The sequence below is a fragment of the Ramlibacter sp. PS4R-6 genome (genome assembly GCF_037572775.1).
In the GTDB taxonomy this organism is placed as follows: Bacteria; Pseudomonadota; Gammaproteobacteria; order Burkholderiales; family Burkholderiaceae_C; genus Ramlibacter.
In genome coordinates this window covers 501,973-723,452 of the sequence record NZ_JBBHKA010000001.1, presented here as the reverse complement: position 1 = coordinate 723,452, position 221,480 = coordinate 501,973, and the positions used below count along the sequence as shown (strand labels likewise).

Sequence of the window (221,480 nt, the reverse complement as noted above, 5' to 3'; positions counted from 1 at the left end):
CCGTGCCCTCGATGGCGCGCCAGCGCTGGTCGTAAGTGTGGTGCGCGAACGCGTGCGCTTGCCCTCGCTGCGCGATCGCCGCACGCTCGGTCTCATGCGCCAGGTAGTGCCGGACCAGGTCAACCGCTTGCTCCGGGGTTTCGTACGATACGAAATGCTCGCCGTCGATGCCCAGTTGTGCCAGCCCGTTGCCGATCCGGTCCGTGACCAGCAGCGCCCCCGAAGCGAGCGCCTCGAAGAAACGCATGTTCACATCACCGTTGATGCTGCGGTTGAAGACGACTTTCGAGCGGCTGTAGATGGCGCCCATCTCGGCAGGGGTGTAGGCGCGCCCCGTGTCATTCGTGGAAAACCGCGAGAGAACGTGGCGCAGCGTGTCGTGGCGTGCCGAGCCCGGCGGCCCCAGCTTTCCCACGAAGCCGACGTCGATGTCGCGCGGCAGTCCTTCGACGAAGTGGACCTGGGGATCGCAGGCGAGCGGCAGCCAATGCGCGTTCCTGTGCGGCAGCGCCTCGAACTGCCGCAGGTATTCCGGCTGGGCGACGAACACGTAGTCGAAGTACCGCGCATAGCGCAGGCGGACTTCCAGCTGCTGATGGACATCGATGACGTACCCCAGCACGGGGCATTGCATGTCGCGCAGCGCCCCGGGTGATGACAGGCAGGGGTCCACGACGATGAGCGCCCGCCATCCCCGCCCGTCACCGGCGCCGCGAAGCGTGTCGATGCGTTCCACGGCGCAGCCTGCGCGCGAAGCGGCCGCTTCCAGGTAGCGCCCGGTGTTCACCCCGTCGCGAATGCAGAAAAAGGCGATCGTGTCACGCTTCATGGGGCGGTTCCACGCGGCGCGCGAGCATCGCCACTTCCGAAGCGAAGAGGTTGGGCCAGCGGCGCACCGCGATTTCGTCGACGCGCGCGCGCAGCGTCGGTGAGAGGATGCGGCGGCGCAGCGGACCCAGTGGCGCGGCACCCTTGGCGATCACGCGTTCCAGGCGCAGGCCTTCGACCGGCGCGACGAGTTCTCGCGGAGCCGTGTAGTAGGTGTAGAAGCGAAGGTGCGTTCGGTCGAGGATGCCGTGGTCCGCGTACTCGAACCGCCCGCCGGCAAGGGCGAGCCGCGTGCGCCACTCCAGGACGTTGGGAACGACGATCACCGCGCAGCCGCCGGGGCGCAGCAAGGGAACCAACGACCTCAGCACGTGGGGCGGGTCGGCGAGATGTTCCAGGACATGCGAAAGCAGGATGGCGTCGAACGGCTCCCCTACGTCGCGCACGGTTTCCCGGTCCAGGTCCAGCACGTGTACCGCTGCGCAGTGGCGCGAGGCCTGCTCGGCTTCCGCGTGGCTCCAGGTCACGCCGACGACCTGCGTCGCGGCGCCGCGCGCGCCGAGCCGGCGGGCGTTGTCGCCCGCGCCGCAGCCGATGTCCAGGATCCGGCGGGCGTCCTCGGGAATGAGGGCGAGCGCCGTGTCGTTGCCGTCGTTCCGGTAGATGGCGGTCGCCGAGGGCGTCGTCTCGATGCCCATGCCGTCACGCCTTTCGCACGAACCGGCTCCAGGCGCCCGCCCCCTGCCTGTTCGGCCGCAACAGGATGAGTTGCGCCACGAAGGCAATGACCAGCATTCGCAGCATGCCGGTCAGGGCCGGCCCGATGTCGCTGGGCAGCAGGACCAGCGTGGCGATGGTGCTCAGGTAGATCAGGACGCCACCGGCGCCCACCCGCGCGATGCCTTCGAACACGATGGCCTGCAGGACGCCGATGGCCACGAAGCCCAGCACGATTCCCAGCACACCACCGATGAAATACAGATAGGCGATGGGCCCCATCCCCACCGAGGTGTTGTCGAGGCTCGATCCCCCCATCGCGATCTGGTAGAACCAGGCTCCCGTGGCGTAACTGCCCTTGTCCTGCCAGAAGAGTCGGGGCACGAATGCCAGGATCGGGGACAGGTAGATGCTCTCCGCCATTTCGCCGATCAGGCGCTCGTCGACGATCTTCTCCTGCGCGGCCTGCAGCCCGACCGCGGTCATCAAAGTCAAGTCGAAACGGGTTGCGATCTGGGTGCTCAGCGGGTGATCGTCCCGCGCGAGGCTCGTGCGTTCGCTGATCGACGAGCCGACGGCACGTGCCAGGGTGTGCAGCTCCGACTCACCCCGCAGGCCCGCGAATGTCAGGTAGGCCCGGTAGGGCTCCACGACGGAATACGCCAGGACGAGGGCGGCGATGCCCATCGCCACGAAAGTGGTGCTCACCTTCCGGCTCGCCAGGTATTGGGCGATGACGATGGTGATGAAGGGCGTGACCAACTGGAACTTGAACCCAGAAAGCAGGCCGAAGGCCAGGTGGATCATGATGAGCAGTGCGCAGAGGATGCCCAGTCCCAGGTGCTTGCGTCCGGCATCCGCCCGGCGGAAATACACGATGAGCAAGAGCAGTAGCGATACCGTGCCACCCGTCATGCCGACATTGATGATGTCGAGGAAAAGGACGTTTCGCTCCCGCGCTTCGGGAGAACTCGCCATGCCGAAGACGCCGAGGTTGATGCTGGCGATGGCCAGCCCGATGAAGATCGCCTGCAGCACGAGGAGCGCGGGCATGCGCGGAGCCCACTCCTGCCGCAGCAGGGCGGCGCGCTGGATGCGCGCTCCCAAGCGCCGCGCGAACCCGCTACCCAGGCCGTAGCCGCGCCAGAGGCAGAAACAGGCGAGCGCCAGCATGCCCAGCACCTCGCTGATCTCGTCGGCCGTCCCGAAGATGACGCCGTCGAAACGGAAGGCGATATAAGGGTCATGCAGCGACGCCGTCACCGGAAAGACGAAGGACAGGAACGCGAACAGCACCGACGCCAGCAGCGGCGGCGCCAGGAGGCCGAAAGCATCCGTGCGCAGAGTGTGGCGCCGGCATTCGAGGAACAGGTAAACGCAGAACGCGGCAGCGGCCAAGTGCATGGATCCGCGCTCGGCCTCCTTCGTGAGCACATGCGCCCCGGCATTGATGGCCCCGGCGCCCAGCAAGAGGAGGCCAAGCCCGAAATTCACGCGCGCGCGCAGCCGCCCCAAGGCGTGCCGGTGCGCCGCCGCCGCTGCCACCTGGTCGTCGATCACCACGCAGGCCCCCCGCCGGCGCGGGGCATGTCGAAGCCCGCGCGGGCACCGGCCACCGTGTCCAGCAGCAGGCGCAACCGATGTTCATAGGTGTGCTCGCGCAGCGCCCGCGCCTGCCCGGCTGCGGCGATGGCGTCGCGCTCCTGCGGCGCTCCGAGGTAATGGTCGATCTTGGCTTTCATGTCCTCCAGCCCGTCGAAGGCGACCAGCTCCTTGCCCGGCTCGAACAGCTGCGGCAGGCCCGGCCGCCAGTCCACCAGCTGGAACGCGCCGGCCCCGCAAATCTCGAACGTGCGCACGTTGGTCCCCCAGATTTCCGCCGGGTTCAGGTTGTTCAGCACGATCTTCGCACTTCGGAAAGCCTTGGCCTTTTCCGAATGCGCGACGAAGCGGTTCTGAATCATGGGCTCGATGCCGCGTGTGTCCATCCAGAGGGGGGCGGGCAAACCCCAGATTTTCACGTCGCGCCCTTCCAGGTGGCGGAACAGCGCAACACGGTACGCGTAGAGGTTTCCAGCGGTGCAGATATCGGCCTGGTACTGCGCTTCCGGCGCGTCCTCGCTGCATAGGGAGCGAGGGCTGAAGCACTCGGGCAGGTAGAACGCGTTTGCCCCGATCTTGCGCCGCAGGATGTCGACCAGGTAAGGGTCCTTGAAAAACAGGAAGTCGTATGGCGCGTTCAGGAACATGTGCCGCTGGAAGCTCCAGATCGGGTCCGGGTACCACAGGGCGAGGGGGGCCCTGGCGGCCTGCTTGACCTGCTGGGCGTCGGCCGGCGTGAGGAAGTCGTGACACGCGATGATGAGGTCCACGCCGCCTGCGGCTTCGACGGCGCGCACCAGTGCCCTGCCGTCCGCGGAAAGGCCCAGCGTCCGCGCGGCAGCCATCACGGTCTCGTGGCCCTTCGACAGCAGGCGGTTGATGTAGAACGCCGCCCGAGAGCCGAACGGCACCAGGGGTGCCGCGGGGTCGAACCGCACGGGTTCGTGCTTCATGTCCGCCAGGGCCTGCGCCACAAAAGTCGCGAAACCCTCTTCGTAGAAGCGACCCACCACCGCGATCTTCATGGCTTGCGGGCGACTGTGGTCACGCAACGGGCCCAATCGGCAGGCAACAGGCGGCCGACGGTCGTGTCCAGGAGGAAGACCAGCACCAGGGCCGGAAGGCGAAGAACGCCCCCGGTCAGCCGATCCATCAGGCGCGCGAGCCGGCCGGCGAGGCCGGGCCAGGTCGCCAGCTTCTGCCAGCAGGAATTGGACAGGAGTGGGGTGCGCTCGTGATACGCATGGCGAAGAACGGCGAGCCCGCTTCTTTCGAACAGCACGGCGTTGTGAGCGAGGCTGGCATAGCCGACATGGCCGTCGCCCTCGAGGAATTCACGCCGGTATCGCGCCGGGTCGCGGCGGCGGAAGAACGCGATCACCGGGTTGTCGGTCCAGACGTCGTAGAAGAAGACCACCTTGCCACCTGGCCGAAGTACGCGGGCGCACTCGCGCAGCACCTGCAGCTTCCCCTCGTCGTCCAGGTGCTCGAAGAAGCACGAGCTGACCACGCCGTCCACGCTGCCGTCCGGAAAAGGCAGCCGGCGCGCGTCGCCTTGGACCGCATAGCGATAGTCCGCCGCGAGGCGCAGGGAACCCAGCGACAGGTCGATGCCCGCCATGCGGTAGCGCCGGGCGAACCAGGCAAGCCCGCCGGCGCAGCCGATCTCGACGACGGTGGACCCTTCGGGAACTTCGGCGGCGACGGTGGTGGGATAGCCCTGCAGCACGACCCGCAGCGGGAACGTGGCCACGAGGCCGTCATTGCGCGGCAGGAAGCGCGTCCGGTTGCTGTACCGGCCTTCGTAGAAAGCATCGGCTTGCGGCAGGAACGAGAACACCGCTCCTTCCATGCGGCCGACGGGGCCGCACTCGGCGCATTGCAGGATTCCCCCGGCATGCCGCAGCGTCCCGTGGTGGACCGGGCAGGCGAGGCCGTCAACGCGGTCAATGTTCATCGATCGGATCCGTCAAGGGGCATGGGCAAGGAGTCGCTGCAGGTCGAACGGTTGACCGGCCCGGCTGCGCGCCTGCAACGCGTTCGAGAGGGCGGTGCGGGCCGCAAGCATTTCGCGCCAGTCCGTCAGTGATGGATCGACAAGCAGCCGCGACAAGCATCGCACGAGTTCGGCCCGGGAGTCGACGTCGCGGACCACTCCCCGCACGAACGTCCTGGCCATGGCCCGCAGGTTCGCCAGGGTCCAAAGGTTCGCGAGCCGGCGTAGCCCGGGTTCGGGCCGGGCTCGCAGGTACGCGAGCGAATTGGCCATTCGCTGGAGACCCTGCACGCTCCTTTGCGTCTTTGCGTCCTGGCGGGCATGCACGCCGTGGCCAACGGCGCCGGGGGGAAGGACCACGACCGCGCCTTGGCTGGCGGCAATAGCGCCCGCCACCATGTCGGCTGACATCTGGGTGCGCCACAGGGCCGGGTCGCGGTCGATCGCGTCGGCACGCAGCATCATGTACGAGGGCGAGCCAAGAAAGTTGCCGAAGCACAGGCACATGCGCTCGAATGCCGCCCAGTCCAGGCGCGCGGGTTGTGCGAGCGCGTACGTGAGCCAGGTTTCCCCGGTCGCGTCGTCGCGCATCACGGGTGCCGCGGTGACCACGGAGACGTCCGCGGCCGCGACAGCCGCGTATTTCGCCAGGCCTCCCGGCAGCAGGTAGTCGTCCGCCTGGATGAACTTGATCCAGGGGCGGGTGGCGGCACCGAGTGCCCGCAGGTGGTTCTCCCAGAGCCCGAGGTTGGTTTCGTTCTCAATGAACGACAGGCGCGAATCGCGGATTGCTGCAACGAGTTCGCGTGTACCGTCGTCGCTGCGGTCGTCCACGACCAGGATCTCGCCGGCGCCGCTGTCGAGCGCCGACGCAACGGCACGCCCCACCTTGTCGCGGTAGCGGTAGGTCGGGATCAGGACGGAGATGTCGGACTCGGGAATGGCCATGGCCGGTGGACCTCAGGCGAACCCGCGGTGCGCGCGGGCCGCGCCGATGGCCTCGCGCAGGCCCTCGGCACACTGGGCATAGCCCCACGCCCCGATGCGCAGCGCACTGGCCCGGCTCGCTTGCCGGCGCGCGCCCTCGTCGACCAGCAGCGGCCGCAGGGCGCCGGCAAGCGCAGCGATGTCGCCAGCGGGAAAGGTCGCGCCGTTTCCTCCGCCCGCCACGAGGTCTTCCGCGCAGCCGATCTCCCCGGACACGATGACAGGCAGGCCCGCGCACATCGCCTCGTTCACGGCCAGCCCCCATGGCTCGTTATCCGAGGGCAGCACGAAAACGTCGCAGGCGGCGTACACCTGCGGTAATTCGGCCTGGTTGATGAAGCCGGGAAAGCTCACATTGCGAATGCCGTGCCGCGCGACCATGGCCTTGAGTTGCGGCTCCATCTGGCCGGAACCGGCGAGCACGAGTTGCGCTTCGACCCCTTCCTGCTGCAGCCGCCGGAATGCTTCCAGCAGTTCGTCGGGCCGCTTTCGCGGCTCGAACTTGGCGGCCGAGAGGATCGCAGGCGCGCTGCCTTGCAACCCGAGCCGCTCGCGCACCCGCGCGCGCGACTCGCCCGACTGCCGCGCCGCCGCCATGAAGCGCTCGTTGTCCACCGCATACGGCACGCGGTGGATGCGCTCGGCGGGGATGCCCATGCTTCGGTAGTAGCGGGCGTTGGCCGAACCGATCGCGAGGAAACCGTCGAAGGCCCGGTACCAGCGGGAAAGCAGGGGCCGGCGGATGGCTTCCTTCCATCGCGGCCGGCGCAGTCCCAGGTGCGTCTCGCTGCGGTGCAGGACGGGGGTAGCGCTGGCCAGGCAGGCGGCCAGCGCGACTTGGTGCGCGGCGAAATTGTGGCCATGGATGACGACCGCGTCGAAGTTGCCGCGGCGGATCGCGCCCCAGAGCTCGGGAGCAACCATGGAGAAGTAGCCGCCCAGCTGGCGGCGCGATGCGCGCTGGCCCATGAACTCCGGCTTATAGCCCGCCAGCAGGTCGATGTCCCACGCCACCGCCCGGCCGAAGCCCTTGTCGTGACCGCCGCGCAACGAAAAGTCCGACAGGTACAGGGCGGTCACGTCCAGCCCGGCATGCGACTGCAGGTGCGCGTACAGGGGCGCGAAGTACTGGATGGGGTGCGTGTTGACGAACGCCACCCGCCAGCGAACCTGCGCCACGGCTGCCTCAGGCATCTGCGCCCGCCGCCGCACCCGCGAGCGCCGCGGCCTTACCGTCCTCGACCCTGACGATGAAGTCGCAACCGCGCAGGACCGACAGCCGGTGCGCGACGATCACGACGGTGAGGTCGCGGCCGAGGGCGTCGATGGCCTCCAGCACGGACCTTTCGGTCTGGGCATCGAGCGCGCTGGTGGCCTCGTCGAAGAACAGGATGTCGGGCCGCTTGTAGAGCGCGCGGGCGATCGCGACGCGCTGCTGCTGCCCGCCCGAAAGGCGGATGCCCCGCTCGCCGACGGATTCCTCGTATCCGCGCGGGCAGCGCTCCACGAAGTCGGACAGCCTCGCGCGGCGCGCGGCTTCGCGCACGCGCTGCATGTCCACGGCCCCGGGCGCGACGCCGAAGGCAATGTTCTGCGCAAGGGTCGAGTCGGCCAGGAAGATGGACTGCGGGACATGCGCGACCCGGCGCCGCCAGGAAGCCAGTGTTTCAGGCGTGAGCGCTTCGTCGTCCACCCGCACGACGCCCTGCGTCGGCTCCAGCAGGCCCATCATGATGTCCACGAGCGTGGTCTTGCCGCTCCCGGAGCTGCCGACGATGCCCACTCGCGCGCCGCGCGGCACCTCCAGGTCGACGCCGTCGAGAATCCACGCGCCCGCGTCCCGATGACGGAAGCGCACTCCTTCCAGCCGCAGCGAGCGCCGGTAGGGAATCTCCCTTTGCGCGGGGGCGTCGTCGGGCGAGGCCCGCTCCAGGATCTCCACGACATCGGCCAGGGAAGCGCGATTGCCGATGATGGAGGCCCATGCGTTGTAGGCCTGCTGCAGGGCCGGCAGCAGCCTTTGCGCGCCCAGGGCGAGTGCGCCGAGAAACGGGACGGCGCCCGTGGCGCCTGCTTCGGTGCTCCATGCATACGCCAGGACCGCGATGGCCACGATGCCGCATGCCTCGATGACGAATCGCGGGCTCTGCGCGATGAAGTTGCTGGTCGCCTGGGCCTGGCGCACGGCGCGGTCGGCGCGGGAGAAGAGGTCGCAGTAGTGCTGCTGGGTGCCGTCGAGGATGACGTCGCGGATTCCGCCCAGCCCCTCCTGCAGCGCGCCGATCGCCTTGCCTTGCTCGTCGACCATCCGGCGGCCCATACGCGCGAGGTGGTTGCGGGTGCGCCACGAGATCAGGGCGTACGCGCCGCCGAGCGTCACGGTGGCGACGAGGGCCACGCGCAGGTCGACTGCAGCGACTGCGGCGAGGACCAGCAACACGAGCGCAGCGGAACTTGCGAGCTGCAGCAGCGGCATCAGCACGCCCAGGACCGCGCCTTCCACCTTGTGCAGGGCGGTGCTGATCGCCTCGCTGCTCGTTCTTTCCACATGCACGCTGTAGGGCAGCGCCAATGTCCGTCGATACACCGCCACGCTGATCTCCGAGCCCGTGGTGAGCCCGGCGCGATTCTGCAGCCAGACCAGCAGGATTCGCAGCACCGCGGCGACCAGGCAGCCGGCGCAGAAGACGAGGGTGAGCAGGAGGGCGAGCCCACCCGATGAGGCGACCCCCAGGCGCTGGGCGAATGCCGAGACCAGGGGCACGTCGAGGGCCTGGCGGGCATCCATGAGCACGGCGAGAAACGGGATGACGGCACCGATGGTGGCGACGTCGGCACAGGCGCTGGCGACGGTGAGCGCGCCGACGGCGAAGAGTTCGTACTTGCGCCCCGTGGCCAGCCGGCGCCAGAGCGCCAGCATCAGGGCCGGCAGTGCGGGACCGCGGGGATCAGGCCTGGGCATGGCGTTCCAGGAGTTCGGCCCAACGCTGCTGGAAGATCGGGAACGTGTAGCTGCGCTCGAACCGGGCCTGTCCAGCACGGGCCAGGCGCTCGCGCAGGGCATCGTCCGTGGCGAGCGCTTCCAGCCTCTGCGCGAGCAGCTCGCAGTCGCCATGGGGCACCAGCATTCCCTCGCGGCCGTCCTCGAAGACCTCGGGCGTGCCGCCGTGCGCGCCGCCGATGCACGCCACGCCACGCCGCATCGCTTCCAGGAAAACGATGCCGAAGCCTTCCTTTTCGCTGGGCATGGAGAACACGTGGGCCGATGCATACGCGGCCTGTAGCTGCGCATCGGACAGCCGGCCGTGGAAGTGCACGGAGTCGGAAGTGAGCCCGTGGTCCCGCGCCACTTCCTGGAGCCGGGCCATGTCGTCACCGTCGCCCACGACATGCAGCTTGGCGGGAATGCCGCGCTCGCGCACGAGTAGGCTCACCGCCGCCGTCAGGGTTTCGAGGCCCTTGTACCTTTCCACGCGCGACAGGCGCGCCACGAACAGGATCCGGAAAGCCCCATCCAGGGCGAATCTCGGGTCGGGCGCGGCGGGGACCGGTTCCGCGCACAGCGGGACGATGCGGAAGTTGTGGCCGGACAGGGCATTTGCGCGGGCGCAGGCCACGGCGCTGTAACTTGTCGTGGCGACCACCGCGTGGGCGTCGCGCACGGCCAGTCGGCGAAGCGGCGTCAAGCGGCGCCAGGCCTCGATGCCGTGCAGGATGACGATGTACTGCCGGATGAGCGACAGCCGCCAGGCGATCCACGCGACAGGTGCCTGGTTCACGTGCCCGACGATCACCACCCGGGCGCGACCCTGACGGCCCAGGGCGTAGCGCACGAAGCGCCACTTGTGGCCCGCCGCGCCGGCCGGCCGCGCCGGGGACGGGTTGTCCCAACGTGCCAACTGCTCGGGCTCGTCCTGCAGGCACACTCCCCGCGGCGCCGAGGCGCTTCCGCAAACGCCCATGAGGACTTCCCAAAGCCGCCACATGTAGCTTTGCACGCCGCCGGGTGTCGCCATGGTGGGCGACCAGAGGGCGAGCGAGCCTTCGGCGCTGCGCCGCACACGCTCGACATGCCGCGGCGCGCTGGCGCGGTGGACGTACTCGGCCCAGCCGCGCAGCCCGCGTCGCGCCGGGACCGACTCCGAGCCTGCGACCCACTCCCGCACCGGCACGGAGAACCCGCTCTTGTGCCGCTCCAGCACGGGCTGCCCCAGGGACGGTGCGATCGCGCGAGCGACCTCGGGCTTCGTGATGCCGGGATGCGCGGCCAGCCACGGCGCGGCTGCCCGCAGCAGCGGGACGTCGAGGAAGGGGACCCGCACCTCGAGCGAGTGGGCCATGCTGGCCCAGTCGGTGTCGGCGAGCAGCTGATGGCGCGTGTACCAGGACATCTCCAGGGCCGAGACGGCGAGCCTGTCGCTCGCGATGCCGCGCGTCGTGTGCTGCAGGTTCCGTTCCCACTCCAGGCTCTGCAGGCCCTCGCGCACGAACGCGGGTTCCAGCAGGCTTTCGATCTCCCAAGGCATGTGCAAGCCGCGGCGCAGCAGGTACGCCCCCCCCAGTGTCGGGCCGTACTCGAGGAGGCTCGCATGTTTCGGGGAAGTCAGGCGCTTGAGCAACGGGGATGCTGCGCGGCGCAGCGCCTTTCCCAGGGCCGGCACCACGGCGAAGGGGCGGGTGAAGCTTCGCAGGCGCGGGACCTGCCGAAAGCTCGGGTAGGACGCGAAGAGCTCGTCGCCCCCGAGGCCGGACAGCGCGACCTTCACCCCGACCGACCGCGCGGCGCGGGCCACGAACCAGGCGTTGATGCCGTCGATGGACGGCTGGTCCATCGCTTCCATCAAGCGGGCCTCCTCGGCGTGGAAGTCTTCCTTGCGCACCGCGACCGTCGCGTGATCCGTGCCCAGGGAGCGCGCGAGCGCTTCCGCGGCGGGGACTTCGTCGTGCGCCGTGCCCGCGTACTCCGCGAACCCGAGCGTCATGGTTCGCGGCGGCCTGCCCAGGTTGGCCGACAAGGCGGCGATGAGCGCGGAGTCGAGGCCCGCAGAGAGGAACACTGCCACGGGAACGTCGGAGACGTGATGCGCCGCGATGCTGTCCCGCACGGCCGCCGAGATCGCCGCCAGGGCGTCATCGCGCGTGCCCCGCGCGGGGTTCGCGGCCGCCTCGGCGAGGATGCTGGTCACCTCGCAAAAGGGGTGCGGCGGGCCGGCCTGTTCCGGCCCGATCCATAGCGCGTGCCCCGCGGGCACGGCGCGGATGCCCCGGTACAGCGTCCAAGGCGACGGCACACTTCCCCACAGGAAGAAGCCGACATGGCCCGCCGGGTCTGGCGCGGTGTCGATCGGCGTGCCGGGGCGCAACAGCGCCTTGACCAGGGAGGCGAAGCGCAAGGTCCCGCCATCGCTGGAGTAGTAGAGCGGCTTGATGCCGAAGGCATCCCGTGCCAGCAGCATCGAGCGCTTGCGCCCGTCCCACAGCGCGAGGGCGAACATGCCGCGCAGGCGCGTGAGCATGGCCTCGCCTTCGAGCTCGTACAGGTGCAGCAGCACTTCCGTGTCCGAGTCCGACCGGAAGGCGCGGCCGCGGCTTTCCAGCTCGCGGCGCAGTTCGCGGTGGTTGTAGATCTCGCCATTGAAGCTGACCACCACGCTGCCGTCGGCGCTCGCCATCGGCTGCGCGCCGCGCTCGCTGAGGTCGATGATCGCCAGCCTTCGATGTCCGAGCCCGACGCGCCCGTCGGCCGAGAACCACTCACCGCTGCCGTCGGGTCCCCGGCGCGCCATGTGGTCGCGCACGGCGCGCAGCTCCTCGCGTTCGACGCTGGGCGCCGAGGCTCGGAAGGCGTAGATACCGGCGATGCCGCACATGTTGGCAATGGGAGGGGCGGCGGGCCGCACCCTCCCGGAATGACTTCAGGGTAAGGGCGCTGACGGCCGCGCGCCACCAGAGGCGAGCAGCCGGTCGAAGTAGGCGATGGTCTCCACGAGGCCTTCGCGCAGCGCCACCCGAGGCTCCCAGTCGAGCCGTTTCCGCGCCAGGGAGATGTCGGGGCGCCGCTGCAGGGGGTCGTCGGTCGGCAGCGCCAGCGTGCGGATGCGTGATCGCGAGCCCGTCATCTGGACCACGAGGTCGGCGAGCTGGCGAATCGTGAATTCCTCGGGGTTGCCCAGGTTCACCGGGCCGGGCAGGTCGGGACCGCTTTCCATCAGACGCAACGCGCCCTCGAGCAGGTCCGACACGTGGCAGAACGAGCGCGTCTGCGAGCCGTCGCCGTGGAGGGTGATGTCCTGCCCCTGCAGCGCCTGCACGATGAAGTTGCTCACGACGCGCCCGTCATTGGGGTGCATGCGTGGACCGTAGGTGTTGAAGATTCGCGCGACCTTGATGTCCAGGCCGTGCTGGCGGTGGTAATCGAAGAACAGCGTTTCGGCGCAGCGCTTGCCTTCGTCGTAGCAGCTGCGGGGGCCGATCGGGTTCACGTTGCCCCAATAGTCTTCCGGCTGCGGGTGCACCGACGGGTTGCCGTAGACCTCGCTCGTGGAGGCCTGGAAGATCCGGGCTCGCAGACGCTTGGCCAGCCCGAGCATGTTGATCGCGCCGTGCACGCTGGTCTTGGTGGTCTGCACCGGGTCGTGCTGGTAATGCACGGGCGACGCCGGGCACGCCAGGTTGAAGATGCGGTCGACCTCCACGAACAGCGGGAAAGTCACGTCGTGCCGCATCAGCTCGAAGCGCGGGTGATCCAGCAGGGGCTCGACGTTCCTGCGCGTGCCGGTGAAGAAATTGTCGACGCAGAGCACGTCGTGGCCCTGTTCGAGGAGACGCTCGCACAGGTGGCTGCCGAGGAATCCGGCGCCGCCGGTGACGAGCACGCGAAGGCTGGGGTGGTAGTGGCGCATTTCAATCCGCGCAGCGGTCGCGGCGCGTTCCTACAGGCACGGCTCGGTGGCCAGGGTGCGATTCGCGAAATCCGCGTACGCCTGCGCGAGGCCTTCGTCGAGCGAGGTGCGCGGCCGCCATCCCATGGCCCGGATGCGCGACGAGTCGAGGAGCTTGCGCGGCGATCCGTCCGGCTTCGCCGAGTCGAAGACGATGCGCCCCGTGTAGCCGACGACGGTCGCGATCTTGCGGGCAAGTTCCTCGATCGTCACGTCGCTGCCGAACCCGACGTTGATGTGGCTTTGCATGGGCTCCGTGCACGCTTCGTACTCGGCCTTGTCCAGCGCCATGACATGGAGGCACGCTTCGGCCATGTCGTCCACGAACAGGAATTCCCGCATCGCGCGACCCGTGCCCCAGATCGTCACCGTATCTGCGTCCTGGCTCCTTGCCGCGTCGAATCGCCGGATCAGTGCCGGCACCACATGGCTGTTCTCCGGGTGGTAGTTGTCGCCCGGCCCGTACAGGTTGGTCGGCATCACGCTGCGGAAGTCGCACCCGTACTGGCGGTTGTAGCTTTCGCACAGCTTGATGCCCGCGATCTTCGCCACCGCATAGGGTTCGTTCGTCGGCTCGAGCGGCCCGGTCAGCAGCGCCTCTTCGGCCATCGGTTGCTCGGCGTGCTTCGGGTAGATGCAGCTCGAGCCCAGGAACAGCAGGCGTTCCACGCCATGCACATGGGCCGCGTGGATGACGTTCGCCTGCACCATGAGGTTGCTGTAGATGAACTCGGCCGGGTAGCGGTTGTTCGCCAGGATGCCCCCCACGCGTGCGGCGGCCAGGTAGACGTGCTGGGGACGTTCGGCCGCGAAGAAGTCCATCACGGCCTTCTGGTCCGTGAGGTCGAGCTCGCGGTGCGCGCGAAGCACCAGGTTCTCGTTACCCCGCGCCCGCAGCGCGCGCACGAGCGCCGAGCCCACCAGGCCACGGTGGCCGGCGACGAATGTCTTGGGATCGTTACTGCTCATGACGGACCACTCGCTGATAGAGGCAATGGTAGAGCATGAAGGCCGTTGCCGTCCCCATCATCAACCAGCCCGTGTGGCGCCATGCGATCACCGCCGTGACGGCCGGCACGCCGGCGAGGACCCACATGGCCACCGAGGTCGCGGCGTTGTGCAGGTCAGGCCGCGCCCCCGGCAACCAGGCGGGCGCGATGCGGCGCGCAACGATGCTGTGGAGGTGGTCCCGGTCTGCGGCCACGGCAGGCACCCGACGTGCGGCGCGGCGCGCGACGCTGTAAAGCACCTCGATGACCGGGTACGCGCAAATCAGCAGGCTGGCCCAGGGCGAAACGGAAGGATTTCTCGAGGGAAGCAGCACCGCAATCCAGCCGATGGCGAACCCCGTGAAATACGCGCCTCCGTCGCCAAGGAACACGCGGCCGAACGGGAAGTTGACGATCAGGAACCCGCCGACTGCGGCGGCCATGGCGACGGCGGCGAACGCGAGCGGGAAATCACCGGCCTGCGCTGCAATCGTTGCCAGGCCAAGCAGGCAGATGGTCGCCGTTCCCCCGGCCAGGCCGTGGCAACCGTCGATGATGTTCATGGCATTCGCGATCCCGGCGACCGCGAACGCGGTGAAGAGCGCGGCGATGGCGGCGTGCGACAGGAGCGCATCCAGGGGCGCGACATGCACACTGCTCAATTGGGTGTCGCTCCACAGCACCGCGATCGCGCCGGCGGCAATGGTGCTGGCCAGGCGAGCCGCGACGCCCACGCGGCGCGTCAGGTCTTCAACCAACCCGATGGCCAGCGCCGGCGCGCCGGCCACCAGGATCGTGGCGAGGATCGCCTGCTGTTCGCGGTTGGCGATCGCAATGCACGCGACGCCCAGCGCCAGGAAGATTCCCAGTCCGCCCAAACGCGAGGTCGGGCGGACGTGGCACTGCTGCACCCCCGTGCCCGGCAAATCCGCTCCCAGGGCGGGCGAGCGCGCCAGGGTGAAGGCCAGTGCAAAGGAGCCGAGGGTGCAGCCCAGGAGGGCGATCCAGCTTGAGTCCATAACAATTTGAATGTCTTGAAACATCTTATTACAATAAGGCTGACTGCTCAATCGCGAGCTGCTGGAAATGGGGGAAAGCGTGACCGACTTCGCACTCGCGCTCCCCGGCAGCGGTGGCTTAAACTGACTTGAAGTCGGGGGGCGCAAATCAGTCCGTTCACAGTTGTCATCTGCACGCGGGACCGGCCGGCCGAGCTCGAACGCTGCCTGGCTTCCGTCGTGGAGCTGGACTATCCCGATTTCCACATCTTGGTGGTCGACAGCTGCCCGCGCCACTACCCGGCCGAGGGCTTGGCGAGGCGCTTCGGCGCGTCCTACCTGCATGAGCCCGTTCCGGGGGTCAGTCGCGCGCGGAACCGGGGCGTGCGCGCGAGTGCGACGGAACTCGTCGCATTGATCGATGACGAGGCCGTGGCGCGGCCGGACTGGCTGCGCATGCTCGCGCCGGAATTCGACGACCTGGACGTGGCCGTCGTGGCCGGCCGGATCAAGGACTTCGAAGCAAGCACGCCCGAGGAAAAGCTCTGCGTCGCGCTGGGCAGCAACGATTGCGGCCCGCACCGCCGGGTGGTGGATTCAACTTCTCCCCAGTGGTTCGAGCGCGCCTGCTTCGGCGGGATCGGCAACGGCGCCAATCTTGCGGTGCGCCGATCGGTGTTCGAAGACTGGCCGGGTTTCTGCGAGTGCCTCGGCGCGGGCACGAGGATTCCCGGGGCGGAGGAGCACTACGCCTTCTTCGAGCTCATCGAACGCGGGTGGAGGGCCATCTACTCCCCGGCCGCGATCGTGTCGCATCCGTTCCCTGCGATGTTCGGCACGCTCAAGGCGAGGCACATCCGCAGCGTTTCCGCGTCCACCGCGTACCTGGCATTCCTGTGGATGCAGCAGCCGCGCTTTCGCGGCGCGATCGCGAGATACCTCTGGGAAGCCTGCTGCGGCGTGCGGCGGTCCTGGAGGGGTCAGGGCGAAGAGGTGAGCGTGCGGATCGTGCCCGCGTGGCGCCGTGCCATCGCGTTTGCCGCGGGTCTCGGGCATTTCGCCCTGTTCCTCGCCGCCGGCCCCGTTCCGCCGGAGCCGCCGCCGCGACGCAGCGCGCTCGTTGCTCAGCCTGCACGCGCGGCCAGCGGCGAGCGCGATCGCTGAACTTCGCCGTACTCTTGCTCGATTGAACTTGCCGTCGCGGCGAGCGCGAAGTGCCGCTCTCAGTTCATGCGAGCATTAACATACTCTGGCAGCGCCAGCAGGTCTTCATACAGTCCTGACACCGCCCGCGCCATCGCACCCGATGAAAAATGTTCCGCAACTCGGAGCTTGCCCGCCACGCCCATCTGATGGCGCAACAGCGGATCCCGGACGAGTCGAAGAATCGCCTTGGCGAGCGCAGCCGCGTCGCCGGGCTCGACAAGTAATCCTGTCGAGCCGTTTTGCACGATTTCAGGAATCCCGCCCGTCGCCGATGCAACGACCGGAAGTCCGTGATTCATTGCTTCGATGTTCGCAAGGCCGAACGGCTCGTGAATCGAGGGCTGTACAAAGATGTCCCACCCCGGCAGGAGTGCGAAGGTGTTTCGCCAACCAAGAAAACGCACGTTGGTCAGATTCCTTCGTCGAACTTCGCGCTCGAGTGAATCGCGCTCAGGTCCGTCACCGGCGATCTCGATTCGCGCATTGATTCCGGCTGCAAGAATCAGCCCTGCGGCGTCAATGAGGACACCCAGGCCCTTGCTCGGCACCATGCGGCTTGCCGCGCCCACGAGGACTTGGCCCTCCTTCCGGCAGGGCACTGGCGCAGCCAGCGGCTCCACACCCGAGTGAATGACGACGGCGTGGGCGCCTACGATCTGCGAAGCCACAAACCGGGAGCAGGCTATCACCCGGTCGCAAGAAGGCACGGAGGTCGACGAGCGCTGCCATGGATGCGATTCGTCGACGACCCCATGCACATGCGATACGAGCTTTGAATCGCCGGCAAGGCGGGCTGCAAGCCGAACACTTCGTCCGCCCTGGTGTTGGTGAACGATCGCGAATCGTCGCCCCCGCAGCGCGCGCACGAAGTCCACCACGCCACCCACGTCGCGGATGCCCCCACTCCACCCCAGACAACGCGTTGCCACGCCGCGGGCCTCCAGCTCGCCTCGCAAGGGGCCGTCTTCCCCCAGGAACCACGCATGCAGCCGGAATCGACGCTTGTCGATCAACTCTCCGAGCGAGCCAACGATGCGCGCGATCGACGCGCCCTCCGGACGCGCCGTCCCCAGGACATGCAGCACGTCATGTGTCATACGAGGGTGACGTAGGTCCCAGGATGGCCAGTGTCGTTTTCATCTGCGGGGATTGGTCATTCGATCGCGTCAACCCGATGAAGGGCACGTTCAGTCCCTCGAGCCGCAGGTAGCTGGCCAATTCAGCCGCGTTCCACTCTCGTACATGGCGCAGGTTGGGGGGCGGCCCCCGGTGCCCAATGCCGTATTCCAGATCGCGCTCGGGCGTCGTCAATACGCCGACGCGCGCCGCCCGCATCCATTCACGCAGTAAGCCGACCAAGCCCGTCGGATCGTTGAGATGCTCGATCACGTCGGCACACACCAGGACCGCTTGCCGCAGGACCTCTTCGGGAAGAAGGGACCCGGCCGGCTGCTCGAGGTCGACCTCCAGCCATTGCCAATGCGGCCGCGCCGCACGGGATCGTTCAAGGTTCGAGCCGCAATCGATGCCGATGGGCACCATCCCCGTAGCCTCGGCAGTCTCGATCAACTTGCGCCCGGCGCCGCAACCGATATCGACAAGATAACGAGCCCCTGCCAAGCGGCCCAGGTGCGCGGCAAGCATGTAGACGTCCGGCTGGTACACGACCGATTCGTCGTCATCCTCGAAGTAAACTGCACGCTCGCGATGGAGATAAGACGCCTTGATTCCGAACCGGGAGCCCTTCTTCCCCGTCAGTAACTCGCGGGCGCGGAGCTCGGCGATCTCCGCGGCGCGTTTCAATCGACCGAATCCCATGGTTAGCCCACGGACCGAATCCAGCCCTTCATTCCCCGGAAGAACTGGAACAGGGCCGAGGTAGTGAGTGCCGCCGACACGAGGGGACGCTTCACGCTGTTCGCGAAGCAGGTTTTTGCGAACCTCCAAACGAATGTCGATTCACGCCGCCAGGACGGACGCACCGCAGGTCTCGCCAGCACTGTCGAGACGTTCCCGAGCGCGTGTTGCAGCACCCGCCGGTAGTGCAACACGTACCGATCCTCATACGCGGGACCCTGGATGATCGGGAGCGCTCGCGCAACAAAACCCTCGGCCGCGGTCTCCCACGCGGCGATGTCCGGCGTAGTCATCGACCATGACCCCTCGTGCACGCGGAAGTAAACCAGCACCTCGGGTGTGTACACCACACGCCGCAGCTGTCCCAACTGAACGAGAAGCAGGTATTCGCTCATCGCGGCAACAGGGGCATCACAAAGTCGGGCAAGGCCGCCGATGCCCAGCAACCACTCGCGCCGGTACATGCCTGTCAGCGCCATCATGGGTGCGCTTCCGCCCCAGTGCCTGGCCAGCAGTTCGGGGCCCGAAAATAGTTCGTCCTCGATAGCGCCGCACGACGGCGCGGACACGAAGCAGGTCGCCGTTCGGAACGAGCACTGCATGGCATCAGGAATGTCGTAGCGTTCGACGCAGGAACGCGCCCAGGCAAGGTAGCCCGGCGCATAGAAATCGTCGTCGGACTGCCATGTGAAGTACAACCCCGAGGCCTCCGACAGCAGCGCGTTCAGGTTGCCGAGCTCCCCAAGGTTCCGGGCCCGGTTGAAGAACCTGACACGCGAATCGCATACGCCCAGCGCTTCGGGCGACAAAGGCTTTTCGGGATTGTCATTCCCCACGAGCACCTCGAAGTCGTCCGACGAGTCCGACAGCAACGATCCTAGACACTCCCGCAGCATCTCAGGGCGGTCGTAGGTCGTGATGCCCAACGAGATCAATGGACGCCGGGGCTTCACCACCCAGCTCGCACCACATTGCAAACCCTCCGGACATCGTCCCCGCTCATCCGCGTGTGCAACGGCAGGACCAGGTATCGGCTTTCCACCGCGTCCATGTTCGGCGCCTGCCCACGATAGCGTTCGAATACCGAGTACTTGTCATTGCGGAAGTGGACGGGATCCGATTCGATGCCCGCCTCGCGAAGCTTGCGCTGAAGGTCCGCGCGGCCATCCACGAGAACCGTGCACGTCCAGGCGGCATGCTCGCGCCGTGAGTCCGCCACCGAGCCCACGAGCTGCAGCCCCGGAATCCCCCGCAGGCCCTCGTGGTATTCGACCAGCAGCCGCTTGCGCAGGGCCAGGCAGTCCTCCCAGCCGTTCAGGCCGGCCAAGCCGAGCGATGCCGCGATGTCCGTCATCTGGTACTTGTAGCCGATCTCGCGGATATCGTTTTCCCAACGCGATCCCAGTTTCGCCTCGCGGTCGATGCCGAACCAGCGCAGCCTCTTCGCGAGCTGCGCTTGGCGGGCCCCGCAGGCGAGCATCCCTCCATCTCCAGTCGTCAGGTGCTTGACCGCCTGGAACGAAAACACCGTGTACTCGGAGAGGCTGCCAACCGGTTCACCTCCATAGGTCGCGCCGAGAGCATGCGCGGCATCCTCAATCACGGGAATACCGCGCTCGCGAGCGATCGCATGCAGTTCCTGCATGTCGCAGGGAAACCCGCCGTAATGGACGCAGACAATTGCCCGCGTGCGCTCGGTGATGAGTGCACGCACACTCGCCGGATCGATGTTGAGCGTGTCGGGTTGGATGTCGGCAAACACCGGCACCGCACGCTCGTAGAGCAAGGGGATGTTGGTTGCCGTGCAGGTGAAAACCGGGGTGATCACCTCGTCACCCTCCGCGATTCCGGCAAGTAGATACGCCAAGTGCAGGGCGCTCGTCCCCGACGAGACCGCCACAGCCGGCGCGCCCCGGCAGAAACGCTCCGAGAAGCGGCGCTCGAACTCCTCCACCTGCGGGCCCTGGCCGATCCAGCGCGTCTGCAACGTGCGAGAAAGTGCGGAAATGCCCCCCTCAGGGATATGGGGGTGAAACAGAACGATAGGCTGTTGATCTTGGCTCATGCCGGTAAGGTTCCCAGTCGCTTCGCGAGCCTCTTCAATCGCAGGCGCAAGGCCTTCAAGAGATCGCCCCTCGGAAGCGTGGACAGCTGCTCCGGGGACAAAGTATCGATTCGCGCATTCTCCATCCGCGCAGCAACTTGGAACAGCGAATCGTAAGGAAGGGACGTCAGGCAATGCCGCCGGAAACTGGGGGGCACTCGCACGTGCTCGGGGTCCAGGAGCGCCCAGACGTAGCCGGGAGCACGATGGTCGAACGGGCCGCGTCGGCCCCCGATCATCTCCCGAATGCTCAGGGATTTCGCGGCCTGAACATCCGGTTCGCGGTGCGCCATGCTGGCGAACTTGCCTTCGTAGAACGCCTGGTCGCCCATGTAGCTGAAGTGCCAGCCGCCCATGCGCAGGGAGCGTTGGAGCCGATCGCCGAAGGGCGCGCCTATGAATGCGTGCCTGATTTTCGTCGCGCCCGAATCCCGCAAGTGCGACGGCAATCCGATGTACGGTCCCCACACCTCCGTTTCGGGGCCTGCAACGTTGACGTAGTTCGGGTGGAAGTAACAGTTGAGGATGCTGATGGGCATGGGCCCGTTCGCGCGCAGGTCGGCGGCGTCGACACGCTCGAACACGACGGGGTCGACGATCTCGTCGGCATCGCTCACGAGAATTCGCGCATCGGTGAACGGCGAAACGGCCTGCACGATAGCGTCGCGCTGGATGCGCTCGCGCTCCCAAGGCTCAATGTCGTGCCCGGGAAACTCGATTGGGACGTGGATGATCTTGCCGGGGTTCGGGGCGCGCGCGAGCACCTCGTCGAACACACGATTCTTTGCGATTCCGGAATAGGCGCGATCGGACTCGACGATTACGACCTTGTCCACGAACGCGTCGAGGTGATTCAGCCGGCCGATGGCAAGCTCCACCTCGTTGTAGATGCTGAACGTGTCGATGATCATGGCCGGCGCGCGATCGAATGCGAGTGCACTTTGACAATCATGATGCCTCCGCTCCCGGGGCATTCTCAAGCACAGTACTCAATCCATCGGGTGACTCTCCCTGCGCGGCCGGTGTCCGGCGCGCGTGCAACGCGGAACGTCTCGGGTCTGCTGCTGGCGGCTTGGGGTCTCTTGGGGCGACATGCGCCGATGGTGTCTCGGCCATCTTCGGTGTCGTCATGCCCCCACGCGCCTTCGCGCAGCAAGGCCGAAAGTAAAATGCGCTTCCTCGAGAAGGCGCGGCGCGCGCATCCATGCTCCACCCCCAGCAATTCGACGTCATCGTGGTCGGCGGCGGCCACGCCGGCACCGAGGCCGCGCTCGCCGCGGCCCGGATGGGCGCGCGCACGCTGCTGCTGACGCACAACATCGAAACCTTGGGGCAAATGAGCTGCAACCCGTCGATCGGGGGCATCGGCAAGGGGCACCTGGTCAAGGAAGTCGACGCGCTGGGCGGCGCGATGGCACTCGCCACCGACGAGGCGGGCATCCAGTTCCGCATCCTCAACGGCTCGAAAGGTCCCGCCGTCCGGGCGACGCGGGCCCAAGCGGACCGCATCCTCTACAAGGCGGCCATTCGCCGGATGCTGGAGAACCAGCCGAACCTGACGATCTTCCAGCAGGCGGTGGACGACTTGATGCTGGAAGGTGACCGCGTGGCGGGAGCTGTCACGCAAGTGGGCATTCGCTTTCGCGGCCGGTCGGTGGTCCTGACCGCGGGCACCTTCCTCGATGGCCGTATTCACGTCGGGCTCAACAACTACCAAGCCGGACGCGCGGGCGACCCGCCGGCGGTGAGCCTCTCTGCGCGCTTGAAGGAGCTCAAGCTGCCGCAGGGGCGGCTGAAGACCGGGACCCCGCCGCGCCTGGATGGGCGGACGATCGACTTCAGCCAGTGCGAGGAGCAGCCGGGCGACCTCGATCCGGTGCCGGTGTTCAGCTTCATGGGCCGGGCGGCGATGCACCCGCGGCAGGTGCCGTGCTGGATCACGCACACCAACGAACGCACGCACGAGATCATCCGGTCCGGCTTCGACCGCAGCCCGATGTTCACGGGCAAGATCGAAGGGGTGGGTCCGCGCTATTGCCCGAGCGTCGAGGACAAGATCAATCGCTTCGCCGGCAAGGACAGCCACCAGATCTTCCTGGAGCCCGAAGGGCTGACGACCAACGAGATCTACCCCAACGGGATCTCCACCAGCCTGCCGTTCGACGTCCAGTACGCCTTGGTGCGGTCCATCCCCGGGCTGGAGAACGCGCACATCCTGCGCCCCGGCTACGCCATCGAGTACGACTATTTCGACCCCCGTGGCCTGAAGGCCAACTTCGAGACGCGCGCGATCGCCGGGCTCTTCTTCGCCGGCCAGGTCAACGGCACGACCGGCTACGAGGAAGCGGCGGCGCAAGGCCTTTTTGCGGGGGCGAACGCCGCGCTGCAGTGCCTGGGCCGCGACCCGTGGGTTCCGGCGCGCGACCAGGCCTACCTGGGCGTGCTGGTCGACGACCTGGTCACCAAGGGGGTGACGGAGCCGTACCGCATGTTCACCAGCCGGGCCGAGTTTCGCCTGCAGCTGCGGGAGGACAACGCCGACTTGCGCCTGACGCAGGCGGGCCGGGAATTGGGCTTGGTGGACGACGTCCGCTGGGACGCCTTCTGCCGCAAGCGGGAGGCAATCGAGCGCGAGCTGCAGCGCCTGCGCTCCGTCTGGGTCAACCCCCGGACGGTCGAGGCGGCGGATGCCGAGCGGGTGCTGGGCAAGCAGATGGAGCATGAGCACAGCCTGGCCGACCTGTTGCGCCGCCCGGCCGTGGGGTACCGGGACCTGATGACCTTGCAGGCGGGCGCCCATGCCAGCCCGGCGGTTTCACGTGAAACATTGGCCGAGCTGTACGAGCCGGTGGTCGAGCAGATCGAGATCGCGTCCAAGTACGCCGGCTACATCGAGCGGCAGAAGGATGAGGTGCAACGGGCGGCCCAGTTCGAGCACCTGAAGCTGCCCGCCGAGCTCGACTACATGCAGGTGGCTTCGCTGTCGATCGAGGTCCGGCAGAAGCTGAACAAGCATCGCCCCGAAACGCTGGGCCAGGCCTCGCGCATTTCCGGCGTCACGCCGGCGGCAATTTCCTTGCTGCTCGTGCACCTGAAGCGCGGCAAGTTCAAGGGCTTCGCCGAACCGGCGGGACCCAGCCGCGCCGCGGCCTGAGCGGATGGAAAGCCAGCTGCGGGCCGGGCTGGGGGCTTTGGGCCTGCCGCTGGCGGACCCCCAAGTCGCCCAATTGCTCGAATACGCAGCCCTGCTGCAGAAGTGGGGCAAGGTCTACAACCTCACGGCCCTGCGCGGCGCCGACGAAGTCCTGACCCATCACCTGCTGGATTCGCTCTCGGTCGTAACTCCCCTTCGGCGGACAGTCGGGGCCGGGCCGCGGCGGCTCCTGGACGTGGGTTCGGGCGCCGGGCTGCCCGGCGTGGTGCTGGCGATCTCTTGCCCCGACCTGGCCGTGGATTGCGTGGATGCCGTCGCGAAGAAAGCCGCATTCATCCAGCAAGCGGCCGGTGCGCTCAAGCTGCCGAACCTGCGCGGCGTCCATGCCCGGGTGGAGGCGCTGGCCGACCCCTGCGACCTGGTCATTTCGCGGGCATTCTCGTCGCTGGCCGAGTTCGTCCGGCTCACCGGCCAGGTGGTGGGCGAGTCGGGCGTGTGGATGGCCATGAAGGGCAAGTTCCCGGCCGACGAGGTCGCCGAACTGCCCGCCGGCGTGGCGGTGTTTCACGTGGAACAGCTGAAAGTGCCGGGTCTGGACGCCGAACGCTGCCTGGTCTGGCTGAGGCGGGTGGGCGCCTAACGTAAACTCGGCGCACACATTCCCGGGGGATTCATGTTTGGTGTGGCCGACTACGGCGCCTTCGTCGCCGCGATCATCGTTTTTCTCGCCATCCCCGGGCCCGGCAACCTGGCGCTGATCACCTCCACCAGCAAGGGCGGCATCCGCGGCGGCCTGGCCGCGACTTTCGGGATCATCGCCGGCGACCAGGTCCTGATGTGGGCCGCGGTGGCCGGCGTGGCCGCGCTCCTCCTGGCTTATCCCGCGGCCTTCACTGCGGTGCAATGGGCGGGTGCCGCCTATCTCGCGTGGCTGGGGGTCAAGATGATCCTGGCCAAGCCGGGCGCTCGGCCGATCCTGAACATCCAGCCCCGGGACTACTTCCGCCAGGCCGGGCTGATCACCTTGCTCAACCCCAAAGCGATCGTCTTCTACATGGCCTTCTTCCCCTTGTTCGTCGACCCGGCGCACCACCAGGGCCTGGTGACTTTCGGCGCCATGGCGGTCACGATTGCGGTTCTGACTTTCCTGTACGGGCTGGCCGCGGTCCTCCTCACGCACCACCTGGCCGAGCGCATGCGCGCGAACCCGCTGGTGGGCCGCGTGCTGGAAAAGGTCGCCGGCATCTTTCTCCTGGGCTTCGGCATCAAGCTTGCGGTGAGCAAGTGATGGCCCGGATCTTTTGCGTCGCCAACCAGAAGGGGGGCGTGGGCAAGACGACGACGACTGTGAACCTGGCCGCGGGCCTGGCGAAGGTGGGCCAGCGCGTGCTGATGGTGGACCTCGATCCCCAAGGCAATGCCACGATGGGCTCCGGCGTCGACAAGCGCAAGCTCGAACTGTCGGTGTACGACGTGCTGCTGGAGTCGGCGAGCGTGGCCGAGGCGCGAGTGCACAGCGACAAGTGCGGCTACGACGTGCTCGGCGCCAACCGCGAGCTCGCCGGCGCGGAAGTGGAACTCGTCGAGGTGGACCGCCGCGACCAACGCCTGAAGACCGCGCTGGGCGCCGTGTCGCAGGAGTACGACTTCATCCTCATCGACTGCCCGCCGTCGCTGTCTATGCTCACGCTCAACGGCCTGTGCTCGGCGCACGGCGTGATCGTTCCGATGCAGTGCGAGTACTTCGCGCTCGAGGGCCTCACGGACCTGGTGAACACCATCAAGCAGGTGCACGCCAACATGAACAAGGACCTGCAGATCATCGGCCTGCTGCGCGTGATGTTCGACCCGCGCATCACGCTGCAGCAGCAGGTGAGCGACCAGCTCAAGGCGCACTTCGGCGAGAAGGTGTTCGACACCGTGATCCCGCGCAACGTGCGCCTGGCTGAAGCCCCCAGCTACGGCCTGCCCGGCGTCGTGTTCGATTCGGCCGCGCGCGGCAGCCAGGCCTATGTCGAGTTCGCGCGCGAGATGGTCGCGCGCATCCAGAAGATGTAGCTCGCTACAAAAAGAATAGCAAAGAATGGTCACCAAGAAACCCAAGGGGCTGGGCCGCGGACTCGAGGCGCTGCTGGGCCCGACTGCCACCGCCCCCGCCGGCGACGCGCCCAACGCGGCGCCGGGCCTGCCCGCATCGCTGATGCTCACGGACATCGTGCCGGGGCAGTACCAGCCGCGCACGCGCATGGACGAAGGCGCGCTCTACGAGCTCGCGGAATCGATCAAGGCGCAGGGGATCATGCAGCCGATCCTCGTGCGCAAGCTGGGGCAGGGGGCGAACGCCGGCCGCTACGAAATCATCGCCGGCGAGCGGCGCTTCCGGGCCGCGAAGCTCGCGGGCCTGGACAGCGTGCCGGTGCTCGTGCGCGACGTGCCCGACGAGGCGGCCGCGGCGATGGCGCTGATCGAGAACATCCAGCGCGAGGACCTCAACCCGCTCGAGGAAGCCCATGGCCTGCAGCGGCTGGTCAAGGAGTTCGGGCTGACGCACGAACAGGCCGCGCAGGCGGTCGGCCGTTCACGCAGCGCGGCGAGCAACCTGCTGCGCCTGCTCAATCTCACCGACGCCGTGCAGACCATGCTGATGGCGGGCGACATCGAGATGGGTCATGCGCGTGCGCTGCTGGCGCTCGAGCGCGCCGCCCAAGTCACCGCGGCGAACCAGATCGCCGCGAAAAAACTGTCGGTGCGCGAGGCCGAGGCGCTGGTGAAGAAACTGAGCGCGGAGTTCACGCTCACCGCGCCCAAGCCCAAGGCCGAGAAGTCGCGCGACCTGCGCCGCGTCGAGGAAGAACTGTCGGACCTGCTCACGGCCGAAGTGGACGTGCGCGTGAAGAAGCGCGTCAAGCGCAACGGGCGTGTGGAGGAGACCGGCGAGGTCGCGATCCAGTTCTCGTCGCTGGAAGAACTGAACGGGTTGATCGACCGCCTCAGAGGCTGAAGATCTTCCCCGGGTTCATGATGTTCTTCGGGTCGAGCGCGCGCTTGACCGAACGCATCACGTCGACCGCGCCGGCGCCCGTCTCGGTCACGAGGAAGTCCATCTTGTGCAGGCCGACGCCGTGCTCGCCGGTGCACGTGCCCCCCAGGTTCAGCGCGCGCGTCACCAGGCTGTGATTGAGCTTTTCCGCCGTCTCGCGCTCCTTGGGATCGTGCGGGTCGAGCAGGTAGCCGAAGTGGAAATTGCCGTCGCCCACGTGTCCCACCAGGAAGTAGGGCAGCCCGCTGTCGTCGGCTTCCTGCACCGAGTCGAGCAGGCAATCGGCCAGGCGCGAGATCGGCACGCAGGTGTCGGTGGAGATCGCGCGGCAGCCGGGGCGCGACTGGATCGCGGCGAAGTAGGCGTTGTGCCGCGCCGTCCACAGGCGCGTGCGCTCCTCGGGCGTCGTCGCCCACTCGAAGGCCTCGCCGCCGAAGTCGGTAGCGATCTCCTGCACCGTCTCGGCCTGTTCCTTCACGCCGGCCGGCGAGCCGTGGAACTCCATCAGCAGCATCGGCTGCTCGCGCAGCGTCAGCTTGCTGTGCGCGTTCACCATGCGCACGGTGTTGTGGTCGATCAGTTCCACGCGCGCGATCGGCACGCCCAGCTGGATGACCTGGATGACGGTGCGCACCGCGGCCTCGATGCTCGGGAAGGAGCAGATCGCCGCCGACACCGCCTCGGGCAGCGGGTACAGGCGCAGCGTCACCTCCGTGATGACTCCCAGCGTGCCTTCGCTGCCGACGAACAGGCGCGTCAGGTCGTAGCCCGCGCTCGACTTCTTGGCGCGCGTGCCGGTGCGGATCACTTCGCCCGACGCCGTCACCACTTCCAGGGCCAGCACGTTCTCGCGCATGGTGCCGTAGCGCACGGCGTTCGTGCCGCTGGCGCGCGTTGCGCTCATGCCGCCAATCGTCGCGTCGGCGCCGGGGTCGATGGGGAAGAACAGGCCCATGCTCTTGATCTCCTCGTTGACCTGCTTGCGCGTGACGCCCGGCTGCACCGTGACCGTCAGGTCCTCGGCATTCACCGACAGCACCTTGTTCATGCGGCCCAGGTCGATGCTGATGCCGCCTTGCACCGCCAGCAGGTGGCCTTCGAGCGACGAGCCGACGCCGAAGGGAATGATGGGCGTGTCGTGCTGCGCCGCGAGCTTGACGGCATCGGCGACGTCCTGCGTGCTTTCGGCGAACACCACCGCCGCCGGCGGCGGGCACTCGAAGGAGGACTCGTCGCGGCCGTGCTGCTCGCGCACCGCCATCGCCGTGGAACAGTTCGCGCCGAAGCGCCGGGTGAGCGCGTCGAACAAGGCCTTGGGGACCTCGCGCTGGTGCACGTCGGGCACGAGGTGGGTGAGGGCGGTGGGCGCGTTCATGGGGCAGCTCCTGGGTGGCTGCCCAGTTTAGTTCTCGCGGCCCCCGGCCGCCATGCGGCTGCTACGGGGTGGCGAACGACGCCTGGTACTCGTCCAGCGTCAGCATCCCGTCCTTGTTGAGGTCCGCTTCCTCGAAGCTGCGCGGCATGATCGCCAGGCGCTGGGCTTCGGCGCGCGTGAGGCGGCCGTCGCCGTTGGCGTCAGCGAGCTGAAAGGCTTCACGCGCCTGCGCCGCCGTCCAGCGGTTCGACGGCAGGGGTTGCGTCAGCGGCGCCCCAACCGCCGGCGCCACCGCCGGCGGCACCGCGGCGGTTGCAGGCGTTTGCGCGAGGCCCGGCGTGGCCAGCCACGCTGCGCACAGCAGGGCGAGCAGCTGTTTCACCGGAACGCGTCGTCGTATTCGAAGCGCGACAGCATGCCGTCATGGTTGCGATCGAGCTCGTCGAACGGAACGGGCAGCATCAGCCGCTGGGCTTCGCTGCGCGACAGCTCGCCGTCGTGGTTCAGGTCGCTCTCGAGGAAGCCGCGCGCGATGTCGACCGCCGACAGCGGCCCGCGCGCGTAGCCTGCGGCGCCCATGGCGTTCGTGCCGCCTGCGGCGGCCACCGGCGCCGCGCCGTACACGGCGCCGCCGCCACCACCGCCGACGTAGGTCTGGGCGATGCCGGCGTCGATCGCGGGACTGCCGGGCGCGGTGCCCGGCGAAGCCACATTGGGCGTGCCGGGGGGCGTCAGGCTCGCCGGTGTCGGCGGCGTCAACCCCGCGGGCACGGGCGATGCCAGCCCGGCCGGGTTGGGCAGCCCGAGGGTCGCGACGCCGGCCGCCGGCGCCTGGCGCGTGGGTTGCGGGACGGACGTGATGCGCCGCATCTGCGCATCGGCGGTCGTGGCCAGCAGCGCGAGAGCCGCCGCGGCCAAGGTGAGGAAAGGACGTGTCTGCATGGTCTGCTCCTCATCGCATGGTCCGGCTGGGCGGCGGGTCCTTCTCGCCGCGAATGCCGCCTGTTGGTGTAGGACCATCGCGACGGTTCGGGGACAATGGCGCCATGGGAAAACGGCTGACGCAGATCGCCACGCGCACCGGGGACGACGGCACCACCGGCCTGGGCGACAACACGCGCGTGGGCAAGGACAGCCTGCGCGTGCACGCCATGGGCGACGTGGACGAGCTCAATTCGCACATCGGCCTGCTGCTATGCGAGCAATTGCCCGCCGAGGTGCGCGAGCTGCTCGTCGAGATCCAGCACCAGCTCTTCAACCTGGGCGGCGAGCTGTCCATTCCCGGTTTTGAATTGCTGAAGCACGAGGCGGTGGCGGCGCTCGATGCCGCGCTCGCCGCGCACAACGCGCGCCTGCCCAAGCTCGAGGAGTTCATCTTGCCGGCCGGCAACCGCGCGGCGTCGCAGGCGCATGTGTGCCGCACCGTCGCCCGCCGCGCCGAGCGCGCCGTTGTCTCACTGGGCAAGGCCGAAGCCGTGCGCGACACGCCGCGCCACTACCTCAACCGCCTGAGCGACCTGATGTTCGTGCTGGCGCGCGTGCTCAATCGCGCCGACGGCGGCGACGACGTGTACTGGAAGAGCGAGCGCCTGGCTCGCTCCTGACGCTCAGGTCGCGTCGGCCGGCGCCGCCCGCGCCGCCGGCTCGTTGCCGCGATTGAGCAGCGCATACAGGATGATCGCGCCGAAGGTGGCGGTGCCGATGCCGCCCAGCTTGAAGCCGCCGAAGGCCAGCGTGAAGTCGCCCGTGCCCAGCACCAGCGTGATCGCGGCGACGATCAGGTTGCGGTTCTGCGAGAAGTCGACGCGGTTGTCGACCCAGATCTTCGCGCCCGCGGCGGCGATCAGGCCGAACACCACGATCGACACGCCGCCCATCACCGGCAGCGGGATGGCCTGGATCACCGCGCCGAACTTCGGCGAGAAACCGAGCACGATGGCGAAGGCAGCGGCAAACACGAACGCCGCCGTCGAATAGATCTTGGTCGCCGCCATCACGCCGATGTTCTCGGCATAGGTCGTCACGCCGGTGCCGCCGACGCCGCCGCTCAGCACGGTGGCGATGCCGTCGCCCATGAAGGCGCGGCCCATGTACTGGTCGAGGTTGCGCCCCGTCATCGCGGTGACGGCCTTGATGTGGCCGAGGTTCTCGGCCACCAGGATGACCGCGACCGGCGCGATCAGCAGCATGGCGGCGGGATCGAACACCGGCGAGGAGAACGCGGGCGCGCCGAACCATGCCGCGTTGGCGATGCCCGACAGGTCCATCGGCTTGCCCAGTCCCATGCCGTTGGCGAGGACCGCGTAGACGATGCTGGCGATGACCAGGCCAACCAGGATCAGCAGGCGCTGCACCATGCCGCGCGTGAAGACGGCGACCAGGCCCACGCAGACGAAGGTGACGGCCTGCATCCACGAGTCGAAGTTGCTCGCGGCCATGTTCTTCACGGGGATGCCGGCCAGGTTCAGGCCGATCACCGCGACGACCGCGCCCGTGACCACCGGCGGCATCAGGCGCTCGATCCAGCCCGAGCCGACCGAATGCACGACGGCGCCGATGATGGCGTAGACGATGCCGCACGCGATGATGCCGCCCAGCGCGACGCCGATGTTGGCGTTGGCCCCCTTGCCGGCGTACGCGGTGGCCGCGATCACGACGCCGATGAAGGCGAAGCTGGAGCCGAGGTAGCTGGGCACCTTGCCGCCGGTGATCAGGAAGAACACCAGCGTGCCGATGCCGCTCATGAGGATGGCGATGTTGGGGTCGAACCCCATGAGGATGGGCGCGAGCACGGTGGCGCCGAACATCGCGATCACGTGCTGCACGCCCATCGCCGCGGTCTGCGGCCACGGCAGCCGCTCGTCGGGCGCGATCACGCCGCCTTGCTGCAGCACGTCGGCGGGCCGCTGTGTCCAGTCGAAGAATCCCATGCGCCTCACTCCTGGTTTTGAAAGTGTGGCGATGCTAGGGGCTGGGCCCCGCGCGCGCAAGCGCGCCCTCAGGCGACGAAGATCGCGACCTCGCCGATGACCCCGGCGTCCTTGAGGATCTTGCGGTGGCCCAGGCCTTCCGTCGCGGACAGCTTCGACTCGCGGATGGCTTGAGCGTAGGCCTGGCCGTCGGGAAAGCGGTTGATGCTGTCGCCGCGGTCGTGCACCACGAGTGTCGGCACGCGGATGCGCGAGCCCACGGCAGCGGGTTCGAACTGCGGCATCAGGATGCCTTCGCGCGCCTCGATGCGCCGCTGCATCGCGGCGCGCGTGCCTTCGGACAGGCCGAAGACCTGTGCGAAGAGGCGCGTGTATTCGGGCGGCGAAGCCGCGGGCGCGATCAGCACCACGCGCTGCACCGGCAGGCCGCGCGCCGTGACGAAGGCACTCGCGGTGGCGCCGAGCGAGTGGGCGACCAGCGCGCGCACCACGAAGCCCTGCTGCTGCAGCCGCGCAACGACGTACTCGATGGCGCGTGCGAACTGCGGCAAGGTGCTGGCGCCGCCCCGGCTCGCGCCATGCGCCGGCATCTCCAGCAGCACGGGGCGCAGTCCCTGCGCCGCGATGCTCTCGGCCAGCGGCAGCATCTGCGCTGCGTGGCCGCCCCAGCCGTGCACCAGCAGCACGACGGGCGCATGCGGCGCCACCACGGGCGAATACACCGTGACGCTCGCATCCTCGAAGGGCCACGACTCGGCGCGCCAGTCCTTCTGCCAGCTGCCGCGGCGGTGCAGCCACTTGGGCGGCAGCGGCGTGAGGAACAGGCGCGTGGCCATGCGCACGGCGAGCGCCGGCCACATGCGTTCGGCCGCGGCGAGCCCCATGCGGAACGCACGGATGCCGGGACTGGCCTGGTAGAAGGTCGACGTCGCCTGCACGGCGCTGCGCGTGGTCACCTGCGCGCCCATCAGAAGTACACCATGTCGTCGTTGGAACGCGGCAGGTCGCGCCAGGAACGCGCGGCGGCGAAAGCGCCGCGCACGGCGGCGTAGGCCAGGGCGATGATGAGGACGGTCAGCATGACAATCTCCTTTTTTCGCACGGGTGTGCGAATTTGGGTCGAGCGCGGTGGAAGGAAGTCATCGCGTCTCGGGGTTCAGGAACGGTAGGTGGCCAGCAGGCGCTGCCAGCTCGCGCGGGTGCGCTCGGGGGCGCGACCGTCGCGCAGGAAGCGCACGTCGTGCACCAGGCCCAGCACCAGGCCGTACATCTCGGCGACCAGCTGCTCGGGATCGGTGTCGGCCTTCAGGTGGCCTTCCTCGACGGCCTGCAGCACGCTGCGGCGCAGCGCGGCGCGCCAGCGCGTCACTTCGGCGTGCAGCAGGTCGCGCAGCGGCCCTTCGCGGTCGTCGAACTCGAAAGCGCCGGCCGAGAAGATGCAGGCCGTGTGCGAATCGACGTCGCGCGTGCGCACGATCCAGCGCTGCATGATGTCGTCCAGGCGCGGCAGGCCCTTGGGCAACTGCATCGCCGGCACGAAGACGTCGCCGATGAAGCGGCGGCCGAATTCCTCGACCACGGCTTTCTGCAGCGCCTCGCGCGAGCCGACGCGCGAGAACACGCCGCTCTTGGACAGGCCGATGCGGTCGGCCACTGCCTGCAGCGTGATGGCCTCCAGCCCCTCGAAGGACGCGAGGTCCAGCGCCGCGCCGACGATCGCGGCGCGGGTCAGTTCGCTCTTCTGGGTCCGGGCATCCATGCGCCTAATTTAGCACAGTCGTGCGAAATTGCAAGCACCCCTAAGCTTTGGCCCATGAAGTCCCCCGTTCCCCAGATCCGGCTGTTCCAGGACTGGCTGAAACACCAGCGCGGCCTGGCCTTCCCCGGCTACGACGCGCTGTGGCGCTGGTCGGTCGACGACCTGACCGCGTTCTGGCAGGCCGTCTGGGACTACTTCCAGCTGCAGTCACCCACGCCGCATCGTGCCGTGCTGGCCGACGAGACCATGCCGGGCACGCGCTGGTTTGAGGGCGCGCAGGTCAATTACGCGCAACAGGTGTTCCGCCATGTCGATGCCGCGCACGCCGCCGGCCTGCCCGCCGTCGTCAGCCGCAACGAGAAGGGCGACGCGCGTGAGCTGTCGTGGCCGGAGTTGAAGCGCCAGTCGGCGGCCCTGGCCGTCCACCTGAAGGAGCAGGGCCTGCAGCGCGGGGACCGCGTAGCCGCGTACCTGCCCAACGTGCCCGAAGCCATCGTCGCCTTCCTCGCCGTCACGAGCCTGGGCGGCGTGTGGAGCATCTGCGCGCCCGACATGGGGACGAACGCGGTGCTCGACCGATTCCGTCAGATCGAGCCCAAAGTGCTGATCGCGTGCGACGGCGTGACGTATGGCGGCCGCGACTTCGACCGCACCGCCGTGGTCGCGGAACTGCGCGCGGCCCTGCCATCGGTGACACACGTCGTCCTGCATCGCAACCTCGGCATCGATGCCGCGAAGTTGCAGCCCTTCGCAGATCTCGGTGAAGTGCTGCGTCGCGACGACGCGACCGTGCGTGCCTTCGAACCCGAGTGGCTGCCGTTCGACCACCCGGTGTGGATCGTCTATTCGAGCGGGACGACGGGCCTGCCCAAGCCCATCGTGCACGGGCAGGGCGGCATCCTGCTGGTGATGCTGGCGCACCTGGTCCTGCACAGCGACGTCGGCTGCAGCTACGCGCCGAACACCTTCGGCGAACGCTTCCACTGGTACAGCTCCACGGGCTGGGTGATGTGGAACGCGCAGATGGCGGGGTTGTTGAACGGCACGACCTGCTGCATCTACGACGGCAACCCCGGCGGCTCGCGCGAGCGCCCCGACTGGACGACGCTGTGGCGTTTCGGCGCGGAAGTCGGCGCGACCTTCTTTGGTGCCGGCGCGGCGTTCTTCGCGAACTGCATGAAGGCGGGCATCGACCTGGCGGCCTGTGGCGACCTGTCGAAGGTGCGCGCACTCGGCACGACCGGCTCGCCCCTGTCGGAAGACGTGCAGCAATGGGTGAACGGCCAGTTCGCGCGCATCGGCAAGCCGGGCATGTGGTGGTCCAACATCTCGGGCGGCACCGACTTCGCCGGCGCCTTCATCGGCGGCAACCGCGAGCTGCCCCTCGTGCCCGGCGAGATGCAGTGCCGCCTGCTCGGCTGCGCGGTCGAAGCCTGGAACGAGGCGGGCGAGCCCGTCGTCGGCGAAGTGGGCGAGCTGGTGTGCACGAAGCCGATCCCGTCCATGCCGCTGTACTTCTGGGGCGACGACGGCAACAAGCGCTACATCGCTTCCTACTTCGACATGTACCCCGGCGTCTGGCGGCATGGCGACTGGCTGAAGGTGACGGAGCGCGGCTCCTGCGTCATCTACGGCCGCAGCGACGCGACCATCAACCGTCACGGCCTGCGCATGGGCACCAGCGAGCTGTACCGCGCGGTCGAGGCGATACCGGAGGTGCTCGACTCGATGGTGGTGGACCTCGAGTTCCTCGGCCGCGACAGCTGGATGCCGCTGTTCGTCGTGCTGCGCGAAGGCCACGCGCTCGACGACACCATGCGCGCGCGCATCAACGGCGCGATCCGGGATGCCGTGTCGCCGCGCTTCGTGCCGGACCAGCTCTACCAGGTGCCGGAGATTCCGCGCACGCTCACCGGCAAGAAGCAGGAACTGCCGGTGAAGAAGCTGCTGCTGGGCCAGCCGATCGAGAAGGTGGTCAACCGCGACGCGATGGCCAACCCGGCGGCGATGGACTGGTACGTGGAACTGGCGCGCCAGCGCAACGCGGCCGGCTGAGCCCGCCATGGGGTTGCAGCGGATTGAATCGGGGCCGCCCGGGTATTAGCATGCTTCCATGTTCCTGAAGAATTGCTGGTACGTGGCCTGCTGGGACCACGAACTGGTCGACGGCCGCATGCTGGCGCGCACGCTTCTGGAGGAGCCGGTGCTCCTCTACAAGGGCGAGAGCGGGCGCGTGGTCGCGCTGCGCGACCGCTGCTGCCACCGCGGCGCGCCGCTGTCCATCGGCCGGCGCGAGGGCGATTGCGTGCGCTGCATGTACCACGGCCTGAAATTCGACCCGTCGGGCAAGTGCATCCAGATCCCGGGCCAGGAGACCATCCCGGCCAAGCTCGGCGTGCGCAGCTTTCCCGTCGTCGAAAAGGACCACCTGGTGTGGATCTGGATGGGGGATGCCGACAAGGCCGACCCGGCGCTGATCGTCGACTACCCCTACCTGCGCGATCCGCAGTGGAAGGGCATCCCCGAGTACATGCACTACGACGCCAACTGGCTGCTGATCGTCGACAACCTGTCGGACTTCGCGCACCTGGCTTTCGTGCACACGCATACGCTGGGCGGCTCGGAGGAGTACGCGTACAAGACGAAGCCGGTGGCGGTCGAGCGCCTGGACGACGGCTTCCGTGTCGAGCGCTGGCACATGGACGCCGCGCCGCCGCCCTTCCACAGGAAGGTGCTGCCCGCGGACGAGAAGGACCGGCACGTCGACCGCCGCAACATTGGCCGCATGCTGGTGCCCGGCATCTTCTTCCTGGAGTCGATGTTCTCGCCGGCCGGCAGCGGCAGCGAGCGCGGCAACCGCGAAGGCACGCGCGAATACCGCAACTGCCAGTTCATGACGCCCGAGACGCGGCGCACCACGCACTTCTTCTTCGTCTACCTGAACAACTTCGAGGGCAGCGACGCCAACGTGTCGCGCTCGCTGCGCGACAGCCTGATCGAAGGTTTCATGGAGGACAAGCACATCATCGAGCACCAGCAGAAGGTGCTGGACACCGATGCGGCTTTCCGCATGCAGGCGATCGCAGCCGACGCGGCGCTGTCGCACTTCCGCCTGACCCTGTCCAAGCGGATCGCCGCCGAGCAGGAAGAGGAGGCGAAGCGCGTTCCCGCCGAGAAGGAGCCCGTGCGCCCGCACGAGCTGCTGCTGCGTTTCTAGGCCTTGCGCCGGTTCACCAGCACGATGCCGGCGGCGACGCCGACGAGCGCCAGCACGAGCTGCGTCGTGAGCGGCTCGTGCAGCAGCGCCACGCCGAACACCAGCGCGAACACCGGCGTGAGGAAGGTGAACGAGGCCATCTGCGTCGCAGGGTAGTGCCGCAGCAGCCACATCCAGGCGAGGTAGCTGGCGAAGGCGCCGATGACGGTCTGCGCCGCGATCGAGCCCCAGGCATAGGTCGAGTACGACAGCGACCAGGATTCGCCGAGCGCCAGCGACAGGAAGGGCGCGACCACGGCGGTCACCGCCACCTGGTAGAAGAGCGTCTTTTCCGCCGAGATCGTCGCCATCTTCGTCGCGCGGATGACGATGGTGGTCAGGCCCCACAGCGTGCCCGCGGCGAGCGCCAGGGCATCGCCGCGCAGCTGGCGCGCGGTGGTCTCGCCGTGGAAGCCCTCGCTGAACGCCAGCGCCACCGCGGCGAATGCGATGACCAGGCCGACCCACTGGATGCGTGACAGCGTCTCGGCCTTCGAGATGCGCGGCATGAGGATCGCCACCACGAAGGGCGAGGTGTAGAGGAACACCGTCAGCCGCGAGGCGGTGGTGTCGCGCAGGCCCAGGTAGATGCAGGTGAATTCGGCGGCGAACAGCACGCCGGCGAGCAAGCCGCCGGGCAGGCTGCCGTCTCGGTCGAACAGCTTCACGCCGCGCAGCGCGCACCAGATGCCCAGCAGCACCGTCGCGCCGAAGAAGCGGATGGAGGCCTGCCACAGTGGCGGCACCTCGACCACGGTGGTCTTGATCAGGAGCTGCTGCAGGCCCCAGAACAGGCAGCAGGCGATGAGGAGGGACACCGCGAGCGTGTCGAGGTGGGCTTTGCGTTCGACCATGCGGCCGATGTTAGCTTGCTACCGGCCGGCGATCTTCGTCAGGAGCTTCTTCAGCGCGACCTTCTCGGAAGCGCCCAGCGCGTTGAGTTTCGCCGTCTCGTGGGCGCGCGCGCGGGTGACGAGCGGCTTGACGAGGCGCCGCCCGGCGGCCGTGACGGTCACCAGCGTGCGCCGCTGGTCCGACGGGTCCGCGAGCAGCGCCACCCATCCCTGGTCCGTCATGCGCTGGACCAGCTTGGTCACCGTCGGCTGTTTCGACAGCACCTCGTGCGCCAGCTGGCTCACCGTGAGCGGCTCGCCGTCGTGCAGCGTCGCCAGCACGCGCCATTCGATCGAGCTCAGGCCGGCGGCGCGCACGTGCGCGTCGAACTCCTTGTACAGCGCATGGTTGGCCTGCCCGAGGAGGTAGCCGAGGTAGTCGTCGATGAAGCGCGGCTCGGCCACTTCAGAAGGGGTGTTCCGTGTAGTAGCGCCCGCCGTGGAACAGCAGCGGCGAGGCGCCGGCGCGCCAGCTGCAACGCTCGACCTCGCCGACGAAGATCACGTGGTCGCCTTCCTCGTAGCGGCTGCGGTTGAAGCACTCGAAGGTGGCGGCGGCGCCCTCGATCAGCGGCGCGCCGCCCAGGCCGTCGGCGAACTGCACGCCCTTCCAGCGGTCGGCGCCCTTGGTGGCGAAGCGCTCGGCCAGCAGCTTCTGGTCCTTGGCGAGGATGTTGATCGCGTAGTGCGAGCCCGCGCGAAACACCGGCAGCGAGCCGGCGGCCTGCGCCAGGCTCCACAGCACCAGCGGCGGGTCCAGCGACACGGAGTTGAACGAGTTGGCCGTCAGCCCGATGACCGATCCGTCGGCCGCGCGCGCCGTGACGATGGTCACGCCGGTCGCGAACATGCCCAGCGCGCTGCGGAACTCCTGCGCGGAGAAGGCCGGCGGCTGCGCTTTGCGGGGCGGGCTCACGAGTCTGATTGCATGAATATTCATGTATTATGCTCCCAAAGCAGGACATCCATGGCGCAGCTGACACTCGAAGCCGACTGGCTCGCCGCCTTCGAGGCGGTGCTGGCCCGCTGCGCCCTGCGTGCCGGCGATACGGTGGCCGTCCTTTGCGAAACGCAAAGCCGGCCGGAACTGGTGCACCTCGCCCGCCTGGCCGCCGCCCGGATGGGCTGCCGCACCTTCACGATCGAAGTCCCCACACCCCACGAAAGCGGGCCGCCCGTGCGCTCCACCGGCGCCAGCACGGCCTTGCAGCGGATCGAACCCGTCGTCTCGGCGCTCGCCGCCTCCACCCTGGTCCTCGACTGCACGGTCGAAGGCCTGATGCATGCCCCCGAGCTGCCGGCCATCCTGAAAGGCGGCGCCCGCGTGCTCTACGTGAGCAACGAGCACCCCGAGGCGCTGGCGCGCCTGGTGCCCGCCGATGGGCTGGAGCCGCTGGTGAAGGACCACGTGAAACGTCTGCGTGCTGCCAAGAAGATGCACGTTACCTCGGCGGCCGGCACGGATCTCGCCATCCGGCTCGAAGGAGCTACCTGCGGGGGCAATTGGGGCTATACGACGCGCCCGGGCACGATGACCCACTGGCCGGGCGGTCTGGCGCTGGCCTTCCCCGCGGCTGGGAGCGTCGGCGGCACGCTCGTGCTCGCGCCCGGCGACGTCAACCTCACCTTCAAGCGCTACATCGAGCGCCCCGTCACGCTTCGCATCGAGGACGACTACGTCACGCGCATCGAGGGCGACGGCGTCGATGCCGAGCTCATGCGCAGCTACATCGCGGCCTGGGGCGACCGCGAAGCGTACGCGGTCAGCCACGTCGGCTACGGCCTGAACGCCGCGGCGCGCTGGGACAGCATGGCGCTGTACGACAAGCGCGACTTCAACGGCACCGAGCTGCGCGCCTTCGCCGGCAACTTCCTCTACAGCACCGGCGCGAACGAGGTCGCGGGCCGCCACACGCGTGGCCACTTCGACCTGCCGCTGCGCGGCTGCACCATCGCGCTGGACGGGCAGGTCGTCGTCGACGCCGGGCGCGTGCTGCCATGAACACACCCAACTTCACCGTCCTCGGCGGCGGCCCCACGGTGCTGATGCTGCATGGCGTCGGCGGCGGGCACCTGGCTTTCGCGCCGCAGGTCGAGACGCTGGCCTCGCAGGGCTATCGCGCCGTTGCCTGGGACATGCCCGGCTACGGCCACAGCGCTCCGATCGAGCCCTACACCTTCAAAGGCCTGGCGGAAAGCTGCATCCACCTGATCGAGGCGCTGAAGTGCGAGAACGTCGCGCTGGTCGGCCACAGCATGGGCGGCATGGTGGCGCAGGAGGTGGTGGTGCGCCGCCCGGACCTGGTGAGCAAGCTGGTGCTGTGTGGCACCACGGCGTCCTTCGGCAAGCCCGACGGCGACTGGCAGCGCGAGTTCATCGCGCAGCGCACCGCGCCGCTGGATGCCGGCAAGAGCATGGCCGAGCTCGCCGAGATCCTGGTGCCGCAGATGGTCGGCCCCGGTTCCCTGCCCGAGGGCGTGAAGCTCGCCACGCACTGCATGTCGCTGGTGCCGCAGGCGACTTATCGGCGCGCGCTGGAGGCGCTCCTCACCTTCGACCGCCGCGCCAACCTGCCGAACATCGCCGTGCCCACGCTGGTCGTTGCCGGCGAGCACGACAAGAACGCGCCCCCGGCCACCATGAAGAAGATGGCCGACGCGATCCCGCGCAGCACCTTCATCGAGATGCGCGGCATCGGCCACCTGCAGAACCTGGAAGCGCCGGACGAGTTCGACGGCTTCCTGCTGAATTTCCTCGCGATGCCGCGCGAGCTCTTGCACTGAAGGAGACGCGAGCCATGGACGCCTTGCCCACCCTGGGTTTCACGCCCGCCGTCGGCGACCTGCCGTTCACCGCGGAGCAGCGCTCGCTGCTGTCGCTGGCCAACGAACTCGGGCGCACGAAGTTCGGGCCGCGCGCGGCGCAATGGGACCGTGAAGCGAGCTTCCCCTTCGCCAACTACGACGACCTGCGCACGAGCGGCCTGCTCGGCATCTGCGTGCCCAAGGCCAGCGGCGGCCTGGGCGCCGACTACGCCACCTACATGATGGCGGGCGCCGAGATCGGGCGCTTCTGCGGCGCCACCGCGCTCACGTGGAACATGCACGTGTCGTCGACGATGTGGACCGGTGTGCTCGCCGACGGCATCCCGATGACGCCCGAGCAGCGTGCCGAGCACCAGCGCCGCCGCGAGATCCACTTCGCGCGCGTCGTGAAGGACGGCGCGATCTACGCGCAACCGTTCTCCGAAGGCAGCGCCGCCGCGGCGGGCCGCGCCCCCTTCGGCACGACGGCGCGCAAGGTCGACGGCGGCTGGGTCGTGAACGGGCGCAAGATCTTCGCGTCGCTCTCCGGCGCGGCGAACTACTACGGCGTGCTCTGCACCGAGGACAAGGGCGACGCCCACCCCGACACGCGCGACACCTTGTACCTCGCGGTCCCGGCGACGAGCGAGGGCTTCGCGATCTCGGGCGACTGGGACCCGCTGGGCATGCGCGGCACCGTCAGCCGCAACCTCACGTTCAAGGACGTGTTCGTCGGCGACGACGAACAGCTCATGCCGCGCGGCGTCTACTTCAAGGGTGCGCAGACCTGGCCGGCGATGTTCTTCACGCTGGCGCCCACCTACCTGGGCATCGCCAACGCCGCGTACGACTTCACCGTGAGCTACCTGCGCGGCGAAGTCCCGGGCGAGCCGCCCGTGAAGCGCCGCATGTACCCGACCAAGCAGGTCGCGGTGGCGCAGATGCGCATCCAGCTGGAGACGATGCGCTCGATCTTCGTGCGCGCGATCCAGGAAGCCGCGCCCAATCCGTCGAAGGACGTGCGCATGCGCCTGTATGCCGCGCAGTACACGGTGATGGAAGGCGCCAACGACATCTGCCGGCTGGCCATCCGCACCTGCGGCGGCCAGAGCATGATGAAACACCTGCCGCTGGAGCGGCTGTACCGCGACAGCCGCTGCGGCTCGCTGATGCTGCCGTGGACGGCCGAGCTGGTGCTGGACCGGATGGGACGCGAGACGCTCTACGAGCCCGGCGAGCGCGACGACTGAGCGTCAGGCCGCCTGCGGCGTCAGGCGGCGTTCGGCGGCGGGCACGCCGTAGAAGTCGAAATCGAACGCCATCTGCGGCCGCTCGCCGCTGATCAGTTCCGCCATCGCCTTGCCCGAGCCCGCACCATGGGTCCAGCCCAGCGTGCCGTGGCCGGCATTGACCCACAGCTTGCCGACGCGCGTGCGGCCGATGTAGGGGATGTTGGTCGGCGTCGCGGGGCGCAGGCCGGTCCAGTAGCGCGGGTTGCCGCCTTCCTCGTCGCTGCGCGTGTCGCACACGCCGGGCAGCACGCGCTCGATGCGCTCGCTCAGCATGCGGCAGCGCGCCTTGGCGATGGGCGTGTCGAGCGACAGGTCGTAGCCGGCCAGCTCGATGGTGCCGGCGACGCGCAGTTCATTGCCGAAGCGGCTCATCGCGATCTTCATCTCGTCGTCGATCGTGCTCACGAAGGGCGCCAGTTCCGGCTTCAGGATCGGGAAGGTGGCGCTGTAACCCTTGCCAGGGTAGATCGGCAGGTCCACGCCCACCGTGCGCAGCAGCGGCGCGGTGTAGGAGCCGCAGGCCACCACGAAGGCGTCGGCCTGCAGGCGGCTCACCTGGCCGGTGTCGCGCTCGTGCACGTGCACGGCGGCGATCTCGCCGGCGCGCTTTTCCAGCGTGACGATGTCGTGCCCGAACAGGAATTGCGCGCCGCGCGCGGCGGTGCGCTCGGCCAGCTGCTCGGTGAACGTGCGTGCGTCGCCGCTCTCGTCGCTGGCGGTGTAGGTGCCGCCGGTGATGCGGTCGGCGAAGGAACGGAAGGCCGGCTCGATCTTCAGCAGCTCGTCGCGCGACACCACCTTGCGCTGCACGCCGTAGCGCTGCATCAGCGCGGCGGCCTGGCCCGCGTCCTCGAAAGACTTCTGGTCGGTGAAGTAGTGGGCGATGCCGCGCTCGAGGCGCTTGTACTCGATGCCGGTGGACCGAACCACTTCGCGCAGCGCGGCGTGGCTGTAGGCGCCCAGCGCCACCAGCTGCTTGACGTTGCGCTCGAAGGCCGCGTCGTTGCACTGCGCCAGGAACTCCAGGCCCCAGCGCCACTGCTGCCAGTCCATCTGCGGCCGGAACAGCAGCGGCGCGTCATGGCGGAACATCCACTTCACCAGCTTGGCCGGCGCGTGGCGGTTGGCCCAGGGCTCGCAGTAGCTGACCGAGATCTGGCCGGCGTTGGCGAAGCTGGTTTCACGGGCGGCGGCAGGCTGGCGCTCGACCACGGTGACTTCGTGGCCGCGTTCGCGCAGGTGCCAGGCGGTGCTGGTGCCGATGATCCCGGCGCCGAAGACGATGACTCTCATGCCCGAAGTGTCCCAAGCTTGCGCCGGAAACAAAAGCAAAATTAAACTCTCGCCTGTAACATCAATCTGGCTAATGGAGCGCCCGTGAGCACCTTCGACCCCGCCGCCCTGGAGTGTCTGGCCGCCATCGTGGAGGAGGGCGGCTTCGAGCGCGCGGCCCAGCGGCTGTCGATCACGCAGTCGGCCGTGTCGCAGCGGCTGCGCTCGCTGGAGGCGCAGGTGGGCACCGTGCTGATCGTGCGCAGCCGGCCGCTGCGCCCGACGCCCGCGGGGCAGCTGCTGATCAAGCACACGAAGCAGCTGAGGCTGTTGCGGGCCGACCTCGACCACGAGCTCAAGGAGCTGGCGCCCAGTTCGACCGGCGGCGCGCGCGAGGACGAGCGCATCTCCCTTGCGATCAACGCCGACAGCATCGCCACCTGGGCGCTGCCCGCGCTCGATGCGCTGGCGCGCGAGGGCCTGCCGCTGGAGGTGATCGCCGACGACCAGGACTTCACGCAGGAGTGGCTGCGCGAAGGCCAGGTGCTGGGCTGCGTGACCACGCTCAAGCAGGCGCTGCGCGGCTGCAAGGTGGTGCCGCTCGGCGCGATGCGCTACATCGCCGTCGCGCAGCCGGACTATGCGCGCGACAAGCTCGGCGAAGGGCTCACGCCGCACAACTTCCGCGACGTCTCCTTCATCGCCTTCAACCGCAAGGACGACATGCAGCGCGAGTTCGTCGCCAAGGCCTTCGGGCTCAAGCGCGTGGCCGTGAACCAGGTCTTCGTGCCCAGCTCCGAAGGGCAGGTGCGCGCGGTGCTGTCAGGCTGGGGGGTGAGCGTGGTGCCCGAGCTGCTGGTGCGCGGCCTGATGCAGCAGGGGCGGCTGGTGGACGCCGCACCGGGCCACTCGGTGCCGGTGCAGCTGTACTGGCATTGCTGGAACCTCGAAAGCGAGGTGCTCGATGCCTTGACGACCGCGCTCACGCAGGCGGCGCGCGCGCAACTCGGCGCGAAGTGATTCAGTCGCTGCGGGCCAGCAGCGTTTCGCGCAGGGCCTGGGCCTTGGCTTCGTCGTACGCGCCCTCGGCCCGCGCGAGCACGCGGCCGTTGCGGTCGACGACGAGGACCGCGGCGTGCTCCGTGCCGGACACGCCGGCGGCGCGCGCGAAGGCTTCCCGGTTGGTGAACACGGGCACGAGGCGCGCGCGCTCGGAGGCTTGCGGGTAACGCGCCAGCAGGCGCTTCTCGGCTTCGCTGCGCGCGACGTCGCTGCCGGGATCGTTCAGCACGGACAGGCGGAACCAGAAGATCGCCGAGTCGGCCTCGAGCTTCATGCCGTGCACCCAGCTCTGGACTTCCTCGCGCTGGTGCTTGGTGTACGCCACCAGCGCGAGCGAACGCTCGGCAGGCAGCTGGAAGGGCAGGATGAAAGGCTGCTGGTCGAGGCGCTTCGCACTGATGGTGGGCAGGCGCCCCATCACGTTCACCTCGTCCGGTGCGGCGAAGGCCAGCGCAAGGGCAACGCCGGCCGCGCCCAGCCAGGCGAGTGTCGGGGTCCAGTTGCTTGTTGTTTTCATCGTGGCCTCCATGCGTGTGCAGTGTTCCACAGCGAGCTCGCCGTAACGCTTCCTGCTTGTAAAGACCCGGGGGGCATTGTTGGCGGAAGTAACGCGGGCGTTGGAAATCCCACGCAAGATACGCGCCGGTTCCGCGTTACGCAGTGAGATCGATCACGAACTGCGCGCGAAATCCTTCCTGCTCTCCCTTGGCCGCATAGCCGAGGGTGTTGGCAACGATGCGGCAGCCGCGCTCGACGTGGTCCTGCTGGCAGTGCAGGTGGCCGTGCAGCCAGCAGTCAGCTTTCTCCAGCCACGCATCGAGCGAATTGCAGAAACCCGCGGTGCCCGGCGTCAGGCCGTAGCGCGGGTCGGCGCTGCCGAGGGTCGGCGCGAAGTGCGTGACCACCACGGTGGTGCCGTCGAAGGGCCGATCCAGTGCGTCGCGCAGCCACGCCTGGCACACCAGCGCCTGTTCGCGCCAACCCGGTGCCAGCCACAGCTCGCCGCCGCGCGTGGTCGCTGCCTTCTGCAGGTAGTAGTTGGCCGCGCGGTAGGCCTTGGCGCGCTTGCGTTCCACGCGCAGCGGATGAGCACGGTCCTCATCCGTGACGAAGGCGTCGAAGTCCGCCCACAGCGTCGTGCCGATGAAGCGGATGCCGCCGCGCACCAGCACCTCGCGTTCCAGCCAGGCGATGCCCAGCCGCTCGCAGGTCTCGCGCAGGCGCGCGTGCGTGGCGTCGAAATCGAGGTTGTCGTACTCGTGGTTGCCCGGCACGTACAGCACCTCGCACGGCCAGCCGTGGCGCGGCGAAAAGCGCGCCAGGCCGAAATCGTCGTCGGCCAGGCGGCTGCCCCGCTGGTAGGAGCCGATGTCGCCGGCGAGGACCAGGAGGTCGGCGCCGGGCGCGGGAGTCGGCTGGAAGTCAGGCTGCGTTTCGAGGTGCAGGTCCGACATCAACTGGATCTTCACCCGCCCGATTGTGGCGGACGGGCGAAGGCGCGCGCGCTCAGGCGGGCTGCGCTTCCATCGCGCCGAGCTGCATCACCTCGGACAGCAGGCCGTAGGCGGCAGCCCACGCGTCGCGCACTTCGGGCGTGAAGTCGTCCTCCAGGCCCTGCTCCAGCGTCCACAGCAGCGCATCGCCGACGGTGGCGTAGTGCTCGGTCTTCACGCCGTACTTCACGTGGCGCGCACCCAGCTGGCGCACGACGGGCGACAGCGCCTCGAGGTTGCGCAGGCCGTTCACGGCGGCGCCGATCATGCTCATGAGCATGGCGCCCTGCTTGCCCATGTCGTTGCGGAACATGCCGCGCAGGCTCGGGTCGAGCACGAACAGGCGCGCGTAGAACATCTCCGCCGCGGCGGACGCGATCGGCTTGACCTGCGCGAAGGTTTTCTGGACGAGGTCGATCTGGTGCGGGGTCATGGCGAGGTGCCTCCTTGGAAAGTGCTGCATGCGTTTCCAAGTTCCGTGCCAGAAGTGCGCCCCAGTGAAATCAAGGACTTGCGCGCGCGGCGCGGGCGCGCTTGTCGGGATGCGCCGACACCTTCCGCGGGCGCCTGCGTCTTTCAGGGGCAAGGACGCGTGTCGGCGAATCCCGACAGCTATTCCGCCTTGAACGCCGCCGCCTGCAGCTGGTGGCGCGCCAGCAGCGCGTAGAAGTCGGTGCGGTTGCGGCGCGCGAGCCGCGCGGCTTCCGCGGCGTTGCCGGCGGTGAGCTTGAGCAGCTGCACGAGGTAGTCCCGCTCGAAGTCGCGCCGCGCTTCGTCCAGCGGCTGCACGCCTTCGGCCTCGCTTGCGAGCGCACGCCGCGCCAATCCTTCGTCGATGAGCGTGCCGCTGCACAGCACGACGCACTGCTCCACCGTGTTCTGCAGCTGCCGTACGTTGCCGGGCCACGAAGCCTGCGTGAAGAGTTCCAGCACGCCGGGCGCGAAGCCCGCGACGTTCTTGCCGTGGCGCTGCGACAGCGTGGCGGCGAAGTGCTGCGCCAGCAGCGCGATGTCTTCGCGCCGCTCCGCCAGCGCCGGCAGCGACAGGCCCACGACGTTCAGGCGGTAGTACAAGTCCGAGCGGAAGCGCCCCGCCGCCGCCTCCTCGGCCAGCTTGCGGTGCGAGGCGCTGACCACGCGCACGTCGACCCTGGCGCTGCGCTCGCTGCCCACGGGGCGCACCTCGCGCTCCTGCAGCACGCGCAGCAGCTTCACCTGCGCGGAGGCGGGCAGTTCGGCGACTTCGTCGAGGAACAGCGTGCCGCCGTTGGCCTCGGCGACGAGGCCCGTGCGGTCGCGCGAGGCGCCGGTGAACGCGCCCTTCACGTGGCCGAACAGCTCCGACTCGACCAGGTTCTCGGGAATGGCGCCGCAATTGATGGCGACGAAGTTACGCGCCGCGCGCGGGCTGGCCGCATGGATGGCGCGCGCCAGCAGTTCCTTGCCGGTGCCGCTGGCGCCATGGATCACGACCGAGGCGTCGGTGGCGGCGACCATGCGCGCCTCGGCCAGCACCTGCTGCAGGCGCGGGCTGCGCGTGAGGATCGCCTCGCGCCACGCGCCTTGCGCGGCATCGCCTTCGTCCACCGGCACGTCGGCGCCGAGCGCGCGCGAGGCCGCCAGCGCCCGCTCGACCTCGGCCAGCAGCTCGCGCGCCTCGAAAGGCTTGGGCAGGTAGCCGAACACGCCACGCTGCAGCGCCTTCACCGCGTCGGGGATGGTGCCGTGCGCCGTCAGCATCACGACCGGCAGCAGGGGGTGGCGGCGGTGGACGGCTTCGAACAGCTGCAGGCCGTCCATGCCGCCCATGCGCAGGTCGGTGACCAGCAGCTCCGGCAACTCGCGGTCGAGCAGCGCCAGCGCCGCCTCGCCGCTGGCCGCCTGCAGCACCTCGTGGCCCTCGCCTTCCAGGCGCATCTGCAGCAGCCGCAGCAGCGTGGGGTCGTCGTCGACGATCAGGATGCGGGCCATGTCAGTTCGCCACCGGCGCGTGCACGTCGACGTGGAAGGTGGCGCCGCGGCCGACGTCGCTGTCGACCTCGATGGTGCCGCGGTGCAACTCCACGCACTGCTTGACGATGTGCAGGCCGATGCCGGTGCCCTGGATGTTGCCGACGTTGGTGCCGCGGTGGAAGCTCTCGAACAGGAGCGGCAGGTCCGCCGCGGGGATGCCGATGCCCTGGTCGGTCACGCGGAAGCGCAGGCGCTCGCCTTCGGCGCTGGCGCTGCAGGTCACGGCGCTGTCGGGCGGCGAGTACTTCAGCGCGTTGCCCAGCAGGTTCACCAGGATGTGGCCGAGCAGCTTGGCGTCCACCAGGCGCGGCGCGTCCATGCCGTCGCAGCGCACGGAGATGCGCGCGGCCTGCGTGTGGGCCTGGTCCATCTCGGCCACCACCTGCACCAGCAGGTCGGGGATGCTGCGCGGCTGCGGCTCGAAGGCGAAGCGCCCGGACTCCATGCGCGCGGTCATCAGCACCTGCTCGATCATCTTGTTCATGCGCGCCACCGCGGCCTTGACCAGGCCCACGACCTCCTTGCGCTCGCCGTCGGGCAGGCGCGCGCCGTAGTCGTCGAGCAGCTCGATGGACGACAGGATCGCGGCCAGCGGCGTGCGGAACTCGTGCGAGGCGACGGCGACGAAGCGCGACTTCAGCTCCGACAGCTGGCGCTCGCGCTCCAGCGCGGCCTGCATCTCCTGCTCGATGAGCCTGCGCTCGGTCACGTCGCTCAGGAAGTTCAGCGTGGCCGGCGCGTTCTGCCACTCGATCACGACGCCGCTCGTCTCCAGCCAGCGCACCTCGCCGCTGCGGTGGATCACGCGGAACTGGTAGCGGCTCTCGACGTTCTCGCCGCGCAGGCGGCGGATGTGGTTGTTGGCAACCAGCTCGCGGTCGTCGGGATGGATGTACTCGATGAACGGGCGGGTGAGCGCCGTCGCCTCGTCGGTGCCCGACAGCGCCAACGCCTTCGGGTTGGCATAGAGGATCTTGCCGGCGGCGGTGACGAGGATGCCCTCGTTCACGTTCTCCACCACCTTGCGGTACTTCGCCTCCGACTCGGCCAGCGCCCGCTCGGCGCCCTTGCGCCGCGAGATGTCGCGGATGAAGGAGCTGAAGGTGCAGCCGTCGTCGGTGCGCACCGGCCACACCGACAGCTCCGCGTCGAACTCCTCGCCGTTGCGGCGCAGCGCGGTGGTCTCCACGCGCCGGTTGAAGATGCGCCCTTCGCCGCCCTGCAGGTAGTTCTGGATGCCGGCCATGTGCTGCGCGCGGTGCGCCGGCGGGATGATCACGTGCGCCAGGTCGCGCCCCAGCACCTCCGCGCGGCGCCAGCCGAAGATGCGCTCGGCGGAGGCGTTCCAGTCGACGATGTTGCTGGCCTCGTCGATCGTGATCACCGCGTCGTTGGCGGTGGCGATCAGGGCCTCCAGGCGCTGCGTGGCGTCGCTCAGGTTGCGCTCGGCATCGGCGCGGCGCGACATCTCGGCGCGCAGCTGCGCGGTGGTGTCGAACTGCCAGGAGACGTCGCGCGCGATGTAGGTGATCCAGTCCTCGCCGGTGGCCGCGCGCGTGCGGAAGGCGCGCTCGCGCAGGCGCGCGGTGCGCGCCGGCAGGATGCCCGACGCCGGCAGGTTCACCTGGTAGTCCTCCACGTAAGGCGTGTCCAGGAGCGACTCGCGGGCGCGCTGCAGCCGCTCGCGGTCGGCGGGCGCCACGTAGGCCATGAGCGTGTCGGCCGCCGCGCGCGCGCCCCAGAAGCGCTCGAACGCGGGATTGGCGTAGACGATGTGGCCGGTGCGCGTGTCGCGCACCCACAGCATTTCCTCGATCGCCTGCGCCATCTGCGCGAGCCACTCCCCGGGGGGAATGGTGGCGATGGCGGCGGCTGGGCTCATGCGCCGAGCATAGCCATCAGCCCGGTTTACCGAAAGCCTTCTGCGCCGACGCGGCGATCGCCAGCCGCAGCCACGCGTGGTCGCTGCGCTGGCTCGCGCGGCGGTGCCACAGCGCGTCGACGTGCACCGGCGGCACCTCGAACGGCAGCTCGCGCAGCACGAGCTGGTCGGCGATGCCGGTCACGCGCACGAAGTGGCTTGGAAGCACCGTGAGCAGGTCCGAGGTGGACACCACCCGCCCCGCGGTGAAGAACTGGTTGACCGTCAGCACCACGCGGCGCTTGAGGCCCAGAGACGCCAGCGCCTCGTCGACGAAGCCGAAAGGCCGGCCCGAGAAGCTCACCAGCAGGTGGTGCGCCGCGCAGTAGCGCTTGAGCGTGAGCGGCCCGCGCGCGAGCGGGTGCCCTTCGCGCATCACGCACACGTAGCGGCCGTCGTACAGGCGCTGGTGGTCGAACGCCGCCATGCCGCCCTGCTGCGCCTGCGCGGTCAGGTCGGCCAGCACGGCCGGGAAGAAGCCCACGGCCAGGTCGATCTGGCCTTCGTCCAGCAGGCGCCGCGGGTCGCGCGTGGTCAGGGGCAGCACGCGCACGGTGACGCCCGGCGCGTCGCGCTCGATGATCTCCACCATGCCCGGCATCAGCTCCGCGCCGGTGGCGTCCGCCATCGCCAGCACGAAGGTGTTGTTCGCCTCGGAGGCGACGAAGTCGCCCGGGGTGATCGACGCCTCCAGCTGGCGCAGCGCGTCGGCGATCGACGGCCACAGCGCGAGCGCGCGCGGCGTCGGTTCGACGCCGTAGCCGCTGCGGGTCACCAGCTGGTCCCCCAGCTGTTCGCGCAGGCGGCTGAGCGCGTTGCTCACGGCCGGCTGGGTCATCGCCAGGTTGCGCGCCGCCCGCGTCAGGTTGCGCTCGGCCATCACCTGGTCGAAGACCCGCAGCAGGTTCAGGTCGAGGTTGCGGAAATTGGCGGGCCTCATACGTTTTGTGAATGGTTCACATCACCAATCTAAATTGGAAATATATCAGGGTTGACCCTAGTATTGCATCACCCGCCAAAGGGCGGGCTCTCACAAGGAGGAAAGAGATGACCACCAGTTTCGCCCACACCAACTACCCGACCCGCCACCCCGGTGTCGAACGCGCCGCCCGCGTCGCCGACGGCTTCAAGGCCTTCGCCCGCGCCTTCGACGGCACCCGCGCCACGGCCAGCCTGCTGCTCGCCGCGATCGTCTCGGCCCTGCTCGTGGTTGCCAACCAGGTGGTCGACACCTGGACCGAAGGCCACCTGCTGGCCGCATGGATCGTCATGTGGGCCGTGGCCTTCGCCGCGCTGGCGCTGTTCGCCGCGCCAGCCGCCAGCGCCGCGCGCGCCGTACGCAACGGCTACGCAGCCTGGCGCAAGGATGCGATCCAGCGCCACCACGACGAGCAGTTCTGGCAAGCCGCGCTGAAGGACGCGCGCATCATGGCCGACATCAGCCGCGCGATGAGCGCCTCGGCCATGCGCGACGTCAAGGCGTACTACTGAAAGACGCCGCCATGGGCGCCCTCGCGATCACGCGCTGGGTGACGGTGGCGGTGCGCTGGATCCCGGCGCCGCTGCATCGCGCGCTCGACGCGTGGTCGCGGCAGCTGGCCACCCGGCGGCGCCTCAAGCGCCTCGCCCGTCAACCCCGCTGAACAAGGCAAAAGAGCCACCGCAAGGTGGCTCTTTTGCCTTGGGCGACGGTCAGGCCGCGAAGCGCTTCTCGATCTCGGCCTTGGTCTGCTTCAACTCCTGCGGCAGGTGGTACTCCAGCTGCTGGAACAGCTCCTGGTGCAACTGCAGCTCTTTCTGCCAGGCGGCGCGGTCGATGTCGATCACCTTGTCGAACTGCGTGGCGTTGAAGTCCAGGCCGTTCCAGTTGATCTCCTCGTAGCGCGGGCTCACGCCGAAGGCGTGCGACTTGCCCTTCGCGCGGCCTTCGATGCGGTCGATCATCCACTTGAGCACACGCATGTTCTCGCCGTAGCCGGGCCACACGAACTTGCCGTTCTCGTCCTTGCGGAACCAGTTGCTGGTGTAGATGCGCGGCAGCTTCGCGCCCATGGCCTGGAGCCTGCGGCCCACGTCCAGCCAGTGCTGGAAGTAGTCCGACATGTTGTAGCCGGCGAAGGCGATCATCGCGAACGGGTCGCGGCGCACCACGCCCTGCTGGCCGATGATGGCGGCGGTGGTCTCCGAGCCCATCGTCGCGGCCATGTACACGCCTTCGACCCAGTTGTTGGCCTCGGTGATCAGCGGAACGGTCGTCGCGCGGCGGCCGCCGAAGATGAACGCATCGATCGCCACGCCCGCGGGATCGTCCCATGCGGAGTCCAGCGCCGGGTTGTTCGTCGCGGCAACCGTGAAGCGCGCATTGGGGTGCGCGGCCTTCGCGCCGGTTTCCTTGGCAATCGCGGGCGTCCAGTCCTTGCCCTGCCAGTCGATGGCGTGCGCGGGCGCATCGCCCATGCCTTCCCACCACACGTCGCCGTCATCCGTGAGCGCCACGTTCGTGAAGATCACGTCGCGGTCCAGGCTCGCCATGCAATTGGGGTTGGTCTGGTAGTTGGTGCCGGGCGCGACGCCGAAATAGCCCGCCTCGGGATTGATGGCGCGCAGCTTGCCGTCGGCGCCGGGCTTGATCCAGGCGATGTCGTCGCCGATGGTCGTGACCTTCCAGCCTTCGAAGGCCTTGGGCGGGATCAGCATCGCGAAGTTGGTCTTGCCGCAGGCCGAGGGGAACGCCGCGGCCACGTGGTACTTCTTGCCCTCGGGCGAGGTCACGCCCAGGATCAGCATGTGCTCGGCCAGCCAGCCTTCGTCGCGGCCCATGGTGGAGGCGATGCGCAGCGCGAAGCACTTCTTGCCCAGCAGCGCGTTGCCGCCGTAGCCGGAACCGTACGACCAGATCTCGCGCGTCTCGGGGTAGTGGACGATGTACTTGGTCTTGTTGCAGGGCCAGCTCGTCTGGTCCTTCTCGCCGGGCTCGAGCGGCGCGCCCACGGTGTGCACGCAGGGCACGAACTCGCCGTCCACGCCCAGCACCTCGTACACCGCCTTGCCCATGCGGGTCATGATGCGCATGTTCACCGCGACGTAGGCGCTGTCCGAAAGCTCGATGCCGATGTGCGCGATCGGCGAGCCGAGCGGCCCCATCGAAAACGGCACGACGTACATCGTGCGGCCGCGCATGCAGCCGTCGAAGAGGGGCTGCAGCGTGGCGCGCATCTCGGCCGGCGCCATCCAGTTGTTGGTGGGGCCTGCGTCTTCCTTCTTGTGCGAGCAGATGAAGGTGCGGTCTTCCACGCGCGCGACGTCGCTCGGGTCGGACCAGGCGAGGAACGAACCGGGGCGCTTGGCCGGGTTGAGCTTGCGGAAGGTGCCGGCGTCGACGAGCTTCTGGCACAGCTGGTCGTATTCCTCCTGGCTGCCGTCGCACCAGTGGATGCGGTCGGGCTTGCACAAGGCGGCCATGTCGGCCACCCACGCGATCAATTTCGCGTTCTTGACGAAGGATGGGGTGTTCAATTGCAGCCCCTGCATCACGGGAGAGTTCACGAAAAGCTCCTAAGTTCGAAACCGGGTTTCAAAACGGCGGAGCTGCGGGACCGGGGGTTTGCCGAGCGCTGCCTTTTTGAAACCGGGCTTGGGCTCAGTCAACGGGCGGGGCTGCGGGATCGGCAGCGGTCAGGCTTCGTGAAAGGGTGGTTCACTGTCCGCGGGTCGGCTGGTTGCCTCCGATTTTAGGGAGCGGGGCAGGGGCCGCCATGCCTCGTCCGGGTATTTCCATGCATAACTTGCATGACTTTATGCATGGCCTGCAGCCCGGCGCGGGCAACGCAAAAAGCCGCCCGTGGGCGGCTGGTCAGCAGGAAAACGGAGACGACGCCGGCGGCGTCAGGCCATGTAGATGGCGATGAAGGCCAGCAGGAACATCAGCAGGCCGCCGACGACGGGCAGCACGACGGGGATCAGCGGCACGATGCCCTCGACGGCGTCTTCGGGGGCGTGCTCGGCGTGGGTGTCGTGGTGGGCCATGGCTGCGGTGCGTTCGATGTTCGGGGCGAGGCCCGATTCTAAAGCAGGGCGTAGGTGACGCTGGCGCGGCAGACGCTCTTGCCGTCGTCGGCGCCGCGGATGTCGATCTCGCCGAAGGCGATCGTCTTGCCGGCGCGGACCACGCGCGCCTGCACCAGCGCGTCCTGCTTGGACAGGGGTTTGAGGAAGCTCGTGTTCATCTGCACCGTGGTGCAGGGGCGGAACTCGCCGAACTGGTTGATGAGCGCCAACACCATGCCGGTATCGGCCGCGGCCATCATGGCCTGGCCGCACAGCATGCCGCCCACGCGCGACAGGCGATCGCTCTGGGGGATGCGCAGCGTGACGCTCCCGGCGTCGAAGCCGTCGACTTTCATCCCCAGCTCCTGCACCCAGGGCGCGAAATACTCCGCCAGCGCCGACTGCAGCGTGTTCGTGTCCATCATTGCTCCTCGGCCGAAAAGCCGCCGGCCCGCAGCGCTTCGATCACGCTGCGGATGTGCTCGCGCCCGCGCGTCTGGATGACCAGCTCGATTTCCACGTTCTGCGCGGCGAGCAGCGTGAAGGCGCGCTGGTGGTGCACCTCGTCGATGTTCGCGCCCGCTTCGGCCACGATGGCCGTGATGCGCGCGAGGGAGCCCGGCACGTCGCGCGAGCTCACGCGGATGCGCGCCAGCCGGCCGGCGCGCACCATGCCGCGCTCGATGATCGCCGCCAGCAGCATCGGGTCGATGTTGCCGCCGCCCAGCACCAGCCCGACCTTGCGGCCCTTGAAGCGCTCGGGGTTCTTGAGCAGCGCGGCCAGCCCCGCGGCGCCGGCGCCTTCGACCAGCGTCTTCTCGATCTCCAGCAGCATCACGATGGCCTGCTCGATGTCGCCCTCGTCGACCAACAGCAGGTCATCCACGTGCTGCTCGATGATGGCCTGCGTGATGCGGCCCGGCGTGCCGACCGCAATGCCTTCAGCGATGGTGCTGCCGCCTTGCGGCAGCGACGCATGCTTGACCGCGTTGTACATGTTGGGAAAGCGCAGCGTCTGCACGCCGATGATCTCGATCGAGGGCTTGATCGCCTTGGCCGCCACCGCGATGCCGGCGATCAGGCCGCCGCCGCCCACCGCGATGACGAGCGTGTCGAGGTCGGGCACGGCCTGGAGCATCTCCAGCCCGGCCGTGCCCTGCCCGGCGACGATGGCCTCGTCGTCGTAGGGATGGACGAACGTCAGTTGCTGCTTGCCTGCCATTTCCAGGGCGTAGGTGCGCGATTCGTCCAGCGAGTCGCCATGCAGTACCACTTCCGCATTGAAGCTGCGCGTGCGCTCCACCTTCACCTGCGGCGTGAAGCGCGGCATGACGATCACCGCGCGCAAGCCCAGCCGCTGCGCGTGGTAGGCCACGCCCTGCGCATGGTTGCCGGCGCTCATGGCGATGACGCCGTGGCGCCTTTCCGCTTCGGAAAGCTGCGCCAGCTTGTTGCAGGCCCCGCGCTCCTTGAAGGACGCGGTGAACTGAAGGTTCTCGAATTTCAGGAAGACCTGGGCGCCGGTGATCTGGGAGATCGTGCGCGATTCCACGCAGGGCGTGTCGAGCACCTGGCCTTGCAGGCGCCCGGCGGCGGTCCGGATGTCGGCGACTGTGATCATGGAAGGGCGATTGTCACGGCGAAACCGTCCGTCGGCTGCGGGAATTCCCTGCATCAGGTTCTTCCATCCGGCATCAACTCGCGTTATCGTGCGCCGGAACGGGTTCCCCCAACCGGAGGTCGTGCCCCCATGGTCAAGCGATCGGCGGATTTGCAGTTGCTGCCCTCACCGGGGCTGAAGGACGCGCCGGTCCTCGACCTGATGTGCTCGCACTTCGTGCTGACGCTGGCCGCCAAGCAGGGCGGCAAGTTCAACGTGCGGCGCGACCTCAATGGCCTGCTGTCATTGGCCGGTCGCCACCTCGTGTGGCCGGCGCCGGCGCTCACGAGGCTGCGCGAATTCCTGGAGCGCCGCTGCAAGGACAACGAGTTCTGGCGCGGCCACGAAGGCCTGTCGACCGCCGAGTTCCTCGACCGCCACGGCGTCTGGCGCGGCCCGTACGAAGAGGGCACGCTGTTCTTCTACCTCGACGAATACGCCAAGGACCAGCCCAAGGACCTGCTGTCGGTCCTGGCTGTGACCGGCGACTGGCTCACGCACGCGCTCAAGAAGCATTCGACGCTGGTCGAGAAGAACATCGACGCGCTGTCGGGCCTGTTGCAGTTGAACAAGGCCGAACGCGCCCTGCTCTTGTACGGCACCCTGGCGCGCTACCAGCGCGACCTGCGCAGCCTGCTGGTCGAGTTCAAGGTGAACAACGCGCCGGAGGCCTACGCGGCACTGGCGGAGATCGCGGGCGTCAACGCCAACGAGGTGGGCGAGGCGCTGCGTGCCGGTTCGCGCCTGGAGCGCATCGGGCTGGTGGAGAACCTGATCTCCGAGCACAACATCACCGACCTCGCGGACCTGATGAAGGTCAGCGAGAAACTGCCGCCGGTGCTGATGCGCGAGTACCGCGACCAGAACGAGCTGATGGCCGTCTTCACCCGGCCGTCGACCAAGAGCACCTTGCAGCTGGCCGACTTCTCCTTCGTCGCCGAGGACGCGCAGGTGCTGTGCACGCTGCTGCAGAACGCCGTCACGCGCAAGGAAGCGGGCGTGAACGTGCTGCTGTACGGCCCGCCCGGCACCGGCAAGACGGAGCTGGCGAAAGTGGTTGCGCAGGCGGCCAACCTGGACCTGTTCGAGGTCGAGTACGCCGACCGCGACGGCAACTCGCTGTCGGGACGCGACCGCTACCGCTCGCTGCAGATCGCGCAGGTGTTCCTCAAGGGCAGCGCGCAGGCGGCGCTGCTCTTCGACGAGGTCGAGGACGTGTTCCCGCCGATTTCCAGCGAAGCCGCGCAGCTGATGGCGCGTGCCGAGCAGGTGGTGGCGCCGCCCAGCGGCAGCGTCAGCGGCAAGGCCTGGGTCAACCAGATCCTCGAATCGAACTCGGTGCCGACGATCTGGGTCACCAACCGCATCGAGCAGATCGACCCCGCGTTCCGCCGCCGCTTCGCCTACCACCTCGAGCTGAAGTCGCCGCCACCGGGCGCGCGCGAGGCGCTGGTGCGCAAGACGCTGGAAGGCGTGGCCGTGACCGACGGCTTCGTCGCGAAGCTGACCGAACGCAAGGGCCTGACGCCGGCGCAGATCCGCACCGCGGTGCGCTTCGCGGGCCTGGCGGGCAACGAAGGCGCAGCCATCGAGCCGCTCATCGAGCGGCAGCTGCGCAACGCCGACCAGGCGCTGGGCAACCGCAGCAGCGACTCGGGCCTGCGCCGCGCCGTCACCACCTACGACCTCGACATGCTCAACGTCGAGACGCGCTTCGAGATCCCGCGCGTCGTCGAGGCGCTGCGCGCGCGCGGCCACGGCACGCTGTGCTTCTACGGCGCGCCGGGCACGGGCAAGACGGCGCTGGCCGAGCACATCGCGCGCAGCCTGGACAAGCCGCTGCTGGTCAAGCAGGCGAGCGACCTCATGAGCAAGTTCGTCGGCGAGACCGAGCAGAACATGGCGGCGATGTTCGCCGAGGCCGAGAGCGAGAAGGCCATCCTGCTGCTGGACGAGGCCGACAGCTTCCTGCAGGACCGGCGCGGCGCGCAGCGCACCTACGAGGTGACCGAGGTCAACGAGATGCTGCAGGGCATGGAGCGCTTCCACGGCATCTTCGTGTGCACGACGAACCTGATGGACCGCATCGACCAGGCGGCGCTGCGCCGCTTCACGTTCAAGATCCGCTTCAAGCCGCTGACGGCGGCGCAGCGCGAGAAGATGTTCGTGGTGGAAGCGCTGGACGGCCGCGCCGAAGCGTTCACCGAGCAGGCGCGTGCGCGGCTGGCCCGGCTGGAGCAGCTATGCCCGGGCGACTTCGCCGCGGTGAAGCGGCAGGTGGACATCCTCGCCGCGCAGTTCACGCCCGAGGAGTTCCTCGAGCAGCTCGAGTCCGAGCACCGCATCAAGCCCGAGGTGCGCGACGCGCGCAGCATCGGGTTCATGCAGTAACGCCTTTTCCTAGGCCCGCGCGACGACGCGCAGCACTTCCTCGCCGTAGGCTTCGAGCTTTTTCGCGCCGATCCCGCTGATGCCTTGCAGGTCGTTGAGGGACCGTGGCGCCAGCGCTGCGATGGCCGCGAGCGTCGCGTCGTGGAAGATCACGTAGGCGGGCAGGTTGTGCTCGCGCGCCACCTCGCCGCGCCACGCACGCAAGGCCGCGAAGCGCGCCTGCCCTTCCTGCGTGAGGCCCGCGCTCACGGACGGGGCCGCGCCCGGCGCTGTGCGCTTGCGGCGGCCACCACCCTGCTGCGACACCGATTCGCGCAGCTGCACCGGCACCTCGCCACGCAGCACGGCGCGCGACAGCTCCGTCAGGCGCAAGGTGTTGAAGGCCTCGCTGTCCACCGTGAGCGCGCCGATCGCGATCAGCTGGCGCAGCACGCCGCGCAGCTGCGTCTCGCTGAATTCCGCGCCGATGCCGAAGGTGGACAGGCGCTCGTGGCCGAATTGCGCGACCTTCTCCGTCGCCTTGCCGCGCACGATGTCCATCACATGGCCCGCGCCGAAGGAGATGCCGCTTTGCTGCTGCACGCGGTAGACGGTGGAGAGCAGCTTGCGCGCGGCGTCCGTGCCGTCCCAGACGTTGGGGGGCGACACGCAGTTGTCGCAGTTGCCGCAGGGCGTGGACGCCTCGCCGAAGTAGCGCAGCAGGCGCACGCGGCGGCAGTCGGTAGCTTCGGCCAGTGCCAGCAGCGCGTCGAGCTTGCCGCGCAGCACCTGCTTGAATTCATCGGCCGCGGGACTCTCGTCGATCATGCGGCGCTGGTTCACCACGTCCTGCAGGCCGTAGGCCATCCACGCGGCCGACGGCAGGCCGTCGCGGCCGGCGCGGCCCGTCTCCTGGTAATAGCCCTCGATGTTCTTGGGCATGTCCAGGTGCGCGACGAAGCGCACGTCGGGCTTGTCGATGCCCATGCCGAAGGCGATGGTGGCCACCATCACCAGGCCGTCCTCGCGCAGGAAGCGGTCCTGGTGGCGCTGGCGCACGTCGGGGTCCAGTCCCGCGTGGTAGGGCAGCGCGGGGATGGCGTGCTGGTCCAAAAGCGCCGCGACTTCCTCGACACGCTTGCGCGTCTGGCAATAGACGATGCCGCAGTCGCCGGCGTGTTCCTCGCCGACGAAGCGCAGCAGCTGCGCGGTGCCGTCCTTCTTCTCGACGATGGTGTAGGAGATGTTGGGGCGGTCGAAGCTGCTGACGAACTGGCGCGCCTCCTGCAGCTGCAGGCGCTCGAGGATGTCGGCGCGCGTGATGGCGTCGGCCGTGGCCGTCAGCGCGACGCGCGGCACACCGGGCCAGCGTTCGTGCAACACCGTGAGCGCGCGGTATTCGGGGCGGAAGTCGTGGCCCCACTGGCTGACGCAATGCGCCTCGTCGATCGCGAACAGGCTCAGGTGGCCGCGGGCGTGCAGCTCGTCCAGCTGCGCCAGGAAGCGCGGCGTGGTCACGCGCTCGGGCGCGGCGTACAGCAGCGTGAGCTCGCCGCGCGCCAGCCGCTTTTCGACGGCCCAGGCTTCGTCGCCGGACAGCGAGGAATTGAGGAACGCCGCTTCGACACCGGCTTCGCGCAGCGCGCCGACCTGGTCGTGCATCAGTGCGATCAGCGGCGACACCACGATGGCCGTGCCCTTGCCTTGGCGCTGCCGCGCGATGGCGGGGATCTGGTAGCACAGCGACTTGCCGCCGCCGGTGGGCATGAGCACCAGTGCGTCGCCGCCGGCCACGACGTGGTCGACGATCTGCGCCTGCGGGCCGCGGAAGGCCTCGTAGCCGAAGACCTCACTGAGGATGGAATGGGAGGAGGACACCTACAATCAACGCACCATGAAGCCCATCGCCTACACCCGTGGCCGCGAGCTCCCCTCATTGCTGGAGAAGCGCATCGTCATCCTGGACGGCGCGATGGGCACGATGCTGCAGCGTTTCAAGCTGTCGGAGGCCGATTATCGGGGCGAGCGCTTCAAGGACCACCCGAAGGACCTGCGCAACAACGGTGACCTGCTGTCGCTGACGCGCCCGGACGTCGTGCGCGACATTCACGAGGCCTACCTCGCCTCGGGCGTGGACATCATCGAGACCAACACCTTTGGTGCCACGCGCATCGCGCAGGACGACTATGGCCTGGGCGACCTGGCGCTGGAGATGAACGTGGCCTCCGCGAAGCTCGCGCGCGCCGCCGCGGACAAGTTCTCCACGCCGGACAAGCCGCGCTTCGTCGCCGGCGCGCTGGGCCCGACGCCGCGCACCGCCAGCATCAGCCCCGACGTGAACGACCCGGGCGCGCGCAACGTCGACTTCGAAGAGCTGCGCGCGGCTTACTACGAGCAGGCCAAGGGCCTGACCGAAGGCGGCTCCGACCTGCTGCTGGTGGAGACCATCTTCGACACGCTCAACGCGAAGGCGGCGCTGTTCGCCATCGAGCAGTACTTCGACGAATCGGGCGAGCGCCTGCCGGTGATCATCAGCGGCACGGTGACCGATGCGTCCGGCCGCATCCTGAGCGGCCAGACGGTGACGGCCTTCTGGTACAGCGTGCGCCATGCGCGTCCGCTCGCCGTGGGCCTGAATTGCGCGCTGGGCGCGGCGCTGATGCGCCCGTACATCCAGGAGCTGGCCAAGGTTGCGGGCGACACGTTCATCAGCTGCTACCCGAACGCGGGCCTGCCCAACCCCATGGCCGAGACCGGTTTCGACGAAACGCCCGAGGTCACCTCGCGCCTGCTGCGCGAGTTCGCGGCCGAAGGGCTGGTGAACATCGTGGGCGGCTGCTGCGGCACCACGCCGGAGCACATCACCGCGATCCGAGAGGCGGTGGAGCCCCTGGCCGCGCGCAGCGTGCAGCGCGAGTTCTTCTACAAGGCGGCTGCGTAAGCGAAGCGCGCTGCCGTCCCGGCGCCGGCCGGGAACCAGATTCTCTTGATCCGACTCGCCCGGCGGGCGATAACCCGCCGGGCCCCGGTACGTCCACGCGTTGCCGGTAAGCCCGCCTGTCCGAGCTCCCAGTGTCTTCCGCACAGGTCGGAATTTCTTGCCGTTCTTCCTTGGATTGCTGGCTGCAGCAGGATATCCTTCGGTCATGGACGCCATCGACCGAAAAATCCTCGCCACGCTGCAAAGGAACGCCCGCGCCAGCCTGCAGGAGGTCGGCCAGGCCGTGGGCCTGTCGGCCTCGCCGTGCTGGGAGCGCATCCGCAAGATGGAGCAGGCCGGCGTGATTGAGGGCTACACGGTGCGCCTGAACGCACAGGCGATCGGCCTGCAGGACACGGTGCTGGTGCAGGTCACGCTGGACAGCCATTCGGACAACACGCTGGAGAAATTCGGCGAGACGCTGGCGGCCATCCCCGAAGTGGTGGAGGCCTACCTGGTCTCGGGCGAGTACGACTACCTGCTGCGCGTGGCGGTGCGGGACACACGCGACTACGAGCGGCTGCTGCGCGAGCGCCTCTACAAGATCAAGGGCATCCGCCACAGCAAATCCAGCTTCGTTTTGCGCACGCTCAAGAAGGCCGACCTGCCCCTGTAGCGCCTGGCAACACAAATGGGCACGGCAAATGCTTGTTCACAGGCATCTCCTCGGTTGGGCCTGTTTGCAAGTTTCTCCAGCCCGACCCCTCATCCCCCGGAGCGGGCAGCTCCGGGGGATTTTTTCTGTGCGGTGGAGATGGGGGCGCCGGGACGAAAACGTCCGACAGTTTGGTCAGTTTCGCCAGCTCTACAGCGGCATCAGCTCGTTGATTTCTTCGTTCATCGCCTGCGTCAGCTGGGCGTAGAGCTTGAGTTTTTCCTGGCTGTCGCGCATGCGCTGCGACATGCGCATCGCGATCGCCAGCACCAGCTTGGCGGCGGTGCGCGGTTCGTCCTCCATCAGGCGATTGAGGGACGCGCGCGTGAGCACCGCGCAGCGCAGGTCGCTGAGCGCGGTGCACGACGCCGAGCGCGGCGCGCCGTCCACCAGGCCCATCTCGCCGATCAGGCTGCCGGGGCCGAGCACGGTCACGGTGATCGGCGCGGTGCGGCTGACGACGATGGTCTCCACCGTCACCTCGCCGGCCAGCACCAGCAGCATGAAGTCGGTGCGCTCGCTGTCGCCCTCGCGGATGAAGGTGGTGCCTTCGGCGATCTTGTGCGGCTGCATGTACGCCACGACGGTGCGCGCTTCCTCCGGGGCCAGCTTCATCAGCGCGGTGGGCGCGCACAGCATCTCCGCCGCCAGGTCGGCCGACGACGAGCCTGCGACCGGGCGCGGCCGCTCCTGCGCGGGTGCGCGGCCCAGCAGCCGGGCGAGCAGTCCGGCAGCCGGTGGCGTGAGCGTGGAAGCGTCGTGCATTTAGAATGCAGTCTGGCCCCAGGAGCGCTGCAGCGCCTAAGCAAGTTGCTTAGCGTCAGGCTGGGGTTTCCCTAAGGTCAACGGCGCTCATTTCTCGACTTCAAGAGACATGAGCGCGCCCACCGTCCCCCCGCTTCGCCTCTCCGGCCTCGAACCCGTCGCCATCGGCCGCGGCAGCCTGTTCGTCAACATCGGCGAGCGCACCAACGTCACCGGCTCCAAGGCCTTCGCGCGCATGATCCTCGCGGGCGAGTTCGAAAAGGCCCTGGCCGTCGCGCGCCAGCAGGTCGAGAACGGCGCGCAGGTCATCGACGTGAACATGGACGAGGCCATGCTGGACAGCCAGGCCGCCATGGTCCGCTTCCTGAACCTGATGGCGAGCGAACCCGACATCGCCAAGGTGCCGGTGATGATCGACTCGTCCAAGTGGAGCGTCATCGAGGCCGGCCTGCGCTGCATCCAGGGTAAGGGGATCGTCAATTCCATCTCGATGAAGGAAGGCGAGGTGGAGTTCAAGCGGCAGGCCACGCTGGTCAAGCGCTACGGCGCGGCGGCGGTGGTGATGGCGTTCGACGAGAAGGGGCAGGCCGACACCTTCCAGCGCAAGACCGAGATCTGCCAGCGCGCCTACCGCATCCTGGTGGACGAGGTCGACTTCGCGCCCGAGGACATCATCTTCGACCCCAACATCTTCGCCATCGCCACGGGCATCGAGGAGCACGACAACTACGCCGTCGACTTCATCGAGGCGACGAAGTGGATCAAGCAGAACCTGCCGGGCGCCAAGGTGTCGGGCGGCGTGTCGAACGTGAGCTTCTCCTTCCGCGGCAACGACCCGGTGCGCGAGGCCATCCACACGGTGTTCCTGTACCACGCGATCCAGGCCGGCATGGACATGGGCATCGTCAACGCCGGCATGGTCGGTGTGTACGACGAGGTGGAGCCGCAATTGCGTGAGCGCGTCGAGGACGTGGTGCTCAACCGCCGCCCCGACGCGGCCGAGCGCCTGATCGAGATCGCCGAGGCCGCCAAGGGCGCGGCGAAGGACGACACGAAGAAGAACGAATGGCGCGGCCACCCCGTCGAGCAGCGCCTCGCGCACGCGCTGGTGCACGGCATCACCGACCACATCGTCGCCGACACCGAAGAGGCGTACCAGGCGATCGTCGCCAGGGGCGGCCGGCCGCTCAACGTGATCGAAGGGCCGCTCATGGACGGCATGAACATCGTGGGCGACCTGTTCGGCCAGGGCAAGATGTTCCTGCCCCAGGTGGTGAAGTCGGCGCGCGTGATGAAGCAGGCCGTGGCGCACCTCATTCCCTACATCGAGGAAGAGAAGAAGCAGCAGGCCGCGGCAGGCGAGGAGATCCGCTCCAAGGGCAAGATCGTGATCGCCACCGTCAAGGGCGACGTGCACGACATCGGCAAGAACATCGTCACCGTCGTCCTCCAGTGCAACAACTTCGAGGTGGTGAACATGGGCGTGATGGTCCCGTGCCACGAGATCCTCGCCAAGGCCAAGGTCGAGGGCGCGGACATCGTCGGGCTGTCGGGCCTGATCACGCCGTCGCTGGAGGAGATGCAGTACGTCGCCAGCGAGATGCAGAAGGACGAGCATTTCCGCATCAAGAAAATCCCGCTGCTGATCGGCGGGGCGACGACCAGCCGCGTGCACACGGCGGTGAAGATCGCGCCGCACTACGAAGGCCCGGTGGTCTACGTGCCCGACGCCTCGCGCAGCGTGAGCGTCGCGCAGGGCCTGCTGTCCGACCAGGCGGCGAAGTACATCGCCGAAGTCGAGGCCGACTACGAGCGCGTGCGCGTGCAGCACGCCAACAAGAAGCAGGTGCCGCTGGTGCCGCTGGCGCAGGCGCGGGCCAACAAGACGCGCATCGAGTGGGCGGGCTACACGCCGCCCGCACCCAAGTTCATCGGCCGGCGCGTCTTCAAGAACTTCGACCTGGCGGAATTGGCGAAGTACATCGACTGGGGCCCGTTCTTCCAGACCTGGGACCTGGCCGGGCGCTTCCCCGACATCCTGAAGGACGAGGTCGTGGGCACCGAGGCCGTGCGCGTGTACGCCGACGGCCAGCGCATGCTCAAGCGCCTGATCGAGGGGCGCTGGCTCACGGCCAACGCGGTGGTCGGCCTGTGGCCCGCCAACACGGTGAACGACGACGACATCGAGGTCTACGCCGACGAATCGCGTTCGCACCCGCTCATGACCTGGTGGGGGCTGCGCCAGCAAACCGAGAAGCACGAGATCGAAGGGCAGATGCGGCCCAACCGGTGCCTGGCGGACTTCATCGCGCCCAAGGGCGTGGCGCGCGACTACATCGGCGCCTTCGCCGTGACGGCCGGCATCGGCGTCGAGAAGAAGGAGAAGTACTTCCTCGACGACCTCGACGATTACTCGGCCATCATGCTCAAGGCGCTGGCCGACCGCCTCGCCGAAGCGTTCGCCGAGGCGATGCACGAGCGCGTGCGCAAGGACCTGTGGGGCTACGCGGCGGGTGAATCGCTCTCGGGCGACGAACTGATCGCCGAGAAGTACCGCGGCATCCGGCCCGCGCCGGGCTACCCGGCGTGCCCCGACCACAGCGTCAAGCGCGACCTGTTCGAGCTGCTGCGCGCGGAAGAGGCCGAGATGGGCCTGACCGAGAGCCTGGCGATGACGCCGGCGGCGAGCGTGAGCGGCTTCTACCTCTCGCACCCCGAGAGCACGTACTTCAACGTCGGCAAGATCGGCGACGACCAGCTGCAGGACCTGGCGCGGCGCCGCGGCGCGCGGATCGAGGAACTGCAGCGCCTGCTGGCGCCGAACCTCTAGCGCTTCAGCGCGATGCGCTGCGCGAGCACCAGCGCGCCGGCGCCCGCAGCGCAGATGGCGATCAGCACCGACAGGCCCACGCTGTAGCCGGCCTGGGCCGTCCACAGCGACCCCAACAGCCACGGCATGACCGCACGGGCGACGGCCGTCGGCGGGCCGAGCGCGCCCGTGAGCGCGCCGATGTTCTCGCGGCTCACGTACTGCGCGATGGCCGTTCCCTTCACGATCGTCATCATCCCGTTGCCCAGCCCGAAGAAGATCACGAAGAGCGCCGCGCCCCACACGTAGCCACCCGCGAACAGCAGGAAGGCCAGGCTGATGGGGATCAGCATGGGGATGGTGCGGTTGGCCACGTGCACGTCGAAGCGGTGCTCGAAGAAGAACAGCAGCAGGCGGCCGAGCACCTGGATCGCCCCGATGCTCGCGGGGATCGCGATCACCCATTTCTCGTCGAGGCCGGCGCCGCGCAGCAGGCTGATCATGTGCGGCGGCAGCGCGGCGGTCACGGCCATCATGCCGACGGTGAAAACACCGATGAGGATGTAGGGCGCGCTGGTCATGTGCTCGTGCGGCGGCTTCACCGCATGCGCATGCACGACCGGCCCCGGGGCGTTGCGCAGTTGCACGAAATGCAGCGGGGCGCAGACCAGCAGCTGCAAGCCCGCCAGGACCCACAGCGCCTGCCGCCAGCCCATCGCGGAGATGAGCCCCGCGAAGATCGGGATCATCACCGTGCTGGCCAGGCCGCCCAGGAAGGTGAGCGTGATGATGGCGCGGCGGAAGTCCTGCGGGAAACGGCGCGTGACCACCGCGAACACCGGGTTGTACAAGGTGCCCGCCAGCGCCACGCCGAGCAACAGCCACACGGCGTAGAAGGCGGCCTGCGAGTGCACGAACGAGTGGACGATGAGGCACACGCCCGCCAGCAGCGAGCCGCCCGTCATCACGGCGCGCTCGTGGCCGGCGTCGATCCAGCGCCCGATGGGAAAGGCCGCCGCGCCTTCGGCGAAGAGGGCCAGGCTGAAGGCCAGCGACGATTGCGCGCGCGTCAGGCCCAGCTCGCGCTCGACCGGCTCCATCAGCAGGGAGAAGCCGTAGAAGACGCTGCCCCAGGTGATGAGCTGCGCGACCGAGAGCCAGAGGACGAATCGGCGGTCGTGCGCCGCCGGGGACTGCGTCATGCGGCGATTGTCGCCGCGAGCGCGCGCCGGTACTGCACCGCCTCGGCCACGTGCTCGGCCTGCGTGGTCGCGGCGCCCGCCAGGTCGGCGATGGTGCGCGCCACCTTCATCGCGCGGTGCGTGGCCCGCGCGCTCCATCCCAGCCGCGCCGACGCGAGGTTGAGGAACTTCGCCGCGGCGGTGTCGAGCGCCGCGTGCGTGTCGATCTCCCGGCCCTGCAGCGCCTGGTTGGCCTTGCCCTGGCGCTCGATCGCGCGTTCGCGTGCCTTGGCGCAGCGCTCGCGCACGCGCTCCGTGCCTTCGCCGGCGGGCGCGTGCAGCAGTTCCTCCGCGCGCATCGCCGGCACCTCCACGTGCAGGTCGATGCGGTCGAGCAAGGGGCCGCTCAACTTGGACTGGTAGCGCGCGACCTGGTCCGGCGTGCAGCGGCAGTGGCGGTGCACGGTGCCCAGCCAGCCGCACGGGCAGGGGTTCATCGCACCGACGAACTGGAAGCGCGCCGGGAACTCCGCGCGGTGCGCGGCGCGCGAGATCGTGATGCGGCCCGTCTCCAGCGGCTCGCGCAACGCCTCGAGCGCGGCGCGCGGGAACTCGGGCAGCTCGTCGAGGAACAGCACGCCGTTGTGCGCCAGCGAGATCTCCCCGGGCCGCGGCGGCGAACCTCCGCCGACCAGCGCCACCGCGCTCGCCGTGTGGTGCGGCGTGCAGGTGGGCCGCATGCGCCAGCCCGAGGCCGAGAAGCGCCCGGCGAGGCTGGCGATGGCCGCCGACTGCAAGGCTTCGTCCACCGACAGCGGCGGCAGCAGGCCCGCGAAGCGCTGCGCCAGCATCGACTTGCCCGAGCCCGGCGGGCCCAGCATCAGCACGCTGTGCGATCCCGCCGCCGCGATCTCGAGCGCGCGCTTGGCCACAGCCTGGCCCTTCACGTCCGACAGGTCGGGATACACGGCTTCTTCTGCGTGCGCCACCGCGCACACGCGCGCCCAGCCCTCGCGCGGCGGCTCGCCGTCCTGCGCCGGCATGAACTGGCGCGCCACATCCAGGAGGTGGTCGGCGCGGTACACGCGTGACTGCGGCACCAGCGCTGCCTCTTCGGCGCTGCCGGGCGGCAGCACCAGCTGGGCCGCCGCGCCGCTGGCGTGCAGCGCCAGGCTCATGGCGAGCGCGCCGCGCACCGGGCGCAACTCGCCCGACAGCGACAGCTCGCCCGCGAATTCATGGCCCGCCAGCCGCGCGCCGTCGATCTGGCCGCTGGCCGCCAGGATGCCCAACGCGATCGGCAAATCGAAACGGCCCGAGTCCTTGGGCAGGTCGGCCGGAGCCAGGTTCACCGTGATGCGCTTGTTGTGCGGGAACTCCAGCCCGCAGTTCTGCAAGGCCGAGCGCACCCGCTCGCGGGCCTCCTTCACCTCCACGTCCGCGAGCCCGACCAGCGTGAAGTTGGGCAGCCCGTTGGCCAGGTGCACTTCCACCGTCACCGCGGCGGCCTGCAGGCCGATCAGGGCGCGGCTTTGCACCAAAGACAGGCTCATCCCGATTTCCCTCCCCATTTGGGTGCGTAGCACCCCTTGCTGCGGCACGCCGGGGCCTCCGCGCACCACACGCGTGCGCGAAACCGGCTTCTTTCCGGTTAACGCCGGGGCATGGGGCCCCGCCGACCGCCTCCTACTCCAGCTGGGCGATGGCATGGTCCGTGCATGGGCTGGCTTCGTCCCTTCCCTTTTCATCAGGAGAACTTGAAGTGCAATCGAAGAAGCTCGCCCCGAAACTGGCCCTCGCGGCCCTGAGCCTGTCCGGCGCTGCCTTCGCGCAGACCGCACCCGCCGCTCCCGAGCCCGACTACAGCCTGTCGGCCAACGTGGCCCTGGTCAGCGACTACCGCTTCCGCGGCATCGCGCAAACCTCCAAGAAGCCCGCGCTGCAGGGCGGCGTCGATTTCTCCCACAAGAGCGGCTTCTACGCCGGCACCTTCCTGTCCAACGTGAAGTGGGTCAAGGACTTCAACGGCGCCACCAAGGGCGGCTACGAGTGGGACCTGTACGGCGGCTTCAAGAAGGAAGTGCTGGACGGCTTCACGCTGGACGTCGGCCTGATCACCTACCGCTACCCGGGCAACAACTCGGGCGACGCCGGCACGCCGGGCGCGGGCCTGGTCGGCAAGGCCGACACCAACGAGTGGTACCTCGGCGCCGGCTACAAGATGTTCACGCTCAAGTACAACCGCACGATGGGCAACCTGCTCGGCGTGCTGAACAGCGGCGGCTCCAGCTACTGGGACCTCAGCGCCGGCTTCGACCTGGGCAACGGCCTGGCGCTGACGCCGCACATCGGCCACCAGACCGTGCGCAACACCTCGATCGCGAGCTACACCGACTACTCGCTCACGCTGGCCAAGGACTTCGGCAACGGCTTCTCCGCCAGCGCCGCCTACGTCGGCTCGAACGCGCGCCGCGCGTTCTACACGGACTTCGGCGGCCGCTACATCGGCAACGACACGGTGGTCGTCGGGGTGAAGTACACGCACTCGTTTTGACGGCGGGCGCGTCCATCCAAAGGAGCACACATGAAACTTGTCACTGCCATCATCAAGCCCTTCAAGCTGGACGAGGTGCGTGAAGCCCTTTCCGGCATCGGGGTGCAAGGCATCACCGTGACCGAGGTGAAGGGCTTCGGCCGCCAGAAGGGCCACACGGAGCTGTACCGCGGCGCCGAATACGTCGTCGACTTCCTGCCCAAGGTGAAGATCGAAGCGGCGGTTGCCGACGACCTGGTCGAGCGCGTCATCGAAGCCGTCGAGGGCGCTGCCCGCACCGGCAAGATCGGCGACGGCAAGATCTTCGTTTACGACCTGGAGCAAGTGGTGCGGATCCGCACCGGCGAAACCGGCAAGGAGGCGCTGTAAAGCGGCCCCTCTCAAGAGACAAGAGACGAACCATGAAACACCTCCTCGCTAGCCTGGCCCTCGGCCTGGGCCTCCTCGCGGGCAGCGCCTCGGCGCTCGCCCAGACCCCGCCGGCGGCTGCATCCGCATCCGCCCCGGCAGCGGCCGCCCCCGCGGCCGCCACGGCCTCGGCCGAAGCCAAGCCGGCTGCGGCGCCTGCCGCCGCCGTCGCCGCTTCGGGCGCCGCCGCCACCGCATCGGCCGCACCCGCGCCCGTGCCGAACAAGGGCGACGTGTCCTGGATGATCGTCGCCACGCTGCTCGTCATCATGATGTCGATCCCCGGACTGGCGCTGTTCTATGGCGGCCTCGTGCGCAGCAAGAACATGCTCAGCGTGCTGATGCAGGTCTTCGTCACGTTCTCGCTGATCGTGGTGCTGTGGTGCCTGTACGGCTACAGCCTGGCGTTCACGGAGGGCAACTCCTTCGTCGGCGGCTTCGACCGCGTGTTCATGAAGGGCCTGTTCGATCCCGCCAAGGGCGAGTTCGCGATGGGCGCGACCTTCAGCAAGGGCGTCTACATCCCCGAGCTGCTGTTCATGGCCTTCCAGGCCACGTTCGCGGCCATCACCTGCTGCCTGATCATCGGCGCCTTCGCCGAGCGCATCAAGTTCAGCGCGATGCTGCTCTTCATGGTGCTGTGGTTCACGTTCAGCTACGCGCCGATCGCCCATATGGTGTGGTTCTGGATGGGCCCCGACGCCTACACGGGCAAGGAAGTGGTCGATGCCGTGAACGCCAAGGCCGGCCTGATCTGGCAATGGGGCGCGCTCGACTTCGCGGGCGGCACCGTGGTGCACATCAACGCCGCCGTGGCGGGCCTGGTGGGCGCGTACATGATCGGCAAGCGCGTGGGCTACGGCAAGGAAGCCTTCACGCCGCACTCGCTGACGCTCACGATGGTCGGCGCCTCGCTGCTGTGGGTGGGCTGGTTCGGCTTCAACGCGGGCTCCGCGCTGGAAGCCGGCAACACCGCCGTGCTGGCCTTCATGAACACCTTCTCGGCCACCGCCGCCGCGGTGCTCGCCTGGTGCATCGGTGAAGCGCTGATGAAGGGCAAGGCCTCCATGCTGGGCGCCGCCTCGGGCGCCGTCGCCGGCCTCGTGGCGATCACCCCGGCCTGCGGCAACGTCGGCCTGATGGGCGCGATCGTGATCGGCTTCGTCGCCGGCTTCATGTGCCTGTGGGGCGTGAACGGCCTGAAGAAGATGCTTGGCGCGGACGACTCGCTCGACGTGTTCGGCGTGCACGGCGTCGGCGGCATCGTCGGCGCGCTGCTCACCGGCGTGTTCAACACGCAGGCGCTCGGCGGCCCCGGCCTGGTGACCGACTGGGTCACGGCCACGGTGGGCTCGAGCGGCATCGCCGACCAGGTGTGGATCCAGTTCAAGGCCGTCATCCTGACCATCGTCTGGTCCGGCGTGGTCTCGCTGATCGCCTACAAGATCGTCGACATCGTGATCGGCCTGCGCGTCACCGAAGAGGAAGAGCGCGAGGGCCTGGACATCTCCAGCCACGGCGAGACGGCCTACAACCGCTGATCACCGAAGAACAAGAACAGCAAGGATCTCCTTTGGATATTGGCCCGCCCACCGGCGGGCCTTTTTTTTGTCCCGCTGAAGCGGGCCCTTTTTTTGTCCCCGGCGCACAATGCGCCGATGGTCGAACTGCGCGCTGGCGAACTCATCTGCCGCATCGAGCCGCGGCTGGGCGGCTGCGTCACGCAGCTGGTGCTTGGCGGCGAGCCGGTGCTGCGTCCCGCGCCCGTGCCGCTGGAGACGGCGCGGCAGTCGGGCAGCTACCCGCTGGTGCCGTTCTCCAACCGCATCGGCGGCGCCACGCTGCAGTGGCAGGGCACGCTGCATCCGCTGGTGCGCAACAACGGCACGGAGCCGCACGCCATCCACGGCATCGGCTGGCAGCGCGCGTGGCAGGTCCTGGACAGCGAGCCTTCCTACGCATTGCTCTCCTTCGAGCACGCCGCCGACGCGTCGTGGCCGTTCGCCTTCGATGCCTCGCAGACGATCCGTGTGACACCGAAGGCGGCCGAGTTCACGCTGGCCCTCACCAACCAGTCGGGCCGCGATGCACCCGCGGGCCTCGGCTGGCATCCCTTCTTCGTCAAGCGTCCCGGCGCCCAGCTGGCCGTGAAGACGGCCGGCCGCTGGGAGATGGGCGACGACAAGCTGCCGACGCGGCGCGTCGCCAACGGCGGCATCGCGGGCGACATCGCGGCGCTGGACGTCGACCATTGTTTCGACGGCTGGGACGGCGTGGCGCATTTGCGCGACGCGCTGTTCGACATCCGCGTGCGCTCGAACCTCACGCGCATCGTCGTCTTCACGACGCCGGCGCGCGACCACATCGCCATCGAGCCGGTGAGCCACGTCAACAACGCGCTGGCGCTGGCGCAGGGCGGCGATCCCGCAGCGCTCGGCCTGGTCACGCTGGGCCCGGGCGAGACCCTGTCGGCGCAGATGACGATCGAGGTGGAGCGCCGCGCATGAGGGACTGGGAGCGCGTGACGGGCGAGCCCGATCGCCTGGGCGAATCGCCGTTCTGGCACCCGCACGAACGCTGCCTGTATTGGGTCGACATCCCCGCGCGCCTGCTGAAGCGCCGCAGCGCCGGCGGCGCCACCGAAAGCTGGGAGATGCCCAGCGAGCCCGGTTGCATCGCGCCCGTCGAAGGCGGCGGGCTCATCGTGGCGCTGCGCGACGGCATGTGGCGCACGCGCGAGTGGGGCACGGCACTCACCTGCGTGGTCCCCTTCGAGCACGACACGTCGAAGTTCCGCTTCAACGACGGCAAGGCCGACCCGCTGGGGCGTTTCTGGGCCGGCACGATCTACGAGCCGCGTGACGAGCGCAAGGCCGAACTCTTCTGCATCGACCTGCGGCCCGACAACGGCAACGGCGGTGCGCCGCTGGTGACGCTCAAGGCCGGCAATGCCACCACGGCGAACGGCCTCGCGTGGTCGCCCGACGCGAAAACGCTCTACTGGACCGACACGCCGCAACACGTGATCCGCCAATGGGACTGGGATGCGAACACGAACGCGATGCGCAACGAGCGCCTGCTGCGCCAGTTCCCACCGAAGCCGGCCGGGTGGCAGCCGGGCCAGCCGGGCTATGGCGGCAGGCCGGATGGCGCGAGCGTCGACGCACAAGGCAATTACTGGTGCGCGATGTACGAAGGCCGGCGGCTGCTGAAACTGTCGCCTGGGGGCGAAATCCTCGAAGACATCGATGTGCCCATGCGCAGCCCGACCATGCCGTGCTTCGGCGGCGACGACTTGCGCACGCTCTTCGTCACCGGCGTGGATCACGGGGTGATCGCCACGCGGGTCGACGTGCCGGGCCTGCCGGTCAATTTCGTCAGGGCCTGATCCCGAAAATTTCAAGCGGGCGCACGCGGCGCGCCAATTACCATGCGCGCATGTCCGTCGAGGCCGTGACCCAGCGCATCCGTGACGCCGCCCAGCGCGGCGAAACGCTGCGCATCCGCGGCGGCGGGACCAAGGATTTCTATGGCGAACCGGCACGCGGGGAAGAACTCTCCACGCTCGGCCTGTCGGGGATCACCGCGTACGAACCGAGCGAGCTCGTCGTGACCGTGCGCGCCGGCACGCGCCTGGCCGAACTGGAGGCCGTGCTGGCCGAACGCGGCCAGTGCCTCGCGTTCGAGCCCCTGCACTTTGCGGAAGGCACAACCGTTGGCGGCATGGTCGCCGCCGGCCTTGCGGGCCCCGCACGTGCGAGCGCCGGCCCGGTGCGCGACTACGTGCTGGGCGTGACGATCGTGAACGGCCGCGGCGAGTTGCTCTCGTTCGGGGGCACGGTGATGAAGAACGTCGCCGGCTACGACGTCTCGCGCCTGATGGTGGGCGCGCTCGGCACGCTGGGCCTCATCGCCGAGGTGAGCCTCAAGGTGCTGCCCGTCGCGCCAGCGGAAGCGACGCTGCGCTTCGACATGACCCAGGCCGAAGCGCTGCGGCGCCTGAACGAATGGGGCGGCCAGCCCTTGCCACTCAACGCGAGCTGGTGGGCGGCCGAACAGGGACGCGGCACGCTGTCCCTGCGCTTGCGCGGCGCGGTGGCCGCGGTGGATGCCGCGTGCCGCACGCTCGGCGGCGAGCGGTTGCGAAGCGAAGAGGCTGCGCCGCAATGGCTGGCGTGCCGCGACCAGCGGCTGCCAGGGTTCGCGCCGCGCGAGGGCGGCGACCTGTGGCGCATCTCGGTGCCGCAGACGGCGCCGGTGCTGGAGCTGGGCGACACGCTCGTCGAATGGCACGGCGCGCAGCGCTGGGTGCAGGCGCGCCCCGGCGAGGGCGCGCGCATCCGCGACGCCGCGCAACGCGCGGGCGGCCACGCCACGCTGTTCCGGCCGCGCGACGCCGGCGCGACGCAGCGCTTCACGCCGCTTGCGCCGCCGCTGGACCGCATCCACCGCGAGCTCAAGCGCGAATTCGACCCGGCCGGCGTCTTCAACCGCGGCCGGCTATACCCGGACTTCTGACGCATGCAGACCCACCTCTCGCCGGAGTTCCGGGACACGCCCGAGGGCCGCGAAGCCGAAGCGGTGCTGCGCCGCTGCGTGCACTGCGGCTTCTGCACGGCCACCTGCCCCAGCTACCAGGTGCTGGGCGACGAGCTGGACGGCCCGCGCGGCCGCATCTACCTGATCAAGCAGGTGCTGGAAGGCCACGAGCCCACACGCGACACGCAACTGCACCTGGACCGGTGCCTGACCTGCCGCAACTGCGAGAGCACCTGCCCGAGCGGCGTCGAGTACGGCAAGCTGGTCGACATCGGCCGGCGCGTGGTGGACGAGAAGGTGAAGCGCGGCCTGGGCTCGCGCACGGTGCGCTGGCTGCTCAAGGAGGGCCTGACGTCGCCGCTGTTCGCACCGGCGATGAAGGTCGGCCAGGCCGTGCGGCCGCTGCTGCCGGGCGTGCTGCGCGACAAGGTGCCGAAGCCGCAACACGCGGGCGCTTGGCCCACGCGCAGTCACTCGCGCAAGGTGCTCTTGCTCGAAGGCTGCGTGCAGCCCGCGATGATGCCCAACATCAATACCGCGACAGCGCGCGTGCTCGACGCGGCGGGCATCGAGACGGTCGTCGCGAAGGGCGCCGGCTGCTGCGGCGCGATCCGCTTCCACTTGAACGACCAGGAGGGCGGCCGGGCGCAGATGCGCGCCAACATCGACGCGTGGTGGCCGTTCATCGAGCGCGGCGAGGTCGAAGCCATCGTGATGAACGCGTCGGGCTGCGGCGTGACGGTGAAGGACTACGGCCATGCGCTCCAGCTCGATGCGGCTTACGCGCAGAAGGCCCGGCGCATCAGCGAACTCACGCGCGACCTGAGCGAGCTGCTGCCGGCGCTCGTCGAGCCGCTGCGCGGCCGCGTGCGCGCAGCGGGCGGCGTGCTCGCCTTCCACCCGCCGTGCACGCTCCAGCACGGCCAGCAGCTGCGCGGCGGCGTCGAGCGCGGCCTGGCGGAGCTGGGTTTCGACGTGCGCCTGGCGCCCGCCGAATCGCACCTGTGCTGCGGCTCGGCCGGGACCTATTCCGTGCTGCACGCGGACATCGCGCACGAGCTGCGCGAGCGCAAATTGCGCCACCTCGGCGAGCTGGAGCCTGCTGCCATCGTGTCCGCCAACATCGGCTGCATCACCCACCTGCAGGCGGGCACTTCCACCCCGGTGAAGCACTGGGTCGAGGTGCTGGACTCGGCCCTATCCCCCTCCTGACAAGTCTGTGGCAGGAGGGGTAGGTGCGCTCGGGCGCGCAATGCGGTATTTTTACTGCCCCATGCGCCGAGCCGACCGACTTTTCCACATCATCCAGCTGATCCGCGGGCGGCGGCTCACGACCGCGCGCTACCTCGCGCAGCGGCTCGAAGTCTCCGAACGCACCATCTACCGCGACGTCGCCGACCTGCAGCTGCAGGGCGTGCCGCTCGAGGGCGAGGCGGGCCTGGGCTACCGCCTCGGCGCGGGCTTCGACCTGCCGCCCATGATGTTCACGCACGACGAGGCCAAGTCGCTCGTCGCGTCGGTGCGCCTGGCGCAGCAATGGATGGACCCGGCGCTGGCCCAAGGCGCCGAGGATGCGCTGGGCAAGATCCTGTCGGTGCTGCCGGTCGACGCGCGCGTGGCCGCCGAGGCGCTGGCGGTGTACGCGGGCGACGGCGGCCTGTCGCAGCAGTCGCAGCAGACCTTGCAGGCCTTGCGCGAGGCGGTGCAGGACAGGCGCAAGGTCCACGTGCACTACATGGACCTGAGCGACCAGCCCAGCGAGCGCGTGCTGCGGCCGCTGGGATGTTTCTACTGGGGCAAGGTGTGGACGCTGTCGGCGTGGTGCGAACGGCGCAACGACTTCCGCACCTTCCGCATCGACCGCATCGCCAAGCTGCGCACGATGGAAGAGCGCTTCCGCGACGAACCGGGGCGCACGCTGGCCGACCTGCTGCGGCTGAACGACCGCCAGCGCGAGCAGCGCGCGGCGTAGCGCGTCAGGCCAACGCCTTCTCGATATCCTTCTTGAGCGACTTGGGCTCGTCCTGCGGGCCGAAGCGCTTGATCACCTCGCCGTCCTTGCCCACCAGGAACTTGGTGAAGTTCCACTTGATCGACGTGGTGCCCAGCACGCCCGGCGCTTCCTTGGTCAGCCACTGGTACAGCGGGTGCGCGCCCGAGCCGTTGACGTCGATCTTGGCCATCATCGGGAAGCTCACGCCGTAGTTCACCTGGCAGAAGCTGGAGATCTCCTCGTTGCTGCCCGGGTCCTGAGAGCCGAACTGGTTGCACGGGAAGCCCAGCACCACCAGCCCCTTGCCGCCATAGGCCTTGTGCAGTTCCTCCAGCCCCGCGAACTGCGGCGTGTAGCCGCAGGCGCTGGCCGTGTTCACGATCAGCATCGGCTTGCCCTTGAACTTGGACAGCGGCACCGTCTTGCCGTCGATCTGCTGGGCCTCGAAGTCGTAGATGGTGGTCATGGCGCGTCTCCTCTCGCGGATGGGTCGCCTATTGTGCGCCCGTCCCACGCCGACCACACCGCGGCGAAGAGGATCAAGGCGCCGCCGACCGCGATGCGCCAGGTGAGCACCGCGGCGCCCAGCGCCACCGACGACACGCTGGCGAACACGATCTCCGACAGCATGATGAGCGCCGACGCATGCGCATCCAGCCGCGCCGCGCCGTACTGCAGCGCGACATTGCTGGCGAGGAAGCCGAGGCTGAGCGCCAGGCCGACGGCCGTCCACGCCAGCTGCGGCGCCGGCAGCGCCGGCACCACGCCCGCGCCCATGCCGACCAGCGCCGACGCGCCGGCCAGCAGCGCCCCGCCCGCGAACATCGAGAAGATGCGCGCCGGCGCCTCGACGTGGCGCAGGCGGCGCAGCACGATGTTGGTCAGCGCGAAGCTGAAGCCGCCCGCGATGGCGAGCCAGTCCGGCAGCGACTGCGGCACCGGCCAGGGTGTCTCGGGCGTCTTCAGCACGATGACCACGCCGGCCATCGCGATCACGAGGCGCACCAGCGACCAGCGCGTCGGCCGCTCGCCGAGCATGATCCACGCGAGGATCACGGTCCATGCCGGCATCAGGTAGAACAGCAGCACCACGCGCACCACGTCGCCGACGGTCACGCCCCAGTTGAAGCCGACGTTGGTGAAGCCCGCGGCCGCCAGCAGCACCCACAGCATCGGTTCGCGCGCCAGCCCCCGCCACGCCTGCGGCCGCACCGCGAGCAGCAGCGCCAGCGACACGGCGTAGATCAGCGCCGTGGCCCACAGCGGGTGCAGGCCGAGCGATTGGAGTTCGCGGAAGGGCCACCACGACACGCCCCACACGAAGGCGTTGAGCATGAGCGCAAGCGCGGGCGCGACGCCCGGGCGCTCACTCGGCGGCATGCACGTTGTCGTGGCGCGCCACGCGCAGCAGGTGCTCGAGTTCCTCGGCGTATTTCACGCAGTTGCTGCGGTGCCACTGGTGGATCACGAACATGATGCCGGCCACCACCAGGCCGAAGGCCGTGATCGCGCCGAAGGCCGTCAGGCCCAGGCCCGTGGACAGGCTGTAGAAGGCGCCCAGCCCCAGGATGCAGGCCTGCTCGTTGAAGTTCTGCACGGCGATCGAGCGGCCCGCGCCCATGAGGTTGTGGCCGCGGTGCTGCAGCAGCGCGTTCATCGGCACCACCAGGAAGCCGCCCAGCCCGCCCAGCAGGATCAGGAAGGGCGCGGCCACCCAGACGTTGTGGATGAAGTTCATCACGATGATCAGCACGCCCATCAGGATGCCCATGGGGATCACGTTGGTCGCCGAATCCAGGCGCATGCGCACCGACGCGACGATCGCGCCCACGGCGGTGCCGATGGCGACCACGCCGCCGAGCGACGAGGCCTGCGTGGTGCTGTAGCCCAGCGCCGCGGCGCTCCACGCCAGGATGATGTAGCGCAGGTTGCCGCTCACGCCCCAGAACAGCGTGGTGGTGGCCAGCGAGATCTGCCCCAGCTTGTCGCGCCACAGGCGCGAGTTGCAGGTCCAGAAATCGGGCACCAGCTCCAGCGGGTTCTTCGGCATCGGCCGCATCTCCACGCCCGTGAGCGGGATGCGCGTGTTGAACCACGCGGCGATGGCGTAGATGAAGATCAGCACCGCGATGGCGGCCTCGGGCGGCGTGTCGATGCCGGTATCGATGACGGGGAAGTCCAGCGCCAGCAGGCGGCTGGACATCGCGTTGCCCACCAGCTGGCCGCCCAGCAGGATACCCAGGATGATCGAGGCGATCGTCAGGCCCTCGATCCAGCCGTTGGCCTTCACCAGCTGCGAGGCCGGCAGCATCTCGGTGAGGATGCCGTACTTGGCCGGCGAGTAGGCGGCGGCGCCCAGGCCGACCACCGCGTACGCGAGCAAGGGGTGCGAGCCGAACAGCATCATCAGGCAGCCCACGACCTTGATCGCGTTGCTCACGAACATGACACTGCGTTTGGGCCAGGCGTCGGCGAAGGCGCCGAGCCAGGGCGCGAGCACGACGTAGAAGAGGGCGAAGATCGGCACCAGCGCGGCGCGTTGCCACTCGGGCCCGCCGCCCGACTTGATCAACTCGACGGCCCCGACGAAAAGCGCTTGATCGGCCAGCGACGAAAAGAACTGGGCCGACATCAACGTGTAAAAACCGCGCTTCATCCGGGTGTGTGCGCATCAGCCGGCCTGATGGGCGGCGATTCTTGTGGCTGTCTCCAAGCGACAGGGGGTTATATCACGCGGTGTAGTGCCAAAATTCGAAGGCCATGCCCCGCCCGATCAGCGCCACCATCCACCCCGCGGCCCTGCGCCACAACCTGGTGCGCCTGCGCCGCGCCGCCGGCGACGCGAAGGTGTGGGCCGTGGTCAAGGCCAATGCCTACGGCCACGGCATCGAGCGCGTGTACGAGGCGATGCGCGGCGCCGACGGCTTCGCGCTGCTGGACCTGCAGGAGGCCGAACGCGTGCGGGCGCTGGGCTGGCGCGGCCCCATCCTGCTGCTCGAAGGCGTGTTCGAGGCGCGCGACCTGGAGCTGTGCTCGCGCCTGAACCTGTGGCACACGGTGCACTGCGACGAGCAGATCGACATGCTGGCCGTGCACAAGACGCACGCGCCGCACAAGGTGTTCCTCAAGATGAACTCGGGCATGAACCGCCTGGGCTTCGCGCCGCAGCGTTACCGCTCCGCGTGGACGCGGCTGGATGCCCTGCCGCAGGTCGACGAGATCGGCCTCATGACGCACTTCTCCGATGCCGACGGCGACAAGGGCGTCGCCGAGCAGGTGCGCGTGTTCGCCGAGGTCACGCGCGACCTGCCCGGCGAGCGCACGCTGGCCAACAGCGCGGCGGCGCTGCGCTTCGGCTCCGACGCGGCGGTGCGCGGCGACTGGATCCGCCCCGGCATCGCGGCGTACGGCAGCGCGCCGGACTACCCGGTGAACGACATCGCGCACTGGGACCTGCAGCCGGCCATGACGCTGTCGTCGAAGCTGATCGGGGTGCAGGAACTCAAGGCCGGCGACACCGTGGGCTATGGCTCGACCTACACCGCCGATGCGCCGATCCGCATCGGCATCGTCGCGTGCGGTTATGCCGATGGCTACCCGCGCCATTGCAGCACCGGCACGCCCATCCTCGTCGACGGCGTGCGCACGCGCCTCGTCGCGCGGGTCAGCATGGACATGCTCACCGTCGACCTCACGCTCGTGCCGCAGGCCCGGATCGGCAGCGAGGTCACGCTGTGGGGGCGCGCGGCCAACGGCGCGGTGCTGGCGATCGACGAGCCGGCCAAGGCCGGCGGCACGCTCGGCTATGAATTGATGTGCGCGCTGGCGCCGCGCGTGCCGACGAGCGTCGACGGCTAGCGCTTGCGCATCCCCAGCGCCATCACGGCGCCCACCACGATCAGCGCGCCCACGACCTGCACCGGCGCGATCGACTGGCCCAGGACCAGCCACGCCAGCACCAGCGCGAACACCGGTTCGACGTTCATGATCGCCGAGTTGCCCACCACGCCCAGGCGCGGCAGCACGGTGAACATGATGGTGAAGGCGGTGCCGTAGAGGAAGGTCAGCGCCGCCAGCCCGCCCCAGCCGGCCGGCGCCGTGGGCAGGTGGAAGCCGCCTTGCACGGCGACGCTCGCCAGCGCGACGAGGCCGGCCATGCACATGGTGGTGGCGGTGCGCACGCGGCCGTCGACGTCGCCGGCTTCGTGCTGCGTGATCACCAGCGCCAGCGCGAAGGTGCCGGCCGCCGCCAGCGCGAAGCCGACGCCCGCGCCGATGCGCGCCCACTGGCCCGCGGCGCCCAGTCCCGAGGCCGCGCCCAGCACGTCGAGCGCCAGCGCCAGGCCGAACAGGATCACCGGCATCGCGATGAGCATCGCGCGCTCGGGCTTGTGGCCGTAGACCACGCGCGACCAGAAGGCCGCCCAGATCGGGTAGGTGTTGAACGCCAGCAGCGCCAGCGCGACCGGCAAGCGCGCCACCGCCGAATACAGGCACAGGCTCTGCACGCCGATCAGCAGGCCGATGACGGGCAGCATGCGCTTGTGGCGCGGCGTGAACGTGAAGCGCACGCGCTGCGCCGCGATGATCGCGAGCAGCACCAGCGCGGTCACGCCGCTGCGGAAGACGACGGCGGTCGCGACGTCGGCGCCGTGGTTGAAGGCGATGCGCGCCGCCACGTGGTTGGCGCCCATCATCAACGCGATCAGCAGCAGCGTCGCGAACGCGGCGCCGCTGATCGCCTTGGTAGCCGTGCCGCCGGTCATGCCGCGCGCCGGCTGCGCACCGCGTGCGCGAGGCCGTCGAGCACCGCCACCGTGGCGTCCCAGCCGATGCACGCGTCGGTCACGCTCTGGCCGTAGCGCAGACCCTGGCGGCCGTCGGTGATGTCCTGGCGGCCTTCGACGAGGTGGCTTTCCAGCAGCACGCCGGCGATGGGGCCCGGGCCCTTCGCCACCTGCCGCGCCAAGTCGGCCGCGACTTCGGGCTGGCGCCGCCAGTCCTTCGAGCTGTTGCCGTGGCTGCAGTCGACGAGCAGGCGCGGCGGCAGGCCCGCCTCCTGCAGCGCCGTCGCCGCGCGCGTGACGCTCGCTTCGTCGTAGTTGGGGCCCGTCGACGCACCGCGCAGCACGAGGTGCGTGTCCGGGTTGCCGGTGGTGGTGACGACGATGGCGCGCCCGTCCAGCGAGATGGAGGGAAAGCGGTGCGGCTGGGCCGCGACGTGGATGGCGTCGATGGCGACTTGCACGCTGCCGTTGGTGGCGTTCTTGAACCCGAGCGGCGCTGACAGCGCCGACGCCATCTGCCGGTGCAAGGGGCTTTCGACCGTGCGCGCGCCGATGGCGCCCCAGGACAGCAGCTCGGCGTAGTACTGCGGCGTCGCGAGATCCAGGATCTCGGACGCGGCCGGCACTTCGAGGCGCGCGCACTCGATCAGGATGCGGCGCGCCGCGCGCAGCCCCGCGCCGATGTCGCCTTCGCCATCGAGCGTCGGGTCGTAGATGAGGCCCTTCCAGCCCATGCGCGTGCGCGGTTTCTCGAAGTACACGCGCATCACCGGGAAGATCGCGTCGCCGAGGCGCTGCGCCTGGGCCAGCAGCCGCTGCGCATACTCGATCGCCGATTCCGGCTCGTGGATGGAGCAGGGCCCGACGATCACCAGCAGCCGGTCGTCGTCGCCGCGCAGGATGCGTCGCACGGTCTGGCGCGCGTGCGCGATGAAGTCGGCGTGCGCATCGGTGCAAGGCAGGGCGGCGCGCAACTGCCGGGGCGTTGGCAGCGCGTCCTCGCGCGCGATGTGGACGTCGGAGATGCGGGCCGTCATGACCCGTCCAGCTTAATACAGCCCGCGCACGCGAGCGTGCAGCCGTGCCAGGCCGAGCAGCGCGTCGGTGAACGGCGTAGGCACGGCCGTGAGCTGGCCGAGTTCCCTTACCACGGTCACGATCGCGTCGAGCTCGACGCTCTTGCCGGCTTCCACGTCCTGCAGCATGGAGGTGCGGAAGGCGCCGAGCTTGCGCGTGACCTGGTGGCGGTCCTCGGGCATCTGCTCGATGGGCACGCCGATGCGCGCGCCGATCTCCTTGGCCTCCAGCATCACGCGGCTGGTGAACTCGCGCACCAGGTCGTCGGCGAGGATGCGGTCGGTCGTCGCACCCGTGATCGCGCTCACGGGGTTGGTCGACATGTTGCCCCACAGCTTGTACCAGCTGTCCTTCTGGATCTGCGCGGAAACGGTGGCGTCGAAGCCCGCTTTCGCCAGCAGCGCGGCCAGCTCGCGCACGCGCGGCGACTCGCCGCCGGCGGGTTCGCCGACGATCAGCCCGTTGCCGAAATGGTGCTTGACGACGCCCGGCGATTCGACCGAGCAGCTGGCGTGCACGACGCAGCCGACCACGTGCCGCGCGGGAATGGCGCGGGCGATCGTGCCCTCGGGATCGACCGCTTTCAGGCGCGTGCCGGCGAAAGCGCCGCCGAAGCTTTCGAAGAACCACCAGGGCACGCCGTTCATGGCGGTGAGGACGACGGTTTCCGGCCCGAGCAGCGGGCCGATGCTCATCGCCACGTCGGGCATCGCCTGCGACTTCACCGCGATGACGACGAGGTCCTGTAGGCCCAGGCTCGACGGCGAAGCGCTGGTGCGCACGCGCGCTGCGAGCGTCTCGCCGGCGATCTTCAATTGCAGCCCGTGCTGCTCGAGCGCCTGCAGCGTCGCGCCGCGGGCGACCACGCTCACGTCGCAGCCCGCGCGCGCCAGCCGCACGCCCAGCCAGCCGCCGATGGCGCCGGCCCCGTAGATGCAGATCTTCTTCATCAGTTCCTGTAGCTGGTGTCGGTCCGGTCGATGCGCCGCACCAGCGCGTCGAAGACATCCTGCCCGCCGCCGAAGCGCTGGTCCCACTGGAAGGAGTCGGAGGTCGTCTTGATCGCGACTGCCTCGGGCACCGGGATCGCCGGGCCGAGGGCCGCCTGCGCCACCTGGATCTCGCACGCCCGCTGCAGCGTCCACAGGGTCACGAAGGCGAGCGGCACCGTGCGGCCCCAGGTGAGCAGGCCGTGGTTGCGCAGGATCACCGCCGGCTTGTCGCCGATGGCCTTCAGCAGGCGCGGCGCCTCCTCGGCGTGCACCGTGATGCCTTCGAAGTCGTGGTAGGCCACCATGCCGTGCAACTGCGCGGAATAAAAATTGTTCTGCGCCAGGCCGCCTTCGGTGCACGCCACCGCGAGGCCCGTCGTGGTGTGCGTGTGCATCACGCAATGCGCCTCGGGGATGTGCTGGTGGATCGCGGAATGCACCGTGAACCCCGCCGGGTTGACCGGCCACGGGTTGTCGTCGAGCTTGTTGCCCTCCGTGTCGATCTTCACCAGGTTGCTGGCCGTCACTTCGCTGTAGTGCAGGCCGAAGGGATTGATCAGGAAGTGCTTGCGCCCGCCGGTGACGCTGTCGGGCAGGCGCACCGTGATGTGGTTGTAGATCATCTCCGTCCAGCCCAGCAGGTCGAAGATGCGGTAGCAGGCCGCGAGCTGCACGCGCGCGGCCCATTCGTCGGGGTGTATGCGGGTCTTGAGGACGGCGTTCATGTGCACGGCTCCTAGTAGTTCTGCGGCTTGCCGCTGGTGGGAGTGGCGCCCTTGAAGGCCGCGACGAGCGCGGTCGTGCCTTTCACCATCAGGTTGCTGTCGGTGCCCACGGCGATGAAATTCGCGCCCATCGCGACGTGTTCCTTCGCGCGCTTCTCGTCCAGCGTCAGGATGCCCACCGCCTTGCCGGCCTTCTGGATGCGTTTGAACGACTCGGCGATGATCTTTTCCATCTCCGGATGCCAGGGGTCGCCGACGTGGCCGAAAGAAGCCGACAGGTCCGACGGGCCGATGAAGACGCCGTCGACGCCATCGACCGCGGCGATCTCGTCGAGGTTCTCGATGCCTTCGCGCGTTTCGGCCTGCACCAGCAGGCAGACCTCGCGGTTGGCCTCCTTCGCGTAGTTCGCGTTGCGGCCCCAGCCCGACGCGCGCGCGCCCGCCATCCCGCGGATGCCTTCCGGCGGGTAGCGCATGCAGCGCACCAGTTCGCGCGCCTGCTCGGCCGTGTCCACCATCGGCACCAGCAGCGTCTGGATGCCGATGTCCAGGTACTGCTTGATCAGCGCCTGGCCCACGAAACCGTGGCCCATGGGCAGGCGCGCGATCGTGTTCACGCCGGGGTAGCCGGCGATCACCTGCGCCTGCTGCAGGAGGTTCATGGGGTCGTTGGGCGTGTGCTCCGCGTCGAGCAACAGCCAGTCGAATCCGGCGGCTGCGCACACCTCGGTGCTCAACGGCCCCAGCAGGCTGACCCACAGCCCGTACTGCGTGCGCTTCTCGGCGATCGCCTTCTTGAATGCGTTGACCGGTGTCTTCATCGTTGTCCTTCCTGGACGAAGCGGAACTCGAAACGCCCGAGCGGGCCGTAGTCGGCGTCGAAGGCGTCGCCGGCCTTCGCGGCCACGGGCCGCGTGAACGACCCGGCCAGCACGATCTCGCCGGGCTGCAGGCCCTCGCCCCAGGGCGCGAGCTTCTTCGCCAGCCATGCTACGCCGATCGCCGGGTGGCCTTGCACGCCGGCGGCCAGGCCGGTCTCCTCCACGATGCCGTTGCAGCGCAGGATGGCGCCGCACCAGGGCAGGTCGAGCTCGCGCGGGTGCAGCTTGCGCCCGCCGATCACGATGCCGGCGTTGGCGGCGTTGTCGCTGATGGTGTCCTGCACCTTGCGCGGCGCCTTGGTGGTGCGGTCGAACTGCTCGATGCGCGCGTCGATGATCTCGATGGCGGGCGTGACGTACTCGGTGGCGGCGATCACGTCCTCGACGCCGACGTGCTCGCCTTCGAGCCGGCGCTTGAGGACGAAGGCGAGCTCCACCTCGACGCGCGGCGCGATGAAGCGCCCGATGGGGATGTCGCCCGGCGCGAACAACATGTCGTCGAGCAGCGTGCCGTAGTCGGGCTCGTCGATCTGGCTGGACAACTGCATGGCGCGCGAGGTCAGGCCGATCTTGTGGCCGATGGGCTTGCGGCCTTCGGCAACCTTCAAGGCGACCCAGGCCCGCGAGACGGCATAGCCGTCCTCGATGGCCATGCCGGGAAAGCGCTTGGAGAAATGCTCCACCTGCACGCGCGTGCGTTCGCTCTCGTGCAGTTCGCGCGCGAGCGCCTGGACCTGTTCTTGGGTGAAGCTCATTTGTTGAACAGTGGATGGAGGGTGCTGTGCTTGGCGTCGTAGACCTGGCCGGGGCTTTCGTCCACCTGCACGGTGATGCCGATGAGGTTCTGGTCGAACACCTGCGCGAAATGCTTCTTGACCACCTCCAGCAAGGTGTCACCGGCCTTCTGCTTCACCGCATCGCTGCGCCCCGTGCCCATGCGCACGTTCACGTACACGAACGCGTAGTCGCCCTTGCCGTCGGCCACCGCGTAGTGCGCGGCCGGATAGGCCAGGACGCGCGTGCCGCCGGTGGGGAACACCTGCTTGCCCGCTTCATCGAGCACCGTGAGCATCGCGTCGGCGAGCGACCGGCATAGCCCACCCATGTCCGTCATGGCATCGACGTTGGGCGTGTAGAGGATGACGCAGTGGGGCATAACTAATTGGGGTCAGATTCCAATTTCGTGACGGGAAAGATCGCATTGATCTGCCCCGTGCCCGAGCTGCCGAAGTAGGGCGTGACGACTTCGACGGGCGAGGCGTACTTGTCCCAGCCCAGTGCGCCGAGCAGCATCGCCGTGTCGTGCATGTCGCCTTCGCCCCAGCACTTGTCGGCGTACATCGGCAGCATGCCGACGAAGGTCTTGAAGTCGCCCTGCTTCCACAGCTCGACGACGCGGTGGTCGACTTGTTCGAGGAAGGGGTCGTACACCTTGTGCATGAACTCCGGCGCGCGGCCGTTGTCGGCGAAGTGGTGCGACAGCGAGCCGCTCGCGAAGATCGCCACCGTGCCGTCGTAGTCCTGCTCGATGGCGTGCCGCACCGCCAGGCCGAAGCGGCCGCTTTCCTGCAGGTCGTGCCAGTCGCACCACCCGCTGATGCTCACCACCTTGTAGTGCTGGTCGGCGTTCATGTAGCGCATGGGCACCAGCGTGCCGTACTCCAGGTCCAGCGTGGTGTCCGAGTGCGCGCGGCTCTTCACGCCCATCGCGTTGGCCTTGGCGGCGATCGCATGGCCCAGCGCCGGGTTGCCCGGGTAGGCGTACGGCATGTTCTTGATGAAGTGCGGCAGCTCGTTGCTGGTGTACACGCCCTCGAACTTCGGCGCGCAGTTGATGTGGTATTCGCTGTTCACCTGCCAGTGCACGTCGAACACCACGATGGTGTCCACGCCGAGCGCGCGGCAGCGACGGTCGATCTCCTTGTGGCCGCTGATCGCCGCCTCGCGGCAGCCAAAGTTCGGGCCGGGGAACTCCGACAGGTACATCGACGGCACGTGCGTGATCTTGGCGGCGAGTGCAAGTGTTCCCATGTCATGCCCCCCAATGCGGGATGTGGTGCGAACCCAGCGACACCGCCACGTTCTTCGGCTCCAGGAACACCTCGTAGCTCCAGGTGCCGCCTTCGCGCCCCACGCCCGATGCCTTGGTGCCGCCGAAGGGCTGGCGCAGGTCGCGCACGTTCTGGCTGTTGACGAAGCACATGCCGGCCTCGATCGCCGCCGCCACGCGCAATGCACGCCCCGCGTTCTCCGTGAACACATAGCTCGACAAGCCGTAGGGAATGTCGTTGGCGATGCAGATCGCGTCCGCTTCATCCTCGAAGGGGATCAGGCAGGCCACCGGCCCGAAGATCTCGTCCTGCGCGATCTTCATGGCGTTGTCGACATCGGCGAACACCGTGGGCATCACGTAGTTGCCCTTCTTCACGCGGTCGGGCACCAGCGGCGCATCGAGCCCGCCGCACAGGAGCGTCGCACCTTCCTTGGGGCCCAGTTCGATGTAGCTGCGCACCTTCGCCAGGTGCCCCTGCGACACCATCGGCCCGAGGATGGTGCTCTCGTCCAGCGGGTCGCCGATGGCGAGCTTCTTGGCGCGCGCCACGAACTTCTGCGCGAAGTCGGCGTAGACGGACTTCTGCACCAGGATGCGCGAGCCCGCGGTGCAGCGCTCGCCGTTGTTCGAGAAGATCATGAACACGGCGGCATCGAGCGCGCGCTCGAGGTTCGCGTCGTCGAAGACGACGAAGGGCGACTTGCCACCCAGTTCCATCGAAAACTTCTTCAGGCCCGCTTCCTTGACGATGCGGTTGCCGGTGGCGGTCGAACCCGTGAAGGAGATCGCGCGGACATCGGGATGGCGCACCAGCGGCTCGCCCGCCTGCTTGCCGAAACCGTGCACGATGTTCAGCACGCCGGGCGGGATGCCGGCTTCCAGCGCCAGCTCGCCCAGCCGAGCCGCGGTCATCGGCGACAGCTCGCTCATCTTCAGCACGGCCGTGTTGCCGAACGCGAGGCAGGGCGCGACCTTCCACGTCGCCGTCATGAAAGGCACGTTCCACGGCGAGACCAAGGCGCAGACGCCCACCGGGTGGAAGAGTGTGTAGTTCAGGTGCGTGTCGGTCGGGTAGGTGTGCCCGTCCACGCGCACGCACATCTCGGCGAAGTAATTGAAGTTGTCGGCGGCGCGCGGGATCAGCTGCTTGCCGGTCTGCGCGATCGGTTGGCCGGTGTCGTCGGTTTCCGTCTGCGCCAGCTGCGGCACGTTGGCGGCGATCAGGTCGCCCAGGCGGCGCATCAGCCTGGCGCGTTGGGGCGCCGGCAGGCCGGCCCATTTGGGGAAGGCGTCTTTGGCGGCCAGCACGGCGGCGTTGACTTCCGCCTCGCCGCCCGAGGCGACTTCCGCCAGCACGTCCTGCGTGGCGGGGTTCACCGTTTCGAAATAGTCGTGGCCGGTGACGGGCTTGCCGTTGATGAGGTGGTCGATGCGCATGTGGGCGTTCAATCGTCGGGCGAAGCGCCTTCCAGCGCAATCACCCGGTCCAGGAGGTCGTACAGCTGGGCCAGGCGCGCCTTGCCCAGCGACTTTTCCATCCAGGCGTAGTGCGCCTCGACGGTGTGGGAGAGCTTGTCGACCAGGCGCTTGCCCTTGGCGGTGGCCTGGACCACGGTGCGGCGCTGGTCCGCCGGGTCGCGCTCGCGCCGGATGAGCCCGTCGCGCTCCATGCGCGTGAGCACGCCGGTCAGGCTGGGGCCGAGGATGAAGGCCTCGCGGGCGACCCGGCCGGTTTCCACCGTGCCGTGCTCGCCCAGCACGCGCAGCACGCGCCACTGCTGGTCCGACAGGCCGTGCACGCGCAGGCTGGGACGCGTGTTGGTCATGACCGCCTCCCGCGCCTGCAGCAGCAGGCGCGGAAGGTTGCGGTGCTTGAATGCGGTGGTAGCCATGGCGCGCCGGATTAGTTAATATATTAAATGATTGGCGGCGGCGCCGCAAAGCTGGAGATTTCCACATGGACCTGCACATCGCCGGCCGCAAGGCCATCGTCTGCGCCTCCTCGCAGGGGCTGGGCCGCGCCTGCGCCACCTCGCTGGCGCGCGAAGGCGTGAAGGTGTTCATCAACGGCCGCGACGCCGCCAAGCTCGCTGCCACCGCGCAGGAGATCGCGGCGGAAACCGGCGGCGAGGTGGTGCCGGTGGCCGCGGACATCACGACCGACGCCGGCCGCGCGGCGCTCGTCGCCGCCTGCCCCGACGCCGACATCCTGGTGACCAACAACGCCGGGCCCACACCGGGCAAGTTCGAGGACTGGGACCACGACGCCTACATCGCGGTGTTCGAGCAGAACTTCCTGCCGGCCGCGCTCCTGATCCGCGCGTTGCTGCCCGGCATGCGCCAGCGCCGGTTTGGCCGCATCGTGAACATCACGTCGGCCATGGTGAAGTCGCCGCGCGCCCACCAGGGCCTGTCGACGGCCGCCCGCACCGCGCTCACGGCCCTGAGCAAGGCCATCTCCACCGAGGCGGTGGTCGACAACGTGACGATCAACAACCTGCTGCCCGAGCGCATCGACTCGCCGCGCCAGCAGTACCTGATCGAGCGGCAGGCCAAGCTGGATGGCATCCCGGTGGAGGCCGCGCGGCAGAAGCTCACCGACACCATCGCCGCCAAACGTTTCGGCCGGCCCGAGGAGTTCGCCGACATGTGCGCCTACCTGTGCTCGGAGCAGGCGTCTTTCATCTGCGGGCAAAACATCCAGCTGGATGGCGGCTCGTACCGCGGCATCGTCTAAAGTCGCGCCCCAGGAGAAAGGGGCATCCCATGAAGAAGCTCATCGCAGCGGCGTTCGCGCTGCTGCTCGCATTCGCGTGCACGGTGCACGCGGCGGACAACGCGCCGGCGGCGCCGGACAACAAGCAGTTCGTCATCAAGCCCATCGACGACGCGTGGCGCGCGGCGCTGCCGCGCGATGCCGAGGCGGCGACGCAGGCCTTCATGGACCGCCTGCCGAAGGAGACGGTCGAGCGCGCCAACAACTACTTCGAGGGCGGCTACTGGCTGCTGCTGTGGAACCTGGTGCTGGGCCTGGCCATCACATGGGTGCTGTTGGCCGGCGGCCGTTCGGCGCGTTTTCGCGACTGGGCCTACCGCAAGGCCAGGCGGCCGTTCCTCGCCGACGCCATCTTCGCGATGGGTTACTGGCTGGCGGCCTGGGTGCTGAGCGCGCCGCTGGCCATCTACCAGAACTTCATCCGCGAACACCAGTACGGCATGGCCACGCAGGGATTCGGCGCGTGGTTCGGCGAGCAATTGATTGCCCTGGCGATCGGGATCGTCGTGTCGGCCATCCTCGTGCCGCCGCTCTTCGCCTTCATCCGCAAGTTGGCCGACCGCTGGTGGCTGGCGGCGACCGGCCTCGTGCTGGCCTTCCAGGTGCTGGCGATGGTGGTCGCGCCGGTGTGGATCGAGCCGCTCTTCAACACCTACAAGCCCGTCACCGACCCCGTGATCAAGGCCTCCGTGCTGGCGATGGCGCACGCCAACGGCGTTCCGGCCAACGACATCTACGAGGTCGACGCGTCGCGCCAGACCACGCGCGTGAGCGCCAATGTCTCCGGCGGCTTCGGCAACGCGCAGATCCGCCTGAACGACAACCTGCTGCGCAAGTCGTCGCTGGGCGAGATCCGCTCCGTCATGGGCCACGAGCTCGGGCACTACGTCATGAACCACCAGTACAAGTTCCTCGTGATGCTGGCGTTCCTCTTCATGGTCGGCTTCGCGTTCACGCAATGGGGCACGCGCGCGGCCCTGCGGCGCTGGGGCGAAGGCTGGGGCCTGAAAGGCGAGGGCGACGTCGCCGCGCTGCCGCTGCTGGCGGCGGTGGTCTCCGTCTTCTTCTTCGTCGCCACGCCCGTGACCAACACGCTCATCCGCGTGCAGGAGATCGAGGCCGACCGCTTCGCGCTGAACCTGGCGCAGGAGCCGATCGCCGAAGCCGAGGTGGACCTGAAGCTCACCGAATACCGCAAGCCCGACCCGGGCCCGATCGAGGAATTCCTGTTTTTCGACCACCCGAGCACGCGCTTCCGCGTGCACGATGCCATGCGCTGGCGCGAAGCGATGCGCAAGGACGCCCCTGACAAGCCGTGGTCAGCGGCGAAGCCATAAACTGGCGCGTGGCGAAAGACAAGACAACCTATTCCTGCACCGAGTGCGGCGGCACCAGCGCCAAGTGGCTGGGCAAGTGCCCCCACTGCGAGGCCTGGAACACCTTGATCGAGACGGTGCCCGAGCAGGCCTCGCCCGGGCGCAACCGCTTCGCGTCGCTGGCCAAGCCATCCGAGGTAGCGGTGCTCTCCGAGATCGAGGCCAGCGAGGTCGAGCGCACGCCCACCGGCATCGGTGAACTCGACCGCGTGCTCGGCGGCGGCATCGTCGAAGGCGGCGTGGTGCTGATCGGCGGCGACCCGGGCATCGGCAAGTCCACGCTGTTGCTGCAGGCGCTGGACAACCTCCAGCGGGCGAACGTCCCCACGCTCTACGTCACCGGCGAGGAGAGCGCGGCGCAGGTGGCGCTGCGCTCGCGGCGCCTGGGCCTGGACAACTCGCAGGTCCGGGTGCTGGCGGAAATCCAGCTCGAGAAGATCCTCGCGACCATCGCGGCGACGCAACCCGCCATCGCCGTCATCGACTCGATCCAGACGGTGTATTCCGACCAGCTCACTTCGGCGCCCGGTTCGGTGGCGCAGGTGCGCGAGTGCGCGGCGCACCTCACGCGCGCCGCCAAGGCTGGCGGCACGGCCGTCGTGCTGGTGGGCCACGTCACCAAGGAAGGGGCGCTCGCCGGCCCGCGCGTGCTCGAGCACATGGTCGACACGGTGCTGTACTTCGAGGGCGACACGCATTCGAGCTTCCGCCTGGTGCGCGCGATCAAGAACCGCTTCGGCGCCGTCAACGAGATCGGCGTGTTCGCGATGACCGAGAAGGGCCTGAAAGGTGTCGCCAATCCCAGCGCCATCTTCCTGTCGCAGCACGACGAGCCCGTGCCGGGCAGTTGCGTGCTGGTCACGTTGGAAGGCACGCGCCCGATGCTGGTGGAAATCCAGGCGCTGGTGGACAGCGGCGGGCCGAGCCCGCGCCGCCTCTCGGTGGGCCTGGACCGCGACCGGCTGGCCATGCTGCTGGCCGTGCTGCACCGGCACGCGGGCGTGGCGTGCATGGACCAGGACGTGTTCGTCAACGCCGTGGGCGGCGTGCGCATCAGCGAGCCGGCGGCGGACCTCGCGGTGATGCTGGCCATCACGTCCAGCCTGCGCGGCCGGCCGCTGCCGCGCGGCTTCATCGCCTTTGGCGAGGTCGGGCTGGCGGGCGAGGTGCGGCCCGCGCCGCGCGGCCAGGAGCGCCTGCGCGAAGCCGCCAAGCTCGGCTTTTCGGTGGCCATCGTGCCCAAGGCCAATGCGCCGCGGAAGGGCTCGAAGGACATCGAGGGACTCACCATCCATGCGGTGGACCGCATCGAGGAAGCGCTCGAGGTCGTCCGGGGCCTGTGAGGCATAAGCACTAGCCACAGTGCGGGCGCGTTGCGCGCCATCGCACAATCGCGCCCATGGACTTCCAGAAGATCGTTCTGCCCATCCTGGGCGCGGTGCTCGTCGCCATCGGCTGGCGCATCGCGGGCTGGGGCGGCGTCGCGCTGGCCGTCGGCGCCATGGTGATGTACCTGCTGCTGCACTTCAACCGCATGATGGCCGTGCTGCAAAAAGCCGCCAACCGTCCCAAGGGCTACGTCGGCAGCGCCGTGATGCTCAACGCCAAGCTCAAGCCGGGCGTGAACATGCTGCACGTGATGGCGCTGACGAACTCGCTGGGCGAGCCGCTGTCGCCGCAGGGCCAGCAGCCCGAGGTCTTCCGCTGGACCGACGGGACGGGCTCGCACGTCACCTGCGATTTCGCCAATGGCCGCCTCGTCAAGTGGGACCTGTACCGCCCGCCCGCGGAGGAAGACGCGCCGGCCGCTCCCGCGCCGTAAAATCCCCGGTTCCCACAGAACCTCGATTGGATTTCCCATGAGCGCACTACCGTCCATGGCCGACCGCGACGGCAAGATCTGGATGGATGGCGAGATGGTGGATTGGCGCAATGCCAAGATCCACGTCCTCACGCACACCTTGCATTACGGCTGCGGCGCTTTCGAAGGCGTGCGGGCCTACAACACCGTCAACGGCACGGCCATCTTCCGCCTGCAGGAACACACCGACCGCCTCTTCAACAGCGCCAAGATCCTGCGCATGCAATTGCCCTTCACGAAGGAGCAGGTGAACGAGGCGCAGAAGGCGGTGGTGCGCGCCAACAAGCTGGAGAGCTGCTACATCCGCCCGCTCACGTGGATCGGCTCGCAGAAGCTGGGCGTCAGCCCCAAGGGCAACCAGATCCACCTGATGGTCGCGGCCTGGGCCTGGGGCGCCTACCTGGGCGAAGAGGGCCTCAAGCGCGGCATCCGCGTGAAGACCTCCAGCTACACGCGCCACCACGTCAACATCACGATGACGCAGGCCAAGGCGGTGAGCAACTACAGCAACTCCATCCTCGCCAACATGGAAGCGCTGGACGACGGCTACGACGAGGCGCTGCTGCTCGATTCCACCGGCTTCGTCTCCGAAGGCGCGGGCGAGAACATCTTCCTCATCAAGGACGGCGTGATCTACACGCCGGATCTTTCGGCCGGCGCGCTCAACGGCATCACGCGCAACACCGTGTTCCACATCGCCAAGGACCTGGGCCTGGACATCGTGCAGAAGCGCATCACGCGCGACGAGGTCTACATCAGCGACGAGGCGTTTTTCACCGGCACGGCCGCGGAGGTCACGCCCATCCGCGAACTCGACCGCGTGCAGATCGGCGCGGGCTCGCGCGGGCCCATCACGGAGAAGATCCAGTCGGGCTTCTTCGACATCGTCAACGGCCGCAACGCCAAGTACGCCCACTGGCTCACCAAGGTCTGAACGCGATGGACAACACCGTACGCAAGGACGCCGTCGTCGAGCTCATGGCGAAGGACCTCAACGCCAACGGCGGCGTGTTCTGCCCCAGCCCCGTCGCGGGCATGAAGATCTGGAACAACCACCCGCGCATCTACCTGGACGTGGCGCGTACGGGCGAGGCCAAGTGCGCCTACTGCGGCACGGTCTACAAGCTCAAGGCCGGGGAACACTGGGGCGGCGCCCACTGAGGCGCGGGCCATGACGCGCTCGCTGGTCATTGCCCCGCAATGGATCGGCGATGCGGTGATGACCGAGCCGCTGATGCGCCGCCTCGCGGCGCGCGGCGAGCGGCTCACGGTCGGCGCCGTGCCCTGGGTGGCGCCGGTGTACCGCGCGATGCCGCAGGTCGGCGAGGTCATCGAGTTCCCGTTCCAGCACGGCGGCCTGCAACTGCGCGAGCGCCGGCGCATCGCCAAGGAAGCCGAAGGCAAGTTCGACGCGGCCTACGTGCTGCCGAATTCGCTGAAGAGCGCACTGCTGCCGTTCCTCGCGAGCATTCCCAAGCGCGTGGGCTACCTCGGTGAAGCGCGCGTGGGGCTGCTCACGCACCGCCTGAAGAATCCCAAGGGCAAGCCGCCGATGGTGGCGTTCTATTCGGCGCTCGCGGGCGAAGCCGGCGTGGAGGGCGATCGGCCGCAGCTGCAGCTTCCCAAGGAAGAAATCTCTGCAGCGCTCGAGAGGGCCCACCTGCCAAGTGGCGGTTTTTACGTCTTCGCCCCGGGTGCCGAGTTCGGCCCCGCCAAGCGCTGGCCGGCGATCCACTACGCCGAACTCGCGAAGACACTCCCGCTGCCCGTCGTCTTGCTGGGTTCCGGCAAGGAGCGGGAACTGTGCGAAGAAATCGCGCAGGAGGCGGGGGGCGGGCGCTGCATCAACCTCGCGGGGAAGACTTCGTTGCCCGATGCGTTCGCGCTGATCGCATCGGCGAAGGCCATGATCTCCAACGACTCCGGCTTGATGCACGTCGCAGCGGCCTTCGGCGTGCCCCAGGTCGCGCTGTTCGGCTCGTCCTCGCCCGAGCACACGCCGCCGCTGAATGATCACGCCACCGTGGTCTGGCTGCGCGACGACGCGGCCTACCAGCCGCCGCTGGATTGCGCGCCGTGCTTCCAGCGCGACTGCCCGCTGGGGCACACGCGCTGCCTCTACGACATCACTCCCGAGCGCGTGCGCTCACTGCTTCAGTAGCGCCTGCAGCTTCTCCAGCGCCGAGGAGGCCGCGCCATGCCACACCAGGTGCGTGTGGTTGCGGCGGATGCGCGCCGGCAGCTCGTGCTGCTTGACTTCGCCGCCGGATCGCAGCGACGCCAGCAGCGACTTCGGCACCAGCGCGTAGCCGGTGCCGGCGGCGACGCAGGCGATCATGGCCTGGTAGGACGCGAACTCCAGCGTGCGCGCCGGCATCAGGGCCGACGCGCCCAGCCATTCCTCCATGCGCTTGCGGTAGGAGCAGCCGTTCACGAAGGCGATCAGCGTGTGCCCGGCGAGCTGGCTCGCGCGCGTCACCGGCGGCATGTCACGCGAGGTGATCAGCACCAGCTCCTCGTCGAAGACCTTCATCGCCTCCAGCCCCGGCGCCGTGAACGGCTCCGACACGAACGCGCCCTCGATCTCGAAGCGGCCCACGCGCTCGATGAGCGCGCCGGTCGTGCCCGTGACGAGCTCGACCACCACGCCCGGGTACAGCTTGTGGAATTTCGAGAGCATGGGCGCCAAGCGGCTGCCGGCGGTGCTCTCCAGCGAGCCGATGCGGAACACGCCCATGGGCTTGCCGCTCATCAGCTCGTGCTCGGCCTCGTCGGCGATGCGGAACAGGCGCTGCGCGTACGACAGCAGCAGCTCGCCCTCGGGCGACAGCGCGAGCGAGCGGCCCTGCTTGCGGAACAGCCGCTTGCCCAGGCGCTCCTCCAGCTGCTTGATGCGCGTGGTCACGTTCGACTGCACGCGGTTGAGCTTGGCGGCGGCGCGGATGACGCCGCCTTCCTGCACGACGGTGCGGAAGATCTCCAGCGTGTCCAGGTCGATGGTTCTCATGGCAAGAACGATCCTTCTCGATTATTCATTTGTGCGTGGTTTGCATTCTCGGTCTAATCGGTCGCCATGGCAAAGCACCCGGTCCCGCCCAGCGCCGTCGTCTTCGCGGGCATCCTGTCGCTCGCGGCCGCCATGGGCATCGGGCGCTTCGCCTTCACGCCGCTCATGCCGCTGATGATCGCGGAGGGCCGGCTCGACGTCGCGGTGGGCGGGTGGATCGCCGCGGCGAACTACGCCGGCTACCTCGCGGGCGCCCTCACCGCGTCGCGCCTGCGCTGGAGCGCCGTGCGGCTGGCGGTCACCGCGCTCGCGCTGACGGCGCTGCTCACGGCCGCGATGGCGCTGCCGCTGGCGCCATGGCTGTGGGGCGTGCTGCGCTTCGCGGCCGGTGTCGCGAGCGCCTGGGCTTTCGTCGCCACGGCGATCTGGTGCCTCGGGGCGCTGGCGCGCGCGAGCCGCGGCGACCTCGCGGGCGCGGTGTACTCGGGCGTGGGCTTCGGCATCGCCGCAGCGGGCGTGTATTGCGTCGCTGGGTCCGCATGGCATGCCAGCGCCGACATGTTGTGGCTGCAGCTCGGTGCGATCGTGCTCGTGCTGCTGGTGCCGATCGCGGTGGTGCTGCACCGCCTGAACGGTGCAGCCGCCGGCGCGATGCCCGCGCCACCCGCGCGCGCCGCGGGCGGCGAGAACATCCGCGCGCTGGTCGTGTGCTACGGCGCGCTCGGCTTCGGCTACATCCTGCCCGCGACCTTCCTGCCGGTGATGGCGCGCTCGCTGGTGCAGGACCCGCGCATCTTCGGCCTGGCCTGGCCGGTGTTCGGCATCACGGCGGCGGCGTCGACCTTCGTCGCGGCCTGGGTGCTGCGCCATGCCAGCCGCCTGCAGGTCTGGGCCGTCTCCAACGTCGTGATGGGCGTCGGGACACTGCTGCCCAGCGTGTGGCTCAATGGCTTCACCATCGCGCTGTCGGCGCTGTGCGTCGGCGGCACCTTCATGATCGTCACGCTGGCCGGCGTGCAGGAAGTGCGCGCACGCGCGCACGGGGACGCGACGCCGCTGGTGGCGCGCATGACCGCCTCGTTCGCGCTCGGCCAGATCGCCGGCCCCATCGCTTCGTCGCTGCTGCTGCACGTGCCCGGGTTCGCGCAGCACGGCCTCGACGTCGCGCTGCAGCTCGCCGCGGCCAGCCTGTTCCTGTCCGCCGCCTGGCTGTGGCGCGCCGACCGTTCCCGAACCCTTACCCATCCGGAGGTCTCCCATGCCCGCTGAAGCCACCCCCCAAGGATTCGCCCGCGCCGCCGCGCAGCGCCTGCCCATGCCCGCCGCGAGCGCGATGAACGATGCGCAGCGCGCCGCGGCGCAGGCGCTCATCGACGGCCCGCGCAAGGGCGTGTACGGCCCGTTCCTGCCGCTCTTGCGCAGCCCGCAGCTGCTGGAGCGCGTGGCGAAGATGGGCGAGTACCTGCGCTTCGAGAGCGTGCTCGACGCGCGCATCCGCGAGCTCGCCACCTGCGCCGTGGCGCGCCACACATCGAACCAGTTCGAGTGGCTGATGCACGCGCCGCTGGCGCTCAAGGCGGGCGTGGCGCAGGCGACGCTGGATGCCCTGCATGCGGGCGCGCGGCCGAAGCAGTTGCCGCGCGACGAGGAAGCTGCGCTGGACTTCACCCGCGAACTGCTGGCCACGCACGGCACCAGCGACGCGGCCTATGCGGATGCGCTGGCCTGCTTCGGCGAGCAGGGCGTGGTCGAACTCGCTGCGCTCATCGGCTACTTCGCGATGGTGTGCTGGGTGATGAACGTGGCCCGCACGCCGGCGCAGGCGGGCGCGGCCGCGCAGCCGCTGGACGCCTTGCCGCAGTAGCGCGGGTCAGGGCTCGGTCAGCCGCGCGCACGCACCGTTGCGCGGCGGAACCAATCGGCGGATCATCGCTCCCATAGCGAAGGAGGTCCTGCCATGGCCTATAGCGCATTGCCCGTCCTGAAGACGGGAGCCATCCCCGTATGCCGTCCCGAGCAGGGGCGAACGGACGTGACGCTCGATTCGTCCGCGATGCTCGTGATGACCGACCTGAAGCGCGTCGCGGCCGCCACCTGTTCGCCGCAGGACACCATGGACCAGGCCCACGCGCACATGATCCAGCGCGGCGTGCGCATGCTGCTGGTGGTCGACCACCGGCAGAACATCGCGGGCATCATCACCACCAACGACGTGCTCGGCGAAAAGCCCGTGGCCGTCGCGCAGGAGCGGCGCATCCACCACAGCGACATCCTCGTGGCCGACGTGATGACGCCGGCCGAGCGGCTGGAGGCCTTCGACATGCACGCCGTGCAATCGGCGCGCGTGGGCCAGGTGGTCGCCAGCCTGCAGCACGCCCGGCGCCACCACGCGCTCGTCGTGCAGACCGGCGCCGACGGCCGGCGCGAAGTGCGCGGCATCTTCTCGCTCACGCAGATGGCGCGCCAGCTCGGGATGCCGCTGACGCTGCCTTCGGAGGCGAAGTCCTTCGCCGAGATCGAAGCCGCGCTGATCTAGTTTTCCCGCGCAAGAAAAAAAACAGCCACCTTGCGGTGGCTGTATCAAGTCCTTGGAAGGACGTCGTTGGGAGACTGGAAACCTGTTCGCGTGACAGCGTTGCGGGAACTCTAATTCGCTTCGTCGCGCCGTGCATCCCTCGAATGCATGAGTTCGTGCGCAGTAAGTCGCAATCCGGTGATGATCTTGGTGAATTTCCGCACGCGCTTCCACCGTTGCGCCAAACTTTTACAGCGCATTACATCTGGTGACAGGGCACGCGCAGCACGAAGGACGCGCCGCCGCCGGGCGCGTCTTCGCACGTGACGCTGCCGTGGTGGCGCAGCGCGATCGAGCGCACCAGCGACAACCCCAGGCCCACGCCGCCGTGGCGCTCGCTGGCGCCGGGCAGGCGGTAGAACGGCTCGAAGATGCGCTCGCGCTCGGACGGCGGCACGCCCGGGCCGCGGTCGTTGACGCGCAGCTCGGCGAAGTTGCCGTTGGCACGCAGTTCCACCGTCACCTCGCCGCTGCTGTAGCGGCGCGCGTTCTCCAGCAGGTTGCGCACGGCGCGGCGCAGCAGCTTGGCGACGCCGTCAACGACCATGCTGCGCCCGTCGGCACTCGGCACGAGTTCGGCGCCGGCGCGCGCGCATTCCTCGGCTACTAGGCCCGTGAGGTCCACGGGCTCGATCGTGCCCATCTCGGTTTCCTTGGCGTCGAGCCGGCTCGCCAGCAGGATCTCGTCGATGAGCTGGTCGAGCTCGGCGATGTTGCGGCGAATCTCCTCGTGGAAATCCGGCGAGGCCGCCGGGCCCATCAGCTCCATGCCCATGCGGATGCGCGTGAGCGGCGAGCGCAATTCGTGCGACGCGTTCGCCAGCAGCGACTTGTGCGCCTTCAGCAGCGTCTCCACGCGTTCGGCCGCGTGGTTGAAGCGCTGCGCCAGGAAAGCCAGTTCATCGGAACCCTCGTCGCGGATGCGCGTAGACAAATCGCCCTCGCCCCAGCGCTCCACGCCCAGCCGCAGTTCTTCGACGCGCCGCGTGAGGCGCCGGATGATCGGATACGAGCCGATCGCCACCGCGAGCGCCACCACGCCCAGCATCCAGAAGAAGCCCATGGGCCCGCGCAGCCAGCCGCCGCCACCGGGGGGGCCTTCGCCGGGGCGGCGGGGGCGCGGCGGCAGTTGCACGGTGAGCTTGCTGCCGTCCTTCATGTCCACCAGGAACTCGAGGCCGCGCACCGGGTCGCGCTGCGGCCGCGTGCGGTCCTGCGCGATGATTTCGCCCTTGTCGTTGCGGATGATCAGCTCGCGCTCGGGCGGCTCGCGCTGTTCGTTCGTCAGGCGGAACAGCCAGCCCGATGCGATGGACAGCAGCGCCACGGCCACGATCACCGCGAGCCAGATGCGCAGGTACAGGGGAAAGCGCCAGCGGGCGCCCCAGGCCGTCATCAGTCCTGCTGCTTCGCGAACACGTAGCCGACGCCGCGCACGGTGAGGATGCGCTTGGGATTCTTGGCGTCGGCTTCGATGGCGGCGCGGATGCGGCCCATGTGCACGTCGATGGAGCGGTCGAAGGCTTCGAGCTCGCGCCCGCGCACGGCTTCCATGATCTGGTCGCGCGTGAGCACGCGGCCCGCGCGCTCGGCCAGCGTGATCAGCAGGTCGAACTGGTACGACGTGAGTTCAGCCGCCTTGCCCGCGACGGTGACCGTGCGCGCGTCGCGGTCGATCTCGAGCGAGCCGAAGCGCATCACCTTCGGCTGCGGCTGCGCGCCCTCGGCGCGGCGGCGCAGGATGGCGCGGATGCGCGCCAGCAGCTCGCGCGGCTCGAAGGGCTTGGGCAGGTAGTCGTCGGCGCCCAGCTCCAGGCCGACGATGCGGTCCATGGGGTCGCCCTTGGCGGTGAGCATGAGGATGGGCACCTGGCCCGCGGGCCCCGGCATGGCGCGCACGCGCCGGCACACCTCGAGGCCGTCGATGTCGGGCAGCATCAGGTCCAGCACCAGCAGGTCGGGCATCGCGCCGGCGGGCGGGTCCTGCAGGACGGCCATGCCGGCCTTCGCGTCGAGCGCGTGCGTCACGCCGAAGCCGGAACGCTCCAGGTATTCGCCCACCATCTGCGCGAGGCGGGCATCGTCTTCGATCATCAGCAGCTGCTGCATGGGGGGCAATGGTAATGAGGTGGAGGCACAAGTGCCCAGCCTCATCGTGGCGCGAGGCGATCTCGCGCCGTTGAAGCGGGCGTAAAGTTAGGTAAATGCTCGAGCTGCGCCCTGCCGACCCGAACGCGCCCGCGCTCACGCATGAGCAGCTCACCCTGAGCCACGGCGAGCTGGCGCGGCGCGTCGATGCAGCCGCCGCGCAGCTGTGGCATGGCTGGGGCGTGCGCCCCGGCGAGCGCGTGGCGTGGCTGGCCGCAGCCGACCCGGCACAAATCGTCCTGCTGTTCGCGCTGGCGCGCATCGGCGCGATCCTCCTGCCCTTGAACGTGCGACTGGCCGCGCCCGAGTGGGATGCGCAGTTGGCGCAATGCGCGCCGCGCCTGCTGTTGCACGATGCGGCTTTCGCGGATGCCGCCCGCGATCTCGCGCAGCGGCACGGCATCGCGCACCACGCGGCGCAGGAGCTCCCGCACGAAGCGCAGCAAGCCGCACCCGATCACGCCCACGCGGACGCGCCCGTGCTGCTGGTGTTCACCTCCGGCACCACGGGCACACCCAAGGCGGCCGTCCACACGCAGGGCAACCTCGTGGCGAACATGCGCATTGCCGCGCAGGCGCAAGGCATCACGCGCGACGACGTGGTTGCGACGATGCTGCCCCTCTTCCACGTGGGCGGCCTGTGCATCCAGACGCTGCCCGCGCTCGCGAGTGGCGCGCACGTGGCGCTGCTGCCGCGCTTCGCGCCCGATGCAGCCTTCGATGCCTTCGAGCGCCACCGGCCCACGCTCACGCTGCAGGTACCGGCGACCATGAAGGCGCTGATCGATCATCCGCGCTGGCCGAACGCCGACCTCTCGAGCCTGCGCGCCGTGTGGGCGGGCTCCAGCGTGGTGCCGCGCGCGCTCATCGATGCCTTCGCCGCGCGCGGCCTGCGCGTGCATGACGTGTACGGGTCGACCGAGACCGGCCCCTTCTCGATCGCCGACGGGCATCCCGTGAAGGGCGTCGAGGCAAAGCTCGCCGACGTGCAGGGTGATGCGGGCGAGGTGCTGGTGCGCGGGCCGAACGTCGTGGCGCACTACTGGCCGGCGCAGCCGGCGTGCGACGCCGAAGGGTGGTTCCACACCGGCGACCTGGCGCGTTGCGACGCGCAGGGGCGCTTCGCCATCGTCGGCCGCGCGAAGGACCTCGTGATTTCCGGCGGCGAGAACATCCACCCCGCGGAGATCGAAGCTGCCCTCGCGCTGCACGAAGCGGTCGCCGAATGCGCGGCCTTCGGCCTGCCCGATGCGCAATGGGGCGAGGTGGTGGGTGTGGCGGTGGTGCTGAGGCCGGGTGCTGCGGCGGGCGAGGACGAATTGCGCGCCCACCTCGAAGGCCGCATCGCGCGCTTCAAGCTGCCGCGGCGCTGGTGGTTCGTCGAGACGTTGCCGAAGACGGCGCTGGGCAAGGTGCAGCGCAACGCGCTGCGCGCGCTCGCGGGCTGATCACTCGTCGGATTCGCGCACCGCGCGCAGCGGCGCGCGCTTGCGCTCGATCATCTTGAGCTTGGACAGCGCGCTCATCGAGCCTTGGCCCGATTTCTGGTCGTCGCGCACGCGGTCGCCGCTGCGGCGCTCGTCCCTGGCCCGGGCGCTGCCTTTGTCCGCCTGGGTGTTCTTGCCGTCCGATTGCTCCGCCACGTGAAATCCATCTCTTCTGGTACTGCGAGATTGCAGACTAGGGGAGCGGCGCGGGCAGCCATGTAAGGGTCGCTTGTGCCCGACGGTAGGAGCTCTCCTATGTGTGCGCCGTGTGTGCGCGATGCTGCACGCGCCATAGCGCCAGTATCAGCAGCAGCGGCGGGATGGCCGTCAGCGCCGTACCGACGAAGGCGAACGCATAGGCGCCCAGCAGGCCGTGCGTCGGCGTGAGCGCGTCCACGGCCGCGCCGGAGAAGCCCTTCAGGAACTTCCCGAGCAAGGCGTAAGTGGATGAAAGCAAGGCGTACTGCGTGGCCGTATAGCCGAGGCTGGTGAGGCTCGACATGTAGGTGACGAGGGCCACGCCCGCATAGGCTTGCGCGAAGGCATCGAGTGTCATCACCGCAGCGAACGTCGTAGCGTCCGCATACACGCTGAGCAACGCGAACGCCGCTGTGCCCAGGCCTTCCAGGATCAGGCCGACGATGAGCGTCGGCATCAGGCCGAAGCGCACGGCGCTGATGCCGCCGGCGGCGATGCCCGCGAAGGTGGCGACGAGGCCGAAGGTGCCGCGCACGAACGCGACGGTGTCCTTCGAGATCCCCAGGTCGTGGTAGTAGGGGTTGTACATGGGCCCCATCACGAAGTCGGGCAGGCGGTACAGCGCCACCATCAGCAGCATCACCAGGCCCGCGGCCTTGTGCTTGGCGAAGAAGTCGACGAAGGGCCCGATCACCGCGTCCTGCAAGCCGCGCCACGACCACAGCGGGGGCTTGTCGTGCAGCACGGCATCGGCGCGCGCGGGCTCGAAAGCGAGGAAGGTGGCCGCGATGCCCACCGCCATCAGCGCCGCCATGGCCACGTACGACACCGGCCAGCCGATGCGCGCGGCCATCGCGATGATGAGCGCGTCGGTGATCAGCAACGCGATGCGGTAGCCGACCTGCGCGGCCGAGGTGAGCAGGCCCACCTCGTCGGGGTTGTCGGCCGCTTCGATGCGCCACGCGTCGATGGCGATGTCCTGCGTGGCCGAGGCGAACGCGGTCAGAAGGGCGAAGGCGCCGATGGCGACCAGCCCGCCCTTCGTGCCGACCATCGCCATGCCCAGCACGCCCAGCACCACGAGGATCTGGCACAGCAGCATCCAGCCGCGACGGCGGCCGAGCCGGCCCAGCAGCGGCACGTCGACGCGGTCCACCAGCGGCGACCAGTACACCTTGAAGGCATATGCGAAGCCCACCCACGAGATGAAGCCGATCGCGATCAGGCTGGTGCCGTCGTCGCGCAGCCAGTAACCGAAGGTGTTGGCGGTGAGCAGGAAGGGCAGGCCGGACGAGAAGCCCAACGCGAGCATCACCGCCACCTTGGGCTGGCGCAGCTCGCGCAGCAGGCCCCACGCGGAGCGGCGCTTGGCGGGAGACGGGGTGGACGCGGCGGTATCCGACATGGATGAAAAGCTGCGTGATTATGATGGGCCGCATGTGGCTGTGCCGCGCCTTCGCCGCGTTTCTTCTCGCCTGTGCCGCCGCAGCCACGCCCGCGCTCGCGCAGGTCGATGTGGGCGAGGCGTCGCGGCTGCGCAGCCTGGTGCCGGCGGGGCAGCTCGAATCGGCGGCGAACCAGCAATACGCGGCGCTGATCGCGCAGGCCCGCGACAAGCGCGCGCTGGCGCCGCCCGACCATCCGCAGCTCAAGCGCCTGCGCGAGATCTCCGCACGCCTCATCGCGCACAGCGCCCGCTTCAACGAACGCGCCGCCAAGTGGAACTGGGAAGTGAACCTGATCGGCAGCAAGATGGTCAACGCCTTCTGCATGCCGGGCGGCAAGATCGCCGTGTTCACCGGGCTCGTCGACCAGCTCAAGCTCACCGACGACGAGGCGGCGATGGTGATCGGGCACGAGATGGCGCACGCGCTGCGCGAACATGCGCGCGCCCGCATCGCCAAGACGCAGGGTACGGGCCTGGCGCTGTCGCTGGGCGCGCAGCTGCTGGGGCTGGGGCACATCGGCGACCTCGCGGCGAACGTCGGCACGCAGCTGATCACGCTGAAGTTCTCGCGCACCGACGAGATCGACGCCGACCTGGTCGGCCTGGAACTGGCCGCGCGCGCCGGCTACGACCCCGAAGCGGCGGTCACCCTGTGGCAGAAGATGGGCAGCGTGCAGAAGAAGGGGGGCGCGCCGGCGTGGCTATCGACGCACCCGAGCGGCACCGACCGCATCGAGCGCCTGCGCGAGAACGTGCCGCGCGTGCGCGGGCTGTACCTGCAGGCCAGCGGCAAGCGCTGAGCCAGGAGACACCGCCGCCTTAGAATGGCGGCTCATGACCTTCCTCTCCCGCCTGCTGGACGCGCAGCAGCGCAACCGGTCGATGCTGTGCATCGGCCTCGACCCCGATCCCGCCCGTTTCCCCGCCGCCCTCAAGGGCGATGCCGGGCGCATCTACGACTTCTGCGCGCGCATCGCGGATGCGACCGCCGACCTCGCCATCGCCTTCAAGCCGCAGATCGCGTACTTCGCGGCGCATGGCGCCGAGCGCCAGCTCGAGCAGCTGATGGAGCACCTGCGCCGCAATGCGCCGCACGTGCCGGTGATCCTGGACGCCAAGCGCGGCGACATCGGCTCCACCGCGGAGCAGTACGCGAAGGAAGCCTTCGAGCGCTACGGCGCCGACGCGGTGACGCTGTCGCCTTTCATGGGCTTCGATTCGGTGCAGCCCTACCTGAAGCACGAAGGCAAGGGCGCGTTCCTGTTGTGCCGCACCTCCAACCCGGGTGGTGACGACTTCCAGGCGCAGAGGCTCGCGTCGGTGGACGGCCAGCCGCTGCTGTACGAACACATCGCGCGCCTCGCGCAAGGGCCGTGGAACACGAACGGGCAACTCGGCCTGGTGGTCGGCGCGACTTACCCCGCCGAGATCGAGCGCGTGCGCGCGGTGGCGCCGAAGCTGCCGTTGCTGATCCCCGGCGTCGGTGCGCAGGGCGGCGACGCGGTGGCCACGGTCAAGGCGGGCTGGCGCAGCGACGCGCCCATCGTCGTCAATTCGTCGCGCGCCATCCTCTACGCATCGTCCGGCGCCGACTTTGCCGACGCGGCACGGCGCGAGGCGCAGAAGACGCGCGAGCTGCTGGAGGCGGCGAAAGCCTAGGCGCCAATCGCGCGTCCGGAAACGGCGAGCCGCCGCGGGCGTGCCCCGCCACACTGCCTCCATTCGCACTGGAGGCTTCCATGGACTTTCGCATCACCGGCCTGCCGGCCGCCAAGTTCGCCCATCTCGCGGGATTGCCCGAACAAAGACTGGGCGAGCTGGGCATCCGGCGCACGCGCATCACGGCGCCGCATTCGGCGCCCGACCGCATCTCGCTGCGCGACGCCGACCCGGGCGAGACGGTCCTGTTGCTCAACTACGAGCACCAGCCGGCCGACTCGCCGTACCGCTCGCGCCACGCGATCTACGTCATCGAGGGCGAGCAGCGCACCTTCGACGCGGTCAACGAGGTGCCGGACGTGATGCGGCGGCGCCTGCTGTCGCTGCGCGCCTTCGATGCGCAGGGCACGATGGTCGATGCCGACGTCGTCGACGGACGCGAGGTCGAGCCATTGATCGAGAAGCTGCTGGCCCATCCGCAGGCGGCGTACGTGCACGCGCACTACGCCAAGCGGGGGTGCTACGCGGCGCGCATCGAGCGCGCCTGAAAGACGCTGGATCCCGGCCTGCGCAGGGATCACCGCCGCTACGCGGCGGTCACTTGTGCACGTCGGTCTTGCTCTGGACGATGCGCCCGACCAGCCCGTAGTCGATCGCTTCCTCGGGCGACATCCAGCGGTCGCGCTCGATGTCCTGCAGCACGGTGTCCAGCGGCTTGCCGGTCTCGCGCGCGATCACCGCGGCCACGCGTTCGCGCGCCTTGATGATTTCCTTGGCGTGGATGGCGATGTCGGTGGCCTGCCCGCCGGCGCCGCCGCTCGGCTGGTGGATCAGGAAGCGCGTGTTGGGCGTGCAGAAGCGCCGCTCCTTCGGCACCGCGAGGTACATGTGCGTGGCGGCGCTGCCCACCCAGCCCGTGCCGATCATGTTCACCGGCGCGGTGATGAAGCGCAGGATGTCGTGGATGGCGTCGCCCGATTCCAGGTGGCCGCCCGGCGAGCTCACCAGCATGTCGATGGGCATGTTCGAGTCCGCGTCCAGCGCCACCAGGCGGCGGATCACGTCGGCCGCCGAGCGGTCCGAGATGTCGCCGAACAGCAGCACCGTGCGCGACTTGAAGGCCTTTTCCTCGAGGAAGGCGTTGCGCGGCTCGGCGGTGGTGGGCGCGCTTTCCTTGTCTTCGTCGTGCTCTTCCATGGCATGTCTCCGGTGTTCCATGCCGCGATCATGGCACGGCGCGCCAGGGGCCGGGAACGCGGGGGACTCTCGTGGCGTCCATGGCAGCGTCCCAACCAGGAGAACCCCGCCATGACCATCCGACTGCTCGCCGCAGCCCTCGCCGCCGCGCCTTTCCTGGCCTTCGCCCAGGGCGCCGGCCCCACCGACCCGCAGATCGCCCACATCGTCGTCACCGCCAACCAGGTCGACATCGACGCCGGCAAGTTCGCCAAAGGTCTCACGAAGAACAAGGACGTGAGGGCCTTCGCGCAGCAGATGGTGACGGACCACACGGCCGTCAACAAGCAGGCCGCGGCGTTGGCCGGCAAGCTGAAGGTCACGCCCGAAGCCAACCCGACCAGCGAGAGCCTGAAGAAAGGGGGCGATGCCAACGTCGCCAAGCTCAAGGGCCTGAAGGGCAAGGCCTTCGACAAGGCCTACGTCGACCAGGAGGTGACTTACCACCAGGCCGTGCTGGACGCGATCGACAAGACGCTGGTGCCGTCGGCGAAGAACGAAGAACTCAAGGCCCTGATCGTCAAGGTGCGCCCCGCGATCGCCGCGCACCTGGAGCATGCCAAGCACCTGCAAGCGCAGTTGGGCAAGTCGTGAAGCTGCGCACCTTCCTAGCGCTGCCGCTCGCGGCGTTCGGCATTGCGGCGGCGCTGGCGGCCGCAGCGCCGCACCCGGTCGCCATCGAGGGCATGCAGTTCAAGCCGGGCAGCGTCAACGTCGCGCGCGGCGACACGCTCACCTGGACCAACAAGGACCCGGTGCCGCACACCGCGACGGCGCGAGGGGCATTCGATTCCGGCAACATCGCGCCGGGGCAGTCGTTCAGCCGCAAGATGGAACAGCCAGGCGAGTTCGACTACATCTGCAGCTACCACCCCGGCATGAAAGGCAAGGTCGTCGTCAAATGAGCGCAGTCCCCGCGGCCGTTCCCGAAGGCATCGCGGACACGGCGCTGGCCGCGCGCGTGGCGGCGGGCGACGGCGCGGCCTTCGAGCTGGTGATGCGACGCTACAACCGGCGCCTCTTCCGCATCGCGCGCTCGGTGCTGCGCGACGACGCGGACGCCGAGGACGCGCTGCAGGAGGCCTACATCGCCGCCTACCGCGCGATCGGCGCCTTCCGCGGCGACGCGTCGCTGGCCACCTGGCTGTCGCGGCTGGTGCTGAACCACTGCATCGCGCGGCGGCGGCGCCAATTGCGGCGCGACAACATCGTGCCCTTCGTGGTGCAGGACACCTTCGACCAGCTCGGCGACGACAGCGAGGCACCGGACCGCGCGCTGGTGCGCACGCAATTGCGCGCACTGCTCGAGCGCAAGGTCGACGAGCTGCCCGAGCTGTTCCGCACGGTGTTCATGCTGCGCGCCGTCGAGGAGCTGAGCGTGGAGGAGACGGCGCGCCTGCTCGCCATCCCCGAGGCGACGGTGCGCTCGCGCCATTTCCGCGCGCGCAGCCTGTTGCGCGAATCGCTGGCGCGCGAGATGGACCTGGCCGAGCAGGAGCTCTTCGGCTTCGACGGTGAGCGCTGCGACCGCATCGTGTCCCGCGTGCTGGCAGGGATTTCGCGCTGACCGTACGATGGCGGCCCGAAAGGAGCCCGCCTTGCGCGTCGCCTACTACGAGAGAACCGGCCCTGCCGACGAGGTCCTGCAGCTGGGCGAGATGCCCGACCCGCAGCCGGCCGCCGGCGAGGTGCGCGTGAAGCTGCTGTGGAGCGGCGTGAACCCTTCCGACGTGAAGTCGCGCGCCGGCCTGCGCAGCAGCAAGCTGGCCTTTCCGCGCATCGTGCCGCACAGCGACGGCATGGGCGTGATCGATGCCGTCGGCGCGGGCGTGGATGCGACGCGTGTCGGGGAACGCGTGTGGGTGTGGAACGGCGCCTGGGGCCGCGCCTTCGGCACGGCCGCGCAATACGTGACGCTGCCCGCCGCGCAGGCAGTGCCCATGCCCGAGGGCACGCCCGACGAGGCGGGCGCGTGCTTCGGCATCCCGGCGCTCACCGCGATGCATGCCGTGCTGATGGCTGGCGGCGTGGCCGGCAAGTCGGTGCTGGTGCAAGGCGGTGCCGGCGCGGTCGGGCACTACGCCGTGCAGTTCGCGAAGCTGCTGGGCGCGTCGCAGGTGCTCGCCACCGTGGGCAACGAGCGCAACGCGCAACTCGCGCGCGACGCGGGCGCGGATGGCGTGATCGACTACAAGCGCGAGGACGTGGCCGCGGCTGTGATGAAAGCGACCGGCGGCAAGGGCGTGGACCGGATCGTCGAAGTGGACGTCGCGGCGAATGCGGCGGCGGACCTCGCCTGCGTGCGTGCGGGCGGCGAGGTGGTCGTCTACGGCAGCGGCGCCGGCAAGTTCGAGCTGGATTTCTTTCCGCTGATCGTGAAGAACGTGGAGCTGCGCTTCTTCATCGTCTACAACCTCGACCTCGAGCAGCGCGCGCGGGCCATCAACACCTTGCGCAAGTTGCTGGAGAAAGGCGTGGTGAAGCACAACATCGCGCAGCGCCTGCCGCTGGAGGAAATCGCGAAGGCGCACCAGCTCGTGGCGGGCGGCGCGGCCGGCGGCAACGTCGTGCTGAAGGTGGCCTAGCTCAGGTATCGGCCCACATGCGCAGCAGGTTGTGGTAGCAGCCCGTGAGCTGCACCGTCTGCGCGTTGTCGCCATGCTCGCCCCGCAGCGCCAGGATCGCCATGTCCAGGTCATAGAGCAGGCGGCGCTGGTCGTCGCGCCGCACCATGCTCTCGATCCAGAAGAAGGACGCCAGCCGCTCGCCGCGCGTCACCGGCTCGACGCGGTGCACCGAGGTGCCCGGGTACAGCACCAGGTCGCCGGCGTCGAACTTCACGCGCTGCTCGCCGTAGGTGTCCTGCACCACCAGCTCGCCGCCGTCGTAGCTCGCGGGGTCCGACAGGAACAGTGTGCACGAGATGTCGGTGCGCACATGGCGCGCCGTGGCGGCGTGCGTGCGCACCGCGTTGTCGATGTGGTCGCCAAAGGCGTTGGCCGCGCCGCCGTAGCGGTTGAAGAGCGGCGGGTAGACCTTCTTCGGCAGCGCGCCGGTGACGAACATCGGGTTGCGCGCGAGGGCAGTCGAGACGATGAGGCGAGCCTGTTCCGCCTCCGGCGCCGACTCCGGCACCTGCGTGTTGTTCTTGACCGGGCCGCTCTGGTCGCCGGCCGTCACCTTGCCGTCGGCCCACGGCGCGCGCGCGAGGAGCGCACGCACGTGCGCCAGTTCGTCGGCGTTGAGCGCGGCGGTGATGCGAAGCAGCATGCGGGTCCTAGAAGCGCCCCGACCAGGTCACGCGCACCGTGCGCCCGACCGCGGGTGTCGGCCACGCCTGGTACAGCTGGGCGTAGTAGAGCTTGTCGGTCAGGTTGTCCACGTTCAGGCGCAGCATCTGGTTTTGCGTCAGGGCGTATTCCACCATGGCGTCCCATTTCGCGTAGCCGGGTGCGCGGTTGGCGAGGTTGACGGCGCTCGCGGACGTCGGCCCTTGCGAGCTGATGGCGGTGACGCCGCCGCCGATGCGCCAGCGCTCGATCGTGTACGCGGTCCACAGGTTGCCCTGACGGCGCGGCGTGAGGCCCGGGTTCATGCCCACCGTCGCTTGCGCGGCGGGCGACGAGCCGGCCTTGTCGATGCGCGCGTTCATCAGGGCGAAGCCGCCGAAGATCTCCCACTGCGGCGTGAGGCGGCCGCTCAGCTCGAACTCGAACGAGTCGGTGTGGCGCGCGCCGGAGAGCAGGAACGCCCCGGATTCCTGGTTCACGTCGGTGTTGCGCTCGTTGTACTTGTCGGTTCGCGCGACGGCCGTGCGCAGGGAGAGCTCGCCGTCGAGCAGCTCCCACTTCGCGCCGACCTCGATGTTGCGGCTGCTCTCGGGCGGCGTGTTGGCCGAGTTGTTGTCGAACTGGTAGAGGTCGCCCGAGGTGTTGAACGAGGTGCCATACGACACGTAGTAGTTCGAGCGATCGTTCGGCTGGAACATCAGGCCCAGGCGCTTGCTCCACACGCCGTCGGTGCGCGACAGCGGCGTGTTGTTGGGCGCGGGGTTGCCCGAGCGGTCGTAGTTGCCGGAGAAGCGGTCGTAGCGCAGGCCCGCCAGCAGCTTCCAGTGCTCGGTGAAGCTGACGGTGTCCTGCAGGAAGATGCCGACCGACTTGGCCTCGAACTTCGTGAGCAGGTTGGGGATGCGCGTGTCCACCAGCGGCGTGTTGTCGGCGGCGCCGACGGTGGTCGCGGGCCGCGCGGGTACGTTGAGGTAGTTCGAGCGCTCCGAGCGTTCGCGCGCCAGGTCCACGCCCGCCAGCCAGTCGTGCCACATGCCGGCCCACTGCTTGCGCGTGGTGTAGTCGGTCTGCACGAAGGTGTGGTGCTCCTTGCCGGCGCGCGTCTGCGTGCCGCGGTTCACCACCGTGCCCGCGCCGAAGTTGTCGAAGGTCGTGCCCGCCGGCAGCGCATTGACCTGCGTGGCCCACAGGTCGCGGCGGAACTGGCCGTCGCGCACGCGCGTGGTCAGGCTGCTGCCGTCCTCGAAGGAGTGCGTGTGCGAGAAGGTCAGCATGTTGGCGCTGTCCTTCTGGTCGTCCGAGTCGAAGCCGTACCACTTGTCGCGCGGGAAGGGCGCGGGCTTGCCCTGCAGCCAGCGACCGCCCAGGTCGGGCTTGTCGCGGTAGTCCAGGTGGTAGAAGCCGACGGTGAACTCGTCGGGGTTGCCGATGTTCCAGCGGTACGAGCCCGCGAGGCCGCGGCGGTGCGTGGCGGCCTTGCCGGCGCGGCCGTCCCAGTCGGTCGTCATGGTGTTCAGGCGCAGCGCCGACGACTCGCCCGTGGCGATGTTGAAGTCGCCGGTGGTGCGCACGTAGTTGCCGTCGCCGGCGGTGACGTCGACTTCGCTGCCCTTGTTCAGGCGCGGCGTCTTGCTCACCTGGTTGACCACGCCGCCGGTGGAGCCGCGGCCGAACAGCATCGACGCCGAGCCGCGCAGCACCTCGATGCGCTCGTCGTTGAAGGTGTCGCGGTTGTACTGCGCGATGTCGCGCATGCCGTCCAGGTAGATGTCGCCCGACACCGAGAAGCCGCGCAGGCGGATCGAGTCGCCGATGCGCCCGCCTTCGCCGGCTTCGAAGGTGATGCCGGGAACGTTGCGCAGCGCGCCGCGCAACGTGTCCACGCCCTGGTCCTTGATCAGTTCGTCGTTGACGATGGTCAGCGACTGCGGCACGTCCTTCGGCGCGACCGGCGCGCGCACGGTGCTGGTCACCTCCGGCTGGTAGCGCGGCGCCTTCTCCGTGATCTCGACGCGCTTCAGGTTGACCTGCGCGACCTCGGTGGTCTGCGCCAGGGCGGGGCCGGCGGCGAGCAGCATCGCGCCCAGCGGCAACAGCGTTCTTCCCGGGCCGCCGCGCGGCCCGTCTTTTTCTTGGTGCAAGGGGTTCTCCGAGCCCTCGTGGCGGGGCGTGGAGCGCATTCTATATCTAAATGCGAATTATTCTTGTTTGTGTTCGAGCAGGCGTTTCAGGTAGCGGCCGGTGTGGCTCGCGGCATTGGCCGCGATGGCTTCGGGCGTGCCCACGCCCACCACCTCGCCGCCGCCCGCGCCGCCTTCGGGGCCCATGTCGATGATCCAGTCGGCCGTCTTGATGACGTCCAGGTTGTGCTCGATCACGACGATGGTGTTGCCGGCGTCGCGCAGCTGGTGCAAGACCTTCAGCAGCATGTCGATGTCGGCGAAGTGCAGGCCGGTGGTCGGCTCGTCCAGGATGTAGAGCGTGCGCCCGGTCTCGCGCTTGGACAGCTCCAGCGCGAGCTTCACGCGTTGCGCTTCACCACCGGACAGCGTCGTCGCCGACTGGCCCAGCTTGATGTACGACAGGCCCACGTCGAGCAGCGTCTGCAATTTGCGCGCGATGGCCGGCACCGGCTTGAGAAACTCGTGCGCGTCCTCCACCGTCATGTCCAGGATCTGCGCGATGTTGCGGCCCTTCCACTGCACCTCGAGCGTTTCGCGGTTGTAGCGCGCGCCCTTGCACACGTCGCAGGCCACGTACACGTCGGGCAGGAAGTGCATCTCCACCTTCACCACGCCGTCGCCCTGGCAAGCTTCGCAGCGCCCGCCCGCGACGTTGAAGGAGAAGCGGCCGGGCCCGTAACCGCGTTCCTTCGCGACCTGCGTCTCGGCCATCAACTCGCGGATCGGCGTGAACAGGCCGGTGTAGGTGGCCGGGTTGCTGCGCGGCGTGCGGCCGATCGGCGACTGGTCCACCGCGATCACCTTGTCGAAGTACTCGATGCCCTCGATCTCCTCGTGGGCCGCCGGCTCCTCGTGCGAGCGGTACAGCGTGCGCGACACCGCGGCATACAGCGTGTCGTTGACCAGCGTCGACTTGCCCGAGCCCGACACGCCCGTCACGCAGGTGAACAGGCCCACGGGGAAGGACACCGTCACGCCTTTCAGGTTGTTGCCGCGCGCGCCGATCACGCGGATCTCCTGCACCTGGTTGGCCAGCGCCGGCGGCGGCGCCGGCAGCCACGGCGTGCGGCGCTTGGGCACGGCGATCGATTTCTTGTGCGAGAGGAACTGGCCGGTGAGCGAGGCCTCGGTGTTGCAGACGTCCTCGAAGGAGCCTTGCGCCATCACCTCGCCGCCGTGGATGCCGGCGCCCGGGCCCATGTCGATCAGGTGGTCGGCGGCGCGGATCATGTCCTCGTCGTGCTCCACCACGATCACGCTGTTGCCGATGTCGCGCAAATGGCGCAGCGTGGAGATCAGGCGGTCGTTGTCGCGCTGGTGCAGGCCGATGCTGGGCTCGTCCAATACGTACATCACGCCCGTCAGGCCCGAGCCGATCTGCGACGCCAGGCGGATGCGCTGCGCCTCGCCGCCCGACAGCGTCTCGGCGCTGCGGTCCAGCGTCAGGTAGTTGAGGCCCACGTCGTTGAGGAACTTCAGCCGCAGGCCGATCTCGCGCACCACCTTCTCGGCGATCTCGGCCTTCGCGCCGTGCATCTTCAATTGCTGGAAGTAGTCGTGGCTCTCGCGCAGGGTGACATGGCTGATGTCGTAGATGGTGCGCGCCTGCGGGCCTTCACCCAGCTTGACGTGCCGGGCCTCGCTGCGCAGGCGCGTGCCGCCGCACTCGGGACAGGGCTGCATGCTGCGGTAGCGCGCGAGCTCCTCGCGCACGGCGACCGAATCGGTCTCGCGGTAGCGGCGTGCCATGTTCGGGATCACGCCTTCCCACGGGTGCTTCTTCGTCGTGCGCTTGCCGGCCGCCTGACCCGACTCGAAGGTGTAGTTGAACCTGATCTCCTCTTCGCCCGAGCCGTGCAGCAGCGCGTGCTGCACCGTCAGGTCGAGTTCCTCAAAGGGCGTGTCGACGTCGAACTTGTAGTGCTTGGCCAGCGCCTCGACCATCGAGAAGTAATAGGGGTTGCGCCGGTCCCAGCCCTTGATCGCGCCGCCCGCCAGCGACACCGACGGAAACGCCACCACGCGCAGCGGATCGAAGAACTCCATGCAGCCGAGGCCGTCGCACGACGGGCACGCGCCCACCGGCGAATTGAAGGAGAACAGGCGCGGCTCCAGCTCGGCGATCGAGTAGTTGCAGATGGGACAGGCGAACTTCGCGTTGAACCAGTGCTCCTGGCCGCCGTCCATCTCGACCGCGATGGCGCGCGAATCGGCCAGGCGCAGCGCGGCCTCGAAGCTTTCGGCCAAGCGTTGCTGGATCTCTGGCCGCACCTTGACGCGGTCGATCACCACGTCGATGTCGTGCTTCTCGGCCTTCTTCAGCTTGGGCAGCGACTCGTACTCGTACAGCTGGCCGCCGACGCGGAAGCGCACGTAGCCCTGGCCCTGCATCTCGGCGAAGAGCTCCGTGAACTCGCCCTTGCGGTCACGCGCGACGGGCGCGACGATCATCAGCCGTGTGTCCTCGGGCAGCGCCAGCACGGCATCGACCATCTGCGACACGGTCTGCGAACTGAGCGGGATGTCATGCAGCGGGCAGTGCGGCGTGCCGGCGCGCGCGAAGAGCAGGCGCAGGTAGTCGTGGATCTCGGTGACCGTGCCCACGGTGGAGCGCGGGTTGTGCGAGGTGGCCTTCTGCTCGATCGAGATCGCGGGCGACAGGCCCTCGATCATGTCGACCTCGGGCTTGTCCATCAGCTGCAGGAACTGGCGTGCATACGCCGACAGGCTCTCGACGTAACGTCGCTGGCCTTCCGCGTAGAGCGTGTCGAAGGCGAGCGAGGACTTGCCCGAACCCGACAGGCCCGTGATCACCACCAGCTGGTTGCGCGGGATGTCGAGGTCGACGTTCTTCAGGTTGTGCGTGCGCGCCCCGCGGATGCTGATCCGCTGGGCGGCGGCGATGCTGCCGAGGTATTTGCCGTCGGTGGAAGAGTTCAATGCCGGGCTCGCGAGGGGAACCCGACATGATAAATGCGCGGAGCTTCCCGGCGCTACATCGGCTAGACGCCGGCCTTGGCGAGGATCACGACCGACACGCCGCGCGCGGTCGCCACGCCGTCGAGGTTCTGGTAGGAGTGCGGCAGGTTGCCGGGAAACGCCAGCACCTCGCCCGTGCCGACCTCGAACGCGTCGCCGGCCACGGTGATCTTCACGCGGCCGGCGAGGCAGGTGAAGAACTCGCGCGTGCCCGGCAGGTGCGGCGTGCCGCCCATGAGGGCGCCAGGCGCGAAATCCATCACCTCCATCTGCGAATCGGGCACGGGCTCGGGCACCAGCGGCCGGATGTCCACGCCGCGGCCCTTGGTGCGCAGGGCGACTTCGTCGGCGGCCCAGTGCCGCACCATCGCGCGCGGCGACGCCAGCAGCTCGTCGATCGGCACCGCCAGCGCCTGCGCCACCTTCACCAGCACCGCCAACGACGGGTTGCCCTCGCCCGATTCGAGGTTGGCGATGGTCGAGCGCGGCACGCCCGACTCGCGCGCCAGCATGTCCTGCGTCAGGCCGCGCGTGCGGCGCAGGTTGACCAGGTTGCGCGCGAGGTGGGACGCGGCGGGGCTGCCGGATGCCTCTTCCATGCGCGGATTGTGCGACGGAAAAACGATCCGCCAATCCGTTGGACATCGCGCTCGGGGATTCGCCCGCCGTTGCCTATCGTTGGAGCCACACGAAAGGACAAGGACATGGACAGCACTTTCAAGGGATTGCGGGTCGCCATCACCGGCGGGACTTCGGGCCTGGGCCTCGCGCTGGTCGACCAGCTGCATCGCGCCGGCGCGCAAGTCGCGTTCGTCGCCCGTGACGCGCACCGCGTCAGCGCCGTCGCGCTGCGGCGCCCCGGCACGCACGGCATCGCGGGCGACGTGGCCCGGAAGGAAACCATCCACGCGCTGGCGATGCAGGTGGGCACGGCGCTGGGCGGCCTGGACATCCTCATCAACAACGCCTCGGTGCTGGGGCCGGTTCCGCTCGCGCCGCTGGCCGACACCGAATGCGAGGACTTCGAGGCGGCGCTGCAGGCCAACCTGCTCGGGCCGTTCCGCCTGACGAAGGCGCTGCTCGGCGCGCTGGCCGCGTCGGCACGCGAAGGCCGCCCGGCCATCGTCGTCAACATCTCCAGCGACGCCGGCGTGAATGCCTATGCGAACTGGGGCGCCTACGGCGCGAGCAAGGCGGCCGTCGCGCACATGAGCCGCATCTGGGACGAGGAGCTGAAGGAGCACGGCATCCGCGTGATCGAGCACGAGCCGGGCGACATGGACACGCCCATGCATGCGCTCGCGCTGCCCGATGCCGACCGCTCCTCGCTCAAACGCCCGGAACAATCGGCGCGCGAGCTGCTCGTGCGCGTCGCGCAGCTGGTGGGCGAAGCCCAGCAGGTGACCGCATGAAGGCCGCGCACCGGCCCGAGCAGCGCCCCCGCGGCGCGAAGCTGCTCGCCGTCGATGCGGCGGGCGCGATCCGCCACATGGACCGTTCGCAGCTCGCCGAACTGCTGCAGCCCGGCGACGTGCTCGTCGCAAACGACGCGGCGACCTTGCCCGCGAGCCTGCACGGCACCGACGTGCGCACGGGCCGCGAGATCGAGATTCGCCTGGCCGCGCGCAAGTCGCTGGACGTGGACGACGTGCGCGAGTTCACGGCCGTCGTCTTCGGCGAAGGCGACCACCGCACGCCGACCGAGCTGCGGCCGATGCCGCCCGCGCTCGAAGCCGGCGACGTGCTGGCGCTGGGCCCGCTTCGCGCGGCTGTGCTGGCGTTGCTCGGCCACCCTCGCTTGGTGCAGGTCCGCTTCACCGGCGAGCCCGATGCGATCTGGGCCGGCCTCGCGCGCCACGGCAAGCCCGTGCAGTACGCGCACATGCACGAGCCGCTGAAGCTGTGGGACGTGTGGACGCGCGTGGCCGCGCTGCCGGTGGCCTTCGAGCCGCCCTCGGCGGGTTTCGTGCTCGACTGGTCGCTGTTGGCCGCGATGCGGCGCAAGGGCGTGGTGTTCGCGACGCTGACGCATGCGGCCGGCCTGTCGTCCACCGGCGATGCGGGGTTGGACGCGCGCCTGCCGCTGGACGAGCCCTACCTGATCCCTGCCGCGACCGTGCGCGCGATCCGCGATGCGAAAGAGCAGGGCGGCCGCGTGGTGGCGCTCGGCACGACGGTCGTGCGCGCGCTCGAACACGCGGCTGCGCGGGGCGTCCTGCATCCCGGCCCTGGCCTGGCCAACCAGAAGATCGGGCCGCACACGCGACTGGCCGTCGTTGATGCCATCGTCAGCGGCACGCACGAGCCGGGCACCAGCCACTACGAGCTGCTGCGCGCCTTCGCACCGGACGGCGTGCTGCGCGCGGCCAGCGCCGAGCTCGAAGCCCATGGCTACCTGACGCACGAGTTCGGCGATTCGGTGTGGATCGAACACTTCGCGGAGAATCGCAGGTTTCCGGCCGCTGCCAGCGGTACGGTTCCTGCACTCTCCGCCCCGTGACCGCAGCCTCCGTTCCCAGCGATCCTTCATCCCGCATGACCGCCGGCGAGCGGCGCGCCAGCGCGTCGCTCGCGATGATCTTCGCCGCCCGCATGCTCGGGCTCTTCCTCGTGCTGCCGGTGTTCGCGCTCGAAGCGGCGCGCTACCCGGGCGGGGACGACCCCGCGCGCGTCGGCCTCGCGATGGGCATCTACGGCCTGACGCAGGGCGTGCTGCAGATCCCCTTCGGCTTCGCGTCCGACCGGCTGGGCCGCAAGCGCGTGATCGCCTTCGGGCTGCTCGTGTTCGCGGCCGGCAGTTTCGCCGCGGCGATGGCTTCGAGCCTGGAAGGGCTCATCTTCGGCCGCGCGCTGCAAGGCATGGGCGCGGTGTCGGCGGCGGTGACCGCGCTGCTGGCCGACCAGACGCGCGACGAGGTGCGCACCAAGGCGATGGCGATGGTGGGCGCGAGCATCGGGCTGATGTTCGCGCTGTCGCTCGTCGCTGCGCCGGTGCTCGCGGCGGGCATCGGCCTGGCGGGCCTCTTCGCCCTGACCGGCGTGCTGGCGCTGGCGTGCATCGCCGTGATCGCGTGGTGGACGCCGCCGGAGCCGGTGCAGCATCGCAACACCCCGCGCGGCAAGTTGTCGGAAGTGCTCTCGCACGCCGGCCTGCTGCGCCTGGACGCGGGTGTGTTCATCCTGCACGCGGTGCAGCTGGCGATGTGGGTCGCGATCCCGGCGCTGCTGGTGCAGGCGGGCCTGGAAAAGCAGCATCACTGGTGGGTCTACCTGCCGGCGGTGCTGGCGTCCTTCGTCGTCATGTCGCTCACGCTGTTCCCGCTGGAGCGCCGCGGCCACCTGCGCGCGGTGTTCCTCGCGTCGGTCGGCGTGGTCGCGCTGGTGCAGCTGGGCCTGCTGTGGGTGGCGAGCGCGCCCGGCGTCGTGTCGCTGGCGCTGCTGCTGTTCGTGTTCTTCTGCGGCTTCAACGTGCTGGAGGCCAGCCAGCCCAGCATGGCCTCGCGCATCGCGCCGCCGCATGCGCGCGGCGCCGCGCTCGGTGTCTACAACACCCTCCAATCGGTGGGCTTCTTCGCGGGGGGCGCGGTCGGCGGATGGCTGGCGAAGAACGTTGGTTACTCAGGCCTGTTCGCGACGTGCGCGGCGCTGATGCTGCTGTGGCTCGTCGTGGCCTGGCCCATGCAGGCGCCCGCGCCGCGGAATTCCGTCGAGGAAGTGCTCGCGGACGACGCCGACGCGCAGGCTACATAATCGTCAGATTGCAGGAGGCACCATGGCTTCGGTCAACAAGATCATCATCGTCGGCAACCTCGGGCGCGACCCCGAGGTGCGCACCTTCCCCAGCGGCGACCGCGTCGCCAACGTCACCATCGCCACCACCGACAAGTGGAAGGACAAGACGTCCGGCGAGATGAAGGAACACACGGAGTGGCACCGCGTGGTCTTCAACGGCCGGCTGGCGGAGATCGCCGGCGAGTACCTGCGCAAGGGCTCGCAGGCCTATGTCGAGGGCAGCCTGCGCACGCGCAAGTACACCGACAAGGACGGCAACGAGCGCAGCATCACCGAGGTGCGCGCCGACACGCTGCAGCTGCTGGGCAGCCGCCAGGGCATGGGCAGCCCCTCGGGCGACGACGACGGCGCCAGCCGCCGCGCCGCGCCGCCGTCGCGCCAGCAACCCGCGGCGGGCAAGCCCGCGTCGAAGTCCACGGGCTTCGACGACATGGACGACGACATCCCGTTCTGACCCCGCCGCGCTAGACGAAGAGCGCGACGACGTAGATCCCGACCATCACCAGGGCGAGCAGCAGCTTGCCCAGCATCCCCGCGAGCAGGCCGATCCAGGTGGCGATGCCCACGCGCAGCGCCTGCCCGTGGTTGCGGCGCGCGATGAGCTCGCCGATAGCCGCGCCGACCAGTGGCATGAAGAAGATGCCGACGAAGCCCATGAAGATGCCCACCACCGTGCCGATCGCCGCGCCCCACAGCGCGAGCTTGCTGGCGCCGGCGCGCTTGGCGCCCAGCACCGCCGCGGCGTAGTCGAGCACCCACGACAGCAGCGCGAGCACCGTGCACACGGTGAGCGCGACCCAGCCGATGCGCGCGAAGCCGTCGGCCCACGCGCCAGCGAAGATGCCGGCGAGGATCAGGATCGTCCCCGGCAGCGCGGGCAGCACGATGCCCGCGAAGCCCACGGCGATGAGCACGATGCTGAGGAGCCAGCCGATCGAGGGATCCATCATGCCTTCGCGCTGATGACGCCGCCGCCCAGGCACACGTCGCCGTCGTACAGCACCGCCGACTGGCCCGGCGTCACCGCCCACTGCGGCTGCGGAAAGTCGAGGTGGAACGCGCCGTTGGCGTCGCGCGCGAGCACGCAGGGCGCATCGGCCTGGCGGTAGCGCGTCTTCGACCCGTATTCGCCTTCGCGCGGCGCAGCGCCCGCGACCCAGCTCGCGTCGTCGGCGTCGAGCGCCAGCGATTGCAGCCAGGGATGGTCGTGGCCTTGCACGACCCACAGTGTGTTCTTCTCGAGGTCCTTCCGCGCGACGTACCACGGCTCGTGATCGCCGCTGCCGCTCGACGCGCGGTCGCGCGTCGACTCGCTGTTCTCGCGCCCTTTCCGCTTCACGCCGCCGATGCCCAGGCCCTGGCGCTGCCCCAGCGTGTAGAACGACAGGCCCTGGTGCTGGCCGATCGTGCGGCCGTTCTCGTCCTTGATCGGGCCCGGCTCCTTGACGATGTAGCGGTTGAGGAACTCGCGGAAGGGCCGCTCGCCGATGAAGCAGATGCCCGTCGAATCCTTCTTCTTCGCATTGGGCAGGCCGATCTCGGCCGCGATGCGGCGCACCTCGCTCTTGCGCAGCTCGCCGACGGGAAAGAGCGTCTTCGACAGCTGCTGCTGCGTCAGGCGGTGCAGGAAGTAGCTCTGGTCCTTGGTGTCGTCTAGGCCCTTGAGCAATTCGAAGCGGCCTTCGTTCTCGCGCACGCGGGCGTAATGGCCCGTCGCGATCTTCTCGGCGCCGAGGCGCATCGCATGGTCGAGGAAGGCCTTGAACTTGATCTCGGCATTGCACAGCACGTCGGGGTTGGGCGTGCGGCCAGCCTGGTACTCGCGCAGGAACTCGGCGAACACACGGTCCTTGTACTCGGCGGCGAAGTTGACATGCTCGATCTCGATGCCCAGCACGTCGGCGACCGAGGCGGCGTCGAGGAAGTCCTGGCGTGACGAGCAGTACTCGTCATCGTCGTCGTCTTCCCAGTTCTTCATGAAGATCGCGACGACCTCGTAGCCCTGCGCCTTGAGCAGGTGCGCGCTCACCGCGGAGTCCACGCCTCCGCTCAAGCCCACGACGACACGCGACTTCGCTTTCATTTGTGCGATTATCCCAAGGGCATCAAATCCTTATGCTCTATCGGCCTGCCACACCGCCGTTCCCGCGCGACCGCATGTCGCCGTCGGCGCTGGCGACCACCACGGCCATCCATGCGGGCATCCTGTGGCTGCTGCTGCAGTACTCGCCGCTGGTGCCCACCGTGCGTTACGTCGTGTACCAGTACGTGCGGCCGTTGAGCCCATCCGCCAACGCCAGCCGCGCCATCACGCTGCCCCAGCGCAACGCCACACCCAGCAGCGACATGGCGATCTTCTCCAACGTGCCGGAGTCGAGCGTGCCGATGAAGGCGACTCGGCAGTTGCCCGAAACGCTCCAGGCGCGCGAGCCCGCGCCGCTGCCGCCCCAGCCCGAACCAGAGCCGGTGCGCGAAGCCGCGAAGCCCCAGCCGTCGGTGCCCGCGCCGCCCGACGTCGCGCCCGCCGTGCCGGTGCCCGTGCCGCCGTTGCCGCTGCCCCAGCCGCCGCCGGCGCCTGCGCCGGTGCCGCCCGAGATTCCCGCGCCCGCACCCGCGCCGGTGCCGATCCCGCAACCGGTCGTGCCGGAGCCCGCGCCGGCGCCTGCGCCGGTCCCCGTTCCCGCACCGGCGCTGCCAGCACCACCGGCGCCCGCACCGACGCCGCCCGCGCCACCGGCCCCCGAACCCGTGCCGGCACCGCCTGCACCGGCGCCGGTTCCCGCGCCTCCCGCGCCGATCCAGGCTGCTCCTGTTCCCGCACCCGCAGTGCCCGCGCCTTCGCCACGCCTGCAAGGCCCGGTGGTCGACGTGCCCGTGCAGCCCGGCACACCCGGCGCCGGCACCGCGACGCCGATCGCCATACCCGCACCGCCGGGCTGGGGCGGGCCCGCAACGCCCGTGCCCGCTGCGCCGCGCCCCGCGCTGCCGCCGCCACCCGTGCTCACGGCGCCCGCCATTCCGTCGCTGCCCGGGCCTTACCGCACGCCGCCGCAGCGCAGCCTGTCGGAGATGGCCAACCAGCAGCTGCGGCGCGACCGCAAGGACCCGCTCGCGCAAGGCGTCGAGGCGGCCAGCCGCGGCGACTGCCTGCACGCGCCGAAGGAAGGCGAGGCCAACTACGGCCTGCTCAACGCGCCCATCCTGGCGATGAAGGCGCTCACCGACAAATGCCCGAAGTGAAGGAGACGACCATGGCCGAATCGCAATGGCAGGAGTTCGACGGCAAGCGCTACGCCGGCGGGCGCGCCTCGGAGCCGCGCGACCTGGGCTGGATGCGCGGCGCACCGCCGCCGGCCGACAAGCGCATCACCTTCGAGAGCGACGCCTTCTACGACTTCCCGCAGATCCGCTGGACGCTGTCGCACGCGCGCGAGATCGCGCCGACCGCTTCCATCTGGCGCGGCAACGGCACGCCCTCGCGCCTGGAGCGCGCCGAGGCGAAGGGCGACGTGGACGCGCTCGCCTTCAGCGACCTGAACGGCACGCAGCGGCGCTTCGACGAGGCGCTGTACGACACCTACACCGACGGCATCGTGGTGCTGCACCGTGGCCGCATCGTCTACGAGCGCTACTTCGGCGAACTGCAGGACCATGTGCCGCACAGCTGCTTCTCGATCACCAAGTCGTACGCCGCGACGCTGTGCGCCGCGCTCGTGCACGAGGGCGTGCTAGACGCGGACAAGACCATCCCGCATTACCTGCCCGAGATGGGCGGCTCCGCGTTCGGCGACGCGCCGCTGCGCCTCGTGATGGACATGCAGACGGGCCTGGACTACACGGAGGTGTACGCCGACCGCACGTCCAGCATCTGGGAGTACGCGCGCGCGGCGGGCCTGCGCCCGCGCCCGCCGGGATACGCCGGCGCCACCTTCGTCACCGACTACCTGCCCAAATTGCGCAAGCAGGGCGAGCACGGCCAGGCCTTCGCGTACAAGACCGTCAACACCGAGGTCATGAGCTGGGTGATGGCGCGCGTCACCGGCCGCTCGCTGGTGCAGCTGCTGCACGAGCGGCTGTGGGCGCCGCTCGGCTGCGAGGAAGACGGCTACATCATCGTTGACCCGGCAGGCACGCCGATGGGCGGAGGCGGCCTGTCGGCCACGCTGCGCGACCTGGCGCGCTTCGGCGAGCTGATGCGGCGCGAAGGCGACTGGCACGGCAAGCAGGTGGTGCCTGCCGCCGTCGTGCACGACACCCAGCGCGGCGACAGCCCCGCGAAATTCGCGAAGGCCGGCTACACGCTCTTGCCCGGCTACTCGTACCGCAACATGTGGTGGGTCACGCACAACGAGCTGGACGCGTTCGAGGGCCGCGGCATCCACGGCCAGCGCCTGTACGTCGCGCCGAAGGCCGAGATGGTGATCGCGCGCTTCGCATCGCACCCGGTGGCCGCGAGCTCGGCCAACGACCCGATCACGCTGCCGCAGTTCCTCGCGCTGGGCCGGATGCTGAAGTAGCTATTCGCGCTCGCCGCGCGCGGGCGCCGGCACCTTCAGCAGGCTCGGGTCGCTGTGCACGGCACTGAGCGGATGGCGCACGCCGGCGATGTAGTCCTCGATGCACTTCAGCACCAGCGGGCTGCGGTGGCGCGCGGCGCTCTTGCGCACCTCGTCGGCCGTCATCCACAGCGTGCGCACGATGCCGTCGTCCAGCGCGCGGCCCGCATGGTGCGCGCCGAGCTCGCCGCAGAACGCCAGGCGCAGGTACGTCTGGTCCTCGCCGGTGGTGTTCTTGCGCGAGCGCGCCAGGTACACGCCGAGGAAGGCGGTGGGCGTGAAGTCGTGCGCGGCTTCCTCCAGCACCTCGCGCGCGCAGCCCTGCGCCGGCGTCTCGCCGGGCTCGAGGTGGCCGGCGGGGGTGTTCAACTTCAGGCCGAGGGCCGTCTCTTCCTCGATCAGGAGGAAGCGGCCGTCCTTCTCGATCACGGCGGCCACGGTCACGCGCGGGTTCCAGCGGGAGGCGGGCATGCGCGATTATGGTCGTGGCTTTCCCGTGGCGGGGCCGCTCGCTTTATGCGACACAATGGGCCGTCCCCGCACCCGCGTCGTCATGCGATCCATTCCCGCCTTCGTCCTTCGCAGTGCCTTCGCCCTGTACGCCAGCGCCTTCACGGCACTGGCGCTCGCGCAGGCTTCGGCGCCCGCGGCTTCGCAGCCGGTTCTGCCCGCCATCAAGGCGCCCGCCGCCGTCGCCAATCCCTACGGCCTGCAGGCGATGTGGGCGCAAGGCGACTGGGTGGCGCGCGTCACCATCCTGATCCTCGCGATCATGTCGCTGGCCAGCTGGTACGTCCTCATCCGCAAATTGATCGTGCAGTCGCGCATGGGCGGGCAGGGCCGCGCGGCCAACGCGACCTTCTGGAAGGCGGACACCGTGCGCCAGGGCACCGAGGCGCTGCAAAAGGGCAGCCCCTACCGCTTCATCGCCGAGTCGGCGCTCGAAGCCACGCGCAAGCACGACGGCCTGATCGGCCAGGTGGACCTGAACACCTGGGTGGCGCAAAGCATCGAGCGCGCCATCGCCGCCGTGCACAGCCGCACGCAGGAAGGGCTCGCGGTGCTGGCCACCGTCGGTTCCACCGCGCCCTTCGTCGGCCTGTTCGGCACGGTCTGGGGCATCTACAACGCACTCGTGCGCATCGGCGCTTCGGGCCAGGCGTCGATCGACAAGGTCGCGGGCCCGGTGGGCGAGGCGCTGATCATGACGGCGCTGGGTCTCGCGGTCGCGGTGCCGGCGGTGCTCGGCTACAACTGGCTGGTGCGGCGCAACCGCGTGGCGATGGACGACGTGCGCGCCTTCGGCTCCGACCTGCACACCGTGCTGCTTGCGGCCGCCGCCAAGCGCGGCTGACGACGCCATGGGCGTGCGCTTCCCGCACCAGATGCCCGAGCCGGACGACGGGCTGATGGCCACCATCAACACCACGCCGCTGGTGGACGTGATGCTGGTGCTGCTCATCATCTTCCTGATCGCCGTGCCCGTGTTCAGCAGCTCCATCGCCGTGAGCCTGCCGCGGGAGGGCACGCAGGGCATCGACGAAAAGCCGCAGGACATCATCGTCACCGTCGACGCGCAGGGCGCGGTGTACTGGTTCGACACGCCGGTGGCGAACACGCCGCGTCTCGCGCAACAGCTGGCGCAGGAGGCGGTGCGCCAGCCGCAGCCCGAGCTGCACATCCGCGCCGACGCGCGCGCCGACTACCAGGCCATCGGGCAGGTGGTGTATGCCGCGCAGCAGGCCGGCATCGCGAAGATCGGCTTCCTCACGGAGCCGCCGCCATGATCCCGCTGGGCAGCGACGAAGGCGACGCCGAGGTGATGGTGGAGATCAACACCACGCCGCTGGTGGACGTGCTGCTGGTGCTGCTGGTGATGCTCATCATCACGATCCCCATCCAGCTGCATGCGGTGAGCCTGGAGATGCCCAGCCCCGGCGCGCCGCAACCGCCGGGCGAACCGAAGATCGTGCAGCTCGACGTCACGCCCAACGGCGCGTTCACCTGGAACGGCGAATTCGTCGCCGATCGCGGCGAGCTGGATGCGCGCCTGCGCGAGGCGGCGTCGCAGCCCGACCAGCCGGAGATCCACCTGCGCCCCGACGCCCGCGCGAAGTACGAGGCGGTGGCGGCCGCGCTGGCCAGCGCGCAACGGCTGGGCCTGCAGAAGATCGGCCTGGTCGGCTCCGAACAATTCGCGCGCTAGGAGGCTGGGCGGCGCAGGCCCGTTTCTGCGCCGCCCAGCCTCCAAAGGCGCTACGCTGACGGCGTGCCGGACGCGCCCTTGTTCCTGCTGATGTACGTGGTGTACCCGCTGTGGGTGCTCGCGGGCCTGGCTGACTGGGCCTGCCACCGCGCGACCGGCATCGCCACCACCAGTGGCATCAAAGAAAGCCTGATGCACTGGCTGATGTACGCGGAGATCGGCGTGGGCATGGTGGCCGTCGCCTTCTTCGAGACCAACGCCGGCGTGCTGGCGATCGTGCTCGCAGTGTTCCTCGTGCACGAGGCCACGGTGTACTGGGACCTGGACTACACCACGGTGCTGCGCGACGTCGGCCCCTTCGAGCAGATGGTGCACAGCTTCCTCGAGCTGCTGCCGCTGGTGTCGCTGGGGCTGCTGGCGGTGATCGCGTGGCCGCACGGCCCCGAGCTGTCGCTGCGGCCCCGGGCCGAGCCCCTGCCGCCGGACTATCTCTTGGTGGCCGCCGCGGCCAGCGTGCTCTTCAACGCGCTGCCGCTCTTGCAGGAGACCTGGTCGTGCCTCAGGTCTCGTACTCGGGCGAGCCCTGCACCCAGATGAAGGACTGCAGGTCGATCATGTCGCGCGCCTGGAAGCCCGGGCGGCGCTCGAGGTCGCGGCGGATGATGGCTGCGAAGGTCAGCAGCGACTGGTAGACGCGCCAGTGCGGCTGCGTTTCGTAGCCGAAGTCGTAGCCGTAGGCATGCGCCGCGCGGCGCGTGACCATCGGCTTCAGGAACATGTGCTTGTCGGGCCGGGCGAGGAAGCCGAACACGGTGACGATCGGCCAGGTGAGCACCGGCGCCTCGCGCCGCGGCAGCTCGGAGACGGCCTGCACCCAGTCGGCGAACTTGCGCTGCGGCGAGCCGCGGCTCCACAGGAAGGCATACAGCTCGGTGGCGAACAGGCGCGCGCCGGCCTGCGACTTCAGCGCGTCGCGCAGCGCCATCTTCTCGAACGAGAACAGCAGGTTGGTGCGCGACTCGATGCGGATCGCGGCGTCGGCGATCTGGCGGAACTCGCCGCGCGCCAGCAGCTTGCGGAATTCGACGGGGCCGAGCTCGGCGTCCCATTCCAGGTGGGCGCGCTCCTTGAACGAGCGCTCGGCCACCTGGTAGGTCTCGTCGGCGAAGCCGTCGGGGTAGAAGAGTTCGAACTTGCGGCGGCAGCGCGCCGCACCGAGGTAATTCACGTTGCCGGCTCGCGCGCCGGTCAGGGGGTAGGTGAGGGAAGCGAGGCGGGCCATGCGACGAGTGTTCGGTGGCGCCCCACCTCAGCCATGTGGGATGCGGCCCCGCCGCCCTGTAGGAATCAGGCGGACGCTGGACGCAAGCTCAACCGCGTGATTTCCGACGGCGCGCCGAAGCGTTTCGGCGGGCCCCAGTAACCGGTGCCGCGGCTGACATAGACCCACAACCCGTCCAGCTTGTGCAGCCCGGCCGTGTACGGCTGCTGCAGGCGCACGAAGTGGTTCCACGGCCAGAACTGCCCGCCGTGCGTGTGGCCCGACACCTGCAAGTCGAAGCCCGCGCGCGCCGCGGCCGGCGCCGTGCGCGGCTGGTGCGCGAGCAGCACCTTCTTCGCATGGGCCGGCGCGCCTTGCAGCGACCGTGCGGGGTCGCTCGCATGGTCGTCGTGGAAGTGGCCCGCGCTGTAGTCGGGCACGCCCGCCACCACCAGCTGCTCGCCCGCATGCTCGAGCACGGCGTGGCCGTTGTGCAGGACCGTGATGCCCAGGCGGCGCAGCTCCGCCATCCACGGCAGCGCGCCCGAGTAGTACTCGTGGTTGCCGGTGACGAAGAAGACACCGTGCCTCGCCTTCAGTTGCGCCAGCGGCGCGACATGCTCGCGCAATTGCGCCACGCTGCCGTCGACCAGGTCACCGGTGATGGCGATGATGTCGGCGTCGATCCGGTTCACCGCGTCGACGATGCCTTGCACGTACTCGCGGCGGATCGTCGGGCCGACGTGCACGTCGCTGATCTGCGCGATGGTGAAGCCGTCCAGCCCGGCAGGCAGGCCCGCGATGGGTACACGCACCTCGACCACGCGGGCGATGCGGCGCGCGTTGGCGAAACCGATGACGGTGACGGCGAGCGCGGCCGCGGGCACCAACTCCGCCGACAGCCGCTCGAGCGTGGAGAACGGGAACGCCAGGGGCGCGAACGTGTGCACGACACCGAAGCCGATGAGCAGCACGTCGCGCAGGAAGGTGCCGACCAGCAGCGACGAGAACAGGCCCATCGCCAGCAGCCCGGCGATGGCGACACGTTCGGCCCGCGCGCCGCTCAGGAAGCGGCGCGCCGCCATGCCCATCGGCATCAGCACGGTGGACACGACCAGCCAGCCGGCCAGCAGCCACGAGGCGGGCGCAGGCAGCTCGTGCACCAGCCGCGCACCGATGTAGAAGTGCAGCAGCGCGGACAGGCCGAAGACGAAGGTCGCGGACATGTCACCAAGGCTACCCCACGGCCGTGAACCCAGAGTGAGCCCACGATGAGCCGGTGCCCGCTTGGGGTAAGCTTTCGGGCCTACAACGAGGAGAATCCCCATGCTCATTGGCGTTCCCGCCGAAACGATGGCGGGCGAAAAGCGCGTCGCCACCGTGCCCGACGTCGTCGAGAAGCTGGTCAAGCTGGGGTTCTCGGTGGCCGTGCAAAGCGGCGCGGGCGACGCGGCGAACTTCGCCGACGACACCTACCGCGCCGCGGGCGCGCAGGTCGTGCCCACCGCGGGCGACATCTGGGGCAAGTCCGACATCGTCTTCAAGGTGCGCCCGCCGACGGCGCAGGAAGTCGCGCAGATGCGCGAGGGGCAAACGCTCATCGGCTTCGTCTGGCCGGCGCAAAACCCCGAGCTGATGCAGCAGCTGGCCGCGCGCAAGGCGACGGTGCTCGCCATCGATTCGCTGCCGCGCCAGCTGTCGCGCGCGCAGAAGATGGATGCGCTGACGTCGATGGCCGGCATCAGCGGCTACCGCGCGGTGATCGAGGCGGCGAATGCGTTCGGCCGCTTCTTCAACGGGCAGGTGACGGCCGCGGGCAAGGTGCCGCCGGCCAAGGTGTTCATCGCCGGCGCCGGCGTCGCGGGCCTGGCCGCCATCGGCACGGCCGCCAACCTCGGTGCGATCGTGCGCGCCAACGACACGCGTGCCGAAGTGGCCGACCAGGTGAAGTCGCTGGGCGGCGAGTTCGTGAAGGTCGATTACGAGGAAGAAGGCTCGGGCGGCGGCGGCTACGCCAAGGTCATGAGCGAAGGCTTCCAGCAGGCGCAGCGCCAGATGTACGCGACGCAGGCCAAGGACGCCGACATCATCATCACGACCGCTCTCATTCCCGGCAAGCCCGCGCCCAAGCTGATCACCGCCGAGATGGTGCGCAGCATGAAGCCCGGCAGCGTGATCGTCGACATGGCGGCCGAACAGGGCGGCAACTGCGAACTCACCGAGCCGGGCCAGGCCGTGGTGAAGCACGGCGTGACCATCGTCGGCTACACCGACCTCGCCAGCCGCCTGGCCAAGCAGGCGTCCACGCTCTATTCGAACAACCTGCTGCGCCTGGCCGAGGAGCTGTGCAAGACGAAGGACGGCGTGATCGACGTCAACATGGACGACGACGCGATCCGCGGCCTCACCGTCATCAAGGAAGGCGCGGTCACCTGGCCGCCGCCGCCGATCAAGATGCCGGCCGCGCCGCCCAAGCCCGCGGCCGCGCCCATCGCGGCGCCCAAGGGCCATGGCCACGGCGCGAGCGAGCCGATGTCGGGCCAGTCGCTGGCCATCGTCTTCGGCGTCGGCGCGCTGCTGTTCCTGCTGGTCGGGATGTACGCGCCGGCGTCCTTCCTGTCGCACTTCACGGTGTTCGTGCTGGCCTGCTTCGTCGGCTACATGGTGATCTGGAACGTGACGCCCTCGCTGCACACGCCGCTGATGAGCGTGACCAATGCGATCTCCTCGATCATCGCGATCGGCGCGCTGATCCAGATCGCGCCGCCGCTGGTGGGCGGCAACACCGACCGGCCCAACCTGCTGATCCTCGGCATGGCGGTGCTGGCGCTCGCGCTCACCGCCATCAACATGTTCGGCGGATTCGCCGTCACCCGCCGCATGCTGGCGATGTTCCGCAAGTAAGGAGCCGACCATGACCTCGAGCCTGGCCACCGTCTCCTACATTGGCGCCACCATCCTCTTCATCCTCAGCCTCGGCGGCCTGTCCAACCCCGAGACCGCGCGGCGCGGCAACGCCTTCGGCATGATCGGCATGGCGATCGCCGTCCTCGCCACCGTGCTGGGCCCGCGCGTCACGCCGGGCGGCTATGCGTGGATCATCGGCGCGCTCGTCGTCGGCGGGGCCATCGGCCTCATCGCGGCGAAGAAGGTGCAGATGACGCAGATGCCCGAGCTGGTTGCGTTGATGCACAGCCTGGTGGGCCTGGCGGCCTGCCTCGTCGGCTTCGCGAGCTACGTGGACACGTCCACGGTGTTCCCGACCGAAGCCGAGAAGCACATCCACGAGATGGAGATCTACGTCGGCATCCTGATCGGCGCGATCACCTTCTCCGGTTCCATCATCGCCTTCGGCAAGCTGTCGGCGCGCATCGGCGGCAAGCCGATGCTGCTGCCGGGCCGGCACTGGATCAACCTCGCGGGCCTGCTCATCGTGATCTGGTTCGGCCGCGAGTTCCTGCATGCGCCGACCATCCAGGCCGGCATGCTGCCGCTCATCGTGATGACCGTGGTCGCGCTGCTCTTCGGCGTGCACATGGTGATGGCGATCGGCGGCGCCGACATGCCGGTGGTGGTGTCGATGCTCAACAGCTACTCGGGCTGGGCCGCGGCCGCCACGGGCTTCATGCTGTCCAACGACCTGTTGATCGTCGTCGGTGCGCTGGTCGGCTCGTCCGGCGCGATCCTGTCGTACATCATGTGCCGCGCGATGAACCGCAACTTCATCAGCGTCATTGCCGGCGGCTTCGGCACCGGCGGCGGTACACCCGCTGCCGCAGCGGGGGGCGCGCAACCCCAGGGCGAGGTGACGTCGGTCAGCGCGGTGGAAACCGCGGAGATGCTGCGCGAAGCCAAGAACGTGATCATCGTGCCCGGCTACGGCATGGCAGTGGCGCAGGCGCAGCACACGGTCTACGAGATCACCAAGCTGCTGCGCGAGAAGGGCGTCAACGTGCGCTTCGGCATCCACCCGGTGGCGGGCCGCATGCCCGGCCACATGAACGTGCTGCTGGCCGAAGCCAAGGTGCCCTACGACATCGTGATGGAGATGGACGAGATCAACGAGGACTTCCCGCAGACGGACGTGTCCATGGTGATCGGCGCCAACGACATCGTGAACCCGGCGGCGCAGGAAGACCCGCAAAGCCCCATCGCCGGCATGCCGGTGCTGGAGGTGTGGAAGGCGCAGCACTCCATCGTCATGAAGCGCAGCATGGCCTCGGGCTACGCCGGCATCGACAACCCGCTGTTCTACAAGGAGAACAACCGGATGCTGTTCGGCGATGCGAAGAAGATGCTCGACGAGGTTCTGGCGGCGCTGAAGGCCTGATCAGAGCAACCCGCGCTTGAGCTCGTCGTAGTCCACCTGCAGCTTCACGAACGCCTCGGTGCCGCGTGACAGCGAGGGCAGCGGGAACCGCCCCTTCTGCACGCTCGCGCCGACGTACAGCACGGTCCCCATGGAGCGGCGCCAGGTGTAGGTGACCGATGCCACCTTGGCGCGGTCGTGCTCCTCGAACACGCCGGGCTCCGGCAGGCGGTCCAGCAGCGTGCGCTGCAGGATGGCGCGGATGCTGCGGTTGGCGTCGAAGAACCAGATCGCGTTGAGCGTCGCCGCAGTCTCGCGGTACGTCTGCTTGCCATCCTTGTAGAGCACGGCCGACGACAGGCGCGGCTCGATCTCCAGCTGCTTCAGCGGGCGCGTGCGCACCATGATGCTGCCGCGCGCGCCGGGCCGCACCTCGTTGGCGAACATGTCGCCCAGGCGCCCGATCGCGAAATTGGAGTCGATCAGCGGGATCCACGTCACCGGCGTCACCGAGTAGGTCCCGGAGATGTATTTCTCGTGCAACAGCGGCGCGCCCGAAGCCGAGCGGACCTTCGAGAACCCGTGCAGCTCCAGCGTGGCCTGCTGGTTGCGCGTGGAGCTGAAATAGATGTCCACGAACGGGTCGGCCTTCACGGTCTCGCCGGTCACGCGGTCGCGCGTGTAGTTCGCGCGGAAGTTGAACCACATCTCGTTGAACACGCTGAACTGGCGCTTGACGAAGCCGAAGCGCGATTCGAAGCCGCGCACGCCCACCTGCGGCACGAAACCGGTGTCGTGGCGGAAGCCCTCGCCGTTGTCGAAGAGGGTCACGTCGACGGCGTCGTTCTCGCGCTGGTTCACGGCGCGGAGGTAGAGGCGGTTGCCCTGCGTCGTGGAGCCCTTCTGCAGCACGCCGGCGGCGTCGGGCTGCGCCGTCGTCGACGAATGCAGCCATTGCGCGCGGATGCGCAGGGAGTCGTTCACCTGCCACGCCAGGTCGGGGCCGGCGACGATGTTGTCGCCGATGCCGTTCTCGTAACGGCGGGCGGCGAGCACGCCGCCGATCTGCAGCGGCCCGACGTCGGCCAGTTCGCGCGCGGCGATCGTGCGCGAGCCCGGCTGGTCGGCGTAGTTGGTCGCGTACGGCCCCGGCAGCATCACCAGGCCGCCGCCCTTGTCGTCCACCGCCATCGCGGTGCCGGCATGCGTGGTGCCGCGCCAGGTGGCGCGCAGGCCCCAGTTGGGCTCGGTGAAGCTGCGCGTGTACAGCGCGTCGGTGGGCGAGCGCATCACGTCGCTGGCCTCGAAGAAGAACGGGCGCTTTTCCGGGTAGAAGAGCGCGAAGCGGCTGTTGCCCCCCAGCTGCGGCACGTCCAGGTCCAGCTGCGAGAAGTCGGGCTTGATCGTGCCGTCGACCACCAGCTCGGGCGAGGCGCGCCACTTGAAGTCCAGCGTGGGCTTGAGCTTTTTTTCCTTCTCCACCGGCGACGGCGCGTCCTGCGTGCGCGTGCGGCTGAGCGTGACGCTCGGGCGCAGCGTGACGAAGTTCGACTCCTTCGGCACCTCGATGCCGCGCAGCTCCTGCATGTTCACCAGGATGTTGGGCGAGTCGAGCGGGATCGGCACCGACGGGTTCCAGTAGAACTGGTCGCGCGGCACGCGCCGTGCGGCCATGATGCGCCACGGCCGGCTCTGGTCGTTGGTGTAGCGCAGCGACGCGAAGGGGACGCGCAGCACGAAGGTGTAGCCCTTCTCGTTGCGCTGCGCCTTGGCGTCGAAGTCGAAGTCGGGCGCGAAGTCCTCGCTGTCGTCGCTGGCGGTCTGCATGCCGTCGGCGGTGCTCCCCGAGGCGCTGATGCGGAAGAACTGCGCCGACTGCTTCTTGCCGATGGGGTCGATGTAGACGATCACGTGGTCCTGCGTGCGCAGCACCAGGTCGTGGCGCACCGGCGGGTCGCGGATGAGCTCGGGCTTGGGGTCGAACGCGGTGATGCCGACGTAGACGTAACGGTCGTCGTACGCCACCTGCATCCACGTGTCATAAGGTGTGGGCTGGCCGTAGTTCGGCTCGCGCTGCATGAACTCCTTGTGCGCGGGCGCGCGCCGCCACACGGGATCTGACAGCGAGCCGTCCATGCGGATGACCTCGCCGGGTGCGAGCTTCACGGCCGTCACCGGCGGCGGTTCTCCGTTCTGGGCCTGTGCAGTGGCCGCGATCAGGGTCACGGCCGCCGCGGCCAGGCGCAACATCGAATGCATCTTCAAGTTTCTCCGGGGGTCGCCTCTGGCGGGCGACTGTACGCAGCGAGTGCGCGCGCCGCGAGCCGGTTGCGACGAACTGCGGAATCGGGCGACGGGCTGCGCGAGGGGCCGATGGTACGACTGGAGTGATCTCCCCATTCGCCGCGGCCTCTAGGGTAAACAAGGGGAAACCCTGAGGGCGGGCAGCGCACAATCGCCATGCCCCACAGGACGAGGACAGGAGACCGAACGATGAGCGACATGAGCGAACGCCCATGGCTGAAGGCGTATTCCCCCGGCGTTCCGGCGGACATCGACCCGTCGCAGTACGTATCGCTGGTGCAGCTGATGGAAGAGAGCTTCCAGAAGTATGCGCAGCGCCCGGCGTACAGCTTCATGGGCCGCGAAGTCTCCTTCGCCGAGACCGATTCGCTCTCCGGCGCCTTCGCCGCCTACCTGCAGGGCCTGGGCCTGGCCAAGGGCGACCGCATCGCGATCATGATGCCCAACGTGCCGCAGTACCCGGTGGCCGTCGCCGCCATCCTGCGCGCGGGCTTCGTCGTGGTAAACGTGAACCCGCTGTACACGCCGCGCGAGCTCGAGCACCAGCTGAAGGACTCCGGCTCCAAGGCCATCGTCATCATCGAGAACTTCGCGAACACGCTGGAGCAGTGCATCGCCGCCACGCCGGTCAAGCACGTCGTGCTGGCCGCGATGGGTGACATGCTGGGCACCATCAAGGGCGCGATCGTCAACTACGTCGTGCGGCACAAGAAGAAGATGGTGCCGGCGTTCAACCTGCCCGGCGCCGTGCGCTTCAACGACGCCATCGCGCAGGGCCGCCGTTCGGCCTTCCGCAAGCCCGAGATCAAGAGCGACGACGTCGCCGTGCTGCAGTACACCGGCGGCACCACCGGCGTGTCCAAGGGCGCGGTGCTGCTGCACAAGAACATCATCGCCAACGTGCTGCAGTCCGAAGCGTTCAACAAGCCGGTGATGGACAAGGTGCCGCAGGGCCAGCAGTCCACCAGCGTGTGCGCGCTGCCGCTGTACCACATCTTCGCGTTCACGGTCGGCATGATGCTGTCGATGCGCACGGGCGGCAAACTGATCCTGATCCCCAACCCGCGCGACCTGCCGGCGGTGCTCAAGGAACTGTCGAAGCACACCTTCCACAGCTTCCCGGCGGTGAACACGCTCTTCAACGGCCTGGCGAACCACCCGGACTTCGGCAAGGTGAACTGGAGCAACCTCAAGGTCTCCGTCGGCGGCGGCATGGCGGTGCAAGGCGCCGTCGCCAAGCTGTGGCTGGACAAGACCGGCTGCCCGATCTGCGAAGGCTACGGCCTGTCGGAGACGTCGCCCTCGGCCAGCTGCAACCCGACCACCAGCACCGAATACACCGGAACCATCGGCGTGCCGCTGCCCAGCACGTACTTCAAGTTGCTCGACGACGACGGCAAGGAAGTGCCCATGGGCCAGCCGGGCGAGATCGCCATCAAGGGCCCGCAGGTGATGGCCGGTTACTGGCAGCGCCCCGACGAGACCGCCAAGGTCATGACGAGCGACGGCTACTTCAAGACCGGCGACATCGGCACGGTCGATGAGCGCGGCTATTACAAGATCGTCGACCGCAAGAAGGACATGGTGCTGGTCTCGGGCTTCAACGTGTATCCCAACGAAGTCGAGGACGTGGTCGCCAAGCTGCCCGGCGTGATGGAGTGCGCCGTGGTCGGCGTGCCCGACGACAAGACCGGCGAGGCCGTGAAGCTCGTCGTGGTCAAGAAGGACCCGGCCCTCACGGAACAGCAGGTGCGCGACTACTGCCGCGCCAACCTCACCGGCTACAAGCAGCCCAAGGTGGTCGAGTTCCGCACGGACCTGCCGAAGACGCCGGTCGGAAAGATTCTCCGGCGAGAGCTCCGGGACAAGAAGTAAATCGGAAATAATCGCGGCCTTCCGCGATGCTCCGCTTCCTCCTCACCCGCATTTCGCTCGTCATCCCGACCTTCATCGGGATGACGCTGCTCGCGTTCTTCCTGGTGCGCCTGGTGCCGGGCGACCCCATCGAGACGATGGCGGGCGAACGCGGCATCGACCAGGCGCGCCATGCCGCACTCGTCAAGGAATACGGCTTCGACAAGCCCATCCTGGTGCAGTACGGCATCTACATCACCCGCGTGCTGCACGGCGACCTGGGCAAGTCGATCATCACGCAGGCGCCGGTGATCAGCGAATTCGCGGCGCTGTTTCCCGCGACGATCGAACTCGCGCTGTGCGGCATCCTCTTCGCGCTGCTGCTCGGCATCCCGGCCGGGATCATCGCGGCGGTCAAGCGCAATTCCATCTTCGACCACGGCGTGATGGCCACCTCGCTCACCGGCTATTCGATGCCGATCTTCTGGTGGGGCCTGCTCCTGATCCTGCTGTTCTCGGTGCAACTGGGGTGGACGCCGGTGTCGGGGCGCCTCGGGGTCATGTACTACATCGAGCCGAAGACGGGCTTCCTGCTCATCGACTCGTGGCTGTCCGGCGAAAAGGGTGCGTTCAAGTCGGCCGTGCAGCACCTCATCCTTCCCACCATCGTGCTCGGCACCAACCCGCTCGCCGTCATCGCGCGCATGACGCGCTCCGCCATGCTCGAAGTGCTGGGCGAGGACTACATCCGCACGGCGCGCGCCAAGGGCCTGTCGCGCCTGCGCGTGGTCGGCATCCATGCGCTGCGTAACGCGCTCATTCCCGTCGTCACGGTGATCGGCCTGCAGGTCGGCGTGCTCTTCACCGGCGCCATCCTCACCGAGACCATCTTTTCCTGGCCCGGCGTCGGCAAGTGGCTGATCGAGGCGATCAACCGCCGCGACTACCCGGTGCTGCAAGGCGGCATGCTGCTGCTGGGCATCGTGGTCATGGTGGTCAACCTGCTGGTCGATGTGGCCTACGGCATCATCAACCCGCGCATCCGCACGTCCCGATGAGCGCCGTCCTTCCCGCATCGACCGCCACGAAGCAGGCCGCGCCGCCCGGGCCGCTGCGCGAGTTCTGGATCTCGTTCTCCGCCAACCGCGGCGCCGTCATCGGCATGGTGATCGTCGTCATCCTGCTCTTGCTGGCGCTGTTCGCACCCTGGGTGGCGCCGCATTCGCCCAACACGCAGGACACCAGCGCGTTCCTCAAGCCGCCGGTGTGGCAGGCGGGCGGCTCGGCGAAATACCTGCTGGGCACCGACGCCGTGGGCCGCGACATCCTGTCGCGCCTGATCCACGGCGCGCGCCTGTCGCTGTCCATCGGCCTGGGCGTCGTCGCCATCTCAGTCGTCGCCGGCATCGCGCTGGGCCTCATCGCCGGCTTCGCGCGTGGCGTGGTCGAGATCTCGATCATGCGGCTGATGGACATCGTGCTCACGCTGCCCAGCCTGCTGCTGGCCATCGTGATCGTCGCCATCCTCGGCCCCGGCCTCGTCAATGCGATGCTCGCCGTGGCCATCGTGCTGCTGCCGCATTACGTGCGCCTCACGCGCGGAGCGGTGATCACCGAAATCTCGAAGGACTACGTGACGGCCGCCCGCGTGAGTGGCGCGGGCACCTTGCGCCTGATGTTCTCCGAAGTGCTGCCCAACTGCGCCGCGCCGCTGATCGTGCAGGCGTCGCTGGGCATCTCCACCGCCATCCTGGATGCGGCGGCTCTCGGCTTTCTCGGCCTGGGCGCGCAGCCGCCGTCGCCCGAGTGGGGCACCATGCTCGCCGATGCGCGCGAGTTCGTGCTGCGCGCGTGGTGGGTCGTGACCTTCCCCGGCCTGATGATCCTCATCGCCGTGCTTGCGTTCAACCTGATGGGCGACGGCCTGCGCGACGCGCTCGACCCGAAACTCAAACGCTGATGGCCGCACCGCTGCTCGAAATCGAAGACCTGCACGTCGAGTTCCCGACACAAGGCTCTGTCATGCACGCCGTCGAAGGCGTGAGCCTCACGGTGGACGAAGGTGAGGTGCTGGGCATCGTCGGCGAGTCCGGCTCGGGCAAGAGCGTGACCATGATGGCCGTGATGGGCCTCATCGCCTACCCCGGCAAGGTGCGCGCGAAGAAGCTCCGCTTCGCGGGCAACGACCTCTTGGGCCTGTCGGACCGCGAGCGGCGCCGCCTCGTGGGCAAGGACATGGGCATGATCTTCCAGGAGCCCACCACCAGCCTGAACCCGTGCTTCACCATCGGCTGGCAACTGGTCGAGGCGCTGCGCGAACACTCGCCACTGGACCGCAAGAGTGCGCAAGCGAGGGCGGTGGAGCTGCTGGAGCAGGTCGGCATCCCGGCTGCCGCCTCGCGCATGAACGACTACCCGCACCAGATGTCGGGCGGCATGAACCAGCGCGTGATGATCGCGATGGCGATCTCGTGCAACCCGCGCCTGTTGATCGCCGACGAGCCGACCACCGCGCTGGACGTCACCATCCAGGCCCAGATCCTCGACCTGCTGCGCAACCTGCAGAAGGAACGCGGCATGGCGCTGGTGCTGATCACGCACAACATGGGCGTGGTCAGCGAGATGGCCAGGCGTGTCGCCGTGATGTACGCGGGGCAGGTGATGGAAGAGCGCCCGGTGCACGAGCTCTTCGCCGACCCGCAGCATCCGTACACGGAGGCGCTGCTGTCCGCCCTGCCGGAGCGCGGGCCCGGGGGCCATCGCCTCGCCACCATTCCCGGCGTGGTGCCCGGCGTGTTCGACCGGCCGAACGGCTGCCTGTTCGCGCCGCGCTGCTCTTACGCCACGCAGCACTCGATGCAGGTGCGGCCCGAGCTGCGTGAGTGGCAGGGCGGCTGCGTGCGCTGCCACTACCCGCTGGGCGATCCCAGCCGCGCCTCGCGCATCACGACCGACGGGCCCGTGAAGCTGGAGACGGCGCAATGAGCGTGGTCGTCGAAGCGAAGGACCTGCGGCAGGTCTACAAGATCAAGCGCGGCATGTTCCGCGAGCCGGCGCAGCTGCAGGCGGTCGGCGGCATCTCCTTCGCCATCGAAGAGGGCAAGACGCTGGCGGTGGTCGGCGAATCGGGCTGCGGCAAGTCGACGCTCGCGCGCATGGTGGCGCTGATCGAGAAGCCCACCGGCGGCTCGCTGGTGCTCGACGGCGTCGATGCGGTGAATGCGCCCGCCGAAGAGCGCCGCCGTTTGCGGCAGGCCGTGCAGATCGTCTTCCAGAACCCGTACGGGTCCCTGAACCCGCGCAAGAAGGTCGGCACGGTGCTCGAAGACCCGCTCGCGATCAACACCGACATGCCGAAGGCGCAGCGCGCGGACAAGGCGCGGGCGATGCTGCAGCAGGTTGGCCTGCGCCCGGAATACGCCAACCGCTACCCGCACATGTTCTCCGGCGGCCAGCGCCAGCGCATCGCCATCGCGCGGGCCCTGATGCTCAACCCCAAGCTGCTCATCGCCGACGAGCCGGTCTCCGCGCTCGACGTGTCGATCCAGGCGCAGGTGCTCAACCTGCTGGCCGACTTGCAGCAGGAGTTCCAGCTGGCCTACCTCTTCATCTCGCACGACCTGGCGGTGGTGCGCCACATCGCGCACGAGGTGCTGGTGATGTACCTCGGCCATGTGATGGAGCAGGGGCCCAAGGAGGCGATCTTCGCGCGGCCTTCGCACCCGTACACGCAGGCATTGCTGGCGTCCACGCCCGGCGTCGGCCCGCGCAACGTGCAGAAGATCGTGCTCACCGGCGAGCTGCCGTCGCCGCTCAATCCGCCGTCGGGCTGCGTGTTCTCGAGCCGCTGCCCTTATGCGGTCGAAAGATGCAAGGCCGAGCGGCCCGCGCCGGTGCAGGTGGCCGACCGCATCGCCGCGTGCCATTTCGCTGGGGATTTCCTCCAACAGGGGTTTCCCCAAGTGCCCGCGCAAACGGCATCCGCGCCACCCGCGAGTGCCGATAATGCATCGCTCGCCGCCTAACCGGCGCGTTTGTCATCCCACGAGGAGAACCTGATGAAAACCACTCGCTATTTCGCGGTTGCCGCCATCGCACTGGCCGCCGCGGCCGGCGCCGGCGCCAAGACGCTGGTGTACTGCTCCGAAGGCAGCCCCGAGAACTTCTACCCCGGCGTGAACACGACGGGCACGTCGTTCGACGCCGCCGAGCCCATCTACAACCGCCTCGTCGAATTCGAGCGCGGCGGCACCCGCGTGGTGCCGGGCCTGGCCGAAAAGTGGGACATCTCCGCCGACGGCAAGACCTACACCTTCCACCTGCGCAAGAACGTCAAGTGGCACGACACGCGCGCGTTCAAGCCCACGCGCAACATGAACGCGGACGACATCCTGTTCACGTTCGAGCGCCAGTGGAAGGACACGCACCCCTTCTTCAAGGTCACCAGCTCCAACCACACCTACTTCAACGACATGGGCCTCGCGAAGACGCTCAAGTCGGTCGAGAAGAAGGACGACTACACGGTGGTCATCACGCTGAACCAGGCCGAGGCGCCGTTCCTGTCGAACCTCGCGATGCCCTACGCGTCCGTGCAATCGAAGGAATACGCCGACGCGATGCTCAAGGCGGGCACGCCGGAGCGCATCGACCAGGACCCGATCGGCACCGGCCCCTTCTCGCTGGTGCAATACCAGAAGGACGCGGTGATCCGCTACAAGGCCTGGCCGCAGTACTGGAACGGCAAGGCCAAGATCGACGACCTCGTCTACTCGATCACGCCCGACAACTCGGTGCGCTGGGCGAAGCTGCAGAAGGGCGAGTGCCACGTCATGCCGTACCCGAACCCGGCCGACCTCGAGGCGATGAAGAAGGACGCCAACACGACGGTGCTGGAGCAGCCGGGCCTGAACGTCGGCTACCTCGCGTACAACACGCAGAAGAAGCCTTTCGACGACGTGCGCGTGCGCAAGGCGATCAACATGGCCATCAACAAGAAGGCCATCCTCGACGCCGTGTACCTGGGCACCGGCATCGCCGCCAAGAACCCGCTGCCGCCCTCGATGTCGGCGTACAACGACGCGATCAAGGACGACGCCTACGATCCGGAAGGCGCGAAGAAGCTGCTGGCCACCGCCGGCCATCCGAACGGCATGGAGATCGACCTGTGGGCCATGCCGGTACAGCGACCGTACAACCCCAATGCCAAGCGCATCGCCGAGCTGATGCAGTCGGACCTGGCGAAGATCGGCGTGAAGGCCGAGATCAAGACCTTCGAGTGGGGCGAGTACCGCAAGCGCATGCAGGCCGGCGAGCACATGACCGGCATGCTGGGCTGGACCGGCGACAACGGCGACCCGGACAACTTCCTCGCGGTGCTGCTCGGCTGCGACGCGAGCAAGAACAACGGCGGCAACGTCGCCAAGTGGTGCCACCAGCCCTTCGAGGACCTGATCCAGAAGGCCAAGATCGAGACCAAGCCCGCCGAGCGCGACAAGCTCTACAAGCAGGCGCAGGTGATCTTCAAGGAGCAGGCCCCCTGGTTCACCATCGCGCACGCCGTGCAGCTCAAGCCCGTGCGCAAGGAAGTCATCGACTTCAAGCTGTCGCCCTTCGGCCGCCACGTGTTCTACGGGGTCGACATCAAGGAGTGACGCGAACGTCGTGTCAGCAGGAAAGGCCGGCCTCGCCGGCCTTTTTTCATTGACGGAGCAGAATGCGTGCATGAGCTCCAGCACCGACATCGCCGCGCGCCGGCGCGCATTCCGGCAACTGCACGAAACCGGCTGCTTCGTCATCCCGAACCCGTGGGACGTGGGCAGCGCCAAGTACCTCGAGAAGCTCGGGTTCCAGGCGCTGGCCACCACAAGCTCGGGCGTGGCGTGGCGGCATGGCAAGGCCGACGGGCAGATGACGGTCGATGAGGTCCTGGTGCACCTGCGGGAGATGGCCGAAGCGACGAACCTGCCCGTCAATGCGGACTTCGAAGGCGGGCATGCCCAAGATGCGGAAGGCGTGGCGCGCAATGTCCGCCGTGCCATCGATACGGGCGTGGCCGGCATCTCCATCGAGGATTCGACGGGCGATGCGAACGCTCCGCTGCGCGATGTCGCGACCAGCGTGCAGCGCATGCGCGCCGCGCGCCGCGCCATCGACGAGAGCGGCACCGAAACGATGCTCGTCGGCCGCGCCGAGAACTTCATCGTGGGCCGCCCCGACCTCGACGATGCCATCGCACGCCTGAAAGCGTATTCGGAGGCCGGCGCCGATTGCCTCTACGCGCCGGGCGTCAAGACGCGCGAGCAGATCGAGGCCGTGGTGAAGGCCGTCGCGCCCAAGCCCGTCAACCTGCTCATCGGCTTTCCCACCGAGCTGACGCTGGCCGATGCGAAGGCGCTGGGCGTGCGCCGCATCAGCGTGGGCGGCGCGCTGGCGCGCTCGGCCTGGGGCGGCTTCATGCGCACGGCGCAGCAGATCGCGGGTGAAGGCCGCTTCGACGGCTTCGCGCAGGCGGCGTCCGGCCTCGAACTCAACCAGCTGATGCGCGGCGGCTGACGCGCATGCGCACCGCCATCGTCTCGGCGATGCACGAGGAGCTGGCCTCGGTGCTCGCGCTCCTGCCCGACGAGCACAAGGTCACGGTGGCGGGCCGCGATTTCTACGACGGGCACCTGCACGGCCGGGAAGTCGTCGCGGTGCTGTCGCGCATCGGCAAGGTCGCCGCGGCGACGACGGCGACGCTGCTCATCGAGCGCTTTCGCGTCGACCGCATCGTGTTCACGGGCGTGGCCGGCGGGCTGGCACCGGCGGTGCAGCGCGGCGACGTGGTGGTCGCCGACGCCTTCCTGCAGCACGACCTCGACGCCTCGCCCATCTTCCCGCGGTGGGAAGTGCCGCTGTACGGTACCGACCGCTTCGCCACCGACGCCGCGCTCACCGGCGAACTCGCGGCCGCCGTGGCCCGCGCGCTGCCGGGCACGCGCGTGCACCGTGGGCTGGTCGTGAGCGGCGACCGCTTCGTCGCCACCAGCGCCGAGAGCCGCCTCCTGCAACAGGCCCTGCCCGACGCGCTGGCGGTGGAGATGGAGGGCGCGGCGATCGCGCAGGTGTGCCGCGACTTCGGCGTGCCTTTCGCGGCGGTGCGCACGGTGTCCGACCGCGCCGGCGATGCGGCCGCCGGCGACTTCGTGAGCTTCATCCGCGAGGTGGCCAGCCGCCACTCGGCGGCGATCGTGCAGGCCTTGCTGGCGCGCTGACTTCAGCGGGTGAAGAGCACCGCCGCGCGCACGCCGCCGCCTTCGCCGTTGGCCAGCGTGAAGCGTGCGCCCAGCAGCTCGGCGTAGCGCTCGACGATCGACAGCCCCAGGCCTGCGCCTTCGCCGACGCGGCGCGCGCCGTCGCCTTGCGCCCAGCGCTTCTTCAGCTGCTCGGCATCGGTCGATGGCAGCCCCGCGCCGTTGTCCGCCACCGACAGCTCGATGCCGCCGGCGCGCGTGCCGACGGCGACCGTGATGTGCGGCTGCGCGGCGCCGCTGCCGTAGCGCAGCGCGTTGTCGATCAGGTTGCCCAGCAGGCCCTCGATGAGCGCGCGGTCCCCGTTCACGATGGCTTCGTCGTCCAGCCCTTCGCCGCCCAGGTCCACGCCCGCCGCGCGCGCGCGCGGCATGAAGCGCAGCAGCACCTCGCGCACCAGTGCCTGCAGTGCGATGGGCGCCAGCGCAAGGCCTTCACGCCCTTCGCCGGCGCGTGCCAGCGCCAGCAGCTGGTCGACGAGGCGGCTGGCGCGCTGCTCGGCCTGCGCGATGCCTTCGAGCTGCTCGCGCCACACGGCGGCATCGCCTTGCGCCAACGCGAAGGTGGCCTGCGCGCGGATGCCGGCGAGCGGCGTGCGCAGCTCGTGCGCGACGTTGCCCGCGAACTCGCGCTGTTCCTGCAGGCTCTGCTGCACCCGCTGCAGCAGCGCGTCGATGGCTTGCGCGATGCGCTCGACGTCGCGCGTGCTGGCGCCCTTCGCCTCCGGTGGCAGGGGCGCGAGGTCGGCCGGCCCGCGCCGCTCGATCGCATCGTGCAGTGTGGCGAGCGGCGCCATGTCGTCCTGGATGCGGCGGCGCAGCCACCACGCCAGCAGCGCCAGCAGCACGGCCTGCGGCAGTGCCGAGAACGCGAGCAACTGGGCCAGCAGCTGCGTGCGGCTGCGCGTGGTCTGGCCGATGACGACGGTGAAGGGTTCGGGCTGGTGCGTGCGCAGGCTCACGGCGCGGACGCGCCGGCCGTCGATCTCGATGTTTGCGAACTCGTGCTCGCCGGGGGCTGCGAGCTGCGCCGCGGGCAGCTGCGCGTTGCCGGCGGCGACGGTGCCGTCCGCGCGCCGGACCGCGAAGTACATGGCCTCGCTCTGGTCGAAGAGCAGCGTGTTCATCTCCTCGCGCGTCAGCACCAGCGAGGTGTTGTTGCCGGCCGCGCGCACGTGCGACGCGAGCGCATAGGCATCGTCCAGCAGCGCGCGGTCGAAAGCGCGCCCGACGAAGTGCTCGGCGATGCCCAGCGCCACCGCCGCGCCCAGCGCCCAGGTCACCACCAGCGGCACGAGCACGTGCTGCGCGATGCGGCGCCTCAGGCTGGGCTTGCCGCCGTTCACCCCTCGTCCTCGAGCACGTAGCCCAGGCCGCGCAGCGTGCGGATGGCCGCGCCCGAGCCGGCGAGCTTGCGCCGCAGCCGCGAGATGAAGGCCTCCAGCGCGTTGTCGCCGAGCGCATCCTCGCCGTCGGAGAGCTTGAGCGACAGCTCGCGCTTGCTCACGACGCGGCCGGGCGGCGTCATCAGCTCGTGCAGCACCTCGAATTCGCGCGCGGGCAGGTCCCAGGGCTGGCTCGCGAGGAAGAAGCGGCGCGCCTGCCGGTCCAAGACTAGCTGGCCGACCTCGACGCGGTCGTCGGTGCCGCGCGAGCGGCGCACCAGCGCGCGCAGCCGCGCCTCGACCTCGCCCAGGTCGAAGGGCTTGCCCAGGTAGTCGTCCGCGCCGGCGTCGAGGCCGGCGATGCGTTCCTCGGTGCGATCGCGCGCGGTGAGGACCAGCACCGGTGTGCGGTCGCCGCGCGCGCGCGCGCCGCGCAGGACAGTGAGGCCGCTGCCCAGGCCGCTGCGTTCGTGCGCGGAATGCGGCAGGTTCAGGTCCAGCAGCACGGCGTCGAAAGCCTGGACGCGCCAGCGGTGCGCGGCGTCCTCCAGGTTCGTGGCGAGGTCGACGCGGTGGCCGGCGGCGGCGAGGCTGCGCGACATCAGGTCGTTCAGCACGGCGTCGTCTTCAACGAGGAGGATGCGCATGGTGCGATTGTCCGAAGGTGCGCGCCGCGCGCGGTCCGGGGTATTGCGAAGCGCCGCGGTCAGCGCAAGGTCAGCCTCGGGCCCGCCGCGCGACAAGGATACGCCACGGGCGGAAGCTATAAACGCGGCATGCCTTCCGTTCCGCGCGCCCTCGTTTCCCTGCTGTACATGGCCGGCCCCGCGTTCGCGGCGGGCGGCCACCACGCGGTCGACGACGCGGCCCTGATGGAGCGGGGCCAGTGCCAGTTCGAGGCCTGGGCCGACGGGTACCGCGGCGGCCAAGCCTCGTGGCACCTGGGCCCGGCTTGCCGCGTCGGCGCCTGGGAACTGGGGGTGAACATCGACCGCGCCGGCCTGCCGGGCGAGCCGGCGCAGCGCACGTTCTCGCCGCAGGGCAAGTGGGCGACGGACATCGCGCCGGCTGTCTCCGCGGGCATCGTGCTCACGGCGACCTGGCAGGGCGGGCGCTACGCCGGTTTCCAGCCGCTCGTGCCGGTGACGTGGCAGGCCCATCCGCAGGTGGCCGTCCACGTCAACGCCGGCCGCGACATCCCGCACCACGCGGCGGGCCGCAACCTCGCGGGTGCGGCGCTCGAGTGGACACCGCAAAGCGCGTGGAGTTTCGTGGCCGAGCGCTTCAACGACGCGACCGGCCGCGCGGCGCGCGTCGGCGCGCGCTGGCAGCCCCACCCGTCGCTCTCCATCGACGTGTCGCACGCGCGCAGCTTCGGCGACGCGCGCGGCCATTGGTGGACGCTCGGCGCCACCTACGTCATCGAGCGCAAGTGACTCAGCGCAGCCAGCCGCGCTTGCGGAAGTACCACATGGGCACCAGCGCGCTGGCGATCATCAGCAGCACGACGTAGGGGTAGCCCGCGCGCCCGAGCAACTGCAGCTCCGGGAACTGCAGGTTCATGCCGTAGATGCTGGCTATCAGCGTCGGCGGCAGCAGCGCCACGCTGGCCACCGAGAAGATCTTGATGATCTTGTTCTGGTTGATGTTGATGAAACCGACGGTCGCATCCATCAGGAAGTTGATCTTGTCGAAGAGGAACGCCGTGTGGTTGTCCAGCGACTCGATGTCGCGCAGGATCTGGCGCGCGTCCTCGAACTGCTCGGCGTCCAGCATGCGGATGCGCATCATGAACGACAGGGCCCGGCGCGTGTCCATCACGTTGCGGCGGATGCGCCCGTTCAGGTCCTCCTGGCGCGCGATGTCGCCCAGCACCTCGCCGGCGAGTTCGTCGGTGACGGTGGCCGACAGCACCTGCTTGCTCACCTTCTCGAGCTCGTCGTAGATGCCCTCGAGGGTGTCGGCGGAGTACTCGGCGTCGGCGTCGTACAGCTTGAGCAGCACGTCCTTCGCGTCCTCGATCAGGCCCGGGGCGCGGCGCGCGCGCAGGCGCAGCAGGCGGAAGACGGGCACGTCCTCGTCGTGGATGGAGAACAGCACGCCCTTGCTGCGCAGCGCGTCGTTCTTCAGGTTCAGGATGAAGGCCACGCGCACCGCGCGCGGCTCGGCGTCGTCGGCGATGAGGAAGTCGGAGCGGATGTGCAGCTCGCCGTTGTCCTCTTCGTAGAAGCGGGCGGACTCCTCGATGTCCTCGTCCATCGCGTCTTCGGGGATGGACAGGCCGAAGTACTGCTTGACCCAGCGCTTCTCCTCCGGCGTCGGCGCTTCGAGGTCGACCCAGATCGGCTGGAACTTGGAGAGCTCCTCCAGCGACTCGATCTCTTCCTGGAAGAGCCGGCCGTTGGCGAGCGTGAAGATGTTGAGCATCCTTTGGGGCTCCGTGATTCAGTGGTGTGGCGTTGGTGGCAAGGTGCTTTCAACGCCGCGGCTCACGGGCGCTGAAAGCTACCGACTCGGGTAGGTTTCCAAGGAGTGCTCTCCGCTGTTGGGATGGCCGCGATTATGCCGCGAAGAAGGCCAGCAGCTCGCTCTTTCGCGCGTACGCATCCTGCTCGCCGAGGCTGACCAGGGCCTGCACGAAACCGGGTTCGAACAGGAGGTAGCTGGCCAGCGCGCCGCCCCCGCCGCTCTTGAGCGCGCCCAGCCCGCCGAGGGCGCGCCGCACCGAGCGCGGCAGGTCCTGCGCATGCTGCTGCGCGAGCGCGTCGAGCGACTGCGTCGGCTGGATCGACACCACCTCGACGCTGCGGTAGGGCAGCACGCCCGCCACCTCGCGCGGCAGCTGCTGCAAGGTCTTGGTTACGCGCTGCGCCTGCTCGACGTCGGCCTGCAGCGTGTCGTGGAAGACGCTGGCCATCGCATGGCCCGCGATGCCGCCCAGCGAGGGCCCGCGGCCGCCGCCGTTGGCCGGCGCGGCGATCAGGCCCGAGCGCTGCGGCTGGCCGACGCCCACCACCAGGATCTTGTGCGCGCCCAGGTGCATCGCGGGCGACAGCGGCGAGACCTGGCGCATCGAGCCGTCGCCGAAGTATTCGGGATGGCCGTCGACCCACAGCGGCGTGGACGGGAACAGGAAGGGGATGGCGCTGGAGGCCATCAGGTGCTCGATGGTGAGCGGCTGGAATTCGGCGCGGCGGCCGGGGCGCATCCACGCCTCCTGCTTCGAGTCGCGCGCCGTGTGGCAGAAGGTCCAGTGCACGCCGCTGGTGTAGCTGGAGGCCGTGACGGCCACCGCGTCGATCGCCTTCGACGTGAGCGACTCCTCGATGCCCGACAGCGAGATCGCGTGGTGCAAGGTGTCGACCAGGGGCATGTTGTCCAGCAGCGCGCCGCGGCCGCGCGTGCGCCGCCACAGCGTGAGCGCGGTCATCAGGCGGCTGATGCGCACCCAGGGCGGCACGTCGAGCGCATAGACGTCGTCGCACTGCAGGCGGCCCCAGAACTTCGCCAGCTCGGCGAAGGCTTCGAGGCCGTGCGTGGCGGTGCTGGCGAGGTAGGCGACGTTGAGCGCGCCGGCGGACGTGCCGACCAGCACCTTGAACGGGAAGGCGGGGCTGCCGCCCGCCTGCAGCTGCAGCATCGCGCCCAGCGCCTGCAGCACGCCGACCTGGTAGGCCGTGCGCGCGCCGCCGCCCATCAGCACCAGGGCGTGCGTGGGCTGCTTCGGGCGCACCAGGCCCGCATGGATGATGGTCCCCAGGCTCATTGCAAGCCTCGTCTCCTGCGAGGCATGGTAGAGCAGAAGCTGCGGGCTTGCTACAGGTCGCGGCGCCCGCGCGACTTGCGCCGCGGCGCGGGCGCGGTCGAGGGCCGCACGTCGCACTTGAGCACGCCGGCCATGTAGGCGACCGCGGCCTCCTTCGCGTCGTCGCTCTCGGCCGCGTGGCAATCGGCGGGCACCCAGCACGGGTACTCGCGCAGGAAGGCTTCGGCTGCCGTGAGCTGCACGCACATGTCGCTGGCCAGGCCGCAGATCACGAGTTCCTTCGCCTCCATCTCGGTCAGCAGCAACTCCAGCGGCGAGGCGTAGAACGCGGAATGGCGCGGCTTGAGCATGGTGATGTCCCCGGCCTGCGGGTACAGCAGCTTCGCGATCTCGCCGGGCGCGCCTTCCATGCCGAGGCACGTGGAGACGAGGCTGTGGAAGTCGGACTGCCACACGCCGTAGTTGTCGTTGGCGTAGATGGTGGCCACGCCGGCGCGGGCCAGCTTGTCCTTCAGGGCCGCGGTGGCCCGGGCGGCTTCGACGGCGGCTGGGGCGAGGTCCTCGGCGCCCGGGAAGTTCAGCGGGTTGATGAAATCCACCAGCAACAGGACACGGGGGCTGCGGGGCAGGCGCGGCGACGCCAGGGCGGCGCCGGGGTCGGGGGTACTACGGGGCATGGAGCCATTCTGGGCGCGGGCTGCGGCCGAGGTGGGCGCCAACACCCGACGGCTGAGGCAGGACAAATCCTACAAGCTGAGGCCGAGCCGTCCGACAGGGCCGCTCATCCGGGGACCCTAGAGTCTGCCTTGTCTCCCCGGCAGGCAGTCACGCCGGGGCCCAAGGAGTTGTCCCAAATGATCCAGCTGGCGAACGATCCCAATGCGAGCCGTTCCTTCCCGCGAGCCGCCGCCAACGACGGCAAGCCGGATGGCGATGGACGCCGGGCCCGCAGCGCCCATGCGTGGCCATTCCTGAGCCCGTACTCGGCGCGGCCGGCGCGCCAGGACAACCCCGACAAGCCCGCCGCCAACGACAACAGCGGCAGTTGACGCGCCCCACAGAGGAAACTTGACCATGATCGCCACGGAACCCAAGATGCCCAACCGCTTCGTCGACACGCCGCGCGACAAGCCCATCGCCGAACGCACGGAGCACGCCAACCTCGAGCGCCCCGGCGCCCAGGCGCATCCGCGCGCCGCGCAGGGCTGGAGCCACTACACCGGCCCGGCCGCCTGGCGCCTCAACTAAAAGCCGACCGCGCCACACTGGAAAGCCGCCTGCGGGCGGCTTTTTGCATGTCTGCGAAAACGCCTGCGGGCGGCTTTTTCACGCCCGTTTTGTTGGCCGCTTCAACGGCTCTTCCATGCCCGGCAAGCACTTGCGAGCCCAGCCGGGACAAAGCGTTTCAAGGGCGCCTTTCCGTTGACCGAATTCGATTGCTTTTGGCAGGCCGCCACGGCATAGTGGTTCGACCCCATGAGAAATCCAAGTTCGCCCCGCCCGGTCTCCACAGGCGGGGTTTTTCGTCTGTAGCAACAGGAGGCTCTTCCCATGAACTTGACGATCAGCGGTCACCATCTCGAAGTCACCCCCGCGCTTCGAAACTACGTGACCAGCAAGCTTGATCGAATCACGCGCCACTTTGACCAGGTCGTCGACGTCCGAGTGCTGCTCACCGTGGAGAAACTGAAGGAGAAGGAACGACGACAGAGGGCCGAGTGCAAGATCCACGTGAAGGGCAACGACATGTTCGCCGAGAGCTCGCACGAGGACCTGTACGCCGCCCTGGACGAACTGGTCGACAAGCTCGACCGCCAGGTCGGCAAGCACAAGGACCGGGTCAAGGACCACCAGTGCAGCGTTAAACGGCTCATGTGAGCCGGCAACTTCCAACGAGGCCCCTGCGCGGGGCCTCGTCCTTTTGGGCTTGCCGCTTTCGCGGCTTCCCCGGCCGCCTTGCCATTTCGTGTTGCGGTGCATAATCCCAAGCCGCAAACCCATGAACCGCCTCGCGTCCATCCTGCCCTCCACCCAGGTCCTGGTGAGCGTCGACGCCACGAGCAAGAAGCGCGCGTTCGAAGAGGCCGGCCTCCTGTTCGAGAACCTGCACGGCCTGTCGCGCGCCCTGATCACCGACAGCCTGTTCGCGCGCGAGCGCCTGGGCTCCACGGGCCTGGGCCATGGCGTGGCCATCCCGCACGGCCGCATCAAGGGCCTGAAGTCGCCCATGGCCGCGCTGTTCCAGCTGGGCAGCCCCATCGGTTTCGACGCGCCCGACGAGCAGCCGGTGTCGCTGCTGATCTTCCTGCTGGTGCCCGAGGCGGCCACGCAGAAGCACCTGGAAATCCTCTCCGAGATCGCCGAACTGCTGTCCGACGCGCCGCTGCGCGAGAAGATGAAGTCCTGCAACGACGCGGCCGAACTGCACCGCCTGATCTCGACCTGGCAGTCGGCCCAGCCCGCCTAGAGTGAAACCCTCAGTCGTCAGCGCCGACGTTCTCTTCGAGGACCACCGCGGCAAGCTGAAATGGGAATGGGTCGCCGGCCTCGGCGCCTCCGAGCGCCGCTTCGACGAAGTGGCGGTGCGCGCAGCGCGCTCGGGCGCCGACCTCGTCGGCTACCTCAATTACATCCACCCCTACCGCGTGCAGATCCTGGGCGAGCGCGAGGTCGCGTACCTCACGAACGCCACGCAGGAAGACTGCGCCCGCCGCATCGCGCGCATCGTCACGCTCGAGCCGCCGGTGCTGGTGCTGACCGACGGCCAGGTCGCACCCGAGGCGCTGCTGCAGATGTGCGAGCGCGCGCAGATCCCGATGTTCGCGACGAAGGAGCCCTCGGCCTTCGTCATCGACGTCATGCGCGCGTACCTGTCCAAGCATTTCGCCGAGCGCACGTCGATGCACGGCGTGTTCATGGACATCCTGGGGCTGGGCGTGCTGATCACCGGCGAGTCGGGCCTGGGCAAGAGCGAGCTCGGCCTCGAACTCATCTCGCGCGGCAACGGCCTGGTGGCCGACGACGCGGTGGATTTCTACCGCATCAACCAGACCACCATCGAGGGGCGCTGCCCGGAGCTGTTGCAGAACCTGCTGGAGGTGCGCGGCATCGGCCTCTTGGACATCCGCGCGATCTTCGGCGAGACGGCCGTGCGCCGGAAGATGCGGCTGAAGCTGATCGTGCACCTGGTGCGGCGCGAGACGCTCGAGCGCGAGTACGAGCGCCTGCCCTACGAGCCGCTCACGCAGGACGTGCTGGGCGTGCCGGTGCGCAAGGCCGTGATCCAGGTGGTGGCCGGCCGCAACATCGCCGTGCTGGTGGAAGCGGCCGTGCGCAACACCATCCTGCAGCTGCGCGGCGTGGACACCTACCAGGAGTTCGTCGAGCGGCACCGCCGCGCGATGGAGAACGGATCCTGAGCGGCTAGGCCTGGCCCCTGCCCTTGGGGCGGTGCGGGCAGTCGGCCTTCGTGCAGTGCGCGTACAGGCTCAGCGCGTGGTCCGCGATGTCGAAGCCCTTGATCTTGGCCACTGCGTGCTGGCGCTTCTCGATCTCGGCGTCGTAGAACTCCTCCACCCGCCCGCAGTCCAGGCACACCAGGTGGTCGTGGTGCGTGCCCTCGTTCAGCTCGTAGACGGCCTTGCCGCTTTCGAAGTGGCTGCGCGTCAGGATGCCGGCCTGCTCGAACTGCGTGAGCACGCGGTACACGGTGGCCAGGCCGATGTCGGAGTGCTCGGTCAGCAGCACGCGGAACACGTCCTCGGCCGTCATGTGGCGCTGGTCGCCCTTGTGGAAGACGTCCAGGATCTTCAGGCGCGGCACCGTGGCCTTCAGGCCCGTGCTCTTGAGGTCGTCGATGTTGGCCATGTCGCTACAATCGTTTCGATCATATCGCCCCGCCCCCGCCATGCGCCATCCTGCTTTCCCCGCCGCGCGTAGCGCGCTTGCCGCGTGCGTGCTCGCGGCCCTCGCCGGCTGCGGCACGTTCGACCGCACCAGCGAGCGCATCGCCGGGGCCATCACGCCCTACAAGATCGAGGTCGTGCAGGGCAACTTCGTCTCCAAGGAGCAGGTGGCCGCGCTGCGCCCGGGCATGAGCCGCACGCAGGTGCGCGACCTGCTCGGCACGCCGCTCCTCGCCGACGCGTTCCACAAGGACCGCTGGGACTACGTGTTCACCATCAAGCGCCAGGGCGTGGAGCCGCAGCAGCGCCGCCTGGCGCTGTTCTTCAAGGACGATGCGCTGGACCGCTTCGACGGCGACGAGATGCCGACCGAGGCCGAGTTCGTCGCCACGCTGGACAGCAAGCGCAAGTCCGCGTCCGTGCCGCCGCTGGAAGCGAGCGAGGACAAGCTGCGCCAGTTCGCCGCCGAGAACAAGCAGCCGGCCGCGCCCGCCGTGCCGCCGGCGCCGGCCGCGGCCACCGCCTACCCGCCGCTCGAGCCGCGCTGAAGGACAAGCCCATGGCCCAGCCGTCCACGGTCCACAAGGTGGCGGTCGCCGGTGCCAGCGGCCGCATGGGGCACATGCTCATCGAGGCCATCCGAGCCTCGGGCGACTGCCAATTGGCCGGCGCCGCCGACGTGCCCGCCAGCCCCGCGATCGGCAACGATGCGGCCGCGTTCCTGGGCGTGGCGAGCGGCGTCGCCGTGTCCGCCGACATCGCGGCGGCGCTCGCCGATGCCGACGTGCTCATCGACTTCACGCGCCCCGAAGGCACGCTCAAGCACCTGGCCGCGTGCCGCGAGCACAAGGTCAACCTCGTGATCGGCACCACGGGCTTCAACGAGAGCCAGAAGGAACAGATCCGCGACGCGGCGCGCGACATCGCCATCGTGATGTCGCCCAACATGAGCGTCGGCGTGAACGTCACGCTCAAGCTGCTGGAGATGGCGGCGAAGTCGCTGGCCACCGGCTTCGACATCGAGGTGATCGAAGCCCACCACCGCCACAAGGTCGACGCGCCTTCGGGCACGGCGCTGAAGATGGGCGAGGTGATCGCGCAGGCGCTGGGCAAGGACCTGAAGAAGGACGGCGTGTTCGCCCGCGAAGGCGTCACCGGCGAGCGCAAGCCCGGCACCATCGGCTTCTCCGCGATCCGCGGCGGCGACATCGTCGGCGACCACACCGTGCTCTTCGCCGGCACGGGCGAGCGCATCGAGATCACGCACAGGTCCGCGAGCCGCTCCACGTACGCCGACGGCAGCCTGCGCGCCGTGCGCTTCCTGGCCGGCAAGAAAAAGGGCCTGTTCGACATGTTCGACGTGCTGGCCCTGCGATGAGCCTGTACGACCTGCTGGCCAGCGGCGACGCGGTCACGCGGCTGGTGGCCATCGTGCTGCTGGCGATGTCGGTGGCCAGCTGGGTGGTGATCCTGTGGAAGGCGTGGCTGCTCAAGCGCGCGGCGGGCGACGTCGGCCGCAGCACCGCGGCTTTCTGGCAGGCGCCCTCCATCAACGAAGCCAGGCAGCGGGTCGGGGCGTTCGACCGCGAGTCGCTGGTGCTGCCGCTGATCGAGGCGACGCAGGTGGCGGCGCCCGGCTCGCTCGCCGCCGCAGGCGACCGCTCGCAGCAGCTCACGCGCGTGCTGCGCGACGCCTTGCACCGCGTGCTCGACAAGTTGCAGTTCGGCCAGGTGCTGCTGGCCACCGTGGGTTCCACCGCGCCCTTCGTCGGCCTGCTGGGCACGGTCTGGGGCATCTACCACGCGCTCACCGCCATCGGCGCGGCGGGGCAGATCACCATCGACAAGGTCGCGGGCCCCGTGGGCGAGTCGCTCATCATGACGGCCGCGGGCCTCGCGGTCGCGATCCCGGCGGTGCTGGGCTACAACATCTTCGGTCGCTTCATCGGACGCATCGAGGCCGACCTCGAAGGTTTCGCACGCGACCTGCGCGAGCTGCTCACGCACCCGGCCGTGGAGCCCTAGAAATGTTGGCCCCCACGCTTCTCACTTCGTGTAGTGCGCTGCCCCCCGAGGGGGCGTCAGCCGCCTTCGGGCGGCCGGGCGGCGGCTGATGAGTGCTTTCGGCCGCCTGGAGCGCACGCCCGGCCCGCAGCCGATGAGCGACATCAACATGACGCCGCTGGTGGACGTGATGCTGGTGCTGGTGGTCATCCTCATCATCACCGCGCCGCTGCTGGCCAGCTCGGTGCGGCTGGACCTGCCCCGAAGCGGCGCCGCGCGCCCCAGCGACGCGCCGGCCTTCGTGGCGGTGGTGCTGGACAAGTCCGGCCAGGCCTTCGTCGACGACAAGCCCCTGACCCAGGAGCAGCTGGCGCAGCGCCTGGCGCAGGCGGCCAAGGCCCGGCCCGACACCGAGATCCAGCTGCGCGCCGATGCCGGCGTGCCCTACGGCCGCGTGGTGGAGGTGATGGGCGCCGCGCAGAAGGCGGGCTTGCACCGCATCGGTTTCGTGGCCGAGCCCGGCGGCCGCTGACGGCCCGGGGGCGGCCGCGCGGCCCGGCCCCTAGAATCGCTGGATGCAAGAGAGATACGTCCCCGGCGAAGTCGAGAAGGCCGCGCAGTCGCACTGGACGTCACGCGATGCCTACCGCGTGACGGAGGATGCGCGCAAGAAGAAGTTCTATGCCTGCTCCATGCTGCCCTACCCCTCGGGCAAGCTGCACATGGGGCACGTGCGCAACTACACCATCAACGACATGCTCACGCGCTACCTGCGCATGAAGGGCTACAACGTCCTCATGCCCATGGGCTGGGACGCGTTCGGGCTGCCGGCCGAGAACGCGGCGATGAAGAACAACGTGCCGCCGGCGAAGTGGACGTACGAGAACATCGCGTACATGAAGGGCCAGATGCAGGCCATGGGCCTGGCCATCGACTGGTCGCGCGAGGTCGCCACCTGCGACCCCAGCTACTACAAGTGGAACCAGTGGCTGTTCCTGAAGATGCTCGAGAAGGGCATCGCGTACCGCAAGACGCAGGTGGTGAACTGGGACCCGGTCGACCAGACCGTGCTGGCCAACGAGCAGGTGATCGACGGCAAGGGCTGGCGCACCGGCGCGCCCGTGGAAAAGCGCGAGATCCCCGGCTACTACCTGAAGATCACCGACTACGCGCAGGAACTGCTCGAGCACGTGCAGAACCGCCTGCCGGGCTGGCCCGAGCGCGTGAAGCTGATGCAGGAAAACTGGATCGGCAAGAGCGAGGGCGTGCGCTTCGCCTTCCCGCACGACATCAAGGGCGACGACGGCCAGTTGATCCAGGACGGGCGCATGTACGTCTTCACGACGCGCGCCGACACCATCATGGGCGTGACCTTCGTCGCGGTCGCGCCCGAGCATCCGCTGGCCACGCACGCGGCGAAGTCGAACCCCAAGGTCGCGCGGTTCATCGAGGATGCGAAGAAGGGCGGCACCACCGAGGCCGAGCTCGCGCTGCGCGACAAGGAAGGCGTGCCCACGGGCCTGCAGGTGATGCACCCGCTCACCAACGAGCCGATCGACGTGTGGGTCGGCAACTACGTGCTCATGGGTTACGGCGACGGCGCCGTCATGGGCGTGCCGGGACACGACGAACGCGACTTCGCCTTCGCGCTCAAGTACGGCCTGCCGATCATGGAGGTCGTGCACGTCGACGGCGAGACCTACGACTACAAGCAGTGGCACGAGTGGTACGCCGACAAGGAGCGCGGCGTCACCGTCAACTCCGACATCTTCAGCGGCTTCGGCTACCAGGAGGCGGTCGATGCGGTGGCGCACGCGCTGCAGCAGAAGGGCCTGGGCGAGAAGAAGACCACTTGGCGCCTGCGCGACTGGGGCGTGAGCCGCCAGCGCTACTGGGGCACGCCGATCCCGATCATTCACTGCGACCAGCACGGCGCCGTGCCGGTGCCCGAGAAGGATCTGCCCGTGGTGCTGCCGCAGGACTGCGTGCCCGACGGCAGCGGCAACCCGCTGAACAAGCGCGAGGACTTCCTGGCCTGCAAGTGCCCGGTGTGCGGCAAGCCCGCGCGGCGCGAGACCGACACCCTGGACACCTTCGTCGACAGCTCGTGGTACTACATGCGCTACTGCGACCCCGCGAAGGAAGACGCGATGGTGGGCGAGGGTGCGCAGTACTGGATGCCGATGGACCAGTACATCGGCGGCATCGAACACGCCATCCTGCACCTGCTCTACGCGCGCTTCTGGACCAAGGTGATGCGCGACATGGGCCTGGTGAAGGTCGACGAGCCGTTCACCAAGCTGCTGACGCAGGGCATGGTGCTGAACGAGGCGTTCTACCGCATCGACACGGGCAAGCACTACTACTGGGCGCACGAGCTCGACATCGAGCGCGACGAGCACGCGAAGGTGATCTCCGCGAAGGCGAAGGCCGACGGGCAGCCGGTGACGTACGAAGGCTGGACCACCATGTCCAAGTCCAAGAACAACGGCGTGGACCCGCAGGACCTGATCGAGAAGTACGGCGCCGACACGGCGCGGCTGTACACCATGTTCACGGCGCCGCCGGAGGCGACGCTGGAATGGAACGACGCCGCGCTCGAAGGCTCCTTCCGCTTCCTGCGCCGCGTGTGGGCCTTCGGGCACAAGCTGGGCCCCGGCAGCGCGGCGCCGGCCGACAAGGCGGTGGGGGCGCAGAGCAAGGCGCTGCGCCGCGAGATCCACACCGTGCTGCGCCAGGTCGATTACGACTACCAGCGCATGCAATACAACACGGTCGTCTCCGGCGCGATGAAGCTGCTCAACGCGCTGGAGGATTTCAAGGGCGCCGCCGAGGCCAATTCGGACGCCGCGGTGCGCGAGTGCTTCGGCATCCTGCTGCGCGTGCTGTACCCCGTGACGCCGCACATCGCGCATGCGCTGTGGAAGGAGCTGGGCTTCGCCGAGCGCATGGGCGAGCTGCTCGATGCGCCGTGGCCCACGGTGGACGAGGAAGCGCTGGTGCAGGACGAGGTCGAGCTCGTGCTGCAGGTGAACGGCAAGCACCGCGGCTCCATCCGCGTGCCGGCCGGCGCGCCGCGCGAGGACATCGAGGCGATCGCGCTCAAGACCGAGGCCTTCGCACAGTACGGCGGCGGCCACCCGGTGAAGAAGGTCGTCATCGTGCCGGGCCGCCTCGTGAACGTGGTGGTGTGATGCGCCGCCGCGCGTTGCTCGCCTTCGCCGCGCCCGCGCTTCTCGCGGGCTGCGGCTTCCAGCTGCGGCAGGCGCCGGATTTCGCCTTCAGGTCGATCTACATCGGCGTGGCCGCGACCTCGCCGATCGGGCGCGAGCTCAAGCGCGCGATCGCCTCGGGCGGCAAGGTCGTCATCGTCGAGTCGCCCGCCGAGGCCGAAGTGGTGATGGACGTGCTGAACGAGCAGCGCCAGAAGGTCGTGGTGGGCCTGGGCGCCGTCGGCCAGGTGCGCGAGTTCGAGCTGCGCATGCGCCTGCGCTTCCGCCTGCGCTCGCGTGACGGCCGCGAGCTGATCCCCGACGCCGAGATCGTGCGCCAGCAGGACATCAGCTACAGCGAAACCGTGGCGCTGGCCAAGGAAGACGAGGAGCAGCTGGTCTACCGCAGCCTGCAGGCCGACATCGTGCGGCAGGTGATGCGCCGGCTGTCCTCGGTGAAGGCCGTCTGAGCGCATGGAACTGGACCGCGCCGACCTGAAGCTGCTGGAGCTGCTGCAGCAGGACGGCCGGACGACGGTGCAGGCGCTCTCGGAAGCCATCCACCTGTCGGCACGCGCCACGCTCAACCGCGTGCGCAAGCTCGAATCCGAAGGCGTGATCGAGGGCTACCGCGCGATGGTGAGCCGCTCGGCGCTGGGCGAGCAGGTGTGCGCCTTCGCCGAGATCGCGCTCAAGGACCAGCGGCAGGCCTCGCTGCAGCGGTTCGAGAAGCGCATGGCGCAAACGCCCGAGGTCGTCGGCTGCTGGGTGGTGAGCGGCCGCTACGACTACCTGGTGCGCATCGCCTGCCCGCACCTGGCGCACTACCACCGGCTCATCAATGGCTGGCTGGACGAGGCGGCGCTGGGGGTGGAGAAGATCGTCACCAACATCGAGATGCAGACGATCAAGGAGTTCGCGGGCTTCCCGCTTCCGAATCGGAAGTGATCCATACCCGGCACTGCCATTGGCAGAAGCGCCGTGCGACCCGATTCACCCCCTCGGCAGGGCCATCGCGCCTACACTTTCCGCATCACAGGGAGTTTCCCCATGGATGCGAAGAACCGCCTCACCACCGCCGATTTCATTCGGAAAGAGAACCGCTACGGCGCCCGCAACTACGCGCCGGTGCCGGTCGTGATCGACCGCGCGAAGGACTGCCTGGTCTGGGACGTCGAAGGGCGCGAGTACATCGACATGATGAGTGCGTATTCGGCCGTGTCGCACGGCCACCTGCACCCGCGCGTCGTTGCGGCCCTCGAAGAGCAAGTCAAGAAGGTTGCTGTCACCTCCCGCGCCTACCACGGCACCACGCTCGGCCCCTTCCTCGAAAAGCTGTGCGCGGTGACGGGCTTTTCGCGCGCGCTGCCGATGAACACCGGCGCCGAAGCGGTGGAGACCGCCATCAAGTGCGCGCGCCGTTGGGGCCAGCGCGTCAAGGGCCTGGTCGACGGTGAGCAGGAGATCCTGGTGGCGCGCGGCAACTTCCACGGCCGCACCAGCACCATCGTCAGCTTCTCGAGCGAGCCCGATTACCGCGAAGGCTTCGGCCCGCTGGCGAGCGGCTTCGCGCACTTCGATTTCGGCGACATGGCCAGCGTGCGCGCCGCCACCACGGCCAACACCTGCGCCGTGCTGGTCGAGCCGATCCAGGGCGAGGCCGGCGTCATCGTGCCGCCCGAAGGCTTCTTCGCCGAACTGCGCGCCTGGTGCGATCGCCACAACATCCTGTTGATCCTCGACGAGGTGCAATCGGGCCTGGGCCGTACCGGCCGCTGGTTCGCCTTCGAGCACGAGGGCATCCGCCCCGACGCGCTGGTGCTGGGCAAGGCGCTGGGCGGCGGCGTGTTGCCGGTGAGTGCCTTCCTCGCCGATGCGAAGGTGATGGACGCGGTGTTCGAGCCGGGCAGCCACGGCTCCACCTTCGGCGGCAACGCGCTGGCTTCGGCCGTGGCGCTCGAGGCGCTGAAAGTGATGGAGGACGAGAACCTGGTGGGCCGAAGCGCTGCGCTGGGCGCGCACCTGCACGAGCGCCTGAACTCCGTCATGCGCGAGGCCGGCGGCCTGATCCGCGAGGTGCGCGGCCGCGGCCTGTGGGTCGGCGTGGACATCGACCCGGCACGCGCGGAAGCGCGCGAACTGGTGCAGCGCCTGGCCGACCGGGGCGTGCTGTCGAAGGAAACGCACGAGACGGTGATCCGTTTTGCGCCGCCCCTGACCATCAGCAAGGCCCTGATCGACGACGCCGTGGACCGCTTCCGCGACGTGGTGCTTGAAAAATGCGAGGAGCTTGCTATATTTTCGGTAGCGCCCGGCCGTCGCGCGGGCGTGGAGCGCTCGATCGAGGCCAGTGCAACCGGGGGCGATGCGCCCCAGTTCCTCATGAGCCCACCCGATCACTTCGAGGTGGCCTACTCGATCAATCCGTGGATGAAGCCGGGCGAGTGGCAGCTGGACGCCAAGCGCCTCGCGCGTGACGCCGCGCAAGGCTGGGACCTGCTCAAGGCCAGCTACGAGCAGCTCGGCGTGGATGTCACGGTGAAGCCGCCCGTGGCCGGCTGCCCCGACCTGGTCTTCACCGCCAACTGCGCGGTCGTGCTGGATGGCAAGGCGATCCTGGCGCGCTACCTGAAGGCCGAACGCTCGGGCGAGGAGGCGCACGGCCGCCAGATGTTCGAGCAGCTGCAGCAGCGCGGCCTGGTCGACGCCGTGTACCGCACGCCCGAAGGCGTGTACTTCGAGGGCGCCGGCGACGCCGTCTTCGACGCCAACCGCCGCATCATGTGGATGGGATACGGCCAGCGTTCGTGCCGCTCGGCGCACCACACCATCGAGCAGGTCTTCGGCATCCCGACGGTGTCGCTGGAGCTGGTCGACCCGCGCTACTACCACCTGGACACGGCCTTCTGCCTGCTGTCCGGCGGCGAGGTCCTGTATTACCCCGGCGCCTTCACCGAGGAGGGCCGGGACGAGATCCGCGCCATCGTCGGCCGCGACAACCTGATCGAGGCGCCCGAGGAGGACGCCGCCGCGCTGGGCGTGAACGGCGTGTGCATCGACCGCGTGCTGGTGGCCTGCCACTGCTCGGACGCGCTGCGCGCCGAGCTGCGGGCGCGCGGCTACCACGTGCACGTGGTGCCGCTGGGCTCGTTCAACCGCTCCGGCGGGGCGGCCTACTGCCTGACGCTGTCGCTGAACAACGTCTACAAGGGCCGCACGAAGCGGGATGAGCAGCTGGCGGCCTAGTCGCGGGTAGACTCGCGGCATGCAGCTGGCTGCCGCGCAACTCGCACCGCATCTTTCAAAGGGGCTTCGGCCCCTTTACACATTGCACGGCGACGAGCCGCTGCTGGTGCAGGAAGCCGCCGACGCGATCCGCGAGACGGCGCGCGCGCAGGGCTACACGGAGCGCACCGTCCATACCGTCGTCCAGCATTTCGACTGGAGCGAGGTGCTGGCCGCCGGCGGCTCGCTGAGCCTCTTTGCCGACAAGCAGATCGTCGAGGTGCGCATCCCCTCCGGCAAGCCGGGCAAGGAAGGCAGCGTCGCCCTGCAGCAGGTGGCCGAGAACGCCGCCGGCAGCGACAGCACGCTCACCCTGGTGCTGTTGCCCAAGCTCGACTTCCAGACGAAGAAGGGCGCGTGGTTCGGCGCGCTCGAAGCCAACGGCGTCACGATCCAGTTCGACCCCATCGAACGCCCGGCGCTGCCTCAATGGATCGCCCAACGCCTCGCCGCGGTCGGCCTGCGCGTGAAGAGCGGCGACGAAGGCCAGCGCACGCTGCAGTTCTTCGCCGACCGTGTGGAAGGCAACCTGCTGGCGGCGCACCAGGAAATCCAGAAGCTCGCGCTGCTGTACCCGCAAGGCGAGTTAAGCTTCGACCAGGTCGAGAATGCCGTGCTCAACGTGGCGCGCTACGACGTCTTCAAGCTGTCGGAAGCCGTGCTGGCGGGCCAGGCCGCGCGCGTGCAGCGCATGCTGGAAGGCCTGCAGGCCGAGGGCGAGGCCGAGGTGCTGGTGCACTACACGCTGGCCGAGGACATCCGGGCCTTGAAGCGTGTGAAGGACGCGATGAACGCCGGCCGCCCCCTGCCGATGGCCTTGCGCGAGCAGCGCGTGTGGGGCGTGAAGGAGCGCCTCTTCGAGCGAGTGCTGCCGCGGCTGTCGTCCACCGCGCTCGACAACCTGCTGTATGGCGCGCACCTGGTCGACGGCATCGTCAAGGGCCTGAAGGCGCCCGGCTGGCCGGCCGACGGCTGGCAGGCGTTGCAGCGCCTGGCCTTCAGCCTGTGCCAGGAATGTGCCGTGCCGCAGGGGAAATCCGCCGCCGCGCGATAATTGCGGCGTGAACGCCCTGAACATCGCCGAGTACATGCAGACCATGGGAGCCCGCGCACGCGAGGCGTCCGCGGCGATGGCGCGCGCCGACACGGCCGCCCGGAACCAGGCGCTGCGCAACCTCGCCGCGAAACTGCGATCGAGCCTGGAGCGGCTGGCGCACGAGAACGGCCGCGACGTCGACCATGCGTATGCCGAAGGCCTGTCGGCGACTATGGTCGATCGCCTCAAGCTCACGCCGAAGATCGTCGAGACCGTGGCGCAAGGCTGCGAGCAACTGGCGGCGATGCCGGACGTGATCGGCGAGATCATCGGCATGCAGCAGCAGCCCTCGGGCATCCGCGTGGGCCGCATGCGCGTGCCGCTGGGTGTCTTCGGCATGATTTACGAGAGCCGGCCCAACGTGACGATCGAGGCGGCGAGCCTGTCGATCAAGAGCGGCAATGCCTGCATCCTGCGCGGCGGCTCCGAAGCCATCCATTCCAACCGCGTGCTCGCGGCGCTGGTGCAGGAATCGCTGGTGGAAGCCGGCCTGCCCGCGGACGCGGTGCAGCTGGTGCAGACGACGGACCGCGAGGCCGTCGGCCAGCTGATCGCGATGCCGCAGTTCGTCGACGTCATCATCCCGCGCGGCGGCAAGGGCCTGATCGAGCGCATCAGCCGCGACGCCAAGGTGCCGGTGATCAAGCACCTGGACGGCAACTGTCACGTCTACGTCGACGCGCCCTGCGACATCGAGATGGCCGTGCGCGTGGCCGACAACGCCAAGACGCAGAAGTACAGCCCCTGCAACGCGATCGAGGGGCTGCTCGTGGCGCGCGAAGTCGCGGCGGAGTTCCTCCCGAAGATCGGCGCCATCTTTGCGGCGAAGAAGGTCGAGATGCGCTGCGACGAGGAAGGCCGCGCGATCCTGGCGAAGGTGCAAGGCGCCAACGTGAAGGCCGCCACCGAGCAGGACTGGTACGAGGAGTACCTCGCGCCCATCATCAGCGTGAAGGTGGTCGACGACCTGGATGCCGCCATCGCGCACATCAACCATTACTCGAGCCACCACACCGACGCGATCGTCACCACCGACCATATCCACGCGCAGCGCTTCCTGCGCGAGGTGGATTCGGCCAGCGTGATGGTCAACGCCAGCCCGCGCTTTGCCGACGGTTTCGAGTTCGGCCTGGGCGCGGAGATCGGCATCAGCACCGACAAGTTCCACGCCCGCGGGCCGGTGGGGATCGAGGGGCTGACGTCGCTGAAGTGGGTGGTGCTGGGGAACGGCGAGTTGCGCGCCTAAGGTCCAGCTAAGGCTTGTGCCAGCCCGGGTCGGCCTTATATCCATAGAATCTTTGGATAGAAGGCCGCCGCCCCATGGTCCCCCACCTCGTCACCGCCCTCACCGGCCCCATCAACGAGCTCGAACAGCGCGTGCTCGAGTCCATGCCCGCCATCGAGCGCTGGTTCCGCCTGGAATGGATGGAACACACGCCGCCGTTCTACACGTCGGTGGACCTGCGCAATGCCGGCTTCAAGCTCGCGCCCGTGGACACCAACCTGTTCCCGGGCGGCTGGAACAACCTGACGCCCGAGATGCTGCCGCTGGCGGTGCAGGCGGCGATGGCGGCGATCGAGAAGATCTGCCCCGACGCCCGCAACCTGCTGGTCATCGCCGAGAACGACACGCGCAGCACGTTCTACCTGGCCAACCTGCTGCAGCTCAAGCGCATCTTCCACATGGCGGGGCTGAACGTGCGCATCGGCTCGATCGACCCGGAGCTCAAGGAGCCGCGGACGGTCACGCTGCCCATGGGCGACAAGATCACCATCGAGCCGGTCGCGCGCAGCCGGCGCCGCATGGGCCTGAAGGATTTCGACCCCTGCACCATCCTGCTGAACAACGACCTGAGCACGGGCACGCCGGGCATCCTCGAGGACATCCACGAGCAGTACCTGCTGCCGCCGCCGCATGCGGGCTGGTCCGTGCGCCGCAAGAGCAACCACTTCAAGAGCTACGAGGACGTTTCCAAGCGCTTCGGCAAGCTGATCGGCATCGACCCGTGGCTGATCAACCCGATGTTCAACATCTGCGGCGAGATCGATTTCAACGACGGCGCGGGCATGGACTGCCTCACGACCAACGTCGATGCGCTGCTCACCAAGGTGCGCAAGAAGTACAAGGAGTACGGCATCAACGAGAAGCCGTTCGTGGTGGTGAAGGCCGACAACGGCACGCAGGGCATGGGCATCATGACCGTGCGCGACGTCAAGGACCTCGAGCAGGTGGGCACCAAGAAGTTGGCGGTCACCAAGGACGGCCAGGAGGTCCACCAGGTCATCATCCAGGAAGGCGTGCTCACCGCCGAGCGCATCAACGACGCCGTCGCGGAGCCGGTGGTGTACATGATGGACCGCTACGTCGTGGGCGGCTTCTACCGCATCCATGCCGAGCGCGGAACCGACGAGAACCTCAACGCGCCGGGCTCGCGCTTCGTGCCCCTGGCCTTCGCCGAGAGCACGCGCCTGCCCCAGCCGGGCGAACGGCCGGGCGCCAGCGCGCCCAACCGCTTCTACATGTACGGGGTGATCGGCCGCCTGGCCATGCTGGCCGCCAGCTACGAGCTGGAGGCCACCGACCCCGAGGCGGAGACCTACGACTGAGCCGTTGCTGCGCCGCAACAATCGGCCCGCCCGGCCGGCTTCCCGCGGCGCACAATAGCGGTCCCAAAGGATAGGAACCCCGCCCCTGGCCGAGGAGGCCGCGAAGAAGCGGGGTCGTTCAGTGCAGAACTCGAAATCCTCGCTCGCGGCGCTGACCCTCGGCGCCATCGGCGTCGTCTACGGCGACATCGGCACCAGCGTGCTGTATGCCGTCAAGAGCGTGTTCGGCACGGGCCACGTGCCTTTCACCATCCCCAACGTCTACGGCGTCCTGTCCATCTTCTTCTGGACGCTGACGGTCATCGTCTCGATCAAGTACGTCGTGCTGGTGCTGCGTGCCGACAACAACGGCGAAGGCGGGCTGATCGCGATGCTGGCCCTGGCCTCGCAGGCCGTGAAGGACAAGCCCGAGCTGCGCAAGTGGCTGTTGGGCATCGGCATCTTCGGCACGTCGCTGTTCTATGGCGACGGGGTGATCACGCCGGCGATCTCGGTGCTGTCAGCGGTCGAAGGCCTGGAGGTGATCTCGCCGCACTTCAAGGAGGCGGTGATCCCGCTCACGCTAGGCGTGCTGTTCCTGCTGTTCGCCTTCCAGAAGCACGGCACGGCGGGCATCGGGCGCTTCTTCGGGCCGGTCACGCTGGTGTGGTTCTTCGTGATCGCCGCGCTGGGCATCTCGCACATCGTTCACCACCCGCAGATCCTCGGGGCGCTCAGCCCGCACCATGCGCTGCTGTTCATGTTCCACAACCCGGGCACGACGTTCGTGATCCTCGGCGCGGTGATCCTGTGCGTGACGGGCGCGGAGGCGCTGTATGCCGACCTGGGCCACTTCGGCAAGCGGCCGATCCGCATCGCCTGGTTCAGCGTGGTGATGCCGGCGCTCACGCTCAACTACTTCGGCCAGGGCGCACTGCTGCTGCAGCGCGGGGCCGAGGCGGCCAAGAACCCCTTCTACCTGATGGCGCCCGAGTGGGCGCTGCTGCCGCTGGTGGTGCTGGCCACCGCCGCGACGGTGGTCGCGTCGCAGGCGCTGATCACGGGCGCGTTCTCGGTGACCAAGCAGGTGATCCAGCTGGGCTACCTGCCGCGGCTGAACGTGCAGCACACCAGCGTGCGCGACACGGGGCAGATCTACATCGCCTTCGTCAACTGGGGCCTGTTCGTCGCGATCGTGCTCGCCGTGGTGCTGTTCCGCTCGTCCGAGGCGCTGGGCGCGGCCTACGGCATTGCAGTGACGATGGACATGCTGATCACGACGACGCTGACGTTCTTCGTGATCCGCTACGGCTGGAAGTACCCGCTGGCGCTGTGCATCGCCGCCACCGGCTGGTTCTTCATCGTCGACTTCACGTTCTTCGCCTCCAACCTGCTCAAGCTGGCCGAAGGCGGCTGGTTCCCGCTGGCCATCGGCGGCTGCATCTTCATGCTGATGATGACGTGGAAGCGCGGCCGCAACATCCTCAACGAGAAGCTCAAGTCCGACGCGATCCCGCTCAAGGACTTCCTCGAGGCCGTGTTCGTCAGCCCGCCGCTGCGCGTCGAAGGCACGGCGGTGTTCCTCACCGCGGAACCGGGCACCGTGCCCAACGCTATGCTGCACAACCTCAAGCACAACAAGGTGCTGCACGAGAACAACCTGTTCGTCACCGTGCGCAGCCACGAGGTGCCGTGGATCGGCATCAACAAGCGCGTGGAGGTGGAGCCGCTGGGCCACAGCTGCTGGCAGGTGATCCTGCACTACGGCTTCAAGAACGATCCCGACGTGCCGCGCGCGCTGGAGCAGATCCGCGGCCAGGGCTGCGACCTGGACCGCATGAAGACCAGCTACTTCCTGTCGCGCGACACGGTGATCCCCACCATCGGCAGCGGCATGGCGCCGTGGCGCGAGAAGCTCTTCGCGCAGATGCACCACAACGCCAGCAACGCCGCCGACTTCCTCCACCTGCCGAACAACTCGGTGGTGGAGCTCGGTTCCAAGATCGAGATTTAGGCGGCGGGGCGCGCGGGGATGTTCAGCCCGCGCTGCACGGCAGGCCGTGCGACGAAAGCATCGAGCACGCGCTTCACGTTCCTGAACTCGTCGAAGCCCACCAGCTCACCCGCCCCGTAGAAGCCCACGAGGTTGCGGATCCACGGGAAGCTCGCGATGTCGGCCACCGTGTACTCGTCCCCCATGATCCATTGCTTGCCCTCCAGGTGCTTGTCCAGCACACCCAGCAGCCGCTTCGATTCGCTGACGTAGCGGTCGCGCGGGCGCTTGTCCTCGAAGTCCTTGCCGGCGAACTTCACGAAGAAGCCGACCTGCCCGAAGAAGGGGCCGATGCCGCCCATCTGGAACATCAGCCACTGCAGCGTCTCGTAGCGCCGCGCCGCGTCCTTCGGCATCAGCTGGCCGATCTTGTCGGCGAGGTACACGAGGATCGCCCCGGATTCGAAGAGCGGCAGCGGCTTTCCGCCCGGCCCGTTGGGGTCGATGATGGCCGGGATCTTGTTGTTCGGGTTCAGCGAGATGAACTCGGGCGTCATCTGGTCGTTGGTGCCGAAGTTCACCAGGTGCGGCTCGTAGGGCAGGCCCGTCTCCTCCAGCATGATCGACACCTTCACGCCGTTGGGCGTGGGCAGCGAGTACAGCTGCAGGCGGTCGGGGTGCTGCGCGGGCCACTTCTTCGTGATGGGGAAGGTGCTGAGGTCGGTCATGCGGCGAAGTATCCGGGCATTGCGCAAGCCCCGCGCAAGGCAGGGAAATTTGTGCGACATTGATGCGCTGCCATGGACATCCTCTTTGTCGCCGACCCGCTCGAGGTCTTCAAGACCTACAAGGACACCACCTTCTCGATGATGCGCGAGGCGCAGCGGCGCGGCCACCGCATCGCCGCCTGCGAGCCGCGCCACCTGGTGTGGGAGTCCGGCAAGCCCGTCAGCGCAACCGTGCGCGAGATCCGCCTGACCGGCGGCGAGCACGACTGGTTCGAGGTCACGGCCACGCATGCCGTCCCTCTCAAGCAGTTCGGCGCCGTGCTCATGCGCAAGGACCCGCCCTTCGACTCCGAGTACTTCTACGCCACGCACCTGCTGGAGCAGGCCGAGCGCGAGGGCGCGCGCGTCTTCAACAAGCCGGCCGCGCTGCGCGACCATCCCGAGAAGCTCGCGATCATGGAGTTCGCGCAGTACACCTCGCCCACGCTAGTGACGCGCGACGAGGCCGAGGTGAAGCGCTTCCACGAGCGCCATGGCGACATCATCCTCAAGCCGCTGGACGGCATGGGCGGCATGGGCATCTTCCGCGTCGGCAAGGACGGCCTGAACCTGGGCTCCATCGTCGAGACGCTCAACCGGCAGGGCACGACCACGCTGATGGTGCAGCGCTACGTGCCCGAGATCGCGCAGGGCGACAAGCGGGTGCTGGTGATCGGCGGCGAGGTGGTGCCGTTCTGCCTGGCGCGCATCCCGCAGGGCAGCGAGATCCGCGGCAACCTGGCGGCGGGCGGCAAGGGCGTGGCGCAGCCGGTCTCGGCGCGCGACCGCGAGATCGCGCAGGCGCTCGGGCCGGTGCTGAACCAGCGCGGCTTGCTGCTGGTCGGCCTGGACGTGATCGGCGACTACCTGACCGAGATCAACGTCACCAGCCCCACCTGCTTCCAGGAGATCACGCAGCAGGCCGGCTTCGACGTGCCGAAGATGTTCGTCGACGCGCTCGAACGGGCGGTTCAGTAGATCGTCATCGGCAGGCCACCCATCATGGAGTGGCCGCGCAGCGGCATCAGCCCCGACAGCGACAGGTCGGCTTCGTTGAACCACGCGGCGATCAGCTGCGCAACCGAACCCAGCGCCCGCGACGCGCCTTCACCCTTGCGCTCGGGCATGAAGCAGCACAGCGTACCGTGCACCACGCCGTCGGCGGTGGCCACCGGCACGGCGTGGAAGGCCATGCCTTCGGGGGCGCCATCGCCTTCGAGCAGGCGCAGGCCGTACTCGCATTGCAGCGGGTCGCATGCCGGCGCGTTGCCTTGCGGTGTGCGCCGCACCACGGGGTCGCCGCCGGCCCATTCGGCGATGAAGGCGAACTCCACGCCGAAGGCCTTGTGCATGCGCCTGAGCAGGCCGGACAGCGGCTCGTAGCACTTCAGGTCCGCACCGCCGGCGGTCACCACCACGAACTCGGCGGACACGACGTCGAAAGCATAGGTGGCCGTTTCCGACCAATCGATTTCAGTTTCGCGATCCGACATGTTCACGGCTCCAAGGCATTCCTTGGGTGCAGTAAACCAGCCGGGGCCCCGGCGGCCTTAGGGAAATGGCTGAAGCGGCTTAAGCCGCTTGGCCGTCGGTGAAGACGCGCAGCTCGCCCGGGCGCATCTGCTGCCAGTCCTCGTTCACCGTCAGGGGCGCGGTGACGACCACGGCCACCTTGTCGTCGGGCGTGGTGTTGCGGGCAAAGTTCACGTTCAGGTCCTCGTCCTTCAGCTGCGCGTGCGCGAAGGGGTGCTTGCGCTCGATGTAGAACAGGTTGGTGGAGCAATGGGCCCACAGCGCCTGCCCGTTGGACAGCATGAAGTTGAAGGTGCCGTGCTTGGCGATGCCCGGCACCAGCTCGCGCAACGTCAGCGTGAGCTCCGCGATGTCGGGCACGCCGGCATGCGACTTGGCCATCTCCTGCATCAGCCAGCAGAAGGCGCGCTCGCTGTCGGTGGCGCCGACGGGGCGGAAGGCGGCATGCAGGCGCGGGTGGAAGTTCTCCAGGTTGCCGTTGTGCGCGAACACCCAGTAGCGGCCCCACAGCTCGCGCACGAAGGGGTGGCAGTTTTCCAGCGCGATGGCGCCCTGCGTGGCCTTGCGGATGTGCGCGATGACGTTGCGGCTCTTGATGGGGTAGCGCCGGATGAGCTCGGCCACCGGCGAGTCGCAGGCGGGCTGGTGGTCCACGAAGTGGCGCAGCCCCACGCCCTCGAAGAAGGCGATCCCCCAGCCGTCGGCGTGGTGGTCGGTGCGGCCGCCACGTTGCGCGAAACCGGAAAAGCTGAACGTCACGTCCGTGGGCGTGTTGCAGTTCATGCCGAGCAGCTGGCACATGCCGCTATTCTGACCGCAGCCGCCAGGCCGCGACCACCGCGAGGGCGCACAGGGCCGCGAGCAGCCCGAAGGACTCGTCGAAGGCGGCGATCCGCGCCGCGGTGGTGACGGGGTTCGTCAGCAAATCGCCGTGCGCGGCGATTCGCCACTCCAGGAAGATGCCGCACAGGCTGACACCGGTGGCGCCGCCCAGCATGCGCAGGAAATTGATGGCGCTGGAGCCCTGCGGGATCAGCGCCTTGTCGAGCGTGCGCATCGAGCCGATGTTCAGCGACGGCAGGATGAATCCCAGCCCGATGCGCCCGAGGATCGCCCACGCCACCAGCGGCACGATCGGGTGCGCCATGGGCACGGTCGCCATCAGCGCGAACGACGCCGTGAGGATCACGAGCCCGGTGGAGACCAGCACGTGCGTCGGCAGGCGGTCTGACAGCCGCCCCACCAGCGCCATCGTGACCGCGAGGATCAGGCCGGCGGGCAAGAGGATGGTGCCGACGTGCGAGGGCGCGAGCTGCAGGCCCAGCTGCATGTAGACGGGCAGGAGGTAGGTCGAGCCGAACAGCGCGGTGCCGTAGATGAACGCGACGATGCTGCCCATCGCGAAGCGCCGGTCGCCGAAGAGCCGCAGGTCCATCAGGGGGTTGCCGTCGCTCGCGATCTGGCGGCGCTGCCAGGCGAGGAAGCCCACGACCGCGCCCGCCGCGGCCGCGAGCAGCGGCCAGGCGGCCACGCCGCCGCCGTGCAGCTCGACCAGGCCGTTGAGCAGGCACAGCGTGCCCGCCGCGCCGAGCGCAAGGCCGAGCCAGTCGAGGCGCTTGCCGCGAGCCGCCGCCGCGCCGCCGGGCGCCGTGTCCGGCACGAACTGGAACGCGAGCCACAGCGAGGCGAGGCAGAACGGCACGACCATGAAGAAGATCGAGCGCCAGCCGAACAGGTCGACCAGCACGCCGCCGATGGACGGCCCGATCGCCGGCGCCAGCACCACGCCCATGCCGAAGATGCCGCTGGCCTTGCCTTGCTCGTGCGGCTCGAAGGCGCGCAGGATGATGATGGCGGGGATGGGTTGCACCGCGCCGGCGGCGAGTCCCTCGGCGACGCGCGCCGCGAGCACCACGGGGAAGTTCGCCGCGAAGCCGCCCGCGATGCCGCCGGCCATCAGCAGCAGCATGGTTGCCACATAGAGGCGCCGGTAGCCGAAGCGGCCGAGCAGCCACGGCGTGGTGAGCATGGCCACCGTCATCGCCACCATGAAACCGGAGCTGACCCACTGCGCGCGTTCCTGCCCGAGCGCGAACGCGTGGCTCATCTCGGGGATCGCGACGTTGACGATGGTCGACGACATGATCGACGCCATCGTGCCGACCATCACCGAGAGCAGGAGCAGCCAGCGGTAGCGCGGGCCCCAGCGCGCCGCCAGGTCGGCGGCGTTGGCCGACGTCAACGCGGCCTCGCGCAGGCGGGGCAGATGCAGGCCAGCTGCTTCTGGTCCTGCGGCACGCGCGCGAGCAGTTCGGCGCCGAAGTCGACCTGCGTGCACCAGCAGGGCGGCTGCTTCTGGCCCGTGATGCGCTCGGTTTCCATCGCGCACTGGTTGGGCTGCCCGCACAAGGGGCAGCGCCCGGGGGTCACTTGCGGCTGCGCACTCACGCCTTCAGTTTATCCGGCAAGCGCAGGTGCTCGCCGAGGTGCTGGTACACGGCCGAGATGCGGCGCAGGTGGCGCGACTCCGGGTGCGCCAACAGCCACAGCTGCGACTCGCAGCCCTCCAGCGGCGTCGACAGCGCGACGAGTTCGCGCTCATGGTCGAGCATGAAAAGCGGCACCACGCCGATGCCCAGCCCGGCCTTGAGCGCGTCGACCACGCCCACGATGCCGTCGACCAGCACCGCGGGCGCGAGCTTCGGCCAGCTGCGGCGGCGCCAGCGCACGGACGGGTGTTCGGGCATGGCGTCATCGGGCGCGATCCACGGCAGGTCCTCGAATTCCTTCTTGCGTGCGGCGGCCGGCAGCGTGCGCCCGGCGCAGATGACGAAGCGGATGGTGCCGACGTGGCGCCCCACCAGGTGTTCGGGCGGCTTGGGCGTGGCGCGCAGCGCGATGTCGGCGTCGCGGCGCGTGAGGCTCATGAGCTCGTTGGTCGACGTGACTTCCAGCTGCAGGCGCGGGTGCTCGCGCGCGAGCGGCGCCAGCGCCGGCAGCACCAGCCCGCGCAGCACCGAGTCGGTGGTCGTCAGGCGCACGCGGCCCGACAACTCGCGCTGCGAGCCCACGGCAGCGGCACGCGCGGCTTCGAGCTCGCTTTCGATGCGTTCCGCGTGCCGCGCGATCTCCAGCGTCGTGTCGGTGGGCAGGTAGCCGCTGCGCGAACGCTCGAAGAGGCGCTGCCCCAGGGACTTCTCCACGCGCTGCACGGAGCGGAACACCGTGGACGCGTCGGCGTGCAGGCGCGCCGCGGCTTCGGCCAGCGTGCCGCCACGTGCGAGCGCGAGCAGCACCTCGAGGTCGGCGGCGCTGAGTTGGTATTGCGTTCGTGCAATGGCTGATTTCATGGCGGCGTATTTTCATTGCGACCGCGCAATCCTACAGTTCCTCCACCCCAACCACCATCCCCGAAAGGAAAAGCCATGAAGCTTTATTTCACCCCCGGCTACTGCTCGCTGGCCGTGCACATCGCGCTGCGCGAGGCCGGCGCCCGCTTCGAGCTGGTCAAGGTCGACCCCACGGCGGCCTCGTTCCGCGACGTCAACCCGCGCGGCTACGTGCCGGTGCTGGAACTCGACGACGGCAGCCGGCACACGGAAGCCGCCGCGCTGCTGCAGCACGTCGGCGACCTGGCGCCGGCCGGCGCGTTGATCCCGCCTGCGGGAACGCGCGAGCGTTTCCTGGTCAACCAGTCGCTCACCTTCGTCTCCAGCGAACTGCACAAGGTGTTCAGCCCCTGGCTGTTCCACAAGGAGACCGCCGACTCCACCGCCAAGGCCGTGCGCGAGAAGCTGCAGGCGCGCTTTGCCGAGCTCGATGCGCACTTCGCCAAGCACGAGTGGCTCGCGACGAACCGCTTCACCGTCGCCGACGCGTACGCGTTCGCCATCCTCAACTGGATCCCGTGGGTGGGCCTGAGCACGGCGAAATACCCGAGCCTCGCGGCCTACATCGACCGCGTGCGTGCGCGCCCCTTCGTGCGCGCCGCGCTCGACGCCGAGGGCCTGAAGTGAGCCGGCTGGTCCTCGTCAGCCACAAGCTGTGCCCCTACGTGCAGCGCGCCGCCATCGTGCTGCACGAAAAGGGCGTGCCGTTCGAGCGGCGCTGGGTCGACCTGGCCGACAAGCCGGACTGGTTCCGCGCGGTGTCGCCCCTGGGCAAGACGCCGGTGCTGCTCGTCGATGGCGAACCCGTCTTCGAGTCGGCGGTGATCTGCGAGTACCTCGACGAGGTGCATGCGCCGCGCCTGCACCCGGCCGACCCGCTGCAGCGCGCACGCCATCGCGCGTGGATGGAGTTCGGCTCGGCCGTGCTCAACACCATCGCGGCGTTCTACGGCGCCGTCGACGCGCGTGTGCTCGACGCGAAGCGCGAGGAGCTGCGCGCCCGCTTCGCGCAGCTCGAGGCGGTGCTCGACGCGCGGGGCCCGTACTTCGCCGGCGCGGCTTTCTCGATGGTCGATGCCGTGTTCGCGCCCGTGTTCCGCTACTTCGAGGTCTTCGGTGCGCTCGGCGTGGACGGCTTCTTCGACGGCTTGCCGAAGGTGCGCGCCTGGCGCGATGCGCTGGCGCAGCGCGAGTCGGTGCAGCTCGCCGCGAGTGACGACTACGCGCAGCTGCTCACGCAGTTCCTGATCGGGCGCGGCAGCGAGGTCTCGCGCCGCATCGCGCCGGCGCTCAGCGCAGCGGCTCGCTCGCCAGCGTGAAGTAGAAGGTCGCACCCTCGCCGGGCCGCGCCTGCGCCCAGATGCGGCCACCGTGGCGCATCACGATCTTCTGCACCAGCGCCAGGCCGATGCCCGTGCCCTCGAACTCCGAAGGCGCGTGCAGGCGCTGGAAGGCGCCGAACAGGCGTGAGGCATGCGCCATGTCGAAGCCCGCGCCGCGGTCGGCGACGAAGTACACCGTCTCGCCGCGCTCGCCCAGCGTGGTGCCGACGCGGATCTCCGTCTGAGGCTTGCCGCCGGAGAACTTCCACGCGTTGGCGACGAGGTTGGTCATCACCTGCGCCAGCAGGCGCGGGTCGCCGTGCGCGGGCAGGCGGTGCGGGACTTCCAGGGCCAGCTGGCGCCCCGGTTCCTGCTCGCGCAGCAGGTCGATGGCGTCGCGCACGGCCGGCGCCAGGTCCACCGGCTCCCAGCGCAGCTGCACGCGCGACAGGCGCGCCAGCGACAGCATCGCGTCGGTGAGGTCGCTCATCTGACGCACGCCGGCGCGGATGCGGCTCAGGTAATGCGGTCCGGGCTCGGGCAGCTGGCCGTCGCACAGCGATTCGAGCGTCTGGCTGAAGCCGTCGATGGAAGTCAGCGGCGAGCGCAGGTCGTGCGCGATGGAATACGCGAACGCTTCGAGCTCGCCGTTGGCGGCTTCGAGCTGCGCGGTGCGCTGCTGCACGCGCTGCTCCAGCTCGGCGTTGAGCCGCGCGACCTCGTCCTGCGCGAGCCGCGTCTCCGTCACGTCAGAGATGAAGCCTTCCAGCGCGGCCACCTGGCCGGCGGGGCCGGACACGGCGCAGCCGCGTTCCCACACCCATTTCACCTGGCCGTTCGCGGCGGTGATGCGGTAGGTGAGCTCGAACGCCGCGTCGGCGGCTACGGCGCGCTGCACCTCGTCCCACACGCGCTGCCGGTCGTCCGGGTGGATCAGGTCGCCGTACTGGATCGCGCCGGACTGCAGCATGTCGGGGCGGTGGCCCGTGAGCGCGAAGGCGCCTTCGCTGGCGAACTCCATCGTCCATTGCGGATCGTTGCGGCAGCGGTAGGCCATGCCCGGCAGGTTGCCCATCAGCGCCGCCAGCATGCGCTGGCTCTCGCGCACGGCCGTCACGTCGGTGTAAGCGACCACACGCGCGGGACTGCCCTGGTATTGGATGTCGTTGGCGGCGGCGTCGATCCAGATCATCGAGCCGTCCTTGCGCCGGTGGCGCGCGCTGTAGCGGCGCAAGCCCTTCACGGGCGCCGAGTAGACCTCGCGGTGCCAGGACTCGCGGTCTTCCTCGGGCCTGAGCTCGTCGATCTTCTTGGCGAGGAACTCCTCCTCGGAGAAGCCGTACATCGCCAGCGCCGCGGCGTTGACGGCCACGATCCGCAGCGACTGGGGGTCGTAGACCGCCATCGCCAGCGGGCTGTCGACGAAGAGGGAACGGTACGCGGTCATGGGTCACGCGGCCGCGGCGGGCGCGGCGCGCGACCAATGTAGCGCAAACGCTCCAGCCGTCAGGCGGTGCCGGCCTTCACCTTCAGGCGCCAGGCGTGCAGCAGCGGCTCGGTGTAGCCCGAAGGCTGCTCGCGGCCCTTGAACACCAGGTCGCACGCGGCCTTGTAGGCAGCCGACGTCTCGAAGTGGCCCGCCATCGGCTGGTACAGCTTGTCCCCGGCGTTCTGCTTGTCCACCACGGCCGCCATGCGCTCGAAGGTCTTCTGCACCTGCTCGCGCGTCACCACGCCGTGCTGCAGCCAGTTGGCGACGTGCTGCGAGGAGATGCGCAGCGTCGCGCGGTCTTCCATCAGGCCGACGTTGTGGATGTCCGGCACCTTGGAGCAGCCGATGCCCTGGTCGATCCAGCGCACCACGTAGCCCAGGATGCCCTGCACGTTGTTGTCCAGCTCCTGCTGGCGCTCCTCGGGCGACCACTTCGCCTCGGCCACCACGGGCACCGTGAGCAGGCCGTTCAGGATGTTCTCGCGCTCGGCCTCGGCGTCGATCGCCTCCAGCTCCTTCTGCACGTTCGCGACGTTGACCTGGTGGTAGTGCAGGGCGTGCAGCGTCGCGGCCGTCGGCGACGGCACCCACGCCGTGTTGGCGCCGGCCTTCGGGTGCGCCACCTTCTGCTCCAGCATGGCCTTCATCAGGTCGGGCATGGCCCACATGCCCTTGCCGATCTGGGCGCGGCCACGCAGGCCGCACTGCAGGCCCACCAGCACGTTGCTCTTCTCGTAGGCCTGGATCCAGGCGCTGGTCTTCATGTCGCCCTTGCGGTACATGGGGCCCGCGTACATCGCGGTGTGCATCTCGTCGCCGGTGCGGTCGAGGAAACCGGTGTTGATGAACGCGACGCGCGCGCCGGCCTCGGCGATGCAGGCCTTGAGGTTCACGCTGGTGCGGCGCTCCTCGTCCATGATCCCGAGCTTCACCGTGTTGGCGGGCAGGCCGAGCAGCTGCTCGACGCGCAGGAACAGCTCGCTCGCGAACGCCACTTCGGCCGGGCCGTGCATCTTGGGCTTGACGATGTACACGGAGCCGGTGCGCGTGTTGCGAATGCCATTGGGGTTGCGGCCCTGCAGGTCGTGCAGCGCGATGGTCGTCGTGATCACCGCGTCCAGGATCCCTTCCGGGATTTCCTTGCCGTTGTTCCACAGGATCGCCGGGTTGGTCATGAGGTGGCCGACGTTGCGCACGAACAGCAGCGAGCGCCCGTGCAGCACGACTTCGCCGCCCATCGGGCCCTTGTAGCGCCGGTCGGCGTTGAGGCCGCGCGTGAAGGTCTTGCCGCCCTTGCTCACTTCCTCCGTCAGGTTGCCCTTGAGGATGCCCAGCCAGTTGTCATAGGCCAGCACCTTGTCGCTGGCATCGACGACGGCGACCGAGTCCTCGAGGTCGAGGATCGTCGAGAGCGCCGCTTCGACCACGACGTCGTGCACGCCCGCAGCGTCGGTCTTGCCGATGGCCGTCGAGCGGTCGATGCGGATGTCCACGTGCAGGCCGTTGTGCTGCAGCAGGATCGAGGACGGGTTGCCGGCGTCGCCCTGGTAGCCGACGAACTGGAAGGGCGCCTTCAGGCCCGTGGTCGCGCCGTTGTCCAGCGTCACCGACAGGTTGCCGCCCTCGGCGCGGTAGCCGGTGGCCTGCGCGTGCGAGCCGTGCGCGAGCGGCGCGACCTCGTCGAGGAACTTGCGGGCGAAGGCGATCACCTTGGCGCCGCGCGCCGGGTTGTAGCCGCCCGACTTCTCGGCGCCGCCGCGCTCGTCGATCACGTCGGTGCCGTACAGCGCGTCGTACAGCGAACCCCAGCGCGCGTTGGCGGCGTTGAGGGCGTAGCGTGCGTTCAGGATCGGCACGACGAGTTGCGGACCGGCCTGCAGCGCGAGTTCCGCGTCGACGTTGGCGGTCGTGGCCTGCACGTCGGCCGGCGGCGTGACGAGGTAGCCGATCTGCTCGAGGAAGCCGCGGTAGGCCGCCATGTCGCGGATCGGGCCGGGGTTGGCCTTGTGCCACACGTCCAGCTCCTTCTGCAGGCGGTCGCGCTCGGCCAGCAGCGCGATGTTGCGCGGCGCCAGGTCCTTGACGATCGCGTCGAAGCCCTTCCAGAAGCGCATGCTGTCCACGCCGGTGCCGGGCAGCACGCGGTCCTCGATGAAGCGGAACAGCTCCGTCGCCACTTCCAGGCCATGCAGGCGGGTGCGGGCGGTCGTCATGTCGGTCTCTCCTTGGGAAACGAAACAGGGGTTCAGAAAAATTCGAGCACGTCGCGCAGCGTGCTGCCGGTGCGCGTGGGCTGCGTGCCCAGCTCCTCGAACGGCACGCGGTAACGGTTGACCCACAGCGTGCGGTAGCCGTACCAGGTGGCGGCGAGCGCGTCCCACGCGTTGCAGCTCACGAACGCGGTGTGCTGCACCGGGATGCCGGTGGCCTTGGGGCCGAGCGCGTAGGCGTCGGGGTGCGTCTTGTACTTCCGGACCGCATCGACGCTGATCACGTGGTCGAGCAGTTCCTCCAGGCCCGCGCTGCGCACGGCGATTCCGAGCATCTCGGGGTCGCCGTTGGACAGGATGCCCGTCACCACGCCGCGCTTCTTCAGCGCCGCCAGCACCTCGCGGTTCTCGGGGAACGCCGACAGGTGCCGGTACTGGTTCATCAGCTGTTCTTCGGCGGCGGGCGCGAGTTCCAGGCCCAGGCGCTTGCACGCGAAGCGCAGGCCGGCGCGCGTCAGGTCCCAGAACGGCCGGTAGTGCGCGCCGTCGTTGCTGGTCGTGACCAGGCGCGTGTACTCGATCTGCTTGTCGCGCCACAGCACCGACAGCGCCGTGCCTTGGCCCGGAAAGAGTTGTTCCGCGAGCAGGCCCACGCTGTACACGTCGAACAGCGTGCCGTAGGCATCGAAAAGCACGGCCCGGGGTTGGTCCATGGACGAGACTCTATTTGATACTTGGACGCCTATTCATACGCTCGAAGGCGATTGATTTGTGCGCTGCGCATACATAATCGCCTCCGTGGACAAGCTCAAGCAGCTGGAATCCTTCGTCTCGGTGGCCACCCGCGGCAGCCTGACCGCGGCCGCCCGGGCCGAGGGCGTGGCGCCGGCCATCATGGGCAGGCGCATCGATGCGCTGGAAGAGCGGCTGGGTGTGAAGCTGTTCGTGCGAACCACGCGGCGCATCTCGCTGACCCACGAAGGCGCGGCCTTCCTGGAGGACTGCCAGCGCTTGCTCACCGACATGGCCAATGCCGAAGCCAGCGTCAGCGCCGGCGGCGTCAAGGCCAGCGGGCATTTGCGGATCACGGCGCCGGCCGGTTTCGGGCGGCGCCACGTCGCGCCGCTGGTGCCGCGTTTTCGCGGCGCGCACCCGGACGTGACGGTGTCGCTCAACCTCAGCGACCGCGTGATCGACATCGCCGCCGAAGGCTACGACTGCGCCGTGCGCGTGGGCGACCTCGCCGATTCATCCCTCGTGTCGCTGCGACTGGCCGACAACCGGCGCCTGTGCGTCGCGACGCCGGAATACCTCAAGCGCCACGGCACGCCGAAGCATCCCAACGACCTCGTCAAGTTCGATTGCCTCACGCTGTCCTCCGATGCTTCGCAGACGCGCGGCTGGGCTTTCACCATCGACAGCGAGGTCGTGCACCTGAAGCCCGGCGGGCCCCTGGACTGCTCCGACGGCCAGGTGCTGCACGATTGGTGCCTGGCCGGCATGGGCATCGCGTGGCGCAGCACCTGGGAAGTGGAGAACGAGATCACCGCCGGCCGGCTCGTCGAAGTGCTCGCCGCCTTCGCCGCGCCGCCCAACGGCATCTACGCACTGTTCCCGCAGCGCAAGCACCTGCCGCTGCGCGTGCGCCTGTGGATCGATTTCCTCAAGCACCACTACAGTCGGCCCGACTTCTGGAAGACCACCCCATGACCCTCGAAGCCCTGCTCGCCTACGCCCACTTGCTCGCCATCCTCACGCTCGTCGTGTTCATTTCCAGCGAGGCGGCGCTGTGCCGCGTGGAGTGGATGAACGCCAAGGTGGTCGAGCGCCTCGGCGTGGTCGACCGCGTCTACGGCATCGCCGCGATCACCGTGCTGGCAACCGGCGTGGCGCGCACGTGGTGGGGCGTGAAGGGAACGAGCTGGTACTGGCACCAGCCGCTGTTGCACCTGAAGCTGGCGCTCTTCATCGCCGTCGGCCTGATGTCGATCAAGCCCACGATCCTGTTCATCCGCTGGCGCCGCCAGCTCGCCGCGACCGGCGCGCTGCCGCCCGAGGACGAGGTGCGCACGGCCCGCAAGTGGGTGATGGTCCAGGCGCACATCGTGGCGCTGATCCCGCTGGCAGCCGTGTTCCTCGCGCGCGGCGGCTGACATGAAAAAGGCCCGCCGAAGCGGGCCTCTTGCGGGAGCGCGCTGCCTCAGGCGGACAGGCAGGTGCTCATGAACTTCTTGCGCTCGTCGCCCTTGAGCTTCTTGTCGCCGGCGTCCTTGTTGCAGGACTTCATCTTGGCCTGCTGGGCCTTCTGCGCGTCGCTCTTGCCCTTCAGGCAGGTGCTCATGAACTTCTTGCGCTCGTCGCCCTTGAGGTTCTTTTCCTTGGCGTCGGCGTTGCAGTCGCCCATCTTGGTCTGCTGCTTGGTCATCGGCTTGTCGGCCGATGCGGCGGCCATCGGGGCGGCTGCCTTCGCGGCCGGCGCGGAAGCCGCGGCCTTGGCGGCGGGAGCCGGCTTGGCGCCGGAGGCGGTGCCCATGGCGGCGCCGGCGTGGCTGGCGGCAAAGGCGTTGCCTGCTGCGAGAGCGGCACCGAGGACGAGGATCGGCATCAATTGCTTCATGGCTGTCTCCTTCAGGTGGGTGCCGCGAAAGGGCGGCCCATCCTTAACGCCCCGGCCGGCCCGGGGGATGACCGCCTCTTAGAATCGACCGATGCTCCAGGTGAAACAGGACCTGCTCGGCGCGCTGGCCGCCGGGCTGGACAAGCTCTTGCCGGGCGCCGGCGCCAAGGCGGCGTTCGAGTCGCCCAAGGCCGCCGCGCACGGCGATTTCGCGTCGACGGCGGCGATGCAGCTGGCCAAGCCGCTCAAGCAGAACCCCCGCCAGGTCGCGGAGGCACTGAAGTCCGAACTGCTGGCGGCGGCGCCGTTCCAGCGCTGGGTCGAGGCCATCGACATCGCCGGCCCGGGCTTCCTCAACATCCGCCTCAAGCCCGAAGCCAAGCAGCAGGTGGTGCGCGAGGTGCTGGTGGCCGGAGCGGGCTTCGGCACGCAGCCGGACAACGGCCGCCACATCATGGTCGAGTTCGTGTCGGCCAACCCCACCGGTCCCCTGCACGTGGGGCACGGCCGGCAGGCGGCGCTGGGCGATGCCATTTGCAACCTGTACGCCACCCAGGGCTGGGACGTGTACCGCGAGTTCTATTACAACGACGCGGGCGTGCAGATCGCGACGCTCGCGAATTCGGTGCAATTGCGTGCGCGCGGCATCAAGCCGGGCGATGCGCAATGGCCCGAGGCCGCCTACAACGGCGAGTACATCCAGGACATCGCCGACGCCTTCCTCGCGAAGCAGACCGTGAAGGCCGACGACCGCGAATACACCGCCAGCGGCAACGTCGACGACCTCGAGGGCATCCGCATGTTCGCCGTGGCCTACCTGCGCCACGAGCAGGACCTGGACCTGCAGGCCTTCCAGGTCAGGTTCGACCACTACTTCCTCGAGTCGAGCCTGTACACGGAAGGCAAGGTGGAGGCGACCGTGAAGCGCCTCGTCGCCTCGGGCCACACCTTCGAGGAAGGCGGCGCGCTGTGGCTGCGAACCACCGAGTACGGCGACGACAAGGACCGCGTGATGCGCAAGTCCGACGGCACGTACACCTACTTCGTGCCCGACGTGGCGTACCACGTGACCAAGTGGGAGCGCGGCTTCACCAAGGCGGTGAACATCCAGGGCACCGACCACCACGGCACCATCGCGCGCGTGCGCGGCGGCCTGCAGGCGGCGGGCCTGGGCATCCCGCAGGGCTACCCCGACTACGTGCTGCACACGATGGTGCGCGTGATGCGCGGCGGCGAGGAGGTGAAGATCTCCAAGCGCGCCGGCAGCTACGTCACGCTGCGCGACCTGATCGAGTGGACCAGCAAGGACGCGGTGCGTTTCTTCCTGCTCTCGCGCAAGCCCGACACCGAGTACACCTTCGACGTCGACCTCGCGGTGGCGCAGAACAACGACAACCCGGTGTACTACGTGCAGTACGCGCATGCGCGCATTGCCAAGATGCAGCGCGACTGGGGTGGCGACGTCGCGGCGCTGCACGGCGCCGATCTTTCCGCGCTCCAGCATCCCGCGGCGCTAAACCTCATGCTGCTGCTCGCGAAGTATCCGGACATGCTGGCCGCCGCCGCCACGGACTTCGCGCCGCACGACGTCACTTTCTACTTGCGGGAATTGGCGGCAGCGTTGCACAGCTACTACGATGTCGAGCGCGTGCTCGTCGACGACGAGCGGCTCAAGCGAGCCCGGCTGGCGCTCGTCGCCGCGTGCGCGCAGGTGTTGCACAATGGCCTGGCTGTGCTGGGCGTCAGCGCCCCGCAGAAGATGTGAACATGAGAAAGCTGCAGACCGGCAACGTCATCGTCGGCATCATCATCGGGGTCGTGCTGGGCCTGGCCGCTGCGCTGGCCGTGGCGGTGTACGTCACCAAGGTGCCGGTGCCTTTCCTGAACAAGGGCCAGAGCCGCACGCCCGAACAGGACGCGGCCGAGATCCGCAAGAACCGCGACTGGGACCCCAACGCGCCGCTGTACGGCAAGAACCCCGCGAAGGGCACCGCGCCCACGCCGCAGGTCGCGGACCCGGCCAAGACGCCGGGCGCGCCGCCGGTGGCCACCATCCCCGCGCCTTCGGCCGCGCCCGACAAGGCGCCGCCGGCGGTGACCGGCCGCCCGTCGAACGACCCGCTGGGCGACTTCGCCGCGGCGCGCGCCTCGGCCAACACCGACCCCTTCATCTATTACGTGCAGGCCGGCGCGTTCCGCACGCCGGAAGACGCCGAAGCCCAGCGCGCGAAGCTTTCGCTGATGGGCCTGGACGCCAAGGTCACCGAGCGCGAGCAATCGGGCCGGCAGGTGTTCCGCGTGCGCGTTGGGCCGTACGAGAAGAAGGAAGACGCCGACCGCCAGAAGGAAAAGCTGGAAGCCGGCGGCATCGAAAGCGCGCTGGTGCGCGTGCAGAGATAAGGAATCCGTGCCGATGAAACGACGTGAGTTTTCGCTGGGCGCCGCCGCGGTGCTGGCTTCTCCGGCCGCCGTCCTGGCGCAGGCGCGCGTGCCCGAGGACGGGCGCGAGTACCGCACGCTGCCGCGCACGGTCCCGGTCGAGACTCCGCTGCCGAAGATCGAGGTGATCGACTTCTTCTGGTACAGCTGCCCGCACTGCAACGCGTTCGAGCCGACCCTGCAGGCCTGGAGCCGCAAGCTGCCCGACGACGTCGTCCTGCGCCGCATCCCGGCGGCCTTCCGCGACAACATGGTCCCGCAGCAGCGCCTGTTCTACGCGCTGGAGGCGATGGGCAAGGCGGGCGAATTGCACGTGAAGATCTTCGATGCGATCCACAAGGAGAACGTGGACCTCACGCGCCTGGCGACCATGGCCGACTGGGTCGGCAAGCAGGGCCTGGACGCCGCGAAGTTCACCGAGTTGTACAACTCCTTCGCCATCTCGGCCAAGGCGCGCCGGGCCACCGACATCCAGAACCTGTACGAAGTAGAAGGCGTGCCGTCCATGGGCGTCGTCGGCCGCTACTACACGGATTCGACGCTCGCCAGCAACCACGGCCGGATGCTGCAGGTGGTGGATTACCTGATCGGCGAGGCGCGCAAGCCGCGCTAGCGGCGCGTAGAAAAACCGCCCCCGGCACGCGTTCTTCGCGTGGGCATGCAGGTTTCGGGCCTGCGCATGGTTAGAATGCCCAGCAAGATTCGTGCCTTTATGAAGCAACTCCTTTCCCCCTTCGGGTTTGCACTGGCGCTGGCGTTGGCCGGCGTGCCCGCCGCCGCCGAAAAGGCCGACCGCGCCAAGCCGATGAACGTGGAGGCGGACGCGCTCAAGTACGACGACCTGAAGCAGACCAGCGTCTTCACCGGCAAGGTCGTCGTCACCAAGGGCTCCATCCTCATTCGCGGCGCGCGCATCGACGTGCGCCAGGACGGCGAGGGCTACCAGTACGGCGTGGTCACGGCCGAACCGGGCAAGCTCGCCTTCTACCGCCAGAAGCGCGACGGCATCGACGAGTACATCGAGGGCGAGGGCGAGACCATCGAGTACGACGGCAAGGCCGACCGCGTGAAGTTCATCAAGCGCGCCGAGATGCGGCGCATCCGCGGCGGCACGCTGGCCGACGAGGTGGTGGGCAGCCTCATCACCTACGACAACAGCACCGACGTGTTCTCGGTCGACGGCGGCCCGGCCAGCCCCGCGATGGGCGGCCGCGTGCGCGCCGTGCTCACGCCCAGGCCCACCGCGTCCGCGCCCGCCGCCACCAACAGCCCGGCGGCCAACCTGCGCCCGAGCACCACCTTCGACGGGGGCAGGAAGTGATCGAGGCCGCCACGGTCGGGCGCCGCGCCGCGCCCGAAGCGGGCGTCAGCCGCCTGTCGGCGCGGCACCTGCAGAAGACCTACGGCAGCCGCAAGGTGGTCAAGGACGTCTCGCTCGACGTCGACAAGGGCGAGGTGGTCGGGCTGCTGGGGCCCAACGGCGCGGGCAAGACCACGTCGTTCTACATGATCGTCGGCCTGGTGCGCGCCGATGCGGGCGAGATCTCCATCGACGACCGCTCGGTCGAGCACATGCCGATCCACCGCCGCTCGCGCCTGGGCCTGTCGTACCTGCCGCAGGAAGCGTCGATCTTCCGCAAGCTCAATGTCGAGGAGAACGTGCGGGCCGTGCTGGAGCTGCAGCGCGACGAGCAGGGCGCGCCGCTGGCGCGGGCCGAGATCGAAAAGCGCCTGACGGCGCTGCTGCAGGACCTGCGCGTGGACCACCTGCGCGATTCGCCCGCGCTGGCGCTGTCCGGCGGCGAGAGGCGCCGCGTCGAGATCGCGCGCGCGCTGGCGACGCAGCCGCGCTTCATCCTGCTGGACGAGCCCTTCGCGGGCATCGACCCGATCGCCGTGATCGAGATCCAGCGCATCATCGGCTTCCTGAAGTCGCGTGGCATCGGCGTGCTGATCACCGACCACAACGTGCGCGAGACGCTGGGCATCTGCGACCACGCCTACATCATCAGCGACGGCGCCGTGCTCGCGCAGGGCACGCCTTCCGAGATCGTGAACAACGCGGACGTGCGCCGCGTGTATCTCGGCGAGCACTTCCGAATGTAGAGCGGGCACAGCAGTATGAAACAGGGCCTGTCGCTTCGCGTCTCCCAGCACCTGGCGCTGACGCCGCAGCTGCAGCAGTCCATCCGCCTGCTGCAGCTGTCCACCATGGAACTGGCGCAGGAAGTCGAGCAGATGCTCGACGACAACCCCTTCCTCGAGGTCAACACCGAAGAATCGCGCGAGGACCCGGGCCTCGGCGTGGTGGACGCGCCGCCGGCGGGCGACGACGAGTTCGGCAACCACGGGTCCCTGCACGACGACGGCCCCGACACCGACGCGCCCGCGACCGAGGTGGAAGCGCCCGACTGGGACGGCGACGGCAGCACCGAGATGGTGGCCGACGACGGCGAGTGGGGCGGCGACGCCACGCCGCGCAAGAACGGATCGTCGGACGACGACGTCGACGCGACCGAACTGGCGCACGGCCACGAGTCGCTGCAAGCCCACCTGCACCGCCAGGCGCTGTCGCTGCGCCTGTGCGAGGAAGACCGCTGCTCGCTGCAGTTCCTCATCGAGTCGCTCAACGACGACGGCTACCTCGAGGAGCCGCTGGAGGCGCTGGCGGCGTCGCTGTCGCCCGTCGACGAGGAGCAGCGCGAGGAGCTCGTGCACCGCTTCACCGTGGCGCTGCACCTGCTGCAAAGCCTGGACCCGACCGGCGTGGGCGCGCGCTCGCTGGGCGAATGCCTCACGCTGCAGCTCAAGGCCATCGAGGCGGCGGGCGACGACACGCCGGCCACGGGCGCCGCGATCCGCATCTGCGCGCAGCCCATCGACCTGCTGGCGCGGCGCGACGTCAAGCGGCTGGCGCAGGTCACGGGCGAAAGCGACGCCAATGTGCGCGCGGCCATCACGCTGATCACGCGGCTGGAACCGAAGCCGGGCCGCCGCTTCGTCGACACCGAACGCAACATCGTCGTCCCCGACGTGCTGGTGACCAAGGCCGGCCGCGGCGGCAGCCTGAAATTCCGCGTGCAACTGAACCCGGACGTGATGCCGCGCCTGCGCGTGCACGACGTGTATGCGGGCGCCCTCAAGGCGCACAAGGGCGAAGGCCACCAGGCGCTGCAGCAGCGCCTGCAGGAGGCGCGCTGGTTCATCAAGAACATCCAGCAGCGCTTCGACACCATCCTGCGCGTGTCCAATGCCATCGTCGAGCGCCAGAAGAACTTCTTCGTCCACGGCGAGCTCGCGATGCGCCCGCTGGTGCTGCGCGAGATCGCCGACGAGCTCGGGCTGCACGAGTCCACCATCAGCCGCGTGACCACGGCCAAGTACATGTCCACGCCCTACGGCACCTTCGAGCTGAAGTACTTCTTCGGCTCGGCGCTGGGCACGGAGACGGGCGGCAACGCGTCGAGCACTGCCGTGCGCGCGCTGATCAAGCAGTTCGTGGCCAGCGAAAGCGAGAAGAAGCCGCTGTCGGACAGCCAGATCTCCGAGATGCTCAAGGAGCAGGGCATCGAGTGCGCCCGCCGCACCGTCGCGAAGTACCGGGAGGCGCTGCGCATCGCCCCGGCCAACCTGCGCAAGGCCCTTTGAACGACCTGCAACTCTTCCTGCCGTGCCCGGCGGGCGTCGAGGAATTCCTCGCCGCCGAGGTCGCGCGCATCGTGTCCGGCCCCGTCCAGTCGCAGAGGGCGGGCGTGACCCTGCGCGCGTCCTGGCGTGACGCCCTGGCGCTGAACCTGCACAGCCGTCTCGCGCAGCGCGTGCTGGTGCAACTGGCGCATGCGCCCTACCGCGACGAAGGCGACATCTATGCGATCGCGGGCGGCGTCGCGTGGGAGGCCTGGTTCACGACGCGCGACAGCTTCAAGGTCGAGATCACCGCGCAGCACAGCCCGCTGAAGAGCCTGAACTTCGCCGCGCTGAAGGTGAAGGACGCGATCGCCGACCGCTTCCGCGAGAGGAAGGGCGCGCGGCCGGACGTCGACACCCAGTGGCCGCGCGTGCGCGTCTACGCGCACCTCACCGCCGACCACGCCACGCTGTACATCGACACCTCGGGTGAGCCGCTCTTCAAGCGCGGCTGGCGCGAGGACAAGGGCGACGCCCCGCTGAAGGAAACACTGGCCGCCGCGATGATCGCTGCCAGCGGCTGGGATGCGAGCGTGCCGCTGTACGACCCGTGCTGCGGCAGCGGCACCATCGTGATCGAGGCCGCGCAGATCGCCTGCCGCTACGCGCCGGGCCTGGAGCGGTACTTCGGCTTCGAGAACCTGCTGCCTTTCGAGGAAGCAGCCTGGGAGCGGCTGCGCGAGGAGGCGAAGTCGCAGCACCGCGCGTCGCCCGTGCCCATCTTCGGCAGCGACGTCGCGTTCCGCATGGTCGACTTCGCGCGGCGCAACGCCGAACGCGCCGGCGTCGACGCAGTGGTGAACCTGCGCGGCGGCGATGCGCTGCAGCGCATGCCGCCCTCGGACACGCCCGGCGTGATGCTGGTCAACCCGCCGTACGGCGAGCGTATCGAGGCAGCGGGCGTCGCCGGGCGCGAACGCGCGCAGACCGAAGGCGACGGCGATTTCTTCGTGCAGCTGGCCGCGCACTGGAAGGCGCACTACGCGGGCTGGACGGCGTGGGTGCTGACGCCCGATTTGAAGCTGCCTTCGCGCATGCGCCTGAAGGAATCGCGCCGCGTGCCGATGTGGAACGGGCCGATCGAATGCCGGCTGTTCCGCTTCGACATGGTCAAGGGCTCGGCGAGGAAGCAGGCGTGAAGCTGGTGCTCGATACCAACATCGTGCTGGACCTGTGGGTGTTCCGCGACCCGGGCGTCGACGCGCTGCGCGAGTCGCTGGCCGCCCGGAAGGTGACGTGGCTCGGCACCGCGGCGATGCGCGACGAACTGGCCAGTGTCCTGTCCTATGAGCAGATCGGCGCGCGCATGACCGCGGTGAATGTCTCGACCGACGAGGTCCTCGCCGCGTTCGACGAACACGCGATGCTGGTCGATTGCCCGCCGGCGGCGACGGTGAAGTGCCGCGACCCCGACGACCAGAAGTTCATCGACCTCGCCGTCGCGCACGACGCGCTCCTGCTGTCCAAGGACGCGCAGGTGCTCAAGCTGCGGCGCAAGCTCGCCGTCGCGCGGAGCCTGTGATGCGCATCTCGGAGCTGCGGCAACGGCTGCGCGCGGCGGGCGCGGGGCCTTCGCACGAGTTTCGGGTGCTGCGCCTGTGGTCGCAGGCGCTGCCGCAGGACAGCGGCCGCCGGCGCGTCGAGGACTTCCTGCCGCGCACGCTGCGCGACGCCTTGCCGGCCATCGAGGCGGAGCTCGACGGCCTCGCACGCGTGGCGTCCGCGCACCCCGGCGAGGATGGTTCCGAGCGCCTGCTCGTCGCGCTCGCCGATGGCCAGACGGTGGAGAGCGTGCTGCTGCCGCGCGGGGGACTGTGCATCTCGTCGCAGGTCGGATGCGCCGTGGGCTGCGGGTTCTGCATGACGGGGCGCGACGGGCTGCTGCGCCAGCTCGGGAGCGCCGAGATGGTGGCGCAGGTCGTGCTGGCGCGCCGCCGCCGCGACGTGCGCAAGGTGGTCTTCATGGGCATGGGCGAGCCCGCGCACAACCTGGACGAGGTGCTCGAGGCGATCGACCTGCTCGGCACCGCGGGCAAGATCGGCCACAAGAACCTGGTGCTGTCCACCGTCGGCGACCCGCGCGTGTTCGAGCGCCTGCCGCAGCAGCGCGTGAAACCCGCGCTGGCCTTGTCGCTGCATACCACGCGACCAGAATTGCGCGAGCGCCTCTTGCCGCGCGCGCCGCGCATGACCGCTGCCGACTTAGTCGAACGCGGTGAAGCCTATGCACGCGCCAGCGGCTACCCGATCCAGTACCAGTGGACGCTGCTCGAAGGCGTCAACGACGGCGAGGACGAAGTCGAAGGCGTGGTGCAGCTGCTCAAGGGCAAGTACGGCGTGCTGAACCTGATCCCCTACAACCGGGTCGACGGACTCGACTTCCGCCGTCCCTCGTGGGAGCGTGCCGCCGACATGGCGCGCACCTTGCACCGGCGCGGCATCCTCACCAAGCTGCGCCATTCGGCGGGGCAGGACGTGGACGGCGGCTGCGGGCAGTTGCGCGCCCGGTCGATCGAGCAGCCCGTGACCTTCGCGCCTTCCCCGCGCTAGGTCACTTGCGCTTGCGTCCCTGCGTCAGGGACTCCTCCAGAACCTGTTCCAGCCAGCCCTGGTAATCGTCGGGCGACCAGCCCGCTTCGTGCACGAGCTTGTGGTAGACCTCGCGGGCCGTGTACAGCCACAACAGGGTGGCCGCCGATTCGCGGGTGAGCCCCTTGCGTGCACGGCCTGCGGCGAACAGCCCGTCGATCCGCTCCTGCTGCATCTGGCGCCGCAGCGTCTCGAAGCCCTGCTGCGACTTGCGCAGGGCGGGTGAAAAGGCGGAGGCCTTCATCAGCAGGCTGAGCTCGCCGCTCTCGCCTTCGTAGATCGCCCGCGCCACGCGCGAAGTGAAGGCGATGCGCTCGACGGGGTCCGTCACGCCGGCCAGCTGCTGCTGCGCCTCCTGGAAGCGTGGCCCGAACATGGCATCGCGCATCAGCGCCTCGAGCAGTCCCGCCTTGGACTTGACCAGCGCATACACCGTCGCCTCCGACACGCCGGCCTTCTCGGCGATGTCGCAGATCGTCGTCGCGTCGATGCCCTTGCGCGAGAACAGCTGCCGGCCGGCCTGCAGCACGCGGCCGCGTGTGCGCTCGGCCGACTCCGCCCGGGCGGCCGAGCGGTACGGGCGTTTGCTAGGGTTTGCCATATTGGATATAGTTAACTATAGTCATTCCACAAAGGAGAGCCGATGACCTTCGAAGCCTACATCAACAACATCCGCGCCAAGACCGGCAAGGGGCCGGCGGAGTTCTACGAGGAGGCCGTGCGCTGCGGCACCCTCACGCCGGCGACCAAGCCGATGGAGTTCGTCGCCTGGCTGAAGTCCAGCTCGGGCTTGGGCCACGGCCACTCGATGGCGGTGTGGGAAGCCTTCAAGCGCCAGGGCTGGATCCCTATGGCGGCCGTGAAAGCAAAGGCGCCACGCACGGCGACGAGGAGCCGCGCATGACCGCCAACCGCATCGGCATCGCCCTGTCCGTGCTGGCCATCCTCTTCTTCGCGATGGATGCAGCGGGCAAGTTGTTCCAGATCGAGCCCGTGCTCAAGGGCACGCAGGAGCTCGGCTGGCCGGTTTCCGCCATCGTGCCCATCGGGGTGCTGATCCTCATCGGGGTGGTGCTCTACGCCATCCCGAAGACGGCCTTCATCGGCGCGGTGTACCTCACCGGCTTCCTCGGCGGCGCCATCGCGTCGCACTACCGCATCGGCTCGCCGCTGGCGACGCACGTGCTCTTCGGCGTGTACGTCGCGGCGGTGATGTGGGGCGGCCTCGCGCTGCGCTACCCCGAGGTGTTCAAGGCGGCCCTGCGCTAGCGCGCGGCGGCCGCGCTGAATCGGTCGGGCCGCGCCATCGGCCAGTACACCTGGAAGACGTTGTGCTGGTGCTCCAGGTCGCCGGTGAGCAGCGACCCGGGCTCCACCCGCATGATCAGGTTGGACAGCAGGCGCACCTCCCAGTCGCTGATGCGGCGCACGATGTGCTGCGAGCCGATCTCCTCGGGATGCTCCAGGCCCGCGGCCTGCACCAGGTCCTTCAGCGCGTGCAGCGTGGCGTGGTGGAAGTTGTAGACGCGCAGCGCCTTGTCCGGCACGAACAGCGCGCGCTGGCGCATCGCATCCTGCGTCGTCACGCCGGTGGGGCAATGGCCCGTGTGGCAGGTCTGCGCCTGGATGCACCCCAGCGCCATCATGAAACCGCGCGCCGCGTTGCACCAGTCGGCGCCCAGCGCCATCATGCGCGCGATGTCGAAGGCGGAGATGACCTTGCCGGCGCAGCCGATGCGGATGCGGGGGCGCAGGCCGGTGCCCACCAACGTGTTGTGCACGAGCAGGAGGCCTTCCTGCAGCGGCGCGCCCACGTGATCGCTGAATTCCACGGGCGCCGCTCCGGTGCCGCCCTCGGCGCCGTCGACCACGATGAAGTCGGGCGTGACGCCGGTCTCCAGCATGGCCTTGACGATGCCGAACCACTCCCAGGGGTGGCCGATGCACAGCTTGAAGCCCACCGGCTTGCCGCCCGACAGCTCGCGCAGCCGGACGATGAACTGCATCATCTCGAGCGGCGTCGTGAACGCGCTGTGCGACGACGGCGAGACGCAATCGACCGCGATCGGCACGCCGCGCGCCCGTGAAATCTCGGGCGTGACCTTTGCCGCCGGCAGGATGCCGCCGTGGCCGGGCTTGGCGCCCTGGCTCAGCTTGATCTCCACCATCTTCACCTGCGGGTCGGTGGCGTTGGCGACGAAGCGCTCCTCGCTGAAGCGCCCCTGGTCGTCGCGGCAACCGAAGTAGCCCGAGCCGATCTCCCAGATCAGGTCGCCGCCGTGCACGCGGTGGTACTGCGAGATGGAGCCCTCGCCCGTGTCGTGCGCGAAGTTGCCGAGCTTGGCGCCCTTGTTCAGCGCCATGATGGCGTTGGCCGAGAGCGAGCCGAAGCTCATGGCCGAGATGTTGAAGATGCTGGCGCTGTACGGCTGCTTCGTGGTCGCGCCGATGGTGATGCGGAAGTCCGACGAGGGCAGCGTGGTGGGGAACATCGAGTGGTTGATCCACTCGTAGCCGTGCTGCGACACGTCCAGCTGCGTGCCGAAGGGCCGGTTGTCCGGCGCCATCTTGGCGCGCTGGTAGACCAGCGAGCGCTGCGCCCGCGAGAAAGGCGCGGCCTCGGCGTCGCTTTCGATGAAGTACTGGCGGATCTCGGGGCGGATGTACTCGAAGAAGAAGCGCATGTGCCCGATGACCGGGTAGTTGCGCAGGATGGCGTGGCGTTGCTGCAGCGCGTCGCGCACGCCGACGAGCGAGAGCACGAGGAACACGGCGGCCGTGACCGCCATCCATTCGTCGCGCTGCCAGGCCCACAGCGCGAGGAAGGCGGCGAAGCCGGCCACGCAGAGGGCGAGCGTGTTGTAGCGGACCGGCCAGGCCGGCACCCTGAGACCCATGGGGCGGATGCTAGCGAGAACCGCCAGCGCTGGCTATGGCGCGGCGCCGAAGAAGGCGGCCAGGGCCTGCGCCGTCTCCCCGGGCAGCTCCTCGGGGATGAAGTGCCCGGCGGGCAGGCTGCGCCCTTCGACGCCGGCGGCGCACTGCGCGCGCCACAACGCCAGCGGGTCGTACAGCTTGCCGATGATGCCGCGCTCGCCCCACAGGATGAGCGTGTCGCAGGCGATCTTGCGGCCGGCGGCGCGGCTGTCGCGGTCGTGGTCCAGGTCGATGCCGGCGCTGGCGCGGTAGTCCTCGCAGGCCGAATGGATCGCCTCGGCGCGGCAGAAGCAGCGCTCGTACTCCGCCAGGGCCTGCGGTTCGATGAACGAGGTGCCCTTGCCGCCCCAGCCCCCGAGCTTGGTGTGCAGGTACAGCTTGCAGTTGCCGCCGATCATGGTCTCGGGCAGCGGCGCCGGCTGGATCAGGTGGAACCAGTGGTAGTAGTAGCGCGCGAACGACATGTCGGTGGCTTCGTACATGTCCAGCGTCGGCGCGATGTCGATGAGGGCGAGCCTGCGCACCCGCTTCGGGTGGTCCACCGCGAGCCGGTGCGCCACGCGCGCACCGCGGTCGTGGCCGCACAGCGCGAAGCCCTCGTGCCCGAGCATCGCCATGACCTCGACCATGTCCTGCGCCATGGCGCGCTTGCTCGCCTGCGCGTGGTCGTCCTGCGTCGGCGGCTTGCCCGAATCGCCGTAGCCGCGCAGGTCGGGCATGACCAGGAAGAAATGCGGCGCGAGCTGCTGCGCTACGCGGTGCCACATCGCGTGCGTCTGCGGGAAGCCGTGCAGCAGCAGCAACGGCGGTGAGCCGGCCTTGCCGCCCATGCGCGCGAAGATCGTCGTGCCGTTGACGGGAAACGCGCGCGGCTCGAAGCCGTCGAACCAGCTCATGCCGCGAGCGACTGCATGTAGCGGCGCAGGTTGCCGTCGGCCTTGGCGCGCACCTTGGCGCGCAGCATCGGCGTCCAGCCCAGCGCCCAGCCGGGCGCGCCCAGCGCCTGCCGCGACCAGCGCCAGAAGTCGAAGGAATCGCGGTGGCGCACGATGCGCCCGTCGGGTGCGAACTCGAACTGCGCGTCGATGCTGTTGTCGACGATGCGGCCCGTCGCGCTGAAGCGGTAGTGCGCGTCCCAGTGCGCACGGCCGCTCTTGCCGTCGGCCTGCACGCCGGAGTGCCGCAGCTGCCACACGTCGGCGCCTTTCTCGCGCGTCACCGCGCACAGCATGCGCCACATCCCCATCACCTCGCGCTTGCCGCGCAGCGAGAACACCTCGTCGTCGAAGGCCACCTCGTCGGCGTAGCACTGGGCCATGGTGTCGGGCTCCAGGCGCGCGAACGCGTTGTAGAAGGTTTCGATCGTGCGTTCGTTGTCGTTCATGGTTGCCACTCCTCGATCTTCTCGACCAGGCGCTGCAGCGCATGGTCCACCGTCTGCTGCCGAACGGCCGCGCGGCCGCCGTCGAAGCGCTTCGTCTCGCTCGACAGGCGCCCATCCACCTGCCACGCAAACCACACGGTGCCGACGGGCTTGTCCGGTGAGCCGCCCGTCGGCCCAGCGATGCCGGTGACGGCGACCGACACGCGCGCCCGCGAGTGGCGCACCGCGCCGAACGCCATGGCGCGCGCGACGATCTCGCTGACGGCTCCGTGCTGCTGGATGAGCGCGGCGTCCACGCCCAGCGATTCGTTCTTCGCCTCGTTGGAATAGGTGACGAAGCCGCGCTCGAACCAGTCGCTGGAGCCCGCCAGCTCCGTGCACGCCGCGGCGATCATCCCGCCGGTGCAGCTCTCCGCCGTCGCGAGCAGCCAGTGCTTCTCGCGCATCAGCAGCGCCAGGCGCTCCACGCGGCTCACCAGGACCTCCACGCGGCGATGACGATCAGGGTGCAGAAGGCCGCGACGAAATCGTCGAAGAGGATGCCGAAGCCGCCGCGCCAGCCGAAGCCGTGGAACAGGTCGTCGGCCCAGCCCACCGGGCCGGGCTTCACCGTGTCGAAGGCGCGGAACAGGATGAAGGCGGCAAGCTGCCCGAGGAAGCCCGTGGGCATCACGAGCCACAGCACCAGCCAGAAGGCGACGACTTCGTCCCACACGATCGCGCCGGGATCGAGCACGCGCATGCGCTTGGCGGTTTCGGTCGCGGCCCACCAGCCCACCAGCGTGGCCGCCGCGATCAGCAGGCCCATGCGCACCGTGCCGAGCGCATCGGCCAGGAAGATGTACGTGACCCATGCGAAGGCCGTGCCCGCCGTGCCCGGCGCGACCGGCGACAGGCCGGAGCCGAAGCCCAGGGCTATGCAGTGCGCGGGATGCGACAGCAGGAAGCGCAGGTTCGGCCGGATGACGGCGGGGCGCAGGGGCGGGTTCAAGGCGGTCAAGCGCGGCTCCTGCGGCGTGCGGGCGTCTTCTCGAACCAGCCCGCCCAGTAATCGATGCACGCCCGGATCTTGGGCAGCCGGTGCCGCGCCGTGCCGGTCGTCACTGCGTAGATCGGGAGCGGTCCGGTGTCGACGAACTTCGCCAGCACCGGGACCAACAGTTTCTGGCGCACCAGCGAGTCGCCTACCAGCGTCGCGAGCCGGCCGATGCCGAGGCCCTGCAGCACCATGCTGGCCGCGAGGTTGGTGTCGTTGGTGCGCCAGCGGCCCTGGGCGACATACGTGGTGGCCCGGCCGTCGACCCGGAAAGGCCATTCATTGAGCGTCATCACTGCATTGTTCGTCACGAGGTCGTGGCCGTCGAGTTCGCCGGGATGCGCGGGCAGGCCGCGGGCCGCGGCATAGGACGGAGCCGCGTACAGGGCGCGACCCAGCGTGCCGATGCGGCGCGCAACCACCGTTTCCGGCAGGTGCTGGATGGTGCGGATCGCGATGTCGATGCCTTCGCGCGCCATGTCCACCAGCCGGTCGCCCACGACCAGTTCGATGCGCACTTGCGGGTGGCGCTCGGCCAGTCCGGGCAGGCCGGGCACTAGCTCGTATTGCGCGATCACCGGGCTGGCCGCGATGCGCACGGTGCCGCGCGCCTCGCCGCTGGCGCTGGCGAACTCACCCTCGAGCTCGTCGAGCGTGCCGGCCAGCTGCCGGCAGTAGTCGCGGAAGGTCTCGCCTTCGGCCGTGAGCGACAGCCCGTGCGTCGTGCGGTTCACCAGGCGCGCGCCGCAGGCCTTCTCGATGCGCGCGAGCGTGCGCGAAACCTGGCTGACGGGCACGTCGCGCTCGCGCGCCACCGCCGACAGCGTGCCGAGGTCGACCACGCGCGTGAACAGGAGCATGTCGTCGAACTGGAGCTCGCGCATGCCGGCAATGGTAGCTCGCGGCTTTGCAGCCGGTGCAACAGCGATTTGCCCGTGGCGCCGTTTCCCCTCGGCGGGTGCCTGCCTACAGTGGGCGCATCACTGGAAAGGACAGGCCATGGATACGCACCGCACCGACAACGACCGCCTCAAGGCCAGCGCGCGCCGGCGCGCCCAGCTGCTGCGCCGCGAGACCCTGGATGCCGCCTGGGCGGCCGCGCTGCGCTGGCTGGCGCGACTCTGGTCACGGCGCGGCGGTGCAAGGCCCGTGGCGCACGCGGAAGTCGCGCGGCAATTCCGCTGAGCCCGACGCCCACAGTCCGCGCCGTGCCAGTTGCGCCGACCGCTCTTCGTGACGATAGGGGCCCGCATCGCGGCGGAACCGGTACGACCACGCATAGCCTTGCGACACCATCCAGCCGCCCACGTCCTCGCGCTCGAGGCGGATGCGCGCAACAGTCCGCCGGAAGTCGTCTTCGCCGCGCGTGAGCAGCGTCACGCGCTTGCGCAGCACGCGCGCCGCCAGCGCGTCGCGTGAACGCTCGCCGAAGGCCTGGCAGATCTCCGGCGCGTCGATGCCCTCGATGCGCACCTGCTGCGGCGGGCCGCCGGCCAGCGGGCGCACCCACACGGTGTCGCCGTCGGTGACGTGGCTCACGACCGCGTCGAAGCGCGCCGCGGCGCAAGCGAGCGGGAGGCAGCAGGCGATCGCGGCGATGAAGGCGCGCACGTTCAGGCGAAGTGGTCGAACGACGCGAAGGCGCGATCGAGCAGGCGGCCCTGCGCATCGGCCACGCGCAAGCCGCGTTCGGCGTCGATGCGGCCGATGCGCGTCACGCGCGTCCTCGCGCCCGCGGCGGCTTGCGCCACCGCATCGCGCGCCGCCGGTGGCGCGGTGAAGAGGAGCTCGTAGTCGTCGCCGCCGGCCAGCGCGAACTCCAGCCGCTGCGCCTCGTCGGTCACTGCCGTGCAGGCCAACAGCGATTGCGCGGCCGGCGCCTCGATCGTCGCGCCGACGGCCGAGGCGGCGAGCACGTGGCGCAGGTCGCCGACCAGCCCGTCGCTCACGTCGACGGCGGCGCTCGCGATGCCGCGCAGCGCCTGCCCCAGCGCCACGCGCGGCTGCGGCAGCTCCATGCGCTCGCGCACGGCGGCGAAGGCCTCGGCGGGCAGCGACTGCGTGCCGCGAAACACCTCCAGCGCCACGCGCGCATCGCCGAGGTGGCCGCTGGCCCACAGGTCGTCGCCGGCGCGTGCGCCCGAGCGCAGCAGCGCCTGGCCTTGCGGCACTTCACCGAACACGGTGATGGAGATGACGAGCGGCCCGCGCGTCGTGTCGCCGCCGACCAGCTCGCAGCCGTGCGCGTCCGCCAGTTCGAGCAGGCCGCGCGAGAAACCCGCGAGCCACGCCTCGTCCACGTTCGGCATCGACAGCGACAGCGTGAACGCGAGCGGCTCGGCGCCGCAGGCGGCCAGGTCGCTCAGGTTGACGGCCAGCGCCTTGTGGCCCAGGCGCGCGGGGTCGACAGTGGACAGGAAGTGGCGGCCTTCGACCAGCATGTCGGTGGACACCGCGAGCTGCATGCCGGCGCGCGGCGCCAGCAGCGCGCAATCGTCGCCGCTGCCCAGCGGGCTGCGCCGCGCCGGCCGGCGGAAGTAACGCGCGATGAGGTCGAACTCGCCCATGGCGCCATTGTCGCCGCTGGCGCGGCGGGCGCGCTCAGTGCGCGCCGCCCAGGCGCAGGGAGGCTTGCCGCACGACCTCGGCGAGCAGGCGTTCCTTCGCCTGCACGTTGCGCAGCCACTGCGCGTCGTTGATGCCGCGCTGCGCGTCCTCGGTGAGCAGTTGCACGCCCCACGCGGCGCCGTGCGCGCGCGCGAAGGGCGCGATGCGCTGCAGCGTCTCGACGATGTGCTCGCGCAGCGGCACGTGCAGGCCGGTGGAGGGATCGACGTACACCGCGTCCAGCCCGAAGCGGCAGGCCTGGAAGCGGTTGTAGGTGTAGACCATGTAGTCGTCCTCGACCGGCACGAAAGGCTGTTCTTCCAGGAACCAGGCGCCCAGCGACTGCACGAACCCGGCCAGCGCGGCGGCGCGCGCGATGGTCAGCGGCGTGTCGAAGACGCGGATCTCGATCGTGCCGTACTCGGGCTTGGGCCGGATGTCCCAGTAGAAGTCCTTCATGCTCTTGACCACGCCGGTGCGCGTGGTCTTGGCGAAGAAGCGGCCGAAGTCGTCCCAGGTCAGGCAGAACGGCGCGCGGCCCGACATCGGGAAGGCCGACACCGAGTTCAGGCGCGCCGAATCGAACTGCGTGTCCTGCCCCTGCACGAAGGGCGAGGACGCCGACAGCGCGATGAAGTGCGGGATGAAGCGTGACATGCGGTGCAGCATCAGCAGCGCGGCGTCGGCGTCGGGGCAGCCGACGTGCACGTGCTGGCCGAACACGGTGAACTGCTTGGACAGGTAGCCGTACAGCTCGTGCAGCTCGCGAAAACGCTGCTTGTCGTAGATGCGCCGCTCGTGCCACTGCTGGAACGGGTGCGTGCCGCCGCCGACGACCGCGATGTTCAGCCGGTCGGCGCACTTCACCAGCGCGTCGCGGATGGCCGAGAGCTCGTCCTGCACCTGCACGGCCGAGTCGCACACGCCGGTGGAGATCTCGATCATGCTCGACGTCATCTCCGGCACCACGGCGCCGGGCAGCTCGAACTTCGACATCAGCCGCAGCATCTCGGCCGAGTAGGGCGCGAGGTCGTAATCGTGCGTGTTGACCAGCTGCAGCTCCAGCTCGACGCCGAGCGACAGCGCGCGCGATTCGCGGAAGCGCTCGAGCTCCGGCGGCGGCAGCAGCGAGTCGGCGGCGGCGGGGGGCAGGGGCTTACCCACGTGCTTCCCTCATGGCGACCGGGCCTTCGGGCGCATCGGCCAGCGACGTCTCGCGCGCGCGGTGCAGGGCGAAGGTGGCGAGCATGGCCCCGAGCACTTCCATCAGCAGGATGGCCGGCAGCGCAATGCTGGTGATGGGCGCCGCGAGCACCGGCGCGGTCGCCGCGTACTGCGACACCAGCAGCAGCGCGATGGACGACATGGGCGACAGCGTGCAGCCCGTCCAGAACGCCTGCGTCAGGTTGGTCCCGCTGCCCCAGGTGGCCGCGGACACGCCCGCGATCTTGGCGAAGGCGCGCGCCAGCACCATCACGGCCACCAGGCCGATCACCGCATGGTTCCACGGCGCCTTGGCCGCGACGACGGAGACCAGCACGAACATCAACATCGTGAGCAGCGAGGACGCGGTGCCCAGCTGGCGCGGCCACGCCCAGGGCCGCGGGTTGAGCTGCTTGAGGATCAGGCCGCCGAGCAGGGCCGCCAGCGGCGCCGAGCCGCCGAAGTGCGAGCCGACCGCGGTAGCAGCGGCGATGGTCGCGATCAGGAGCATCGACGTGTTCTCGCTGGTGGGGCTCATGAAGCGCAGCGCCATGCGCAGCACCAGCGCCAGCACGGCGCCGACGACGAAGGACACGCCCAGCACGACGAGCACGGGGAACAGCGTTTCGCCGAGCTCCGCCGTGCCGCGGTGCATGACGCCGGCGCGGGCATTGACGAGCGTGAGGGCGTAGAGGGTGCTGAGCGTCGTGAGGGCCAGCGCGCGTTCGGTCACCGGGCCGGAGGCGCGCGTGTCCATGACCACGCGCGAGAGCACCGCCGGCGACGCGGCCACGGCGACCAGGGCCAGCGCCTCGGCCACGCGCCACCACACGTCGAACATGCGCAGCGCGTGGTACACGAGCAGCGCGGTGAGCGCGGTCTCGGCCAGGCTTTGCACCAGCACCATCGGGTTGTGGCGCAGCCAGCGCAGCGCCAGGCGCCCGCCGGCCTCGAACAGCACGACCGACACGCCCAGCTCCAGCAGGAACAAGGCGATGCCATCCAGCGGCCAGGCGCCGCCGGAGAAACCGGCCAGGCCCGCGAGGGCGCCGGTGATGGAATAGCCGACCACCTTGGGCACGCCGGTATGCCGCTGCACGAGGTGGCCGACCGCCGCCGCGACGGCGAGCAGGATCGACCACTGCACGGTCGGCAGGCCGGCCGACGGCCGCAGCCAGTCGGCCCAGATGGCCATGATCTCGTTCATGGGGGTCTCCCTGCGACCAGCATGGTGCCGGGGAGCCGGCGCGCCGCCTGTAGGACTGGGGCGCGAAGATGAGCTAGTGCAGCACGCGCGCGCCCGGCTCAGTCAGGTCGAAGGCGGGGATCGGCACGTCGAAGCGTTCGCCGTCCTCGGCGACGCAGAAGTAGGTGCCGCGCATGACGCCCGTCGACGTGCGCAGGCGGCAGCCGCTGGTGTACTGGAACGACTCGCCGGGCTTGAGCAGCGGCTGGTGGCCGACGACCCCGAGGCCCTTGACTTCCTCGGTCATGCCGCCGGCGTCGGTGATGAGCCAGTGCCGGGAGATCAGCTGCGAGGGCACCTCGCCGGTGTTGGTGATCGTGATGGTGTACGCGAAGGTGTACAGCCCCTGCTCCGGCGCCGACTGGTCCGGCAGGAATTCAGGCTGCACCTCGACGCGCAACTCGTACTTGGCCATGGGACTATGCTACCCCCGGACGGCGTTTTGCGAGAATCGCGGCCATGACACGCACGCACCGCATCGCGCCCTCGATCCTCTCGGCCGACTTCGCCCGCCTGGGCGAGGAGGTGCAGAAAGTGATCGCGGCCGGCGCCGACTGGATCCACTTCGACGTGATGGACAACCACTACGTGCCGAACCTCACGTTCGGGCCGATGGTGTGCGCGGCGCTGAAGCCGCATGCGAAGAAGGCCGACGGCACGCCCATCCCGGTCGACGTGCACCTGATGGTGCAGCCGGTCGATGCGCTGGCGCAGGAGTTCGCGAAAGCCGGTGCCGACTACATCAGCTTCCATCCGGACGCTTCGGCGCACGTGCACCGCAGCGTGCAGGCGATCCGCGCGGCGGGCTGCAAGCCCGGGCTCGTGTTCAACCCGGCGGCGCCGCTGGACGTGCTCGACTGGATGCTCGACGACATCGACCTCGTCCTCATCATGAGCGTCAACCCGGGCTTCGGCGGCCAGGGCTTCATCGACTCGGCGCTGCGCAAGATCGAGCAGGTGCGCAAGCGCATCGACGCCAGCGGCCGCGACGTGCGCCTGGAGGTCGACGGCGGCATCAAGGTGGACAACATCGCGCGCGTGGCCGCGGCCGGCGCGGACACCTTCGTCGCGGGCAGCGCCATCTTCGGCCAGCCCGACTATGCGAAAGTCATTGCCGCGATGCGCGGCGAGCTCAAGCGCTAGATCTTCTTTTCGTGCAGTTCGCGCAGCACCGGCCCCTTGTCGGTGTCGACCCGGCCGCTCTCGACGTCGCGGCGCGCGATCTCGCCCATGCGCTGCTGCGACGCCTCGCCGCTTGCCTGGCTGTCGGCCGACTCGTCGTGCTCATTGGGCTGGCGCGGCACGCGCTCCTGCGTCTCGCCCTGTTCGGTGGCGGTGGTGCCCGGGCTCACGGGCGTGTGCTTGTCGTCTTTCATGGCCCGATGCTGGGCCGCCGGCCGCACCGGCGCGGTAGGACGGCAGCGTGTCACGCGGGCGGATGAGCTGGGCGTCGGAAACTTCTTACGCGCTGTTGCAGCGCCCGACTACGAACTGCGCCGCCCGCCGACGACGGGGCGGCGTACATGAGCTTCCTTAAGCTTCAAGCAAGGGCCGCCCCCCGGTGGCAAGGAGCAGGAACCATGGAGCTGATCCCCGAATGGCTGGTGTGGGTCGCCGCGGGCGCGATCGGCGCCTTTGGCCTCGCGGCGCTCGCGCGGGTCCTGCAAGCCTGTCTCGATCTCGACGCGGGCTGACCCGCATCGCCCTCCACTTTCCCCAATGAACCGGCGCGCCGCGTGCGCGCCGGTCTTTCCATGCCCCAATCGAAGCAGGAGAGCCAGCGCCGCGCGAAAGCGAACGAGGCTGCAGCCGCCAAGCTGAAGCAGCTCGAAGCCTTCGCCGAGCCGTCCGAAGGCGCGCTCACCACGCCCGACGGCATCGCCGTCACCGACAACCACGGCTCGCTGCGCGCGGGCACGCGCGGGCCGCTGCTCGCCGAGGACTTCTTCCTGCGCGACAAGCTCGCGCACTTCGAGCGCGAACGCATCCCCGAGCGCGTGGTGTGGGCGCGCGGCGCCGGCGCGCACGGGTACTTCGAGCTGACGCGCCCCCTGGGGGAATACACGAGCGCGGGCTTCCTGAACGACGCGGGGGTGCGCACGCCGGTGTTCGTGCGCTTCTCCAACCTCACGGGCTCGCAGGGCTCGGCCGACACCGTGCGCGACATGCGCGGCTTCGCCGTCAAGTTCTACACGCGCGAGGGCAACTGGGACCTGGTCGGCGCCAACATGCCGGTGTTCTTCGTGCAGGACGCCATGAAGTTCCCGGACCTGGTGCACGCGCTCAAGCCCGAGCCGCACCACGGCATGCCGCAGGCCTCCAGCGCGCACGACACCTTCTGGGACTTCGCCTCGCTCATGCCCGAGAGCACGCACGCGCTGATGTGGCTGATGTCCGACCGCGCGCTGCCGCGCAGCTGGCGCATGATGGACGGCTTCGGCGTGCACGCCTTCCGCTTCGTCAACGCGCACGGCGTGCCGCACTTCGTCAAGTTCCACTGGAAGGCCAGGCTGGGGCGCCACGCGCTGCTGCAGGCCGAAGCGCGCCGCATCGCCGGGCTGGACGCCGATTTCCTGCGCCGCGACCTGTGGGATGCGATCGAGCAGGGCTGCTTCCCGGAATGGGAACTGGCCCTGCAGCTGATCCCGGAAGCCAAGGCCGCGTCACTCGGCTTCGACCTGCTCGACCCGACCAAGCTCGTGCCCGAGGAACTCGTGCCGCCGCTGGTCGTCGGCAAGCTGGTGCTCAACCGCAACCCCGACGACTTCTTCGCCGAAAGCGAGCAGGTGGCTTTCCACCCGGGGCGGCTGGTGCCGGGCATCGAATTCACGGGCGACCCGCTGCTGCAGGGGCGGCTCATGTCGTACACCGGCAGCCAGATGGCGCGCCTGGGCGGCCCGAACTACGCGCAATTGCCCATCAACCGGCCGGTGTGCCCCGTGCACGCGTTCCACCGCGACGGCGCGCACCGCACGGCGATCGGGCAGGGCGCCGTCTCGTACGAGCCGAGCTCGCTGGCCACCGGCGCCGAAGTGCGCGTCGACGGCGGGCGCGAGGCGCCGCAGCCGCACGCGAACGGTGTCGAGGCGCGCACGCGCCTGCGCGCCAACGAGTTCGACGACCACTTCAGCCAGGCCTCGTTCTTCTGGAACAGCGTGAGCCCGGCCGAGCGCGACCACATCGTGGGCGCCTTCCAGCACGAGCTGGCGCAGGTGCGCGTGCCCGCCATCCGCCAGCGCGTGGTCGACAACCTGGCGCACGTCGATTCGCGCCTGGCGCGCAAGGTCGCCGAGGCGGTGGGCGCCGCGGCCCCCGACGCGAAGGCCGCTGCCGGGCGCGCGGGCTTTCGCGAGCTGCGCCTGAAGCTGCCGATCGAAACGTCGCCGGCGCTGGCCATGGAAAACGGCAACGGCCACGGCATCGCGACGCGGCGCGTGGCCGTGCTGGTGGCGCCGGGCGTCGAGGTGGGCGCGTTGCGCGCCTTGCAGCAAGCGCTCGAAGAAGCCCGGGCGCGCTGCATCTTGCTGGCCGAGCGCATCGGCAGCGTCGCGACGGCCGCCGGCCAGCAGCTGCAGGTCGACGAGTCGCTGTGCTCCAGCGCGTCGGTGCTGTTCGACGCCGTCATCGTGCCGGGCGGGGCCGCCTGCGTCGAAGCGCTGGCCGCCAACGGGCACGCCATGCATTTCATCCACGAGGCCTTCAAGCACGGCAAGACGGTGTGCGTGATCGGCGATGCGCTGAAGCTGCTGGAGCCGCTGGGCCTGGGCGACGCGCAGGCCGCCGCCGCGGTGGCCGGCGTGATCGTCGGCCGCAACGACCCGCCCTCGCGCGTGCAGCTGGTGCAGGACTTCCTGGCGGCGCTGGCGCGCCACCGGCACTGGACGCGCGCGCACCTGGACCGCGTCGCGGCCTGAGCCACAATCGCGGGCTTGGAAGCACGCGCCTTTTCCGTCGACGCTGCCATCGTCGACCTCGACGGCACCCTGGTGGACACGCTCGGCGACTTCGAGGCCGCGCTCAACGCCACGCTGCGCGAGCTGGCGCTGCCCGCGATCGCCGCGCACGCCATCGAACCCCTGGTGGGGCGCGGCTCGGAACACCTGATCCGCGCGGTGCTGGCGCACGTCGGCGCCGCGGCCGCGCTCTACGAGCCCGCGTGGGACGCCTACCAGCGCCACTACCTCGCCGTGAACGGCGAACATTCGCGCGTCTATCCGGGAGCGGTCGAAGGTCTCGTGTCGCTCAAGCGCCGCGGCCTGCGCCTGGCCTGCCTGACCAACAAGCCGGGTGACTTCGCGCGCCCGCTGCTCCACGCCAAGCAACTCGCGGGCTACTTCGACGTGGTGTTCGGCGGCGATGCCTTCGAGCGCAAGAAGCCGGACCCGCTGCCGCTCGTGCGCACCTGCGAGGCGCTGGGCTTCTCACCCGCGCGCACGCTGATGGTGGGCGATTCGAGCAACGACGCGCGCGCCGCACGCGCGGCCGGCTGCCCGGTGGTGCTGGTGACCTACGGCTACAACCACGGCGAGCCGGTGCGCGCGGTCGATGCCGACGGCTTCGTCGACTCGCTCGCGCAGCTGCCGGCGCTGGTCGCCTAGAGGTTGGTGTTGGTGTAGTTCTGCTCGCCGAGCAGGGCCTTCTGCAGGTTGGTGTCGGGCGGGTGCGCGCCGAACCAGATCTTGTACATCATGCTGGAGAACTGCGGCTCCTTGAACACTTCCGCCGGCTTGTTCTTGGCCGTGATGGTCAGGCCCGTGCCCGGCACGTAGTCGATCATCACCACGTCGCCCTTCGTGAACTGCTTCTGGTCCGCGAAGATCTGGCCCATGCGGATCACCGCATTGATGGACTTGGAGAACTCCTCGCGCGTGGCGTTCTCCTCCAGTGCGCGCGTGAACAGCTTGCCGAACTCGTCGCCGCCGACGTCGCGCAGCGCCACCAGCTGCAGGCGCTTGGCCGTCTTCACGTCGAGCACCTCGTCGTTCTTCGTGGTCTTCTTCGGTGTGTACAGGCCGATGGCGTAGACCTTGAACATGGCCTTGAAGCGCACGCCGGCGCCATTGAGCAACAGCTTCTGGCCGCCCAGGTTGGCCTCGGGGTCGAACTTGGCGCCCGCCAGGGTGACCTGGGCGGAGGCGGTGATGCAGGCGAACGCGGCAAGCGCCGCGAATGCGCGGACAACGAAGCGCATGGGGAGTCTCCTCAAAAAACGAACGGTCGTTCGCTTTGCATCTTCGGCGCGCCGGGGCTGGCCGACAAGAGGGTTTTTGCTAAACTGGCCGCATGTCCATCCACCGCACGAACGTCGCAGGCAGGGGCCGGGGAGCCTGGCCCTGGCGTAAGCCTACGTTTTTGCGTTCCTGATCGCACGGGGCAGCCCGTGCCCCCGCGCCCGCAACGGGCACCCGAATGATCGAAAGGCGGCCCAGGCCGCACGAGCTTGTGGAGGCTCACACGTGATCACCGAACTCGAATTCAAGAGCCTTGCGTCGCAAGGCTTCAACCGCATCCCGCTGATCGCCGAGGCGTTCGCGGACCTCGAAACCCCGCTGTCCCTGTACCTGAAGCTCGCGCACGCGCGCGGCTCGGGCACGCACAGCTTCCTGCTCGAATCGGTAGTCGGCGGCGAACGCTTCGGGCGCTACAGCTTCATCGGCCTGCCGGCGCGCACGCTGCTGCGCGCCACGGGCTTCGGCGGCGACGCGGTCACGCAGGTGGTGACCGACGGCAACGTCGTGGAGACCGCGCGCGGCAACCCGCTGGACTTCATTGAGGCCTACCAGAAGCGCTTCAAGGTGGCGCTGCGTCCCGGCCTGCCGCGCTTTTGCGGCGGCCTGGCCGGCTATTTCGGCTACGACACGGTGCGCTACATCGAGAAGAAGCTGGAGCAGTCGTGCCCCACCGACACGCTGGGCTGCCCCGACATCCTGCTGCTGCAATGCGAGGAGCTGGCGGTCATCGACAACCTGTCGGGCAAGCTGTACCTGATCGTCTACGCCGACCCGTCGCAGGCCGAGGCCTTCGCCAACGGCAAGCGGCGCCTGCGCGAGCTGAAGGAGCAGTTGAAGTACTCCGTGAGCGCGCCGGTCGTGAAGCAGACGCAGAACTACCCGGTGGAGCGCGAGTTCGCCAAGGCGGACTACATCGCCGCCGTGGAGCGCTCCAAGGAGCTGATCGCCGCCGGGGACTTCATGCAGGTGCAGGTGGGCCAGCGCATCAAGAAGCGCTACACCGAGTCGCCGCTGTCGCTGTACCGCGCGCTGCGCTCGCTCAACCCCAGCCCGTACATGTACTACTACCACTTCGGCGATTTCCAGGTGGTGGGCGCCTCGCCCGAAATCCTGGTGCGGCAGGAGAACACGCCCGAGGGCCAGAAGGTCACGATCCGCCCGCTCGCCGGCACGCGCCCGCGCGGGGCGTCGCCGGAGAACGACAAGGCGGTGGAGCAGGAGCTCGTCACCGACCCCAAGGAGCGCGCCGAGCACGTGATGCTGATCGACCTGGCCCGCAACGACATCGGGCGCATCGCCAAGACCGGCAGCGTGAAGGTGACCGAGGCCTTCACGGTCGAGCGCTACAGCCACGTGATGCACATCGTGAGCAACGTCGAAGGCATCCTGAAGGACGGCATGAGCAACATGGACGTGCTCAAGGCCACGTTCCCCGCGGGCACGCTCACCGGCGCGCCCAAGGTGCACGCGATGGAGCTGATCGACCAGCTGGAGCCGAGCAAGCGCGGCCTGTACGGCGGCGCGTGCGGCTACCTCAGTTACGCGGGCGACATGGACGTGGCGATCGCCATCCGCACCGGGATCGTCAAGGACCAGACGCTCTACGTGCAGGCGGCGGCCGGCGTGGTGGCCGATTCGGTGCCGGAGCTCGAATGGAAGGAAACCGAGGCCAAGGCGCGGGCGCTGCTGCGCGCGAGCGAGCTGGTCGAGGAGGGGCTGGAATGAACTGCAGCAGCATGGCCGAGGTCCGCGCCAACATCGACGCGCTGGACGAGCAGATCGTCGCGCTGCTGGCGCGGCGCACGGGCTTCGTCGCGCAGGCCGCGCGCATCAAGGGCGACGAATCGCAGATCGTCGACAAGGCGCGCATCGAGTACATCGTGAACCGCGTGAAGCGCCAGGCGGCGGGCTTGGGCGCACCGGACGACGTGGTCGAGGCGGCGTACCGCGCCCTCATCGACGCGTCCATCGCGTTCGAGCGCCGCCAGTTCGCGCTGCTGCGCGGGAAGGCCGTGTCATGAAGCTCGTGATGATCGACAACTACGACAGCTTCACCTACAACCTGGTGCAGTATTTCGGCGAGCTCGGCGCCGGCGTCGAGGTCTTCCGCAACGACGAGATCGACGTGGCCGGCGTGGCGGCGCGCCAGCCGGACTTGCTCGTGGTCTCGCCGGGCCCGTGCTCGCCCGCGGAAGCGGGCATCTCGGTGGAGGCGATCCGCCATTTCGCCGGCAAGCTGCCCATCCTCGGCGTGTGCCTGGGGCACCAGGCGATCGGCGCGGCCTTCGGCGGCAAGATCGTCCGGGCGCAGCAACTGATGCATGGCAAGACCAGCGTGATCACCACGACGCGCGAAGGCGTGTTCGCGGACCTGCCCGAGAAATTCACCGTGAACCGCTACCACTCGCTCGCGATCGAGAAGGAAACCTCGCCGAAGGTGCTCAAGACCACGGCGTGGACGGACGACGGCGAGATCATGGGCGTGCGGCACACCGAGCTGCCGATCCAGGGCGTGCAGTTCCATCCCGAGTCCATCCTCACCGAGCACGGCCACGCCATGCTGAGGAATTTCCTGGAGCAGAAGGCATGACGAAGACCGTCGACCTGCGCAGCGACACCGTCACGCAGCCGACGGCGGGCATGCGTGAGGCCATGATGGCGGCGCCCCTGGGCGACGACGTGTTCGGTGACGACCCGAGCGTGAACGCGCTGCAGGACAAGATCGCCGCGTTGCTCGGCTTCGAGGCGGCGCTCTACGTGCCGACGGGCACGCAGGGCAACCTGTGCGCCATCCTGTCGCACTGCCAGCGGGGCGACGAATACATCGTCGGCCAGATGCAGCATTGCTACCGCTGGGAGGCCGGCGGCGGCGCGGTGTTCGGCAGCGTGCAGCCGCAGCCGATTGCGCACCAGCCGGACGGCACGCTGGCGCTGGCCGACATCGAGGCCAACATCAAGCCCGACGACCCGCACTTCGCGCGCACGCGCCTGCTGGCGCTGGAGAACACGCTGGGCGGGCAGGTGATCCCGATGGGCTACATCGAGGAAGCGACGGCGCTCGCGAAGCGCAAGGGCATCGCCCGGCACCTCGACGGCGCGCGCCTGTTCAATGCGGCGGTCGCGCAGGCGGCGCAGGCCCGCACCGATGCGCGGACCGAGGCGCGCCGCATCGCGCAATGCTTCGACTCCGTGTCGGTGTGCTTCAGCAAGGGCCTGGGTGCGCCCGCCGGGTCCGCGCTGTGCGGCTCGAAGGAGCTCATCGCCCGCGCGCGGCGCGTGCGCAAGATGGCGGGCGGTGCCATGCGCCAGGCGGGCGTGCTGGCGGCGTCGGCGTCGTACGCGCTGGACCACCATGTGGACCGCCTCGCCGAAGACCATGCGCTGGCGCAGCGACTGGCCGCCGGCCTCGAGGGCATCGAGGGCCTGCAGGTCGAGGCGCCGCACACCAACATCGTGTTCGTCGACCTCACCGGTGCGGCGCGCGAGCGTTCGGCGCAGCTGCTCGACCACCTGAAGGCGCAAGGCGTGCTCGCCACGGGCCTGTACCGCCTGCGCTTCGTCACGCACCTGGACGTCGATGCCGCGGGCGTCGACCGCGCGGTCGCGGCCATCCGGAGCTGCTTCCATGCCTGACGCCCAGCACCTGCTGCTATTCGTCGCCGCCGGCATCCTGCTGAACCTCACGCCCGGGCCGGACGTGCTCTACATCGTCACGAACTCGCTGCGCTCGGGCGCGAAGGCCGGCGTGGTTGCCGCGCTCGGCATCAATGCCGGCTGCTTCGTGCACATCTTCGCGGCCGCGGTCGGCGTCAGTACCTTGCTCGCGGCTTCGGCAACGGCCTTCACCGTGCTGAAGTGGATCGGGGCGGCGTACCTGGTGTGGATCGGCGTGAAGCTACTGGTCGCGCGCGCGCCGCAAGCCCGCGAGGACCTGCGCGCCATCGCGCAGTCGCAGCCGGCGCTGCCGCTTTCCAGCGTGTTCTTCGGTGGGTTCCTCACCAATGCGCTGAACCCCAAGGTCGCGATCTTCTTCCTGGCTTTCGTGCCGCAGTTCATCGCGCCCGACACCGAGCACAAGGCGCTGGCCTTCGTCGCGCTGGGCACGCTGTTCAACGTGAACAGCGTCTTTGTCAACGCCGGCTGGGCGCTGGCCGCGGCGTGGATGGCCACGCGCGAGTCCGTGCAGGCCGGCATGCACTGGCTGGACCGCGCCGCCGGCGCGATGTTCGTCGCCTTCGGGCTGAAGCTGGCCCTGTCCGACAATCCCAATTCCTGAGGAGCCGCCATGTCCATCACCCCGCAAGAAGCGCTGCAGCGCACGATCGAGCACCGCGAGATCTTCCACGACGAGATGCTCAAGATCATGCGCATGATCATGAGCGGCGAGCTCACGCCCCTCATGACGGCGGCCATCATCACGGGCCTGCGCGTGAAGAAGGAAACCATCGGCGAGATCACCGCGGCCGCCCAGGTGATGCGCGAGTTCTCCACCAAGGTCAACGTGGCGGACAAGTCCAAGCTGGTCGACATCGTCGGCACCGGCGGCGACGGCTCGCACACCTTCAACATCTCGACCTGCTCGATGTTCGTCGCGGCCGCGGCGGGCGCGAAGATCAGCAAGCACGGCGGGCGCAGCGTCTCCAGCAAGAGCGGCAGCGCCGACGTGCTGGAGAGCCTGGGCGTCAACATCAACCTCAAGCCCGAGCAGATCGCGAAGTCGATCGAGGACGTGGGCATCGGTTTCATGTTCGCGCCCAACCACCACCCGGCGATGAAGAACGTCGCGCCGGTGCGCAAGGAGCTGGGCGTGCGCACCATCTTCAACATCCTCGGCCCGCTGACCAACCCGGCGTCGGCGCCGAACATCCTCATGGGCGTGTTCCACCCAGACCTGGTGGGTATCCAGGTGCGCGCATTGCAGCGTCTCGGCGCCGAGCATGCGATCGTGGTCTACGGCCGCGACGGCATGGACGAGATCAGCCTGGGCGCCGCGACCATGGTCGGCGAGCTGAAGAACGGCGAGATCTCGGAGTACGAGATCCACCCGGAGGACTTCGGCCTGCCGATGGCCAGCAACCGCAGCTTCAAGGTCGAGACGCCCGACCAGTCGAAGGCGATCCTGATGTCGGTGCTGGGCAACGAGCCCGGCGCGGCGCGCGACATCGTGGTCTTCAACGCCGGTGCTGCGCTGTATGCGGCGAACGTCGCGCCGTCGATCGAGGCCGGCATCGCCAAGGCCCGCCAGGCGGTTGAAAGCGGTGCGGCGAAGAAGAAGCTCGAGCAGCTCGTGCAATTCACGAAGGCCGCGGGCTGATGGTGGACATCCTCGAGAAGATCGTCGCGGTCAAGCGCGAGGAGATCGCGGCGGCGCAGAAGAAGGTGCCGCTGCAGGCGATGCGCGCCGACGCCGAAAGCCGCGTGCTCACGCGCGACTTCGAAGGCGCCCTGCGGTCGAAGATCGCGGCGGGCGGCAGTGCCGTCATCGCCGAGATCAAGAAGGCGAGCCCGAGCAAGGGCGTGCTGCGGCCCGGCGAGTTCGTGCCGGCCGATATCGCACAGAGTTACGCGGACGCCGGCGCCGCGTGCCTGTCCGTGCTGACCGATCGCCAGTTCTTCCAGGGCCAGCCCGATTACCTGAAGCAGGCGCGCGCGTCGTGCGACCTGCCGGTGCTGCGCAAGGACTTCGTGGTCGACGCCTACCAGGTGTACGAGTCGCGCGCGATGGGCGCCGACTGCATCCTGCTGATCGTCGCGTGCCTCGAAGACGCGCAGATGCGCGAGCTGGAAGCGATCGCGCGCGGCCTCGACATGGCGGTGCTGGTCGAGGTGCACGACCGCGCCGAACTCGAGCGCGCGCTGCAGCTGAAGACGCCGCTGGTCGGCATCAACAACCGCAACCTGCGCAGCTTCGAGGTGTCGCTGGACACGACGCTGGGCATGCTCGCGGACATCCCGGAAGGCCGCCTCGTCGTCACCGAGTCCGGCATCGCGACCAAGGACGACGTCAAACGCATGCGCGAGGCGGGCGTGCACGCCTTCCTCGTGGGCGAGGCCTTCATGCGCGCCGACGATCCCGGCGAGGCGCTGGCCCGGCTGTTCGTGTGAGCCCGCGACTGGAAAGCTGGGCGCCGCAGGACTGGCCCCTGGCGCCGGGGTGGCAACCGGTGGTGGACGCTTTCCTGGCCAGCGAGGACGGCCGGCGGCTCGCCGCTTTCCTGAAGGAGCGGCTGGCAGCCGGCGCCACGGTCTACCCGCCGCAGCCGCTGCGGGCGCTGCAGGAAACGCCGCTGGCCCAGGTGCACGCCGTCATCCTCGGCCAGGACCCGTACCACGGGCCCGGCCAAGCCGAGGGGCTGGCCTTTTCCGTGGCCGAAGGCGTCAAGCTGCCGCCGTCGCTGCGGAACATCTTCAAGGAGCTGTACTGCGACCGGCCGGCGGCGATCCCGCGCAGCGGTTCGCTCATCGGGTGGGCCCGCCGCGGCGTGCTGCTGCTCAATGCCGTGCTCACCGTCGAGGACGGTCAGCCCGGCAGCCATGCCAGGAAGGGCTGGGAGGCGCTGACCGACGCGCTGATCGCCCGGGTCGCCGCCCAGTGCTCGCCCTGCGTCTACCTGCTGTGGGGCGCCCACGCCCAGGCCAAGGCCCGGCTCATTGAGAAAACGGCCGGGAGCCACGGCCGTGAATTTTTGGTGCTCCAGGCCAACCACCCGTCGCCCCTTTCGGCCTCCCGGCCCCCCGTTCCCTTCCTCGGCTGCGGCCATTTCGCGACCGCCCGCGCGTGGCTGGCGGCACGGGGCCTGAAGGACGTGCTTTGACGTAGGCCGGGACCCCGGCTCCCAGTGGGAAACCATGCTATATTTCGAGGTTCGCCGCGGAGGGGTGCCCGAGTGGCTAAAGGGGGCAGACTGTAAATCTGTTGGCTTACGCCTACGCTGGTTCGAATCCAGCCTCCTCCACCAGCGTTTCCATTGGGAGCTGGCCGGCGAAAAGTGTGGAGCGCGCCTGGTGCGCGCAGTGTTTTTTAAGTGCGTCTTGGTTGAGCTTGGCGGGAGTAGTTCAATGGTAGAACCCCAGCCTTCCAAGCTGATGACGCGGGTTCGATTCCCGTCTCCCGCTCCACAAGACGCGCTGGATGCAGTGAACTGAATTCGGCCCTTGTGGCTCAGTGGTAGAGCACTCCCTTGGTAAGGGAGAGGTCGCGGGTCCGATTCCCGCCAAGGGCACCAGAGGCAAAAGGCGCTCACGAAGCGCCGGTTGATTTGAAATGGCACCCGCGGGTGCCGGTTGAACGTTTCTTTCGGAGAGTCGAAAAATGGCAAAAGGCAAGTTTGAGCGGACCAAGCCGCACGTGAACGTGGGCACGATCGGCCACGTGGACCATGGCAAGACGACGCTGACGGCGGCGATCACTTCGGTGCTGGCGGCCAAGTTCGGCGGTGAAGCCAAGGCCTACGACCAGATCGACGCGGCTCCCGAAGAAAAGGCGCGCGGCATCACGATCAACACCGCGCACGTGGAGTACGAGACGTCCAAGCGCCACTACGCGCACGTTGACTGCCCCGGCCACGCCGACTATGTGAAGAACATGATCACCGGCGCCGCCCAGATGGATGGCGCCATCCTGGTGGTCTCGGCCGCCGACGGCCCCATGCCCCAGACGCGCGAGCACATCCTGCTGGCCCGCCAGGTGGGCGTGCCCTACATCATCGTGTTCATGAACAAGTGCGACATGGTGGACGACGCCGAGCTGCTGGAGCTGGTTGAGATGGAAGTTCGCGAACTCCTGTCCAAGTACGAGTTCCCCGGCGACGACACCCCCATCGTCAAGGGCTCGGCCAAACTCGCCATGGAAGGCGACAAGGGCGAGCTGGGCGAACAAGCCATCATGAAGCTGGCCGATGCGCTGGACAGCTACATCCCCACGCCCGAGCGCGCCATTGACGGTGCGTTCCTGATGCCGGTGGAAGACGTCTTCTCCATCTCCGGGCGCGGCACGGTGGTGACGGGCCGCGTCGAGCGCGGTGTGATCAAGGTCGGCGAGGAAATCGAGATCGTGGGCCTGAAGGCGACGCTCAAGACCACCTGCACGGGCGTTGAGATGTTCCGCAAGCTGCTGGACCAGGGCCAGGCGGGCGACAACGTCGGCATCCTGCTGCGCGGCACGAAGCGCGAGGAAGTCGAGCGCGGCCAGGTGCTGTGCAAGCCCGGCTCCATCAAGCCGCACACGCACTTCACCGCCGAGATCTACGTGCTCTCCAAGGACGAAGGCGGCCGCCACACGCCGTTCTTCAACAACTACCGTCCCCAGTTCTACTTCCGCACGACGGACGTGACCGGCGCCATCGAGCTGCCCAAGGACAAGGAGATGGTGATGCCTGGCGACAACGTGACGATCACCGTCAAGCTGATCGCCCCGATCGCCATGGAAGAGGGCCTGCGCTTTGCCATCCGCGAAGGCGGCAAGACGGTGGGCGCCGGCGTCGTTGCGAAGATCATGGAGTAAGGAATTCGCGGAGGGGTATAGCTCAATTGGCAGAGCGTCGGTCTCCAAAACCGAAGGTTGTAGGTTCGATTCCTACTGCCCCTGCCACCTGAGTGGCGCGAACTCCAAAACGAGCCCGGCCCCGTGCCGGGCTTCAGTGTCTTAAGGATTCGAAGGAAACAGCGGCTTTATGGCCACTTCTGAAGTTCAAACGGTGAGCACCGGCGCCGACAAGGCCAAGCTGGGCGCCGCGATCGCGCTGGTGATCGCGGGGCTGGCGGGCTTCTACGTGCTGGGCAAGCAAGGCGCCATCGCCCAATGGGGTGCGCTGCTGCTCGCGCTCGCCGCCGCGTTCGTCGTCTTCATGACGTCCGAGACCGGCAAGGAGTTCGTGGCCTTCGGGCGCGACTCGTGGAAGGAAGTCAAGAAGGTCGTCTGGCCGACCCGCAAGGAGTCGATCCAGATGACGCTGTACGTCGTCGGCTTCTGCGTCGTGATGGCGCTGTTCCTGTGGAGTACCGACAAGACGCTGGAGTGGGTGCTGTACGACCTGGTTCTGGGATGGAAGAAGTGATGAGCGACGCCACCGAAAACCCCTCCGAAGCCGCGCCGGCGCAGGAAAGCGTCGTCCCGAAGGCCACGCGCCCCGACATGCACTGGTATGTCGTGCACGCCTATTCCGGCATGGAAAAGGCCGTGGAGCGCAACATCCGCGAGCGCATCGCGCGCTCCGGCATGCAGGAAATGTTCGGCGAGATCATGGTGCCGACCGAGGAAGTGGTCGAGATCAAGAACGGCCAGAAGAAGACTTCGCAGCGCCGCTTCTACCCCGGCTACGTGCTGGTGCAGATGGTGATGAACGACGACACCTGGCACCTCGTGAAGCACACGAACAAGGTCACGGGCTTCGTCGGTGGCGCCAAGAACCGCCCGGCGCCGATCTCCGAAGAAGAGGTCGGCAAGATCCTGGGCCAGATGGAAGAAGGCGTGGAAAAGCCGCGCCACAAGGTCGAATTCGTCGTGGGCGAGTACATCCGCGTCAAGGACGGCCCGTTCACCGACTTCAACGGCACCGTCGAGGAAGTCAACTACGAAAAGAACAAGGTTCGCGTGTCGGTCACGATCTTCGGTCGTGCCACGCCGGTCGAACTCGAGTTTTCGCAGGTCGAGAAGACCTGACGCCCTGCGCGCATCCGGCTCGCGTGCAAGGTTGAAGCGAAAGAGCCGTTAATCCCCGGGGAGCTGGGCAGGTTGTCCAGCGCTAGAACCCGCAAGGAGTGAAACCATGGCGAAGAAAATCGTCGGTTTTGTCAAGCTGCAAGTGCCGGCTGGCAAGGCCAACCCGTCGCCGCCGATCGGGCCCGCGCTCGGTCAGCGCGGCCTGAACATCATGGAGTTCTGCAAGGCGTTCAACGCGCAGACCCAGGGCGTGGAACCCGGCCTGCCGCTGCCCGTCGTGATCACGGCGTACGCGGACAAGAGCTTCACGTTCATCATCAAGACGCCCCCGGCGACGGTCCTGATCAAGAAGGCCGTCAAGCTCGAGAAGGGCTCGTCCAAGCCGCACAGCGACAAGGTCGGCAAGATCACCCGCGCCCAGCTCGAGGAGATCGCCAAGACCAAGCTGAAGGACATGAACGCCGCCAGCGTGGACGCCGCCATCCGCACCCTCGCGGGCTCGGCGCGCTCCATGGGCATCACGGTGGAGGGCCTCTGATCATGGCGAAGCTCACCAAGAAGCAAAAGGCCCTCGAGGGCAAGGTCGACAGCACCAAGCTGTACCCGCTCAACGACGCCATCACCATGGTGAAGGAAGCCGCGACCGCCAAGTTCGACGAATCGATCGACGTGGCCGTGCAGCTGGGCATCGACCCGAAGAAGTCGGACCAGGTGGTGCGTGGCGCCGTCGTGATGCCCAACGGCACCGGCAAGACCAAGCGCGTCGCCGTGTTCGCGCAGGGCGCCAAGGCTGAAGAAGCCAAGGCCGCCGGCGCCGACATCGTCGGCATGGACGACCTCGCCGCCAAGGTGAAGGCCGGCGACATGCCGTTCGACGTGGTGATCGCCGCGCCGGACGCCATGCGCGTGGTCGGCACGCTGGGCCAGATCCTCGGCCCGCGCGGCCTGATGCCGAACCCCAAGGTCGGCACGGTGACGCCGGACGTGGCCACGGCCGTGAAGAACGCGAAGGCGGGCCAGGTGCAGTTCCGCGCCGACAAGGCCGGGATCATCCACGCCTCGATCGGCCGCCGCTCGTTCGACGCCGACAAGCTGCACGGCAACCTGACGGCGCTGATCGATGCGCTGAACAAGGCCAAGCCGGCATCGAGCAAGGGCATCTACCTGAAGAAGGTGGCCGTTTCGTCGACCATGGGTCTGGGCGTCCGCGTGGACATGCAGACCCTCGCGGCGTAACGCGCGAAGGAATTCCCCGCGCGCGGGCAGGTGCGCGGGGTGTGGTGGGCATACGCCCATCCAGGACCGTTGGCGAGGGGCAACCCTCTTAATAGAAGAAAGCCAACGCAGATGGCGTCCCGCCGAAGATGGATTCGAAAGAGTTTTTCTTGGGTTGGTCGCTGCAACGAAGGCGCGTGGAGGGGGCAACCCCGAAGCGCATTTGAAGGAGTAGACCTTGAGTCTGAATCGCAGTGAGAAGCAAGCCGTCATCGACGAGGTGACCGCTCTCGCCGCTAAAGCCCAGACGCTGGTGATGGCGGAATACCGCGGCATCACGGTCGCCGACATGACGAAACTGCGCGCGCAAGCCCGCAGCAGTGGCGTGGAACTGAGTGTTCTCAAGAACACCCTGGCCCGCCGCGCTGTGGCCGGTTCGCAGTTCGAAGTCGTCGGCGACAAGATGACCGGCCCGCTGATCTATGGCTTCTCCGTGGACGCTGTGGCCGCCGCCAAGGTGGTGGCCGATTTCGCGAAGACCAACGACAAGCTGGTCATTCGCGGCGGCGCGTTCGCGGGCAAGGCCCTGGACGTCAACGGCGTGAAGCAGCTGGCGAACATTCCCTCCAAGGAAGTTCTGCTGGCGCAGCTTTGCGGCCTGCTCATGTCCCCGATCTCGCGCACGGCCGTCGTGCTGGGCGCGCTCGCCAAGAAGAAGGGCGAAGGCGCGGAAGCCGCGCCCGCCGCGGCGTGAACGGATCGCACGTAACCAACTTTTGAAGGAAAACTGAAATGGCATTCGACAAAGACGCATTCCTGACCGCGCTGGACAGCATGTCGGTCATGGAGCTCAACGACCTCGTCAAGGCGATCGAGGAGAAGTTCGGCGTGTCCGCCGCGGCCATGGCCGCCCCGGCCGCCGGTGGCGCCGGCCCTGCCGCCGCCGTCGCGGAAGAGAAGACCGAGTTCACCGTCGTGCTGGCCGAAGCCGGCGCGAACAAGGTGTCGGTCATCAAGGCCGTGCGCGAAATCACCGGCCTGGGCCTCAAGGAAGCCAAGGACCTGGTGGACGGCGCCCCGAAGCCCGTCAAGGAAGGCATCGCCAAGGCCGACGCCGAAGCCGCCAAGAAGAAGCTGGAAGAAGCCGGCGCGAAGGTCGAGCTCAAGTAATTGCGCTCGTCAACCAGGGCTGGGGGTGCCGAAAGGGCCTCCAGCCTTTGGTGTTTTCTGGGACCGCCCCAGAACGCACCTGCAAACACTGGGACAATGCAAGGTTCCCCAGTTTTTGCAAGTGTCTTCTGACCCCGACTGCAGGAGATGCCTTGGTTCGGGCCGCGTGCAACGCGCGGCCGTCCGCCATGGTTGGTAGTGGCCAACCCGCCAAGAATGCCTCGCCCGGAGCGCCCCCGGACGCGGGCAACAGTTGTGAGCGAGCCTAGCTAGCCCGGAGATCTCATGGCCTATTCTTATACCGAACGCAAGCGGATCCGCAAGAGTTTCGGCAAGCGCGACAGCGTCCTCGAAGTCCCCTACCTCCTGCAGATGCAGAAAGACGCATACACCGCGTTCCTGCAGGCGGAAGCGCACCCCCAGAAGCGCACGATCGAAGGCCTGCAGGCCGCGTTCGACGCCGCCTTCCCCATCGTCTCCCACAACGGTTTCGTGGAGATGAAGTTCCTGGAATACAACCTGGCCAAGCCCGCGTTCGACGTGCGCGAGTGCCAGACGCGCGGCCTGACGTACGCGTCTGCCGTGCGCGCCAAGGTCCAGCTGATCATCTACGACCGCGAGTCGTCGACGCCGCAATCGAAGGTCGTCAAGGAAGTGAAGGAGCAGGAGGTCTACATGGGCGAAGTGCCGCTCATGACGGACAAGGGCTCGTTCATCATCAACGGCACCGAGCGCGTGATCGTGTCGCAGCTGCACCGCTCGCCCGGCGTGTTCTTCGAGCACGACAAGGGCAAGACCCACAGCTCGGGCAAGCTGCTGTTCTCCGCGCGGATCATCCCCTACCGCGGCTCGTGGCTCGATTTCGAGTTCGACCCGAAGGACGTCCTGTACTTCCGCGTCGACCGCCGCCGCAAGATGCCGGTCACGATCCTGCTGAAGGCCATCGGCCTCACGCCCGAGTCGATCCTGGCGAACTTCTTCGTCAACGACAACTTCCGCCTGATGGACAGCGGCGCGCAGATGGAATTCGTTCCCGAGCGCCTGCGCGGCGAAGTCGCCCGCTTCGACATCACCGACAAGTCCGGCAAGGTCATCGTGCCGAAGGACAAGCGCGTCACGGCGCGCCACACGCGTGACCTGGAAACGTCCCACACCACGCACATCAGCGTGCCCGAGGACTACCTGGTCGGCCGCGTCGTCGCCCGCAACATCGTCGACGCCGAAACGGGCGAGATCATCGCCAAGGCCAACGACGAGCTGACCGAGTCGCTGCTCAAGAAGCTGCGCACCGCCGGCATCCAGGACCTGCAGGTCATCTACACGAACGAACTCGACCAGGGCGCGTACATCTCGCAGACCCTGCGCATCGACGAGACGGTCGACGAGTTCGCGGCGCGCGTGGCCATCTACCGCATGATGCGCCCCGGCGAGCCGCCGACGGAAGACGCCGTTCAGGCCCTGTTCCAGCGCCTGTTCTACAACCCGGACACGTACGACCTGTCGCGCGTGGGCCGCATGAAGTTCAACGCCAAGATCGGCCGCGACGAGTCGACGGGCCCGATGGTCCTGACCAACGACGACATCCTCGCCGTCGTGAAGATCCTGGTCGACCTGCGCAACGGCCGCGGCGAAGTCGACGACATCGACCACCTCGGCAACCGCCGCGTGCGCTGCGTCGGCGAGCTGGCCGAGAACCAGTACCGCACCGGCCTCGCCCGCATCGAAAAGGCCGTGAAGGAACGCCTCGGCCAGGCCGAGCAAGAGCCGCTGATGCCGCACGACCTGATCAACTCCAAGCCGATTTCCGCGGCGCTCAAGGAGTTCTTCGGTGCGTCGCAGCTGTCGCAGTTCATGGACCAGACCAACCCGCTGTCCGAGATCACGCACAAGCGCCGCGTCTCGGCCCTGGGCCCGGGCGGCCTGACGCGCGAGCGCGCCGGCTTCGAAGTGCGCGACGTGCACGTCACCCACTACGGCCGCGTCTGCCCGATCGAAACGCCGGAAGGCCCGAACATCGGCCTGATCAACTCGCTGGCCCTGTACGCGCGCCTGAACGAATACGGCTTCATCGAAACGCCGTACCGCCGCGTCGTCGACGGCAAGGTGACGATGCAGATCGACTACCTGTCGGCCATCGAAGAAGGCAAGTACGTTATCGCCCAGGCGAACGCAGTGCTCGACAAGGAAGGCCGCCTGACCGGCGAGCTGGTGTCGGCCCGTGAACACGGCGAATCGATCCTTTGCGGCGCCGAGCGCATCCAGTACATGGACGTGTCGCCCGCGCAGATCGTGTCGGTGGCCGCTTCGCTCGTGCCGTTCCTCGAGCACGACGACGCCAACCGCGCGCTGATGGGCGCCAACATGCAGCGCCAGGCGGTGCCGGTGCTGCGTCCCGAGAAGGCCTTCGTCGGCACGGGCATCGAGCGCGTCTCCGCGGTCGACTCCGGCACGGTGGTCACGGCCACCCGCGGCGGGACGGTCGACTACGTCGACGCCACCCGCATCGTGGTGCGCGTGAACGACGACGAGACGGCGGCTGGTGAAGTCGGCGTCGACATCTACAACCTGATCAAGTACCAGCGTTCCAACCAGAACACGAACATCCACCAGCGTCCCATCGTCAAGCGCGGCGACAAGATCTCCAAGGGCGACGTCGTGGCCGACGGTGCATCGACCGACCTGGGCGAGCTCGCGCTCGGCCAGAACATGCTGGTCGCGTTCATGCCCTGGAACGGCTACAACTTCGAGGACTCGATCCTCATCAGCGAGCGCGTCGTCGCCGACGACCGCTACACCTCGATCCACATCGAGGAACTGGTGGTGATGGCCCGCGACACGAAGCTGGGCGCCGAGGAAATCACGCGCGACATCCCGAACCTGTCCGAACAGCAGCTGAACCGCCTCGACGAGTCCGGGATCATCTACGTCGGCGCGGAAGTCATGCCGGGCGACACGCTGGTGGGCAAGGTCACGCCGAAGGGCGAGACCACGCTGACGCCGGAAGAAAAGCTCCTGCGTGCGATCTTCGGCGAGAAGGCTTCCGACGTGAAGGACACCTCGCTGCGCGTCGACCAGGGCTCGCAAGGCACCGTCATCGACGTGCAAGTGTTCACGCGTGAAGGCATCCAGCGCGACAAGCGTGCGCAACAGATCATCGACGATGAACTCAAGCGCTTCCGCCTCGACCTGAACGACCAGCTGCGCATCGTCGAAGCCGACGCGTTCGACCGCTTCGAGAAGATCCTGGTGGGCAAGGTCGCCAACGGCGGCCCGAACAAGCTGGCCAAGGGCACCAAGATCGACAAGGCCTACCTCGCCTCCGTCGAGAAGTTCCACTGGTTCGACATCCGCCCCGCGGATGACGACGTTGCCACGCAGCTCGAGTCGATCAAGAACTCGCTGGAGCAGACGCGCCACAGCTTCGACCTCGCGTTCGAGGAAAAGCGCAAGAAGCTCACGCAAGGCGACGAGCTGCCGGCGGGCGTGCTGAAGATGGTCAAGGTCTACCTGGCCGTCAAGCGCCGCCTGCAACCCGGCGACAAGATGGCCGGCCGCCACGGCAACAAGGGTGTCGTGTCCAAGATCGTCCCGGTCGAGGACATGCCCTACATGGCCGACGGCACGCCGTGCGACATCGTGCTCAACCCGCTGGGCGTGCCTTCGCGCATGAACGTGGGCCAGGTGCTCGAAGTCCACCTGGGCTGGGCCGCCAAGGGCATCGGCCACCGCATCGGCAACATGCTGCAGGAGCAGGCCAAGGCCGCCGAGCTGCGCAAGTTCCTCGACGAGCTGTACAACAAGTCCGGCACCAAGGAAAAGCTCGACACGCTGACCGACGAGCAGGTCGCCGAGATGGCCGGCGAGCTCGCCAAGGGCGTGCCGTTCGCCACCCCGGTGTTCGACGGCGCTTCGGAGCAGGAAATCCGCAACATGCTGCACCTGGCGTTCCCGGAGGAAGTCGCGAAGGCCAAGGGCCTCACGGCCACCCGCACGCAGGCACACCTGTTCGACGGCCGCACCGGCGAGCAGTTCGAGCGCCCGGTCACCGTGGGCTACATGCACGTGCTCAAGCTGCACCACCTGGTGGACGACAAGATGCACGCGCGTTCCACCGGCCCGTACTCGCTGGTCACGCAGCAACCGCTGGGCGGCAAGGCCCAGTTCGGCGGCCAGCGTTTCGGCGAGATGGAAGTGTGGGCGCTGGAGGCGTACGGCGCCTCGTACACGCTGCAGGAAATGCTGACCGTGAAGTCCGACGACGTGCAAGGCCGCACCAAGGTCTACGAAAACATCGTCAAGGGCGAACACGCCATCGAGGCCGGCATGCCGGAATCCTTCAACGTTCTCGTGAAGGAAATCCGCTCGCTTGGCATCGACATGGAACTCGAGCGCTCCTAACCAGGAAGGACAGATCACATGAAATCCCTACTCGACCTGTTCAAGCAATTCACGCCGGACGAGCATTTCGATGCCATCCGCATCGGCATCGCCTCGCCCGAGAAGATCCGCTCGTGGTCCTTCGGCGAGGTCAAGAAGCCCGAGACGATCAACTACCGCACGTTCAAGCCCGAGCGGGACGGCCTCTTCTGCGCGAAGATCTTCGGCCCCATCAAGGACTACGAGTGCCTGTGCGGCAAGTACAAGCGCCTCAAGCACCGCGGCGTCATCTGCGAGAAGTGCGGCGTCGAAGTCACGCAGACCAAGGTGCGCCGCGAGCGCATGGGCCACATCGACCTGGCCGCGCCCTGCGCGCACATCTGGTTCCTGAAGTCGCTGCCGTCGCGCTTGGGCCTCGTGCTCGACATGACGCTGCGCGACATCGAGCGCGTGCTGTACTTCGAGGCGTACGTCATCACCGACCCCGGCATGACCCCGCTGAAGAAGTTCGGCATCATGTCCGAGGACGACTACGACGCCAAGCGCAAGGAATACGGTGACGAATACGTCGCCAAGATGGGCGCCGAGGGCATCAAGGACCTGCTGCAGGGCATCGACATCGATGTCGAGATCGAGAAGCTGCGCGGCGACCTGACGGGCTCCGAAGTCAAGGTCAAGAAGAACGCCAAGCGCCTGAAGGTGCTGGAGGCCTTCAAGAAGTCGGGCATGAAGCCCGAGTGGATGGTCATGGACGTGCTGCCCGTGCTGCCGCCCGACCTGCGCCCGCTCGTGCCGCTGGACGGCGGCCGCTTCGCGACCTCCGACCTGAACGACCTCTATCGTCGCGTCATCAACCGCAACTCGCGCCTGAAGCGCCTGCTCGAACTCAAGGCGCCCGAGATCATCGCGCGCAACGAGAAGCGGATGTTGCAGGAGGCGGTGGACTCGCTGCTGGACAACGGCCGCCGCGGCAAGGCGATGACGGGCGCGAACAAGCGCGCCCTGAAGTCGCTGGCCGACATGATCAAAGGCAAGTCGGGCCGCTTCCGCCAGAACCTGCTGGGCAAGCGCGTCGACTACTCGGGCCGTTCGGTCATCACCGTGGGCCCGACGCTCAAGCTGCACCAGTGCGGCCTGCCGAAGCTGATGGCGCTGGAGCTGTTCAAGCCCTTCATCTTCTCGCGCCTCGAGGCGATGGGCATCGCCACGACCATCAAGGCCGCGAAGAAGGAAGTCGAAGCCGGCACGCCGGTGGTGTGGGACATCCTCGAAGAAGTCATCAAGGAGCACCCGGTCCTGCTGAACCGCGCCCCGACGCTGCACCGCCTGGGCATCCAGGCCTTCGAGCCGATCCTGATCGAAGGCAAGGCGATCCAGCTGCACCCGCTCGTCTGCGCGGCGTTCAACGCCGACTTCGACGGCGACCAGATGGCCGTCCACGTGCCGCTGTCGGTGGAAGCGCAGATGGAAGCGCGCGTGCTCATGCTCGCGTCCAACAACGTGCTGTTCCCCGCCAACGGCGAGCCGTCCATCGTCCCGTCGCAGGACGTGGTGCTGGGCCTGTACTACGCCACGCGCGAGCGCATTAACGCCAAGGGTGAAGGCATGATCTTCGCCGACATCGGCGAGGTGCTGCGCGCGCTGGACGCCAACCAGGTCGAGCTCACCGCGAAGGTCACGGTGCGCATGACGGAATGGAACAAGGACAAGACCAGCGGCGAGTTCGTGCCGAGCACCTCGCTCGTGGCCACGACCGTCGGCCGCGCGCTGCTGTCCGAGATCCTGCCCAAGGGCCTGCCGTTCGCCAACATCAACAAGGCGCTGAAGAAGAAGGAGATCAGCAAGCTGATCAACGCTTCGTTCCGCAAGTGCGGCCTGAAGGAGACCGTGGTCTTCGCCGACAAGCTGCTGCAGAACGGCTTCCGCCTGGCGACCAAGGCCGGCATCTCGATCGCCATCGACGACATGCTGGTGCCGCCGCAGAAGGCCGACATCATCACGCGCGCCGAAAAGGAAGTGAAGGAGATCGAGCAGCAGTACGTCTCGGGCCTGGTCACCGCCGGCGAGCGCTACAACAAGGTCGTGGACATCTGGGGCAAGTCGGGTGACGAAGTGTCCAAGGTGATGATGGCCCAGCTCGCCAAGGAAAAGGTCCAGGACCGCCACGGCAAGGAAGTCGAGCAGGAGTCGTTCAACTCCATCTACATGATGGCCGACTCCGGCGCCCGCGGTTCCGCCGCGCAGATCCGCCAGCTGGCGGGCATGCGGGGCCTGATGGCCAAGCCGGACGGCTCGATCATCGAGACGCCCATCACGGCCAACTTCCGCGAAGGCCTGAACGTGCTGCAGTACTTCATCTCCACCCACGGCGCCCGGAAGGGCCTCGCGGACACGGCGCTGAAGACCGCGAACTCCGGCTACCTCACGCGCCGCCTGGTCGACGTGACGCAGGACCTGGTCGTGACCGAGGACGATTGCGGCACGCTCGACGGCTCGCTGATGCGCGCCATCGTCGAGGGCGGCGAAGTCATCGAGTCGCTGCGCGACCGGATCCTGGGCCGCGTCGCCGCCGAGGACGTGCTGCACCCCGAAAGCCGCGCCACCCTGGTGCCGGCCGGCAACATGTTCGACGAGGACGTGATCGAGGAGATCGAGAACGCCGGCGTCGACGAGGTGAAGGTGCGCACGGCGCTGACCTGCGCCACGCGCTTCGGCCTGTGCGCCAAGTGCTACGGCCGCGACCTCGGCCGCGGCGGCATGGTCAACGTCGGCGAGGCGGTCGGCGTGATCGCCGCCCAGTCGATCGGCGAGCCCGGCACGCAGCTGACGATGCGCACGTTCCACATCGGTGGCGCCGCATCCCGCGCGGCGATTGCCTCCAGCGTGGAAGCGAAGTCGGCGGGTTCCGTCGGCTTCAACACCACGATGCGCTACGTGACCAACAGCAAGGGCGAACTGGTGGTGATCGCGCGTTCGGGCGAGATCATCATCCACGACGAGCACGGCCGTGAGCGCGAGCGCCACAAGGTGCCGTACGGCGCGACGCTGGCGGCCAAGGCCGACCAGCACGTGAAGGCCGGCGTGCCGCTGGCCACGTGGGACCCGCTGACGCGACCCATCATCACGGAGTTCGCCGGCAAGATCCGCTTCGAAGGCGTGGAAGAGGGCCTGACGGTCGCCAAGCAGGTCGACGAAGTGACGGGTCTCTCGACGCTGGTGGTCATCAAGTTCGACCCGAAGCGTTCCGCCAAGGCGCTGCGCCCGCAGGTCAAGCTGATCGACGCCGCCGGCAACGAGGTGAAGATCCCCGGCACCGACCACTCGGTGACGATCGGCTTCCCGGTCGGCGCGCTGATCCAGGTGCGCGACGGCCAGGA

At 68.8% G+C, this 221,480-nt stretch carries 221 protein-coding genes, 4 tRNA genes and 1 riboswitch (2 of these 226 only partly in view); of the genes, 125 read left to right on the top strand and 100 right to left on the bottom strand.

Annotated features, from left to right (window positions below):
- The 12 genes in view from WG903_RS03560 to WG903_RS03505 are tightly spaced (at most 45 nt apart) and all read right to left on the bottom strand, a layout consistent with a single transcriptional unit that may run on beyond the window.
- Window positions 1-829, bottom strand: partial view of a CgeB family protein gene (locus tag WG903_RS03560; protein WP_340072837.1) — the 5' portion only. The gene continues 230 nt to the left of window position 1, outside the view; 829 of the gene's 1,059 nt are visible here — the first part of the coding sequence; the start codon lies at window positions 827-829; its stop codon lies off the left edge, out of view.
- Window positions 819-1,526, bottom strand: coding sequence for a class I SAM-dependent methyltransferase (locus WG903_RS03555; protein WP_340072836.1), 708 nt, complete (start codon window positions 1,524-1,526; stop codon window positions 819-821). The genes WG903_RS03560 and WG903_RS03555 overlap by 11 nt, the downstream gene beginning before the upstream one ends.
- Before the next feature lie 4 nt (window positions 1,527-1,530).
- Window positions 1,531-3,108 (bottom strand): hypothetical protein, encoded by a 1,578-nt coding sequence (locus WG903_RS03550; protein ID WP_340072835.1) that lies wholly within the window; start codon window positions 3,106-3,108, stop codon window positions 1,531-1,533.
- Window positions 3,102-4,172, bottom strand: coding sequence for a CgeB family protein (locus WG903_RS03545; RefSeq protein ID WP_340072834.1), 1,071 nt, complete (start codon window positions 4,170-4,172; stop codon window positions 3,102-3,104). Before WG903_RS03545 ends, WG903_RS03550 begins: the two co-directional genes overlap by 7 nt.
- Window positions 4,169-5,104: a class I SAM-dependent methyltransferase gene (locus WG903_RS03540; RefSeq protein ID WP_340072832.1), complete on the bottom strand. Its 936-nt coding sequence runs from the start codon at window positions 5,102-5,104 to the stop codon at window positions 4,169-4,171. The genes WG903_RS03545 and WG903_RS03540 overlap by 4 nt, the downstream gene beginning before the upstream one ends.
- Window positions 5,105-5,116: 12 nt before the next feature.
- Window positions 5,117-6,091 carry a glycosyltransferase family 2 protein gene (locus tag WG903_RS03535; RefSeq protein WP_340072831.1) on the bottom strand — a complete coding sequence of 325 codons (975 nt, stop codon included), beginning with the start codon at window positions 6,089-6,091 and terminating at the stop codon, window positions 5,117-5,119.
- Window positions 6,092-6,103: 12 nt separating this feature from the next.
- Window positions 6,104-7,324 (bottom strand): glycosyltransferase family 4 protein, encoded by a 1,221-nt coding sequence (locus WG903_RS03530; protein ID WP_340072830.1) that lies wholly within the window; start codon window positions 7,322-7,324, stop codon window positions 6,104-6,106.
- Window positions 7,317-9,050, bottom strand: a complete 1,734-nt coding sequence (locus WG903_RS03525) for an ABC transporter ATP-binding protein (RefSeq protein WP_340072829.1) — start codon at window positions 9,048-9,050, stop codon at window positions 7,317-7,319. Before WG903_RS03525 ends, WG903_RS03530 begins: the two co-directional genes overlap by 8 nt.
- A 28-nt stretch (window positions 9,051-9,078) precedes the next feature.
- Entirely contained in the window at window positions 9,079-12,000 is a 2,922-nt protein-coding gene (asnB, locus tag WG903_RS03520; RefSeq protein WP_340072828.1) for an asparagine synthase (glutamine-hydrolyzing), read from the bottom strand.
- A 45-nt stretch (window positions 12,001-12,045) separates the two neighbouring features.
- Window positions 12,046-13,032, bottom strand: coding sequence for a UDP-glucuronic acid decarboxylase family protein (locus WG903_RS03515; protein WP_340072827.1), 987 nt, complete (start codon window positions 13,030-13,032; stop codon window positions 12,046-12,048).
- 30 nt (window positions 13,033-13,062) lie between these two features.
- A complete protein-coding gene (fcl, locus tag WG903_RS03510; RefSeq protein ID WP_340072826.1) occupies window positions 13,063-14,040 on the bottom strand; it encodes a GDP-L-fucose synthase in 978 nt (325 codons plus the stop codon).
- The gene (locus tag WG903_RS03505; protein WP_340072825.1) at window positions 14,030-15,103 is read right to left on the bottom strand and encodes an MraY family glycosyltransferase; all 1,074 of its coding nucleotides are present in this window, start codon (window positions 15,101-15,103) and stop codon (window positions 14,030-14,032) included. The genes fcl and WG903_RS03505 overlap by 11 nt, the downstream gene beginning before the upstream one ends.
- 123 nt (window positions 15,104-15,226) lie before the next feature.
- Between WG903_RS03505 and WG903_RS03500 the strand changes: the two genes are divergently transcribed.
- Window positions 15,227-16,222, top strand: a complete 996-nt coding sequence (locus WG903_RS03500; protein WP_340078188.1) for a glycosyltransferase — start codon at window positions 15,227-15,229, stop codon at window positions 16,220-16,222.
- A 59-nt stretch (window positions 16,223-16,281) separates the two neighbouring features.
- On the opposite strand, the gene WG903_RS03495 is transcribed toward WG903_RS03500, so the two are convergent.
- The 5 genes from WG903_RS03495 to WG903_RS03475 are packed head-to-tail and all read right to left on the bottom strand — an operon-like array spanning window position 16,282 to window position 21,136.
- A complete protein-coding gene (locus WG903_RS03495) occupies window positions 16,282-17,361 on the bottom strand; it encodes a glycosyltransferase family 4 protein (protein WP_340072823.1) in 1,080 nt (359 codons plus the stop codon).
- On the bottom strand, window positions 17,351-18,067 hold the full coding sequence (locus tag WG903_RS03490; RefSeq protein WP_340072822.1) for a methyltransferase domain-containing protein: 717 nt from the start codon (window positions 18,065-18,067) through the stop codon (window positions 17,351-17,353). The genes WG903_RS03495 and WG903_RS03490 overlap by 11 nt, the downstream gene beginning before the upstream one ends.
- Before the next feature lie 17 nt (window positions 18,068-18,084).
- Window positions 18,085-19,047, bottom strand: a complete 963-nt coding sequence (locus WG903_RS03485; RefSeq protein WP_340072821.1) for a glycosyltransferase family 2 protein — start codon at window positions 19,045-19,047, stop codon at window positions 18,085-18,087.
- 23 nt (window positions 19,048-19,070) lie between these two features.
- Window positions 19,071-20,186 carry a DegT/DnrJ/EryC1/StrS family aminotransferase gene (locus tag WG903_RS03480; RefSeq protein ID WP_340072820.1) on the bottom strand — a complete coding sequence of 372 codons (1,116 nt, stop codon included), beginning with the start codon at window positions 20,184-20,186 and terminating at the stop codon, window positions 19,071-19,073.
- Entirely contained in the window at window positions 20,183-21,136 is a 954-nt protein-coding gene (locus tag WG903_RS03475) for a hypothetical protein (RefSeq protein WP_340072819.1), read from the bottom strand. The genes WG903_RS03480 and WG903_RS03475 overlap by 4 nt, the downstream gene beginning before the upstream one ends.
- 293 nt (window positions 21,137-21,429) lie before the next feature.
- On the opposite strand from WG903_RS03475, the gene mnmG reads away from it, so the two are divergent.
- Genes mnmG through WG903_RS03450 form a run of 5 tightly spaced genes read left to right on the top strand, consistent with a single transcriptional unit; the run spans window position 21,430 to window position 26,380 of the window.
- On the top strand, window positions 21,430-23,379 hold the full coding sequence (gene mnmG / locus WG903_RS03470; protein WP_340072818.1) for a tRNA uridine-5-carboxymethylaminomethyl(34) synthesis enzyme MnmG: 1,950 nt from the start codon (window positions 21,430-21,432) through the stop codon (window positions 23,377-23,379).
- A gap of 4 nt (window positions 23,380-23,383) precedes the next feature.
- Entirely contained in the window at window positions 23,384-24,019 is a 636-nt protein-coding gene (gene rsmG, locus WG903_RS03465) for a 16S rRNA (guanine(527)-N(7))-methyltransferase RsmG (protein WP_340072817.1), read from the top strand.
- A gap of 33 nt (window positions 24,020-24,052) precedes the next feature.
- Complete coding sequence (locus tag WG903_RS03460; RefSeq protein WP_340072816.1) at window positions 24,053-24,667, top strand: LysE family translocator; 615 nt, start codon at window positions 24,053-24,055, stop codon at window positions 24,665-24,667.
- Window positions 24,667-25,437 carry a ParA family protein gene (locus WG903_RS03455; protein ID WP_340072815.1) on the top strand — a complete coding sequence of 257 codons (771 nt, stop codon included), beginning with the start codon at window positions 24,667-24,669 and terminating at the stop codon, window positions 25,435-25,437. Before WG903_RS03460 ends, WG903_RS03455 begins: the two co-directional genes overlap by 1 nt.
- A 25-nt stretch (window positions 25,438-25,462) precedes the next feature.
- Window positions 25,463-26,380, top strand: coding sequence for a ParB/RepB/Spo0J family partition protein (locus tag WG903_RS03450; RefSeq protein WP_340072814.1), 918 nt, complete (start codon window positions 25,463-25,465; stop codon window positions 26,378-26,380).
- Here the strand turns inward: WG903_RS03450 and WG903_RS03445 are convergent.
- From WG903_RS03445 to WG903_RS03435, 3 genes are all read right to left on the bottom strand, one after another.
- Entirely contained in the window at window positions 26,370-27,794 is a 1,425-nt protein-coding gene (locus tag WG903_RS03445; RefSeq protein ID WP_340072813.1) for an FAD-binding oxidoreductase, read from the bottom strand. The genes WG903_RS03450 and WG903_RS03445 overlap by 11 nt on opposite strands.
- A gap of 61 nt (window positions 27,795-27,855) precedes the next feature.
- Window positions 27,856-28,176 carry an EF-hand domain-containing protein gene (locus WG903_RS03440; RefSeq protein ID WP_340072812.1) on the bottom strand — a complete coding sequence of 107 codons (321 nt, stop codon included), beginning with the start codon at window positions 28,174-28,176 and terminating at the stop codon, window positions 27,856-27,858.
- On the bottom strand, window positions 28,173-28,736 hold the full coding sequence (locus tag WG903_RS03435) for a hypothetical protein (RefSeq protein ID WP_340072811.1): 564 nt from the start codon (window positions 28,734-28,736) through the stop codon (window positions 28,173-28,175). The genes WG903_RS03440 and WG903_RS03435 overlap by 4 nt, the downstream gene beginning before the upstream one ends.
- A gap of 104 nt (window positions 28,737-28,840) precedes the next feature.
- On the opposite strand from WG903_RS03435, the gene WG903_RS03430 reads away from it, so the two are divergent.
- On the top strand, window positions 28,841-29,398 hold the full coding sequence (locus tag WG903_RS03430; RefSeq protein WP_340072810.1) for a cob(I)yrinic acid a,c-diamide adenosyltransferase: 558 nt from the start codon (window positions 28,841-28,843) through the stop codon (window positions 29,396-29,398).
- 3 nt (window positions 29,399-29,401) lie between these two features.
- Here WG903_RS03430 and WG903_RS03425 read toward each other — a convergent pair whose 3' ends face one another.
- From WG903_RS03425 to WG903_RS03415, 3 genes are all read right to left on the bottom strand, one after another.
- Window positions 29,402-30,724 carry a solute carrier family 23 protein gene (locus WG903_RS03425; protein ID WP_340072809.1) on the bottom strand — a complete coding sequence of 441 codons (1,323 nt, stop codon included), beginning with the start codon at window positions 30,722-30,724 and terminating at the stop codon, window positions 29,402-29,404.
- Window positions 30,725-30,792: 68 nt separating this feature from the next.
- Complete coding sequence (locus WG903_RS03420) at window positions 30,793-31,692, bottom strand: alpha/beta fold hydrolase (protein WP_340072807.1); 900 nt, start codon at window positions 31,690-31,692, stop codon at window positions 30,793-30,795.
- Window positions 31,693-31,880: 188 nt separating this feature from the next.
- A complete protein-coding gene (locus WG903_RS03415; RefSeq protein ID WP_340072806.1) occupies window positions 31,881-32,483 on the bottom strand; it encodes a TetR/AcrR family transcriptional regulator in 603 nt (200 codons plus the stop codon).
- A gap of 54 nt (window positions 32,484-32,537) precedes the next feature.
- Here WG903_RS03415 and WG903_RS03410 point away from each other — a divergent pair, with 54 nt between their 5' ends.
- Together WG903_RS03410 and WG903_RS03405 are read left to right on the top strand one after the other, a co-directional pair.
- On the top strand, window positions 32,538-34,538 hold the full coding sequence (locus tag WG903_RS03410; RefSeq protein WP_340072805.1) for an acetoacetate--CoA ligase: 2,001 nt from the start codon (window positions 32,538-32,540) through the stop codon (window positions 34,536-34,538).
- 58 nt (window positions 34,539-34,596) lie between these two features.
- The gene (locus WG903_RS03405; protein WP_340072804.1) at window positions 34,597-35,700 is read left to right on the top strand and encodes an aromatic ring-hydroxylating dioxygenase subunit alpha; all 1,104 of its coding nucleotides are present in this window, start codon (window positions 34,597-34,599) and stop codon (window positions 35,698-35,700) included.
- On the opposite strand, the gene WG903_RS03400 is transcribed toward WG903_RS03405, so the two are convergent.
- From WG903_RS03400 to WG903_RS03390, 3 genes are read right to left on the bottom strand one after another with little or no spacing between them, the layout of a single operon-like run.
- The gene (locus WG903_RS03400) at window positions 35,697-36,593 is read right to left on the bottom strand and encodes a DMT family transporter (RefSeq protein WP_340072803.1); all 897 of its coding nucleotides are present in this window, start codon (window positions 36,591-36,593) and stop codon (window positions 35,697-35,699) included. The genes WG903_RS03405 and WG903_RS03400 overlap by 4 nt on opposite strands.
- An 18-nt stretch (window positions 36,594-36,611) precedes the next feature.
- Window positions 36,612-37,037 (bottom strand): MarR family winged helix-turn-helix transcriptional regulator, encoded by a 426-nt coding sequence (locus tag WG903_RS03395; protein WP_340072802.1) that lies wholly within the window; start codon window positions 37,035-37,037, stop codon window positions 36,612-36,614.
- 1 nt (window position 37,038) lies between these two features.
- A complete protein-coding gene (locus tag WG903_RS03390; protein WP_340072801.1) occupies window positions 37,039-37,572 on the bottom strand; it encodes a flavin reductase family protein in 534 nt (177 codons plus the stop codon).
- Between the two features lie 27 nt (window positions 37,573-37,599).
- Here WG903_RS03390 and WG903_RS03385 point away from each other — a divergent pair, with 27 nt between their 5' ends.
- The 3 genes from WG903_RS03385 to WG903_RS03375 are packed head-to-tail and all read left to right on the top strand — an operon-like array spanning window position 37,600 to window position 40,687.
- Entirely contained in the window at window positions 37,600-38,634 is a 1,035-nt protein-coding gene (locus WG903_RS03385; RefSeq protein WP_340072800.1) for a peptidase M29, read from the top strand.
- Window positions 38,631-39,416: an alpha/beta fold hydrolase gene (locus tag WG903_RS03380; protein ID WP_340072799.1), complete on the top strand. Its 786-nt coding sequence runs from the start codon at window positions 38,631-38,633 to the stop codon at window positions 39,414-39,416. The genes WG903_RS03385 and WG903_RS03380 overlap by 4 nt, the downstream gene beginning before the upstream one ends.
- Before the next feature lie 14 nt (window positions 39,417-39,430).
- The gene (locus WG903_RS03375; protein WP_445263571.1) at window positions 39,431-40,687 is read left to right on the top strand and encodes an acyl-CoA dehydrogenase family protein; all 1,257 of its coding nucleotides are present in this window, start codon (window positions 39,431-39,433) and stop codon (window positions 40,685-40,687) included.
- Window positions 40,688-40,690: 3 nt separating this feature from the next.
- Here WG903_RS03375 and WG903_RS03370 read toward each other — a convergent pair whose 3' ends face one another.
- Entirely contained in the window at window positions 40,691-42,022 is a 1,332-nt protein-coding gene (locus WG903_RS03370) for a D-amino acid dehydrogenase (RefSeq protein ID WP_340072798.1), read from the bottom strand.
- An 84-nt stretch (window positions 42,023-42,106) separates the two neighbouring features.
- Between WG903_RS03370 and WG903_RS03365 the strand changes: the two genes are divergently transcribed.
- Entirely contained in the window at window positions 42,107-43,021 is a 915-nt protein-coding gene (locus tag WG903_RS03365) for a LysR family transcriptional regulator ArgP (protein WP_340072797.1), read from the top strand.
- Window position 43,022: 1 nt separating this feature from the next.
- Here WG903_RS03365 and WG903_RS03360 read toward each other — a convergent pair whose 3' ends face one another.
- From WG903_RS03360 to WG903_RS03335, 6 genes are all read right to left on the bottom strand, one after another.
- Window positions 43,023-43,580 (bottom strand): hypothetical protein, encoded by a 558-nt coding sequence (locus WG903_RS03360; RefSeq protein WP_340072795.1) that lies wholly within the window; start codon window positions 43,578-43,580, stop codon window positions 43,023-43,025.
- Between the two features lie 136 nt (window positions 43,581-43,716).
- Window positions 43,717-44,532, bottom strand: a complete 816-nt coding sequence (locus WG903_RS03355) for a metallophosphoesterase (protein ID WP_340072794.1) — start codon at window positions 44,530-44,532, stop codon at window positions 43,717-43,719.
- Window positions 44,533-44,569: 37 nt separating this feature from the next.
- Complete coding sequence (locus WG903_RS03350) at window positions 44,570-44,989, bottom strand: globin family protein (RefSeq protein WP_340072793.1); 420 nt, start codon at window positions 44,987-44,989, stop codon at window positions 44,570-44,572.
- A gap of 179 nt (window positions 44,990-45,168) precedes the next feature.
- On the bottom strand, window positions 45,169-46,527 hold the full coding sequence (locus WG903_RS03345) for a sigma 54-interacting transcriptional regulator (RefSeq protein ID WP_340072792.1): 1,359 nt from the start codon (window positions 46,525-46,527) through the stop codon (window positions 45,169-45,171).
- Window position 46,528: 1 nt separating this feature from the next.
- Window positions 46,529-48,451 (bottom strand): PAS domain S-box protein, encoded by a 1,923-nt coding sequence (locus WG903_RS03340; protein WP_340072791.1) that lies wholly within the window; start codon window positions 48,449-48,451, stop codon window positions 46,529-46,531.
- Between the two features lie 16 nt (window positions 48,452-48,467).
- Window positions 48,468-49,430, bottom strand: coding sequence for a LysR family transcriptional regulator (locus WG903_RS03335; RefSeq protein WP_340072790.1), 963 nt, complete (start codon window positions 49,428-49,430; stop codon window positions 48,468-48,470).
- 107 nt (window positions 49,431-49,537) lie between these two features.
- On the opposite strand from WG903_RS03335, the gene WG903_RS03330 reads away from it, so the two are divergent.
- Both WG903_RS03330 and WG903_RS03325 read left to right on the top strand, forming a co-directional pair.
- Window positions 49,538-49,981: a hypothetical protein gene (locus WG903_RS03330; RefSeq protein ID WP_340072789.1), complete on the top strand. Its 444-nt coding sequence runs from the start codon at window positions 49,538-49,540 to the stop codon at window positions 49,979-49,981.
- An 11-nt stretch (window positions 49,982-49,992) separates the two neighbouring features.
- On the top strand, window positions 49,993-50,133 hold the full coding sequence (locus WG903_RS03325; RefSeq protein WP_340072788.1) for a hypothetical protein: 141 nt from the start codon (window positions 49,993-49,995) through the stop codon (window positions 50,131-50,133).
- 49 nt (window positions 50,134-50,182) lie between these two features.
- Here WG903_RS03325 and WG903_RS03320 read toward each other — a convergent pair whose 3' ends face one another.
- The 4 genes from WG903_RS03320 to WG903_RS03305 all read right to left on the bottom strand — a co-directional run bounded on the left by WG903_RS03320 (window position 50,183) and on the right by WG903_RS03305 (window position 54,158).
- Window positions 50,183-52,036 (bottom strand): phosphoenolpyruvate carboxykinase (GTP), encoded by a 1,854-nt coding sequence (locus tag WG903_RS03320; protein ID WP_340072787.1) that lies wholly within the window; start codon window positions 52,034-52,036, stop codon window positions 50,183-50,185.
- Window positions 52,037-52,375: 339 nt separating this feature from the next.
- The gene (locus tag WG903_RS03315; RefSeq protein WP_340072786.1) at window positions 52,376-52,516 is read right to left on the bottom strand and encodes a hypothetical protein; all 141 of its coding nucleotides are present in this window, start codon (window positions 52,514-52,516) and stop codon (window positions 52,376-52,378) included.
- Window positions 52,517-52,554: 38 nt separating this feature from the next.
- Window positions 52,555-52,959 carry a PaaI family thioesterase gene (locus WG903_RS03310; RefSeq protein WP_340072785.1) on the bottom strand — a complete coding sequence of 135 codons (405 nt, stop codon included), beginning with the start codon at window positions 52,957-52,959 and terminating at the stop codon, window positions 52,555-52,557.
- Window positions 52,959-54,158: a threonine ammonia-lyase gene (locus tag WG903_RS03305; RefSeq protein WP_340072784.1), complete on the bottom strand. Its 1,200-nt coding sequence runs from the start codon at window positions 54,156-54,158 to the stop codon at window positions 52,959-52,961. The genes WG903_RS03310 and WG903_RS03305 overlap by 1 nt, the downstream gene beginning before the upstream one ends.
- Window positions 54,159-54,287: 129 nt before the next feature.
- On the opposite strand from WG903_RS03305, the gene WG903_RS03300 reads away from it, so the two are divergent.
- Window positions 54,288-56,588, top strand: coding sequence for an ATP-binding protein (locus WG903_RS03300; RefSeq protein ID WP_340072782.1), 2,301 nt, complete (start codon window positions 54,288-54,290; stop codon window positions 56,586-56,588).
- A 9-nt stretch (window positions 56,589-56,597) separates the two neighbouring features.
- Here the strand turns inward: WG903_RS03300 and recQ are convergent, their stop codons facing one another.
- Window positions 56,598-58,445: a DNA helicase RecQ gene (gene recQ / locus WG903_RS03295; protein WP_340072781.1), complete on the bottom strand. Its 1,848-nt coding sequence runs from the start codon at window positions 58,443-58,445 to the stop codon at window positions 56,598-56,600.
- A gap of 16 nt (window positions 58,446-58,461) precedes the next feature.
- On the opposite strand from recQ, the gene WG903_RS03290 reads away from it, so the two are divergent.
- Together WG903_RS03290 and WG903_RS03285 are read left to right on the top strand one after the other, a co-directional pair.
- Window positions 58,462-59,508, top strand: a complete 1,047-nt coding sequence (locus WG903_RS03290) for a homocysteine S-methyltransferase family protein (RefSeq protein ID WP_340072779.1) — start codon at window positions 58,462-58,464, stop codon at window positions 59,506-59,508.
- A 205-nt stretch (window positions 59,509-59,713) separates the two neighbouring features.
- Window positions 59,714-60,163 carry an Lrp/AsnC family transcriptional regulator gene (locus WG903_RS03285; protein ID WP_340072778.1) on the top strand — a complete coding sequence of 150 codons (450 nt, stop codon included), beginning with the start codon at window positions 59,714-59,716 and terminating at the stop codon, window positions 60,161-60,163.
- Window positions 60,164-60,352: 189 nt separating this feature from the next.
- On the opposite strand, the gene WG903_RS03280 is transcribed toward WG903_RS03285, so the two are convergent.
- Window positions 60,353-60,967, bottom strand: a complete 615-nt coding sequence (locus WG903_RS03280; RefSeq protein ID WP_340072777.1) for a cyclic nucleotide-binding domain-containing protein — start codon at window positions 60,965-60,967, stop codon at window positions 60,353-60,355.
- Window positions 60,968-60,980: 13 nt separating this feature from the next.
- A riboswitch (S-adenosyl-L-homocysteine riboswitch) is annotated at window positions 60,981-61,063 on the top strand.
- A 13-nt stretch (window positions 61,064-61,076) separates the two neighbouring features.
- Here WG903_RS03280 and metH point away from each other — a divergent pair.
- A complete protein-coding gene (metH, locus tag WG903_RS03275) occupies window positions 61,077-63,797 on the top strand; it encodes a methionine synthase (protein ID WP_340072775.1) in 2,721 nt (906 codons plus the stop codon).
- On the opposite strand, the gene WG903_RS03270 is transcribed toward metH, so the two are convergent.
- Window positions 63,794-64,978 carry an MFS transporter gene (locus WG903_RS03270; RefSeq protein WP_340072774.1) on the bottom strand — a complete coding sequence of 395 codons (1,185 nt, stop codon included), beginning with the start codon at window positions 64,976-64,978 and terminating at the stop codon, window positions 63,794-63,796. The two genes, metH and WG903_RS03270, sit on opposite strands and share 4 nt — an antisense overlap.
- Window positions 64,975-66,510, bottom strand: a complete 1,536-nt coding sequence (locus tag WG903_RS03265; RefSeq protein WP_340072773.1) for a YifB family Mg chelatase-like AAA ATPase — start codon at window positions 66,508-66,510, stop codon at window positions 64,975-64,977. Before WG903_RS03265 ends, WG903_RS03270 begins: the two co-directional genes overlap by 4 nt.
- Before the next feature lie 209 nt (window positions 66,511-66,719).
- On the opposite strand from WG903_RS03265, the gene WG903_RS03260 reads away from it, so the two are divergent.
- The 8 genes from WG903_RS03260 (at window position 66,720) to WG903_RS03225 (ending at window position 74,430) form a co-directional block, all read left to right on the top strand.
- Window positions 66,720-67,511 (top strand): TorF family putative porin, encoded by a 792-nt coding sequence (locus WG903_RS03260; protein ID WP_340072772.1) that lies wholly within the window; start codon window positions 66,720-66,722, stop codon window positions 67,509-67,511.
- A gap of 30 nt (window positions 67,512-67,541) precedes the next feature.
- On the top strand, window positions 67,542-67,880 hold the full coding sequence (gene glnK / locus WG903_RS03255) for a P-II family nitrogen regulator (protein WP_187080279.1): 339 nt from the start codon (window positions 67,542-67,544) through the stop codon (window positions 67,878-67,880).
- 32 nt (window positions 67,881-67,912) lie between these two features.
- A complete protein-coding gene (locus WG903_RS03250) occupies window positions 67,913-69,460 on the top strand; it encodes an ammonium transporter (RefSeq protein ID WP_340072771.1) in 1,548 nt (515 codons plus the stop codon).
- A 117-nt stretch (window positions 69,461-69,577) separates the two neighbouring features.
- A complete protein-coding gene (locus tag WG903_RS03245) occupies window positions 69,578-70,426 on the top strand; it encodes an aldose 1-epimerase (RefSeq protein WP_340072770.1) in 849 nt (282 codons plus the stop codon).
- Window positions 70,423-71,307: an SMP-30/gluconolactonase/LRE family protein gene (locus tag WG903_RS03240; RefSeq protein ID WP_340072769.1), complete on the top strand. Its 885-nt coding sequence runs from the start codon at window positions 70,423-70,425 to the stop codon at window positions 71,305-71,307. The genes WG903_RS03245 and WG903_RS03240 overlap by 4 nt, the downstream gene beginning before the upstream one ends.
- A 50-nt stretch (window positions 71,308-71,357) precedes the next feature.
- Entirely contained in the window at window positions 71,358-72,437 is a 1,080-nt protein-coding gene (gene glcE / locus WG903_RS03235) for a glycolate oxidase subunit GlcE (protein ID WP_340072768.1), read from the top strand.
- A gap of 3 nt (window positions 72,438-72,440) precedes the next feature.
- Entirely contained in the window at window positions 72,441-73,670 is a 1,230-nt protein-coding gene (gene glcF, locus WG903_RS03230) for a glycolate oxidase subunit GlcF (RefSeq protein ID WP_340072767.1), read from the top strand.
- Between the two features lie 61 nt (window positions 73,671-73,731).
- A complete protein-coding gene (locus tag WG903_RS03225) occupies window positions 73,732-74,430 on the top strand; it encodes a helix-turn-helix transcriptional regulator (RefSeq protein WP_340072766.1) in 699 nt (232 codons plus the stop codon).
- 4 nt (window positions 74,431-74,434) lie between these two features.
- On the opposite strand, the gene WG903_RS03220 is transcribed toward WG903_RS03225, so the two are convergent.
- From WG903_RS03220 to lplT, 3 genes are read right to left on the bottom strand one after another with little or no spacing between them, the layout of a single operon-like run.
- A complete protein-coding gene (locus tag WG903_RS03220) occupies window positions 74,435-74,917 on the bottom strand; it encodes a glutathione peroxidase (protein WP_340072765.1) in 483 nt (160 codons plus the stop codon).
- Window positions 74,914-75,831, bottom strand: a complete 918-nt coding sequence (locus WG903_RS03215; RefSeq protein ID WP_340072764.1) for a DMT family transporter — start codon at window positions 75,829-75,831, stop codon at window positions 74,914-74,916. The genes WG903_RS03220 and WG903_RS03215 overlap by 4 nt, the downstream gene beginning before the upstream one ends.
- Entirely contained in the window at window positions 75,818-77,107 is a 1,290-nt protein-coding gene (lplT, locus tag WG903_RS03210) for a lysophospholipid transporter LplT (RefSeq protein WP_340072763.1), read from the bottom strand. Before lplT ends, WG903_RS03215 begins: the two co-directional genes overlap by 14 nt.
- Window positions 77,108-77,211: 104 nt before the next feature.
- On the opposite strand from lplT, the gene alr reads away from it, so the two are divergent.
- Complete coding sequence (gene alr / locus WG903_RS03205) at window positions 77,212-78,309, top strand: alanine racemase (RefSeq protein ID WP_340072762.1); 1,098 nt, start codon at window positions 77,212-77,214, stop codon at window positions 78,307-78,309.
- On the opposite strand, the gene WG903_RS03200 is transcribed toward alr, so the two are convergent.
- The 10 genes from WG903_RS03200 to hpaR are packed head-to-tail and all read right to left on the bottom strand — an operon-like array spanning window position 78,306 to window position 86,858.
- Window positions 78,306-79,217, bottom strand: a complete 912-nt coding sequence (locus tag WG903_RS03200; protein ID WP_340072761.1) for an EamA family transporter — start codon at window positions 79,215-79,217, stop codon at window positions 78,306-78,308. The two genes, alr and WG903_RS03200, sit on opposite strands and share 4 nt — an antisense overlap.
- Complete coding sequence (locus tag WG903_RS03195; protein WP_340072760.1) at window positions 79,214-80,275, bottom strand: 3-deoxy-7-phosphoheptulonate synthase; 1,062 nt, start codon at window positions 80,273-80,275, stop codon at window positions 79,214-79,216. Before WG903_RS03195 ends, WG903_RS03200 begins: the two co-directional genes overlap by 4 nt.
- 12 nt (window positions 80,276-80,287) lie before the next feature.
- Window positions 80,288-81,265: a 2-dehydropantoate 2-reductase gene (locus WG903_RS03190; RefSeq protein ID WP_340072759.1), complete on the bottom strand. Its 978-nt coding sequence runs from the start codon at window positions 81,263-81,265 to the stop codon at window positions 80,288-80,290.
- Window positions 81,265-82,032, bottom strand: coding sequence for a class II aldolase/adducin family protein (locus tag WG903_RS03185; RefSeq protein WP_340072758.1), 768 nt, complete (start codon window positions 82,030-82,032; stop codon window positions 81,265-81,267). Before WG903_RS03185 ends, WG903_RS03190 begins: the two co-directional genes overlap by 1 nt.
- Before the next feature lie 11 nt (window positions 82,033-82,043).
- Entirely contained in the window at window positions 82,044-82,853 is an 810-nt protein-coding gene (locus tag WG903_RS03180; protein ID WP_340072757.1) for an HpcH/HpaI aldolase family protein, read from the bottom strand.
- A complete protein-coding gene (gene hpaH, locus WG903_RS03175; RefSeq protein WP_340072756.1) occupies window positions 82,850-83,668 on the bottom strand; it encodes a 2-oxo-hept-4-ene-1,7-dioate hydratase in 819 nt (272 codons plus the stop codon). Before hpaH ends, WG903_RS03180 begins: the two co-directional genes overlap by 4 nt.
- Window positions 83,665-84,069 (bottom strand): 5-carboxymethyl-2-hydroxymuconate isomerase, encoded by a 405-nt coding sequence (locus WG903_RS03170; RefSeq protein ID WP_340072755.1) that lies wholly within the window; start codon window positions 84,067-84,069, stop codon window positions 83,665-83,667. The genes hpaH and WG903_RS03170 overlap by 4 nt, the downstream gene beginning before the upstream one ends.
- A gap of 2 nt (window positions 84,070-84,071) precedes the next feature.
- Window positions 84,072-84,944, bottom strand: coding sequence for a 3,4-dihydroxyphenylacetate 2,3-dioxygenase (gene hpaD / locus WG903_RS03165; protein WP_340072754.1), 873 nt, complete (start codon window positions 84,942-84,944; stop codon window positions 84,072-84,074).
- 1 nt (window position 84,945) lies between these two features.
- Window positions 84,946-86,403: a 5-carboxymethyl-2-hydroxymuconate semialdehyde dehydrogenase gene (gene hpaE, locus WG903_RS03160; RefSeq protein ID WP_340072753.1), complete on the bottom strand. Its 1,458-nt coding sequence runs from the start codon at window positions 86,401-86,403 to the stop codon at window positions 84,946-84,948.
- Between the two features lie 8 nt (window positions 86,404-86,411).
- Window positions 86,412-86,858, bottom strand: coding sequence for a homoprotocatechuate degradation operon regulator HpaR (gene hpaR / locus WG903_RS03155; RefSeq protein WP_340072752.1), 447 nt, complete (start codon window positions 86,856-86,858; stop codon window positions 86,412-86,414).
- Between the two features lie 65 nt (window positions 86,859-86,923).
- On the opposite strand from hpaR, the gene WG903_RS03150 reads away from it, so the two are divergent.
- Genes WG903_RS03150 through waaF form a run of 7 tightly spaced genes read left to right on the top strand, consistent with a single transcriptional unit; the run spans window position 86,924 to window position 93,140 of the window.
- On the top strand, window positions 86,924-87,703 hold the full coding sequence (locus WG903_RS03150; protein ID WP_340072751.1) for an SDR family oxidoreductase: 780 nt from the start codon (window positions 86,924-86,926) through the stop codon (window positions 87,701-87,703).
- Between the two features lie 29 nt (window positions 87,704-87,732).
- Window positions 87,733-89,079 carry a M48 family metallopeptidase gene (locus tag WG903_RS03145; protein WP_340072750.1) on the top strand — a complete coding sequence of 449 codons (1,347 nt, stop codon included), beginning with the start codon at window positions 87,733-87,735 and terminating at the stop codon, window positions 89,077-89,079.
- An 8-nt stretch (window positions 89,080-89,087) separates the two neighbouring features.
- Window positions 89,088-90,461, top strand: coding sequence for a DNA repair protein RadA (radA, locus tag WG903_RS03140; protein ID WP_340072749.1), 1,374 nt, complete (start codon window positions 89,088-89,090; stop codon window positions 90,459-90,461).
- Window positions 90,462-90,517: 56 nt separating this feature from the next.
- The gene (locus tag WG903_RS03135) at window positions 90,518-90,940 is read left to right on the top strand and encodes a glycerate kinase (protein WP_340072748.1); all 423 of its coding nucleotides are present in this window, start codon (window positions 90,518-90,520) and stop codon (window positions 90,938-90,940) included.
- Between the two features lie 37 nt (window positions 90,941-90,977).
- Window positions 90,978-91,913 (top strand): branched-chain amino acid transaminase, encoded by a 936-nt coding sequence (locus WG903_RS03130; RefSeq protein ID WP_340072747.1) that lies wholly within the window; start codon window positions 90,978-90,980, stop codon window positions 91,911-91,913.
- A 5-nt stretch (window positions 91,914-91,918) separates the two neighbouring features.
- The gene (locus WG903_RS03125) at window positions 91,919-92,140 is read left to right on the top strand and encodes a zinc-finger domain-containing protein (protein WP_340072746.1); all 222 of its coding nucleotides are present in this window, start codon (window positions 91,919-91,921) and stop codon (window positions 92,138-92,140) included.
- Window positions 92,141-92,150: 10 nt separating this feature from the next.
- Window positions 92,151-93,140 (top strand): lipopolysaccharide heptosyltransferase II, encoded by a 990-nt coding sequence (gene waaF / locus WG903_RS03120; RefSeq protein ID WP_340072745.1) that lies wholly within the window; start codon window positions 92,151-92,153, stop codon window positions 93,138-93,140.
- Here the strand turns inward: waaF and WG903_RS03115 are convergent.
- A complete protein-coding gene (locus WG903_RS03115) occupies window positions 93,126-93,986 on the bottom strand; it encodes a LysR family transcriptional regulator (RefSeq protein WP_340072744.1) in 861 nt (286 codons plus the stop codon). The genes waaF and WG903_RS03115 overlap by 15 nt on opposite strands.
- A gap of 66 nt (window positions 93,987-94,052) precedes the next feature.
- On the opposite strand from WG903_RS03115, the gene WG903_RS03110 reads away from it, so the two are divergent.
- From WG903_RS03110 to WG903_RS03100, 3 genes are all read left to right on the top strand, one after another.
- Window positions 94,053-95,255 (top strand): YbfB/YjiJ family MFS transporter, encoded by a 1,203-nt coding sequence (locus WG903_RS03110; RefSeq protein ID WP_340072742.1) that lies wholly within the window; start codon window positions 94,053-94,055, stop codon window positions 95,253-95,255.
- The gene (locus tag WG903_RS03105; RefSeq protein ID WP_340072741.1) at window positions 95,245-95,850 is read left to right on the top strand and encodes a carboxymuconolactone decarboxylase family protein; all 606 of its coding nucleotides are present in this window, start codon (window positions 95,245-95,247) and stop codon (window positions 95,848-95,850) included. The genes WG903_RS03110 and WG903_RS03105 overlap by 11 nt, the downstream gene beginning before the upstream one ends.
- 93 nt (window positions 95,851-95,943) lie before the next feature.
- Window positions 95,944-96,522, top strand: a complete 579-nt coding sequence (locus WG903_RS03100; RefSeq protein WP_340072740.1) for a CBS domain-containing protein — start codon at window positions 95,944-95,946, stop codon at window positions 96,520-96,522.
- Window positions 96,523-96,760: 238 nt separating this feature from the next.
- Here WG903_RS03100 and WG903_RS03095 read toward each other — a convergent pair whose 3' ends face one another.
- Window positions 96,761-97,957, bottom strand: coding sequence for a sensor histidine kinase (locus WG903_RS03095; RefSeq protein ID WP_340072739.1), 1,197 nt, complete (start codon window positions 97,955-97,957; stop codon window positions 96,761-96,763).
- Window positions 97,957-98,670 (bottom strand): response regulator transcription factor, encoded by a 714-nt coding sequence (locus WG903_RS03090; protein WP_340072738.1) that lies wholly within the window; start codon window positions 98,668-98,670, stop codon window positions 97,957-97,959. Before WG903_RS03090 ends, WG903_RS03095 begins: the two co-directional genes overlap by 1 nt.
- 95 nt (window positions 98,671-98,765) lie before the next feature.
- On the opposite strand from WG903_RS03090, the gene WG903_RS03085 reads away from it, so the two are divergent.
- Window positions 98,766-100,157: a class I adenylate-forming enzyme family protein gene (locus WG903_RS03085; protein WP_340072737.1), complete on the top strand. Its 1,392-nt coding sequence runs from the start codon at window positions 98,766-98,768 to the stop codon at window positions 100,155-100,157.
- Here WG903_RS03085 and WG903_RS03080 read toward each other — a convergent pair whose 3' ends face one another.
- Together WG903_RS03080 and WG903_RS03075 are read right to left on the bottom strand one after the other, a co-directional pair.
- A complete protein-coding gene (locus tag WG903_RS03080) occupies window positions 100,158-100,352 on the bottom strand; it encodes a hypothetical protein (protein WP_340072736.1) in 195 nt (64 codons plus the stop codon).
- Between the two features lie 97 nt (window positions 100,353-100,449).
- Window positions 100,450-101,799, bottom strand: a complete 1,350-nt coding sequence (locus WG903_RS03075; RefSeq protein ID WP_340072735.1) for an AmpG family muropeptide MFS transporter — start codon at window positions 101,797-101,799, stop codon at window positions 100,450-100,452.
- 32 nt (window positions 101,800-101,831) lie between these two features.
- Between WG903_RS03075 and WG903_RS03070 the strand changes: the two genes are divergently transcribed.
- The 3 genes from WG903_RS03070 to WG903_RS03060 all read left to right on the top strand — a co-directional run bounded on the left by WG903_RS03070 (window position 101,832) and on the right by WG903_RS03060 (window position 104,048).
- Window positions 101,832-102,641 carry a M48 family metallopeptidase gene (locus tag WG903_RS03070; protein ID WP_340072734.1) on the top strand — a complete coding sequence of 270 codons (810 nt, stop codon included), beginning with the start codon at window positions 101,832-101,834 and terminating at the stop codon, window positions 102,639-102,641.
- Between the two features lie 34 nt (window positions 102,642-102,675).
- Window positions 102,676-103,500, top strand: coding sequence for an orotidine-5'-phosphate decarboxylase (gene pyrF, locus WG903_RS03065; RefSeq protein WP_340072733.1), 825 nt, complete (start codon window positions 102,676-102,678; stop codon window positions 103,498-103,500).
- 80 nt (window positions 103,501-103,580) lie between these two features.
- On the top strand, window positions 103,581-104,048 hold the full coding sequence (locus WG903_RS03060) for a DUF1203 domain-containing protein (protein ID WP_340072732.1): 468 nt from the start codon (window positions 103,581-103,583) through the stop codon (window positions 104,046-104,048).
- A 49-nt stretch (window positions 104,049-104,097) separates the two neighbouring features.
- Here the strand turns inward: WG903_RS03060 and WG903_RS03055 are convergent, their stop codons facing one another.
- A complete protein-coding gene (locus WG903_RS03055; RefSeq protein WP_340072730.1) occupies window positions 104,098-104,718 on the bottom strand; it encodes an ATP-dependent Clp protease proteolytic subunit in 621 nt (206 codons plus the stop codon).
- Between the two features lie 90 nt (window positions 104,719-104,808).
- Here WG903_RS03055 and WG903_RS03050 point away from each other — a divergent pair, with 90 nt between their 5' ends.
- The 4 genes from WG903_RS03050 to WG903_RS03035 are packed head-to-tail and all read left to right on the top strand — an operon-like array spanning window position 104,809 to window position 107,321.
- A complete protein-coding gene (locus WG903_RS03050) occupies window positions 104,809-105,330 on the top strand; it encodes a DUF4142 domain-containing protein (protein WP_340072729.1) in 522 nt (173 codons plus the stop codon).
- Window positions 105,327-105,641 carry a cupredoxin domain-containing protein gene (locus tag WG903_RS03045; RefSeq protein WP_340072728.1) on the top strand — a complete coding sequence of 105 codons (315 nt, stop codon included), beginning with the start codon at window positions 105,327-105,329 and terminating at the stop codon, window positions 105,639-105,641. The genes WG903_RS03050 and WG903_RS03045 overlap by 4 nt, the downstream gene beginning before the upstream one ends.
- Window positions 105,638-106,303: an RNA polymerase sigma factor gene (locus WG903_RS03040; protein WP_340072727.1), complete on the top strand. Its 666-nt coding sequence runs from the start codon at window positions 105,638-105,640 to the stop codon at window positions 106,301-106,303. Before WG903_RS03045 ends, WG903_RS03040 begins: the two co-directional genes overlap by 4 nt.
- Window positions 106,304-106,334: 31 nt before the next feature.
- Window positions 106,335-107,321 carry an NADPH:quinone reductase gene (locus tag WG903_RS03035; RefSeq protein WP_340072726.1) on the top strand — a complete coding sequence of 329 codons (987 nt, stop codon included), beginning with the start codon at window positions 106,335-106,337 and terminating at the stop codon, window positions 107,319-107,321.
- 1 nt (window position 107,322) lies between these two features.
- Here WG903_RS03035 and WG903_RS03030 read toward each other — a convergent pair whose 3' ends face one another.
- From WG903_RS03030 to WG903_RS03015, 4 genes are all read right to left on the bottom strand, one after another.
- Window positions 107,323-108,006 (bottom strand): Fe2+-dependent dioxygenase, encoded by a 684-nt coding sequence (locus tag WG903_RS03030; protein ID WP_340072725.1) that lies wholly within the window; start codon window positions 108,004-108,006, stop codon window positions 107,323-107,325.
- A gap of 7 nt (window positions 108,007-108,013) precedes the next feature.
- Window positions 108,014-110,167 (bottom strand): TonB-dependent receptor, encoded by a 2,154-nt coding sequence (locus WG903_RS03025; RefSeq protein WP_340072724.1) that lies wholly within the window; start codon window positions 110,165-110,167, stop codon window positions 108,014-108,016.
- A 57-nt stretch (window positions 110,168-110,224) separates the two neighbouring features.
- Complete coding sequence (uvrA, locus tag WG903_RS03020; protein WP_340072723.1) at window positions 110,225-113,149, bottom strand: excinuclease ABC subunit UvrA; 2,925 nt, start codon at window positions 113,147-113,149, stop codon at window positions 110,225-110,227.
- Between the two features lie 62 nt (window positions 113,150-113,211).
- Window positions 113,212-113,787 (bottom strand): helix-turn-helix domain-containing protein, encoded by a 576-nt coding sequence (locus tag WG903_RS03015; protein ID WP_340072722.1) that lies wholly within the window; start codon window positions 113,785-113,787, stop codon window positions 113,212-113,214.
- A gap of 105 nt (window positions 113,788-113,892) precedes the next feature.
- Between WG903_RS03015 and WG903_RS03010 the strand changes: the two genes are divergently transcribed.
- From WG903_RS03010 to ssb, 4 genes are read left to right on the top strand one after another with little or no spacing between them, the layout of a single operon-like run.
- Window positions 113,893-114,600 (top strand): SDR family NAD(P)-dependent oxidoreductase, encoded by a 708-nt coding sequence (locus WG903_RS03010; protein WP_340072721.1) that lies wholly within the window; start codon window positions 113,893-113,895, stop codon window positions 114,598-114,600.
- Window positions 114,597-115,688 carry an S-adenosylmethionine:tRNA ribosyltransferase-isomerase gene (locus WG903_RS03005; protein WP_340072719.1) on the top strand — a complete coding sequence of 364 codons (1,092 nt, stop codon included), beginning with the start codon at window positions 114,597-114,599 and terminating at the stop codon, window positions 115,686-115,688. Before WG903_RS03010 ends, WG903_RS03005 begins: the two co-directional genes overlap by 4 nt.
- 35 nt (window positions 115,689-115,723) lie before the next feature.
- Window positions 115,724-116,938, top strand: a complete 1,215-nt coding sequence (locus tag WG903_RS03000; RefSeq protein ID WP_340072718.1) for an MFS transporter — start codon at window positions 115,724-115,726, stop codon at window positions 116,936-116,938.
- A gap of 22 nt (window positions 116,939-116,960) precedes the next feature.
- The gene (gene ssb / locus WG903_RS02995; protein ID WP_340072717.1) at window positions 116,961-117,434 is read left to right on the top strand and encodes a single-stranded DNA-binding protein; all 474 of its coding nucleotides are present in this window, start codon (window positions 116,961-116,963) and stop codon (window positions 117,432-117,434) included.
- A gap of 10 nt (window positions 117,435-117,444) precedes the next feature.
- Here the strand turns inward: ssb and WG903_RS02990 are convergent, their stop codons facing one another.
- The gene (locus WG903_RS02990) at window positions 117,445-117,927 is read right to left on the bottom strand and encodes a DUF456 domain-containing protein (protein ID WP_340072716.1); all 483 of its coding nucleotides are present in this window, start codon (window positions 117,925-117,927) and stop codon (window positions 117,445-117,447) included.
- Window positions 117,927-119,063, bottom strand: coding sequence for a tRNA 2-thiouridine(34) synthase MnmA (mnmA, locus tag WG903_RS02985; RefSeq protein ID WP_340072715.1), 1,137 nt, complete (start codon window positions 119,061-119,063; stop codon window positions 117,927-117,929). The genes WG903_RS02990 and mnmA overlap by 1 nt, the downstream gene beginning before the upstream one ends.
- A 32-nt stretch (window positions 119,064-119,095) precedes the next feature.
- On the opposite strand from mnmA, the gene WG903_RS02980 reads away from it, so the two are divergent.
- On the top strand, window positions 119,096-120,220 hold the full coding sequence (locus tag WG903_RS02980) for a hypothetical protein (protein WP_340072714.1): 1,125 nt from the start codon (window positions 119,096-119,098) through the stop codon (window positions 120,218-120,220).
- 11 nt (window positions 120,221-120,231) lie between these two features.
- Window positions 120,232-121,497: a serine hydrolase domain-containing protein gene (locus tag WG903_RS02975; RefSeq protein WP_340072712.1), complete on the top strand. Its 1,266-nt coding sequence runs from the start codon at window positions 120,232-120,234 to the stop codon at window positions 121,495-121,497.
- Here WG903_RS02975 and WG903_RS02970 read toward each other — a convergent pair whose 3' ends face one another.
- Window positions 121,498-122,007: an NUDIX hydrolase gene (locus tag WG903_RS02970; protein ID WP_340072711.1), complete on the bottom strand. Its 510-nt coding sequence runs from the start codon at window positions 122,005-122,007 to the stop codon at window positions 121,498-121,500.
- Between the two features lie 82 nt (window positions 122,008-122,089).
- Here WG903_RS02970 and WG903_RS02965 point away from each other — a divergent pair, with 82 nt between their 5' ends.
- The 4 genes from WG903_RS02965 (at window position 122,090) to WG903_RS02950 (ending at window position 124,339) form a co-directional block, all read left to right on the top strand.
- Window positions 122,090-122,890, top strand: coding sequence for a MotA/TolQ/ExbB proton channel family protein (locus WG903_RS02965; RefSeq protein WP_340072710.1), 801 nt, complete (start codon window positions 122,090-122,092; stop codon window positions 122,888-122,890).
- Between the two features lie 7 nt (window positions 122,891-122,897).
- Complete coding sequence (locus tag WG903_RS02960) at window positions 122,898-123,323, top strand: ExbD/TolR family protein (protein ID WP_340072709.1); 426 nt, start codon at window positions 122,898-122,900, stop codon at window positions 123,321-123,323.
- Complete coding sequence (locus tag WG903_RS02955; protein WP_340072708.1) at window positions 123,320-123,742, top strand: ExbD/TolR family protein; 423 nt, start codon at window positions 123,320-123,322, stop codon at window positions 123,740-123,742. Before WG903_RS02960 ends, WG903_RS02955 begins: the two co-directional genes overlap by 4 nt.
- 63 nt (window positions 123,743-123,805) lie before the next feature.
- Window positions 123,806-124,339, top strand: coding sequence for a diguanylate cyclase (locus tag WG903_RS02950; RefSeq protein ID WP_340072707.1), 534 nt, complete (start codon window positions 123,806-123,808; stop codon window positions 124,337-124,339).
- Here the strand turns inward: WG903_RS02950 and WG903_RS02945 are convergent.
- A complete protein-coding gene (locus WG903_RS02945; RefSeq protein WP_340072706.1) occupies window positions 124,302-125,024 on the bottom strand; it encodes a hypothetical protein in 723 nt (240 codons plus the stop codon). The two genes, WG903_RS02950 and WG903_RS02945, sit on opposite strands and share 38 nt — an antisense overlap.
- A 65-nt stretch (window positions 125,025-125,089) precedes the next feature.
- On the bottom strand, window positions 125,090-126,229 hold the full coding sequence (locus WG903_RS02940; RefSeq protein WP_340072705.1) for a metallophosphoesterase: 1,140 nt from the start codon (window positions 126,227-126,229) through the stop codon (window positions 125,090-125,092).
- 100 nt (window positions 126,230-126,329) lie between these two features.
- On the opposite strand from WG903_RS02940, the gene WG903_RS02935 reads away from it, so the two are divergent.
- Both WG903_RS02935 and pntB read left to right on the top strand, forming a co-directional pair.
- Window positions 126,330-127,907 (top strand): Re/Si-specific NAD(P)(+) transhydrogenase subunit alpha, encoded by a 1,578-nt coding sequence (locus tag WG903_RS02935; protein ID WP_340072704.1) that lies wholly within the window; start codon window positions 126,330-126,332, stop codon window positions 127,905-127,907.
- 10 nt (window positions 127,908-127,917) lie between these two features.
- Complete coding sequence (gene pntB, locus WG903_RS02930) at window positions 127,918-129,333, top strand: Re/Si-specific NAD(P)(+) transhydrogenase subunit beta (protein ID WP_340072703.1); 1,416 nt, start codon at window positions 127,918-127,920, stop codon at window positions 129,331-129,333.
- Here pntB and WG903_RS02925 read toward each other — a convergent pair whose 3' ends face one another.
- Window positions 129,334-131,571, bottom strand: a complete 2,238-nt coding sequence (locus tag WG903_RS02925) for a carbohydrate binding family 9 domain-containing protein (protein ID WP_340072702.1) — start codon at window positions 131,569-131,571, stop codon at window positions 129,334-129,336.
- Between the two features lie 243 nt (window positions 131,572-131,814).
- Between WG903_RS02925 and WG903_RS02920 the strand changes: the two genes are divergently transcribed.
- The 8 genes from WG903_RS02920 (at window position 131,815) to WG903_RS02885 (ending at window position 140,723) form a co-directional block, all read left to right on the top strand.
- Window positions 131,815-133,491, top strand: a complete 1,677-nt coding sequence (locus tag WG903_RS02920) for a long-chain-fatty-acid--CoA ligase (protein WP_340078186.1) — start codon at window positions 131,815-131,817, stop codon at window positions 133,489-133,491.
- A 26-nt stretch (window positions 133,492-133,517) separates the two neighbouring features.
- Window positions 133,518-134,528: an ABC transporter permease subunit gene (locus WG903_RS02915; RefSeq protein WP_340072701.1), complete on the top strand. Its 1,011-nt coding sequence runs from the start codon at window positions 133,518-133,520 to the stop codon at window positions 134,526-134,528.
- Window positions 134,525-135,430, top strand: a complete 906-nt coding sequence (locus WG903_RS02910; RefSeq protein ID WP_340072700.1) for an ABC transporter permease subunit — start codon at window positions 134,525-134,527, stop codon at window positions 135,428-135,430. Before WG903_RS02915 ends, WG903_RS02910 begins: the two co-directional genes overlap by 4 nt.
- Window positions 135,430-136,455, top strand: coding sequence for an ABC transporter ATP-binding protein (locus WG903_RS02905; protein WP_340072699.1), 1,026 nt, complete (start codon window positions 135,430-135,432; stop codon window positions 136,453-136,455). The genes WG903_RS02910 and WG903_RS02905 overlap by 1 nt, the downstream gene beginning before the upstream one ends.
- A complete protein-coding gene (locus tag WG903_RS02900) occupies window positions 136,452-137,495 on the top strand; it encodes a dipeptide ABC transporter ATP-binding protein (RefSeq protein ID WP_340072698.1) in 1,044 nt (347 codons plus the stop codon). The genes WG903_RS02905 and WG903_RS02900 overlap by 4 nt, the downstream gene beginning before the upstream one ends.
- 33 nt (window positions 137,496-137,528) lie before the next feature.
- On the top strand, window positions 137,529-139,121 hold the full coding sequence (locus tag WG903_RS02895; RefSeq protein WP_340072697.1) for an ABC transporter substrate-binding protein: 1,593 nt from the start codon (window positions 137,529-137,531) through the stop codon (window positions 139,119-139,121).
- Window positions 139,122-139,191: 70 nt separating this feature from the next.
- Window positions 139,192-140,022: an isocitrate lyase/PEP mutase family protein gene (locus WG903_RS02890; protein ID WP_340072696.1), complete on the top strand. Its 831-nt coding sequence runs from the start codon at window positions 139,192-139,194 to the stop codon at window positions 140,020-140,022.
- Window positions 140,023-140,027: 5 nt separating this feature from the next.
- Window positions 140,028-140,723 (top strand): 5'-methylthioadenosine/adenosylhomocysteine nucleosidase, encoded by a 696-nt coding sequence (locus tag WG903_RS02885; RefSeq protein WP_340072695.1) that lies wholly within the window; start codon window positions 140,028-140,030, stop codon window positions 140,721-140,723.
- 2 nt (window positions 140,724-140,725) lie between these two features.
- On the opposite strand, the gene WG903_RS02880 is transcribed toward WG903_RS02885, so the two are convergent.
- Both WG903_RS02880 and WG903_RS02875 read right to left on the bottom strand, forming a co-directional pair.
- Window positions 140,726-142,105, bottom strand: coding sequence for a sensor histidine kinase (locus WG903_RS02880; protein ID WP_340072694.1), 1,380 nt, complete (start codon window positions 142,103-142,105; stop codon window positions 140,726-140,728).
- Complete coding sequence (locus tag WG903_RS02875) at window positions 142,102-142,791, bottom strand: response regulator transcription factor (protein WP_340072693.1); 690 nt, start codon at window positions 142,789-142,791, stop codon at window positions 142,102-142,104. The genes WG903_RS02880 and WG903_RS02875 overlap by 4 nt, the downstream gene beginning before the upstream one ends.
- Window positions 142,792-142,920: 129 nt before the next feature.
- On the opposite strand from WG903_RS02875, the gene WG903_RS02870 reads away from it, so the two are divergent.
- Window positions 142,921-143,580: a hypothetical protein gene (locus tag WG903_RS02870; RefSeq protein ID WP_340072692.1), complete on the top strand. Its 660-nt coding sequence runs from the start codon at window positions 142,921-142,923 to the stop codon at window positions 143,578-143,580.
- Between the two features lies 1 nt (window position 143,581).
- Here WG903_RS02870 and corA read toward each other — a convergent pair whose 3' ends face one another.
- The 3 genes from corA to WG903_RS02855 form a co-directional block, all read right to left on the bottom strand.
- On the bottom strand, window positions 143,582-144,571 hold the full coding sequence (corA, locus tag WG903_RS02865; protein WP_340072691.1) for a magnesium/cobalt transporter CorA: 990 nt from the start codon (window positions 144,569-144,571) through the stop codon (window positions 143,582-143,584).
- Between the two features lie 133 nt (window positions 144,572-144,704).
- On the bottom strand, window positions 144,705-145,910 hold the full coding sequence (locus tag WG903_RS02860; protein WP_340072690.1) for a patatin-like phospholipase family protein: 1,206 nt from the start codon (window positions 145,908-145,910) through the stop codon (window positions 144,705-144,707).
- A gap of 50 nt (window positions 145,911-145,960) precedes the next feature.
- Window positions 145,961-146,587, bottom strand: a complete 627-nt coding sequence (locus WG903_RS02855) for a cysteine hydrolase family protein (RefSeq protein ID WP_340072689.1) — start codon at window positions 146,585-146,587, stop codon at window positions 145,961-145,963.
- A gap of 177 nt (window positions 146,588-146,764) precedes the next feature.
- Here WG903_RS02855 and WG903_RS02850 point away from each other — a divergent pair, with 177 nt between their 5' ends.
- The 5 genes from WG903_RS02850 to hprK all read left to right on the top strand — a co-directional run bounded on the left by WG903_RS02850 (window position 146,765) and on the right by hprK (window position 149,329).
- Window positions 146,765-146,959, top strand: coding sequence for a hypothetical protein (locus tag WG903_RS02850; protein WP_340072688.1), 195 nt, complete (start codon window positions 146,765-146,767; stop codon window positions 146,957-146,959).
- A gap of 25 nt (window positions 146,960-146,984) precedes the next feature.
- Window positions 146,985-147,158, top strand: a complete 174-nt coding sequence (locus WG903_RS02845; RefSeq protein WP_340072687.1) for a hypothetical protein — start codon at window positions 146,985-146,987, stop codon at window positions 147,156-147,158.
- A gap of 303 nt (window positions 147,159-147,461) precedes the next feature.
- Window positions 147,462-147,788, top strand: coding sequence for a ribosome hibernation-promoting factor, HPF/YfiA family (gene hpf, locus WG903_RS02840; protein ID WP_340072686.1), 327 nt, complete (start codon window positions 147,462-147,464; stop codon window positions 147,786-147,788).
- A gap of 121 nt (window positions 147,789-147,909) precedes the next feature.
- The gene (locus WG903_RS02835; protein WP_340072685.1) at window positions 147,910-148,377 is read left to right on the top strand and encodes a PTS sugar transporter subunit IIA; all 468 of its coding nucleotides are present in this window, start codon (window positions 147,910-147,912) and stop codon (window positions 148,375-148,377) included.
- Between the two features lies 1 nt (window position 148,378).
- Window positions 148,379-149,329 carry an HPr(Ser) kinase/phosphatase gene (gene hprK, locus WG903_RS02830; RefSeq protein ID WP_340072683.1) on the top strand — a complete coding sequence of 317 codons (951 nt, stop codon included), beginning with the start codon at window positions 148,379-148,381 and terminating at the stop codon, window positions 149,327-149,329.
- A gap of 4 nt (window positions 149,330-149,333) precedes the next feature.
- Here the strand turns inward: hprK and fur are convergent, their stop codons facing one another.
- Entirely contained in the window at window positions 149,334-149,777 is a 444-nt protein-coding gene (fur, locus tag WG903_RS02825; protein ID WP_340072682.1) for a ferric iron uptake transcriptional regulator, read from the bottom strand.
- A 40-nt stretch (window positions 149,778-149,817) separates the two neighbouring features.
- Between fur and WG903_RS02820 the strand changes: the two genes are divergently transcribed.
- The 12 genes from WG903_RS02820 to WG903_RS02765 all read left to right on the top strand — a co-directional run bounded on the left by WG903_RS02820 (window position 149,818) and on the right by WG903_RS02765 (window position 164,012).
- Window positions 149,818-150,363 (top strand): outer membrane protein assembly factor BamE, encoded by a 546-nt coding sequence (locus WG903_RS02820; RefSeq protein ID WP_340072681.1) that lies wholly within the window; start codon window positions 149,818-149,820, stop codon window positions 150,361-150,363.
- Between the two features lie 11 nt (window positions 150,364-150,374).
- A complete protein-coding gene (dapB, locus tag WG903_RS02815; RefSeq protein ID WP_340072680.1) occupies window positions 150,375-151,193 on the top strand; it encodes a 4-hydroxy-tetrahydrodipicolinate reductase in 819 nt (272 codons plus the stop codon).
- A complete protein-coding gene (locus WG903_RS02810; protein ID WP_340072679.1) occupies window positions 151,190-151,840 on the top strand; it encodes a MotA/TolQ/ExbB proton channel family protein in 651 nt (216 codons plus the stop codon). The genes dapB and WG903_RS02810 overlap by 4 nt, the downstream gene beginning before the upstream one ends.
- A gap of 88 nt (window positions 151,841-151,928) precedes the next feature.
- Window positions 151,929-152,351, top strand: coding sequence for an ExbD/TolR family protein (locus tag WG903_RS02805; RefSeq protein WP_340072678.1), 423 nt, complete (start codon window positions 151,929-151,931; stop codon window positions 152,349-152,351).
- Window positions 152,352-152,394: 43 nt separating this feature from the next.
- Window positions 152,395-155,013 carry a leucine--tRNA ligase gene (gene leuS, locus WG903_RS02800; RefSeq protein WP_340072677.1) on the top strand — a complete coding sequence of 873 codons (2,619 nt, stop codon included), beginning with the start codon at window positions 152,395-152,397 and terminating at the stop codon, window positions 155,011-155,013.
- On the top strand, window positions 155,013-155,501 hold the full coding sequence (locus WG903_RS02795) for an LPS-assembly lipoprotein LptE (RefSeq protein ID WP_340072676.1): 489 nt from the start codon (window positions 155,013-155,015) through the stop codon (window positions 155,499-155,501). The genes leuS and WG903_RS02795 overlap by 1 nt, the downstream gene beginning before the upstream one ends.
- Window positions 155,502-155,505: 4 nt before the next feature.
- Window positions 155,506-155,979, top strand: a complete 474-nt coding sequence (locus tag WG903_RS02790) for an Lrp/AsnC family transcriptional regulator (protein ID WP_340072675.1) — start codon at window positions 155,506-155,508, stop codon at window positions 155,977-155,979.
- 102 nt (window positions 155,980-156,081) lie between these two features.
- A complete protein-coding gene (rocD, locus tag WG903_RS02785; protein ID WP_340072674.1) occupies window positions 156,082-158,277 on the top strand; it encodes an ornithine--oxo-acid transaminase in 2,196 nt (731 codons plus the stop codon).
- 19 nt (window positions 158,278-158,296) lie between these two features.
- Complete coding sequence (gene holA / locus WG903_RS02780; protein WP_340072673.1) at window positions 158,297-159,370, top strand: DNA polymerase III subunit delta; 1,074 nt, start codon at window positions 158,297-158,299, stop codon at window positions 159,368-159,370.
- Between the two features lie 7 nt (window positions 159,371-159,377).
- Complete coding sequence (locus WG903_RS02775) at window positions 159,378-160,658, top strand: glutamate-5-semialdehyde dehydrogenase (protein ID WP_340072672.1); 1,281 nt, start codon at window positions 159,378-159,380, stop codon at window positions 160,656-160,658.
- A 74-nt stretch (window positions 160,659-160,732) separates the two neighbouring features.
- Complete coding sequence (gene gshA / locus WG903_RS02770) at window positions 160,733-162,019, top strand: glutamate--cysteine ligase (protein WP_340072671.1); 1,287 nt, start codon at window positions 160,733-160,735, stop codon at window positions 162,017-162,019.
- Between the two features lie 121 nt (window positions 162,020-162,140).
- On the top strand, window positions 162,141-164,012 hold the full coding sequence (locus tag WG903_RS02765) for a potassium transporter Kup (RefSeq protein ID WP_340072670.1): 1,872 nt from the start codon (window positions 162,141-162,143) through the stop codon (window positions 164,010-164,012).
- On the opposite strand, the gene WG903_RS02760 is transcribed toward WG903_RS02765, so the two are convergent.
- Complete coding sequence (locus tag WG903_RS02760) at window positions 164,009-164,719, bottom strand: glutathione binding-like protein (RefSeq protein ID WP_340072669.1); 711 nt, start codon at window positions 164,717-164,719, stop codon at window positions 164,009-164,011. The two genes, WG903_RS02765 and WG903_RS02760, sit on opposite strands and share 4 nt — an antisense overlap.
- 72 nt (window positions 164,720-164,791) lie before the next feature.
- Between WG903_RS02760 and gshB the strand changes: the two genes are divergently transcribed.
- On the top strand, window positions 164,792-165,736 hold the full coding sequence (gene gshB, locus WG903_RS02755; RefSeq protein ID WP_340072668.1) for a glutathione synthase: 945 nt from the start codon (window positions 164,792-164,794) through the stop codon (window positions 165,734-165,736).
- On the opposite strand, the gene WG903_RS02750 is transcribed toward gshB, so the two are convergent.
- The 5 genes from WG903_RS02750 to WG903_RS02730 form a co-directional block, all read right to left on the bottom strand.
- On the bottom strand, window positions 165,730-166,251 hold the full coding sequence (locus WG903_RS02750) for a hypothetical protein (protein WP_340072667.1): 522 nt from the start codon (window positions 166,249-166,251) through the stop codon (window positions 165,730-165,732). The genes gshB and WG903_RS02750 overlap by 7 nt on opposite strands.
- Before the next feature lie 79 nt (window positions 166,252-166,330).
- Entirely contained in the window at window positions 166,331-167,092 is a 762-nt protein-coding gene (locus WG903_RS02745) for a class II glutamine amidotransferase (protein ID WP_340072666.1), read from the bottom strand.
- A 4-nt stretch (window positions 167,093-167,096) separates the two neighbouring features.
- Complete coding sequence (locus tag WG903_RS02740) at window positions 167,097-168,533, bottom strand: DHA2 family efflux MFS transporter permease subunit (RefSeq protein ID WP_340072665.1); 1,437 nt, start codon at window positions 168,531-168,533, stop codon at window positions 167,097-167,099.
- Window positions 168,530-168,739, bottom strand: a complete 210-nt coding sequence (locus WG903_RS02735; protein WP_340072664.1) for a cysteine-rich CWC family protein — start codon at window positions 168,737-168,739, stop codon at window positions 168,530-168,532. Before WG903_RS02735 ends, WG903_RS02740 begins: the two co-directional genes overlap by 4 nt.
- The gene (locus WG903_RS02730) at window positions 168,736-169,641 is read right to left on the bottom strand and encodes a LysR family transcriptional regulator (RefSeq protein ID WP_340072663.1); all 906 of its coding nucleotides are present in this window, start codon (window positions 169,639-169,641) and stop codon (window positions 168,736-168,738) included. The genes WG903_RS02735 and WG903_RS02730 overlap by 4 nt, the downstream gene beginning before the upstream one ends.
- 75 nt (window positions 169,642-169,716) lie before the next feature.
- Here WG903_RS02730 and WG903_RS02725 point away from each other — a divergent pair, with 75 nt between their 5' ends.
- The gene (locus WG903_RS02725) at window positions 169,717-170,307 is read left to right on the top strand and encodes a glutathione binding-like protein (RefSeq protein WP_340072662.1); all 591 of its coding nucleotides are present in this window, start codon (window positions 169,717-169,719) and stop codon (window positions 170,305-170,307) included.
- Window positions 170,304-170,999 carry a glutathione S-transferase family protein gene (locus tag WG903_RS02720; protein ID WP_340072661.1) on the top strand — a complete coding sequence of 232 codons (696 nt, stop codon included), beginning with the start codon at window positions 170,304-170,306 and terminating at the stop codon, window positions 170,997-170,999. The genes WG903_RS02725 and WG903_RS02720 overlap by 4 nt, the downstream gene beginning before the upstream one ends.
- Here WG903_RS02720 and WG903_RS02715 read toward each other — a convergent pair.
- The 3 genes from WG903_RS02715 to WG903_RS02705 are packed head-to-tail and all read right to left on the bottom strand — an operon-like array spanning window position 170,971 to window position 175,417.
- Window positions 170,971-172,449 (bottom strand): sensor histidine kinase, encoded by a 1,479-nt coding sequence (locus WG903_RS02715; RefSeq protein WP_340072660.1) that lies wholly within the window; start codon window positions 172,447-172,449, stop codon window positions 170,971-170,973. The genes WG903_RS02720 and WG903_RS02715 overlap by 29 nt on opposite strands.
- A 59-nt stretch (window positions 172,450-172,508) precedes the next feature.
- Window positions 172,509-174,707, bottom strand: coding sequence for a malate synthase G (locus tag WG903_RS02710; protein WP_340072659.1), 2,199 nt, complete (start codon window positions 174,705-174,707; stop codon window positions 172,509-172,511).
- 32 nt (window positions 174,708-174,739) lie between these two features.
- The gene (locus WG903_RS02705) at window positions 174,740-175,417 is read right to left on the bottom strand and encodes a haloacid dehalogenase type II (RefSeq protein WP_340072658.1); all 678 of its coding nucleotides are present in this window, start codon (window positions 175,415-175,417) and stop codon (window positions 174,740-174,742) included.
- 85 nt (window positions 175,418-175,502) lie between these two features.
- Between WG903_RS02705 and WG903_RS02700 the strand changes: the two genes are divergently transcribed.
- Window positions 175,503-176,414: a LysR family transcriptional regulator gene (locus WG903_RS02700; RefSeq protein ID WP_340072657.1), complete on the top strand. Its 912-nt coding sequence runs from the start codon at window positions 175,503-175,505 to the stop codon at window positions 176,412-176,414.
- Window positions 176,411-176,857 carry a DUF2214 family protein gene (locus tag WG903_RS02695; RefSeq protein WP_340072655.1) on the top strand — a complete coding sequence of 149 codons (447 nt, stop codon included), beginning with the start codon at window positions 176,411-176,413 and terminating at the stop codon, window positions 176,855-176,857. Before WG903_RS02700 ends, WG903_RS02695 begins: the two co-directional genes overlap by 4 nt.
- A gap of 47 nt (window positions 176,858-176,904) precedes the next feature.
- Here the strand turns inward: WG903_RS02695 and WG903_RS02690 are convergent, their stop codons facing one another.
- Entirely contained in the window at window positions 176,905-177,321 is a 417-nt protein-coding gene (locus WG903_RS02690) for a PsiF family protein (protein ID WP_340072654.1), read from the bottom strand.
- A gap of 91 nt (window positions 177,322-177,412) precedes the next feature.
- Between WG903_RS02690 and argS the strand changes: the two genes are divergently transcribed.
- The 9 genes from argS (at window position 177,413) to WG903_RS02645 (ending at window position 185,997) form a co-directional block, all read left to right on the top strand.
- Window positions 177,413-179,086, top strand: a complete 1,674-nt coding sequence (argS, locus tag WG903_RS02685; RefSeq protein ID WP_340072653.1) for an arginine--tRNA ligase — start codon at window positions 177,413-177,415, stop codon at window positions 179,084-179,086.
- Between the two features lie 2 nt (window positions 179,087-179,088).
- Window positions 179,089-179,721 (top strand): SPOR domain-containing protein, encoded by a 633-nt coding sequence (locus tag WG903_RS02680; protein WP_340072652.1) that lies wholly within the window; start codon window positions 179,089-179,091, stop codon window positions 179,719-179,721.
- Window positions 179,722-179,734: 13 nt separating this feature from the next.
- Entirely contained in the window at window positions 179,735-180,373 is a 639-nt protein-coding gene (locus tag WG903_RS02675) for a thiol:disulfide interchange protein DsbA/DsbL (protein WP_340072651.1), read from the top strand.
- Window positions 180,374-180,472: 99 nt separating this feature from the next.
- Window positions 180,473-181,081 (top strand): lipopolysaccharide transport periplasmic protein LptA, encoded by a 609-nt coding sequence (lptA, locus tag WG903_RS02670; RefSeq protein ID WP_340072649.1) that lies wholly within the window; start codon window positions 180,473-180,475, stop codon window positions 181,079-181,081.
- On the top strand, window positions 181,078-181,866 hold the full coding sequence (lptB, locus tag WG903_RS02665; protein WP_445263570.1) for an LPS export ABC transporter ATP-binding protein: 789 nt from the start codon (window positions 181,078-181,080) through the stop codon (window positions 181,864-181,866). The genes lptA and lptB overlap by 4 nt, the downstream gene beginning before the upstream one ends.
- 15 nt (window positions 181,867-181,881) lie before the next feature.
- Window positions 181,882-183,408 carry an RNA polymerase factor sigma-54 gene (locus WG903_RS02660; protein WP_340072648.1) on the top strand — a complete coding sequence of 509 codons (1,527 nt, stop codon included), beginning with the start codon at window positions 181,882-181,884 and terminating at the stop codon, window positions 183,406-183,408.
- Window positions 183,405-184,586, top strand: a complete 1,182-nt coding sequence (locus tag WG903_RS02655; protein WP_340072647.1) for a THUMP domain-containing class I SAM-dependent RNA methyltransferase — start codon at window positions 183,405-183,407, stop codon at window positions 184,584-184,586. Before WG903_RS02660 ends, WG903_RS02655 begins: the two co-directional genes overlap by 4 nt.
- Window positions 184,583-184,969, top strand: a complete 387-nt coding sequence (locus WG903_RS02650) for a putative toxin-antitoxin system toxin component, PIN family (RefSeq protein ID WP_340072646.1) — start codon at window positions 184,583-184,585, stop codon at window positions 184,967-184,969. Before WG903_RS02655 ends, WG903_RS02650 begins: the two co-directional genes overlap by 4 nt.
- Entirely contained in the window at window positions 184,969-185,997 is a 1,029-nt protein-coding gene (locus WG903_RS02645) for an RNA methyltransferase (protein WP_340072645.1), read from the top strand. Before WG903_RS02650 ends, WG903_RS02645 begins: the two co-directional genes overlap by 1 nt.
- Before the next feature lies 1 nt (window position 185,998).
- On the opposite strand, the gene WG903_RS02640 is transcribed toward WG903_RS02645, so the two are convergent.
- A complete protein-coding gene (locus WG903_RS02640; RefSeq protein WP_340072644.1) occupies window positions 185,999-186,637 on the bottom strand; it encodes a TetR/AcrR family transcriptional regulator in 639 nt (212 codons plus the stop codon).
- Window positions 186,638-186,679: 42 nt separating this feature from the next.
- On the opposite strand from WG903_RS02640, the gene WG903_RS02635 reads away from it, so the two are divergent.
- The gene (locus tag WG903_RS02635) at window positions 186,680-186,940 is read left to right on the top strand and encodes a DUF4287 domain-containing protein (protein WP_340072643.1); all 261 of its coding nucleotides are present in this window, start codon (window positions 186,680-186,682) and stop codon (window positions 186,938-186,940) included.
- On the top strand, window positions 186,937-187,305 hold the full coding sequence (locus tag WG903_RS02630) for a DoxX family protein (protein WP_340072642.1): 369 nt from the start codon (window positions 186,937-186,939) through the stop codon (window positions 187,303-187,305). Before WG903_RS02635 ends, WG903_RS02630 begins: the two co-directional genes overlap by 4 nt.
- Here WG903_RS02630 and WG903_RS02625 read toward each other — a convergent pair.
- The 6 genes from WG903_RS02625 to WG903_RS02600 are packed head-to-tail and all read right to left on the bottom strand — an operon-like array spanning window position 187,302 to window position 192,277.
- Window positions 187,302-188,933, bottom strand: coding sequence for an FMN-binding glutamate synthase family protein (locus tag WG903_RS02625; protein WP_340072640.1), 1,632 nt, complete (start codon window positions 188,931-188,933; stop codon window positions 187,302-187,304). The genes WG903_RS02630 and WG903_RS02625 overlap by 4 nt on opposite strands.
- Before the next feature lie 33 nt (window positions 188,934-188,966).
- Window positions 188,967-189,869 (bottom strand): alpha/beta fold hydrolase, encoded by a 903-nt coding sequence (locus tag WG903_RS02620; protein ID WP_340072639.1) that lies wholly within the window; start codon window positions 189,867-189,869, stop codon window positions 188,967-188,969.
- Window positions 189,866-190,357: a nuclear transport factor 2 family protein gene (locus tag WG903_RS02615; RefSeq protein ID WP_340072638.1), complete on the bottom strand. Its 492-nt coding sequence runs from the start codon at window positions 190,355-190,357 to the stop codon at window positions 189,866-189,868. The genes WG903_RS02620 and WG903_RS02615 overlap by 4 nt, the downstream gene beginning before the upstream one ends.
- Window positions 190,354-190,833 carry a CinA family protein gene (locus WG903_RS02610; RefSeq protein WP_340072637.1) on the bottom strand — a complete coding sequence of 160 codons (480 nt, stop codon included), beginning with the start codon at window positions 190,831-190,833 and terminating at the stop codon, window positions 190,354-190,356. Before WG903_RS02610 ends, WG903_RS02615 begins: the two co-directional genes overlap by 4 nt.
- A complete protein-coding gene (locus WG903_RS02605; protein ID WP_340072636.1) occupies window positions 190,830-191,357 on the bottom strand; it encodes a phosphatidylglycerophosphatase A family protein in 528 nt (175 codons plus the stop codon). The genes WG903_RS02610 and WG903_RS02605 overlap by 4 nt, the downstream gene beginning before the upstream one ends.
- Window positions 191,354-192,277, bottom strand: a complete 924-nt coding sequence (locus tag WG903_RS02600) for a LysR family transcriptional regulator (protein ID WP_340072635.1) — start codon at window positions 192,275-192,277, stop codon at window positions 191,354-191,356. Before WG903_RS02600 ends, WG903_RS02605 begins: the two co-directional genes overlap by 4 nt.
- Before the next feature lie 115 nt (window positions 192,278-192,392).
- Here WG903_RS02600 and WG903_RS02595 point away from each other — a divergent pair, with 115 nt between their 5' ends.
- The gene (locus WG903_RS02595) at window positions 192,393-192,578 is read left to right on the top strand and encodes a hypothetical protein (protein WP_340072634.1); all 186 of its coding nucleotides are present in this window, start codon (window positions 192,393-192,395) and stop codon (window positions 192,576-192,578) included.
- On the opposite strand, the gene WG903_RS02590 is transcribed toward WG903_RS02595, so the two are convergent.
- The 5 genes from WG903_RS02590 to apaG all read right to left on the bottom strand — a co-directional run bounded on the left by WG903_RS02590 (window position 192,519) and on the right by apaG (window position 196,864).
- The gene (locus tag WG903_RS02590) at window positions 192,519-193,004 is read right to left on the bottom strand and encodes a thermonuclease family protein (protein WP_340072633.1); all 486 of its coding nucleotides are present in this window, start codon (window positions 193,002-193,004) and stop codon (window positions 192,519-192,521) included. The genes WG903_RS02595 and WG903_RS02590 overlap by 60 nt on opposite strands.
- 2 nt (window positions 193,005-193,006) lie before the next feature.
- The gene (gene thiL / locus WG903_RS02585) at window positions 193,007-193,960 is read right to left on the bottom strand and encodes a thiamine-phosphate kinase (protein ID WP_340072632.1); all 954 of its coding nucleotides are present in this window, start codon (window positions 193,958-193,960) and stop codon (window positions 193,007-193,009) included.
- 34 nt (window positions 193,961-193,994) lie between these two features.
- On the bottom strand, window positions 193,995-195,164 hold the full coding sequence (locus WG903_RS02580) for a YbdK family carboxylate-amine ligase (protein ID WP_445263569.1): 1,170 nt from the start codon (window positions 195,162-195,164) through the stop codon (window positions 193,995-193,997).
- Entirely contained in the window at window positions 195,157-196,410 is a 1,254-nt protein-coding gene (locus WG903_RS02575; protein WP_340072631.1) for a cation:proton antiporter, read from the bottom strand. Before WG903_RS02575 ends, WG903_RS02580 begins: the two co-directional genes overlap by 8 nt.
- Before the next feature lie 73 nt (window positions 196,411-196,483).
- Complete coding sequence (apaG, locus tag WG903_RS02570) at window positions 196,484-196,864, bottom strand: Co2+/Mg2+ efflux protein ApaG (protein ID WP_340072630.1); 381 nt, start codon at window positions 196,862-196,864, stop codon at window positions 196,484-196,486.
- A 44-nt stretch (window positions 196,865-196,908) separates the two neighbouring features.
- On the opposite strand from apaG, the gene rpe reads away from it, so the two are divergent.
- Window positions 196,909-197,592 carry a ribulose-phosphate 3-epimerase gene (gene rpe, locus WG903_RS02565; RefSeq protein ID WP_340072629.1) on the top strand — a complete coding sequence of 228 codons (684 nt, stop codon included), beginning with the start codon at window positions 196,909-196,911 and terminating at the stop codon, window positions 197,590-197,592.
- On the opposite strand, the gene WG903_RS02560 is transcribed toward rpe, so the two are convergent.
- On the bottom strand, window positions 197,589-197,825 hold the full coding sequence (locus WG903_RS02560; RefSeq protein WP_340072628.1) for a hypothetical protein: 237 nt from the start codon (window positions 197,823-197,825) through the stop codon (window positions 197,589-197,591). The genes rpe and WG903_RS02560 overlap by 4 nt on opposite strands.
- 378 nt (window positions 197,826-198,203) lie before the next feature.
- Between WG903_RS02560 and WG903_RS02555 the strand changes: the two genes are divergently transcribed.
- Both WG903_RS02555 and gph read left to right on the top strand, forming a co-directional pair.
- Window positions 198,204-200,363 carry a catalase gene (locus WG903_RS02555; RefSeq protein ID WP_340072627.1) on the top strand — a complete coding sequence of 720 codons (2,160 nt, stop codon included), beginning with the start codon at window positions 198,204-198,206 and terminating at the stop codon, window positions 200,361-200,363.
- A gap of 15 nt (window positions 200,364-200,378) precedes the next feature.
- Window positions 200,379-201,047, top strand: coding sequence for a phosphoglycolate phosphatase (gene gph / locus WG903_RS02550; protein ID WP_340072626.1), 669 nt, complete (start codon window positions 200,379-200,381; stop codon window positions 201,045-201,047).
- Here the strand turns inward: gph and WG903_RS02545 are convergent.
- Window positions 201,044-201,640, bottom strand: a complete 597-nt coding sequence (locus WG903_RS02545; RefSeq protein WP_340072625.1) for a chalcone isomerase family protein — start codon at window positions 201,638-201,640, stop codon at window positions 201,044-201,046. The genes gph and WG903_RS02545 overlap by 4 nt on opposite strands.
- 265 nt (window positions 201,641-201,905) lie before the next feature.
- Between WG903_RS02545 and trpE the strand changes: the two genes are divergently transcribed.
- From trpE to rpoC, 21 genes are all read left to right on the top strand, one after another.
- Entirely contained in the window at window positions 201,906-203,405 is a 1,500-nt protein-coding gene (gene trpE / locus WG903_RS02540; protein ID WP_340072624.1) for an anthranilate synthase component I, read from the top strand.
- On the top strand, window positions 203,402-203,701 hold the full coding sequence (locus WG903_RS02535) for a chorismate mutase (protein WP_340072623.1): 300 nt from the start codon (window positions 203,402-203,404) through the stop codon (window positions 203,699-203,701). The genes trpE and WG903_RS02535 overlap by 4 nt, the downstream gene beginning before the upstream one ends.
- Window positions 203,698-204,270, top strand: coding sequence for an anthranilate synthase component II (locus WG903_RS02530; protein WP_340072622.1), 573 nt, complete (start codon window positions 203,698-203,700; stop codon window positions 204,268-204,270). Before WG903_RS02535 ends, WG903_RS02530 begins: the two co-directional genes overlap by 4 nt.
- On the top strand, window positions 204,267-205,313 hold the full coding sequence (gene ltaE, locus WG903_RS02525; RefSeq protein ID WP_340072621.1) for a low-specificity L-threonine aldolase: 1,047 nt from the start codon (window positions 204,267-204,269) through the stop codon (window positions 205,311-205,313). The genes WG903_RS02530 and ltaE overlap by 4 nt, the downstream gene beginning before the upstream one ends.
- The gene (locus tag WG903_RS02520) at window positions 205,306-205,956 is read left to right on the top strand and encodes a LysE family translocator (RefSeq protein ID WP_340072620.1); all 651 of its coding nucleotides are present in this window, start codon (window positions 205,306-205,308) and stop codon (window positions 205,954-205,956) included. The genes ltaE and WG903_RS02520 overlap by 8 nt, the downstream gene beginning before the upstream one ends.
- 9 nt (window positions 205,957-205,965) lie before the next feature.
- Window positions 205,966-206,994 (top strand): anthranilate phosphoribosyltransferase, encoded by a 1,029-nt coding sequence (gene trpD / locus WG903_RS02515; protein WP_340072619.1) that lies wholly within the window; start codon window positions 205,966-205,968, stop codon window positions 206,992-206,994.
- On the top strand, window positions 206,994-207,785 hold the full coding sequence (gene trpC / locus WG903_RS02510) for an indole-3-glycerol phosphate synthase TrpC (RefSeq protein WP_340072618.1): 792 nt from the start codon (window positions 206,994-206,996) through the stop codon (window positions 207,783-207,785). Before trpD ends, trpC begins: the two co-directional genes overlap by 1 nt.
- Window positions 207,782-208,495, top strand: a complete 714-nt coding sequence (locus WG903_RS02505) for a uracil-DNA glycosylase (protein ID WP_340072617.1) — start codon at window positions 207,782-207,784, stop codon at window positions 208,493-208,495. Before trpC ends, WG903_RS02505 begins: the two co-directional genes overlap by 4 nt.
- A 58-nt stretch (window positions 208,496-208,553) precedes the next feature.
- Window positions 208,554-208,639 (top strand) — tRNA-Tyr (locus tag WG903_RS02500).
- 86 nt (window positions 208,640-208,725) lie between these two features.
- Window positions 208,726-208,799, top strand: a tRNA-Gly gene (locus WG903_RS02495).
- 32 nt (window positions 208,800-208,831) lie between these two features.
- A tRNA-Thr gene (locus tag WG903_RS02490) sits at window positions 208,832-208,906 on the top strand.
- An 86-nt stretch (window positions 208,907-208,992) separates the two neighbouring features.
- The gene (gene tuf / locus WG903_RS02485) at window positions 208,993-210,183 is read left to right on the top strand and encodes an elongation factor Tu (protein ID WP_340072616.1); all 1,191 of its coding nucleotides are present in this window, start codon (window positions 208,993-208,995) and stop codon (window positions 210,181-210,183) included.
- Window positions 210,184-210,194: 11 nt separating this feature from the next.
- A tRNA-Trp gene (locus WG903_RS02480) sits at window positions 210,195-210,270 on the top strand.
- Window positions 210,271-210,352: 82 nt separating this feature from the next.
- Window positions 210,353-210,736 carry a preprotein translocase subunit SecE gene (gene secE / locus WG903_RS02475; RefSeq protein ID WP_340072615.1) on the top strand — a complete coding sequence of 128 codons (384 nt, stop codon included), beginning with the start codon at window positions 210,353-210,355 and terminating at the stop codon, window positions 210,734-210,736.
- A complete protein-coding gene (nusG, locus tag WG903_RS02470) occupies window positions 210,736-211,341 on the top strand; it encodes a transcription termination/antitermination protein NusG (protein ID WP_445263568.1) in 606 nt (201 codons plus the stop codon). The genes secE and nusG overlap by 1 nt, the downstream gene beginning before the upstream one ends.
- Window positions 211,342-211,447: 106 nt before the next feature.
- Window positions 211,448-211,879, top strand: a complete 432-nt coding sequence (rplK, locus tag WG903_RS02465; RefSeq protein WP_340072614.1) for a 50S ribosomal protein L11 — start codon at window positions 211,448-211,450, stop codon at window positions 211,877-211,879.
- 2 nt (window positions 211,880-211,881) lie between these two features.
- Window positions 211,882-212,577, top strand: coding sequence for a 50S ribosomal protein L1 (rplA, locus tag WG903_RS02460; RefSeq protein ID WP_340072613.1), 696 nt, complete (start codon window positions 211,882-211,884; stop codon window positions 212,575-212,577).
- Window positions 212,578-212,794: 217 nt separating this feature from the next.
- On the top strand, window positions 212,795-213,310 hold the full coding sequence (gene rplJ / locus WG903_RS02455) for a 50S ribosomal protein L10 (protein WP_340072612.1): 516 nt from the start codon (window positions 212,795-212,797) through the stop codon (window positions 213,308-213,310).
- A 38-nt stretch (window positions 213,311-213,348) separates the two neighbouring features.
- Window positions 213,349-213,726, top strand: coding sequence for a 50S ribosomal protein L7/L12 (rplL, locus tag WG903_RS02450; protein WP_340072611.1), 378 nt, complete (start codon window positions 213,349-213,351; stop codon window positions 213,724-213,726).
- A 285-nt stretch (window positions 213,727-214,011) separates the two neighbouring features.
- Entirely contained in the window at window positions 214,012-218,124 is a 4,113-nt protein-coding gene (gene rpoB, locus WG903_RS02445) for a DNA-directed RNA polymerase subunit beta (RefSeq protein WP_340072610.1), read from the top strand.
- 18 nt (window positions 218,125-218,142) lie between these two features.
- Window positions 218,143-221,480: the 5' portion of a DNA-directed RNA polymerase subunit beta' gene (gene rpoC, locus WG903_RS02440; protein ID WP_340072609.1), read on the top strand. The gene runs 895 nt beyond the window's last position; the window shows 3,338 of its 4,233 coding nt (coding positions 1-3,338); its start codon is at window positions 218,143-218,145; the stop codon falls past the right edge of the window.

Excerpts from the sequence above, each read along its gene's own strand:
- WG903_RS03555 (WP_340072836.1), bottom strand. The coding sequence starts at position 1,526 with ATGGGCATCGAGACGACGCCCTCGGCGACCGCCATCTACCGGAACGAC.
- WG903_RS03545 (WP_340072834.1), bottom strand. The coding sequence starts at position 4,172 with ATGAAGATCGCGGTGGTGGGTCGCTTCTACGAAGAGGGTTTCGCGACT.
- WG903_RS03540 (WP_340072832.1), bottom strand. The coding sequence starts at position 5,104 with ATGAACATTGACCGCGTTGACGGCCTCGCCTGCCCGGTCCACCACGGG.
- WG903_RS03535 (WP_340072831.1), bottom strand. The coding sequence starts at position 6,091 with ATGGCCATTCCCGAGTCCGACATCTCCGTCCTGATCCCGACCTACCGC.
- WG903_RS03530 (WP_340072830.1), bottom strand. The coding sequence starts at position 7,324 with ATGCCTGAGGCAGCCGTGGCGCAGGTTCGCTGGCGGGTGGCGTTCGTC.
- WG903_RS03525 (WP_340072829.1), bottom strand. The coding sequence starts at position 9,050 with ATGCTGGCGCTCTGGCGCCGGCTGGCCACGGGGCGCAAGTACGAACTC.
- asnB (WP_340072828.1), bottom strand. The coding sequence starts at position 12,000 with ATGTGCGGCATCGCCGGTATCTACGCCTTCCGAGCCTCGGCGCCCAGC.
- WG903_RS03515 (WP_340072827.1), bottom strand. The coding sequence starts at position 13,032 with ATGCGCCACTACCACCCCAGCCTTCGCGTGCTCGTCACCGGCGGCGCC.
- fcl (WP_340072826.1), bottom strand. The coding sequence starts at position 14,040 with ATGAGCAGTAACGATCCCAAGACATTCGTCGCCGGCCACCGTGGCCTG.
- WG903_RS03505 (WP_340072825.1), bottom strand. The coding sequence starts at position 15,103 with ATGTTTCAAGACATTCAAATTGTTATGGACTCAAGCTGGATCGCCCTC.
- WG903_RS03495 (WP_340072823.1), bottom strand. The coding sequence starts at position 17,361 with ATGACACATGACGTGCTGCATGTCCTGGGGACGGCGCGTCCGGAGGGC.
- WG903_RS03480 (WP_340072820.1), bottom strand. The coding sequence starts at position 20,186 with ATGAGCCAAGATCAACAGCCTATCGTTCTGTTTCACCCCCATATCCCT.
- WG903_RS03475 (WP_340072819.1), bottom strand. The coding sequence starts at position 21,136 with ATGATCATCGACACGTTCAGCATCTACAACGAGGTGGAGCTTGCCATC.
- mnmG (WP_340072818.1), top strand. The coding sequence starts at position 21,430 with ATGCTCCACCCCCAGCAATTCGACGTCATCGTGGTCGGCGGCGGCCAC.
- rsmG (WP_340072817.1), top strand. The coding sequence starts at position 23,384 with ATGGAAAGCCAGCTGCGGGCCGGGCTGGGGGCTTTGGGCCTGCCGCTG.
- WG903_RS03460 (WP_340072816.1), top strand. The coding sequence starts at position 24,053 with ATGTTTGGTGTGGCCGACTACGGCGCCTTCGTCGCCGCGATCATCGTT.
- WG903_RS03455 (WP_340072815.1), top strand. The coding sequence starts at position 24,667 with ATGGCCCGGATCTTTTGCGTCGCCAACCAGAAGGGGGGCGTGGGCAAG.
- WG903_RS03450 (WP_340072814.1), top strand. The coding sequence starts at position 25,463 with ATGGTCACCAAGAAACCCAAGGGGCTGGGCCGCGGACTCGAGGCGCTG.
- WG903_RS03445 (WP_340072813.1), bottom strand. The coding sequence starts at position 27,794 with ATGAACGCGCCCACCGCCCTCACCCACCTCGTGCCCGACGTGCACCAG.
- WG903_RS03435 (WP_340072811.1), bottom strand. The coding sequence starts at position 28,736 with ATGCAGACACGTCCTTTCCTCACCTTGGCCGCGGCGGCTCTCGCGCTG.
- WG903_RS03430 (WP_340072810.1), top strand. The coding sequence starts at position 28,841 with ATGGGAAAACGGCTGACGCAGATCGCCACGCGCACCGGGGACGACGGC.
- WG903_RS03425 (WP_340072809.1), bottom strand. The coding sequence starts at position 30,724 with ATGGGATTCTTCGACTGGACACAGCGGCCCGCCGACGTGCTGCAGCAA.
- WG903_RS03420 (WP_340072807.1), bottom strand. The coding sequence starts at position 31,692 with ATGGGCGCGCAGGTGACCACGCGCAGCGCCGTGCAGGCGACGTCGACC.
- WG903_RS03415 (WP_340072806.1), bottom strand. The coding sequence starts at position 32,483 with ATGGATGCCCGGACCCAGAAGAGCGAACTGACCCGCGCCGCGATCGTC.
- WG903_RS03410 (WP_340072805.1), top strand. The coding sequence starts at position 32,538 with ATGAAGTCCCCCGTTCCCCAGATCCGGCTGTTCCAGGACTGGCTGAAA.
- WG903_RS03405 (WP_340072804.1), top strand. The coding sequence starts at position 34,597 with ATGTTCCTGAAGAATTGCTGGTACGTGGCCTGCTGGGACCACGAACTG.
- WG903_RS03400 (WP_340072803.1), bottom strand. The coding sequence starts at position 36,593 with ATGGTCGAACGCAAAGCCCACCTCGACACGCTCGCGGTGTCCCTCCTC.
- WG903_RS03390 (WP_340072801.1), bottom strand. The coding sequence starts at position 37,572 with ATGAATATTCATGCAATCAGACTCGTGAGCCCGCCCCGCAAAGCGCAG.
- WG903_RS03385 (WP_340072800.1), top strand. The coding sequence starts at position 37,600 with ATGGCGCAGCTGACACTCGAAGCCGACTGGCTCGCCGCCTTCGAGGCG.
- WG903_RS03380 (WP_340072799.1), top strand. The coding sequence starts at position 38,631 with ATGAACACACCCAACTTCACCGTCCTCGGCGGCGGCCCCACGGTGCTG.
- WG903_RS03375 (WP_445263571.1), top strand. The coding sequence starts at position 39,431 with ATGGACGCCTTGCCCACCCTGGGTTTCACGCCCGCCGTCGGCGACCTG.
- WG903_RS03370 (WP_340072798.1), bottom strand. The coding sequence starts at position 42,022 with ATGAGAGTCATCGTCTTCGGCGCCGGGATCATCGGCACCAGCACCGCC.
- WG903_RS03360 (WP_340072795.1), bottom strand. The coding sequence starts at position 43,580 with ATGAAAACAACAAGCAACTGGACCCCGACACTCGCCTGGCTGGGCGCG.
- WG903_RS03350 (WP_340072793.1), bottom strand. The coding sequence starts at position 44,989 with ATGACCCCGCACCAGATCGACCTCGTCCAGAAAACCTTCGCGCAGGTC.
- WG903_RS03345 (WP_340072792.1), bottom strand. The coding sequence starts at position 46,527 with ATGGCCCGCATCCTGATCGTCGACGACGACCCCACGCTGCTGCGGCTG.
- WG903_RS03340 (WP_340072791.1), bottom strand. The coding sequence starts at position 48,451 with ATGAGCCCAGCCGCCGCCATCGCCACCATTCCCCCCGGGGAGTGGCTC.
- WG903_RS03335 (WP_340072790.1), bottom strand. The coding sequence starts at position 49,430 with ATGAGGCCCGCCAATTTCCGCAACCTCGACCTGAACCTGCTGCGGGTC.
- WG903_RS03330 (WP_340072789.1), top strand. The coding sequence starts at position 49,538 with ATGACCACCAGTTTCGCCCACACCAACTACCCGACCCGCCACCCCGGT.
- WG903_RS03325 (WP_340072788.1), top strand. The coding sequence starts at position 49,993 with ATGGGCGCCCTCGCGATCACGCGCTGGGTGACGGTGGCGGTGCGCTGG.
- WG903_RS03315 (WP_340072786.1), bottom strand. The coding sequence starts at position 52,516 with ATGGCCCACCACGACACCCACGCCGAGCACGCCCCCGAAGACGCCGTC.
- WG903_RS03310 (WP_340072785.1), bottom strand. The coding sequence starts at position 52,959 with ATGGACACGAACACGCTGCAGTCGGCGCTGGCGGAGTATTTCGCGCCC.
- WG903_RS03305 (WP_340072784.1), bottom strand. The coding sequence starts at position 54,158 with ATGATCACAGTCGCCGACATCCGGACCGCCGCCGGGCGCCTGCAAGGC.
- WG903_RS03300 (WP_340072782.1), top strand. The coding sequence starts at position 54,288 with ATGGTCAAGCGATCGGCGGATTTGCAGTTGCTGCCCTCACCGGGGCTG.
- WG903_RS03290 (WP_340072779.1), top strand. The coding sequence starts at position 58,462 with ATGAAGCCCATCGCCTACACCCGTGGCCGCGAGCTCCCCTCATTGCTG.
- WG903_RS03285 (WP_340072778.1), top strand. The coding sequence starts at position 59,714 with ATGGACGCCATCGACCGAAAAATCCTCGCCACGCTGCAAAGGAACGCC.
- WG903_RS03280 (WP_340072777.1), bottom strand. The coding sequence starts at position 60,967 with ATGCACGACGCTTCCACGCTCACGCCACCGGCTGCCGGACTGCTCGCC.
- metH (WP_340072775.1), top strand. The coding sequence starts at position 61,077 with ATGAGCGCGCCCACCGTCCCCCCGCTTCGCCTCTCCGGCCTCGAACCC.
- WG903_RS03270 (WP_340072774.1), bottom strand. The coding sequence starts at position 64,978 with ATGACGCAGTCCCCGGCGGCGCACGACCGCCGATTCGTCCTCTGGCTC.
- WG903_RS03265 (WP_340072773.1), bottom strand. The coding sequence starts at position 66,510 with ATGAGCCTGTCTTTGGTGCAAAGCCGCGCCCTGATCGGCCTGCAGGCC.
- glnK (WP_187080279.1), top strand. The coding sequence starts at position 67,542 with ATGAAACTTGTCACTGCCATCATCAAGCCCTTCAAGCTGGACGAGGTG.
- WG903_RS03250 (WP_340072771.1), top strand. The coding sequence starts at position 67,913 with ATGAAACACCTCCTCGCTAGCCTGGCCCTCGGCCTGGGCCTCCTCGCG.
- WG903_RS03245 (WP_340072770.1), top strand. The coding sequence starts at position 69,578 with ATGGTCGAACTGCGCGCTGGCGAACTCATCTGCCGCATCGAGCCGCGG.
- WG903_RS03240 (WP_340072769.1), top strand. The coding sequence starts at position 70,423 with ATGAGGGACTGGGAGCGCGTGACGGGCGAGCCCGATCGCCTGGGCGAA.
- glcE (WP_340072768.1), top strand. The coding sequence starts at position 71,358 with ATGTCCGTCGAGGCCGTGACCCAGCGCATCCGTGACGCCGCCCAGCGC.
- glcF (WP_340072767.1), top strand. The coding sequence starts at position 72,441 with ATGCAGACCCACCTCTCGCCGGAGTTCCGGGACACGCCCGAGGGCCGC.
- WG903_RS03225 (WP_340072766.1), top strand. The coding sequence starts at position 73,732 with ATGCGCCGAGCCGACCGACTTTTCCACATCATCCAGCTGATCCGCGGG.
- WG903_RS03220 (WP_340072765.1), bottom strand. The coding sequence starts at position 74,917 with ATGACCACCATCTACGACTTCGAGGCCCAGCAGATCGACGGCAAGACG.
- WG903_RS03215 (WP_340072764.1), bottom strand. The coding sequence starts at position 75,831 with ATGCCGCCGAGTGAGCGCCCGGGCGTCGCGCCCGCGCTTGCGCTCATG.
- lplT (WP_340072763.1), bottom strand. The coding sequence starts at position 77,107 with ATGAAGCGCGGTTTTTACACGTTGATGTCGGCCCAGTTCTTTTCGTCG.
- alr (WP_340072762.1), top strand. The coding sequence starts at position 77,212 with ATGCCCCGCCCGATCAGCGCCACCATCCACCCCGCGGCCCTGCGCCAC.
- WG903_RS03200 (WP_340072761.1), bottom strand. The coding sequence starts at position 79,217 with ATGACCGGCGGCACGGCTACCAAGGCGATCAGCGGCGCCGCGTTCGCG.
- WG903_RS03195 (WP_340072760.1), bottom strand. The coding sequence starts at position 80,275 with ATGACGGCCCGCATCTCCGACGTCCACATCGCGCGCGAGGACGCGCTG.
- WG903_RS03190 (WP_340072759.1), bottom strand. The coding sequence starts at position 81,265 with ATGAAGAAGATCTGCATCTACGGGGCCGGCGCCATCGGCGGCTGGCTG.
- WG903_RS03185 (WP_340072758.1), bottom strand. The coding sequence starts at position 82,032 with ATGAACGCCGTCCTCAAGACCCGCATACACCCCGACGAATGGGCCGCG.
- WG903_RS03180 (WP_340072757.1), bottom strand. The coding sequence starts at position 82,853 with ATGAAGACACCGGTCAACGCATTCAAGAAGGCGATCGCCGAGAAGCGC.
- hpaH (WP_340072756.1), bottom strand. The coding sequence starts at position 83,668 with ATGAGCTTCACCCAAGAACAGGTCCAGGCGCTCGCGCGCGAACTGCAC.
- WG903_RS03170 (WP_340072755.1), bottom strand. The coding sequence starts at position 84,069 with ATGCCCCACTGCGTCATCCTCTACACGCCCAACGTCGATGCCATGACG.
- hpaD (WP_340072754.1), bottom strand. The coding sequence starts at position 84,944 with ATGGGAACACTTGCACTCGCCGCCAAGATCACGCACGTGCCGTCGATG.
- hpaE (WP_340072753.1), bottom strand. The coding sequence starts at position 86,403 with ATGCGCATCGACCACCTCATCAACGGCAAGCCCGTCACCGGCCACGAC.
- hpaR (WP_340072752.1), bottom strand. The coding sequence starts at position 86,858 with ATGGCTACCACCGCATTCAAGCACCGCAACCTTCCGCGCCTGCTGCTG.
- WG903_RS03150 (WP_340072751.1), top strand. The coding sequence starts at position 86,924 with ATGGACCTGCACATCGCCGGCCGCAAGGCCATCGTCTGCGCCTCCTCG.
- WG903_RS03145 (WP_340072750.1), top strand. The coding sequence starts at position 87,733 with ATGAAGAAGCTCATCGCAGCGGCGTTCGCGCTGCTGCTCGCATTCGCG.
- WG903_RS03135 (WP_340072748.1), top strand. The coding sequence starts at position 90,518 with ATGGACTTCCAGAAGATCGTTCTGCCCATCCTGGGCGCGGTGCTCGTC.
- WG903_RS03130 (WP_340072747.1), top strand. The coding sequence starts at position 90,978 with ATGAGCGCACTACCGTCCATGGCCGACCGCGACGGCAAGATCTGGATG.
- WG903_RS03125 (WP_340072746.1), top strand. The coding sequence starts at position 91,919 with ATGGACAACACCGTACGCAAGGACGCCGTCGTCGAGCTCATGGCGAAG.
- waaF (WP_340072745.1), top strand. The coding sequence starts at position 92,151 with ATGACGCGCTCGCTGGTCATTGCCCCGCAATGGATCGGCGATGCGGTG.
- WG903_RS03115 (WP_340072744.1), bottom strand. The coding sequence starts at position 93,986 with ATGAGAACCATCGACCTGGACACGCTGGAGATCTTCCGCACCGTCGTG.
- WG903_RS03110 (WP_340072742.1), top strand. The coding sequence starts at position 94,053 with ATGGCAAAGCACCCGGTCCCGCCCAGCGCCGTCGTCTTCGCGGGCATC.
- WG903_RS03105 (WP_340072741.1), top strand. The coding sequence starts at position 95,245 with ATGCCCGCTGAAGCCACCCCCCAAGGATTCGCCCGCGCCGCCGCGCAG.
- WG903_RS03100 (WP_340072740.1), top strand. The coding sequence starts at position 95,944 with ATGGCCTATAGCGCATTGCCCGTCCTGAAGACGGGAGCCATCCCCGTA.
- WG903_RS03095 (WP_340072739.1), bottom strand. The coding sequence starts at position 97,957 with ATGACGGCCTGGGGCGCCCGCTGGCGCTTTCCCCTGTACCTGCGCATC.
- WG903_RS03090 (WP_340072738.1), bottom strand. The coding sequence starts at position 98,670 with ATGCAGCAGCTGCTGATGATCGAAGACGATGCCCGCCTCGCGCAGATG.
- WG903_RS03085 (WP_340072737.1), top strand. The coding sequence starts at position 98,766 with ATGCTCGAGCTGCGCCCTGCCGACCCGAACGCGCCCGCGCTCACGCAT.
- WG903_RS03075 (WP_340072735.1), bottom strand. The coding sequence starts at position 101,799 with ATGTCGGATACCGCCGCGTCCACCCCGTCTCCCGCCAAGCGCCGCTCC.
- WG903_RS03070 (WP_340072734.1), top strand. The coding sequence starts at position 101,832 with ATGTGGCTGTGCCGCGCCTTCGCCGCGTTTCTTCTCGCCTGTGCCGCC.
- pyrF (WP_340072733.1), top strand. The coding sequence starts at position 102,676 with ATGACCTTCCTCTCCCGCCTGCTGGACGCGCAGCAGCGCAACCGGTCG.
- WG903_RS03060 (WP_340072732.1), top strand. The coding sequence starts at position 103,581 with ATGGACTTTCGCATCACCGGCCTGCCGGCCGCCAAGTTCGCCCATCTC.
- WG903_RS03055 (WP_340072730.1), bottom strand. The coding sequence starts at position 104,718 with ATGGAACACCGGAGACATGCCATGGAAGAGCACGACGAAGACAAGGAA.
- WG903_RS03050 (WP_340072729.1), top strand. The coding sequence starts at position 104,809 with ATGACCATCCGACTGCTCGCCGCAGCCCTCGCCGCCGCGCCTTTCCTG.
- WG903_RS03040 (WP_340072727.1), top strand. The coding sequence starts at position 105,638 with ATGAGCGCAGTCCCCGCGGCCGTTCCCGAAGGCATCGCGGACACGGCG.
- WG903_RS03030 (WP_340072725.1), bottom strand. The coding sequence starts at position 108,006 with ATGCTGCTTCGCATCACCGCCGCGCTCAACGCCGACGAACTGGCGCAC.
- WG903_RS03015 (WP_340072722.1), bottom strand. The coding sequence starts at position 113,787 with ATGGAAGAGGCATCCGGCAGCCCCGCCGCGTCCCACCTCGCGCGCAAC.
- WG903_RS03010 (WP_340072721.1), top strand. The coding sequence starts at position 113,893 with ATGGACAGCACTTTCAAGGGATTGCGGGTCGCCATCACCGGCGGGACT.
- WG903_RS03005 (WP_340072719.1), top strand. The coding sequence starts at position 114,597 with ATGAAGGCCGCGCACCGGCCCGAGCAGCGCCCCCGCGGCGCGAAGCTG.
- WG903_RS03000 (WP_340072718.1), top strand. The coding sequence starts at position 115,724 with ATGACCGCCGGCGAGCGGCGCGCCAGCGCGTCGCTCGCGATGATCTTC.
- ssb (WP_340072717.1), top strand. The coding sequence starts at position 116,961 with ATGGCTTCGGTCAACAAGATCATCATCGTCGGCAACCTCGGGCGCGAC.
- WG903_RS02990 (WP_340072716.1), bottom strand. The coding sequence starts at position 117,927 with ATGGATCCCTCGATCGGCTGGCTCCTCAGCATCGTGCTCATCGCCGTG.
- mnmA (WP_340072715.1), bottom strand. The coding sequence starts at position 119,063 with ATGAAAGCGAAGTCGCGTGTCGTCGTGGGCTTGAGCGGAGGCGTGGAC.
- WG903_RS02980 (WP_340072714.1), top strand. The coding sequence starts at position 119,096 with ATGCTCTATCGGCCTGCCACACCGCCGTTCCCGCGCGACCGCATGTCG.
- WG903_RS02975 (WP_340072712.1), top strand. The coding sequence starts at position 120,232 with ATGGCCGAATCGCAATGGCAGGAGTTCGACGGCAAGCGCTACGCCGGC.
- WG903_RS02970 (WP_340072711.1), bottom strand. The coding sequence starts at position 122,007 with ATGCCCGCCTCCCGCTGGAACCCGCGCGTGACCGTGGCCGCCGTGATC.
- WG903_RS02965 (WP_340072710.1), top strand. The coding sequence starts at position 122,090 with ATGCGATCCATTCCCGCCTTCGTCCTTCGCAGTGCCTTCGCCCTGTAC.
- WG903_RS02960 (WP_340072709.1), top strand. The coding sequence starts at position 122,898 with ATGGGCGTGCGCTTCCCGCACCAGATGCCCGAGCCGGACGACGGGCTG.
- WG903_RS02955 (WP_340072708.1), top strand. The coding sequence starts at position 123,320 with ATGATCCCGCTGGGCAGCGACGAAGGCGACGCCGAGGTGATGGTGGAG.
- WG903_RS02945 (WP_340072706.1), bottom strand. The coding sequence starts at position 125,024 with ATGGCCCGCCTCGCTTCCCTCACCTACCCCCTGACCGGCGCGCGAGCC.
- WG903_RS02940 (WP_340072705.1), bottom strand. The coding sequence starts at position 126,229 with ATGTCCGCGACCTTCGTCTTCGGCCTGTCCGCGCTGCTGCACTTCTAC.
- WG903_RS02935 (WP_340072704.1), top strand. The coding sequence starts at position 126,330 with ATGCTCATTGGCGTTCCCGCCGAAACGATGGCGGGCGAAAAGCGCGTC.
- pntB (WP_340072703.1), top strand. The coding sequence starts at position 127,918 with ATGACCTCGAGCCTGGCCACCGTCTCCTACATTGGCGCCACCATCCTC.
- WG903_RS02925 (WP_340072702.1), bottom strand. The coding sequence starts at position 131,571 with ATGCATTCGATGTTGCGCCTGGCCGCGGCGGCCGTGACCCTGATCGCG.
- WG903_RS02920 (WP_340078186.1), top strand. The coding sequence starts at position 131,815 with ATGAGCGAACGCCCATGGCTGAAGGCGTATTCCCCCGGCGTTCCGGCG.
- WG903_RS02915 (WP_340072701.1), top strand. The coding sequence starts at position 133,518 with ATGCTCCGCTTCCTCCTCACCCGCATTTCGCTCGTCATCCCGACCTTC.
- WG903_RS02910 (WP_340072700.1), top strand. The coding sequence starts at position 134,525 with ATGAGCGCCGTCCTTCCCGCATCGACCGCCACGAAGCAGGCCGCGCCG.
- WG903_RS02905 (WP_340072699.1), top strand. The coding sequence starts at position 135,430 with ATGGCCGCACCGCTGCTCGAAATCGAAGACCTGCACGTCGAGTTCCCG.
- WG903_RS02900 (WP_340072698.1), top strand. The coding sequence starts at position 136,452 with ATGAGCGTGGTCGTCGAAGCGAAGGACCTGCGGCAGGTCTACAAGATC.
- WG903_RS02895 (WP_340072697.1), top strand. The coding sequence starts at position 137,529 with ATGAAAACCACTCGCTATTTCGCGGTTGCCGCCATCGCACTGGCCGCC.
- WG903_RS02890 (WP_340072696.1), top strand. The coding sequence starts at position 139,192 with ATGAGCTCCAGCACCGACATCGCCGCGCGCCGGCGCGCATTCCGGCAA.
- WG903_RS02885 (WP_340072695.1), top strand. The coding sequence starts at position 140,028 with ATGCGCACCGCCATCGTCTCGGCGATGCACGAGGAGCTGGCCTCGGTG.
- WG903_RS02875 (WP_340072693.1), bottom strand. The coding sequence starts at position 142,791 with ATGCGCATCCTCCTCGTTGAAGACGACGCCGTGCTGAACGACCTGATG.
- WG903_RS02870 (WP_340072692.1), top strand. The coding sequence starts at position 142,921 with ATGCCTTCCGTTCCGCGCGCCCTCGTTTCCCTGCTGTACATGGCCGGC.
- corA (WP_340072691.1), bottom strand. The coding sequence starts at position 144,571 with ATGCTCAACATCTTCACGCTCGCCAACGGCCGGCTCTTCCAGGAAGAG.
- WG903_RS02860 (WP_340072690.1), bottom strand. The coding sequence starts at position 145,910 with ATGAGCCTGGGGACCATCATCCATGCGGGCCTGGTGCGCCCGAAGCAG.
- WG903_RS02855 (WP_340072689.1), bottom strand. The coding sequence starts at position 146,587 with ATGCCCCGTAGTACCCCCGACCCCGGCGCCGCCCTGGCGTCGCCGCGC.
- WG903_RS02850 (WP_340072688.1), top strand. The coding sequence starts at position 146,765 with ATGATCCAGCTGGCGAACGATCCCAATGCGAGCCGTTCCTTCCCGCGA.
- WG903_RS02845 (WP_340072687.1), top strand. The coding sequence starts at position 146,985 with ATGATCGCCACGGAACCCAAGATGCCCAACCGCTTCGTCGACACGCCG.
- hpf (WP_340072686.1), top strand. The coding sequence starts at position 147,462 with ATGAACTTGACGATCAGCGGTCACCATCTCGAAGTCACCCCCGCGCTT.
- WG903_RS02835 (WP_340072685.1), top strand. The coding sequence starts at position 147,910 with ATGAACCGCCTCGCGTCCATCCTGCCCTCCACCCAGGTCCTGGTGAGC.
- fur (WP_340072682.1), bottom strand. The coding sequence starts at position 149,777 with ATGGCCAACATCGACGACCTCAAGAGCACGGGCCTGAAGGCCACGGTG.
- WG903_RS02820 (WP_340072681.1), top strand. The coding sequence starts at position 149,818 with ATGCGCCATCCTGCTTTCCCCGCCGCGCGTAGCGCGCTTGCCGCGTGC.
- dapB (WP_340072680.1), top strand. The coding sequence starts at position 150,375 with ATGGCCCAGCCGTCCACGGTCCACAAGGTGGCGGTCGCCGGTGCCAGC.
- WG903_RS02810 (WP_340072679.1), top strand. The coding sequence starts at position 151,190 with ATGAGCCTGTACGACCTGCTGGCCAGCGGCGACGCGGTCACGCGGCTG.
- WG903_RS02805 (WP_340072678.1), top strand. The coding sequence starts at position 151,929 with ATGAGTGCTTTCGGCCGCCTGGAGCGCACGCCCGGCCCGCAGCCGATG.
- leuS (WP_340072677.1), top strand. The coding sequence starts at position 152,395 with ATGCAAGAGAGATACGTCCCCGGCGAAGTCGAGAAGGCCGCGCAGTCG.
- WG903_RS02795 (WP_340072676.1), top strand. The coding sequence starts at position 155,013 with ATGCGCCGCCGCGCGTTGCTCGCCTTCGCCGCGCCCGCGCTTCTCGCG.
- WG903_RS02790 (WP_340072675.1), top strand. The coding sequence starts at position 155,506 with ATGGAACTGGACCGCGCCGACCTGAAGCTGCTGGAGCTGCTGCAGCAG.
- rocD (WP_340072674.1), top strand. The coding sequence starts at position 156,082 with ATGGATGCGAAGAACCGCCTCACCACCGCCGATTTCATTCGGAAAGAG.
- holA (WP_340072673.1), top strand. The coding sequence starts at position 158,297 with ATGCAGCTGGCTGCCGCGCAACTCGCACCGCATCTTTCAAAGGGGCTT.
- gshA (WP_340072671.1), top strand. The coding sequence starts at position 160,733 with ATGGTCCCCCACCTCGTCACCGCCCTCACCGGCCCCATCAACGAGCTC.
- WG903_RS02760 (WP_340072669.1), bottom strand. The coding sequence starts at position 164,719 with ATGACCGACCTCAGCACCTTCCCCATCACGAAGAAGTGGCCCGCGCAG.
- gshB (WP_340072668.1), top strand. The coding sequence starts at position 164,792 with ATGGACATCCTCTTTGTCGCCGACCCGCTCGAGGTCTTCAAGACCTAC.
- WG903_RS02750 (WP_340072667.1), bottom strand. The coding sequence starts at position 166,251 with ATGTCGGATCGCGAAACTGAAATCGATTGGTCGGAAACGGCCACCTAT.
- WG903_RS02745 (WP_340072666.1), bottom strand. The coding sequence starts at position 167,092 with ATGTGCCAGCTGCTCGGCATGAACTGCAACACGCCCACGGACGTGACG.
- WG903_RS02730 (WP_340072663.1), bottom strand. The coding sequence starts at position 169,641 with ATGAAATCAGCCATTGCACGAACGCAATACCAACTCAGCGCCGCCGAC.
- WG903_RS02725 (WP_340072662.1), top strand. The coding sequence starts at position 169,717 with ATGAAGCTTTATTTCACCCCCGGCTACTGCTCGCTGGCCGTGCACATC.
- WG903_RS02715 (WP_340072660.1), bottom strand. The coding sequence starts at position 172,449 with ATGACCGCGTACCGTTCCCTCTTCGTCGACAGCCCGCTGGCGATGGCG.
- WG903_RS02710 (WP_340072659.1), bottom strand. The coding sequence starts at position 174,707 with ATGACGACCGCCCGCACCCGCCTGCATGGCCTGGAAGTGGCGACGGAG.
- WG903_RS02705 (WP_340072658.1), bottom strand. The coding sequence starts at position 175,417 with ATGGACCAACCCCGGGCCGTGCTTTTCGATGCCTACGGCACGCTGTTC.
- WG903_RS02695 (WP_340072655.1), top strand. The coding sequence starts at position 176,411 with ATGACCCTCGAAGCCCTGCTCGCCTACGCCCACTTGCTCGCCATCCTC.
- WG903_RS02690 (WP_340072654.1), bottom strand. The coding sequence starts at position 177,321 with ATGAAGCAATTGATGCCGATCCTCGTCCTCGGTGCCGCTCTCGCAGCA.
- argS (WP_340072653.1), top strand. The coding sequence starts at position 177,413 with ATGCTCCAGGTGAAACAGGACCTGCTCGGCGCGCTGGCCGCCGGGCTG.
- WG903_RS02680 (WP_340072652.1), top strand. The coding sequence starts at position 179,089 with ATGAGAAAGCTGCAGACCGGCAACGTCATCGTCGGCATCATCATCGGG.
- WG903_RS02675 (WP_340072651.1), top strand. The coding sequence starts at position 179,735 with ATGAAACGACGTGAGTTTTCGCTGGGCGCCGCCGCGGTGCTGGCTTCT.
- lptA (WP_340072649.1), top strand. The coding sequence starts at position 180,473 with ATGAAGCAACTCCTTTCCCCCTTCGGGTTTGCACTGGCGCTGGCGTTG.
- WG903_RS02660 (WP_340072648.1), top strand. The coding sequence starts at position 181,882 with ATGAAACAGGGCCTGTCGCTTCGCGTCTCCCAGCACCTGGCGCTGACG.
- WG903_RS02645 (WP_340072645.1), top strand. The coding sequence starts at position 184,969 with ATGCGCATCTCGGAGCTGCGGCAACGGCTGCGCGCGGCGGGCGCGGGG.
- WG903_RS02640 (WP_340072644.1), bottom strand. The coding sequence starts at position 186,637 with ATGGCAAACCCTAGCAAACGCCCGTACCGCTCGGCCGCCCGGGCGGAG.
- WG903_RS02635 (WP_340072643.1), top strand. The coding sequence starts at position 186,680 with ATGACCTTCGAAGCCTACATCAACAACATCCGCGCCAAGACCGGCAAG.
- WG903_RS02630 (WP_340072642.1), top strand. The coding sequence starts at position 186,937 with ATGACCGCCAACCGCATCGGCATCGCCCTGTCCGTGCTGGCCATCCTC.
- WG903_RS02625 (WP_340072640.1), bottom strand. The coding sequence starts at position 188,933 with ATGGGTCTCAGGGTGCCGGCCTGGCCGGTCCGCTACAACACGCTCGCC.
- WG903_RS02620 (WP_340072639.1), bottom strand. The coding sequence starts at position 189,869 with ATGAGCTGGTTCGACGGCTTCGAGCCGCGCGCGTTTCCCGTCAACGGC.
- WG903_RS02615 (WP_340072638.1), bottom strand. The coding sequence starts at position 190,357 with ATGAACGACAACGAACGCACGATCGAAACCTTCTACAACGCGTTCGCG.
- WG903_RS02600 (WP_340072635.1), bottom strand. The coding sequence starts at position 192,277 with ATGCGCGAGCTCCAGTTCGACGACATGCTCCTGTTCACGCGCGTGGTC.
- WG903_RS02595 (WP_340072634.1), top strand. The coding sequence starts at position 192,393 with ATGGATACGCACCGCACCGACAACGACCGCCTCAAGGCCAGCGCGCGC.
- thiL (WP_340072632.1), bottom strand. The coding sequence starts at position 193,960 with ATGGGCGAGTTCGACCTCATCGCGCGTTACTTCCGCCGGCCGGCGCGG.
- WG903_RS02575 (WP_340072631.1), bottom strand. The coding sequence starts at position 196,410 with ATGAACGAGATCATGGCCATCTGGGCCGACTGGCTGCGGCCGTCGGCC.
- apaG (WP_340072630.1), bottom strand. The coding sequence starts at position 196,864 with ATGGCCAAGTACGAGTTGCGCGTCGAGGTGCAGCCTGAATTCCTGCCG.
- rpe (WP_340072629.1), top strand. The coding sequence starts at position 196,909 with ATGACACGCACGCACCGCATCGCGCCCTCGATCCTCTCGGCCGACTTC.
- WG903_RS02560 (WP_340072628.1), bottom strand. The coding sequence starts at position 197,825 with ATGAAAGACGACAAGCACACGCCCGTGAGCCCGGGCACCACCGCCACC.
- WG903_RS02555 (WP_340072627.1), top strand. The coding sequence starts at position 198,204 with ATGCCCCAATCGAAGCAGGAGAGCCAGCGCCGCGCGAAAGCGAACGAG.
- WG903_RS02545 (WP_340072625.1), bottom strand. The coding sequence starts at position 201,640 with ATGCGCTTCGTTGTCCGCGCATTCGCGGCGCTTGCCGCGTTCGCCTGC.
- WG903_RS02535 (WP_340072623.1), top strand. The coding sequence starts at position 203,402 with ATGAACTGCAGCAGCATGGCCGAGGTCCGCGCCAACATCGACGCGCTG.
- WG903_RS02530 (WP_340072622.1), top strand. The coding sequence starts at position 203,698 with ATGAAGCTCGTGATGATCGACAACTACGACAGCTTCACCTACAACCTG.
- ltaE (WP_340072621.1), top strand. The coding sequence starts at position 204,267 with ATGACGAAGACCGTCGACCTGCGCAGCGACACCGTCACGCAGCCGACG.
- WG903_RS02520 (WP_340072620.1), top strand. The coding sequence starts at position 205,306 with ATGCCTGACGCCCAGCACCTGCTGCTATTCGTCGCCGCCGGCATCCTG.
- trpD (WP_340072619.1), top strand. The coding sequence starts at position 205,966 with ATGTCCATCACCCCGCAAGAAGCGCTGCAGCGCACGATCGAGCACCGC.
- trpC (WP_340072618.1), top strand. The coding sequence starts at position 206,994 with ATGGTGGACATCCTCGAGAAGATCGTCGCGGTCAAGCGCGAGGAGATC.
- tuf (WP_340072616.1), top strand. The coding sequence starts at position 208,993 with ATGGCAAAAGGCAAGTTTGAGCGGACCAAGCCGCACGTGAACGTGGGC.
- secE (WP_340072615.1), top strand. The coding sequence starts at position 210,353 with ATGGCCACTTCTGAAGTTCAAACGGTGAGCACCGGCGCCGACAAGGCC.
- nusG (WP_445263568.1), top strand. The coding sequence starts at position 210,736 with ATGAGCGACGCCACCGAAAACCCCTCCGAAGCCGCGCCGGCGCAGGAA.
- rplK (WP_340072614.1), top strand. The coding sequence starts at position 211,448 with ATGGCGAAGAAAATCGTCGGTTTTGTCAAGCTGCAAGTGCCGGCTGGC.
- rplA (WP_340072613.1), top strand. The coding sequence starts at position 211,882 with ATGGCGAAGCTCACCAAGAAGCAAAAGGCCCTCGAGGGCAAGGTCGAC.
- rplL (WP_340072611.1), top strand. The coding sequence starts at position 213,349 with ATGGCATTCGACAAAGACGCATTCCTGACCGCGCTGGACAGCATGTCG.
- rpoB (WP_340072610.1), top strand. The coding sequence starts at position 214,012 with ATGGCCTATTCTTATACCGAACGCAAGCGGATCCGCAAGAGTTTCGGC.